This is a genomic window from Allobosea sp. 10L417, assembly GCF_056395485.1.
Window position 1 is genome coordinate 668,753 of the sequence record NZ_JBFTJP010000001.1, and the last position, 222,511, is coordinate 891,263.

A 222,511-nucleotide genomic window follows, 5' to 3' on the forward strand; every position below is an offset into this window, starting at 1 on the left:
CCGGCCCCTATGCGCGGTCGGCGTGACCGGAACCGTCCGGGGCCGCGCCGCCATCGCCCTGATCGCCCGGCCCGGGCCGCAACCTGCTGGCCTCGTCCAGCAGGCCGCGAACCTCGTCGTCGCCGGTTTGCGAGAAGTCCGAGTACCAGCTGCCGACCCCCAGGAAGTAATGCGGCATCGTCGCGCACACCACCTCGTCGGCGACGGCGTTCATCGCCTGGCAGATCTCCCGGCTGCCGACCGGCACCGCGACCACGATGCGGGCGGGATGCCTGTCTCGCAGCGCCATCACCGCGGCCCGCATCGTCGCGCCCGTAGCCAGACCGTCATCGACGATGATGACGGTCTGCCGCTCCAGAGAGAGCGGCGTGCGGCCGCCCCTGTAGAGACGCTCGCGGCGAAGCAGCTCCTGCTCCTCTTTCGCGGTCACCCTGTCGAGGACGTCCTGAGCGATGCCGAGCGCGGCGATGACCTCCCGGTTCAGGACGCGTGCCCCTGTCGTGGCGATTGCGCCCATGGCCATTTCTTCATCTCCGGGAACGCCGAGCTTGCGCACGACGAGAACGTCGAGCGGGGCCTTCAAGGCCCGCGCGACCTCGAAGCCGACGGGTACGCCGCCCCGCGGCAACGCCAGGACGACAACATCGCCCCTCTCGCGATACCGGCGAAGCCTGCTCGCCAGCTTTCGGCCGGCGGCACGGCGATCGGAGAAGACGGTGGCCACGTGTCCGGCCTCTTCATGTGCTTGCAAGCATCGCCTTTCGGGATTGTGTTCCGCGCGCGTTTCTCAGACGCAAGCAACCGCCGCAGGCGCTGGTCGCGCGAGGCCGTGCGGACGAGCCTTCCAGAGCATCCCTCCCGGTCACCCCGCGGGGATGAACCCACAAGGAGCCCATCCACAGGATCGGCCCCGTCAGCGGCCCTGGGCGGAGGCCAGGGCTTGCGCGGAGACGACCGCCTCCGCAGACTTCCCGGCCAGCTCCGCGAGATGGTCGAAGCGTGCATTGAACGAGCCGACGCCCGAGGTTGCCGAGCGCAACTCAACGATCAGGCCGGGCATCTCGGCCTCCGGCACCAGCGCCTTGATCTGGTCCCAACCGCGCCAGCCAGGCCGTGTATCATAGCCCAGGATCTGGCCGCGCCGCGACGAGATCAACGCCGATGCGCGCGACATCGCTTCCGACGGAATCACGACATCGACCGACAGGACCGGCTCGAGCAGAACGGGTTTCGCCTGTGGCATCGCCTCGCTCATCGCCAGCCGCGCAGCCTGCCTGAATGCCATGTCCGACGAATCCACCGTGTGGTAGGAGCCGTCCGTCAGCGTGACCTCGATATCGACGATCGGGAAGCCGAGCGGCCCCTTCTCGCAGAAGTCGCGCATGCCGGCCTCGACCGAACCGATATACTGGCGCGGCACGACCCCGCCGGTGATCTTGTCGACGAAGCGAATGCCGTCCCCGCGCGGCAACGGCGCGACATCGATCACCACATCGCCATATTGGCCATGGCCCCCGCTCTGCTTGCGATGCCGGCCGCGCGCTCCGGCGTGGCCGCGGATGCTCTCGCGATAGCCGACCTGGGGCGCACGGCCCGCGACGGTCACGCCGTAGCGGCCGGCAAGCTTCTCGAGCGCGACGCGCAGATGCATTTCTCCTTGGCCCGTCAGGCGTGTCTCGCTCAGCTCGGGGATCTGCATGACCGAAAGCGCAGTGTCCTCCTCCGTCAGCCGCTGCAGCGCCGCCGCCAGCCGGACATCGTCCTTGCGGTCCTTCACGGAGATCGCGACGGCGTGCACAGCCTCCGGCGGCGCGATCGCGCTGACGACGCTCGCCCGCTGCTTGCCGAGCATGAAGGCTTCACCCGTGCCGATGCCTTCCAGCTTGGCGAAGGCCGCGACCTCGCCCTCCTCGGCCGCCGGCTTGCGGCTCTGCTCCGCGCCCTTCAGCGCCAGCACGCCGGCGATGCGAGCCTCGACCCCACCCGACGAGGTTACGACGTCGCCTTCCGCCAGCCGGCCGCGCATCACCCGCGCCAGCGAGAGCTTGCCGCCCTGGCTCGAATGCCAGGTCTTCATCACCTGAGCGAGCGGCGGTCCTTCTGCCAGGATTCCGGCGCGCCCGCGTGTCTCGGCGAGCCCCGGCGCCTCATGCCTGAGTGCCTTGAGCAGCCGCGTCACGCCATTGCCGCGCTCGGCCGCGCCGATCAGCACCGGCACGACATGGCGATGCTGCAATTCGCGGGCGAGATCATCGAAGATGCGGTCGCGCGGCGGCTCCATGTCGCCGAGCAATTCCTCCATCAGCTCGTCGTCATAGTCGGCGAGGCGCTCGAGCATGGAGAAGCGCGCCTCCTTCTCCCGGCCGTTCTCATCCACCGCCAGCGGCACGATCTCGCTCGGCGCGTGCTCGCGGTAGATGAAAGCCCGCTCCAGCGCGAGATCGATAAAGCCGACGGCGATGCCGTTCTTCCAGATCGGGATCTGGCGCAGCAGCAGCGGCGTCCGCGAAGCGCGCTGCAGAATGCCGAGCGTCTCGCGGACCCGGCGCGAGGCCGAGTCGATCTTGTTGAGGAAGAGAAAGCGCGGGATGTCGGCCTCCTCGAGTTCGCGCAGCACGAGTTCCAGTGCCGGCGCCTTGCGGTCGTCCGCCTCGCAGACGACGACGGCGGCATCGACCGCCGGCAACACGTGGCGCATCTCGTGCAGGAACTCGACCGAGCCGGGACAGTCGACAAAATGAAAGGTGTCGCCGAGGAATTCGACGGTCGCGACACTGGGTTCCGTGCTCATCTGATGCGCACGCGCCTCGGGCGCCGCATCACCTACCGTATTGCCGTTCTTGACCGAGCCCGTGCGCGAAAGTGCGCCACAGCGCATCAGGATGCTTTCCAGCAAGGTCGTCTTGCCGCTCTGGAAGGGGCCGACGATCGCGATGCATCGCGGCCCCGCCCGCCTGGTGCCGCCGGCGGTGTCTCCTCTGCCGTTTTGTGCTGCCATGACGTCCTCCTTCGGGTTGGACCGCGAGGACGAAAGGTCGAGCCCATCATCGGCGCGGATGGCGGCGCGGCGGGAAGCCCGGAGGCGCCGGTCGGGCGGCGGTCGCACCGGCCCGAGCAGGTCGGGCGGCCGTCGAAGAGGCATGTCGGGGAAGGTTCGCGCCGTTCTGGAGCAGGTGCAAGGGATTTGTCCGCTGCACTGCAGCGGCACGCATCAGCGCTCCTTTTCCTGGCCCTGACAGCAAGGCGCGCTCGGTCCCATACGGTGTGGCTTGCGCTGACCGTTGCACCTTTTGCTCAGCAAACGCTTTTAAGCGCTAGTTGACGGGTTGCGGCTCGGGAAACGTCCACTTGCCGGACAGGATTTCTGCTCGCGGCCGATAGAGCCGCACCGTGTAATTCCATCCCTTCATGATCGGCAGGCAGTTCGGAATCTTGCCGTCGCAACCACCGAACTGGATCAGGGAGGTGCCGTCGCCGCTCTTGTTTGCGGTGATGCTGTTCAGCGAATAGGCATCGTAGGGGTTCTTCTCGAAATATCCCTGCGCGTTGTAGACGCTGACCGACCAGAACGCGTTCACCGGCACGTTTCTGACGTTGAGCTTGTAGACGGTGCTGCCGTCATTCTTCGCCGGCGTCACACTCAGATATTTCGCATCCTTTTCGGGGTTGCCTCCCCATCCTCCGGCCGTGCCCAGGAGGTGACGCACCGGATCGACCTCCGCCTTGGAGCCGAATGCTCCGTCGAAACTGCTTATTGTCGACCCCAGGACCAGCAGGGCGTCGCGCACCTTTTTCTGGCTCCCGGTATCCCAGCGCGGCAACTCCAGCTTGCCGCTGTTCTTTTGACTGACCTTGATCGCGTCCTGCAGCGCGTGAACCTTGCGAACATCTTCGGGATCGTTCGGATTCACGAAGGTGCGGACACCCAGCAGAACATAGCGGGTCCCGACCTTGTCGCGGGTGAAACGGTGGGTGCCCGCGCCATAGACCGTCGCGGCATAGTGATCCTGGCTGACGGACATCAGCGACATGAAACGCTGCCCCGCATCCGGCAATGTCACCGTCACGGGCCCGGCATCGAGGTCGAACACGGCCGACGAGTAGAGGGTGTCGCGGTTCAGCCGGATGACGGTCTGCTCATCGACCGAGGCGGGCTCGCGTCGATGAAGGAGCCTGCCGAGCCCACCGCTCTGCTGGGCGAGATTGGCGATGTAGGTGTCGGACTCGGCGCGGATGAAGTTGTCGACGGTAACAGGAACGGCGCTCTGCGCCGATGCCGCCGAAAGGCCGCCGAGCAGAGAAAAGACGATCATCGACGCACGCATCATGGCCTTCCTCCCGGGTTTCTGCGAGCCTGCGTCCTCATCTGAGCAGCGTCAATCGCTGACAGCCGGAACGGCGCGAAGCGGGATTCGGGAGACAGAGCCGCCGATACGAATGTCAGGGCCTGCCAAGCCGCTCCAAGACCAACCTCAGAGGCGCATCGGACACACGGATGTAGCCGAGATACGGATGGTCCATATCGATGATGAGGACCAGCGCCCCCGCGACGGATATCGCCGACACGAGAAGGAAGACGGTCACAGTCGCATTTCCCGGCGTAAGCAATCCGAAGGAAACGAAGAGGAGCGCCAGCCAGAACACGATGAAGACGATGAAAACGCTCGGAAACCCTCCAGCCTCGGTTTCCGGCCGCGACCATCGCGTCTCCGCGACCTGCCCCGTCAGCTGGAGTGCCCGCGACTGAAGCCAGCGCTGCCCATCCGTATTCGGGACCAAGTCCCGCAGGCGATCCTGAATCGGCTCGACGTCCAGCCCGTCATTGAGCGAGTCGCCGTTCAATATGCTGCTGTCGATCTCGAGCCTGCGCTGCTCCACCAGCTTGCGGAGCAACTGGCGCATCTCGGCGGTTTCCGGTCCGTAATGATCCAGGACCCGGTCCAGTACCAGGATGCGCGCCGCGGTCGCCCTCAGCTCGGCCCCCGCATCGTCGAAAGAGCGCTTGGCCGAAGCGATCAGCAAACCGAGCGCCAGCGCCGAGAGCGTTCCGATGATCGCCGTGGCCAGCTTGATGGCATCTCTCGAGTCAGGGGTGAGATGGTGCTCGGGAAGCCGGTTCTTCACGAACATGCCGAGCAGGGTCGCGCCGAAGATGACGAAGAACGCGAGAATGCCAATCGTGAACGGTTCCATCGCGGACCAGCCTCTCACATCAGCGTGGCAACGATTCCAGTGTCCCCGGGAACGGCCTGGACCCGATCATTTGGAGGACGCGGCGGGCTCCTGACAATCCCCTCGATTCAGCCTGGATCGTGAGCCCAAGCTCTCCGAATTATCGGCCTCACGCGCGAGGCGGCGCGCAGATCGCGGCCAACTTCACTTCCGCCCCACGGGAGTTCACGCTAAGCCCGAGAAGCTGGGATGGAGTTGGCAGAATGGCGAAACTCGTCTTCGGAATGAACCAGTCGCTGGACGGCTATGTCGACCACCTGAAAATGGAGACAGGTCCAGCGCTCTTCCGTCACTGGACAGAGCACGTACGCGACCTGGCCGGCAGTGTGTACGGTCGCCGCATGTACGAGATCATGCGCTATTGGGATGAAGACGATCCCGAGTGGGACGCGGCGCGGCGCGACTTCGCGGCGGCGTGGCGAAGCCAACCGAAATGGGTCGTGTCACGCTCGTTGAAGTCCGTCGGCCCAAACGCGACACTTGTCGAGCATGGCCTCGAGGCAGTGGTCCGCGGGCTGAAAGCTCGACTCGTTGGGGAGATTGCAGTCGCCGGACCGGATCTGGCCCGGAGCCTGACCGACCTTGGTCTCGTCGATGAGTATCGACTCTACTTCCACCCGGTCGTGCTGGGTCAGGGCACGCCATTCTTCGCAGGCCCCCGGCCACCGCTCCGCCTTGTAGCCAGCGATCAGGTGGGCGAGGACACGATCAGGTTGACATACGTCCCCGCCTGATCGCGCAAAGCGGACTGCGCCGACGGGTCAGGTCCGCCGGGGCGAAAGGCCGCGGGGTCCTCGCCTTCGCGGCGCCGCATGCAAGCTCTCGAACCACTCCGAAATGCCGACCAGATCAGCCCCGCGCCCCTAGAGGTTCCGCCTCTCCCCGCGCAGCGTCGCCAGCCCGATGCCGGCGGCGTCGAAGCCGCCATCGACCGCCAGAACCTGGCCGGTGATGTAGCTCGCGCGCTCCGAGCACAGGAAGAAGATCGACTCGGCCAGTTCCTCCTCCAGCCCGTAACGGCCGAGCGGAATCGTATCGCGATAATCGGCGCGGATCTCGGGGCTGTGCACTGCCTTGGCCATCGCCGTCTCCACCGGCCCCGGCGCGACCGCGTTGACGCGGATCCCCAGGCCCGCGAGCTCCGCCGCCTGCTGCTTGGTCAGATGCGCCAGCGCCGCCTTCGAGGTGCCGTAGGCCACGCGCAGCGTCGAGGCGCGCAGGCCCGAGATCGAGGTGATGTTGACGATGGCGCCGCCGCCATGATCGGCCATCAGCGGCGCGGCGAGCTGCGTCGCCAGGAACGGGCCGGTGAGGTTGACCGCGAGCACCCGCTGCCACTCCTCATAGGTCGTCTCCAGCAGCGGCTTGAACACCGCCGTGCCGGCATTGTTGACGAGCGCGTCGAGCCGCCCGAAGCGCTTGGCGAGCCCGGCGAAGGCCGATTCGAGCTGTGCCGGGTCGGCGACGTCGCAGGTCAGCACCAGCGTCCGCTCCGGCTGCGCGATCTCGGCTGCCGCCCGCTCGAGCCCTGCCCCGTCGATATCGAGCAGACCGACCTGCCAGCCCTCAGCGAGAAATCGCTTGGCAGTGGCAAGCCCGATGCCGCGCGCGGCACCCGTCACAAGGGCGATCTTGATGGCTTGGTCGGTCATGGCCTGCGTCCGGTCGGTGTGGCGTCTCGGTCCGGGCAAGGCTAAGCATGCCGCATGGATCGCCAACAAGCGGTTCGGCGCCGCCGCGCTTTGCCGGCATTGCCGCTCGACAAATCCGCCGCGCTCCTGTAAGGCCCCGCACTCAACTGAAAACAGCGAGCCGTAACGCCCGCGTGTCCACACGCGAAACGGCCATGGAGAGACCCATGAACATCATCGAACAGCTCGATCAGGAGCAGATTGCCAAGCTGAGCGAAGGTCGCGAGATCCCGCCGTTCCAGCCCGGCGACACCGTGCAGGTCAACGTCAAGGTCAAGGAAGGCGAGCGCAGCCGCGTCCAGGCCTATGAAGGCGTCGTGATCGCCCGCAACGGCGGCGGCCTCAACCAGAGCTTCACCGTCCGCAAGATTTCCTATGGCGAGGGCGTCGAGCGCGTCTTCCCGCTGTTCTCGCCGAACCTCGACTCGATCAAGGTCATCCGCAAGGGCAAGGTGCGCCGCGCCAAGCTCTATTACCTGCGCGATCGCCGCGGCAAGTCGGCCCGCATCGCCGAGCGCGTCGAGGCCAGGCCTGCCAAGGGCTCGAAGGCGGCCGGCAAGTAAGCCGCAGCTTCAGCGCAGAGAGTTCGAAACGCGGTCCTTCGGGGCCGCGTTTTTTATTGCCCAATATCTATTCATTCCAAAAACGCATATCGAACCGCAAAATCCTCATTTGATATGCATCTATGTCGGCTATAAGTAGGACAATCATTAGCATGCTATTTATATCAACATCATGGACCTCTCCCCACTTCAGGCCGCCTTCACCGCCGAGCTTGCCGCCGTCAACCGGAAGCTGAGGGCTCTGGTCGACGAGCGCGCACGCGACATGGGGCTGACGCTCTCGCGCGCCCGTCTGCTGATGGAGCTCGCCAAGGAGGACGGACCGATCCAGTCCGATCTCGCCGGCCTGCTCGACATCGAGCAGCCGACGCTGGTGCGGCTCCTCGACGGCCTCGAACGCAACGGCATGATCGAGCGCCGCGCCGTCGAAGGCGACCGCCGCGCCCGCCGCGTCTTCCTCACCGAGACCGCCCGCGCCCAGGCGCAGGACATCCTGAACTTCCTCGCCGCGCTGCGCGCCGGTATCCTGCAGGGTATCGCTCCGGAGGAACTGGAAGCGGCGCTCGATGTGCTCCGCCGCACCTCGCGCAATATCGCCGCCGGGCGGAGCGCCGCCCCATGAGCGCGCCGGAAACCACGACCGCACCGCCCGCCCAGCCCTTCGGCCTCACCATGCCGCCGGCCCGCGCGCTCGCCTACATGCTGGCTTCGGTTACGCTGGCGATGACGCAGCAGATCGGCCAGAACATCGTCAACACCAACATCTACCAGATCCAGGGCGAGCTTGGCGCTACCCTCGCCGAGACCAACTGGCTGATCGCTGCCTACATGGCGCCGAACGTCTCGCTCTCGATCGCCCTGATCAAGATCCGGATGCAGTACGGGCTGCGCAATTTCGCCGAGATCAGCCTGGCCGGCTTCGTCTTCGCGACGCTGCTCAACCTCCTCTTCGTCCGCGATCTGCAATCGGCCGTGGTGGTCCGCTTCATGAGCGGCATGGCAGCGGCGCCAATGTCCTCCCTCGCCTTCTTCTACATGATCGAGCCGCTGCCGCCGCCGAAGAAGCTCACCGTCGGAATCTCGCTGGCGCTCACCAACACCACGCTCGGCATACCCGTGACGCGGCTGATCTCGCCCTGGCTGCTCGACATCGGCGGCTTCCATGGCCTGACCCTGTTCGAGATGGGGCTGGCCCTGCTCGCCTTCGGCTTCGTCTACGCGTTGCCGCTGACCTCGCCGCCGCGGGTGAAGTGCATCGGCCCGCTCGATCTCGTCAGCTACCTGTTCATCGCCGTCGGCTTCGGTTCGATCGCCGTCGTGCTCAGCCTCGGCCGGATCTACTGGTGGTTCGAGGCGCCCTGGCTCGGCTGGCTCGTCGCCTGCGCCATCCTCTGCCTGATGCTGGCCGCGATCATCGAGCTGCATCGCGACAGCCCGCTCATCGACATCCGCTGGCTGACGAGCCCGACGACGCTGCATTTCGCCGGCGCGCTGCTGCTGCTGCGCGTGCTCCTGGCGGAACAGACGGTCGGCGCCTCCAACTTCTTCCAGGCGCTCGGCATCCAGAACGAGCAGACCATGCCGCTCTATGCCGTCATCTTCTGCGCGGTCCTGGCCGGCGGGCTGACCTGTGCGCTGCTGCTGCGGCCCGGCCGCGAGAACTGGTTCTACGGCGTGGCTCTGGCCTGCGTCTCGCTGGGCGCCTGGCTCGACAGCGGCGCCACAAGCCTGACCCGGCCGCATGACATCCATTTGAGCCAGGCACTCGTCGCCTACGGCTCGGGGCTCTACCTGCCGACTGCGATGGCGCAGGGCATGGGCAGCGCGATTGCGCGCGGCCCTGTCTATATCCTCAGCTTCATCACCGTCTTCCTGTTTACGCAGAGCATCGGCGGCCTGCTCGGCTCGGCCATCTTCGGCAGCTTCGTCACCCTGCGTACCAGCTTCCACTATCATGTGCTGACCGAGCATTTCGCGATGTCTGATCCGCTGGTCGCCCAGCGCATCGGCCAACTCGGCGGCAGCTACGGCCACGTCCTGACCGACACTGCGCTGGCCCGGGCCGAGGGCGTGACGCTTCTTGCCCAGCAGGCTACGCGAGAAGCCCTCGTTCTTGCCTATAACGATGCCTTTCTGCTGATCTCGCTGCTCGCCGGCATGGCCCTCGCCGGCCTCCTTCTCCATCTTGCCATCCTGCGCCTCAGGGCGCGCTCCGCCACCGCCCCTGCCCCCGCAGCCGGCTGATCACTGCACCGACCATGACCCGCCTCTTCCGCTCCCTTTCGACGTATGTTGCCCTGGCTATCGGCCTCGTCGGCCTCGCCGTGATCCTCTACGCTTGGCGGCTGCCGCCCTTCGCCAGCGCCATCGAGACCACCGAAAACGCCTATGTCCGCGGCCAGGTCACCGTCATCGCGCCGCAGCTCGCCGGCTATGTCGCCGAGGTGCCGGTGCAGGACTTCGCCACGGTCAAGCAGGGAGACCTGCTCCTGCGCATCGACGACCGCATCTATGCGCAGAAGCTGGAGCAGGCCCGCGCCAGCCTTGCCGCCCAGCGCGCGGCGCTCGCCAATTCGGATCAAGCCCGCGCCTCCGCCGAGGCCAGGCTGCGTGCCGCAGTGGCGAATGTCGCCAGCGCCGAGGCTGCGCTGCGCACCGCCGAGGCGAACTGGGGCCGCATCGAGCCGCTGCGCGAACGCGGCGTCGTCAGCCAGACCAGCACCGACCAGAGCCAGCAAGCGCTCGACCAGGCCCGCGCCTCCCTCGCCGCCAGCAATGCCGCTGCCGAAGTGGCGCGGCAGGATATTCAGACCGCCATCGTCAACCGCCAGTCGCTGGTGGCGGCGGTCGAGGGTGCCGAGGCCACGGTCCATCTCGCGGAGATCGACCTCAGCAACACCCGCATCACCGCCCCGCAGGACGGGCGCCTCGGCGAGGTCTCGGCCCGGCTCGGTCAATACGTCTCGGCCGGCACGCAGCTCATGGTACTCGTTCCCGCCCAGACCTGGATCATCGCCAATTTCAAGGAAACCCAGCTTGCGGGCATGCGGATCGGACAACCCGTGAGCTTCACCGTCGATGCCCTGCGCCATGCCACGCTGACCGGCAAGATCGAGCGCTTCTCGCCGGCGGCGGGCTCGGAGTTCAGCGTCATCCGGCCGGAAAACGCCACCGGCAACTTCATCAAGATCGCGCAGCGCGTGCCCGTCCGCATCGTCATCGATCCGGGCCAGCCCCTTGCGGACGAACTGGTGCCCGGCATGTCCGTGGTGGTCAGCGTCGACACCTCGCGGCGCTGACCCCGTGCGCTTCAGGCCAGCGTCGCCAGCCGCTCCAGCAGCAGCCGCGCATCATCCGCGTTCTGGTAGAGGCCGAAGCCGAGGCGCAATCTGTCGCCGCGCAGGTCGACGGTGATCCCGGCCCGCGCCAGCCGCTCATGCCAGAGCGGCGCATCGGCATGGCGAAAGGTCAGGAAATTGCCGCGCGCCGGCTCGGAAAGCGGCAGCACGAGATTCTCCGGCGCGAGCACGCCGCAAGGCCGGCGCACCAGCCCCTCCGCGACGATGGCTTGAAGGGCATGGGCGTGGGCGTGGATCGCCGCCGCGTCCAACCCTCGCGCGTCGAGCCAGTCGAACACCGCGCCCATGCGGTAGAGCCCGGAAGGATCGAAAGTCGCGCCCATGAAGCGCCAGCCCGTCTCTGCATAGCCGACGCCGCCCTGCGGCCCAGAGAGCGCGCCGAAGGAGGCATACCAGCCGGTGTCGCGCGGCCTCATGGCGAAGCCGGGCGGGCAGTGCATGAAGCAGGCGCCCTCCCCCGCCATGGCGTATTTGTAGCCGCCGGCGATGTAGAAGGCCTTGTCGGCGATGGCCGAGAGATCGGTCGGCCGCGCCAGGAAGCCGTGATAGCCGTCGATAACGACCAGGCGCCCAGGCGCGGCGACGCCCGCGACCAGCCCGTCAAGATCGGTCAGCACATAGCCGGAATTGAACTGCACCTGGCTGACGAAGACCATGTCGGGATCGCCCGCCTTCGCCGCCGCGATCAGCCGCTCCGTCAGGCCGGCGAAGGGCTCGGCCGGCACGATTGTGAGCGCGACCAGCCCCTCCTCCGCCAGCCGTTCGATCTGCCGCCGGAAGGAATGGAATTCGGCGTCATCGGTCAGGATGCGCGGCACGCGGTCCCGCGGCAGACAGGAAAGCAGCCGGTTGACGAATTCATGGGTGTTGTTGGCCGGCACGAGCCCGTCGATGCCGGGCAGTTTGAGATGCCCAGCCACGCCCCGCGCCACTTTCGGCCAAACGGAGTCGAGAACCTCTTCCCATTTGCCGTCCACGAGGCGGGCGGCATCGTCCCAATAGCGCAGATGCGCCTCGCGGGTGACGTTCGGCCAGAAATGGTGGCTATGGGCGGCGAAATGCAGCTCGTCCGGCCAGTTCTGCCGGAAACGTGAGAATTCCGCGGCAAGATCGAAGGGTGGCTGGCCGAGCCGCGCAGGAGCATGGGTCGCCCGATCGATCGCCATCGTCACGTCCTGCCCGCCTTGCCGACACGGCGAAATACTTTAAGCTTAAAATATAGACCGCCTTCCCTTCGTCAAGGCGGGCAGCGAGGAGGTCGGAGCGATGGGCACCGGATCGGGCGATCATCGGAGCCGGATCGAGCCGGGCATGCAGACCGACTTCAAGGAGCGGATGGATTATGCCTCCTATCTCGGCCTCGATCTCCTGCTGGCGGCACAGAAGCCGCTGAGCGATGCTCCGGACGAACTGCTCTTCATTACCATCCACCAGGTCCAGGAACTCTGGCTGAAGCTGGCCGCGCACGAGCTCGACGGCGCCATCGCGGCGATCCGGGACGACCAGTTGCAGCCCGCCTTCAAGTCGCTGGCGCGCGTCTCGCGCATCCAGGCCCAGCTTGTCACCGCCTGGGATGTGCTCTCGACCATGACCCCGGCCGACTACCTCGCCTTCCGTGACGCGCTCGGGCAGTCCTCAGGCTTCCAGTCCTATCAGTATCGCGCGCTGGAATTCCGCCTCGGCGCCAAGGACCCGCGCATGCTGGCGATGCACCGGCACCATGCCGAGCACCACGCCCACCTGCAGGCGCTGCTGGAAGCGCCGAGCCTCTACGACGAGGCGCTGCGCCTGCTCGCCCGGCGCGGCCTGCCGATCCCGGCCGATTGCATCGAGCGCGACTGGAGCGTGCCGCATGCGGCGAGCGAGATGGTGAAGGCCGCATGGCTGACGATATACCGGGACACGCAGCACCATTTCGATCTCTACGAACTTGCCGAAGAGCTGGTCGATCTTGAGGACCAGTTCCAGCAGTGGCGCTTCCGCCATATGAAGACAGTCGAGCGCATCATCGGCTTCAAGCCGGGCACCGGCGGCTCCAGCGGCGTGAAATTCCTGAAGACGGCGCTGGAGCGCTCCTTCTTCCCGGAGCTCTGGCAGTTGCGCAGCGAGCTGTGACGCACCGGCCGTCCTGCCCGCTCTCATGCCAGGCCAGACCTCTGCGTCACGGCGATGACGCTCCTGCGCGGCATCGATTGTCCACCTTCATTGGAACTGCTACATAGTGGCCATGTCGCCGTGTGAGCATCATTTGCAGCGCTTCAGCGCCGTGCAGGGAGAGGGCCATCTGCCGCCCCTGCCGACGACGCAGGATTTTGCCGCGCTGCATGACCATGCCCGCCTGCCGTGGCGCTTCTTCGGCCGCTTCACCGCCTCCATCGCCGCGGGCCTTACCGGCGCCTGAGACCGGCCGCTTCCGCGCGGCCGGCGACAGGCGACTGATTTGAGCGCGTCGGAATGACCGGCGCGGCAATGCATCGATTTTCCAGATCACAATTCCCAAGACCGAGACCAAGCCATGACTGCGTCAACAGGCCTCCGCACCCTCTACGACAAGATCTTTGACGATCACGTCATCGACCGGCAGGACGACGGCACCTGCCTGCTCTACATCGACCGCCACCTCGTCCATGAAGTGACGAGCCCGCAGGCCTTCGAGGGGCTGCGCATGACCGGCCGCAAGGTCCGCTCGCCGGAGAAGACGCTCGCCGTCGTCGACCACAACATCCAGACGACCGACCGCTCCAAGGGCATTCAGGAAGAGGAAAGCCGCGTCCAGGTCGAGGCTCTCGCGAAGAACGCCAGGGACTTCGGCGTCGAGTACTTCAACGAGCTGGATAAGCGCCAGGGCATCGTCCACATCGTCGGCCCCGAGCAGGGCTTCACCCTGCCGGGCACCACGATCGTCTGCGGCGACTCGCACACCTCGACGCACGGTGCTTTCGGGGCGCTCGCCCATGGTATCGGCACCTCCGAGGTCGAGCATGTGCTGGCCACGCAGACGCTGATCCAGAAGAAGGCGAAGAACATGCTCGTCCAGGTGGACGGCACGCCTGCTCCCGGCGTCGGCGCCAAGGACATCACGCTCGCCATCATCGGCGAGATCGGCACCGCCGGCGGCACCGGCTCGGTGATCGAGTACGCCGGCGAGGCCATCCGCGGGCTCTCGATGGAAGGCCGCATGACGGTCTGCAACATGTCGATCGAGGGTGGCGCCCGCGCCGGCATGGTCGCGCCCGACCAGAAGGCCTTCGACTACCTCAAGGGTCGCCCCAAGGCGCCGAAGGGCGAGGCCTGGGAAGCCGCCATCCGTTACTGGGAGACGCTGCGCACCGACGAGGGCGCGCATTTCGACCGCATCGTGAAGCTCGACGCGGCCAACCTGCCGCCGATCGTCTCCTGGGGCACGAGCCCGGAGGACGTCATTTCGGTGCTCGGAGCGGTGCCCGATCCGGAGCTGATCGCGGACGAGGTCAAGCGCACCTCGAAGAAGCGTGCGCTGGAATATATGGGCCTCTCGGCCGGCACCAAGATGACCGAGATCCCGCTCGACGTGATCTGGATCGGCTCCTGCACCAATGGCCGGATCGAGGATCTGCGCACGGTCGCGAAGATCGTCGAGGGCAGGAAGATCCATGATAGCCTGGACTACGCCATGATCGTGCCGGGCTCCGGCCTGGTGAAGCAGCAGGCGGAGCTGGAAGGCCTCGACAAGATCTTCCTCGCCGCCGGCTTCGAATGGCGCGAGCCGGGCTGCTCGATGTGCCTCGGCATGAACCCGGACCAGCTCAAGCCGGGTCAGCGCGCGGCCTCGACCTCGAACCGCAACTTCGAGGGCCGCCAGGGCTATCGCGGCCGCACGCATCTCGTCTCGCCGGCGATGGCAGCGGCAGCGGCGCTGACCGGCCATTTCGTCGACGTGCGCACGCTGGGCTGAGACGGACAAGCGGGGAACGCATCATGTCGAACGATCCCCGCGAAACCGCACGCGACGCCGAGGCCAAGGCCGCGCTCGAGCGCGTCAAGCGCGACAGCGAAAGCCTGCTCGGCTCCTCGATGGGCCGGGCGGCACAGCACTTCTCGGGCGCGGACGCGCCCGAAGGCGACAGGATCGAGCTCTGGGGCCGGCGCATCGGCCGCTCACTCTCGCTGCTGGGCGTCGTGGTGCTGGCCTGGTGGCTCGGCCACCAATTGAAGATCTGGTGATGGGCAAGGCTGTGGACGCCAGGGTCACGACAACAGCGGAGATCGACTGGGACGGCGTTAAGGCGCCGTCGCAGGCAGCATTCGAGGTGCTGGCGCAGGCCGCCTTCGACCGCCTGCCGGAGGAATTCCGCGCGCTCTGCTCGGATGTGATCTTCAACGTGACAGAATTCCCTGAGGACGACGTGCTGAAGGAGCTGGAGGCGGAGAGCCCATTCGACCTGCTCGGCCTTTTCAGCGGCGTCGGCCTGCCCCAGCAGGGCTATTCGCCGCAGACCGGCCAGATGCCCAACACCATCCACCTCTATCGCAGGCCGATCCTCGACTACTGGGCGGAGAATGACGAGAGCCTCGGCGCCATCGTCACCCACGTCATGGTCCATGAGATCGGCCACCATTTCGGCTTCTCCGACGAGGACATGGAAGCCATCGAACAGGCGGCCGGCTGAGCCGGCCTTACGCAAGGACAAGAACCATGCAGCCCTTCACCACGCTGACCTCGACACCCGCCCCGATGAAGGTGGTCAATGTCGACACCGACATGATCATCCCGAAGCAGTATCTGAAGACGATCAAGCGCACCGGGCTGGGCACGGCGCTGTTCTCCGAGATGCGCTACAAGGAGGATGGCTCCGAGAACCCGGATTTCGTGCTGAACCAGCCGGCCTATCGCAAGGCCGAGATCCTCGTCGCCGGCGACAATTTCGGCTGCGGCTCCTCGCGCGAGCACGCCCCCTGGGCGCTGCTCGACTTCGGCATCCGTTGCGTGATCTCCACGAGCTTCGCCGACATCTTCTACAATAACTGCTTCAAGAACGGCATCCTGCCGATCACGGTCACGCCCGAGCAGCTCGACATGCTGTTCGACGACGCCGAGCGCGGCTCCAACGCGACGCTGACCATCGACCTCGAGAAGCAGACGATCAAGGGGCCGGACGGCGGCGAGATCACCTTCGAGATCGACCCCTTCCGCAAGCACTGCCTGCTCAACGGCCTCGACGACATCGGCCTGACCATGGAGAAGTCCTCGAAGATCGAGGCCTTCGAGGACAAGCTGAAGCAACGCGCCTGGGCGTGATTGCTTCTCCCCTCGGGGGAGAAGGTGTCTGCGAAGCAGACGGATGAAGAAAGGGTCGCGCAAGCGGCCCTTTCTTGTTTTCGGTCGAGGTTCCGCCCTCATCCGTCTCGGCTTCGCCGAGCCACCTTCTCCCCCGAGGGGAGAAGGAAGGAGCCTAAACCACCAATCCCTGCATAGGCCTGAGATCCCCCGTGCCGGGAAACACCTTCTCTGCCAGGACCGGCCCGGACAGCCCGAAGAGGTCCGCAACCACGCCCTTCGCGATCGAGCGGATATCGGTCGTCGGCGTGAGGTCGCGGTTCTGGTAGAGCTGCTCCGACTTGAGCCCCGGCCAGTCCGCGATCATCCGGCCGCCCTTCACCGCGCCGCCGACGAGGAAAGCGACAGTGCCGGTGCCGTGGTCGGTTCCGACCGTCCCGTTGACGGCGGCCGTGCGGCCGAACTCGGTCGCGACCATCACCACCGTATCCTTCCAGACCGGCGCAAGCCCGCGCTCCAGCGCCGCGAAGGCCCCGTCCAGGCTGCCAAGCAGATTGGCCAGCCGCCCTTTGGCGCCGCCTTCATTGGCATGGGTGTCCCATCCCTCGAAGGCCAGCGCCGCGATGCGCGGCCCGTCATCGGCGCCAACGAGCCCGGCGACACCTTCAGCGATCCGGCGCATGCCGTCGGCCGTATCAGGCCCGCCGCCGCCCTTCGGCTCAGCCATGCCGCTGCGCCGCGCCACCCCCTCCGTCTCGATCGCCTGCTGCAACGCCGCGGCGAGGCCTGCATCGCGCTGGCCGTAGAGATCGGCGAGCCGCATCGTCAGATCGACGCCCGCTCGCGCCATGCGCGGCGGCGCCCAGCCCAGCACCGGCGCCTGCCCCCGCACCACCAGCGGCGGCACGACGCCAACGCCGAGGACGCCCTTGCGCGAAATGCCCTCCCCGGCCGGCAGGCTCGCGATCAGCCGGTTGAGCCAGCCGTTCTCAGTGCGGCCCGGCCCCGGCTGCCCGCTCTCCAGCACATCCTGACCGTCGAAATGCGAGCGCTCGCGATAGCCCGTAGCGGCGGCGTGGACGATCGCCGCCCGGCCCTCACGATAGAGCCGGGCGAGATTCGGCATCGCCGGGTGCAGGTAGAAGAAGCCGTCGAGCGGCAGCGCCGCCTCGGGGCCGTCCTTGGCCAGCGCGATGCCCTCGCGCAGGCCGGCATAGTCGGGATCGCCGATCGGGGGCACGGCCGAAAGCCCATCGAGCGCTCCGCGCAGCACCACCAGCAGGAAGCGCGGGTCGCGGCTGCCCGGCGCCGCATAGGCGAATTTCGGCACGAAGGACCAGCCAAAGAGTGCACCCGCCGCGCCGAGCACGGCGCGCCGCGACGGCGTCATCCGTTCGCAATCATCGTCATCGTCGTGGCGATCCATCGGCCTCACCTCCGCTGGAATTCGGGCGACATCAGCAACAGCGCCAGCGCCTGCGGGCGGCTCTCCGCCCGCGCCACCGCCTGCTTCGTCTCAGGCGAGAGGATCGGACCGAGAACGTCCTCGCTCAGACCCGGCGGGTCCTGAACCGCATTCGCCGCCTGCCGGCCCCAGCCGGCGGCGACGTCGATGCGCGTCTTGATGCCTTCGGCCGAGGCCCAGGCGGCATTGGTGTCGGCATAGCCGTTCGGCCCGGGGGGCTGCCAGAAGGGCTGCCCCATAGCCGCGAGCGGTCCGACGATCTGCCCGAAATCAGGCTGACGCCCGAGCGCCCGATAGGATGCGAGGAGGAATTCCTGCGGCGAGCGGATCTTGCTTGCAGGCGCTGTCCACGCCTCATTGCTGCCGATCAGCGCTCGATAGACGGAGGGCAGGTCGCCGCCGCTCTGGCGGAAGGTCGCGGCCAAGAGTTCGACGAGCTTGGGCGGCGGCACGTCCGCCACGAAATGCCTTGCGAGCTTGGTCGCGATGAACCGCGATGTCGCCGGGTGGCGCGCAAGGTCGGTCAGCGCGGCGACACCCTGCGCCCGGCCCGGCTGATCGTAGAAGCGGCCGAGCAACGGCGTCACGCCCGGCTCGTGCAGCCCGGCATTGAAGGCGAAGGAGCCGGGAAAGCCAAGCACGCCTTCGCGCCCCACGACGGTCCAGCCGGTGATGATGCGGGCGAGATTGGTGACGTCAGCCTGGCCGTAGCCGCCGGCAACGCCGAGCGTGTGCAGTTCCATGATCTCGCGGGCGAGGTTCTCGTTCAGCCCGCGTCGCTGGCGCCGCCCGGCCGGCGAGTTGGGGCCGACGGACTGGCGATTGTCGAGAAAGTCGAGCATTGCCGGATGGCTCTCGGCCGCGATCAGCATCTCCTCGAAGTGGCCGAAAATGTGCGGGCGGATGGCCTCGCGCTCATAGGTTCCCGCCATGATCCGGGACATGTTGCTCTTGATCGCACTGACGCAGAAATGGTTCGACCAGAACATCACCAGCCGCTCGGCGAAGCCGGTCTCGGCCGCGAGCGCCAGATCGACACGCGCCTTCACCTCGTCGCGATAAGTCTTGTAGGGCAGCGCCGGCTGGTTCGGCGCCTTCGTTGGCTGAGCCATCTGGTTCTGCGATGCCGCGGGCGGCGTTTCAGCTTGCGCCGCGCTGGCGACCTGCATGCCCTGAACGGGCTGCTGCATGGCCATGCGCTTGGCCTCGCGCTCCCGCTTCTCATCATCCTCAAAAGCGTAAAGCGCCTTGCCGATCTCGGCCGCGCCTGACAGCAGCGCGCCCTGGGGTTGCGCGACGATCCCGGTCGCGATCTCGGCCAGCAGCCGATCCCGCGCATCACGGCGCACTGCCTCGCCCTGCCCCGGCTTCGGCCCAAGGCCGAAACGCTGGAGGGCGATGGCGCCCGCCTTCAGATCGTCCGGTCCCGCCATGCCGCCGGCCTCCGCTGACCATCCCCACCAGCATCCGCAGCGACTATGGCAAAAAAGCAAAGGGATTCATGACAATTCGGCAATCTTCGACCATGAGACTTCGCTCGTGAAGTATCTAGACCGCCGGCTCCCGGCCCTTTCCAGGCACCGACCCCGCCCGCTCTCGATCAGGCTGCCGCCATTCGAAAACTGGAAGAATTGACGAAACAAACAGCACCTGATCCAACTCGGCCAAGCCGTCGGATTGCCTCGGGAAACAGGACGCCTTCTCCTTGACAGCAAGCAACCGCATCGTCCTCTCCAGCGACCATGCTGCCATTCAACTCCGACGGGCCATTGCCGCTCATATCGCGACGCAGGGCTGGGATGTGGTCGACATCGGACCGACGACACCGGAGAGCACACACTATCCCAAGCACGGAGAAGCAGCGGCGCGGCTCGTCGCTTCCGGCGATTGCCGGCTCGGCATTATCCTCTGCGGCACCGGCCAAGGCATCATGATGGCGGCTAACAAGGTCAAGGGCATCCGTTGCGGCGTCTGCGCCGACACATTCTCAGCCCGCATGATCCGCCAGCATAACGATGCCAACATGCTGTCGATTGGCGCGCGCGTGGTCGGCGAAGGGCTGGCGCTCGATATCGTGGATGCGTTCCTGAGCGCCGAATTCGAAGGCGGCCGGCATGCGACGCGGGTGGAGATGATCGAGGCGCTGGAGGAGTAGCGCCGTTCTTTGCTTCCTGTTTCGGGACATGCCCTGTTTCAGGCAACGGACCAATATCGGGACGCGACCCATCTCGGAAGTTTGCGCGAACGCAAAAAACCGCTGCCACCCCGAAGGATGACGGCGCCCAAGTCTAGAGAGGAAACGCCCGAAGGCAGCCGGCTGGGCCGGCCAGCCGTTCTTGCGGCGTTCAGCCGTTCGATTTCGGAGGCATTGGGATCGACGGAGGGCAGTCCCGCCAGCGCGCGCCCAGCAGATCAGCGCATCGCAGATCGTCATGCCAACGAGCCCGAGGGCGAAGCCGACCGAGCCCTCGATAGCGCCAGTCGGACACACCCAAAGATCGAGCCCTTCCGAATAAGGGGTATCGCCGCTGGCGTCGCGTAACCGGCCCCGCCGCCGCGGACGACTGCAGGGCCAGAAGCTTCAACCGCCCATGACTTTCATGGCGGCATCCATCGCCTTTGCCTTTGGATTTGCGGTGCAATAGGTCTTCATCTTGGCATCGACATCAGCGGCCATCTTGTCCATGGCAGCGTCGCCGGTCTTCGGCGTGCCGCCATTGGCCGCGACAGTCTTGAGATAATCCGCGCAGGTCATCTCAGGGTCGGTGACCTGAGCAGAGGCAGAGAGGGAAACGAGCGTCAACGCAAAGGCAGCAGCGACAGTGCGGCGTGTCGTAGTCATAGGCATGATGAAAATCCTGAAGCGCCAGCCGACATGATGCCGGTAATACGCGCGCCCCAGGTGCACAGCGCCGCATGTTCGCGCAAGCGATATTTCCTTGGAGAATATTCCAGCGTTTGACCGCTCTACGTCGGAAGATCGGGGAGGTACGACGGCCCACCGCGCCAGCGCCGTCGCTACGCCAGAGGCCAGCGTCTTGTCACGCGCGTGGGGCCGCAGCCATCCGGGCGCAGGAGAAGTCGGCTTAGCACAGGGCATGACGATGGTCAGCGCGCTACAAATTCCACAAGCATCGAGGCGAGGACGACCAAGCCCAATCCGGCGATCACAGCGAAAAGAACTGGAAATTTCGTTGGCGCTCCGACAGGTGCTTCCTCATCATCGGATATCTGGCGGCCCGCTTTCTCGTCCGTCGGCCGCATTTCGCTCGCATCGGTCATTGCCTCGTTCCTCTGACGAGCTTCCTCCCCCGGACCTCAACCCATCAACTGCAGCCGGGACAATGCGTTCCTTGCTATCGGGTGGCCGCCTAAAATAAAAGATCGCCGCTCCCGAAGAATTGATGGCCGAGACCTCATAGTGGGAGGCCACAAAATGCTTTGCTTGCGATCTGATGAACGCTCCCGGGCACTAACAAGGCCAAGCATTCCAAGATTGACCGAGAGGCGCTGTCTATGACGAACTGGAAGGCTGCCACTATTTCGCAGCCGCAACCATCCGAGCGGAGGGAGAGGGAGATGGAGAATTTGCTGCGTCGCGCAAACACAATCCGGACGGCTCGCTGACGTTTTACGTCCAGGCGGATCCGCCTCCCGAGGCGCAGGTATCAAACTGGCTGCCGGCGCCAAAGGGCGATTTCTCCCTCCATCTGCGCGCATATTGACCGAAGCCCTCAGTCGTAGATGGATCCTGCGTCCCCGCGCGCCGTTCAAAGCATAAGGTGGCCGGCGGCCGAAGGTCCGCTTCCGGGCGCCCGATCAACTTCGGCTCCCCACCCCCTACCGGACGCTCGTCCCTACATCACCACCGTGATCGTCTCGGCCGCGCGCGTCAGCCCCGTATAGAGCCAGCGCGCCCGGTGCTCGCGGAAGGCGAAGCTCTCGTCGAAGAGCACGACATCGTCCCATTGCGAGCCCTGCGACTTGTGCACCGTCAGGGCGTAGCCGAAGGTGAACTCGTCGGTGTGCTTGCGCAGCTCCCACGGCACCTCCTCCTCGGTGCCGTCGAAGAAATTCGGCAGCACCGAGACCTTCACCGCCTTGGCGCCGGTGTCGTCCTCCGGCGTGACGCGCATGGTGACCAGCCCCTTCTTCGAGGTCTTGATCTCCTGCACGATCCAGGAGCCGCCATTGAGCAGCCCCTTGCTCTTGTCGTTGCGCAGGCAGACCAGCTTCTCGCCGGCGACGGGGCTGTTGTCCGTGCGGCCCATGAGCTGGCGGATGCGGGCATTGTAGTTGCGCCGCGTCTTGTTCATCCCGACCAGCACCTGATCGGCCGTCATGACGATCTCGGGATTGACCTCGTCGCGCCGGATCACCCGGCTGGGGCCGTACTCGCCATAGTCGAGCCGGCCGCCCTCGCGCACGATCATCGACATCCGCACGATCGGATTGTCCGCCGCCTGCCGATGCACCTCGGTCAGCATCACGTCGGGCTCCTGCTCGGTGAAGAAGCCGCCGCCCTTCACCGGCGGCAACTGCGCCGGGTCGCCCAGCACCAGAACCGGCGTGCCGAAGGAGAGCAGATCGCGCCCCAATTCCTCGTCGACCATCGAGCATTCGTCGATAATGATGAGTTTGGCCTTGGTGGCGGCGCTCTCGCGGTTGAGCACGAAGGTCGGGCTCTCCTCCTCGACCCCGCGCGAGCGATAGATCAGCGAGTGGATGGTCTGCGCGCCATGGCAACCCTTGTTGCGCAGCACGAGCGCGGCCTTGCCGGTATAGGCGGCGAAGACGACGTCGCCATCGACCGCCTCGGCGATATGGCGCGCGAGCGTCGTCTTGCCGGTGCCGGCATAGCCGAACATGCGGAAGAGCTGCGGCTCGCCGGCCTGCAGCCAGCGCGCCACGGCGGTCAAAGCCGCATCCTGCTGGGGCGACCAGCTCATCGCGAAGGAAGCGTCGAAAAGGGCATGGCCCAGATGGGGCAGAGTCGCGCGCCAAAGGCAAGCGCGACGATGCGGGAACCGCTTCAGGCCGCGCGCAGGCGCCGGACGAAGGCGCCAGCCTCCGCCTGCAGCGCATTGATCCGGCGGTCGAGCTCGCCGGCGCTGTGCGCGCCCATATCGGCCTGCCCGACGGTCTGCAGATTGGCCGCGGCGATCTCGGACATCGCAATGGCGGCTGTCGCAGTCACGTCGGAGATCCGCCCGACCGTCTCGCCGAGCGAGCCGAGAAGCTCGACATGCGATCCCACCATCGTCGCGATCTCGGTGCCGGTCTGTTCGACCGCCGCGACGCTCGCTCCAATGGTCGAGACGGCTTGCGCCGCGTGGGACAGCGCTTCGTCGGCTTGCGCGATGCGATGGACAATCCGCGCGGCAGCCTCCGACGCCTGGTTCGCCAGCGTCTTCACCTCGGCGGCGACGACGGCGAAGCCGCGGCCATGCGACCCCGCCCGCGCGGCCTCGATCGTGGCGTTGAGGGCGAGCAGATTGGTCTGACGCGCGACCGCCTCGATAATGCCGACGACATCGCGGATCTGCGCCGCGTTCTCCGTCAGCCGCGAGACCAGCGCATGCGTTCCGACGGCTTCACGGGTCGCGGCCGTCGCCATCTCCGAGACGCGCCTGACCTCGGCATTGATCTGCCCGATGACGTGCTCCATCCGCAGCGCAGCCTCGGTGGAACGAATCGCCTCGACGCCGGCTCCATCGACCGAGGCGGCAGCCGTCTCCGTGCTCTTCGAGACCTGATGGACGCGCACAGCCGAGTCCTGCAGCGCCATGCGCAGCACTTCGCTCTCCCGCCCGATCTCGCCGAGCAGCATGCCGAGCCGCATCTCGAAATCATCGGCGATCCGGGCAAGCTCCGCGCTGCGCATCTGCGCATGGCGTCGGGCGTCGCCGGCTTCCGCCTCTTGCGTGACCAGCGTTGCCCGCACCTCGCTGAACTGGCGCACCACGCGGGCGAGCTGGCCGATCTCGTCGGCCCTCTCGCGATAAGGCACCTCGATGACGCGGTCCGACGCCGCGGCCTCACCGATCGCGGCCATCAGCCGCCGCAGAGGGCGCGTCAGATGGCTGCGCAGCAGCAGGAGCGTGGCAAGCCCACCGCCGAGCGGCAGCAGGCAGGCAAACAGAATGGTCCAGAGGCGGACATCGCCAGCGCGCTCCCCAGCCTGGGCCGTCGCCGCGCTCGCCCGGCGCGCAAGCTGGTCGCGCAACGTCGATGTCGTCGTGATGATCTGGTCGACATTAACGCGTGCGTCCTCCGCCCCCGCTTCCAGGAGCGCCGCCTTCGCCGAAACCCGGTGGCCGATGTCGACGATGCCGCGCTGGAAGGCGATGAAGGTGCGGATCCGCGCATCCAGCGTCGGATTGGCTTCGCGCAAGGTGGCGGGCAAGGCGGACATCAGATGCGCGCGGGCCGCATCGACCAGTTCGATGGCGCCGTCGAGCCGCTCGAGCATGGCTTGGACCTGCTGCGTCGACATCTCGGGATCGACGCTGCTCAGCAGCGCCGTGGCAGCGACGCGGCTGGAGAGCAGGGAAGCGCTGCTGGCAAGGCCGATATCGGTGAAGGCCGCAGCATCGATACGCCGGGCCTCGTCGAAACCGCGCAAGGCGCTGACCAGGCCGAGCGCCCCGGCAAGGCTCAGCAACGCGAAGAACGCCATGATCTTCGCCGTCAATCCCAATCGCCTCATGGCCGTCACCACCTCGTAGCCAGGCTCCTTTCGCAGATGCGAACGAACGCAAGGTTAATGCGGATCGGCATACCGGAACAAAATCAATATTTTAGCCGATTACATAAAGCCGCCGGCCGCTCCGCTCCGAGCCGGTCCTCCCGCCATTGCTCGCAGCGAAGAGGCAGCCTAGCTTCGCCGCATGAGACCTCGCGCCACCCGGATTCTCCTGCTCTGTCTTGGCCTTGTGCTGACAGCCTATGCAGCCTTCGTCCTGTCGCCCTGGCCCTCGGCCCTGCTGACACGGCTTGCCTTCGGTTACGGCGCCTCGAAGACCGATGCCTCCCTCGCCAAACATGTTCCGACCGATATTCGCGAGTTGCTCGACATCCGCTATGGCGCAGCGGAGGAGGCGCGCCTCGACGTCTATCTTCCCCAAGGCGAGGCCAAACCGGGGCGGCCGACCATCGTCTGGATCCATGGCGGCGCCTTCGTCGCCGGCGACCGCAAGGATGTCGCGCCCTATCTCAAGGTTCTGGCCGGGCGCGGATTTTCTGCCGTCGCGGTAGGCTATACCCGCGCACCGACCGCCCGCTATCCCGAGCCTGTTCGACAGGTGAACGAGGCGCTCGGCTTCCTGCAGCGCGAAGGCCAGAGCCTCGGCATCGATCCCACCCGGATCGTGCTCGCAGGCGACTCGGCCGGCGCCCATATCGCCGCCCAACTCGCCGCCGCGCTGACCGGCGGGGACTATGCCGAATTGCTCGGCCTGAAACCGGCCGTCGACCCGGCAGCGTTGCGGGGCACCATCCTGTTCTGCGGCGCCTTCGACCCGACCGCATTCGAGCTGACCGGCCCCTTCGGCGGCTTCATCCGTTCCGTGCTCCTGGCCTATTTCGGCACGTCGAACCCATTCGACAGCGAACGCATCACCGAGGCGGCGGTGCCCCGCTATGTGACGGAAGCCTTTCCGCGCAGCTTCATCTCGGTCGGCAATGGCGACCCGCTGGCGCCGCAATCGGTGGTGATGGCGCAGGCGCTACGCGACCGTGGCGTCAAGGTCGAGACGCTGTTCTTCCCGCCGGAGACCGAGCCGAAGTTGCCGCACGAGTATCAGTTCGATCTCGACCGCCCTGAAGGAAGGCAGGCTCTGGACCGGCTGACGGCTTTCCTGAACGACCTGAAGAATTGAACTCCCGGATACGACAATCATGCACGTCACAGTGAACGGGGTTCGCCTCTACGTCGATATCGAAGGAGCCGGGCTGGTCCCCGACGGGCCGCGGATGCGCGAGAAGCCGACACTCGTCCTGCTCCATGGCGGGCCGGGGTTCGACCACAGCATGTACAAGCCTGCCTTCTCGGCTTTGAGCGATATCGCCCAGATCGTCTATTACGATCACCGCGGCTGCGGGCGTAGCGAGAACGGTCCGACAGACAGCTGGACGCTCGACCAATGGGGTGACGATGTCAGGGCCCTTTGCGACACGCTCGGGATCGAGAAGCCCATCGTGCTGGGAACGTCCTTCGGCGGCTTCGTCGCGCAAGCCTATGCGAAGCGCCATCCCGGCCATGCCGCGAAGCTGATCCTGGTCAGCACGGCCGCAAAGTTCGATTTTCAGCAGGTCTATGAGGCCTTCGAACGCATCGGAGGCGCCGAAGCGGAAAACGCGGCACGGGGCTATTGGTCGGCCCCCTCCGATGCGACCCGGGCGGTCTACGGGAAGGTCTGCGTCCCGCTCTACGCGCCTCGCAACCAGACGGATGACGGGTCATGGATCGCCCGCGCCATCACGCGCAACGAAACCGGCCTCCACTTCAACGGCCCCCGCAACGAGCACGGCCGTTTCGATTTCAGGGATGCACTTGCGCGCATTTCCTGTCCGGTCCTCGTCATGGCCGGAGACAAGGACCCGATTGCACCGATCGCGTTCAGCGAGCAGATCGCGGCAAGCCTCCCACCTGAACAAGTCCAGTTTCAGCGCTTCGCCGATTGCGGACACGGTATCGTCGCCGATGATCGGGATGGCGCCTTGCAGGCGATCCGTAGCTTCATCCTCGCATAGAGCGAAGCCCGCCCCGCCTAAAGCATCAGCCTGAGCAGCGGCCGCCCCGGCTTCTGGCGGGCGACCTCGACGAAGCCAGCGCGCAGGAGCATGGTTTCCGGCCCGACATAGAGCCCTTCCGCGCTGCGCTTGTCCTGATTCGCCATTGCAGCGGCTTCGATCAATCGCGCGCCGCTCGTCCGCGCGAAATCGATCGCTCCATTGAGCAGAGACCCGGTGACGCCCTTGCCGCGAAAGCCTTTGCGCACGAAGAAGCAGGAAGCCGCCCAGTTCCGCTCGTCGTCCGCCGGCGCATCCGGCAGCGGCGTCGAGGCGCGCCGCGGATTGTTCCATTCGGGGATGTGGGCGCGGGGACCTACCTGCAGCCAGCCGACAGCCTTGCCCTCGGCATAGGCGAGCACGCCGGGCGGCGGCCCCTTCTTCACGCGGTCCTCGAACAATTGCCGCGCGCCCTCGCCTAGCAGGGCCATGCGCAGCCGCTGTGGCATGCGGAAATGGTTGCACCAGCAGCCATAGCAGGGCCCCTGCGGACCGAAGAGATCCTCCAGGTCGTTCCAGCGTTCCGGCGTGAGGGGAACCACGGCAAAGCCGGTCCGATCCATAGAAAACTCCCATTTCGCAACCCGGCGAAGCGGCTGGACACCCGTCCGACATCGGCAGATCACTAGGCGCCACAGCCGGAGGCCCGTGCCATGTCGCTCGAAGTCTATGCCGCCTATCTCCTCGCCTGCATCGTCATCATCATCGTTCCCGGGCCCACGGTCTCGCTGATCGTCGCCAACAGCCTGAAGCACGGTACCCGCGCCGGCCTCCTCAATGTGGCAGGGACGCAGGCTGGCCTCGGGGTCATGGTCGTCATCGCCGGCATCGGGCTGAGTTCGGTCATCGCCGCGCTCGGCCACTGGTTCGAGTGGCTACGGCTGGCCGGCGCCGCCTATCTGATCTGGCTGGGCTGGAAGATGTTCCGCTCGGCCGGCACTGATCTCGATCGCGGCGCCCCGGCCAAGCCGCCGCGCGGCGGCTTCTTCCTGCAGGGCGCGCTCGTAGCTCTCAGCAATCCAAAAACATTGCTGTTCTTCGGCGCCTTCTTCCCGCAATTCCTCGATCCGTCGCGCGACCACGCCACCCAGATTGCGATCATGGGCGCGACGGCGCTGGCCTTCGCCGCGCTCAGCGACGGCACCTATGCGCTGCTATCCGGACGCGCCGGCCATCTGCTCTCGCAGCGGCGCGTCCGGCTTCTGTCCAAGCTCAGCGGCGGCTTTCTGATTGGCGGCGGTCTCTGGCTCGCCTCGACGCGGGCGAACTGAGCCGACGATGCCTCGGCCTCACCAGGCGATCTTCTCGCCTGTGTGGTCGCGGAAGCTGTTGGTCTCGGCCATGCCGGAGGCATCGATGGTTCGGATCAACCCGCGGGCACTCTCGGCCGGCGTGATGTCGGCGCCGCTGCCGCCCATATCGGTCTGAACCCAGCCGGGATGGAACAGCATCACGCTGACATTGCGCTCGCGCACGCTGTTGCCGAACACCACCATCGCCATGTTCACCGCCGACTTCGACGAGCGGTAGATCAGCGCGTTGCCGGGATTGGCGCCGATCGAGCCCATGCGGCTTGAAATCGTCGCGATCTTGCGACCCTGGCCCGCCTCGATGTTCGGCAGGAAGGCCTGCGCGACCCTGACGGGCGCATAGACATTGACTTCGAAGACCTCGCGCCAGGCGTCGAAATCGACGTCGAGCCCGGCCTGCCGGTCGCGCGGGCCGTAGAGGCCGGCATTGTTGAGCAGAACATCGATGGCGCGGCCGGCCAGCGCCTCCTTGGCGGCGGCTACGCTCGCGTCGGAGGTGACGTCGAGCTCGACCAGCGTCAGCGCGCCGGGATGCGCCGCCGCGAGTTCGCCGAGCGCTCCGCCCCAGGGACTGCGCGCGGCGGCGATGACATGGTCGCCACGGCGCAGCAATTCGATCGTGAGCGCAAGCCCGATGCCGCGATTGGCACCGGTGATCATCCAGGTCTGGGGCATGAGCATTCTCCGTGACGAAAACTGGAGGTAGGGCTTGGCGGCGCCTATTTCCAGACGGATAGTCCCACCGCCGAACGTTGGAAAAGGCCGTCGACATGACCGAGCAGCAGATCCGCTTCAACGACGGCGCCGCCTATGAAGAAATGATGGGGAAGTGGAGCCGCCTCGCAGGAGATGTCTTCCTTGACTGGCTCGCCGCTCCCGCAGGCCTCAGTTGGGCCGATATCGGCTGCGGCAACGGCGCCTCGACGCAATTGATCTTCGATCGCTGCGCGCCGGCGGCCCTCAGCGGCATTGATCCATCGCAGGGGCAACTGGACTATGCCCGCAAACGCGCCGTCGCAAGCCTCGCGGAATTCACGCTGGGCGATGCCATGGAACTGCCCTATCCGGACCGGAGCTTCGACGCCGCAATCATGGCGCTGGTGATCTTCTTCGTGCCCGACCCCGCCAAGGGCGTGGCCGAGATGGTGCGCGTCACGCGGCCCGGCGGCCTCGTCGCCGCCTATGCCTGGGACATGCCGGGCGGCGGCTTTCCGCTCGACCCCGTCCTGATCGAACTCAAAGCGCTCGGAATGACGCCGCCACGCCCGCCGAGCGCGGACGTCTCGCGGATCGAGAGCATGGCCGAGCTCTGGACGCAGGCCGGGCTGCGCGATGTCGAGACGCGCGAGATCAGCGTACGCCGCCATTTCGCCGATTTTGATGCGTTCTGGCGCGCAAGCACGCTCGGCGCGACCATCGCCCCCGCCATCGCCGCCTTGCCCTCGCAGGCTGTGGCACAGCTCAAGGACAGGGTCCGCACGCGTATCACCATCGGGGACGATGGCCGCGCCTCCTATGTCGCGCGGGCCAACGCCGTGAAGGGGCGCGTGCCCATGCCGAGCTGAGGCACGGGACGTCTCAAGCTGCCGCGGCTTCAGCCCTTCGCCTTGCCATAGCCGCCCGCCGTCGGGGTGATCACCGTCACCGCCTCGCCGGCCTGGAGCAGGGTCTGGTCTGAAGGCTTCAGCTCCTCGACCACGCCCGAGAGCCTGCGCACCACGGTCTTGCCGAGTTGACCGGGTTCGCCCCCCTTCACCCCGAAGGGCCGGACCTTGCGGTGCGAAGCGAGGATGGCGCAGTCCATCGTCTTGAGGAAGCGGATGGTGCGGCTGGTGCCGTCGCCCGCCGACCATTCGCCCTTGCCGCCGGAGCCGAGGCGGATGTGGAAATCCTCCAACACGACCGGGAAGCGCGTCTCCAGGATTTCCGGATCGGTCAGGCGCGAATTGGTCATGTGGACATGCACGCCCGAGGTGCCGTTGAAGCCGGGACCGGCCGGCGAGCCCGAGCAGATCGTCTCGTAATACTGATATTGGTCGTTGCCGAAGGTGAGGTTGTTCATCGTGCCCTGCGAGGCCGACATCGCCTCCAGCGCGCCGAACAGCGTGTTCGTCACCGCTTGCGACACCTCGACATTGCCTGCGACCACCGCCGCCGGATAACGCGGCGCCAACATCGACCCCTCCGGCACGACGATCCTGATCGGCCTCAAGCAGCCGGCATTCATCGGGATGGCATCGTCGACCATGACGCGGAAGACATAGAGCACGGCGGCGCGCGTCACCGGCGCCGGCGCGTTGAAATTGTCCGGCCGCTGCTCGGAGGTGCCGGTGAAATCGACCGTCGCCTCGCGCTTCTCGCGGTCGATGGTGATCTTCACCTTGATCGCGCAGCCCTGGTCCATCGGATAGGTGAACTCGGCATCATGCAGCTTGGTCAGAAGCCGCGCGACGCTCTCGGCCGCGTTGTCCTGGACATGGCCCATATAGGCCTGCACGACATCCAGCCCGAAGGAGCCAATCATCTTCTGCAGCTCCGCCAGGCCCTTCTCATTGGCGGCGATCTGCGCCTTCAGATCGTTGACGTTCTGCACGACGTTGCGGACCGGATAGCGCGCACCGGTGAGCAGCTTGACCAGCTCCTCCTCGCAGAAGCGGCCCTGGTCGACGATCTTGAAGTTGTCGATATAGACGCCTTCCTCCTCGATGTTGGTCGCCAGCGGCGACATCGAGCCCGGGGCCGTGCCGCCGACATCGGCGTGGTGGCCGCGGCTCGCCACCCAGAACAGGATCTCCTTATCCTCGGCATCGAAGACCGGGGTGCAGACGGTGATGTCGGGCAGGTGCGTGCCGCCATTGTAGGGCGCGTTGAGGCAATAGACGTCGCCCGGCCGGATGACCGGGTTGTTCGCGATCACCGTCTCGACCGAGCGGTCCATCGAGCCGAGATGCACCGGCATGTGCGGCGCGTTGGCGACGAGCGCGCCGGTCTGGTCGAAGACCGCGCAGGAGAAGTCGAGCCGCTCCTTGATGTTCACCGAATAGGCGGTGTTCTGCAGCGTCACGCCCATCTGCTCGGCGATCGACATGAACAGGTTGTTGAAGATCTCGAGCATCACCGGGTCGGCCTTGGTGCCGATCGCCGCCTGCTGGATCAGCGCCTTGGTGCGGACGAGGACGAGATGGTCCTTGGCCGTCAGCTTCGCCGTCCAGCCGTCCTCGACGACGACGGTCTGGTTCGGCTCGATAATGATGGCGGGACCGGCGACGCTCTGGCCGGGCTTCATCGCCTCGCGGCGAACGATCGCCGCATCGTGCCATGCGCCCTTGGCGAAGAAGCGCGTGCGCTCGGCCACGGCCGGCTCGCCGGCCTGCTCGCCGGCCGCTGCTTCCTCGAACTTCGCGCCGCCGCCGACGGCCTCGACCTCGACAGCCTCGACGACCAGCGCCTTGGTCTCGTCCATGAAGCCGAAGCGCGCCTTATGCGCCGCCTGGAAGGCTTCCTGCATCGACGCACGCTGGCCGGCCGGGACCGCGATGGCGGTGTCGGTGCCGGCATAGCGGATATGGGCGCGGACATGGATGACGATGTCGCCTTCCGCCACGCCCTGCCCCGCGACTTCCGAGCGTGTCTCGGCCGCGAGCTTCTCGGCCACGGCGTCGATCGCGGCCTTCGCCCCTCCGTCGACCGGAACATCGAGCGCGGCGGTGCGCGTCGAGCGGATTTCGGCCAGCCCCATGCCATAGGCCGAAAGCAGCCCGGAGAACGGGTGCAGCAGCACGGTTTTGATGCCCAACGCATCCGCGACGAGGCAGGCATGCTGGCCGCCGGCACCGCCGAAGGAATTCAGCGCATAGCGGGTGATGTCGTAGCCGCGCTGCACTGAGATCTTCTTGATCGCCTCGGCCATATTGGCGACGGCGATCTGGATGAAGCCGTCAGCGACCTCCTCGGCCGAGCGGCCATCGCCAACCTCCTCTGCCAGCGCGGCGAACTTCGCCCGCACCACCTCGACATCGAGTGGCTGATCCTGCTGCGGGCCGAAGATCGTCGGGAAGTAGGAGGGGATCAGCTTGCCGACCATGACGTTCGCGTCGGTCACCGCGAGCGGCCCGCCGCGGCGATAGGCGGCTGGCCCCGGATTGGCCCCGGCCGAATCCGGCCCGACACGGAAGCGTGCCCCATCAAAGTGCAGGATCGAGCCGCCGCCGGCCGCCACCGTATGGATCAGCATCATCGGCGCACGCATGCGCACGCCGGCGACCTCCGTCTCGAAGGCGCGCTCGTATTCGCCATCGTAATGGGCAACGTCGGTCGAGGTGCCGCCCATGTCGAAGCCGATGACCTTGTCGAAGCCGGCCGAGCGGCCGGTCTCGGCGAGGCCCACGACGCCGCCCGCCGGACCGGACAGGATCGCATCCTTGCCCTGGAACAGCTCGGCGGCGGTGAGACCGCCCGAGGACATCATGAACATCAATCGCGCGCCGGTGCGGGCGACGTCGAGTTCCTCCGAGACCTGCTGCACGTAGCGGCCGAGGATTGGCGAGAGATAAGCGTCGACCACGGCGGTATCGCCACGCCCGACCAGCTTGATCAGCGGCGAGACTTCGTGGCTGACCGAAACCTGCGGAAAGCCGATCTCACGAGCAATGCGCGCCGCCGCCTGCTCATGCGCCGTATAGCGATAGCCATGCATGAAGACGATGGCGACGGCGCGGAAGCCGGCATTGTACTGCGCCTGCAGCGCCGTGCGGACCGCGGCCTCGTCGATCGCCTGCTCGACCGTGCCGTCGGCGAGCACGCGCTCCTCGACCTCCAGCACGTCGTCATAGAGCTGCTCGGGCTTGACGATCTCCTTGGCGAAGATGTCGGGCCGCGCCTGGTAGCCGATGCGCAGTGCGTCGCGGAACCCCTTGGTGGTGACGAGCAGCGTCCGATCGCCCTTGCGCTCGAGCAGCGCGTTGGTGGCGACGGTCGTGCCCATGCGCACCTCGCCGACGGCCCCGACCGGGATCGGCTCGCCTTTCTTCAGCCCGAGCAGGTCGCGGATGCCCTGCACGGCCGCATCGCGATAGGCGCCGGGGTTCTCCGAAAGCAGCTTCCTGGCATGGAGATTGCCAGCAGGATCGCGCCCGATCACGTCGGTGAAGGTGCCGCCGCGATCGATCCAGAAGTCCCAGTAAGCCGCCGACATAAGACGATCTCCCCTCCGCCAGGCCAGCAATGGATTACGCTGACGTTTTATCGATAAATCGTCGATGAGTTATTGACAAGGCGATTCCGACGGCTACGATCTCGATTGTGACTGGAACATGGCTGAGGGGCCAGGCCGGTACGAAAGCGGAGGATGTGACGATGCGAGCAACCCTGGCAACCGGGCGCGCACGCGCCATCGACCGGCGGGAGCGGCGCACGCCATGATCCGCCGCACGCTCGATGCGCTCTATCTTGCCGCCGGCTACCTCGCAGGGTTCTTTCTCGTCGGCATCTTCGTGCTGATGATGCTGCTGTCGGTCGGCCGCGAGATCAATCTCAACGTCCCCTCCGGCGACGACTTCACCGCCTGGTCCTTGGTCGCGATGGCCTTCCTTGGCCTTGCCCACACCTTCAGGAAGGGCGAGATGATCCGCGTCGGGCTGCTGCTCGAGCGCCTGCATGGCCGCGCGCGACGGATCGCGGAACTGGTCTCCCTGACGATCGCCGGGGCCTTCATCAGCTATTTCACCTGGCAGGCCGGAAAGCTCGCCTATGATTCCTGGCAGTTCTTCGACATGTCCACCGGCGTCGTTTCGGTGCCGCTCTGGATTCCGCAGAGCGGCATGGTCATCGGACTGGCGATCCTGCTGGTCGCGATCGCCGAGGAATGGATCACCGTGGCGCGCGGCGGCAAGCCGACCTACGAGCCCGAGCCGCCGCAGACGACGGAAGAGCTGATCGAGCGCGTCGCGCAAGGCGGGGGCGTCTGAGCCATGACCCTTCCAGTCCTCGCCATCGTCCTGCTCGGTTTCCTCGTCGTCATCCTCGCCAGCGGTGTCTGGATCGCCGTCGGCCTCGGCCTCGTCGGCCTGCTCGCCATGGTCCTCGTCACCGATGTCCCGATCGGACAGGTGCTGGCCACGACCGTCTGGAGCGCCTCGGCCTCCTGGACGCTGGCCGCGCTGCCGCTCTTCATCTGGATGGGCGAAATCCTGTTCCGGACGCGGCTGTCGGCGCAGATGTTCCAGGGCCTCGCCCCGTGGCTGCAATGGCTGCCGGGTCGGCTCGTGCATACCAATATCGTCGGTTGCGGCATATTCGCCGCCGTCTCCGGTTCCTCGGCGGCGACCTGCGCGACGATCGGCAAGATCGCCCTGCCGGAGCTCAAGAAGCGCGGCTATGACGAAGGCATCAGCATCGGCACGCTCGCCGGCTCCGGCACCCTCGGACTGCTGATCCCGCCGTCGATCCCGATGGTCGTCTACGCGGTCACGGCAAATGTCTCCGTGCTGCAGGTCTTCCTCGGCGGCTTCCTGCCCGGCCTGCTCGTGATGGCGCTCTATATGGGCTACGTCATCATCTGGTCCTGGCTGAACCCGAAGAAGGTGCCGCCGCGCGATCCGCCGATGGCGTTCATGGCCAAGGTCCACCAGTCCGCCAAGCTCGCGCCCTGTCTGCTGCTCATCGCGGCCGTCTTCCTCTCACTCGTGCTCGGCTTCGCCACCGCGACCGAGTGCGCCGCCTGGGGTGTGACCGGCGCGCTGTTCCTGGCTTGGTGGAGCGGCACGCTGACCTGGGGAACCTTCGTCGAAAGCGTGATGAGCGCGACGCGCCTGACCTGCATGATCATGCTGATCCTGGCCGGCGCGGCCTTCTGCACGGCGGCGATGGCCTATACCGGCATCCCGGCGGCGCTGGCGGACTGGGTCAAGGGCCAGTCGCTCTCCCCGCATATGCTCGTGCTGGCGCTGACCTGCATGTACATCATCCTGGGTTGCCTGATCGACGGCATCTCGATGATCGTGCTGACGGCGGTGATCGTGCTGCCGATGGTGAAGGAGGCCGGCTTCGATCTCGTCTGGTTCGGCGTCTACCTCGTCATCCATGTCGAGATGGCGCAGATCACCCCGCCGGTCGGCTTCAACCTGTTCGTGCTGCAGAACATGAGCGGCAAGGACACGATGACGATTGCGAAGGCGGCCTTTCCGTTCTTCCTTCTGCTGAACGTCGCCGTCATCATCATCACCACCTTCCCCGACATCGTGCTCTATTTGCCGAACCTGGCCTTCCCGGATCGGTGACCGTCGCAATCACAATCAACCAGAGAGAGGGAATGTCAGCATGATCAACCGCAGAACCTTGACGGCAGCCGCCTTCGCCCTCGGCGTCAGCGCGCTCGCCATGGCCGCCCCGGCCTCGGCGCAGACGAAGTGGAATCTCCCCAACGCCTATCCGACCGACAATCCGCATACGGAAAACCTCGCCCTCTTCGCCAAGGACGTCGAGGCTGCGACATCAGGCAAGCTCCAGATCACGGTCCATGCCAACGCGGTTCTGTTCAAGGCGCCCGAAATCAAGCGCGCCGTCGCCAGCGGCCAGGCCCAGATGGGCGAGGTCCTGATGTCGCTCCATGAGAACGAGGACCCGATCTACGGCATCGACGTGGTGCCCTTCCTGGCGACCAGCTTCGCCGATGCGAAGAAGCTCTATCTCGCCTCGAAGCCGGCCGTCGAGAAGAAGCTCGACGCGCAGGGCATCAAGCTGCTCTTCATGGTTCCCTGGGCGCCGCAGGGCGTCTACGCCAAGAAGGACATCAACACGGTGGAGGACATGAAGGGGCTGAAATGGCGCTCCTACAATGTCGGCACAGCCCGCCTCGGCGAATTGCTCGGCATGCAGTCCGTCACCATCCAGGCGGCGGAACTGCCGCAGGCGCTCGCCACGGGCGTCGTCAACTCCTTCATGTCGTCGGGCGGCACCGGCTACGATTCCAAGGTCTGGGAGTCGCTCGACCGTTTCTATGACGTCCAGGCCTGGATCCCGAAGGATGCGACCTTCGTCAACAAGGCGGCGTTCAACGCCCTCGACAAGCCGACGCAGGACGCCATCCTCAAGGCCGCCGCCGCCGCCGAGGAACGCGGCTGGAAGATGTGGCAGGATAAGGCCGGCTGGTACATCGACCAGCTCAAGGCCAAGGGCATGAAGGTGCAGGCACCGTCGCCGGAACTGGCGGCCGGTTTCAAGAAGGCGGGCGAGACGCTGACCGCCGACTGGTTGAAGAAGGCCGGCAGCGACGGCCAGGCGATCGTCGACTCCTATAAGAAGATGTGAGGCGGGCGCTTCGCCCCCGCGCCAAATCGCGATCACGGTCATCCCGGGCGACCGGAGGAAACCCGGGATCCATGCCGGAGTGATTCAGGCATGGATCCCGGATCGGCGCCGCTCACGCGGCTTGTCCGGGACGACGCAGCGTTTCTATTCAGGACGATCGAGCGCCATGACCTCTTCGCCCCCCGACGACCTCGGCCCGATCGTCTCCTCCGGCCACCTCGCATCGGGAGCATTACCGGCGCTCTCGGAATTCGAGTTCGCCATGAACATGACGGTGCATGCCTTCCAGCGCTGGATGATCCGTTGCATGGCGGCGGCCGGTATCGCTGACCTGTCGCCGCTCGACGTGCTCGTGCTGCACAACGTCAACCACCGCGGCAAACCGAAGCGGCTCGCCGATGTCTGCCTCGTGCTCAATATCGAGGACACCCATCTGGTGAACTATTCGATGAAGAAGCTCGAACGGCTGAAGCTGCTCAAGGGCGGTCGCAAGGGCAAGGAGAAGACCGTCGAGGTTACTCCGGCCGGCGAGGAGGCCTGCCGGCGCTACGCTCAGATCCGCGAGCAGCTCCTGGTCAAATCCGTCCGTGCGACCGGCACGGATCCCGCCCGACTCTCGGAGATCGCCGCCGCGATGCGTTCCCTGTCGGGCCAGTACGACCAGGCTGCGCGGGCGGCGGCGAGCTTGTAGTCAATCCGCCCCGCCAGGTTCCGGCAAGCCGGCATAGCGTGCGGCATATTCGGCTTCGAGCTTCGCATGCCTTGACCAGAACCCGCGGCGCGCGCTGCCGCTGAGCAGATCCTCCAACAGGCCCAGATGCATGTGCCAGCCGCCGGAAACGCTGGTCATCTCCGCCTTGCTGGGGAGCTTGCGGTGCGTCACCACCAGCAGGACCTTGTCGCCCTTGGGAGTCAGCGCGAACTCGACCTCGGACTCCGGCTCGCCGCCGCCACCCCAGGTGAAGGCGATGATCCGCGGCGCCTCGCAGCGCGTGATCGTGCCGGTCGCGCGCACGCCGTTCTCATGCACGCCGCGGTAGGCCTCCGGCGGTGCCTCATCGGTGATTTCGGAGTGCCTGAACAGCAGTTCGGCCTGCCCGCCGGCCCGCAGCTCAAACACCCCTGTCGCCAGCCATTTCCCGCGCTTCTCAGATTCCGCGATATAGGACCAAACGCGCTCGATCGGTCCCGGCAGCAAGCGCTCGAAGCGCACCGCCCCGCTTTCCAGCACGACACCATATTCGCTCATCGCGTTTCTCCCTCGCCCGCCTCGGGCTTTGCGAGTTCCTGCTCCAGCAGATCGAGATGGCGCCCCCAGAAGCGCCGCACCCGGCGCAGCCAGGCGTCGAAGGCATCGAGCCCGGCCGGGTCGAGCCGATAGATCCTCTGCTGGCCACGGACCTCGACCGTCACCAGCCCCGCCTCGCGCAACACCTTGAGATGCTGCGAGATCGCCGGGGGGCTCGCACTGAAGTGCGCCCCGATATCCCCAGCGGGAAGCGCTCGCTCCGCCAGCATCTCGACGATGCTGCGACGGGTCGGGTCGGCAAGGGCGGCGAAGCGGTCCATGCCGGAATGATTCCGCTCTCGCTTAATTAAGTCAATACTTAAATTATGAAGCAGCACCCGCGATGCTGCGGCGCAGGATTGCCAGAACTCCCGGACTCGGCCAGTTGTGGCCCGCTTCAGAGAACCAACGCCCCGCCATGACCGCCCGCAACGCCTCCCTCACCGGCATCGCCATGATGCTCCTCGGCATCCTGCTGTTTTCGCTCAACGACGTGATGGGCAAATGGCTGGTCGCCACCTACACGGTGGGGCAGGTCCTGGTGATGCGCAGCCTGGCCGCGCTCGTCGTCATCATGCCCTTCGTCTTCAAGCAGGGTGTACACCGAACCTTGAAGCCGGAGCGTCCCCGCCTGCAGGCGCTGCGCGTCCTCTTCGGCTCCGGCGAGGTCGCGCTGTTCTATCTCGCCGTCAGCTATCTGCCGCTCGCCGACACCATGACGATCTGGCTCGCCGCACCGGTCTGGGTCGTCATCCTCGCGGCTTTGCTGCTGGGCGAGCGCGTCGATGGCTGGCGCTGGCTTGCCGTGGCGCTGGGCTTCGTCGGCGTCGCTGTCGCCCTCAATCCGAGCGGCGCGAGCCTGTCCATGCCGGCGCTGATCGCCGTGGTCGGCAGCTTCTTCTTTGCTGCGATGATGATCGCCGGCCGGCAGCTGCGCGGCACGCCGGACGTGACGCTGGTGACCTGGCAGACGCTCGGCGCGCTGCTGATGGGCCTCGCGCTGCTGCCCTTCGGCTGGGTTACGCCGAGCCTGAAGGACGCGGCCCTGCTCGGCCTTCTCGGCATCGTCGCCATGACCGCGCATATCTGCGTCACCCGCTCGCTCAAGCTGGCGGAAGCCTCTGTCGTCGTCCCCTATCAGTATACGCTGATCGTCTGGGCACTGGTTTTCGGCTGGTTCATCTTCCACGACTGGCCGACACCGGCCATGCTGTGCGGCGCGGCTCTGATCGTGGCCGCGGGCCTCGCCCTGCTCATCCTCGAGCGCCGGGCGGCCCCCGCGCCGTCACCGATTGAAGCGACGGGAGCCGGTGCTCCCTGACGCCCGCCGACCAAGGACGGCCGGCAGACAACGGCCCCGGGAACCTCGTTCGATCTGTCCGGCGCCCCGTCAGTAGAGGCGCGTGCGATAGCCTTCTTCGAGATTGCGATCGGCCTCGTCGCCATCGACCGCCTTGGTCTGGTCCGCGATGATGCGGCCGAGCGTCGGGAAGCTATGGCGTGGCACCTGCGAAGCCGGGTCCCACAGCTTCGAGCGGATCAGCGCCTTGCCGCAGTGGAAATAGGCCTCCTCGACCTCGACGATCAGGCCGGTGACCGGCGCACGCTCAAGCATGGCCGACGGCGCCAGCAGTTCGGCATCGCGCGTAGCCCGCCCCTTGCCGTTCACGCGCAACGTCTCGGGAATGCCCGGCACCATGAAGACCAGGCCGACGCCGGGCGCGGACATGACATTGCCGAGGGAATCGACCCGGTTGTTGCCGCGCCGATCCGGAATCAGCAGCGTCTTGTCGTCGAGCACGCGCACGAAGCCGGGCCCGTCTCCGCGCGGGCTCGCATCGGCATTGCCCTGCGCATCGCAACTCGCCAGCACGAGAAACGGCGAGAGGGCGATGAAATCGCGGCAGAACCGGTCGAGCCTGCTCAGGACCTTGCCGGTCGCCAGCGGATGGACCGGGCCGATATGATTGCGCAACACATCGGCATCCGCGATGCGCGCGGCCGGATCGTCGAAGCAGTTCGTCATGGCGTCTCCCCTATCACGCACAATCTGTCCGAAGCCGGAGAAGCGCACCAGCATGGCATCCGACGAGATGCCCCGACTGTCTCGCATGACGCGGAGACTGTTACCGCAAAGACCCCAGGGCGCTCCGCAAGAGCAACGAGAAGCATCTTTTCTTGACCCTCGCCCGCGGCATCGCCATCGTGCCGTCTAGCTTTGCCCTCCTGAAGAGGCCTGATTCCATGCGCCGCGCCCTGCTGCGAACCGCCCTCGTCTCTCTCGCCTGCCTGACGGCCTTTGCCGCCGGCGCGACCGGCCGCCGCTACGTTGATCCCGCGGACCGGGCGGAGGCGCGCATCATCCCCTATTCCGGCAACGTCCCCGCCTGCGAGGATCCTGCCGTGCTCGACGAACTGACGAGCTGGTTCAACTCCCGCGAAGCGAAGTTCTGGGGCCCGCTTCGCGCGGTGAACTATGACCGCATCGCGCAGATCGGCTTTCGCCCCTGGGGCGACGACTTCATTCCGCGCCGCTTCTGCACCGGCCGCATCTTGCTCAACGACGGGAACTTCCACCGCGTCGATTATTCCGTCCGCGAGCGTCTCGGCCTCTTCGGGATGACCTGGAACGTCAACTGGTGCGTCAGCGGTCTCGACCGCAACCGGGCCTATGCGCCCGACTGCCAGATGGCGCGCCCCTGACGCGCAGAGCGCGCCATGATGAAGCGCCTCGCGCTCGCAGCCCTGTCGCTGCTTTGGTTCGGCGCCACCGCCTCCGCGCAGGGCTTCGGCTCGCGCGGCGGCACGCCGGGCGAGTTTGATTTCTACGTCCTGGCCCTGTCCTGGTCGCCCGGCTTCTGCGAACTCGATGGTGATCGCACCCGCAACCGTGAGCAGTGCGGCGAGGCCAACGGCCTTCGCTTCGTCGTCCACGGCCTCTGGCCGCAGAACGAGCGTGGCTACCCCAGCGATTGCGGGCCCGCCGGCCGTTCGCCCTCGCGGCTCGCGCTGAGCGAGGCGGATGGCTTGTTTCCGAGCGAAAGCCTTGCCCGCTACGAATGGCGCAAGCACGGCACCTGCAGCGGATCGAGCCCGGGCGATTATTTTCGCGATGTCCGCCGCGCCCGCGACAAGGTGGCTATTCCGCCGGCTCTCGCCAAGGCCGATCGCGACCAGAGCTGGACGGCGATCGATCTCGAACGCGCCTTCGTCGCGGCCAATCCCGGCCTGCGCACCGACATGATGTCCGTCGCGTGCAAGCGGGGCGTGCTGCAGGAAGTCCGAATCTGCTTGAGCAAGGATCTCCGCGAATTTCGCAGTTGCCAGCAGGTCGATCGTTCCGGTTGCCGCGCCCGCGAATTCACCGTCGTCGCACCGCGCTGAAAGCGGCTGTCGCGATGGCCTTTGCCGCTTTCAGGCGCGGGCCGCATGATCTACGAACGCAGCCATGAACTACCGCCACGGCTTCCATGCCGGAAACTTCGCCGATGTGCTCAAGCATGTCGTTCTCACGCGCGTCCTGCTGCATCTCGCCGCCAAGCCGACGCCCTATCGCATCATCGACACCCATGCCGGCAGCGGGCGCTACGACCTCGGCTCCGAGGAAGCGCTGCGGACGCATGAGTGGAAGGATGGCGTGGCGCGGCTCGACCAGTCGCCGCTCGCCCCCGCGGCCGAGGAATTGCTTGCCCCCTACCGTGCCGCGATTGCCGGCATCCGCGCTCTCTACGGAGCCGGCGCCTATCCGGGCTCGCCCTGGTTCTGCCGCAACCTCATGCGGCCCGAGGACCGGCTTATCGCAGCCGAGCTACATCCGCCGACCTATCAGAAGCTTGTCGAGGCGATCGGGCGCGACAGGCGTTGCAAGGCGCTGGCGATCGACGGCTGGACGGCACTCAGGGCCAATGTGCCGCCCAAGGAACGCCGCGGCCTCGTCCTGATCGACCCACCTTTCGAACAGAAGGACGAGTTTGCGACCCTCGCCGCCCAGTTCATCGCGGCCCACCGCAAATGGCCGACCGGCATCTACGCGCTCTGGTATCCGATCAAGGATCTCCGGGCTGTGGAGCGCATGGTGGAAGAGATCGTCGAGAGCGGAATCACCCGGATCCTGCGCCTGGAGATCGCGGTCGATCGGCCCGAAGCGGCAGGCGGCCTCGGTGCGACAGGTCTTTTGATCGTCAACCCGCCATGGCTGCTCGCCAAGGAAGCGGACATCCTGCTGCCGGCCCTGACCGAGCGGCTCGCGCAGGGGCCGCGACCGCGCTATCTCTGCGACGCGATCCGCCCCGACGGCTGATCGCCCGCTCTCCCGAAGGAATTCGCCGATGCTCGTCTTGCGCTCCTCCCCCGCCTCTCCCTTCGGCCGCAAGGTCAAGATGGCGGCCCTCGAACTCGGGCTGATGGACCGCATCGAAATCGTCGCAGCCGACACGACCGATCCGTCGGAGCCGCTGCGTCAGCAGAACCCGCTCGGCAAGATCCCGACGCTGATTCTGGACGACGGCACGACGCTGTTCGATTCGCGGGTCATCCTCGACTATCTCGACCATATCTCCGGCGGCAGGCTCATCCCGGCCGGCCAGGAGCGTTTCCTGCAGCTCCGTCTGCAAGCGCTTGCCGACGGTATCGCCGACGCAGCCCTGCTCCAGGTCTATGAAGGCCGCTTCCGCCCAGAGGAAGGGCGCAACCCGAACTGGCTGTCCCATCAGGAAGGCAAGGTTGCGCGCGGCCTCGCCGCGCTGGAGGCAGCGCCTCCCGCCTTCCCGGATCGCCCGCGTATCGGCGAGATCGCCTTGGCCTGCGCGCTCGGCTATCTGGATCTGCGCTTCGCGGGAAAATGGCGTGCCGCTCATCCGGCGCTCGTCGCCTGGCTCGACGATTTCGCGGCCCGCGTCCCAGCCTTCGAGACCACGCGCTTCAAAGGCTGAACAGCTCGACCGACATCGGCCATCCCGATGCCTTGATCAATCCGGTCCGCCGGCAGTCAAAAGCTGCCGGCGTTTCCATGGCAGAAGCTGGGCGGAGTATCCGCCGGACCGCGACAACAAAAAACCCGGTGGCCGAGGCCACCGGGTTCGTTCTGTCTCCGAGAGGAGAAGATCAGAACTTGTAGCTGAGGCGAGCGCGGACGACCGAGAAATCGGTGCCGACCTTGCCGGTGCCAGCCAGCGTGGTGATGTTCTTGTCGCCGAGGTCGACGTAGAGGTACTCGACGCCAGCGATCAGGTTGTTGGTGAAGGCGTACTCGAGACCACCACCGAGGGCCCAGCCGCCGGTGTGGGTGCGGTCGGACGAGAAGCCGATGCCCGGGATCGAGGTCTTCACGTTGCCATAGGCCCAGCCGCCGGTGATGTAGGGCATGAACCGGTCGAAGGCGACGCCGAGGCGAGCACGGACGGTGCCGAAGTACTCGGTCTTGACGCTGGCGCCGAAGAAGTTGCCACCGGTGCTGAGGTCAGCGCCCTGGATGTCAGCTTCCGCGCCGACCACGAACTGGCCGATCTGGTAGTTGTAGCCGACCTGACCACCGCCGACGAAGCCGTCGAGGTTGCCGATGTTGTTGAAGCCGTTGCTGTTCACGTTGCCCCAGCCGTAGCCGGCGTTGGCACCGATGTAGAAGCCGGTCCAGGTGAAGACGGGAACGTAAACCGGAGCAGCGACCGGGCCCTTGCGGGACGGCAGGTCGGCAGCCGAGGCAGCGCCAGCGGCGACAATGCCGAGCGCGGCGACGCTCGCAAGCAGATACTTCTTCATGATAAACTCCTTAGTCGTCGCAAGCGCCGGACAGGCCGGCAGGTGATTTCGATGAACCCTTTATAAGACAGGGCCACGGCTTTGTCTGTTGCATCGGAAGCACATCTGTCGTGCAGACCGCGGCAGAAATGCGGCACGAATGCGATGACTGCACGCAAATAGGTAAATACAGGTTAACCACGCTCATAGGAATAGGCATGCTAGATCGAATACTAATAACACGCTAGCCCCGCTCGCTGACGGGAACGGGTCCGGGCGACGAACGCAGCCCGCAGTTTAAGGTTCCACAATTTCAACGAGATCTGCCCAGGGCTTCAGGCACTAAACTTGCCGCACCGGACTGGACATGCTTAAGCCGTGGAATCTCAAGAAGTGACGGAACCGTGCCTCCTCTCTCGATTTTCCTCATCGCACTGAATGAAGTGGACCGCATCGGGCGCACCATCGAAGCCGCCCGCGCGCTCAGCGACGACATCGTGCTGGTCGACTCCGGTTCGACCGATGGGACTCAGGCCCTGGCGGAATCGCTCGGCGCCCGCGTGATCTTCAATCCCTGGCCGGGCTACGGCCAGCAGAAGCGCTTCGCGGAAGAACAGTGCCGTCACGATTGGCTCCTCAACGTCGATGCCGACGAAGTGCTGCCACCGGATCTCGTGGCCGAGATTTCCGCGCTTTTTGCCAGCGGCCCACCGCCAGCCGACGCCTACAAGATCCGCATCGCCGAGATCTTCCCTGGCGAGAAGGCGCCGCATCGCTTCGCCTATGCGCTCGCCCCCGTGCGGCTCTATCGCAAGAGCTGGGGCCGCTATTCGCTTTCGCCTGTGCACGACCGCGTCGATCTGCTGCCCGGCACCAAGGTCGGACGGCTGAAGGGTACGATCCACCACTTCTCCGTCCGGTCGCTGGGCGAGCAGATGGAAAAACTCAATGCCTACAGCGATGCCCAGGCGGATGATCTCGACGCCCGCGGCGAGACGCTCTCGGCATTCAGGCTCCTGGCCGAATTTCCCGCCAATTTCGTCAAGGCCTATATCGGCCGCCGCCATGCGCTGCGCGGCGTCTACGGCTTCATGACCGCGATGAATTATGCGTTCTATCGCTATCTGCGCGCTGCCAAGCATTGGGAGCGTCGGTTGCAGCGGCGCTCTTCCGTCAAGGGCGTGGTGACGCCCGGCGACCGGCCCTCCTCGGATGACTGAAGTCGCGCTGGTCACGGGCGGTGCGAGGCGTATCGGCCGCGCGATCGTCACGCGACTGGCGCAAGCCGGCTACGCACTCGCGATCCACCACGGTGACAGTCGCGATGAGGCCGAAGCCCTGGCCGCCGAACTCCGCGGCGCCGGTTCCGCCTGCTGCACCCTCGCCGCCGATCTCGCCGATACGCAGGCCGTGTCTGCCTTGATTCCGGCAGCTGCGGAGGCGCTGGGGCCGGTCACGCTGCTGGTCAACAGCGCCGCGAGCTTCGTCGACGACGATGTCCGCTCGCTCGACGTTGCAGCCTGGGATCGCCAGTTCGCAGTCAATCTGCGCGCGCCCTCGCTGTTGATTGGGGCCTTGGCGACACATCTGCCGGAGCAAGCGGGCGGAGCGGTCGTCAATATCGTCGACCAGCGCGTCTGGAAGCTGACGCCGCAGTATTACTCGTACACGCTGACCAAGGCCGCCCTGCTCACCGCGACGCGAACCCTGGCGCAGGCGCTCGCCCCGCGGATTCGTGTCAACGCGGTCGGCCCCGGCCCAACCTTTCCCAACGCCTATGACGGCCCCGCGCTGATGGAACAGGAGGCGGCAGCGACCTTGCTCGGCCACAAGGTCTCCCCGGGCGAGATCGCCGAGGCCGTTCTCTACCTGGCTCGGGCGCGCTCGGTGACCGGCCAGATGATCGCGGTCGATGCCGGCCAGCATCTCGGCTGGCGCACGCCCGATATCGTCGGCTGATTCTCAGGCTTCGCTGTCGGGCCGATAGGGAGCACGTCCGCTCGCCAGTGCCGAATCGAGCAGTTCGAGCCGATCCTGCCCCCAGAACACCTCGCCATCGAGCACATAGCTCGGTGCCCCGAAGACACCGGCCTCGACGGCCTGACCCAGCGCGGCCTCGTAGCGTTGCCGGATCGGCGGGCTGTCGGCCGCGGCGAGCAAAGCCAACCCGTCGAGCCCCGCTCGGTTCGCGCAAGCCAGAAGCGCTTCAGGGCGGCCCATGTCTTCGTCGCGTGCCCAGACGCCCGCCATCACATCGCTGATGAAGGCAAAAGGATCGCCGCCACCAGCCGGAATCGCGGTCGTCATCCGGTCGGCCAAGGACGGATCGAAGGGAAAATGCTTGGGCTGAAGCACGAGCGGCAGGCCGCGCCGCTCACGCCAGCGCTGAAGATCGACCAACCTGTAGTGTTGCCGCACGGGATGCCGTTTCGGCAGTGGCAGCCCGCCCGTCTCGTCGAACACCGAGCGCAAGGGCATCGGCCGGTAATCGATCGTGCAGCCATGCCGGCGCGCAATGTCGTGGAAGGTCGCGTTGCCCAGATAGGTCCAAGGCGAGTGAAGCGAGAAGTAATAGGTGATCGAGCGGGACAAGGCGGCCTCCGACTTCTTCCGGGCGCAGCATCCCCGCCCGGAGTGTCGCTCGCAAGGTTGCGCCCCTGCAGAAAACGCAGCCCGGCTCCGCGGGAAGCCGGGCTGCCGTATTCGCGGACCGCTGTCAGGCTGCCCTGTTCTTGAGCGCGCCGATGATCGCGGTCAGGACGGCGCCGCCCGCGCCGCCCGCGATCAGGTTCGTCAGGACCCCGCCAACGCTGAGATTGCCACCCTGTGCAGCCGCGCTGATCGCGGGCAGCACGAGCGGGACGAGCTGGCCGAGCACGCCGCCGCCTACCAGCCCGGAAATCGTATTGCCCAATGTCCCGAGATCGAAGCTGGGACTGGTCTTGCCGGCGGCATTCCCCCCGATCGCACCGGCGATCAGGTTCATCAGAATCTGTTCCATCTCGGCCCCCGCATGTGAATGCATCGCCCGAAGAACGTCTGTGAGCCGGGGAAGCGATGCATTCCCACCAGCCTGCAGCGACGATGACTCCGCTTGCGGGCCGCGACAAGCGCTATGACCGTTCCGTCGGCAGTTTCCCGTTCAGTCGAGCACGATCGCCGAAATCAGGCGGCCGTAATCGGGTTCGCCGCGATGGGTGGTGCGCCGATAGCTGAAGAAGTGCTTCTCGTCGCCATAGGTGCACAGGCCCATATCGACGAATCGGCCGATTCCCGCCTCCTGCGCCTTGAGCGTGATGAAAGCCGGGAGGTCGAACAGCGCATGGGCCGGCCGCTCGGACGGCGTGAAGAAGCGCGCATAGGTCCGGTTCTCAGCCTTGAAACGCTCGATGAATTCCGGCCCCACCTCATAGGCCCTTGCGCTGATGGTCGGCCCAAGCACGGCCGTGACACGCTCTCGCCGTGCGCCGAGCTTCTCCATCGCGGTCACGGTCGCGCCGACGATGCCGGTGAACGCCCCCTTCCAGCCGGCATGGGCGGCGCCCACCACCCGCGCCTCGCTGTCCGCGAAGAGGATCGGCCCGCAATCGGCCGTGCTGACGCCGAGCGCGACATGCGATGCGGTCGTCACCATCGCATCGGCCTTCGGCCGCTCCCCCGCCCAGGGCCCGGTGACGACCGCCACATCGGCGGAATGCACCTGGTAGAGGCTGACGAGATGTGCCGGCTCGACCGCGAGGTGCTGCGCCATCCGCATCCGGTTCTCGGCGATGGCGGATGGATCGTCCGAAGAGCCCAGCCCGCCGTTCAAGGAAGCATAGATCCCGGTCGAGACGCCGCCTTCGCGGGTGAAGAAGGCGTGGCGGATGCCGGGCTCTCCGGCGAGTTCGCGGGCGGTGATGAACATGGTTCGAGTCCGGTTTGAGCGAAGGCGCTGGAGGCTCGCTGAAGTCAGCCCTGATCTGGCAGTCGATGAAGGTCAAATCCGGGCAAGGGCGGCAGGTTCCGCTGCGATAGCGCGAGAACCTTGAACAAATCGCCCATGCCGGTCTCGCCGGGTTCGATCAACCGGTCGAAGGCCGCGGAGATCGCCGCGCGCTGGGCGGCATCGGCCTTGAGCGACAACGCCTGCGCCCGCTGCGGAAGTCCCAACGTCAACAGGAAATCGCGCTGGCTGGCGGGGCCGTGCAGTGCCGCCCCCGCCTTGAGCGCGACCTGCCCCATCCGCTCGAAATCGACATGGACGGTGAGGTCGGCCTCCCCCGGCTCCGCCAGCGGATCGACGAATCCATGCCGTTTCATTGCCTGCAGCGTATCGCCGAAGCCGGAGCGCGCCGAGCCATAATCGACGAAGAGCGCCGCGCCGCCCTCCGCCGCGACATGTCCGGCGACCTGTGCGACGATGTCGAGCGCGAGCGTCGGCTGCTCGAAAACCGTTCCGGCTGGAGCGGAGACGTCCAAAGCGTCCTTCATCTCCGCAGCCAGACCGAAAGCCAGATTGCCTGCAGTATCCAGCCCCACGAGCCGCTCGCGCCAGCCTTCGGGCGTCATCACGAACTGGTCGAGCGGCAGCGCGTCGAGAAATTCGTTGGCGACGATGATCGCGGGGCCGGACAGCGCCTGGGCGACCGTGTCATGCCAGACCGGTTCGCTTCCCATCAGCGTCGCCGCCTGACGCTGGCGCAGGGCCGGGCTGGTTTCGACGAGATGGACCGAGGCCGCCTCGTGGAAGCCGGGCACGACCCGCGTCGCGCGCAGCATGTCGGCCATCAACGTGCCGCGCCCCGGGCCGAGCTCGACGAGGCGCAGCCGCGCGGGCGCGCCCATCGCCTGCCAGAGATGGGCGGCCCAGAGCCCGATCAACTCGCCGAACATCTGGCTGATCTCGGGCGCCGTGGTGAAATCCCCCTCCTGTCCGAAGGGGTCGCGCGTCATGTAGTAGCCATGGCGGGGATGGCCGAGCGCCAGCGCCATATAGCGGCCGATGCCGATCGGCCCCTCCTGCCGGATCAGATCGGCGATCTCGGCCTTGAGCGCGCTCACGCACGCACCTCGCCCCGCGCGGCGTTCCGGCTGCGCAGCACGAGCCAGAGCCCGGCAAAGAACACCGGCAGCGACAGCAGCATGCCCATGGTGATGCCGCCGGAGAGCGCATTGACCGAGGTGCCGAACAGGAAGCCGAGCTGTGCGTCGGGCTCGCGGAAGAACTCGCAGACGATACGGGCGAGCGCATAGCCCATGCCGAAGATGCCGGCGACGAGTCCCGGCCGCCTGAAGCCGCCGAAGCGGACGACGAGGTTCACCAGGATGAAAAGCAGCAGGCCTTCGCCGAGCGCCTCATAGAGCTGGCTCGGATGGCGCGGCACCGGCCCGCCATTGGGGAATATCATCGCATAGGGAAAGTCCGGCGCCGGCCGGCCCCAGAGCTCGCCATTGATGAAGTTGGCGATGCGGCCGAGGAAAAGCCCGATCGGCACTACCGCCGCGGCCAGATCGAACACCGACAGCGCCGGGTAGCCGCGCCGCTTCGCGAACAGCCACAGGCCCAGTGTCGCGCCGATCAAACCGCCATGGAAGGACATACCGCCCTGCCAGATCGCGAGGATATCCTGCGGCCGCTCAAGATAGCGCGGCAGATCATAGAACAGCACGAAGCCGACCCGTCCGCCGAGGACCACGCCGAAGGCGACGAAGAGCAGCATATCGTCGAGCTCGACCGGCTGCGGCCGCGCCCGCCCGCCCCAGAGCCCGTCGGAAGCGACGAGGCGGCGCGCATACCACCAGCCGCCGAGGAGGCCGACGACATAGGCCAGCCCATACCATTTGATCGCGAGCGGCCCGATCTGAACCGCGACGGGATCGATCATCGGGAAAGGGATGGCGAAGACGGGCATGACCAATATCCGGCGGCGGGGGCACGGTGATGGCCGCGCGCCCGCTCAATGGTCAAGGAAAAAGGCTTGCCCGTGGCACGCTGCCTCAGAGCTTGACGATCATCTTGCCGAAGTTCCTGCCCTCGAGCAGGCCGATGAAGGCCTCGGGTGCGTTCTCCAGCCCCTCGACGATGTCTTCCTTGTACTTGACCGCGCCTTCCCCGATCCAGCGCGCCATCTCCTCGCGGAAAACCGGGGCCTGGGCGATGAATTCGCGTTGAATGAAGCCGCGGATCGTCAGGCTCTTGGATAGCACCTGGCGCATCAGCACCGGCAGCCGGTCCGGCCCCGGAAAATCGCCAGTCGCATTGTACTGAGCAACGAGACCGCAGACCGGGATGCGGGCGAAGGTGTTGAGCAGCGGAAAGACGGCATCCCAGACATGGCCGCCAACATTCTCGAAATAGACGTCGATTCCGTCCGGGCAGGCAGCCGCGAGCTTCCCGGCCATGTCGGGATCGCGATGGTCGATGACCGCGTCGAAGCCGAATGTCTCGCGCACGAAGGCGCATTTTTCGGGTCCGCCGGCGATGCCGACCGCCCGCGCTCCTTTGATCCGCGCGATCTGCCCCACTGCCGAGCCCACGGGCCCGCTCGCCGCCGCGACGACGACGGTCTCGCCCGGCTTGGGTTGGCCGATGGTGAGTAGCCCGGCATAGGCGGTGAAGCCGGGCATGCCGAGCACGCCGAGCGCCGTCGTCACCGGCGCGCTCTTCGGATCGAGCTTGCGCAGTTGCGAACCGTTCGCCACCGCATGGGACTGCCAGCCGGAATAGGACAGCACGAGGTCGCCGCGCCTGAAGGCAGGATCGCGGCTTTCGAGCACCTCGGCAACCGTACCGCCCTCCATCACCTGCCCGATCTCGGTCGGAGCGGCATAGGACTTCGCCGCGCTCATCCGCCCGCGCATATACGGGTCGAGCGAGAGATATTGGACCTTGAGCAGCACCTGCCCTTCGGCGATCGCCGGGATGGCCGCGTGCTCCGCCCGGAAATTCTGCGGGCTGGGGCGCCCTTCCGGGCGGGAGGCGAGAACGATCCGAACACTGTCAGACTGGGACATGAGCTTCGATCCTTGATGAATGCACGGCATAGGCCGGGCTTTCCCATATTGGGCCGGCCTTGCGTCTGCGACAGCCCCGGATCTGCATTCCGAGGCGACGGCAAGCGCATCTGCGGCATGGCGAGATCATGCCCGAACCGCCTTCAGCCTCGATCGCGACGCTCCCTCAGCCGATCGAAGGCCGATGGCAGCGACCGCCCGCGCCACGCCGCGATGACGGCATCGGCATTGGCCTGCATGTCCTGCGTCCCGTCCACGTCGAGATCATAGAGGCAGTAGGAGTGGATGCGGAAATAGTCGCGCCGCGCATCGCCGACCGGCCGGTCGCCCCGCACCAGCTCGCGGCGCTCCAGTTCAGGGAGTTCGCAATGCACGCCGACGAAGAACACGTCGTGCCCGGCGAGCGTATCGGCGAGCCTGAGCAGCCAGTCCTCGCTCTCCATGATGTGCTCGACGATGAGATCGTTGCCAGCTTCGACATAAGCCAGCAGCGAGCGCTCGAAGCCGAGGAAGAAGGCCTCCCGCATCCTCCGCCAGTCGAACTCGCCGCTCTTGATCCGCGCCGTCGGCAATACGCCGGAATCACGGAGGTGGTCGATCGAAATATGCCAGAACGGGGCGTCGATCCGGCCCTGCAGCGCCCGCGCCAGCGAGGATTTGCCGCTGCTCGACGCGCCGTTGAACAGGATGATGCGGCCGGATTTGAACGGCATCATGTCTCGGTCGCCGGCATCGCATCGCTTTCGAGTGTCGCCAGCAGCTCTTTGAGGAGTTCCGCCAGAGCCGTTCGTTTGGGAGGGCTGAGGCTTTCGAGAAACTGTGCCTCGCTCGCCATATCGGCGCGAAGCGCCTCCTCGGCTCGCTGGAAGCCTTGTTCAGTCAGGACGACGAGGACGCTTCGCCCATCCTCCGACGATTTCTCGCGGCGCACCAGCCCGGCCTTTTCCAGCCGCCCCAGCCGGTGCGTCAGCCCGCCGGAGGTAATCATCAGGGAACGATAGAGCGCCGTCGGCGTGAGCCGATAAGGCGGCCCGCTGCGGCGCAGGGTACTGATAACGTCGAACTCGCCGCGATCGAGCCCAAAGCCCGCGAAGGTCTCCTCGATGCTGGGACGAACGAGATTGGACAGGCGATACGCCCGCCCCAGGATCGCCGTGGGCGTCGTGTCGAGATCCGGCAATTCGCGGGCCCATTGAGCCCTGACGCGCTCGACATGGTCCATCTTCGTCATCGCTCGCCCCACACGCGCTTCGTCCCCTCATCTGCCTTGGCCCGGCTCCCGCGCCAAGAGATATCTTGACGAGAAGATATATTCAGTCCAACTATCTTTGTGCAAAGATAACTGAAGGAGTGTGATGCCGATGATGATCGACAGCAACGCCCTGCGCAGCGGCACAAGCCGCACTGCCCGGTTCGAAGGCGGCAGCTACGGTTCGCAGGTGTCGTTTTTCCTGATCGCCAACGAGCCCGGGCAGGGACCGGGCCTGCATGTTCATCCCTATTCGGAGACTTGGGTGATCCGGTCCGGCGAAGCAGAGTTCACCCTCGGGACGGAAAAATTGCGAGCTGGCGCTGGCACGATCGTGGTCGGGCCGGCCGGCGTTCCGCACAAATTCGTCAACATCGGAACGGGGCGGCTCGAGCTGGTCTGCATCCACGCCAACGAGGCGATCGTTCAGGAGTGGATCGACGACGATGCCGCGGCTTGAACGTGCCCTGGCACAGGTCGCGGCGAAACGAGATGCGGCGGCTCACCGCCTTCGTCAGGGCCGGCGCCGCTTCGACAGTGGCAATGGCCGCCACTCGACGGACAGATGATGCGAGCGAGCTCTTGAGAGCGCCATATCGTGATGGCTGCCCTGCCGGGATATCCTCCCGGCCAAGCGTGTCAGAGCGGCTTGGCCGCAGCTCGGCGCGGGCGCTTCACCGCCGCAGCGCTGCGCGGCGCCTTCGCCTTGGCCGCAGCTTCCTCGGCGTCTCTTGCAAGTCGCAGGGCTCTCAACTTCTCGGTCTTCAGGCGCGTCTGGCTGGATTGGTCCTCAAGCGCCTGCCACGCAACAAGCGTATCTCGCTTGCGTTGCTCGGTCGTCTCGAAAGCCGCCTGCGCCCGGGCCTTGATCTCGTCCAGCTTCATGTTCCGACTAGACATGGGAAACTCCTTCTCGGCAGGCGACAGCTGATCGATGCTGATCAGATGGAAGGCGGACGCGGCGCTCCGCTACGTGCCTTGCCGACGGGCAGCTTGCGCTTCGGCGCCGGCAGCAGCCCTTCGCGCTGCGCTTGCTTGCGCGCGGCCTTCTTGGCGCGGCGAACGGCCTCGCCTTTTTCTCGGGCGCGGCGCTCGGACGGCTTCTCATAGGCGCGGCGCTGCTTCATTTCGCGAAACACGCCTTCGCGCTGCAGCTTCTTCTTCAGGACACGAAGCGCCTGCTCGACATTGTTGTCCCGAACGAGAACTTGCATGACTACCCTTTCCAAAAAACACAAAGGGTCGGGCTAGCTGATCCCGACCCCTTACTCACCGTTGCCGAGAAACGTATCGTCGTGGCCTGGTATACCCGTGACCCCTCAAATCGCCGTTGCTCGCGCCTCTAGCGGCTACTCGGCGCGCAGATTATCGGCCGAGCTCTTGCCGGACCGCTTGTCCTGGACCAGCTCATACGAAATCTTCTGACCTTCACGTAGATCGCGCAGACCCGCGCGCTCTACCGCGCTGATATGGACGAACACGTCCTGTCCACCATCGTCAGGCTGAATGAAACCAAAACCCTTGGTCGCATTGAACCACTTAACTGAACCCGAAGCCATCGGCGCCTCCCGCAAGCGCGCTTATTCAAGCCGCATGGGTCACATGCAGCGGCGAATTCGATAAAAGGAAGAAATCATCAGCGTGTCGCGCTCACAAGGCGCGAATGGCCAAGTCATCAGGCCTAAATCGAGATTAACGAATAGAACGCGATCAACATGATGTCAAACCGAGATCAGATCGACGGGCGAATGAAAACGCCCCCTGCCCGCGGCGCGACGAAAGACAACGTTGAGAAACCATCGCCGATTTCGCTCGACGTTAAGCGGAGCGCGGGCCGCCGCTGTCGGAGCACAGCCATCCCCGTGCCGCTCCTGACATGACGAAGCCACTGCGACATCCTACATGAACATCATGAATCGCGAACGTCAGGACGATCTGCCCCAAGACGAGTTCGATGACGAGGAGGATGCACTCCCCGTCGAGCCGACACCCGATCTTGCGGAGGCTGCGCCCGGCGCGCTCAAGGCCGGCATCGAAATCATCCAGCAATTCGCCAGGCATCTTCCGAACAAGCCCGGCGTCTACCGGATGTTCGACCGTGCGGGCGAGGTGCTCTATGTCGGCAAGGCCAAGAGCCTGAAGAACCGCGTGACCTCCTATGCCCGCGGCATGGCGCACACCAACGCCGTGGCGCGCATGATCGCCGAGACGGCGAATATGGAGTTCGTCACCACCGGCACAGAGACCGAGGCCCTGCTGCTCGAGTCGAACCTGATCAAGCAGCTCAGGCCGCGCTACAACGTGCTGCTGCGCGACGACAAGTCGTTCCCCTACATCCTGCTGACGGGGGACCATGACGCGCCCGCGATCCTGAAGCACCGCGGCTCGCGCCAGCGCAAGGGCGATTATTTCGGCCCCTTCGCCTCGGTCTGGGCGGTGACGCGCACCATCGACGCGCTGCAGAAGGCCTTCCTGATCCGCACCTGCTCGGATTCCTTCTACGAGAACCGCACGCGCCCCTGCCTGCTCTTCCAGATCAAGCGCTGCGCCGGCCCCTGCACAGGCGAGATCTCGATCCCCGATTATCAGGCGCTGGTCGGCCAGGCCCGCGACTTCCTCTCCGGCCGCTCCTCCGCCGTGAAACAGCTGCTCTCGGCGCGGATGCAGGAGGCCGCCGAAGAACTCGAATTCGAGAAGGCCGCACGCTACCGCGACCGTCTTGCCGCGCTCTCGGCCGTGCAGGCCGGCCAGGACATCAACACGCAAGGCGTGGAAGAGGCCGATGTCTTCGCCATCGACGAACAGGCCGGGCATTTCTGCGTCGAGATCTTCTTCTTCCGCAACCACCAGAACTGGGGCAACCGCGCCCTGTTCCCACGCGCCGACCGCTCGCTGACGCCGGCCGAGGTGCTGGCCTCGGTCGTCGCCCAGTTCTACGACGACAAGCCGCCGCCGCGCCTCGTGCTGCTCTCGCACCCGGTCGAGGAGATCGAGCTGATCGGCCAGGCGCTCTCGGCCCGCGCCGGCCGCAAGGTCGAGGTCGCCCATCCCAAGCGCGGCGAACGGGCCGACCTGATGGCCCATGCCGTCAAGAACGCCCGCGAGGCGCTTTCCCGCAAGCTCGCTGACAATGCCGGCCAGAGCGCGCTGCTCGCCGCGCTCGGTGCCGCCTTCGGCATGGAGACCCCGCCGCGCCGGGTCGAGGTCTACGACAACTCGCACATCATGGGCACGAACGCGGTCGGGGGCATGATCGTCGCCGGACCGGACGGGTTTATGAAGAGCCACTACCGCACCTTCAACATCTCGACCGACACCATCGCCGGCGACGATTTCGGCATGATGCGGGAGGTGCTGACACGCCGGTTCTCAAGGCTCGCGAAGGAGGAAGGCATTTCTCTGAGCCCTCATCCTGAGGAGGCCGCGGATGCGGCCGTGCCGAAGGATGCTCCAGAGAGTGATGGAACCTCCGCGGCCATCCTTCGAGACGCGCCCGATGGCGCTCCTCAGGATGAGGGCTCGCCGAAGAAGCCCCGCAAGGCGCCAAAGCCGCGCAAGGACGAGGACGGCTTCCCATCCCGTCCCGATCTCGTCATCGTCGATGGCGGCAAGGGACAGTTCTCCGCAGCGCTCAAGATCTTGAAGGAGCTCGGCGCCGCCGACATCCCGCTCGTTGCCATCGCCAAGGGGGAAGACCGCAATGCCATGCGCGAAACCTTCCACATGGCGGGTCGCGAGCCCTTCAAGCTGCAGCCGCGCGATCCCGCGCTCTATTTCATCCAGCGCCTGCGCGACGAGGCGCATCGCTTCGCCATCGGCACCCACCGCGCCAAGCGCAAGCGCGAGACCATGAAGAACCCGCTCGACGAGATTCCCGGCATCGGCCCCTCGCGCAAGCGCGCGCTGCTGCTGCATTTCGGCACGGTGAAGGCGATCCAGCGCGCCAAGCTCGACGACCTCATGCGCACGCCCGGCGTCAATGCGGCCACGGCCAAGGCCGTGCATAATTTCTTTCACGATGCGTAGAGCATCACGCGAGAATGCGCGAACCGGTCTTTCGGAGGCACAATGCCCCGGATTTCCGCAATCCAGCACGTTTTTCGCATTCGGACGGCCCCGGCCGAATGCGACATGGTCTATAACTCCCGCCACATTCACGCTGTTGCGTGTTGACGCTGCCGCAGCGGCCTTGCTTTGGTGCTCGACGTGACGATTCTTCCTGACGCCATCAGGCGGCGCGGCCCCTGGTCGCTGCCCAACCTCCTCACTTACGGGCGGATCCTGGCGATCCCGGCCTTGGTGGCGATTCTGTTCTGGCCGCGCGACGACTGGATGCGCTGGCTCGCTTTGGCGATCTACACCCTCGCGGCGATCACCGACTATTTCGACGGCTACATCGCCCGCGCCTGGAGCCAGCAATCGGCCATCGGCCGCATGCTCGATCCGATTGCCGACAAGCTCCTCGTCGCCGCCCTGCTGGTGATGCTCGTCTATACCGGCCAGATCGAGGGGTGGACGCTCTGGGCCGCGATCGTGATCCTCTGCCGCGAGATCCTCGTCTCGGGGCTGCGCGAGTTCCTGGCCGATCTCAAAGTGAGCGTCCCCGTCAGCAAGGTCGCGAAGTGGAAGACGACGGCGCAGCTCTTCGCGCTCGGCTTCCTGATCGCCGGCCCGGCGGGCGACAAGGTCCTGCCGGGGAACACCCAGATCGGGATCGTGCTGCTCTGGGCGGCTGCGGGTCTGACGATCTATACCGGCTGGGATTATTTCAACGCCGGCATCCGTCACCTCGTCGAGCAGGACGAGCGCATGCCATGAATGCCGTCGCCGCCGCCACCACCGCTGCGACCCGCCGCGTGAAGCTCGTCTATTTCGCCTGGGTACGCGAACGCGTCGGCCTGCCGGAAGAGACGCTCGATATCCCCGYCGACCTCGCCACCGTCGCCGATCTCTTGCGCTGGCTGAAGGCGCGCGGCGAGAACTATGAAGCCGCTTTCACCAACGAGGCCGTGGTGCGAGCCGCGCTGGATCAGGTTCACACCAAGCCGCAAAGCCCGCTTGGCAACGCCCGCGAGATCGCCTTCTTTCCGCCGATGACCGGCGGCTGAGGCCGCCATGACACCCCTTATCCGTATCCAGCGCGAGGATTTCGAGCTTTCGGACGAGATCGCAGCGCTCAGCCACGGCCGTGCGGACATCGGTGCCGTCGTCTCCTTCATCGGGCTTTGCCGCGATGAATCCGGCGCGCTCGCCGCGCTGGAGCTGGAGCACTATCCCGGCATGGCCGAGGCTGAGATCGGCCGTGTCGCGGCCGAGGCCGCAGCGCGCTGGCCGCTCATGGGGCTCGTCGCGATCCACCGCTACGGATTGATCCGGCCGGGCGAGCAGATCGTGCTGGTGCTCGCAGCTTCTGCACACCGCCGCGCCGCCTTCGAGGCTGCCGACTTCATGATGGACTACCTCAAGACACGCGCGCCCTTCTGGAAGCGCGAACACCGCGCGGACGGCACGCTCGGCGGCTGGGTCGAGGCCAAGACGGATGACGACGATGCGGCGAGACGCTGGGAAGAAGCGCCCTGAAATGCTGAGGGGCTTCGCTCTCGCCGGTGGGTGGATGCTGCTCCCGGCCCTGGCCGCGGCGGCAGCCCCGGAGCCGAAGACGTTTCGCGACTGGATGGCCGGCTGCGACAATCTCAAGAGCTGCACCGCCCTGTCGCTGCCCCCGGAGAGCGCCGACGCCGTCGCCTATCTGCGCCTGGAACGCCCTGCTGGGCCTGACGGTGCGGCCAACCTCGTCCTGCGCTTGCGCGGCGACTGGAAGAAGCCTCCGGCAGCGCTTCAGCTCAAGCTCGACGGCGCGCCCTTCCCCGCCGGCGGCAAGCCGCTCCCGGCAGCGGCCGATGGCGACATGGTGTCGCTATCCTTCCAGCCTGCCGAGATCGCGACGCTGATCGAAGCAGCTCGGAAGGCAACCAAGCTCGCCATATCCGCGCCCGGTGTGACAGCGACCATTTCGTTGTCCGGCTCGGTCGCAGCAATGCTCTGGATCGACGAGCAGCAGGGCCGGCTGAACACGACTTCGGCTCTCATCCGCAAGGGCAACGGCATCTCCGTTCCGGCAGCCCCGCCGCTGCCGATCGTCACGGCAAAGCCCGCGGCCGGCACGCTGTCGGAGAAGGACGGAAAAGCGCTCGCTGCGTCGCTGCGCAAGCAGATCAAACAACGGGACGCCGATCTTTGCGAGGATGACGAAATGCTGGTCGCGGCCGATGAGGCCTGGGCCCTCGACGGCGAGCGCCGCCTCGTTGGCCTGGCCTGCTCGCGCGGCGCCTACAACGTCTCCACTGGTTTCTGGATGGTGGAGCGCGGCGATGTCACAGCCGCGAAGCCTGTCGCTCTGCCGGAGGGCGAAGGCGATGCGAAGAACATGCTGACCAATGCTGATTTCGACCCGAAGACCGGCCGGCTGAGTTTCTTCGCCAAGGGCCGCGGGCTCGGCGACTGCGGCGCCACCGGCGGCTACGCCTGGACGGGCACCGCCTTCGTCCAGACCGAGTTCGGCATGATGGGCGAATGCCGCGGCATCGGCCCGGACGACTGGATCACGCTCTACCGGAGCGAAGTGAAATAGCCGCGTCATTCTCGGGCGGAGCAAGGCTTCGCCCGAGAATCTGGTGACGAAAGATCACTGGTTTCCGAGATGCCCGGGTCAAGCCCGGGCACGACGGCTGCGTGTTACGCCGCCTTCGACTGCGGGCGCACCGCGGCCGAGTAATCTTCCATGATCACCTTGCCCATGTTGCCGGTGATGAAGTTGTAGGGGCCGATCTCGGACACCAGCGTCACCTCGGCGGCGGAGCCGGTGATGAAGCACTCGTTGAAGCCTTCCAGCTCCTCCGGGCGGATGCGCCGCTCCACCACCTCGAAACCGCGCTGCTTGCACAAATCGATCACCGACTGACGGGTGATGCCGTTGAGGAAGCGGTCGGCCAGCGGGGTGTGGACCACGCCGTCCTTGATGAAGAAGATGTTGGCGCCGGTGCATTCGGCGACATTGCCTTCCCAATCCAGCATCATCGCATCGGCATAGCCGGCGCGCTCCGCCTTATGCTTCGACAGCGAGCAGATCATGTAGAGGCCCGCCGCCTTGGCATGAACAGGCGCGCAGGCCGGGTCCGGCCGGCGATAATCGGCAACGTCGAGGCGCACGCCCTTCAGCTTCTGCGCCATGTCGAACATGCTCGGCCATTCCCACACCGCGATGGCGGTATGGATCTTGTTGTTGATGCCCGACACGGCCATCATCTCCGAGCCCCGCCAGGCGACGGGACGGAGATAGGCGTCCTTGAGCCCGTTCTCCTTCAGGCAGAGATACTTGGCCTCGTCCAGCTCGGCGACCGAATAGGGGATCGTGAAATCCATGATCTCGGCCGATTTGTGGAAGCGCTGCGAATGCTCCGCGCACTTGTAGATGACGCCGTCATAGGCGCGCTCGCCCTCGAACACGCAGGAGCCGTAGTGGAGCCCGTGGGTCAGTACGTGAATCTTGGCGTCCTTCCACGGCACGAGCTTGCCGTCGAACCAGATGACGCCGTCGCGCTGGTCGAAAGGAATGACTGACATGGGACCTTCTCCTGGGTGCTTCCTCGCTCCGAACTCCGGCACAGCCGATTTGGGAACGCAAGCATGGGTCTAAAGCTGCGCCGCGACGATCGGCTTTGAAATAATCGTTCGCTCAGCGCCCTTGACCGGTAATCTTCCGTCTGAGATATGTCAATAAGGCTGACCCAAATTTTTGGAAGCGTGCTTTTGACCTTGTCCGAACCTCGCCCTGACGACGCCCCCCTGAAGCCCTCGTCCGAGGCCGTTCCGCACGACCTGATCGAGCTGCTTTTCTTCGCCTATCGCGATTTCGTCGGAGACCCCGACAGGATACTCGCGGATTATGGCTTCGGCCGGGCGCATCACCGCGTCCTGCATTTCGTCCAGCGCTGTCCGGGTCTGACCATCGCCGAGCTGCTCGACATCCTGCAGATCACGAAGCAGAGCCTGAACCGCGTCCTCAAGGAGCTGGTCGAGAAAGGCTATATCGAGCAGCGCACCGGCCGGCAGGACAAGCGCCAGCGCCATCTCCACACAACCGCCGCCGGGCAGGACCTAGCGCTTCGCCTCGTCCGGCTCCAGGCCAAGCGCATCAACCGGGCGCTCGAGGGCGTCGGCCCCGAGGCAGCGGCAATCGCCGCGCAATACCTGGCCGCCTTGATCGATCCGGCGGAGCGGCCGAAGGTCGAACGCCTGCTGACGAAGCCCTGACAAGCGACCCGCCTCGCGCATTGTGCTATGGCAGCCGGGCACCGTGATCGTTCCCGGCCCGGATGCAGGAGGAAGGCGCAAGCATGATCGCCAGCGAGACCCTAGCGAAGCCGGCCCGCAAGCCGATCCCCGACGAGGCGCCGCATGTCCTCGTCGTCGATGACGACCGCCGCTTGCGCGATCTGCTGGCCCGCTTCCTCGGCGACAATGGCTACCGCGTCACCACCGCCGCCAATGCGGGGGAAGCGGACACGCGGCTCGGCAACCTCGTCTTCGACGCGATCGTGCTCGACGTGATGATGCCTGGCGAGAACGGCTTCGATTTCGCCCGCCGTTTCCGCGGCGGCTCCGCCGTGCCGATTCTGATGCTGACCGCCCGCGCCGACGGCAAGGACCGGATCAACGGCCTCGAGATCGGCGTCGACGACTATCTCGCCAAGCCCTTCGAGCCGCGCGAACTGCTCCTGCGCCTCGGCAACATCCTGAAGCGCACCGTGGTGGTCGAAGCCGCCCAATCCGGCACGCGCCCCGATTTCGTCCGCTTCGGTCCCTTCATCTATGGGCTGGCCCGTGGCGAACTGCGCAAAGGCGAGGAGACGATCCGCCTGACCGAGCGCGAGCGCGAGATCCTCACCGCGCTCGCCGAGCGCGCCGGCGAGGTCGTCCCGCGCGAGGAGCTGGCGGCTCAGGGGTCGGCTGCGAACGACCGAACGGTCGACGTGCAGATGAACCGGCTGCGCCGTAAGATCGAGCGCGATCCGGCCGATCCGCTCTATCTCCAGACCGCGCGCGGCGTCGGCTACAGGCTGGTGACGGACAGGACGTGACTCCGCTTCACCACGGCAGGAACAGGCAGTCGGCGCTGCGCGCTGTTGCGGCGGCTCTGACTCGCGGCCTTGCCGTGCTCGATGCGATCGGCAACCAACTCGGCCGAATCTTGCGCCCGGCGCTGAGGAGCGTCGGCCGCCCGCTCCAGATCATCGCGCGCTACATGCCCAAGGGGCTCTATCCGCGCGCGCTCGTCATCGTCATCGCGCCGGTGGTGCTGCTGCAATCGGTCATCGCCTACGTCTTCATGGAGCGACACTGGCAGCTCGTGACGCAGCGCCTGTCCTCCGCCGTCTCCGCCGACATCGCGATGCTGATCGATGTCTATGAGAGCTATCCGCAGGATGCCGACACCACGACGCTCTCGCGCATCGCCGCCGAGCGCCTCGGCATGGACGTCGACATCATCCCCGATTCCGATCTGCCGGCGCCGGGTCCCCGCCCGTTCTTCTCCCTGCTCGACAACGCGCTTTCAACCGAGCTCAGCCAGCAGGTCGCGCGCCCCTTCTGGCTCGACACGGTCGGCCGCTCCAGCCTGATCGAGATCCGCATCAAGCTCGGCAAGGACGTGATGCGCATCCTGACCCGGCGCAATGCGGCCTATGCCTCCAACAGCCACATCTTCCTGCTCTGGATGATCGGCACCTCGCTCATCCTGCTCACCATCGCCGTGCTGTTCCTGCGCAACCAGATCCGCCCGATCCTGAAGCTTGCGGATGCGGCGGAGGCCTTCGGCAAGGGCCGCGAAGCCGATTTCCGCCCGCGCGGCGCGCGCGAAGTCCGCCGCGCCGGCAACGCCTTCATCGAGATGAAGCGACGCGTCGAGCGCTCGATCGGCGAGCGCACGACGATGCTGAACGGCGTCAGCCACGATCTGCGCACCATCCTCACGCGCTTCCGGCTCTCGCTCGCCCTGATGGAGCGCTCCTCCGAGATCGAGGCGCTCGAGAAGGATGTCGACGAGATGAGCCGCATGCTCGAGGACTATCTCGCCTTCGCGCGCGGCGACGCAGGCGAGGTGCCGGTCGAGACCGATATCCGCTCCCTGCTGGAAGAGCTGAAGGCGGATGCCGAGCGCCAGGGCCATCAGACCGGGCTCGAGGTGGTCGGCGATCCGCTGGTCGTCATACGCCCGGACGCCTTTCGGCGCCTCCTGACCAATCTCGTCTCCAACGCCGCCCGCTATGGCGACCGCATCGCAATCCGCGCGACGCATGACGCGCGCTACCTGATCGTGATGGTCGACGACGACGGACCGGGCATCCCGCCCGACCAGCGCGAGGAGGTCTTCCGTCCCTTCTTCCGTCTCGACGAAGCCCGCAATGTCGATGGCGGCGGCACGGGTCTCGGCCTCGCCATCGCCCGCGACATCGCCCGCGCACATGGCGGCGACATCATGCTGAGCGACTCGCCGCTCGGCGGCCTGCGCGCAACGGTGCGCCTGCCGGTCTGACCAATGATCCGCTCGACGCCGCTTGATCCGTCACCGAATGTGGTCACTGGGCCTATAGGGGACAGATCATGATGGGATTCCGCATCGTTGCAGCGCTTGTTGCAGCCTCCCTTCTCCTATCCGCGGCGGCGGCACGCTGCGAAGAGGTTATCGATCTCGGCGGAGGTCTTTTCGGCGGCGGCCGCGCGCTTCTGAACAAGCCTGCGGGAAAACCTCGTGCGGGGCTGGTCCTGCTGACCGGCGGCGACGGCTATGTCGGCATAGGCTCCGACGGGAGCGTCGAGCGCGACGGCAACTGGATCGTACGGACCCGCGGCGCCTATCTGCGCAGCGGCATCGCCAGCATCACGCTCGATGCCAATGCCGACCCGGCAAAGGCTGTGGAATACATGCGCGCTCTTGCGCCGCGCGTCATCGTCGTGGCGATGAGCCGCGGCGCTCTCAAGGTTGCCGGCACCCTGCCCGCAAGGCCGGACGGCATCGTCTTCACCTCGGCCATGCTTGACCAGGCGCAGGAAATGATCGGCGATCCCTCGCGCCTGCCCCCGATGCTCATCATCCATCATCGCCAGGACACCTGCCGCGTGACGCTGCCGGAATCGGCCGTGAGCTTTCAACAATGGACCGGTGGCAAAGCGCGGCTGCTCTGGATCGACGGCGGCTCCTCGACCGGGAACCCCTGCCAGGCCCGTGCCTATCACGGCTTCATCGGCCGCGAGGGGCAGGTTGTCTCCGCCATATCCGGTTTTGCGCGCTCGCTGCGCTAGGAACAACCGCCGATCGGCGCAAGCTGCGGCAACCGCGCGACGGCATGGTCGATGAAGGCGCGCACGCGCGGCGCCGGCTGGCGCCCTCCCGGCATCACGAGCTGCACCGGTAGTGGCGCCGGCTCGAACTCCGGGAGCAGGCGCATCAGCGTTCCCGCAGCCAGATCGTCGGCCGCCTGATAGGACAGCACTTGTGCCAGCCCGCGCCCGGCGCGCGCCGCGATCAGCACCGATTCCACCTCGTTGACGATGAGCCGCGGCGTCAGCACGATCCCGCTGCCGCGGCGGGCGCCCCCGAAACGCCAGGTCAGCGTCTGGTTGGCCGCGACGCTCGCGATCGTCTCATGGGCCGCGATATCGGCCGGGCGGCGCAATGGCGGGCAACGGGCGAGATAGGACGGCGCCGCGACGAGGACGCGCCGGACTTCCCCGACCTTGCGCATCAGCAAGCCCGAGTTCGGCAGCGGTCCGATCCGGACCGCAATCTGCAGATCCTCTTCGATCAGGTCGAGGTTCCTGTCGGCGAGCACGAGTTCGACCTGCACCTGCGGATAGCGGTCGAGAAACTCGGACACCAGCGGCGTGACATGCCGCCTGCCGAAGGCGAGCGGCGCCGTGATCCGCAGCAACCCGCTGACCGGCTCGGCCGCTGCGACGCCCAGCGCGGTTTCGTAATCGGACAGGAGCCGCCGGGCTGTCGTCGCAAGCTCCCTGCCTGCATCGTTCGGCGTCAGCCGCCGCGTCGTGCGCGCGATCAGTTGGGTGCCGACGCGCTCTTCCAGCGCCGCGAGCGCCCGCGTCACGGCCGGGCGCGATTTACGAAGGCGCCGCGCGGCTCCAGCAAGGCTGCCGGCATCGACGATCGCCACGAAGATCGCAAGCTCCTCGATCCGATCCACCGCACTGTTCCATCAATTGAAATTCTAATTTGGAGAGATAGCAGATTTCGACAGTTCTTCGAAACGATCATGATCCTGCCGACCAGCAGGAGCATCGCCATGTCATCGACCGAGATCGTCCTTTACGGCACCGCCCTTTCAGGCCACGCCCACCGCGTCGAGCTGCTGTTGCGCGCCCTCAGGCTGCCCTATCGGTTCGAGCCGGCGCCCGCGGAAGTTCGGCAGAGTGCGGCGTTCCGCAAGCTCAATCCGCTCGGTCAGATTCCCGTCCTGCAGGATGGCGAGCTGACGCTCGCCGACAGCAATGCGATCATGGTCTATCTGGTGAAGCGCTACGCCCCGGACAGCGTCTGGCTGCCGGTTGATCCCGTCGGCGCGGCGCATGTCCAGCGCTGGCTTTCGATCGCTGCCGGCGAGGTCATGCACGGTCCCTCCGTAGCGCGGCTGATCACGCAATTCGGCCTGAACGACGATAAGGCGCGCGCCAAGCGCATCGCGGCACGGCTCCTCGCCTTCATGGAGGAGCATCTGGCGGAGCGCGACTTCCTGGCGGCTGTTCACCCGACCCTCGCCGATCTGGCCTGCTACTCCTACGTCGCTCACGCGCCGGAGGGTGGCATCCCGCTGAGCCCCTATCCGGCCGTGCGCCGCTGGCTGGCTCGCGTCGAGGCCCTGCCCTTCTTCAAGCCAATCCCGCCTTCTCCCCTGCCGGCCGAGCTCGACGACGATGCAGCCTGACGGTCCCTTTCATACCGGCGAACTCGCCGTGCAGGCGCGGGCTGGCGTCGTCGCGCGCGGAGCCGGCATCCGCAGTTTCATGCCGGATCAGCATCGCATCTTCTTCGGGCAGCTTCCCTGGCTCTTCGCCGGCGTGCTCGATGCGGAGGGCTGGCCGCTGGCGACGACGCTCACCGGCTCGCCCGGTTTCGTGACCAGCCCGGAACCGACGCGCCTGTCGATTGCAACTCTGCCGCACCCCGACGATCCGGCATTCGAAGCGTTCCGGCCGGGCAGCCCGATCGGCCTGCTCGGGCTCGAATTCGAAACCCGGCGCCGCAACCGCGCCAACGGCTGGATCGACGCGGTTGGAGACGATGGCTTTTCGGTTGCCGTCACCCAGAGCTTCGGCAACTGCGCCAAATATATCCAGGCGCGCAGTAGCGCCCCGAACGGCGGCGTTTCCACCGGACAACCCGCTAGTCTCTCCGGTCTCGATACGGCGGCCCGGACATTGATCGCCAATGCCGACACGCTCTTCATTGCCAGCGCCGCTGCACTTGAGACATCGCCAGGCGGCGCCGACATCTCCCATCGCGGCGGGCGGCCGGGCTTCGTGCGCGTCGATGGCGATACGCTGACCATCCCGGATTTCGCGGGAAACAACTACTTCAACACGCTTGGAAACCTGCTGGAGCAGCCGCGGGCAGCCCTGCTCTTCGTCGACTTCGAGACGGGCACGACACTGCAATTGCAAGGCGTGGCGGAGATCGTCTGGGACGGGCCGGAGCTTGCCGGGCTGGGGGGATCGCAGCGCCTGTGGCGCTTTCACGTCACGCGGGGTTGGCGGCGCCCTCAGGCGCTGGCGCTGCGTTGGTTGGCGCCGGAATTCGCGCCGACCACTTTGCAGACCGGTCTCTGGTCTGCTCCTGCCGCTTTGATGCAGGCCGGCTAGTAAAGCCTTCCACCGTCCGGGACGCTATGGCCCGGCCCGATCAGAACGACCTCGCCTTCGGCGTCGGGAATGCCGAGCGTCAGCACCTCCGACATGAACTTGCCGATCTGGCGCGGCGGGAAGTTGACCACTGCAAGCACCTGCCGGCCCGGAAGATCCTCGGGCCGGTAGTGTTTGGTGATCTGGGCCGAGGATTTCTTGCGGCCGATAGTGCCGCCGAAATCGATGACGAGCTTGATTGAGGGCTTGCGCGCCTCGGGATAGGGCTCGGCCTCGACGATCGTCCCGACACGGATGTCGACCTTGAGGAAATCGTCGAAGCCGATCGGCGCGGCCGGTTCGGCGGGCGTGCTCAAAATTCCTCCCACCCATTGTCGCGGGCGTCGGCATCGGCCTTGTGGGCAGTTGCTGCGCTGCCATTATAGACCTTGCTGCCGGCCCGTGGCGCGGCGGTGCGGGGCGCGGCGGCCCGCGGCGCGGGTGCGACAGCCGCCTGCATCGTCCGCGCCATCGCCTTGAGCCCGGCGACATCGCTGCCGAGCTGGAAGCGTGCGACCAGTCCCGACAGGCGATCGGCCTCCTGCGAGAGGGAATGGGCCGCAGCGGTCGACTGCTCGGCCATCGCAGCGTTCTGCTGCGTCGCCTGATCCATCTCGCCCACGGCGGAGTTGACCTCCTGCAGGCCCGAGGCCTGCTCCTGCGCGGCACCGGCGATCTCCGCCACCAGCCCGGTGACGCGGGTGATCTCGGACGCCATGCGCTGGAGGGCGCCGCCGGTCTGGCCGACGAGGGCGACGCCCTTCTCGACCTCGATCGTCGAAGCGTCGATCAGTGTCTTGATCTCCTTGGCGGCGGAGGCCGAACGCTGGGCCAGCGCCCGCACTTCGGAGGCGACGACGGCGAAGCCCTTGCCGGCGTCACCGGCGCGCGCCGCCTCGACCGAGGCGTTGAGCGCGAGCAGGTTGGTCTGGAAGGCGATCTCGTCGATCACGCCGACGATCTGCGAAATCTCCTGCGCCGATTTCTCGATGCCGCCCATCGCCGTCACCGCATCGCGTACGATGCTGGTGGATTGTTCGGCCTCGGTCTTGACCTGTTCCGTCGCCTGATTGGCGAGGCGGGCACTTTCGGCGGTCTGGCGCACCGTGGCGGTCAGTTCGTCGAGCGCAGTCGCGGTCTCCTCGACCGAGGAAGCCTGCTGTTCGGTGCGGCTGGCGAGGTCGTCCGCCGCCTGGCTGATCTCGGTCGAGCCCGCCTTCATGCTCTCGGTATTGGTCGCGATCTGCCGCATCGCATCCTGGAGCTTGGCGATGGCGCCGTTGAAGTCGCCCTTCAGCTTGGCGTACTCGGCGGTAAACGCCGCCTCGATCCGATAGGTCAGGTCACCGTCGGAGAGCCGCTCCAGGCCGGTGGCGAGAGCCTGCACCACAGCGGCCTGGGTGCGCGCATGCTCGGCACGCTCGGTCTCATTGCGGCGGCGCTCGCCATCGGCGGCGCTGCGATGGTCCGCCGCTTCCTCCTCGGTGCGCAGCTTGTCGGCTTCCATCGCCTCCTTGGCCAGGGCCGCATCGCGGAAGACCTCCAGCGAGCGGGCCATCGAGCCCACCTCGTCGGAGCGCTCCTGATGCTCGATCACAGTGTCGAGCTGCCCCGAGGCGAGGCCGTCCATCGAACCCTTCAGCGAACGCAGCATGCTGGTGGCGCGGCGGCTCAGCACGACGACGAGACCGAGCATGAGAAGGCCGAGCGGCACGAGCACCTTGGCGACGCCCGCGACCATGCTCATGAAGGCGGAGTCGACATCCTGCACATGCAGGCCGGAGCCAACCACCCACTGCCATTTCGGAATGCCGACGACATAGGAGATCTTGAGAGATGGCTGCTTGTCGCCGGCCTTGAGCCAGCCATAGTCCAGGAAGCCCTCGCCTTTCGCCTTCACCAGCGCGATCATGTCCTGGACGAAGAACTTACCCTCCGCGTCCTTGAGCGGCTTCATGTCCGTCGACTGGATCTTCTTGTTGGCATGCAGGACGCTGATGCCGTCATAGTTGACGAGGAAGTAGTAGTTCCCGTCGTCGAAACGGGCATTGCCGAGGGCCGCAATCGCCATATTCTTGGCGTCGTTTTCCTTGAGCTCGCCGGCCTCGACCCGCGCCAGATAGCCTTTCACCGTCGTTGCAGCAGCCTCGACGAGGTTCTTCATCTCGCCGCGCTTCAGCGCGATCATCTCGTTGCGGGCGGCGTTCAACGTGTAGCCGACGCTGCCGACGGCGATCAGCACGGCCAGGGCTGCGATCAGGGCGAATGAGCGGCTGATCGACAGGGTCGCAAGCTTCTTGAAGAAAGACATACGCGTTTCCTGCGCAGGAGGGACCCTTCACCTCGCGCAAATTGACTAAAACGCGCTTAACATCGACCCATTTCGGCCACATTTGCGCCGCTGTCAGGCAGCGGCGAGCCGGCTCAGATCGCCGGCGCATAATCCTCGTTATCCTCGCCGCGCTCCGGGGCGCGCTCGCGCCGGCGCGTCTTCAGCGGCCGGCCGGAACAGATCGCCCGCGCCAGGCCTCTGAAGGGTGCCGTCAGGCGATGCATGTCCTCCGCCCGGGCCAGGATGCAGCTGGCCAGCTTCAGCTCGCGATCGAGCCGCGCCATGGTCTTCGACAATTCAGGCTGATCGTCATGGAGCCAGGTTTCGGACACCCGCGCCATCAGCAACACCGCGCCCTGCACCCGGAGATGACCGAGCGCATCCTCGGTCGGAATGCCGGCGGATGCCAGCATGTAGCGCCAGGAATTGACCGCGCCGCGATTGAGCGCCGCCAGCGCCAGCGGATCGCGCCGGATGACCGGCACGATCTTGCGCAGGCCCGCCTTGTACGGCGCCATCGCATCGAGCCGGCGCATCACCAGATCGAACATGCGCTCCTTGGCGGGCTCCCCCGCCAGATCCTCCGACGTGCCGGCCAGAACCGCGTCGTCGACGAGGCGCGTGACCCCGCCCAGCATCGCGAGCTTGGAGGGGAAGAGCGCGCGCAGCTGCGCCAGCGTCAACCCGGCCTCACCGGCGATATCCGGCAGCTCGATCTGATGCCAAGGACGCTCGGCGGCGAGCTTCATCAGCGCATCGACGGCGCGCTTGCGCGGCTCGGCGGAATTGCCAGCCGGCATCGGCTCGGCGCCTGCCGGCGGCGTGGAAACGGGTTTGCGGACCATGGGGGCAGCTCCTCTCGCTTCGCGTTGAAAAGAGGTTAGGCCGCTATCGTGGCATGTGGAAGGCCGATTAGCCGGAAAGCTCCCCGGCGCGACGTTTCGCGGCAGCCACCGCCTTGTTCATCAGCGGCTTCAGGCCGTCATCCGCCATCAGCACTTCGAGCGCGGCAGCCGTGGTGCCACCCGGCGAGGTCACGTTCTGGCGCAGCGTTCCCGGCGGCAGCGGCGACTGGAACAGCAATTCGCCGGCGCCCTCCACCGTCGCCCGCGCCAGCCGCTCCGCCACGTCTGCAGGCAGCCCCGCCGCAGCCCCGGCCGCGGCCAGGCATTCAACCAGATGGAAGACATAAGCCGGGCCTGAGCCCGACACGGCCGTGACGGCGTCGATCAGCCCCTCGTCGTCGAGCCACTCGACCTTGCCGATGCTGCCGAGCAGCGCATCGGCGCTGGCGCGCTGCGCCGCGCTCACGCCCTTGCCGGGCGCGGCAGCCGTCACGCCGCGCTGCACCGAGGCCGGCAGATTCGGCATCGCGCGAATGATCGCGGCGGCGTTCGGCAGGCGCGCCGCGAGGTCACCGAGCGTCTTGCCGGCCAGGATCGAGATCAGCAGCGTGCGGGGGTGGATGAATGCCTGGACGGCCGGCGCGGCGGTATCCAGCATCTGAGGCTTGGTCGCGAGGACGACGACATCGGCCGCCGGGATCTCCTTGGCGGAAGGATTGAGCCGCATCCCCTTCTCGCCGGCGAGTTCGACCATCTCGTCCGAGGGCTTGGGATCGATCAGGCTGATGCCCTTGGGATCGATACCGATGCGCAGCCAGCCCTCCAGCATCGCTCCGCCCATCTTGCCGGCGCCGATGAGGACGAGCGATTGCGGAAGGAAATTCGACATGGTGGTTCTCGTCGCTTGGGACCAGGGCGTCATGCCGGCGCTTGCGCCGGGCATCCCAGGACCAGAGCCTGCAAGGGCTGGCCGGGTCAAGCCCGGCCGTGACGGCATTGCGGCCGCTCAGGCTTCGCCGATCGTCTCCAGGATGGCGCCTTCCATGCCCTCCTTGGCCGTCTTGCCGGCCCAGACGACGAACTGGAAAGCCTGATAGTAGCGCTCACAGGCCTCGACTGCCGTCTTGACCAGCGCCGCCGCCTGCTCGTCGGTCGGCTCTGCCCCGCCGGACAGCAGCAGGGCATGACGATACATCACCACGCTCTCGGTGCTCCAGAGATCGAAATGGCCGAGCCAGAGCTGCTCGTTGACAAGGCTTACGAGTTGCAGGACCTCGCCGCGCCGCCGCTCCGGCACCTTGAGATCGAAGGCGCAGGCGATGTGCAGCGCCTCGACCTCCGCGAGCCAGGTGATCGCGACGTGATACTCCGACCAGCCGCCGACAACGGAAACCGAGAGTTCGTCCTCGCTGTCGCGATCGAAGGACCAGTCATTGAGAGCGGCCAGGCGTTCAAACAGGTCGAGGGGGTTGGAAGGCCGATCCAGCTCGGCATCCATATCGAGTTCTATCATGCCCTAAGGTCCACCTTCCGGACGCTGGCGCATCCGGCGCGTTCGAGAACAGGAACACGGCGACTGGAAAGCCGAAGGAACGCAACACACCTCCGGAACGCTCCTGGGAGAGCGGCTCCATCCGTCGGCCAGAAGCGAATCCGCCCGACGAATCAATTCTTTCCACCGACGATAGCGCAGGCGCTGTGACGCTCCCAACACAGAGCGAAGGTCCGCGGATTCGGCCGGCGGGCTCAATCCCCCTGAGCTGCTGTCCACAACACATGGCTGTGGACATTACGCCACGACATGAAAGCTGTCGTTTGCACGCGGCCCCGTCAGGGCTTGCCGGTCAGGACTTGCCGAGCTTCTCCTCAAGCGCGGTAAGACGCGCCGCGAGCTTGTCGTTCTCCTCGCGGGCGATCAGCGCCATCTCGCGCACCGCCTCGAATTCCTCGCGCGTGACGACGTCGAGATCGCGCAGCAGGCGCTCGATCTGCGTCTTCACCACGGTCTCGACCTCCCGGCGCACGCCTTGCGCGGCTCCGGCTGCATCGGTGGCGAGGCGGGCGATGTCGTCGAGGATGCGGTTGCCGGGGTTCACCATGGCTCTCTCCCATCGGGGCGAAACTTTCAGAGCAAAGCCTATAGGCAGCGCGGACCGGCGCCGCAATTGCGACCGAGGCCGATTGCCGGGAGGCCATGGGCACGATCAGATGCCCGCCCGGCTTGAGGAGACGCATCATGGCCCTGCATTTCACGCCCACCGAATTCGCCCGCCGCCGCACAGCCCTCCTCGCCGCGATGCAGGCCGATCGGCTCGATGCGCTTTTTCTGTTCCAGCAGGAATCGATGTTCTGGCTGACCGGCTATGACACCTTCGGCTTCTGCTTCTTCCAGTGTCTCGTCGTCAGGGCCGACGGGACCATGGCGCCGCTGACGCGCTCGGCGGATCTCCGCCAGGCACAGCACACTTCCAACCTCGACGACATCCGCATCTGGAAGGACGGACGCGACGCCAATCCGGCCAGCGACCTCCTGGCGCTCGCGCGCGATCTTGGCCTGTCCGGCAAGCGCATCGGCGTCGAGTTCGAGTCCTACGGCCTTGTCGCCTCGAACTACCGCAAGCTGGACGCCGCCTTCACCGGCCAGGCCGAGCTCCTCGACGCCTCGGCGATCGTCACGCGGCTGCGCGCCGTGAAATCGGACGAGGAGGTCGTCTATGTCCGCCGCGCGGCAGCGCTGGCCGACGCGGCCGACCGGGCAGCTCTCGACGCCATCCGGGCCGGCGCCGACGAGGGCGAGATCCTCGCCGCCCAGCACAACGCGATATTCGCGGGCGGCGGCGACTACCCGGCCAACGAATTCATCATCGGCTCGGATCGAGACGCCCTGCTCTGCCGCTACAAATCCGGCCGGCGCAGGCTCGGCGCCAGCGACCAGATCACCCTGGAATTCGCCGGCGTCGACCGGCACTACCATGTCGCGGCGATGCGTACCGTCGTGGTCGGCGATCCCCGCCCTCTGCACCGCCCCTATCATGCCGCCGCCCGCGACGCGCTGCTCGCCTGCGAGGCCGCGCTGAAGCCGGGCCGCACCGCGGGTGACGTCTTCGCTGCCCATGCCCGCGTCTTCGACGAGCACGGCCTCGCACAGCACCGGCTCAACGCCTGCGGCTATTCGCTGGGCGCCAAATTCACACCGTCCTGGATGGACTGGCCGATGTTCTACGAGGCCAATGACTGGGAGATCGTGCCGGGGATGGTGATGTTCGCCCACATGATCCTGATGGATTCCGACGGCGAGACCGCGATGTGCCTGGGCCGCACCTATCTGGTGGGCAAGGAGGGCGCCGAGGCGCTGAATTTGCCTGAGCTGGACCTCGTCCTCCGTTAAGCCTAGAAAAGCTGCACAGGGAATCTCGAAGCAGTCCACAGCCCAAAGGGCGGGAGGCGTCATGATCAACCGTTTGAGCGGCCTCGTTCTGGGGCCGGTTTTTGCGCTGGCGCTCGCCGGATGCCAGGAAACCAGCCAGACCGCAGCCCGCCCGCGCGTCGATGCACCGGGCGTTCCGGTCTCGGTCCAGAGCATTTCCGGGGCGCCGGAAGACGTCACCACCAGCTTCGCCGGCCTGCTCGGCGAGGCCGCGGCCGAGCGCAAGATGGAGATCGTTCCGGGCAACAAGCCGGCGCGCTTCCGCGTCAAGGGCTATCTCACGGCACAGCCGACGGAGGACGGCCAGACGTCGCTCGCCTTCGTCTGGGACGTCTACGACTCGACGAAGCAGCGCGCCCAGCGTGTTCAGGGCGAGAGCATCGGCCGGCGCAGCAGCAGCTCCGATCCCTGGGCCGGCATCGACCGGACCATCGTCGCCAAGGCCGCCTCCGACTCGATGGATGCGATCGCGAGCTTCCTCGTCACCACCCCGGCCGTCGAGGCGCTGGGCGGCGACAAGGACAAGAAGGCCGACAAGCCGGCGAAGCCCGCCACCAAGGTCGCCGCTACCACCGACAAGAAAAAGAGCTGAACGCCCGCGTTCGCTCCCTCGGGCGACGCAGCGTCAGTGGATTCCGGGTCACGCCGGCGCCGCGAGCGCTTTTTGCGCAGCGATATTGCAGCGCAGCGGTCGACTCCATGTCATCGCACTGTTAAGAGCCGTTCGAATTGAGCCGGCCTAGCCGGCTCGTGCCCCGCCTTGTCCAACGGTGCGCCACGGCATGCCCTCTCATTTCAAAGTCGTCGCCGGCAACTCCAACCGGCCGCTTGCAGAAGCCATCTGCAGCCATCTCAGCATTCCGCTCGCCAAGGCCACGGTGCGGCGCTTTGCCGACATGGAGGTCTTCGTCGAAATCCAGGAGAATGTGCGCGGCCAGGATGTCTTCGTCATCCAGTCCACCTCGTTCCCCACCAACGACCACCTGATGGAGCTGCTGATCATCACCGATGCGCTGCGCCGCTCCTCGGCGCGCCGCATCACGGCGGTGATCCCCTATTTCGGCTATGCCAGGCAGGATCGGCGCGCGTCGGGCCGCACCCCGATCTCGGCCAAGCTGGTCGCCAACCTCATCGCCCATGCCGGCGTCGACCGCGTGCTGACGCTCGATCTCCACGCCGGCCAGATCCAGGGCTTCTTCGACATCCCGACCGACAACTTGTTCGGCGCCCCGCTCATGGCGCGCGACATCAAGGACCGGCTGGAGTGGAAAAACGCCATGGTCGTGTCGCCGGACGTCGGCGGCGTGGTCCGCGCCCGCGCGCTCGCCAAGCGAATCGACGCTCCGCTCGCCATCGTCGACAAGCGCCGCGACCGGCCGGGCGAATCGGAAGTGATGAACATCATCGGCTCGGTCGAGGGCCGGTCCTGCATCCTGATCGACGACATCGTCGACTCCGGCGGCACGCTGGTGAACGCCGCCGAGGCCCTGCTCGAGCAGGGCGCCAAGGAGGTCTACGCCTACATCACCCATGGCGTGCTCTCGGGCGGCGCGGTCGCCCGCATCGCTTCCTCGAAGCTCAAGGAACTGGTCATCACCGACTCGATCATGCCGACCGAGGCGGTGAAGGTCGCGCGCAATATCCGCGTCATCTCCATCGCCGGGCTGATGGGCGAGGCGATCGAGCGCACGGCGAGCGAGACCAGCGTGTCCAGCCTGTTCGACTGAGGATGGTCACTTGAGGTCCGGCGCGCTCGTCCTGTTTTCCGGCGGCCAGGACTCCACCACCGTGCTGGCCTGGGCGCTCGATCGTTTCGACACCGTCGAGACGATCGGCTTCGACTACGGCCAGCGTCACCTCGTCGAGATGGAGTGCCGCCTCGCCATTCGGGAGAAGCTGCCGACGCTCTCCTCCGGCTATGCCGAGCGGCTCGGCCCCGACCATCTCGTCGACCTGAAGGCGCTCGGCGCGATTTCGGAAACCGCGCTGACGCGCGAGACCGAAATCAGCTTCGCCGAGACCGGCCTGCCGACCACCTTCGTGCCCGGCCGCAACCTGATCTTCCTGACATTCGCCGCAGCCCTCGCCTATCGGCGCGGCCTGAAGCACATCGTCCTCGGCGTCTGCGAGACCGACTATTCCGGCTATCCCGATTGCCGGGACGATACGATCAAGGCGATGCAGGTGGCGCTCGGCCTCGGCCTCGACCGCCGGCTCGTGCTCCACACGCCGCTGATGTGGCGCGACAAGGCGCAGACCTTCGCTCTGGCGCGGGAACTCGGCGGGCAGGCCCTCCTCGATCTCGTTCTGGAAGAGACCCATAGCTGCTATCTGGGCGACAGGACGACCCGGCACGGCTGGGGTTTCGGCTGCGGCCATTGCCCGGCCTGCGATTTGCGCGCAAAAGGCTTCGCGGCCTATCTCGTGTCACCCGACGACAGCGGACCCTCTTATGAATCGTGATCACCAGCGGCGGCTCGAAGGCATCGTCGCGCTCGTGCTGTTCGGTCTCACCATTCCGGCAGCCAACTGGCTCATCGGCAATGCCGGCACCGTCTGCGTGCCGAACGGCCCCTGCCTCGTGCCGGTCTGGCCGGGGATCATGGCGCCGAGCGGCGTCCTGATGGTCGGGCTTGCACTCGTGCTGCGTGACCTCGTGCAGCGCCGTCTCGGTACGCTTGCGGGGCTCGGCGCGATCGCCGTCGGCGCGCTGATCTCGGCCCTGCTTGCCCCCGCGGCCATCGTGATCGCCTCCGTCTCGGCCTTCCTGCTGTCGGAGCTCGCCGATTTCGCCATCTACACGCCCCTGCAGCGCCGCCGCTTCCTGACGGCGGTCTTCGCCTCCGGCATCGTCGGCCTCGTCGTCGACAGCATCGTCTTCCTGCACCTCGCCTTCGGCAGCCTGGATTTCCTTGCCGGCCAGGTCATCGGCAAGGCCTGGATGGTGCTGTTCGCGCTGCCGCTGATGCATCTGCTGCGCCGCCGCGACGAGCGCCTGGGCCTCGCCGCCGCCTGAGCGGATAAAGTTTGAATCGGCCCCTCAATCGGCCCTTAAGCCGATTGAGTTAGAATTTGCGTTCTTCGACAAGCCCTTCTCTGTCGGGAACAGCGTGATCAAGCCCTCCGACCGCCTGCAGGCCCTGCAGAACGATATTCTGGAAGACATCGCGCGCGGGGAAACGCTCGCCTTGTGCATGGAACGGCTGTGCCACCGGGCGGAAGCGATCTCGCCCGGCGTGATCTGCTCGGTCGTGACGGTCGATGATGAGGGTCATCTGCGCCCCCTCGCCTCGCCGAGTCTCCCCGATCACTATGCCGCCGCCATCGCCGGCACGCCGACGGGCCCCCGTGCCGGCTCCTGTGGCACCGCGGTCCATCGCGCCGTCCCCGTCGAGGTGACTGACATCGCGACCGACCCGCTCTGGGCAGCCTATACGCAGCTCGTCCTGCCGCTCGGCCTCAGAGCCTGCTGGTCGACCCCGATCAAGGCACGGGACGGCCGCGTCGTCGGTGCCTTCGCCTTCTATTTCCGCAAGCCCCGCCGGCCGCGAGCTCTCGAGCGCCGCATCGTCGCGACCTGCGTCCACCTCTGCGCCATTGCGATCGAGCACGACGAAGTGCGCGCCCGCAATCACCATCTCGCCTATTTCGACACGCTGACCAGGCTGCCGAACCGGGCCCAGTTCAACGACGCCATCACCGCAATGAGCACGGCTTCGCGGCGCTACGGGCTGATGCTGATCGATATCGATCACCTCAAAACGGTGAACGATACGCTCGGCCATGCCGCCGGCGACAGTCTTATCGCCGGCGTCGGCGACCGCCTGAACACGGCTCTGATCGGTTGCCTGTCCTGCCGGATCGGTGGCGACGAATTCGCCGTCCTGGTCCCGGATTGCGACAGTCCCGCTCGAATGCGCAGCCTCGCCTCCGCCGCTCTCGCCGCAATTGCCGCCGCGCCGCTGGAACATGACGGGCACAGCATTCAGCCGAGCGTCACGATCGGCGGCGCGCTCGCCGGCGAGGATGGCGAGGACAGCGTGACGCTGCGGCAGAATGCCGACCTCGCGCTGTACCATGCCAAGGAGACCCGCCGCGGCCGCTATGTGCGCTTCCGCCGCAAGCTGCGCAGCGCGATGATGCATCGCACCCGAATCCGCAAGGATGTCGACGGCGCGCTCGGCGGCGAGCGCATCGTGCCGTACTACCAGCCGATCATCCGGCTCGACACCGCCGAGATCGTCGGCGTCGAGGCCCTCGCCCGCATGCGGCAGGACGACGGGCGCATCGTCACGGCCGGCGAATTTCAGGAGGCTTTGCAGGATCCCAAGATCGCCCACCGCATCACCACACAGATGCTGGCTTCGGTCGCGTCCGACATGGCCGAATGGCAAAGCGCAGGCCTGCATATCCACCATGCCAGCGTGAATGTCACATCGGCCGATTTCCAGAAGGGCGACCTGGCGCAACGCGTGGCCCGGGCGCTCGACAAGGCCGGTCTGCCGATGCGCCACCTCGTCGTCGAGGTGACCGAGCAGGTCTTCATGGGCAGCCGCAGGGACGGTGTTGCGCGGACGATGGAAGCGCTGCGCGCTTGCGGCATGCTAGTCGCGCTGGACGATTTCGGCACCGGTTTCGCCTCGCTGACCCATCTGCTCGATTTTCCGATCGACATCATCAAGATCGACCGCTCCTTCGTCAGCGCGATCGACAGCGGCGCCCGCAGTGCCGTCATCGTCGAATCCCTGCTGACGATGACACGCCGTCTCGGCATGAAGATCATCGCCGAAGGCATCGAGACGCAGTCGCAAGCTCAGCGTCTCGAGGAGATGGGCTGCCGTTTCGGGCAGGGCTTTCTCTATTCGCCGCCTGTGCCGGCGCTGGTCATCGGTGAGCTCCTGCAACGCTTCGGCCAGGCAACCCCGGCCACTGCGCTCCAGCGCGAAGCCGTCGCCAACGCCGCCTGACGCAACGGGGTTGAGATTGCGCCGGTTTTAGCCTATGAGCAGCCGCGCGTCCCGCTGACACCCTTGGAGGCTCTGGACGCGCAAGCCGATGGCCGCCACGAGGCGGCCTTGTCATTTACAASTCAAGGACATCCAACATGACCGCCGTGAAGCAAATCGAGGCTTCGGCGCGCGCACAGGTCGGCAAGGGGGCCGCCCGTGCTGTTCGCCGCCAGGGCCAGACGCCTGCCGTGATCTATGGTGGGGGCGCCGCTCCCGAAGCCATCGCGCTCGACGCCAACAAGACCCGCCAGCTGATTTTCGGCGGCCACTTCCTGACCACGATCTTCGAGATCAGCGTCGCGGGCAAGAAGCAGCGCGTCATTCCGCGCGACTACCAGCTCGACCCGGTCAAGGACTTCCCGATCCACGTCGACTTCCTGCGCGTCGCCAAGGGCCAGACCGTCACGGTCCAGGTCCCGGTTCACGTCACCGGTCAGGAAGCCAGCCCCGGCGTCAAGGCCGGCGGCCTGGTCCAGATCATCGAGCACGCACTTGAGGTCACCGTCGAGCCCGACAGCATTCCGGAGTCCATCGACGTGTCGGTGGCCGGCCTGAACGTCGGCGACTCCGTCCACGCCGATGCCATCAAGCTCCCGGCCGGTGCCAAGCTTTCCATCGGTTCGGACGCCACGATCATCGCGATCTCCGCGCCGACCGTCGAGGCAGAGCCCGCTGCCGACGCAGCCGCCGAGGCTCCGGCCGAAGCCAAGGCGTGAGAAACGGCGCCGTCTGGCGCCGCTTCCGCCTCATTCAATCTACCGAGACGGCCGGGTTTTCCCGGCCGTCTTGCTTTGGCATCGGACCGAAAAGTGGAATCCACTTCTTCGGATGAATCCGATGCTGATCCATGAGCCTGCCGGAGTTCCGCCATGCTGATCTTTGCCGGCCTCGGCAATCCCGGCGCGCGCTATGCCCGCAACCGGCACAATATCGGCTTCATGGCCGTCGAGGAGATCGCCCGCCTCCATCGCGCCTCGCCCTGGCGCGTGCGTTTCCAGGCGGAATCCTGCGAAGCCACGATCGGCGGCGAGAAGGTGATCCTGCTCAAGCCGCAGACCTACATGAACGAATCGGGCCGCTCGATCGGTGAGGCCGCGCGCTTCTTCAAGATCGCGCCTGCGGACGTCGTCGTCTTCCATGACGAGCTCGACCTGGCTCCCGCGAAGCTGCGCGTGAAGCTCGGCGGCGGCAATGCCGGCCATAACGGCCTGCGCTCGACCACGGCCGCGATCGGCAACGACTACCGCCGCGTCCGCATGGGCATCGGCCATCCCGGCCTGAAAGAGCTGGTCCATGGCTATGTGCTGAACGATTTCGGCAAGGCCGAGCAGCCCTGGGTCGAGGACCTCTGCACGGCCTGCGCCGATCACGCGCCCCTTCTCGCAGCCCATGACGACACGGGCTTCCAGAACAAGGTGCATCTCTTCATGGACGCACGCGGCCATGGCGCCGTGAAGCGACTGGGCGAGAAGAGCGAAGGCTGAACGTCAGAGCGGCAGTTTCGCGCCCGATTTCGCGACCGTCACGCGGCTCGTGCTGTAGCTGCCATCGGCCTGCCGACTCGCCGTCATCGCGACCTGGGCGCCGGGCGTGAGCTCGCTCGCCTCGGCCGGTGCCGCCATCAGGATGGTCGCCTCAGGCGTGATCGCGACCTTCTGCTCGCCGCCGGGATAGCTCAGGACGAGATTGGCGCCGTCGACCCATGCAACCGTCTCGGCCACGGTCGCGTTCGTCATGGTCGCGTCAGGCAGCACCGCCCAGGGGCGGTGCCCCTCCCCGGTCCCGCGCTGCGTCTCCGGGAAGATCATGACCTGCACCGCCAGCAGCGTGCCGTCCGGCTGGGGCTTGGCGCCGACCCCGATGAAACTCCCCTTCGCGATGTCGGACGCCTTCGCGGGCACGACCCCGCCGGTGGAGAATCCTGGCGCGAGCGCGACTTTGAACTGCCGCCCATCCGCCGCCCTGAGATCCAGAGTCGAGCCTTCCATGCGCTCCACCGTGCCACGCAATCGCGTCCCCGGCACCTGCGCGACGGCCAGGCCTCCGGCCAGAGCGAAGATCGGCAGGGTGAGGGCGAAACCAAAACGATTCATAGCGATGCTCCGGACCGCGCAGGCGAACGCGGCAGGCGATCCAGCATCAGCATCCGACCCCTCGCCATGCACGTTCGCGTGAGCGGCGCATCGGCCAGAAGGCGCGCGGCACTTGTCTTTATCGCGCAAGCCCCCCAATAAGGCCGCAACTTTCAAAGCTTCACGCCCGGCGGCGGCTCCGTCCGCGGGCAACGGAACAGGCGACCATGGGCTTCAAATGCGGAATCGTCGGCCTGCCGAATGTCGGCAAGTCGACCCTCTTCAACGCGCTGACGCAGACTGCCGCGGCGCAGGCCGCCAACTACCCGTTCTGCACCATCGAGCCGAATGTCGGCGATGTCGCGGTGCCCGACGAGCGGCTTGAGCAACTCGCCGCCATCGCCGGCTCGAAGGAGATCATCCCGACGCGACTGACCTTCGTCGACATCGCCGGCCTCGTGCGCGGCGCCTCGAAGGGCGAAGGGCTGGGCAACCAGTTTCTCGCCAATATCCGCGAATGCGACGCCATCGCCCATGTCGTGCGCTGCTTCGAAGACGGCGACATCACCCATGTTGAAGGCAAGGTCGCGCCCATCGACGACATCGAGATCATCGAGACCGAGCTGATGCTCGCCGATCTCGAAAGCCTCGAGAAGCGCGTCCAGCCACTGGAGAAGAAGGCCAAAACCGGTGACAAGGACGCCAAGGAACTGGCCGATCTGATGAACCGCTGCCTCGTGCTGCTACGCGACGGCAAGCCGGCCCGCCTCGTCCAGCTCGCAGCCGAGGAGCGCCGGCCCTTCGAGCTGCTCGGCCTGCTCTCGTCCAAGCCCGTGCTCTATGTCTGCAATGTCGAGGAAGCCAGCGCCGACAAGGGCAACGCCTTCTCCGAGCAGGTGAAGAAGCGCGCCGCCGAGGAAGGTGCGGTGGCCGTCGTCGTCTCGGCCAAGATCGAGAGCGAGATCGCGGTTCTGCCGCCCGAGGAGCAGACCGAATATCTGGAAGCCGTGGGACTGGAGGAGCCGGGGCTCAACCGTGTCATCCGCGCCGGCTACAGCCTGCTCAACCTCGTGACCTATTTCACCGTCGGCCCGAAGGAGGCCCGCGCCTGGACGATCGAGAAGGGCACCAAGGGCCCGCAGGCCGCAGGTGTGATCCACACCGATTTCGAGAAGGGCTATATCCGCGCCGAGACGATCGCCTATGACGACTACGTCGCCAACAAGGGCGAATCGGGCGCGCGCGAGGCTGGCAAGTTCCGCCTCGAAGGCAAGGAGTACGTCGTCGCCGACGGAGACGTGCTGCACTTCCGCTTCGCGACCTGAGAAAGCCCGCCGATGCTGCAGTTCGAGGATTTCGTCCCAGGCGAGAGCGTCCTCTCGCACAGCATCGCTGTCTCTCAGGACGATATCGTCGCCTTCGCCTCGCGCTATGACGCGCAGGACTTCCATGTCGAGCCGGAAGCCGCGAAGGCGAGCTTCGTCGGCCGGCTGATCGGCTCCGGCTGGCATAGCTGCTCGCTGCTGATGCGGCTGATGGCGGAGAGCTTCCTGCTCGACTCGACCGGCATGGGCGCGCCGGGCATCGAGGAGGTGAAGTGGCTGCGCCCGCTCCTTCCCGGCGACAGCGTCACGGCCCGCCGCACCGTGCTCGAGACCAAGGCCTCCCGCTCGCGGCCCGAAATGGGCCTCGTGCGCTTCCGGCTCGAACTGCTCAACCAGCGCGGCGAACCGCTGCTTGAGCAAACCAACTGGATCATGTTCGGCCGGAAGGATTCCGGCGTCGCCCCGCAGCCGCAGGGCGATTGGCTCGCGCATTCGCCGCGCTACGAACGCCCGGCCTTGGAGAGCCCGCTGGAGGCGCCTTCAGAAGGTCCCGAGCCCACCCGCTTCTTCGAGGAGCTCGCCATCGGCAGCCGCCACGAGCTCGGCAGCTTCGTCTTTACGGCGGATGAAATCATCGCCTTCGCCCGCAGCTTCGACCCGCAGCCCTTTCACATGGACGAGGCGGCGGCGCGCGTCAGCCTGTTCGGCCGGCTCGCCGCTTCAGGCTGGCATACCGCGGCGGTCTGGATGGCGACCATGGTTTCGCACCGCAGGCGCCAGCTCGCCGCGACGACCGGGCGCCCTGCCCGCCTCGGCCCCTCGCCCGGCTTCAGGAATCTGCGCTGGTCGAAGCCGGTCCTCGCCGGCGATCGCATCACCTATTTCTCGGAGGTGGTGGATAAGCGCGAGAGCGCCTCGCGCCCACAATGGGGCCTGTTCTTCCACCGCAACACCGGCATCAACCAGCGCGGCGAAGAGGTCTTCAGCTTCGACGGCTGCGTCTTCGTCGAGCGGAAACCCGCCTGATCCCAAATCCCGACTGCCGTCCCTGTAGACGGCAGTCTCGGCGAAGCCGGGCCAGCGTCAGGGCTTCGGATCGACCAGCTCGGACCTCTGACCTTCGATCGCCTTGAAGGGATTGAGATAGGATTCCCTTGCCTTTGCAGCCGGCAAAGGGGGAATTCTCAGATCCCAAGTCTCGGTCAGCGCGCGATCACCTTGCTTCAGCACTGCGCGCAAATCGGACGACACCGCCGGATTCTTGACCTTTACCCTATAGGTCAGGCGCCAGCCCTGAATGGCCGGGTTGGGTTGAAGGTCGGTTCCGACGATCTCGACATTGTCGTTGGCCGTGACCTCGGCCGTGATCTTCGCCTGCGGCGAAAGCTTGCGCAACGAAGGCCCCTTGAAGTCGATCAGGAACGCCTGCGTCCCGTCGCCGGCGCGAATGAGGTTGGACTGATAGAACTCCCCGGTAGAGCGTATGGTCTGCCAGACATAGGACGTACCGTCCTTCAAGATCGCCGGCTCGTCCATCGTCCAGTGCATCCTATAGTCGAACTGCAGCGGCTGGCCCGGCGCCGGCATGCTCTCCGGCACCCAGAAGGCGACGATGTTGTCGTTGGTCTCGTCCGCCGTCGGGATTTCGACGAGACGCACGCTGCCCTTGCCCCAATTGTTGGTCGGCTCGATCCAGGCGCTTGGGCGCAGATCGTACCGATCCTTCAGATCTTCGTAGCGCGTGAAGGAGCGTCCACGCTGGAGCAGCCCGAAGCCCTTCGGATTCTCGGCCGGGAAATTGGTGACGGCCACCGCGGATGGCGGGTTGCCGAGCGGGCTCCAGGTCCACTTGCCGTCGCCGCCTTGAATGGCGAGCCCGTTGGAATCATGGATGGCCGGCCGGAAGTTATAGGTCGGCGAAGGCTGGTTGGGGCCGAAGAGGAACATGCTGGTCAGCGGCGCGATGCCGAGCGTGCGCGGCGCCGCCCCCTCGCGCATGAAGACGCGCGCCTTGACGTTCAGCACGGTGTCGGCGCCCGGCACCAGCGTGAATTCATAGGCGCCGGTCGCCCGTGGCGAATCCATCAGCGCATAGAAGGTCAGCTGCTTGTCCTGGGGCTTCGGGCGGCGCAGCCAGAATTCGCGGAATTTGGGGAATTCCTCGGTGATCGGCAGGCCGGTATCGATGGCCAGGCCGCGCCCCGAGAGGCCGTAGATCTGTCCCTTGCCGATGACGCGGAAATAGCTCGCGCCCAGCACGCTCATGATCTCGTCGAGCTTGCCGGCCTGGTTGATCGGATAGACCACCCGGAAACCGGCCCAGCCGAGCTTGCTGGTCTCGGCGGGGTCGAAATGCAGGTCGGCAAAGTCGAAACGCCCGGCGTCATAGGGGATCTCGTGCACGGCGCCGTTGACGATCTCGTTGATCTTCACCGGCGTGTTGAACTGCATGCCCTGATGATAGAAGGCCAGCTTGAAGGGCGTCCGCAATTCCGTCCAGGCGAAGCGGTCACGCCGCGGCTGCATCTTCTGGTAGTCGGCGAACTGCATCTTGCTGAACACGTCGGGCAGGTTGCTGACCGGGGTCACGTAAGGCTTGTCCGCCAGCGCCTTCGCCTTCGCGAGCACGTCCTCGAGCCCGAAATCCGCCAGACGCTTCTGCGCGAAGGCAGAGGTCCCGACGAGCGCTCCGAGCGCCAGGCAGCCGGCAGCCAGGCTCAACCGGGCCAAACCCGACCTGCTGCAGGTCGCTGCGCATTGCCTCAAAGCCAACACCAGCATGCGTCGGGCCGAAGAAGAAAACCGGGCCATATCAAGGGCCCCGTCACCAGAACGGGTCGACAAGTTCACAACAGCTCCTTAAAGATGCACGCTGGCGGGGCGGAGTGCGCCCGTCCCATGTCGGCAGCGGCGCACGCGAGCACAAATGCCCATCATCGACACAAGGGTCAAGGAAGAGCGTCGTTCTTCCGCAACCGCTCCGCGCCGCCCTTGGCCTTCGTCAACCTGAATGAACGAACTCAGCATGAACAATTCGAACGGTACGCCGGTCGCTGATGGGCTGGATGCGATGCCTTGTACTGATGAGACGGAGAAGGGCCTGTCCCGGCGCCAGGCCTTGGGCGCGATGGCTTCGGTCGCGATGGCAGCGGGAATGACGGCGCAATCGGCCGCAGCAGCGCCGAAACAGGCCCTCAACCTGACCGGCCCCGTCAGCAAGCAGGCGTTCATCGACGACCTGATCAAGCGCATGACGGTCGAGGAAAAGATCGGCCAGCTCCGCCTGATCAGCATCGGCCCCGAGATGCCGCATGCCAAGCTGATGGACGAGGTCGCGGCCGGGCGCATCGCCGGCTCATTCAACACCGTCATCCGGCGCGACAATCGGCCGCTGCAGGAAGCGGCCGTCAAGCGCAGCCGCCTGAAGATCCCGCTCTTCTTCGCCTATGACGTGGTCCACGGCCACCGCACCACCTTCCCCATCCCGCTCGGGCTGGCGGCGAGCTTCGACATGGCCACGATCGAGCGGATGGCCCGCGTCTCGGCCATCGAGGCCTGCAACGACGGCGTGGACATGACTTTCGCGCCGATGGTCGACATCAGCCGCGATCCGCGCTGGGGCCGCACCTCGGAGGGCTTCGGCGAAGACCCCTATCTCGTTTCCGAATGCGCACGGGCCAGCGTCCGCGGCTTCCAGGGCGACGCGACCGACCGCCCGGACAGCATCATGGCGGCGGTCAAGCACTTCGCGCTTTACGGCGCGGTCGAGGGCGGGCGCGACTACAACACGGTCGATATGAGCCCGCTGCGCATGCATCAGGTCTACCTGCCGCCCTACCGTGCCGCGATCGAGGCCGGAGCCGGCGGCGTGATGGTCGCGCTCAATTCGATCAACGGCGTACCCGCGACCTCCAACACCTGGCTGATGCAGGATCTGCTGCGCAAGCAGTGGGGCTTCGATGGCGTGACCGTCAGCGACCACGGCGCAATCACGGAGCTGACGCGCCATGGCGTCGCGCGCGACGCGCGTGAGGCGGCCAAGCTCGCCATCAAGGCGGGCATCGATCTCAGCATGGCCGATCAGGTCTATCTTGCCGAGCTGCCGGGCCTCATCGCCTCGGGCGAGGTCAAGATGGCCGAGCTCGACGCCTGCGTCCGAGAGGTGCTGGGCGCCAAATACGATCTCGGCCTTTTTGCCAACCCGTTCCTGCGCATGGGCAAGCCCGCCGACGACCCGGTGAACGAGAAGGCCGACAGCCGCCTCCACCGCCAGCCGGCGCGCGAGATTGCCCGCCAGACCATCGTGCTGCTGGAGAACCGCAACCAGACGCTGCCGCTGAAGAAGACCGGAACCATCGCACTTGTCGGGCCTCTGGCCGATTCCGGGCTCGATATCCTCGGCAGCTGGTCCGCCCAGGGCGTAGCCGAGCAGGCCGTGACGGTGCGGGCTGGCATCGAGAACGCGATCGAGGGCAAGGCGCGCCTCCTGATCGCTCGCGGCTCCAACGTCCTCGACGACCAGAAGGTCGTCGAATACCTGAACTATCTGAACTGGGACAAGCCTGAGGTCGTCCAGGATCCACGCAGCCCCGAGGAGATGATCCAGGAGGCCGTGTCGGTCGCCAACCAGGCCGATGTGGTGATCGCCGTCGTCGGCGAAGTCCGCGGCATGTCGCATGAATCCTCGAGCCGCATCAGCATCGAGATGCCCGGTTCGCAGCGCGCCCTGCTCAAGGCCCTCAAGGCGACCGGCAAGCCGCTCATCGTCGTGCTGATGAACGGCCGCCCGCTCGCGCTGGGCTGGGAAAAGGACAATGCCGACGCGCTGCTGGAGACCTGGTACACCGGAACCGAGGGCGGCAACGCCATCGCCGACGTGCTGTTCGGCGACCACAACCCCTCGGCCAAGCTGCCGATCTCCTTCCCCCGCTCCGCCGGTCAGATCCCGACCTACTACAACCCTCTGCGGATCGGGCGCCCCTTCACCCCGGGCAAGCCGGGCAACTACACCTCGCAGTATTTCGAGGAGGAGCAGGGGCCGCTCTATCCCTTCGGCTTCGGGCTGAGCTACAGCCGTTTCGCCCTATCCAATCTGAAGCTCTCGGCGGCGCGGATCACGAGGGACCAGCGCCTGACTGCAGAGGCGACACTGACCAATGAAGGCACCTATGAGGGCGCCAACGTCGTGCAGCTCTACATTGCCGACCCCTACGCCTCGATCGCGCGCCCGATCAAGGAGCTGAAGGGTTTCCAGAAGGTGACGCTCAAGCCCGGCGAGAGCCGCGTGGTGCGCTTCGAGATCGGCAAGGAGCAGCTCAAGTTCATCAATGCCGAACTCAAGGAAGTCGTCGAGAGCGGACGCTTCGAGGTGCAGCTCGGCCTCGACTCCAGGGACGTGCTCGAGCAGGCCTTCATGCTCGACTAGGCCGGCCCCCGATCAGGTTGCGCTCCGATCTGATCGGCGCATGCTCTCGGTCGGGATGCCATCCTGGCACGACGGAACCAGTTCAGAACGAAAAATACCCTGCTGCGTTCATCGCGGCAGGGTGATCACAGGTGCCAGGCCGGCGCGGCGACGGCTTCAGCCGACCTTGCCGTAGCCCGCGAACTTCGCGCCGACGCGTTCCATCTCGGCAGCGTCGAGGATGACCGGCTCGAGCCCGGCTGCCAGGATATCGAGATACTGGCCGGCGAGATTTTCGACCTCAGCGACGATCGTATGAGCACCGGCCAGCGTCTGGCCGAGCGCGATGACGCCGTGATTGGCGAGCAGCACCGCCTTGCGCCCCTCCAGCCCCTTCACGGCATTGGCCGCAAGTTCCGGCGTCCCGAAGGTCGCGTAGTCGGCACAGCGCACATCGGCGCCGCCGCAGAGCGCGATCATGTAATGGAACGCCGGGATGCCGCGGCGGGCGCTGGAGAGCGCCGTGGCGCGCGGGGAATGGGTGTGCACGATCGCCTGTGCATCCGGGCGGGCCTTGTAGATCGCGGCATGGAAGGGCCATTCCGAGGAAGGCTTGCGCGCACCGCCGAGCACCGTTCCGTCGAGGGCCAGATGGATCAGGTCCTCCGGCTTCGTCTGGGCGTAGGGCAGTCCGGACGGGGTGATCAGCAACCCCACCCCGAAGCGCGCCGAGACATTGCCCGATTTCGAGGGGCAGAAGCCCGCCCGGTCGATCGCCTGCGCGACCGCGACGATCTCCTGCCGCAGCTCCGTTTCGTTCATGCCGTCGCCTTGTTCGCCAGATCGGGGAAGAGTTGCGCGAGCCCTTCGGCGCTTGCCGCGCAGACCCCGCGTTCGGTGATGAGCCCGGTGACGAGGCGCGCTGGCGTCACATCGAAAGCCGGGTTGGCGGCACCGCTACCTGGCGCGACGACGCGGAAAGACCGCACCTCGCCATCCTCCGCAAGCCCGGACAGATGCGTCACCTCGCGCGCGGCGCGTTCCTCGATCGGAATTTCCGCAAGGCCGTCACCGATGCTCCAGTCGATCGTCGGCGACGGCAGCGCGACATAGAACGGCACGTCGTTGTCATGTGCGGCGAGCGCCTTGAGATAGGTGCCGATTTTGTTGGCGACGTCGCCTGTGGCTGTCGTCCGGTCGGTGCCGACGATCACCATGTCGACCGCACCGCGCTGCATCAGATGCCCGCCTGCATTGTCGGTGATAACGGTGTGCGGCACGCCATGCGCGCCGAGCTCATAGGCCGTCAGAGCGGCGCCTTGGTTGCGCGGGCGCGTCTCGTCGACCCAGACATGAACGGCGATGCCGGCATCGTCAGCCCGATAGATCGGCGCCAGCGCCGTGCCCCAATCCACGGTCGCGATCCACCCGGCATTGCAATGGGTCAGGATATTGACCGGCTGCCCCGCCGGCTTGCGCCCGGCGATCTCACGGATGAGCGGCAGGCCATGCTCGCCGATCGCGCGGCACAGCGCGACATCCTCGTCGCAGATCGCGGCTGCTTCGGCATAGGCAACCTCCGCACGCTTCTCCGACGGCAACCCCGCCAGGATGCGGCCCATGCGCTCCAGCGCCCAGCGCAGATTGACCGCAGTCGGCCGGGTCTCGCCGAGCAGCGTCAGCGCCGCCTTCAAGGCGGCATCCGAGGCATCCGCCCGCATCGCCAGCGCCACGCCATAGGCTGCCGTCGCGCCGATCAGCGGCGCGCCGCGCACCACCATCGAGCGGATCGCATCGGCCGCCTGCTCGGCCGAGCCGAGTGACACCGTCTCGAAGCGGAAAGGCAATCGCGTCTGATCGATGACCACGACGCGCCAGCCATCCTGCGCGAGCCAGATCGTCCGGTAATGCTGGCCGTTGATCTTCATGGGCTCAAGGATCGGTGAAGGATACCAGCGTCCGCACGGGCACGCCGAGCCGGCGGATCTTGTCCGCACCGCCCAGATCGGGAAGGTCGACGATGAAACAGGCGGCAACCACTTCAGCTCCCACCCCACTCAGCAGATTGACGGCCGCTTCGGCCGTGCCGCCGGTCGCGACGAGATCGTCGACCAGCAGGACCCGCTCGCCCGGTTGGACGGCATCACGATGGATCTCGATCTCGTCGGTGCCGTATTCGAGCGCATAGGTCGCTCGCAGCGTCTCGAGCGGCAGCTTGCCCTTCTTCCGGACGGGGATGAAGCCGGCCGAGAGCTGATGTGCCACGGCGCCGCCGAGGATGAAGCCGCGCGCTTCGATGCCGGCAATCTTGGCAATCTTCAGCCCCGCGAAGGGCTGCACCAGCTCGTCCACGGCGCGGCGGAAGGCCCGCGCATCGCCGAGCAGCGTCGTGATGTCGCGAAAGACGATGCCGGGCCGAGGATAGTCCGGAATCGCGCGGATGCTGTCGGCAAGGTTCATGGGCGTCGTCTCGGATAGGGTGACGGACGCCTTGGTCGGACGTCGAGCCGGCTTCGTCAAGGGCGCGGCCATCATTCAGGCCCTGAGCACGCGCCCGGCGACCGCGTCGAGCTTCGCCAGCAGGGCGGGATCGCGGAACGCGGGCGCGGTGATGATCGCATTGTCGAGGGCGTTGTGCGAGCCGGCTGGGCAACGCTCCCGCTCGGCCGGGAAATCGGCGGCGAGCCGGGCAATGAGGCGACGAGCCTTGTCGGCGTTCTCATGCAGCACCGCCACGACCGAGGCAACGTCCACGGCGCCGTGCAGCTCATGCCAGCAATCGTAATCCGTCACCATGGCGACGGTGGCGTAGGTGATCTCGGCCTCGCGCGCGAGCTTGGCCTCCGGCATCGCCGTCATGCCGATGAGGTCGTAGCCGAGGCCGCGATATGTCATCGATTCCGCATAGGTCGAGAATTGCGGCCCTTCCATCGTCACAAGCGTTCCGCCGCGCACGAAGGGCAGCTCCTCCGCTTCCGCCGCCGCCGCGATGCGCCCCTGCAGCGCCGGGCCAACCGGATGAGCGACGGAGACGTGGGCGACGCAGCCCTTGCCGAAGAAGGAGCTTTCGCGACGCGTGGTGCGATCGACGAACTGGTCGACCAGGACGAACAGTCCGGGATAGAGCTCGGCCTTGTAGGAACCGCACGCCGACAGAGAGACGAGATCGGTCACGCCCGCGCGCTTGAGCACGTCGATATTGGCGCGATAGTTGATCTCGGAAGGCGGAATGGCATGGCCGCGCCCATGCCGCGGCAGGAAGACGATCTTGGTCGAGCCGATTCGGCCGATCCGCAGCGCATCCGAAGGTTCGCCCCAGGGGCTGTCGATGCGCTCCTCGCGGAGGTCGCTGAGGCCCGGCAGATCGTAGATACCCGATCCGCCGATGATTCCGAGAACGGCTTCGCTCATGGCTGTTTCCCTGTTGCGGGCGCGGAAAGGACCATCTTTCGATGACGGTCGCAACACAGCGCAGAGAGTTCCGGCGGCACCGTTGCCCGATAGCAAAAAGGCCCCGTCTCCGGGGCCTTTCGCAAGATCGTCATTCCCGGCTCAGTGGGCGGGCGAGCCGTCCGGCATGCGCGACCACACCTTCTTCTTGGTGTAGTAGAGCAGGAACGAGAAGGCGACGAGGAAGAGCATCACCTGCATGCCCAAGCGCTTGCGCGCTTCCAGATGCGGCTCGGCCATCCAGACCATGAAGGCCGCGACGTCGCGCGCATACTGGTCGACCGTTTCCGGCACCGGCGACTTGCCGTCCGGGCCCTTCGGATACTCGACCTGCCCGTCGCTCAGCGGCTTCGGCATCGCGATCAAGTGACCGGGCATATACCGGTTGTAGTTCTGCCCCGGCAGAAGCGTCACGCCGGCCGGCGGCTCCTCATAGCCCACCATCAGGGCATGGATGTAGTCCGGCCCCTGCTCCTGATACTGGGTGAAGATGTCGAAGATGAAGGTCGGGAAGCCGCGCACATAGGTGCGGGCCTTGGCCAGAACCGAGAAGTCCGGCGGATAGGCACCGCCCTGGGCCGCGCGGGCCGCCTGCTCGTTCGGGAACGGCGACGGGAAGCGGTCAGCCGGCCGGCCCGGCCGGTCGAACATCTCGCCCTGCTCGTTCGGGCCGTCCTTGATCTGATAGGTCGCGGCAAGCGCGGCGACCTGGCCGGGCGTGAATTCGGGACCGCCCGGCTGCGACAGGTTGCGGAAGGCGACAAGGCTGGCGCCGTGACAGGCCGCGCAGACTTCCTTGTAGACCTTGAAGCCGCGCTGAAGCTGGGCCCGGTCGAACTTGCCGAAGGGGCCGGAGAACGACCAGCTCAGCGCCGGCGGCTGGAACCCACCTTCGGCCGCCTGTGCCGCCGGCTGGAACAGCGCCAGCGACAGGCCGGCAGCGAGCCCGGTCAGGGCAAGACGAAACGATGTTTTGCTCATGGTTCCGTCAGCCCTTGACATTCGGTTCGGCAGCGGTGGCGGTCGCGATGCGCGCCGCCGAGCCGTTCTTGGCGGAAGCAGCGAGCACGGCATCGGCGATCGAGGTCGGCAGCGCCTTGGGCCGCTCGAACAGGCCGACGACGAAGAGCGCGACGAAGAAGCCGAAATACAGCACGGTGAAGATCTGCGAGGCGATGACGTAGCCGCCATCCGCCGGCATGGCGCCGAGATAGCCCAGGCCGATGCAGACCAGGACGAAGGCCCAGAAGAGCTGGCGCGCGATCGGGCGGTAGCTCATCGACTTGACCTTGGAGGTGTCGATCCAGGGCAGGAAGGCGAGCACGACGATGGCCGAGCCCATGGCCAGCACGCCGCCGAGCTTGTCGGGGATGGCGCGCAGGATCGCGTAGAACGGCAGGAAGTACCATTCGGGGACGATGTGCGCCGGCGTCGCGGCCGGGTTCGCCACGATGTAGTTGTCGGCGTGACCCAGGAAGTTCGGCTGGTAGAACACGAACCAGGAGAACAGGATCATGAACACGACCATGCCGAAGATGTCCTTGACGGTCGCATAGGGCGTGAAGGGCACGGTGTCCTTCTCGACGTTCTTCACCTCGACGCCGGTCGGGTTGTTCTGGCCGACGACGTGCAGCGCCCAGATATGCAGCACGACGACGCCGAAGATCATGAACGGCAGCAGATAGTGCAGCGAGAAGAAGCGGTTCAGCGTCGGGTTGTCGACCGAATAGCCGCCCCACAGGAAGGTGACGATCGTCTCGCCGATCACCGGCAATGCCGAGAACAGATTGGTGATGACGGTGGCGCCCCAGAAGGACATCTGACCCCAGGGCAACACGTAGCCCATGAAGGCCGTCGCCATCATCAGCAGGAAGATGACCACGCCGAGGATCCAGAGCACCTCGCGCGGTGCCTTGTACGAACCGTAATAGAGCCCGCGGAAGATGTGCACGTAGACGGCGATGAAGAACATCGAGGCGCCGTTCGAGTGCAGATAGCGCAGCAGCCAGCCATAGTTCACGTCGCGCATGATGTGCTCGACGGAGTTGAACGCCAGCAGCGAGTTGGCGGTGTAATGCATCGCCAGGATCACGCCCGTGATGATCTGCGCCACCAGCATGAACACCAGGATGCCGCCGAACGTCCAAAGATAGTTCAGGTTGCGCGGCACCGGATAGGAGACGGCCGAATCATGAGCCAGGCGGATGATCGGCAGGCGGGCGTCGAGCCAGCGTTCGATGCCGGTCTTCGGAACGTAGGAACTGTGACCACTCATGAAGAATGCCTCAAGGCTGTCTCATCTTGGCGGGAAAGCGTCGAGCGCATTGCTCAGCCGATCTTGATCTTGGTGTCCGCGGTGAAGGCGTAAGGCGGAACCGGCAGGTTGAGCGGTGCCGGGCCCTTGCGGATGCGGCCGGAGGAATCGTAGTGCGAGCCGTGGCAGGGGCAGAACCAGCCGTCGTAGTCGCCCTTGGGCTCGCCAGGCGCGGTGCCGAGCGGGATGCAGCCGAGATGGGTGCAGTTGCCGAAGACGATGAGATACTGCTCATGGCCGGCCTTCGTGCGCTGCTGGTCGGTCTGCGGGTCGCGCAACGTGCTGACATCGACGGCGAGCGCCTCGTCGATCTCCTTCTTGGTGCGATGGCGCACGAAGATGGGCTTGCCGCGCCAGAAGATCTTGATTGCCTGGCCTTCGGCGATCGGTGCCAGATCGACGTCGACCGGCGCGCCGGCCGCGACGGTCTGCGCATCGGGAGCGAGCTGGCTGATCAGGGGGACGATGACAGCGCCGATGCCGACGGCGCCTGCAGCCCCGGTCGTAAGCATCAGGAAATCGCGGCGGGTTGTTCCGGTCGATGTATCGGTCGCGTTCGCCACGATCCAATCCTCTTACACGTCTTGCGAGCTGGAACAGCTCGAAATTGTCGCCTCTCGCCCTCATAGGGGCGCGCCACGACCGCCGCAATGCGGCGGTGCGTCACCTCGGGCTCTTTGACATGCAGATTGGACGAAGTCTACTGTCGCGAACCTCCCGCCCATGCATGGCGCACAGTTCGCAGGCGAGGACCTCAGACGGCGAGCTTTTCCGGATCGGCGGCGGCAAGGAAACCACCCGATTGCCGCGCCCACAGCCGGGCGTAGAGCCCGCCTCGCCGGATCAACTCCTCATGGCTTCCGGTCGCCACGATCCGCCCCTGATCGAGCACGATCAGCCGGTCGAGCGCGGCGATCGTCGATAGTCTATGCGCGATCGCGATCACGGTCTTGCCTTGCATCAGCGCGGCGAGCTGCTGCTGGATGGCCGCCTCGACCTCTGAATCCAGCGCCGAGGTCGCCTCGTCGAGAATCAGGATCGGCGCATCCTTGAGCAGCACGCGCGCGATGGCGATGCGCTGGCGCTGGCCACCCGAGAGCTTCACGCCGCGCTCCCCGACGCGCGAATCAAAGCCCTCGCGCCCGTCCTGGTCGCCGAGCCCGAGGATGAAGTCATGCGCCTCGGCCTGTCGCGCGGCGGCGATGATCTCGGCTTCGCTCGCGCCCATCCGGCCATAGGCGATGTTGTCGCCGATCGAGCGGTGCAGCAGCGAGTTGTCCTGCGTCACCATGCCGATCTGCGCCCGCAGACTGTCCTGCGTGACATGGGCGATGTCCTGCCCGTCGATCAGGATGCGCCCGCTTTCGAGCGGGTAGAGCCGGAGCAGCAGGTTCACCAGCGTCGATTTGCCGGCGCCCGAGGGGCCGACGAGCCCGATCCGCTCGCCCGGCTTGATCTGAAGATCGAGCCCCTCGAACAGCCCGGCGCCCCGGCCGTAGTTGAAGCGGATCTTCTCGAAGCTGATCGCCCCCTTGTCGACGACGAGCGGCTGGGCGTCCGGCATATCGCGCAGATCATGCGGCTTCGCGATCGTCTCCATGCTCTCCTGCACCGAGCCGATATTCTCGAAGATGCCGCGCACCAGATGGATCAGCCACCCCGACATCTGCACGAGGCGCAGCACGAGGCCGATCGCGGCGGCGACCGCGCCCGGCGTCATCTCGCCCTGGCTCCAGAGCAGCAGGGCGAGCCAGGCGGTCGCCACGACGAGCAGGCTGTTCATCGTCTGCAGGATCACGCTCACGCCGGTGATCAGCCGCGACAGGTTGAGGAAGGAGGCGTTCCACCGCGTCAACGAGTCGCGGACGGCGGAGCGCTCGGCATCGGCCCGCGCGAACAGTTTGACCGTCAGGATGTTCGTGTAGGAATCGACGATGCGCCCCGTCGTCGTCGAACGGCCGAAGGAATTCGCCTCCGAGCGCTTTTTGGCGCGCGGCACGAAGTAGATCAGCAGCGCGACATAGGCGCCGAGCCAGACGATGACCGGCAGGGYGAGCCAGAGACTGGTCTTGCCGAAGAAGCCGATCGCCACCGTGGCGAAGACCAGCGCGTACCAGAGGTCGTCGATAACCTCGATCGTCGCGCCGCGGATCGACTGCCCGGCCTGGATGACGCGCGCTGAAAGCCGTCCTGCGAAATCGTTCTGGAAGTAACCCAGCGCATGGCCGAGCGTGTAGACATGGTTGCGCCAGCGGATTTGGTTGGTGATCTGCGGCACCACGACCTGATCGACGATGGCGTGGTTGGCGAAATAGATCAGCGGCCGGACGACCACGAGCAAAAAGGCGGCGCTCGCAAGCAGCCAGCCATGATCCCGGAAGATCGTATCGGGCGACTGCGTCGAGAGAAGGTCGACGAACCAGCCGACCATCAGATACATCGCCGCCTCGATGCCGCTGAAGCCGAGGCCGGTGATCATGATCGCCGCCATCCAGCCCTTCACACCCTTGATGTGGTGCCACATGAAGGGCCAGACGCCATGCGGCGGCGTCTCCTGCTCGTCGAAGGGAGCGAAGACGTCGATTCGGCTTTCGAGCCAGCGGAAGAGCGGAGCGAACATGTCTGCCTTCCCTGGAGCGGCATCGCGACGGTTTCGAGGCATATGGCCCCCGCCTGTGCGAATGGCCAGCCTGCTTGACGCATATCCGGGCGTCACCGCATGACAGGGCCATGTTGCGTCTCGCCCTCTTCCAGCCGGATATCCCGCAGAACGCCGGCACGATGATCCGCATGGCGGCTTGTCTCGGCATCGCGGTCGATATCGTCGAGCCCGCCGCCTTTGACGTGTCGGACCGGCATTTCCGCCGTTCGGGCATGGATTATCTCGAGCGCGCTGCCGTCTCCCGCCACGATTCCTTCGCGGCGTTCGACCAGTGGCGGCGCGAGGCCGGGCACCGCCTCGTCCTGGCGGAGACGGACGGCGCGACCCCGCTGCCGGATTTCGTCTTCCAGCCCGGCGATATCATCCTTGTCGGACGCGAATCGGCCGGCGTCACGCCCGCGGTGCAGGCTGCGGCCGATGCCAGCCTTCACATCCCGATGCGCCCGGCTTTGCGATCGCTCAATGTCGCGCTTGCGGCGGCGATGGTAATGGGCGAGGCGTTGCGACAGACAGGCGGCTTTCCGCGCCGCGATGGACATGACCATGAACAAGCCCAAGCCCGCTGAAGCTGCGCCCGCCGATCCGGCTGTCGTCGAGGCGATGAAACCCCGCGCGGCGGCGTGGTTCGAGAATCTCCGCGACCGGATCTGCGCCGCCTTCGAGGAGATCGAGGACGAGGCTGCGGGTCCCTTCCCGTCTGAGACCGACCGGCCCGGCCGCTTCGTCCGCACGCCCTGGCAGCGCACCAATCACGACGGAGTTCCCGGTGGCGGCGGCGTCATGTCGATCATGAAGGGCCGTGTCTTCGAGAAGGTCGGCGTTCACGTCTCCACCGTCCATGGCAGTTTTCACCCGGATTTCGCCGGCCAGATCCCCGGCGCCTCCGACGATCCGCGCTTCCACGCCACGGGCATCTCGCTGATCGCCCATCCCTGGAACCCGCATGCGCCGACCGTGCACATGAACACCCGCTTCGTCGTCACGACGAAGCCCTGGTTCGGCGGCGGCGCCGATCTGACGCCGGTGCTGGATGCCCGGCGCAATCAGGACGATCTGGATTCGCGGGATTTCCATGCCGCGATGCGCCGGCCCTGCGACAACTTCCCGGGAGTGGCGGATTATTCCCGCTTCAAGGAGTGGTGCGACGAATACTTCTTCCTGAAGCACCGCAACGAGCCGCGCGGCATCGGCGGCATCTTCTACGACTATATCTGGACCGGCGATCCGGACGCCGATTTCGCCTTCACCAGGGCGGTCGGCGAGGCCTTTCTCGACATCTACCCCAATGTGCTCTGCCGCAATATCGGCAAGCCCTGGACCGAGGCGCAGCGCCAGGAGCAGCAGGTCCGGCGCGGCCGCTATGTCGAGTTCAACCTGCTCTACGACCGCGGCACGATCTTCGGGCTGAAGACCGGTGGCAACGTCGATTCGATCCTGTCCTCGATGCCGCCGACGGTGCGCTGGCCCTAAGGCAGCGCCTCCCGGCTGGCGACGTCGAGCAGTTCGAACTGCGCAGCCCGATCGGACGGGCACCCGGCTTCGATCCAGAGCCGGCGTGCCTCCGCGAGGACCCGTCCGATGCGCTCGCCCTTCGGCACGCCGCGGGCGAGAACATCCTGCCCACGCGGCAGGAAAGCGGGCGTCCGGCCCAATTGGCCGACGAGATCCCGCACGCTCCTGCCGGTTTCGTCATCCGCCGAAGCGGTGAGAAGGGCCAAAGCAGCGGCCGCGGCATCGCTTCCGGCGCGATCCGCGACATGGCGCAGCCGCGCGAGCGACGACAACTTCGCCTGCCCGGCGAGCCCCTCCAGCGCGAGCGCGATTCCGTCGATCCGGTCGAATTCCCCGTTCGAGAGCCGCAGCCGCGTCCGCAAGCGCGGCGCGTCCTCCCGAACCGACAACGCCAGCGCCGCCAGCCGAAAAGCCGGGTCGATGCGGTCGCTGTCCTCATCGGCGATGGCAGCAAAGCGCGAGCGATGCGGCACGCCACCGATCACGGGCATCAAGAGCCCTGCCCCGGCCATCGCTTCGAGCGTGGCGCCCGCGGCCGGAGCGACCAGAAGCTTCATCAACTCGGCCCGGACGCGCTCCCGCGACAGGGCTGCGAGCCCGTCGCGGCCTGCAATGCAGGCGCGCAGCCCTTCCGCGTCGGGCGCGCCCACGCCGTAGCGGGCGTGGAAACGGAAGAAGCGCAGGATCCGCAGATAGTCTTCGCGGATGCGCGTCTCGGCATCGCCGATGAAGCGCACGCGCCGCCCGGCCAGATCGGCAAGACCGGTGCTGTAATCATGCAGCTTGCCGCCGCAATCGAGCCCGAGCGCATTGATGGTGAAGTCGCGCCGCAGCGCATCCTCGGCAAAATCCCGCCCGAACAAGACCTTGGCACGTCGCCCGTCGGTCTCGACGTCGCGCCGCAGGGTCGTCACCTCGAAACTCGTGCCGCCCGAGACCAGCGTCACCGTGCCGTGTTCGATGCCGGTCGGCACGGCCTTGAACCCGGCCTTCCGGCCGCGCCGGATCGTCTCCTTCGGCAGGGCGGTGGTGGCGAGGTCGACGTCATCGGCCGGTTCGCCGAGCAGGAGATTGCGCACGGCTCCGCCGACGATGCGGGTTTCCTCCCCCGCCCCGTTCAGCGCGTCCAGGAGGCGGGCTAGAACCGGTTCGGCCAGGAAGCGGGCGATGGCCTGTTCGTGTCCCCCGGTCATTTGAAGCGGCCGGGCACCAGCACCCCATTCTCCATATGCGGCGGCTCGTAGGCCCCCTCACTGCGCGGCGCGATGAAGCCGGTATAGGTGAGCACCGAGATTGCCAGCACCAGGCCGGCCACAGCGAGCCAGAAGGCGTGCCGGCTCCAATGCGCGACGTCGAAAGGGTTGCGCCGCTGGACGATGAGATAGCCCGCGAAGACGCAGAAGGGCAGGACGAAGAGCAGGACCTCTTCGATGATCGCGCGCAGCATCGGCTTCGTCGTTCCCAGGCGCGCTTTCCGCGCAAGACAATCCTAACCTGCCAGCCGTTCGTAGAGGTTACGGATCATGCCGGCAGTCGCACCCCAGATATAGCGGCCCTCGAACGGCATCGCATAGTAGGTGCGGAAATGCCCCTTCCATTCGCGGCCCTCCCGCTTGTGATTGGCGGGATCGAGCAGGAAGGAGAGCGGCGTCTCGAAGGCCTCGTCGACCTCGTGATGGTTGATCGCCAGCGAGAAAGGCGGCTCGATCAGCGCCACCACCGGCACGATGCGATAGCCCGTTCCGGTCAGATAGGCATCGAGGAACCCCAGCGTTCGGATACGTTCCCGCGACAGGCCGATCTCCTCCTCCGTCTCGCGCAGGGCCGTCACGACCGGCGAACCGTCGACGGCATCGACCCGCCCGCCGGGAAAGGAGACCTGCGCCGAGTGATTGCGCAGCGCCGCGGCGCGCTGGGTCAGGAGCACGGTGGGGCCCGTCTCGCGCGGCACGATGCCGATCAGCACGGCCGCGGGGACAGCGCGCTTCACGTCCGGAATCGGCACCGGCTGCGGCTGGTTCTCGTGGTCGCCGCGCGGCCGGGCGATGAGATCGCCGAGCGACGGCGGCTCGGCGCGCAGCCGCTCGCGCGCCAGCTTGGCGAAAGCATCGGTGCTGAGGTTCAGAGCCTGGCCGTTCACGTCAAATCCCGATGCCTTCGATCTCGCTCGCCGGCAGCGCCGGGTAGAACCGGCCACCCGCCGCCACCCCGAACATCGCCTGCCCATCGGCCTCCCGCACCTCGCCGAGCGCGAGCAGATCATAGGTCAGCGCGCGCGTCAGCCGGGCCCAGAGGCCGCTACGGACATGCACATAAGGCTTCAGGCCGTCCTTCGCAGCCCGCTGGAAACGCAAGGGATGCTCCGGCCCGACGCAGAGCAGATCGTCGACCTGCGTCCGGAAGGCGATGCTCCGTTCGTCCCCCTCGCCGTCGAGCTGCATTTCGACAGCCTGAAACGGCGCATCGTCGACCTTGATTCCGACCTTTTCGACCGGCGTCACGAGAAAGTAATCGTCACCCTCGCGCTTCAGCACCGAGGAGAAAAGCTTCACCAGGGCCGGCCGGCCGATCGGCGTGCCCAGATAAAACCAAGTTCCATCGGCTGCGATCCGCATGTCCAGATCGCCGCAAAATGGCGGATTCCAGCGCTCGACTGGCGGCAATCCGCGCGCCTTCCCGCTGCCCAGCGCGGCCATCAGCCGGTCCATCGCATTGCCCGGAGCCGTCATCGAAAAGCCCGTTTCCACTTGCTGCGGCATATTGATTGCACCGCGTTTCTGCCTTGAACTCCACATAATCGTGAAGCCGAGATGATGTGCACCATTCCATTCGGCGCTTGAGCCGCCGGGGTGGCCCGTCCACACTCAAGGACGGAACACACCGATCGGTTCGGATGGCGGCGCAACGGCCCGCGACAGTGAAGGAGACCGACATGGCGGCGCAAGCCCGCGTGAGCGAGAGCACTTCCCCCATCGATCTCGACAGCGGGATCGTCGAGGCGGCCGAGGCCGCACTCGGCGCCATCGGCGCGGCCCGCAAGGAGATCGGGCAGGTCATCTTCGGTCAGCAGGCGGTGGTCGACCTCTCGCTCGTTACCCTGCTGGCGGGCGGACATGGGCTGCTGGTCGGCGTGCCCGGTCTCGCCAAGACCAAGCTGGTCGAGGCGATGGGCACGGTGCTCGGCCTCGCCGCCCGGCGTGTCCAGTTCACGCCGGATCTGATGCCGTCCGACATCCTCGGCTCGGAGGTGCTCGACGAGAGCGCCGATGGCAAGCGCCATTTCCGCTTCATCAAGGGCCCGGTCTTCGCGCAGCTCCTGATGGCGGACGAGATCAACCGCGCCTCGCCCCGCACTCAATCCGCGCTGCTGCAGGCGATGCAGGAGCACCACGTCACCGTCGCCGGCGAACGCTACGACCTGCCCGCCCCCTTCCACGTCCTCGCCACCCAGAACCCGATCGAGCAGGAGGGCACCTACCCGCTGCCCGAGGCGCAGCTCGACCGCTTCCTGCTCGAGATCGATGTCGGCTATCCCGACCGCGAGGCCGAGCGGCGGATCCTGCTCGAAACCACCGGCGCGACCGAATACAAGCCGTCCCAGGCGATGACCTCGGAGACGCTGATGTCGATCCAGCGTCTGGTGCGCCGTCTGCCGGTCGGTGAAGCCGTCGTCGACGCGATCCTCGATCTCGTCCGCTCCGCCCGCCCCGGCGAGGGCGATGCCACCATCACCGACAAGCTCGCCTGGGGGCCGGGTCCGCGTGCCAGCCAGTCGCTGACGCTCGCGGTGCGCGCCCGCGCGCTGGTCGAGGGCCGGCTCGCGCCGTCCGTGGACGATGTCGCCGCGCTCGCCCTGCCGGTCCTCAAGCACCGCGTCGCGCTGACCTTCGCCGCCCGCGCCGACGGCGAGACTGTCGAGGGCGTCATCGGCCGGCTCGTGGAACGGCTGGGATAGGCCGATGTTGCGCATGCGCGTCCTGGGCCTGAACGAGCGGAAGCCGGCCAAGCCGGTTCTGACGGAATCGCTCGACCTTGCCGCGCGCCTGCCCCGCCTGATCCTCGAAGCCCGCCGCGTCTCCGCCAGCGTCCACGGAATCCACGGTAGGCGCCGCTCCGGCCCGGGCGAAACCTTCTGGCAGTACCGCCCGCTGGTTGCCGGCGAATCCGCCTCGCGCATCGACTGGCGCCGCTCCGCGAGGGACGGCCATCTCTTCGTGCGCGAGCGCGAATGGGAGGCCTCGCATTCGATCTGGCTCTGGATCGACCGTTCGCCCTCGATGGGCTTCGCCTCCTCGCTGGCGATGGCGCCGAAGGTCGACCGCGCATTGGTCGCAGGCTTCGCCCTCGCAGAAACGATGGTCGAGGGGGGCGAGCGCGTCGGCCATATCGGCCTGACGCGGGCGCTGGCCTCGCGCCGCATCGTCGAGCTGCTGGCGCAGGCCATTGCCGCCGATAGCCGCAATGGCGAGGCCGACCTCCCTCCCGGCGCGCCGCTGCCGCGGCTGGCGGATGCCATCATCGTCACCGACGGGCTCTCGCCCTCCGCATCGCTGGCGCAGCGCATCGCCACGATGGCGTCGTCGGGCGCACGCGGCCATCTGCTGCTGATCGTCGATCCGATCGAGGAAACCTTCCCGTTCACCGGCCAGGCCGAGCTCTTCGATCTGGAGGACGGGCTGACGCTGCGCGTCGGCGATGCCGGCGCTTGGGGCGAGGCCTATCGTCAGCGCCTCGCCGCCCATCGCGAAGCGATCACCGAGGCCTGCCGCAAGGCCGGCTGGACCCTGACGCTTCACCGCACCGACCGTCCGGCGAGCGAAGCCGTTCTGCGCATCGCCAGCCTCGTCGCCGCTTCGCGCGGCGTCTCGGGCTTATAAGGGAGCCGCCATGTTCAGCGCCCTCCCCTTGACCTTCACCGCCCCGCTCGCACTGGCCGCGCTCGCCCTGCTGCCAGCGCTCTGGCTGATCCTGCGTGTGACGCCGCCACGGCCGCGCCGGATCGACTTTCCGCCGCTCAAGATCATGGCCGACCTCGTCGCCAAGCGGGAATTGCCGGCGCATACGCCCTGGTGGCTGCTCGCCATCCGCATGGCGGTTGCCGCGCTCGTCATCCTCGCGGTCGCCGGCCCGATCTGGAACCCGCCGCGCGAAGGCGCAGCCCTGCGCGGCCCCGTCTTGCTCCTCGTCGACAACGGCTTCGGCGCCGCCTCCGACTGGCCGGATCGCGTCACCGTCGCCGAGTCGCGGATCGCGGCCGCAACGCGCGAGGGCCGCCCGGTCGCCATCGTCGGACTGGCCGAGGCCCCGGCCGCCATCTCGCTGGCGGAGCCGCGCGTAGCGCTCGACCGGCTGCGCGCGCTGGCGCTCCAGCCACATGCGCCTGATCGAGCCGCGCATCTGCCGCGCATCGAATCCTTCCTCCAGACAGCACCGGAAGCGGAGATCGTCTGGATATCCGACGGCCTCGCGGTTTCCGACGACGGCAGCTTCCAGGCCAGGCTGAAGCAGCTCGCCGACGCAAGACGGCTTTCGATCCATGCCGGCCCCCCGAACCAGCTCGCACTCGCTGCGCCCGACAATCTAGCCGGCGCGCTCAGCGTGAAAGTTCTGCGGCCGACGGCGAGCGCCCCCGCCACCGGGCAGGTCCGCGCGCTCGACCTGAAGGGCCTGCCGCTCGGCGACGCACCTTTCATCTTCGAAGGTTCGAATCTGCAAACCACGGCGCGCCTGACCCTGCCGATCGAAGTCCGCAACGCGGTCTCGCGGCTGGAAATCCTCGGCGAGAACAGCGCGGGCGGCGTCGCCCTGCTCGACGATCGCGCCAAGCGGCGCCGCATCGGCATCGTCTCGGGCGCCACCGCCGACACGGCGCAGCCGCTGCTCTCGCCGACCTACTACATCTCGCGCGCGCTCCAGCCCTTCGCCGAGGTCCGCGAACCGCGCCAGGGCTCGACCGACCCGGTCGGTGAGCTCCTCGCGCAGAATCTCTCGGTCCTGGTTCTGGCCGATATCGGCGCGCTCGACCGCGACACCAGCGCCAAGGTCTCCGATTTCGTCACCCGCGGCGGTGTGCTGCTACGCTTTGCCGGCGCGCGCCTTGCCGCCTCTTCGGACGATCTCACGCCGGTGCGCCTGCGCCGCGGCGGACGGACTTTGGGCGGCGGCCTCTCCTGGGAGACGCCGCGCAAGCTCGCGCCCTTCACGCGCGAAAGCCCCTTCTACGGCCTGACGATCAGCGACGATATCCGCGTCAGCCGCCAGATCCTGGCGGAGCCGGAGGCCGATCTCTCGCGCAAGACCTGGGCGGCGCTGGAAGATGGTACTCCCGTCGTCACCGGCGAGCGGCGCGGCGACGGCCTGATCGCCATGGTCCACGTCACCGCCGACACGACCTGGTCGAACCTGCCTCTCTCCGGCCTCTTCGTGGAGATGCTGCGCAGGGTCGTGAACCTCGCCGGCACCGGCCCTGCCGCCGATGCCCAAAGCGACGAGGTCCGCGTCGAGACGCTCTCGCCGACCCGCGTCCTCGACGGCAGCGGCCGCTTCCGCACCCCGCCGGCCACCAGCCAGCCCGTGCCCCGCAACTATGCCGGCCGCGGCACGCTCGCCCATCCGCCAGGCCTCTACGGCCCTGCCGACGGCACGCTCGCAGTAAATGCTCTCACCCCGAACGACATGCTGGGTGCGCTCGATCTTGCCGGCCTCGGCGCTCCGATCCTGCCGATCGACGAGCCGGTGGCGCGCGACGCCCGCCCGCCCCTGCTGGCGTTGGCTTTGCTGCTGCTGATCGCGGATACGCTGGCGACGCTCTGGCTCGGCGGGCGGCTCGGCTTCGGCCGCGCCCGCAAAGCGACCGCGGCGGCCGCGATCCTCATCGCATTGGGCTTCGCAGGCGGCTTGGCGCCCGACAGCGCTCGCGCCCAACCCGCGCCGAGCCCGCAAGCGGACACGCGCCCGCCGATTCCCCGCGCGCTCCTCGCCAATGGGGCGGTGACGCGGCTCGCTTATGTCGTCACCGGCGACAGGGCCGTCGACGACATGTCGAAGGCCGGTCTCGCCGGGCTCAATATCGTCCTCGGCGCGCGCACCGCGCTGGAACCGGGCGAGCCGGTCGGCGTCAATGTCGAGCGCGACGAACTCGCCTTCTTCCCGGTGCTCTACTGGCCGGTGGTTGCCGGCCGGCCGATCCCCTCGGCCGAGACGCTGCGCAAGCTGGAAGCCTATATGAAGGGCGGCGGCCTCGTGATCTTCGACACGCGCGACGCCATGAGCGCCCGTCCCGGCGGCGGCACGACGCCGGAAGGCGACCAGCTCAAGCGCATGCTGCAGACGCTCGACATTCCCGAGCTCGAGCCGCTGCCGCGCGACCACGTCCTGACCAAGACCTTCTATATCCTCGACGAGCTCGTCGGCCGCTACGACAGCGGCACGACCTGGGTCGAGACGCTGCCGCCCGCAGACAGCGACGGCCGGCGCCCGGCACGCGCCGGCGACAATGTTTCGCCCATCATCATCACCGCCAACGACCTCGCCGCGGCCTGGGCCATCGACAAGCGCGGTGAAGGGCTGGTGCCGCTCTCCGGCGCCGATCCGCGCCAGCGCGAGATGGCGCTGCGCGGCGGCATCAACCTCGTGATGTACGCCCTCACCGGCAACTACAAGGCCGATCAGGTCCATGTTCCGGCTCTGCTGGAAAGGCTGGGCCAGTGATGCCCCTTCGTATTCCCTCAGCCCTCATCCTGAGGAGCCGCGAAGCGGCATCGCGAAGGATGCTCCAGACGTCTCAAGAACCTTCTGGACCATCCTTCGAGACGCCATTCCTCCTGGAATGGCTCCTCAGGATGAGGGCTGAGGGTCGGAAATCGGAAGGATCGCGCTGATGTGGAGCGTTTCCTTCGCCCCGCTCGTGCCGCTGCCGCTCCTGATCGGCCTCGCCGTGCTGGCGGCGCTGGCGGCCGGCGCCGCCCTCGCCCTCGCCGGCCGCAGCGCCATCCTGCGGGCCCTGGCACTCATCGTACTGACGACGGCTCTCGCCGATCCCTCGCTGGTCTTCGAGGAGCGTGAGCCGGTCAAGGACGTCGTCCCGGTCGTGGTCGATCGCTCGGCGTCGAACCGCCTCGCCGACCGTTCGGCCCAGACCAATGCCGCCGTGGCCGAGGTCGAACGGCAATTGCGCGGCATCCCCAATGTCGAACCGCGGATCGTCGAGCTGCGCGACGCACAGGGGTCGAGCGACGGCACCCGCCTCTTCGAGGCCCTGGCCTCGAGCCTCGCCGATGTTCCCTCCGAACGCGTCGCCGGCGCCATCGCCATCACCGACGGCCTCGCCCACGACACGCCGGCCAATGCCGAGGCTCTCGGCCTGCGCGCGCCGCTCCATATCCTGACGACCGGCCGCAATGCCGAGATCGACCGCCGCATCATGCTGGTCGATGCGCCACGCTTCGGCATCGTCGGCAAGGACCAGGTCATCCGCCTGCGGGTGGTCGACAAGAACGGATCGAGCCGCGCCGGCCTCACCATTCGCCGCGACGGCGAGATCATTGCCCGCCGCGACGTCGCGACCGGCCAGATCGTTCAGGTGCCGATCCGCATCGATCGCGGCGGACCGAACGTCGTCGAGATCGAGGCCGCGCCGCTCGACAACGAGCTGACGCTCGCCAACAACCGCGCTGTCATCACCATCGAGGGTGTCAGGGACAAGCTGCGCGTGCTGCTGGTCTCGGGCGAGCCCCATCCGGGCGAGCGTACCTGGCGCAACCTTCTCAAGGCCGACGCCAATGTCGATCTCGTCCACTTCACCATTCTCAGGCCACCGGAGAAGCAGGACGGCACGCCGATCAACGAACTCTCGCTGATCGCTTTCCCGACGCGCGAGCTGTTCCAGGTCAAGATCAAGGAATTCGACCTGATCATCTTCGACCGCTACGCCAACCAGTCGATCCTGCCGCTGCTCTATTTCGAGAATATCGTCCGCTATGTCCGTGACGGCGGCGCATTGCTCGTCGCCGCCGGCCCTGAGTATGCGGGATCGCAGACGCTGGCACGCACCCCGCTAGGCCAGATCCTGCCCGCCCTGCCGGACGGCAGCGTCATCGATGAGGCCTATCGCGCAGAGGTCAGCGAACCCGGCAAGCGCCACCCCGTCACCCGCGACCTGCCGGGCTCGGAAGTCTCGCCGCCACGCTGGGGCGAATGGCTACGCATGGTCGGCGCGCAGGCGCGCGCAGGCGCCTCTCCCGTCATGACCGGGCCCGGCGAGCGGCCGCTGCTGATGCTGGCCCGCGAACAGAAGGGCCGCGTCGCGCTCTTCCTCTCAGATCATGCCTGGCTCTGGGCGCGCGGCTTCCGCGACGGCGGCCCCTATCTCGACCTGCTGCGCCGCCTCAGCCATTGGCTGATGAAGGAGCCGGAGCTGGAGGAGGAGGCGCTGCGCGCCACCGCGCGCGGCGGCGCCATCGAGGTCGAGCGCCAGACATTGAGCGACAACCCCGCGCCCGTGACCATCACCGGCCCCGACGGCCAGTCGCGCTCCGTCCCGCTCGAAGCGGGACGGCCGGGCCTGTTCACCGCGCGCATCCCGGCCGGCGATCAGGGCCTTTACCGGTTGACGGCCGACAATCTCACCGCCTTCGCCAGCGTCGGTCCCGAGAATCCACGCGAGCTGATGGAAGTCGTCAGCGACCCGGCTGCGCTCCAGAACCTGGCACAGGCCACCGGCGGCTCCTCGCGCCGCATCGGGCACGAGGGCGATTCCGGCGTCAGCATTCCGCGCATCGTGCCGGTGCGTTCCGGCAGCCAGTTCGCCGGCAATGACTGGATCGGTCTCAGGATCAGCGATTCCGGCATCGTACGCGGCGTGCAGGTCTCGCCGCTCTTCGTCGGGCTGATCGGCCTTGCGATCCTGTTCGGCGCGCTCGTGGCCGGCTGGCTCGGCGAGAGCGGGCGCCGCTTCAAGCGGCAGGCGTGAACGCCACTCCTGAGCAGGCCGAAGGCCTGAGCCCGGGATGACGGCGTGAGCCTTTCAGCCCCCCGCCCGCGCGGACGTAACGGGGCCGCGGCGATCGTTGAGCACGCCTTCGACCAGCTCCAGCGCCAGGAAGCGCGCGGGATCGGCCGGTCCCGGCAGAACGAGCTGGCCCGGCGGCAACACCTTGAAGCCGAAGCGCGCATAGTACGGCGCATCGCCGACCAGCAAGATCAGGTCGTGGCCGGCCTCGCGCGCGGCTTCGATCGAGCGGTTCATCAGCGCGGACCCGATGCCCCGGCCGTCGAAGGCGGGGTCGACCGTCAGCGGCCCGAGCATCAGCGCCTTGTGGCCGCCGGCGCGGACGGGCGTCACTTTCACGGAGCCGACGAGAAAGGTGCCGACATGGGCGGCGAAGGAGAGCGCCGGATCGGGCGGCACGCCTTCGCGCAGGCGGAAGGCGGTTCGGGCGAAGCGGCCCGGGCCGAAGGCGCGCTCATGCAGGCGCTCGATGGCAGCGGCGTCCACGGGCAATTCGTGGCGGATGGTCAGCGGCAGGGATGTCATGGCAGCAGGCAGAGCAAGAGTGGCGAACGGCGGAGGCAGGCGCGTGCGGGCGCGCTGCCGGAAGGCGCTTTCAGCGCGCCGGTCGTCGCAGGTCGCGAAGGCAGTACCCATTGCTCATGGAAAGCGCCTGTAGCAGAGGCGGATAGGCCCGTCCATCGCGCTTTCGTTCTACCAGTCGGCCGCGGCCGGCGTGCCCGTCATGATTTCCGCCAGCCGCCGCCTCGTCGCAGGCGTGGTCCCCTCTGGCAGGCGATCCAGGGGGAAGAACCCGGCCTCGGCGATTTCCCTGTCCGGCAGCCTGACGCCTTCGACGATGAAGGAGCGGATGACGAAGAGGGCGACGTGATCGCGGCGCGAGATCCGGCGGTTGAAAAAGACGCCGTGGAGGGTCGGCTGCCCGGTGATCCTTATGTTGCCCTCCTCCGCGACTTCGCGCTCAAGGGCATCCCACATCGTCTCGCCGACCTCGACTCCCCCACCCGGCAGGTACCAGCCGGGGATGTAGCCATGCCGGACCAGGAAGACCTCGCTGCGCTCGTTGAGTACCGCGGCGCGCACGCCGAAGGTCATGCTGCGGGAAAGCCGGAAATAGACATGCAGCACCGCGGTGAGCAGCCGATGCCGGAGTGTCCGCGGGATCTCGGTATCGGCTGGCGGATGGGGCGCCTGCGATTGCATCGGAACGACTCTCAAGGCTGCGTTAATTGTCTATGCAAAAAACGCATAACGGACCGTCAACCAAGTCGATTGCCCTGTCACAAACGCGCCCCAAATGAGGGTCACACAGCCGCCGCATCCGCCAGGAACCACCAACATGCTGCTCTCGTTCATCGTTTCTTACCTGAAGGCCAAGCCGGCCTATGTCTGGAAGCCCGCCGTCACCCTGACCGATTCCCGTATCGTGTCGGAACTCACCGGCGCCGCCAACTGAAGCTTTCCGCATCCCGTCAGCCGAGGCGCATCAACGGCGCGCTTGACTGACGGCGGGCGGGAAGGGCAAGCGCTGGAGCGTGTTCAAGCTCGCGCATCTGTCCGACCCGCATCTCGGCCCGCTCGCCGGGTTTTCGCTGCATCAACTGCTGGGCAAGCGCGCGACCGGTTACGTCAACTGGCGTCGCAAGCGCAGGCACGCCCATGACATGGATGTCCTGGCCCGCATCGTCGCCGACATCCACGCGCAGCAGCCGGACCACACCGCCTGCACCGGCGACGTCGCCCATATCGGGCTGCCCGACGAATTCAGGACCGCCATCGCTTTTCTGGACACGCTGGGTCCGCGTGAGACCGTCAGCTTCGTGCCGGGCAATCACGACGCCTATGCGCGGTCCTCGCTAAAGCCGTTGGCCGGGCTGCTCGCCCCCTGGTGCGCCGATGATGACGGGCGTGCCGGCTACCCCTGGTATCGCCGCCGCGGGCCGGTCGCGCTGATCGGCGTCAACAGCGGCGTGCCGACCTTGCCGCTGATGGCGACGGGGCGTATCGGCAGCGAACAGATGGAGCGGATCGCTGCCCTGCTCGACCGCGCCCGCGAAGAGCACCTCATCCGCGTCGTCCTGATCCACCATCCGCCCTATGTCGGCGGTGCCAAGCGCGGCCGTGAACTGGTCGATGCCGCCGCCTTCGAGGCCATGCTGAAGCGCAAGGGCGCCGACCTCATCATCCACGGGCACAATCACAGCTTCTCGCTGGCCTGGCGCCCCGGGCCAAACCATGATGTTCCGATCGTCGGCGTGCCCTCGGCCTCGCTCGGCCTGCTCGGTCATGGCGAGCTCGGCACCTGGCATCTCTTCCATATCGCGGGAGACGCTGCTGCACCGCAGATCAGGCTGGAACAACGCGGCTTCGAGCCTGACGGCACGGTCGTCCTTCGCCAGGAAATCGCGCTCCTGGGTGAGCGCGCCTAGCTACCTCTCCATTCTGAAGCGTTGGAGAATTCGTCAGCGCGAGACGCATGGCGCGCCGTTCGAGAACCGGCGCGCAGCAGACTTTCGTCCGTGAGCACCGGAAGCACAGAACGGCGCGTTGGGCGGCCGCTATGGCGGATCGGCCGATGCTTCAGACGCAGCGGCCGCCGTCGACCGCGAGCACCGAGCCCGTCACCATGTCCGCCTCGTCCGAGCAGAGGAACAGCGCGGCATTGGCGATGTCCTGCGGCGTCGAAAACCGGCCCCACGGGATCGAGGCGGTGAACTGAGCGCGCCGCTCGGGCGTGTCCTCGCCCATGAAGGTGGCGAGCAGCGGCGTCTCGCCGGCCACCGGCGCGATTGCGTTGACGCGGATCTTGTCCGGCGCAAGCTCGACCGCCATCGACTGCGAGATCAGGTTCGCCGCGCCCTTCGAGCCATTGTACCAGGTCAAGCCCGGTCGCGGGCGCAGGCCCGCGGTCGAGCCGATGTTGAGGATGACGCCGCCGCCATGCTCGCGGAAATGCGGCACCGTCGCCCGCGCCATCAGATAGATCGACTTCACGTTGACCGCGAAGATCCGGTCGAACTCCTCCTCGGTCACCTCAGTCATCGGCTTGTTGCGATGGGTGGTGCCGGCATTGTTCACGACGATGTCGAGCCGCCCGACTTTGGTGAGGATCTTCTCGACCGCCTTGTCAACGCTCTTGGCCTTGCCGACATCGCAGGTCACGGCGAAGGCCTTGCGGCCGATCGCCTTGGCGGCTTCCTTGGCCTTGTCGCCGTTGATGTCCAGCACCGCGACGCGCGCGCCCTCGCGCACGAAGGTCTCGGCGATGCCGAAGCCGAAACCCTGCGCCGCCCCGGTCACCAGCGCCGTCTTGCCTTTCAGTCTCATGGATGTTCCTCATGCTTTGCGATTGCGCGATGTTTGAAACGATTGAGCGAGTCGGTAAATGCGCTTTCATGCGCAGCCGGATACGGAAATCGTATGGGCGAAGTCGTCATTCTCGGGCGAAGCGAAGAGCAGACCCGAGAATCTCATGACGAGAGGGCGGTGGTTTCCGTCATGCTCGGGTCCAGCCCGAGCATGACCGCGGGACCTTAAGCCCCGATCTCCTCGCGCAGCATCTCCAGCTCCAGCCAGCGCTCCTCGGCATCGCCGATCTCGCGCGCCACCTCTTCCAGCCGCGCCGTCGCCTTGGCGAAAAGCTTGGGATCGCGCGTGTAGAGATCGCCCGCCACGGCAGTGTTGAGCTTTGCGGCTTCCACCTGCAGGGCCTCGATCTTCTTGGGCAATGTCTCCAGCGCGTGCTTCTCGTTGAAGGAGAGCTTGCGCTTGGACGCCGGCGGGGCCTGTACGGGGGCACCCGTAGTCTTTGGCGCCGCAGCTGGCGCTTTCTCCAGCACTCGCACCTTGGCGCCGACACCGCGACCGCGCTGCGCCAGCATGTCGGAATAGCCGCCGGCGAATTCGGTCCAGACGCCGTCTCCGTCCGAGATCAGCACGGCCGAAACGACCCGGTCGATGAAGTCGCGATCGTGGCTGACCAGCAGCACTGTGCCCTGATAATCGGCCAGCAGTTCCTGCAACAGGTCGAGCGTTTCGAGGTCAAGGTCGTTGGTCGGCTCGTCCAGCACGAGCAGGTTCGACGGTTTCGCCAGCGCCCGTGCCAGCATCAGCCGCCCGCGCTCCCCGCCCGAGAGCGCGCCGACCGGGGTGCCGCGCTGGATCGGCTGGAACAGGAAGTCCTTCATGTAGGAGACGACATGGCGGGGCTGGCCGCCGACCATCACCTGGTCCGAGCCGCCACCCGTCAGTGCATCGCCAAGCGGCGTCGCCGGATCGAGGCTTTCGCGGCGCTGGTCGAGCGTCACCATCTCCAGCGCCGTGCCGAGCTTGACCGTGCCGCTGTCGGGCGCGAGCGCGCCGGTCAGCAGGTTGATCAGCGTCGTCTTGCCGGCGCCGTTCGGGCCGACGATACCGATCCGGTCGCCACGCGCCACGCGCAGCGACAGGTTCTTGATGATAACGTTGTCGCCATAGGCCTTGGCGACGTCGATAGCCTCGATGACCAGCTTGCCGGAGGTCTGCGCCTCGCTCGCCTCCAGACGGACATTGCCGACCGCGCTGCGGGCCGTGCGGCGCTGGTCGCGCAGCGAATGAAGCTCACCGAGCCGGCGCTGGTTGCGGGTGCGCCGGGCGCTGACGCCGTAGCGCAGCCAGTCCTCCTCGCGCGCGATCTTGCGGTCGAGCTTGTGGCGGTCGAGTTCTTCCTGCGCCAACACCTCGTCGCGCCAGGCTTCGAACTCGCCGAAGCCCTTCTCCATCCGCCGCGTGACGCCGCGGTCGAGCCAGATCGTCGCGCGCGACAGCGAGGTCAGGAAACGCCTGTCGTGGCTGATCAGCACCATGGCCGAGCGCAACGACTTCAGTTCCTGCTCCAGCCATTCGATCACCGGCAGGTCGAGATGGTTGGTCGGCTCGTCCAGCAGCAGGATGTCAGGCTCCGGCGCCAGCACGCGCGCCAACGCCGCCCGGCGCCCTTCGCCGCCCGACATCGAAGCCGGATTCTCCTGCCCGGTCAGGCCGAGCTCTGTCAGGAGATACTGGGCGCGATAGGCGTCGTCACCCGGCCCGAGCCCCGCCTCGACATAGGCGAGCGAGGTCCGGTAGCCGGTGAAATCCGGCTCCTGCGGCAGATAGCGGATGGTCGCGCCAGGCTGGACGAAGCGGTCGGCGCTGTCGGGCTCGACGAGGCCGGCCGCAATCTTGAGCAGGGTCGACTTGCCCGAGCCGTTGCGGCCGACCAGGCAGACGCGCTCGCCGGCCGAGACCGCGATCTCGGCAGCTTCGAGCAAAGGCTGTCCACCGAAGGTAAGCGCGACGTCGCGCAAATGCAGCAAGGGGGCCATGGTCCGTCCTGTGTTCCGGCCTGCGGGATAGACTGCCGCCGCCGCCCTGTCACGTCCGCAGGCGATGGCACGGCCCTTGCCAGCGCCGTTCCGCCCCCTATCGTGAGGCGCAGCAGCCCATGAGTCCGAGAGCCATGCCCAGCGAACGCCCCATCGGGATCGGCCATAATGGCGGTCCGCCGCTGAAGGAGCGCAAGCGCCGTTCCTCGAGCGGATCAGGCAATATCGGCCGCTATTTCGACTGGCGCTTCGCCCATCGCAAGGCCTGGAAGAAGCCGCGCGAGATCGCGCTGCGGCGTGAGGAGAAGGCATCTGCCCTCGGCCTGACCTATGAGGAATATTCGCTCGAGATCATGGAGCGCGGCTATTATCCGCAGCCCGAGCATGTCGAGACGATCAAGTCCAAGCGGGCACAGCGGCGCAAGGATGGCGGCGTGGTCGGCCAGTCGCTGAAGGGCATGAAGCTGAACTGAGTGGCGCCGTTATTCGCGGGCGAAGCCCTCGGGTCCGACCGTCGGCCGGCCCAGAGATAAACCCCGCGCAGACCCGAGAATCTCATGAAAGGGAGCTCCGGGGCCCCTTCCTGCCGGAGATCATCGGGTCAAGCCTGAGCAGGACGGCCGCCTCTGCTTTCCAACCAGCGCCGCACAAGCCGCGTCGCCGGCTTCTCGAAGAAGCGATAGAGCAGGACTGCCGCCACCACGGCGCCCGTAAGTGCGAGTACGATGAAGAGCAGCGGCGCGTGGAGCCCGATCCGCAACGCGACCTCGCGCATGCCCCGGATCACGAAGGGATGGACGAGATAGAGCGCATAGGAGGCATCGCCGACCGCCGCCAGCGCCTTGACCGGCCACACCGGCACGATGCCCTCGCGCCCACAGCCCGCGGCCAGCATCAGCAGGACGGCCGCGCCGCCGCGCCATAGCACGCTGCTCCATGGGCCATCCGTGCCCGGCAGCTGCGCGGCCGCGATCAGCAGGGCTACGCCCCCCGCGGCGACCGCAACGCGCAAGGCGCCATGCAGGCGAAGCCCTCTGCGCCGCAACACGGCAATGCCCATGCCGGCTGCGAATTCCAGAACGATCGGCTGCCCCCAGAATCCGAAAGGCAGCGACAAGGGTCCGCCCAGGCTCTCCCCCCCGACCAGTACCGCCAGGACCAAAGTGACAGCCGGCAAGGTCCAGCCTTTCGGCAAGATGAGCCCGAGCGCGAACAGCGCGTAGAACAGCATCTCGTAGTTCAGCGTCCAGCCCAGCGAATAGACCGGCTGAACCAGGCCCTGCGTCGAGACAACCGGCCAGAACAGATAGGAGCCGAGGATCTGCGTGAAGCTCGGCACGCCCGAATTGAGCGCCGCCGGCACGACGAGGCCGACGAGCAGAAACAGGGTCGTCATCGCCCAATAGAGTGGGACGATGCGCGCCAGCCGGCGCTTCAGGAATTCGCGCCAGGCGCCGGGCCGCCCGAACAGGTCCTGCGAGGCATGGACCATGATGAAGCCGGAGACGACGAAGAAGATGTCGACGCCGGCCATCCAGGGCAGCAGGTCGCTGCGGCTGAAGCTCAGGCCCGCCCGCTCGGCCAGCGCGGCGGCGTCCGGCTGCACGTGATGAATCGCGACCATGAAGGCCGCGAGCGCGCGCAGGACCTGGATCGAATAGATGGGCTGCACGCGAACCTGTCGTGAAGCAGTCGGATGAGCGGGGCGCTCAGCCAAACCACAGCCGCTTCGGATCGTCGAGCCCGAAACGATGGAGATTGGCGGCAATCGCGGCGAGCCCCTGCTCGGCGGCGTCCTTCGTGGTGACGACGTGCAGAGCAAAGCGCGCCGCGAGATCCTCCATCGGCGGCTTGCCAGCAAAGGCGGCGCGAACCGCCGCCCGGTCCGCGAGCGGCAGCAGATGCGGCGCGATTCCACCCGCGATGAAGACACCGCCCGTCGCCTTGAAGACGAGGGCCAGATCGCCGGCGACACGCGCCAGCAGCCGCCAGAAGCAGACCACCGCCATCAGCGCTGCCGGATCGCCGTCATGGGCGAGGCGGGAGACGTCGGCAGCGCTCACCTCCGCCTCCAGCATGCCCGAGGTCCGCGCCACGGCCCGGTGCAGGCGCACGAGCCCGTCGCCGCTCAGCAGATGCTCGACGGTGAGGCGCGGTATGCCTTCGCTCAAAGCCGGCCAGAGCCGCTGCTCGGTCTGGTCCTCGGGGCCGATGCCGATATGGCCGGCTTCGGTCGGGATCAGCATGCCGCGTTCGCCATGTGTCAGCAAAGCCGCGGTTCCGAAGCCAGTCCCCGGACCCAGCACCAGCCGCACGCCTTCCCGCTCCGGCCTGCCCTCGATCAATGTGGCGACGTCGTGCGGGCTCAGGACGGCAAGGGAAGCCGCCAGGGCCTCGAAGTCGTTGACCAGCAGGCCCTGCGTCAGCCCGAGAGCCTCCGCGATCCGCGGCCCATCGAGATTCCAGACAGCATTCGTCAATTGCGCCTGCCGGCCGTCGAGCGGCCCGGCGACGGCAAGCACGGCCGAACGCGGCTTCTCCGGAGCCTCCGCGAGCACTGCGGAAAATGCCGCCTCCGCCGTCGGATAGCTGCCGGTGCCGATCCGCGCCAGCGGCTGGTGGGGGCTGTCCGGGTCTGGGACCAGCGATAGCCGGCAGTTCGTGCCGCCGATATCGGCGACCAGCACCGGATAGGATATCGACGGCGGGCGCATCAGAGCGGCTTCCGCCAGGGCGCGAACCAGCCGAGACCTTCGAGCGTGCCGCGCTCGGGCCGATATTCGCATCCGACGAAGCCGTCATAGCCGAGCGCATCGAGCTCAGCGAAGAGGGTCGGATAATCCGGGCCCGAGGCGTCGGGTTCGTGGCGGCCATTGGCGCGAGCGATCTGGACATGGCCGACGAGCGGATAGAGCGCCTTCAGCCGCGCCGAGACATCGCCGTGGATCAACTCGCAATGATACATGTCGAATTGCAGCCGGACGTTCGGCCGGCCGGATTCGCGCACATAGGCCGCAGCCTGATCGAAGTCGTTCAGGAAGTACCCCGGCATGTCCTTGCCATTGATCGGCTCGAGCAGGAGGTCGACGCCGTGCTCCGCCAGCTTGTCGGCGGCGTAGGCGAGCGAGGCGCGGTAGGTCTTCTGCGCGATGGGATCGTTGGGATCGGCGAGCCCTGCCATCATATGCAGGCGCTTGACACCGGTCTCGTGCACATAAGCCAGCGCCGTTTCGACCGAGGCCTTGAACTCGTCCTCGCGACCAGCCAGCGCCGCAATGCCGCGCTCTCCTTTGGAGAAATCGCCCGGCGGCAGGTTGAACAGAGCCTGCGTGAGCTCTCCGCCGGTCAGCGCGAGCCCGATCTGCTCGGGGGTATGCTCATAGGGAAACAGGAATTCCACGGCCTCGAAGCCGGCCTCCGCGGCCGCTCTGAAACGGTCGAGGAAATCCCATTCGGTGAACATCATCGAAAGGTTGGCGGCAAAACGCGGCATGAAGGTCTCTGCGGAATAAGCGGTAGCAATCACGGCAAGCTAGCGCGCTGCGCCGGCCGCGTCATGACCAAACGCCGCAGGGAGGGGATGCGTTCCGATGCCGCCCCTCGGCGGCTACTTCTTTTCCGGCTTCGGCGGCGGATTCGGATCGGCCGAGAAATGCCGGAAAACCATGTCGGGAGAGGAGGTGTTGTGACGCGAATGGGTGGTGCGCCCCATCCAGATATCGGTTGCCTTGCCACCCTGGAACGGCATCAGGGCCTCCTCCCGCCAGCCCTTGGCGCTGGGCTCGCGCACCGCGATACGGGCGACGTCGTTGTTGAACTCGGTGACGTACATCGAACGCAAGGCGACAAAGGCCCTGCCCCCCGTCACCGGCTTGTCGAGGACGGCATCCAGCACCATCCGGTTCTCGTCGACGCTGTCGAGTCTCAGGCTACCGGCGGACCCGTCCTTGAAGTTCAGCTTGAAGGTCAGGGTCTTAGGATCGAATTCGATCTCCTTGATGTTCACGACCGGGCGCCCATCCTGCTCGATCKGCCCGAACAGGAAGGAGGAGCCGTAGGAGGAGAAGCCGAGATGTTCCGGCGGCAGCGGCCGGGCGCGCCAGTAGCCGTCCTGCGGATAGACGACCAGTACCTCGTAGGACTTGTCCTTGCCGAGCTTCCAGAGCTGAACGAGATGCAGCCCCTTCTCCACCCGGTCGCCGACGCGGAAGGTGGTGTCGGCCGGCCGCCAGAAAGTCGGGAAGGTGTAGCCGACCAGCCAGTAATCGATCGTTTCCCAGAAGGTGATGCGGCGCGGCGGTATCGGCGGCGTGAAGGAAGGATCGCCCTTCATGTCGCAGTTCGCCCAATCGGCATCCCAATTGTCGCGCACGAGTCCCGCGATATAGGCCGGATGCGCGGCTTCGATCTGGAAACGCCGCACCTCAGGCGAAATCGCCTTGATCGTGACGTTGTCCTTCTCGGCGCAGAGCACGGGCTCGGATTCGTTCCTCACCTCGACGGCGACGTCGCCCGCGGCCCGCGCAATCGTCAGGGAGGCGAGAAGCGCGACCGAAACCGCGAGCGGGCGAAGAAGGCTGAGCATGGCAATCCCTGGCGAGTGATTTCGGGAGCAGCGTAGCGACGCAAGATGAACGCCGGCTGGCCGCATGGCCTCACCTGCCGGGCAGTGCGGGCGAAACCGAAACAGGTTCTGGCTTGCACTGCAACGCCGGTATTGGCCGATGGTTGCCAGGGTTTCATTGTCCGGGATGGCGGAGGCGATCGATGCAGATGCCGCCTCTGCACCCCGTCTTCAGCCTTGAAGGATGGCGTAGACATCGCCCGAATTGGCCGCATGAGGCAAACCGCGCAGATAATCGCCCATGGCATCCGCGCTCGCGGGCTCGCCGAGCTCCAGCCTCTGGCTCTCGCCGATCGCGACGTTGAAGCGATAGGGGCCGAGCGTCTCCAGTACGGCGAGGCAGGCCTCCGCCACCTCGCGTTGGATCGTCGTGAATTCGAAGGAGATCACCGGCACCGCCTTGGTCAGCCCCGCGAGCACATGCGCCTCGAAGCCCTCGACATCGATCTTCAGAAGCTTGGGCAGGCCGTGGCGCAGGATCAGCCGGTCGAGCGTGGTGCAGGGCACGCTGATCTCGTGGTCCCAGACCTGCCCCTCCCAGCCGCGCGCGCCGGACGCGGCGCCGATGAAGGCGGCCGACGCCGTCGAGACCGTCGGGTTCGCGCTGTTGATCCTGAGCGCGATCGAGCCCTCGTGATCGCCGCAAGCGGCTGCGATCAGCGTCACCAGCGGGTCGCGCCGGTGGATCAGGCGGATCACCCGAGCCGGTCCGGGCTGCGGCTCCAGCGCCACCACGCGCGCGCCGAGCCTGCGGAACGAGGAAATCCGGTCGCCGACATGGGCGCCGATGTCGAAGGCGAGATCGCCCGGCCGCAGGAAAGTCCCATAGAGCTGGTCCATCGCTGCGTTGCGCTGCTTGTCGCCGTGATAGATGCGCAAGGAGCGCGACAGCGCCTTCACCGTTCCCTTCGGATAGACGGTGGCGTTCATGCGCTGTCCCCGTCGCGGATGGCAGCCAGTACGGGCGGCATGTCGAAATCCTCGGGGATTGCGCAAAGCCCGTGGCGGGCCAGCCAGGCACCCGCAGCCGGCCAGGCGGTCAGCATCGCGAACGGGATCGCGAGCAGATAGCCGGCCGTGAGGGGCAGGGACCAGATCAGCACGGCCGGCGCGATGACGCCGAGCCCGGCAAACAGATAGATCCCGAACAGCAGATGCGGCCATAATCCCGCGAAGGCCGTGGCGAAGCTCAGCGCATGGGCATCGCGCGCCTGCCCATTCCAGCCGATCCGCGCCTTGCCAAAAGCGAGGCCGATCATGAACAGCGTGGTGCGGAAGCTCGAGACCGCGCCCTGGAGGAAGGCGAACAGTGTCTCGATCAGCGCCGAGAACAGGAAACGCACCGCGCCGCCATAGCGCCGCACGCCGCCGCGCGTCAGCAGGATGTCGGCGAAGCCGGCGAGCTTGGGCGAGAGATACATGGCCAGGAACAGAACATAGAGCCCCGCCGTCAGCGCTGCCGGATAGTCCGCGATCGTCCGGTCCTCCATGGCCTTCAGCGGCAGCAGCGCGATCATCAGCGTCCAGGCCGGCAGACCGAGGAACATCAGGACCGCCCAGACCAGCTGAAACCGGCTCATCGGCTTGAGATGGGCTAAGTCGAGCAGCTTGAGGTACTGCAGATTGCCGAGACACCAGCGCAGGTCGCGCTTGGCGAATTCCAGCATGGTCGGCGGATTCTCCTCCCAGCTCCCGCCCTCGACCGGCAGCACGCGCACCTCGAAGCCGGCACGGCGCATCAGCGTCGCCTCGACCTGGTCGTGGCTCATGACGGCGCCGCCCAGAGGTGGTCCTCCGGGCAGCACAGGCAGATCGCAGTGGTCGCGGAACGGCGCGATCCGCACCAGCGCATTGTGCCCCCAGAACGGCCCGCAATCCCCACCCCACCAGGCCGAGCCCATCGTGTAGGGCCGCATGCCCTGGCGCATGCCGAACTGAAAGATGCGGGCGAAAGCGGAGCGGCTGGGCATTCCGACCACGAGACTCTGCAGGATTCCGAGCTTTGGATAGGCCTGCATCATTCGGGCCATGCCCAGGATCGCCTCGCCTGACATCACGCTATCGGCATCGAGCGGCAGCATCAGCACGTAGCGCTCGCCCCAGCGCTCGCAGAAATCCCGGAGATTGCCGGCCTTGAAGCCGTCATTCTCAGCGCGGCGTCGATAGATCAGGCGTGCGGGCTCGCCGAGTTCTCGCGCCCAGGCAGCGGCAAGATCCTGCTCTGCGGCGGCGACAGCCGGGTCATTGGTGTCGGACAGGACGAAATAGTCGAACCAGATGCCCTCACCCGTCTCGTCAAGGCTCCGCTTCACCACCTCGAGCCGCCGGAAGGCGCGCGCCGGATCCTCATTGCGCAAGGTCATCAGCACCGCGGTGCGCAGCGAGAGCGGCGTCGCCCGCTGCCCGGCGGCGGCGAAGGGCGCGACCTCGGCAAGCCCATCCTTGCGGCCATGCAGCAACCACAGCCCGATCGCAGCGTTCCAGAAGCCCAGCACGGTCCAGGGTGCCCCGACAAGGAAGGCGACGAAGATCGCCACATCCGCAACCGTCCAGCCGCCCGCCCCCAGCACCTGAGCAAGCCCCGCCAGCAACAGGATCAGTGTCGCGAGATTGAGCAGGAGAACGAGGAGGCGCCGCCGCCGGAGGACCATTGCGTCCTGCAGGCCGGCCGGCGTCAGGCCGATCGCTTCGTCCCCTTGCGTCACCCGCTGGAACGTGTTCGGACCGGGACGCTGGTTCGTGGCAGTCTCTGTCATGGGGGCAGACAGGCTCGGACGGAGGGCAGACGCGATGGCGCGGGAGCTAAAGCCTGCAACCACGATTGACGCAAGGGCCAAGGCCCTCGCGCTTTGGTATATAGCCCCCCGTGAATGCAAGCTGAATGATGTGGCCCTGCCGCTGCCTGGTCCGGCAGACTGCCTCGTCACCACATTGTGGAGCGGCCTGAGCCGCGGCACCGAGCGGCTGATATTCGAAGGCCGCGTGCCGCCTTCCGAACATGAGCGCATGCGCGCGCCCTTTCAGGAGGGTAATTTTCCCTTCCCGGTCAAATACGGCTACTGCGCCGTCGGCCGCGTCGATGCCGGCCCGCCGGACATGCTAGGCCGCATCGTCTTCTGCCTGCATCCGCATCAGGACCGTTTCATTGCACCGCGCAGCAGCCTGATACCGGTTCCCGACAGCGTTCCACCCCGGCGCGCCATCCTCGCCGCCAACATGGAAACGGCCCTGAACGCCCATTGGGACGCCGGCTCCGCCCCGGCCGACCGGATTGTCGTGGTGGGCGGCGGCGTGCTCGGCCTGCTCGTCGCCTGGCTCGCCGCACGCCTGCCGGGAGCCGACGTGACGCTGGTCGATGTCGAGCCCGGCCGCGCAGGGCCGGCCGCCGAACTGGGCTTTGGCTTCGCCATGCCGGACGCAGCGCCGCGCGACGCCGATCTCGTCTTTCACACCAGCGCGACGGCGGCCGGCCTCGCTACCGCCGTGGCTGCGGCCGGCACCGAGGCGCGGATCGTCGAAATGAGCTGGTATGGCGAGGGAACGGTGCCGGCGACCCTCGGCTGCGCCTTCCATGCGCGCCGTCTGCAGCTCGTCTCGTCGCAGGTCGGCATGGTCGCCGCCTCGCATCGGGCGCGCTGGGACCACGCACGACGGGCGGCAGCGGCGATGACGCTCCTCGCCGACGACCGGCTCGACGCTGTAATCACCGAGGAGATCCCCTTCCGCGATGCACCGCAGCGCATCCCGGAACTGCTCGCGCCGGGCGCCGCTGGCCTCACCGCCGCGATTTGCTATGAAACGCGGCCGTGACCGCGCCCGCTTCGGGCGTCTCTCCAGGAGATCGCATGTTTTCCGTCGAAGTCCGCGACCGCATCATGATCGGCCACTCCTTGCCCGATCCCTTCTTCGGTCCCGCGCAGAACATGCATGGAGCGACGTTCGTGGTCGACGTTGCCTTCTTCCGCGAGACGTTGAACCGGCAGAACGTGGTCGTCGACATCGGCGCCGCGCTCGACATGCTCGGCAAGACCCTGAAGCCGCTCAACTACCAGAATCTCGACGCCCTGCCGCAATTCGCCGGGGTCCTGRCCACCACTGAATTTCTCTGCAAGCATATCTTCGACGCCATGTCCGCCGCCGCGAAATCCGGCGCGCTCGGCGCCGATGGCGCCGGCCTGTCGAAGATCCGCGTGACGCTGCACGAGACCGACCTCGCCCGCGCCAGCTACGAGGGCGTGCTGGGGTGAAGGGCATCGTCTTCGCCATCCCCGGCAATATCGATCTGCCGACCGGCGGCTACGGCTATGACCGCCGTCTCCTGCGTGAATGGCGCGAGATGGGCGTCGAGGCTCGGCATCTGGCCTTGCCGGGCGGCTTTCCCTTCCCGACCGAAGCCGATCTCGCAGCGACGGAATTGCTGCTGGCGGCGAGCGCGCCGGACGACATCCTGCTGGTCGACGGTCTCGCCTTCGGCGCCTTTCCCGAAGCGTTCGCCGCGCGCTTCGCCGACCGGCTGGTCGCGCTCGTCCACCATCCGCTGGCGCTCGAAACGGGCCTCGAAGCCGCCCAGGCAGCCGCGCTGCGCGCGAGCGAACGCGCCGCTCTCGGCCATGTCCGCTCCGTGGCGGTGACGAGCCCCGCGACGGCAACGGTTTTGAGCACGGAGTTCGGCGTCCCCGAGAGCCGCATTTTCGTCGCCGTTCCCGGCGTCGATCCCGCGCCGCGCGCCACCGGCAGCCACGGCGATCAACCCCTGCAGCTGCTCGCAGTCGGCTCCCTGATTCCGCGCAAGGGTTACGATGTCCTCATCGAGGCGCTGATGCGGATTGCCGACCGCGACTGGCATCTCACCATCGCCGGCTCTCCCGATTACGCCCCCGAAACCGCGGCCGCGATCGAGGCCCATATCCGCTCCGCCGGGCTGGCGGACCGCATCTTGCTTGCCGGGGCCGTGCGGCCGGACAACCTCGGTGAACTCTATGACAAAGCTGACCTATTCGCCATGCCCTCGCTCTATGAGGGCTACGGCATGGTTCTGACGGAAGCGCTGGCGCGCGGCCTGCCGATCGTCTGCACGCTGAGCGGCGCGGGCGCGGATGCCTTGCCGGCCGATGCGGCTCTCAAGGTGCCGCCCGGCGACGTTGCGGCACTTGCCAATGCGCTTGCGAGGCTGATTGATGCGCCGGCTGAGCGCCGGCAGAGGGCCGATGCGGCATGGGCGGGAGCCGGCGCCTTGCCACGCTGGCACGATGCGGCCCGCATCGTCGCGCGGGCATGTCTGGGCGGCGGCAGCCGGGAGGTGGGTTGATGGCTGGATTTTCTCCGGAATGGCTCGCCTTGCGCGAGCCTGCGGATCATGCCGCGCGCAATCCGCAGGTGCTCGCCGCGGTCGGCTCGTATTTCTCCGACAGGCCTTCGCTGTCCATCCTCGATCTCGGCTGCGGCGCAGGCTCGAATCTGCGCGCCTCCTACGCGGCCCTGCCCGACCGTCAGCACTGGACACTCGTCGATCACGATGCCGACCTGCTTGCCCATGCCCGCAGCCGCCTGGCGGATTGGGCCGATGAAGCGCGCGAGCAGGGCGAGGAACTCGTCCTCGCCAAGGGGGAAAAACTGATCGGCGTGGACACGCGCCGCGTCGACCTCAACAAGGATCTCGACTGGGTGCTCGGCTGGCGGCCAGACCTCGTGACGGCCGCCGCCCTCTTCGACCTCACCTCGCGGCGCTGGATCGAGCGCCTCGTCGCCGCGCTCACGAGCCAACGCCTGCCGCTCTATGCCGTGCTGACCTATGACGGCCGCGAGGCTTGGCAGCCGGAGCACCCCGCCGATGCCGGCATGCACGCCGCCTTTGTCGATCATCAGCGTGGCGACAAGGGCTTCGGCCCCTCCGCTGGCCCGGCGGCCTGCGAGATCGTGGCCGAGGCCTTCCGCAAGGCCGGCTTCGCGGTTTCGATGGGCGACAGCAGCTGGCTGATCGATGGCGCTCGCGCCGATCTGCGCGCGGCCCTGGCCGAGGGCATTGCGCAGGCCGTGCGCGAAACCGGACGGGTCGATCCCGCGACCGTCGAGAGCTGGCTTGCCGCACGCAGCGAGGCCGGATCGGCGCGGATCGGCCATCAGGATCTCTGGGCGCGCCCGGTCTGAGGCTTCACCCCGAAAACGAGCCGGATCGCCATCTTCCCTCCGGAGCGATTGCGCGCCTTAGCCGGTTCCCGGCCACATCCGGCGCAAAACGCCGTCCTTGCGGATGATGCGGTGGTAGAGCACCGCGGCGATGTGCAAAATCGCAATTGCGCCGAGCGTCAGCGCAAGCTTGCCATGGATGCCGAGCACCTGCTTGGCCGCCGCTTCATTTGGCCCAGCCAGCGCTGGCAGGTTGAACAGATCGAACACGGTGAGCGCCGGAAACAGCGAGACGCCGATCCAGCCCAGCAGCGGGACGACGAGGAGCAACCCGTATAGCAGCCAGTGGACGAGATGCGAGCCGGCCTTCTGCCACCATTCCAGCGTCGGTTCATCCGCCGGCGCGCCATGCAGAAGGCGATAGACCAAGCGCCCTGCCGTCAGCCACAACAGCAGGAATCCGGTAAGCTTATGAGCGCTGTAGAGGCCGTTGGTCAGCCCGTCCCAGAGGTTCAGGACGTTGCCGCGATAGCTCATCGTCACCCCAACCGGGATCATCACGAAGACCGCAACCACGGTGATCCAATGCAGGGTGCGGGCGGTCGCGCTGTAACCGCCGGGCGCCATTTCCGCCGACATCGGCCGTTCTCCGGGTGTTGCCGCAAGGGAAAGCATTCATCCCACGTTCAAGCGTACCAACCTATACGACACTGCTCCGGTCAGGTTCCCGTTTCTCGTTCCCGAGCACTTGCGTGCCATGGAACCGTGCCCTGCCGGGAACGTTGCTGGAAGGGCGAACCAAGAACCCCTATATCCTTTTCCCATGGTGCCTCTGACGCTCCTAGGCCGCTTGCCGGCCCAATCTGACGGACTTCCCGATGCCTGAGTCGCGTACGCTCTTCGGCCCCTCCCTCGAAACTGCGCTCGTGAGGGTGGACCGGGCCATCGCCGAGTTTCGCGCCGGCCGCCCCGTCCTGCTGCGGAACGGTGACCAGCGCGCGCTCGTCCTCTCTGCCGAATTGGCCGAAGAGAGCCTCGTGCAGGGTCTCGATGAGCTGGCTCATGGCGGCGGGCATCTTGTCCTCAGCGGTGCGAGGCTGCGCCGGCTTGGCGCAAAGGGGCGCAGCGAAAGCGGCGTCTTTGCGCTGCCCACGATCGATCTTGGCCGCGTCGAGACGCTCGCCCTAAAGATCGATGCGCGGATGGATGCGCCGATCGCGCCCGCCTCCGGGCTCGACGAGGCCGCGCTGGAATTGGCCCGCCTGTCGCTCGTCYTCCCGGCCGTCGTGGTCGTGCGGGTCGACGCTGCCGACATCGCCGATGAGCCGCTGGTCGAAGTCGCCATCGAAGCTATCAAAGGCTATCGCGCCCAGCAGGCCGCTTCGCTGAAGATCGTCGGTCGCGCGCCCGTGCCGCTCGAAGGCGCGCCGGAGACCGAGTTCGTCGTTTTCCGCGGTGGCGAGGGGCTGCGCGATCAGGTCGCGATCATCGTTGGCAAGCCCGATCTTTCGGGGCCGGTGGCGGTGCGTCTGCACTCGGCCTGCCTCACGGGCGATCTCTTCGGTTCGCTGAAATGCGATTGCGGCGACCAGCTGCGCGAGACCGTGCAGTGGATGGCGGAGAACATAGGCGGCGTCCTGCTCTATCTGGATCAGGAAGGCCGCGGCAACGGCATCTCCAACAAGATGCGGGCCTACAAGCTGCAGAGCCAGGGCTGGGACACCTATGATGCCGACGAGGTGCTCGGCTTCGATCTCGACCAGCGCCATTTCGATTTCGCCGCGACCATGCTGAAGCAGCTTGGCGTCTCCAGCGTCGTGGCGCTCACCAACAATCCCCTGAAGATCAGCGCGATCGAGGCGGCGGGTCTCGAGGTTGCCGCCAGCCAGCGCGTGCTGGGCCGCCCGAACGCCCACAACGTCCGCTACCTCGCCTCCAAGCGCGACCGCGCCGGCCACTTCATCGACATGGACGCGCTGATGGCGCGTGCCGCCCCGACGGATTGACGGTGCATCCGATCGCGGTCAGGCCAGGCTGATGCCGGTGCCGGGGACGACATCATTCGAGCACGATCCGACACGCTGGCCGCTTGCCAGCGTGTTCTGCATCGTGTTTCTCGGCTGGCTGGCCCTGTCCTGGCCCTGGCTCTCCGGCGCCGTCACCATCCCCTGGGACGCCAAGGCCCATTTCCACCCTCAGCTACAATTCCTCGCCGATAGCTGGCATCGTGGCCTGTCCCCCTTCTGGACGCCCTACGTCTTCTCCGGCTCGCCGCAAATTGCCGATCCGCAGTCGCTGATCTTCTCGCCCTCCTTCGCGCTGATCGCCGCGCTCAATCCCGCGCCCGATTTCCGCTGGAGCGACGGAGCCGTTCTCGGAACGCTGCTGGTCGGTGCGCTGGCGATCGTCCTGATCTTCCGTGACCGTGGCTGGCATCCGGCCGGCGCGGTCGTCGCGGCCCTCTCCTTCGCCTTCGGCGCCGCCGCCGCCTGGCGGATCCAGCATGTCGGGCAGGTGCTGAGCCTCGGCTATTTCAGCGTCACGCTCTTCCTGCTCTCCCGTGCGCTGGAGCGCGGCTCGATAGGCTACGGCTTCGCCGCCGGGCTGGTCTCGGGCTTCATGGTGCTCGGCCGCGATCAGGTCGCGCTGATCGGCGTCTACGTCCTCGCCGGTCTCGTCATCGCCGCGATCCTGATGGCGCGCGATCCCTGGCGCGCCTTCCGCGCCAGCCTGTTGCCGCTGCTCGCCGGCACGCTAGGCGCCATTCTGGTCGCCACCATTCCCATCCTCCTGACCGCCTTCATCGCGCAGGAGTCGAACCGTCCCGCGATCGACTTCGTCGAAGCCGGGAAGGGCTCGCTGCACCCCGCGGCGCTGCTCACTGGCCTGATCGCCAATCTCTATGGCGCGGCCGGGCCGCTCGCGGATTTCTGGGGCGCGCCGAGCCCGGCCTGGGAAGCCCGCTTCGGCCCACTCGGGCTCTTCCTCGCCCGCAATATGAGCCAGCTCTATCTCGGTCTGTTGCCGATGGGGCTGGTCCTGACCCTCGGCCTCATCCGCGGCGCGCTCTGGCGGCGCGAGATCGTCGCGCTCAGCGTCGCCGCGCTCATCGTGCTGCTCTATGCGCTCGGGCGTTACACGCCCGCCTTCCGGCTCCTGTTCGAACTTCCCGGAGTGAGCTTCTATCGCCGCCCGGCCGACGCGCTCTTCATCCTCGGCGCTCTCATCGCCATCCTCGGCGGCTATCTGACCCACCTCGTCATGACCGGCACGGCGCCGAAGGCGCGCCCGTGGCAGATCGCCCTGGAAGCGCTGATCTTCGCCGGGGCGCTCGCTCTCGCCCTCTGGCTCGCCTGGACGGTCGGGCGCATCCCGGTCGCGATCACGCCGCTCGTCATTGCGCTGCTCTGCGGGCTGCTCACGCTCGGCGGCCTGGTTGCCGCGCGCGGGCTGGCGCAGCGCGGCTCGGCATTGGCGGCGACCGTCGTACTTGCCGCGATCCTCACCATGGATTTGGCGGTCAATAACGGCCCCAGCGAATCCACTGCCCTGCCGCCGCAGATGTACGACGTGCTGCGGAAGGACAGCGCGAACGAGACCATCGCGCTGCTCAAGCGCGAGACCGCCCGCACTGCCGCTCCCGACCGGCGCGACCGCATCGAGCTCGCCGCCATCGACTTCCACTGGCCCAATGCCAGCCTCGTCCACGAACTCGACAACACGCTGGGCTACAACCCACTGCGCCTCGGCCTCTACAGCAAGGCGACCGGCGCCGGCGACCAGGTCGCCCTGCCCGACCAGCGCACCTTCTCCGCCCTGATGCCGGGCTATCGCTCCCTGCTGGCTGACTTGCTGGGCCTGCGTTTCATCGCGACCGGCGTTCCCGTCGAGCAGATCGACACGCGGCTGAAGCCCGGCGATCTCAAGCAGATCGCCCGGACCAAGGACGCCTATATCTACGAGAACCCGCGCGCCTTGCCGCGCGTCCTGCTGGTCACCGAGGCGCAGAAGGCCGATTTCGACGCCATATTGACGACCGGCCAATGGCCGACCGGCTTCGATCCGCGCCGGACCGTCCTGCTCGACCGCGACCCGCCGCCGCTGGCCACCGGCGCTATCGGGCCGGCCAAGGTTGCGATCCGCGATTACGGCACGACCACGGTGACGCTCGCCGTCGATGCGCCCCGCGGCGGCTATCTCGTCCTCAACGACGTCTGGCACCACTGGTGGCGGGTAGAGGTCGACGATCGCCCGGCGGAGTTGCTGCGCGCCAATGTGCTTTTCCGGGCCGTCGTCGTCCCGCCCGGGAAATCCACCGTTCGCTTCGTCTTCCGCCCGCTCGAGGGCCTCTACGAGGACATCCTCGCACGGCTGCGCAATCACTAGGCTTAGGAACCGCTGCCGTCATTGCGGGGCGGACCGGAGGTCCGAGCCCGGAACCCATGAACACGGCGCTCCCGTCATGGTCGGCCTTGTGCCGACCATCCACGTCTTCCTCGGTCGCGGGTGGTGTTCAAGACATGGATGCTCGCCACAAGGGCGAGCACGACGATTCTGGAACCGCGTCGTGGTCATGGGTTCCGGGCTCAGGCCTTCGGCCTGCCCCGGAATGACGGCGGTGGTGCAACAAGGCCAGCTCGGCCAAGCGTCCACCTGAGGCCCCGCCTCAGGCCAGCGCGCCCATCGCGGCGATCGGCCGTACAGGCAAACCGTCCAGCACCTTGGCGAGCCCGGAAGGATCGACCTCGCCGCCATGCATCGTCTCGTCGCGATGGATGCCGCCGGCGATGAAAAGGCTGTCGAAGCCCATCAGCCTCGCGCCGGCGAGATCGGTCCTGACCGCGTCGCCGATCACCAGGACCTTGCCGGGTTCGACAGGGCGGCCGCCGCGCGCCTCGGCGGCGGCTGCGAGCGCGAGGTCATAGGCCGGCCGATAAGGCTTTCCAGCCCAGGCGACGGTCCCCCCCAGCGTTTCATAGATCGCCGCGAGCGAACCGGCGCAGGGCAGCAGATCCTCGCCGACATGCACGACGAGATCCGGGTTGCCGCAAATGAAAGGCAGGCCGCGCCGGGCGAAGCGCTCGAGCAGCGGCCGGTACTGTTCCGGCGTCTCGGTGCGGTAATCGTTGAGCTCGGTCGCCACGATGATGTCGGCCTGCTCTTCGTCGACCAGCTCGACATCGAGCCCAGCGAAAACCGCCCGGTCGCTTTGCCAGCCGATATGGTAGACGCGCTTGTGATGGCTCTCCGCGATCAGCGCACGCGTGACGTCGCCGGACGTGACGAGCCGGTTCCAGGCCTCGCGCGGCACGCGCTTGGTGTCGAGCAGCCCGGCCACCTGCGTGGACGGCCCGGGGGCATTGGAGAGCAGCGCGACCGTACCGCCCAGCTTCCGGAAGGCGATCAATGCCTCGCAGGCCGGCTCCAGCGCCCAGAGCCCGTCATGAACGACGCCCCAGACATCGCTGATCAGCACATCGTAGCGGGCGAGGAGATCGCCCGCGCGCTTCAGAACGGGAACGGTCATTAGCTCTTGGCCTCGGCAGCGATACGCGCTTCGACCTCGTCACGGCGCGGCAGCGGCGCGACGGCGCCATAGCCCTGCGTCGAGAGCGCCGCGGCGACATTGGCATAGGCGCCCGCCGCGAAGGCATCCCCGGTGCGCAGATATTCGGCGAGGAAGGCGCCGTCATAGCAGTCGCCCGCCCCCGTTGCGTCGATGGCATCGACCTTGATCGGGCGGAAACGCTCCCTGCGCACCGGCGTCGCAACCAGCGAGCCTTCGTGGCCGAGCGTCAGCGCGACGACCCGCGCGCCCAGGCCGAGATAGAAATCGACGATGGCGTCGGGATTGTTGAGCCCGGTGAGCTGCGTCGCATCGTCGAGGCCCGGCAGAACGATGTCCGCCATGGCGCAGGCGGCATGGATGATTGCCCGCGCGCGCGTCAGCGGCCAGAGCTTCAGGCGCAGATTGGTATCGTAGGCGGTGAGAACACCGGCCTTGCGCGCCGTCTCGAAGGCCTCGAACACCGCATCGCAGGCGCTGGTCGAAATGGCCTGGCTGATGCCGGAGGCCTGGATGATGCGGGCCGAGCGGATGAGATCGCGCGGCAGGTCGCGCGATCCGTAGAGGCTCGCGGCCGAACCGGCGCGCAGATAGGAGAAGACGTGGCCGGACGGGCCGTGATCGACGAAATAGAGCCCCGTCGGAGCGGTCGCATGCGTCGAGACATGGGCATCGTTGACACCCTCCCGCTTCCACAGCGCCCGGATCGAATGGCCGGCGCTGTCGTCGCCGAGCGCACCGAGATACCCCACCGATAGACCCTGCCGGGCCGCCGCGACGGCACAATTAGAGGTGTCGCCGCCATGCCCGAACAGGAAGGCCCCGGTCTCCGCCCGGGTGGCGTTGAACTCGCCGAGCGGCTCGCCCAGGCACAAGAGATCGATTTGGCTGTCCGTCACGATTTAAAACCATTCAGGTGGCACCGGCGCGCCGGGAGGCCCCGTCTTCCTAGAGCATCGGGCCGAAAAGTGGAATCCACTTCTCGGAAAAATCCGATGCCCGAACAAAGAGATAGATCGTCGCTTCCGATCCGACAGAGATGCAAGGCGATCTGCAACATCGACGAGGAAAGGGGAAACCGCTTTTCGGTGCTGCCCGGACCGCGCGACGAACGGCGCGGCCGATTCCGCGCTATTCGGCCGCCTCACGCTTCGGCGATAAGCTCATCAGGCGGTCCGCCAGCCGGACGATCTCCTCGCGCAAGGCCGAATTGGCCTGCGCGCCCGATGCCGCTCTGCGCAGGTCCGACATCTCGTCCAGGAGCTGATTTCGATCTTCGCGGGCCTGGCTGAGGGCTCCTTGCAGCGTTTGAAGCTCGGCATGCACAAGCTCGATCTGACCATCCCGTTCGCGCTGACTGTCCTGCAAGGCGGTGATCTCTTCCTGTTTGCGCCGGCGCAGATCGACCAGCTCATCCTTGGCAGCCGCAAGCGCCAGTTCCAGGGCATCCACCCGGTCTTGCAGCGTCTCTTGATCGGCCATCGTCTGCTCCAGCCTCACGCCGAGCTGCCGCGCCTCGACAGCCGCCGCGCTGGCGCGCGCATCGGCCGCTGCCAACCCAGCTTCAGCCTGCTCGGCACGTGCGGAGAAGGCACCGGCCCGCACCTGTTCGCCGTCGCGCTCGCCCGTCATCGTTTTCAATGACGCCTCGCTGCGGCCCAGCGCATCCTCGACTCCCGCCAGTCTCCCGGCAAGCTCGTCGCGCTTGCCCTGGAGGACCATGATCTGGGTGCGGTCCTCCACCAGCGCCAAGCGCAGCTTCGCATGCTCGTCACGGATCCCCGCCAGTTCCGTCTCGCGTTCGGCGAGCAGCTTCTCGATCCGCCCGACCGTCTCGCGTTCCCGCGCGAGCTCGTCGTCGCGCATGCTCAGATCCGCGCCGGTGCCGGTCAGAGCTTGCCGTGTCTCAGCCAGGCTCTGCTCCAGGCTCGCCAGATCCGCGAGCCGCTTCTCCAGCGCCGCGGCCGTTTCGCCATGGCCGGTCTGTTCCTGTTCGAGGGTGCTGCGCGTGTCGCCAAGCTCGGCCCGGGTCGTAGCGAGCAGGTTTTCGAGTTCCGCGATCCGTGTGTCGCGCTCGCCACGCTCGCGCTCCAGCCGGCCGATCGTCATGTCGCGGCGGCCAAGCTCCTGCATCGCCCCGGCCTTGGCCGCAAAGCCACGCTCGGCCTCTTGCTCGACGGAGCGCATGCGCAGGGCGAGTTCGGCGCGCAGATGGTCGCGGTCAGCAGCGATTTCACCCAGGGACAGCGGGAACGCAGCCTCAGCCCGCTTGCGCGCCAGCCGATCGGCACGGCGAGCAAGCGCCGGCACCGCGGCCAGCGCGAGCAGGGCCGCGCAAAGGAAGCCGAGCGCGAACAGCATGGCGGCTTCGATCAAAACCCAGGTCTCCCGAACCAGGCGTGGACACAGGCGATGGCCGAATCTGCCACGCCCGCGCCGCCAAGGCCAGTTCTAGTCACCCGCCCGAGATCGGCGGGCTAGAATGGATTCCACGTCGCCTGCGGCGTGAACTTGAGATAGCCGAGATTGACGCCGAGCCGCCAGCCGACGCCGGTGCGAATCGGCACGATGGTGATGCCCTCCGCCGTCATCGCGGTGAAGCCGAAGCCGCCGATGAAATAGGCCGAGCCGTCGACGCCGGCGAAGCGCTGGTAGAGCGCGTCCACCGCTGGCAGATTGTAGGCCAGCATCATCGTGCGTGCGCCTTCGCCACCGAAGTCGAAGCCGATCGACGGCCCCTGCCAGAACACCCTGCGGTCGCCGGCATTGCGGGTGTAGAGCTGGCCCTCGCCGAAGCGCAGCCCACCGACGAAGGCGCCGGAGGCCTCCTGGCCAAGCACATAGCCATTGGGCTCGCCCCAGCGCCGCACGGCCTCCTCGATGGTGAGCGCAAGACCTCGCGACACGTTGCCGAAGAACTTGTGGCCGGACGTGACCAGCTCGTTCTGCGAGAAGGAGCGCTGCTCGTTGTAGTTCTGCGCAAAAGCCGGGGCCGACAGACCGGTGAGGCCCGTTCCGGCTACGGCGAGACCGCTCTTGATGAGACTGCGGCGGGTCTGGTTCATATGCTAGATCTCCGGACAGAGGGTCTGGCCAGGCCGGACGCCAGAACGGTTTGATCGCCCGGGCTCCCGGCGCCGGCCTCGGTGGCCGGGCAACCTGTTCCGGGCAAGCGCGATGCGGACCGGACGGCGGGCCGATTCTGGGCTATCCGCCGCTCGCACCGGCGTCGAAAAAACGACGTCCGGCGAAAACGAATCATTTCGGTAACCAGTTTGATACGCTGCAAATCTATCCAAGGCGTGAAAATTCCGGAGAGCCGAGCGGCCCGGGATGCGGGATTGCGAGGATTTGTGGGGATGAAGGCCGCAACAAGGCGACGCTGGAGCGCGACCTGCGCCGGCATTGCCATTCTCTTCCTCGTCGTCTCCATGACGTCCGCCAACACCACCTCCGCCGAGCCGGTTGTTCCGGCTTCGACGGGGGCACCGGGGCTGCCAGCCGGTCTGCCCAGCCTGCCCGCACTTGGCGAAGTGATGCAGCGCGACCTGCGCACCGGCCTTGCCATCAACGGCTTCGACCCGGTGTCCTATCGCTTAGGCAATGGGCCCTCGGCCGGCCTCGCGGACCACGAGCTGATTCATGAGGGCATCGTCTGGCGCTTCGCCTCGCAGGCCAATCTCGAGGCCTTCCGCGATGCACCGGGCGTCTACGCGCCCGCTTTCGGCGGCTTCGACCCGACGGGCGTCGCCAATGGCGTCGCTGTCGAGAGCGATCCCAGCCAATACGCGATCATCGGCTCGCGGCTGTTCCTGTTCCGCTCGGCGGAAAACCGCCAGCGGTTCCTGCAGGGCGCCGCGCTCCTGGCCCAGGCCGAAGATCGCTGGAAATCGGTGCTGCGTTTCGTCGCCCGCTGAGGTCTCCGAGAGGCCTTTTGGAGACCCGAGCCCTCATCCTGAGGAGCGCCGCAAGGCGGGTCTCGAAGGGGATGGCCCAGATATCTCCGGAGCCTCCTGGAGCATCCTTCGAGACGCCATTCCCAAGGGAATGGCTCCTCAGGATGAGGGCTCGGGGTATTCTCAAAAAGGCTCTCAGCAGCCGGTATCACCGGCGATGGCCCGCCGCGCCAGCGCCTCGCTCGACGCCGCCACGAAAGGCGGATTGCGGAACTGCCGCTCGCTCACGCCGTAATGCGGCAAGGCGCCGTCAAGCGTCAGCACCACCCCGCCCGCCGCCGAAAGAATGGCGTCGCCGGCCGCGATGTCCCATTCCATGGTCTGGCCACAGCGGACATGGAGATCCGCCTCGCCCGAAGCGATCATCCCGAACTTCACCGCCGACGAGACGGGGATGCCCTTGTGGCAGCACATCGACGCGGCGATGCCGTCGCTGCGGCCGTCGCCATGGAAGCGGCTGACCAGCGCCACCGGCCCGTCGCTGGGCAAGGCACGCACCGCCGCGCGGCGCGCTTCCCCGAGCACGGTGCCGTCGGCGGCGAAATCCTGCACATAGGCGTGCTGGCCGGCGAACCAGAGGCGGCCGATGGCCGGAGCAGCAATCGCGCCCGCGATCGGCCTGCCGTCACAGACCACCGCAATCGCGACGCAGTAGCTGTCGCCGCCGGCCAGGAACTCGCGGGTGCCGTCCAGCGGATCAAGCAGGATGAAGACCTCTCCCGGCGCGACGCTGTCGGCCGTTTCCTCGCTGATGACGGGGAAGCCGGGGCAAAGGCGCGCGAGCGCATCCTTCGCGGCATGGTCGGCAGCCAGATCCGCGGAGCAGACCGGCGAGCCATCCTGCTTGAGCGTCACATCGCGTGCCGCCCGCTTCGCCAGCAGGACGGTCGAACTGATCCTGGCAGCTTCCGCAAGCTTGCGCCCAAGCCCGTCGCAATCGCGCAGGCGGGCATCGTCGCGGCCGATCATGGCGGCCCATCCTTCGAACATTGGCCCGGTATATGGCGATTAACCACATGAAAACCAAGATGACAGCATATCTGGCGGCATTGCCGCCCTACCCTCGGCGCATCGCCATCCCAGGATTTCGCCCCCATGACCGCCATCTCGCTCGACTCGCTCGATCTGGCCGCTCTTCTTTGCAGCCGCGTCTGCCATGACGTGATCAGCCCGGTCGGCGCGATTGTCAACGCTCTGGAGGTTCTCGAGGAAGACGATCCCTCGATGCGCGACTTTGCGCTCGAGCTCATCAAGAAGAGCGCCCGCAACGCCTCCGCCCGCCTGCAGTTCGCGCGCCTCGCCTTCGGCGCAGCCGGCTCGGCCGGCGCGATGATCGATCTCGGCGATGCCGGCAACGTCGCCAACGGCTTCCTGAACGACGAGAAACTGTCGCTCGACTGGGATGCGCCGCGCGCCCTGCTGCCGAAGAACCAGGTCAAGCTCCTGCTGAACCTGCTGGTCATCGCAGCCCAGGCGGTGCCGCGCGGCGGCAAGCTTGTCTCGCGAGCCAGCGTCGAGGGTGAACAGGGCAGCTTCGAGATCAAGGCCACGGGCTCGCATGCCCGCATCCCCGCCCATGTCGAGGAACTGCTCGCCGGCAATGCGCCGGGCGGCACGATCGACGCCCATGCCGTCCAGCCGGTCTATACCGGCATGGTGGCGCGCGCCGCAGGGATGGAGGTTTCCGTCTCGATCGACGGCGAGACCGTGACCATCAAGGCAGCCAAGGCGGCCTGAAACCGAAATCAGTCGACGGGCGATCTCAACCGATCATAAACCCTTCTCGTGCTTTGGTTCCTGGAGGGTTTCGCGTTGAGTGATGTTCCTGCATGGACGAGTTGCTGCAAGAGTTCCTGACCGAGACCGGCGAGAACCTCGATACGGTCGACCGGGAGCTCGTCCGCTTCGAGCAGGACCCGAACGATCGGGATATCCTGCGCAACATCTTCAGGCTGGTTCACACCGTCAAGGGAACCTGCGGCTTCATCGGCCTGCCGCGGCTCGAGGCGCTGACCCACGCGGCCGAGTCGGTGATCGGGCAGTTCCGTGACGGCGCGACGGTGAAGCCGAGCGCCGTCACCGCCATTCTCGAAACCATCGACCGCATCAAGGACATCCTCGCCGAGCTGACCGAGAAGGGGCAGGAGCCGGAGGGCGACGACAAGACGCTGATCCACGAATTGCAGGCTCTGGCCGACCGCGCCAGGGGCGAACTCGACCACGCGTACCCGGCCGAGGAGCCGATCGATCCCGTCGCCGCCTATCTCGCCCGGCATGGCCAGGCTGACGCCAAGGCTGCAACGGACGACATCGTGTTTCGCAGCGCACCGGAGCCGCAGCGCGACCGCAACGGCCGTATCGAAAGCGGCGAAAGTCCCACGCATTCCGAAGATGGCCCGTCATCCCCGCGAAGCGGCGGCCCGGCGACCTTACGGGTCAATGTCGACACGATCGAGCATCTGATGACCATGGTCTCCGAGCTCGTTCTGACGCGCAACCAGCTCCTCGATGTCTCCCGTCAGCAGGAGGACGCCAAGCTCAAGGCGCCGCTGCAGCGCCTCTCGCTGATCACCGCCGAGTTGCAGGACGGCGTGATGAAGACCCGCATGCAGCCGATCGGCAACGCCTGGTCGAAGCTGCCGCGCATCGTCCGCGACCTCAGCACCGAACTCGGCAAGCGCATCGAACTCGTGACCGATGGGGCGGAAACCGAACTCGACCGCCAGATCCTCGACCTGATCAAGGACCCGCTCATCCACATGGTCCGCAACTGCGCCGACCATGCGATCGAGCTTCCGGCGGAACGCCGGGCAGCCGGCAAGCCCGAACAGGGCACGATCCGGCTTTCCGCCTATCATGAGGGCGGCTCCGTCACGATCTCGATCGCGGATGACGGGCGCGGGCTCGATGTCGGACGCATCCGGAACAAGGCCATCGCCCGGGGCCTTGCGACCGAAGCCGAGATCGAGAAGCTCGGCGACGCCCAGATCAGCCGCTTCATCTTCCTGCCCGGCTTCTCGACCGTGGATAATGTGACGGCGGTTTCCGGCCGCGGCGTCGGCATGGATGTGGTCAAGGCCAATGTCGATTCGATCGGCGGGATGATTGACGTCGCCAGCCGTCCCGGCTTCGGCACTACCATCACCATCAAGATCCCGCTGACGCTGGCGATCATCTCCGCCTTGATCGTGGTGGCGGGCAATGACCGCTATGCGATCCCGCAGATCGCGGTGCGCGAGCTCGTGCGGGTGAAGGCGGGGGACGACAACCGCATCGAGGAGATCAACGGCGCTCCGGTCCTGCGGCTGCGCGGACGGCTGCTTCCGATCATTTCGCTTCCCGAGCTGATGGGCGCGCCCAAGGCCGCTGACGGTGAGGGCTTCATCGTCATCACCCAGATCGGCGAGCGGCAATTCGGGATCCTCGTCGACAGCGTCTTCCACACCGAGGAAATCGTGGTGAAGCCGATGTCGAGCAAGCTGCGCCACATCCCGCTTTTCTCCGGCAATACCATCCTCGGCGACGGGGCCGTCGTGCTGATCGTCGACCCCAACGGCGTCGCCAGCCTGGTCGGCGCTGTTCTGTCGGGCGAGGCCGAGGCGAAGCCGCACGCCGCGGCCCCTCATGCCCAGGCCAGCGAGAAGACGACGATGCTCGTCTTCCGCACCGGAGCCGGCAGTCTCCAGGCCCTGCCTCTGTCGCTGGTGACAAGGCTCGAGGAGGTCGACGCCGAGCAGTTCCAGCGGGGCGGCGGCCGCACTTTGCTGCATTATCGCGGGCGGCTCGTACCCGTCTCGCCGCTCGCGGAAACGCAGTTGCGCAGCCAGGGCATCCAGCCACTCGTCATCGTCTCGGACGGCGACCTGACCGTCGCGCTTGCGGTCGATGCCATCGTCGATATCGTCGAGGACAGTTTCGACCTCGAAATGGCCGCCAGCCACGAGCGCGGCGTGATCGGCTCGGCCATGATCCGGGGCCGCGCCACCGATATCGTCGATCTCGCCCATTACCTGCCGCTGAACGAACCCGGCTGGTTTGGCGTGCGGCGCAGCTCGGCTCCATCCGCCCGTGTCCTGCTGATCGAACCGTCTGATTTCCTGCGGGAAATGCTGAGCCCGATCCTGAAGGCGTCCGGCCACGTGATCACCATGGCGGCCGATTTCCACCTTGATCCCACTGCAGCCGCCCAGCCGTTCAGCATCGTCCTGCTCGATCTCGATCGGCAGACCGAAGCGGCGTTCGACTTCGCCACCGCGCTGCGGGCGCAGGCCGGCAGCGAGCGCCTGCGCATCCTCGGCCTCACCACTTGCGCGACCCCCGACCTGCACATGCGGGCCGTACAGGCCGGCCTCGACGATATCGTTGCTAAATTCGATCGCCGTGCCCTGCTGAGCGAGCTGAATGCCGGCAGCGCAGATATGAGGCAGGCAGCATGACCCTTCCGGTGCCCGACACGGCGCAGCAGGCGGCGTCGACCAGTTTCGGCGACTCGCTCGACTACGTGACGATCCGCATCGGCGAGCAGTTGCTCGGGCTGCCGATCGGCCGCGTACAGGACGTCTTCATCACCGACCGCATCACGCTCGTCCCTCGCGCACCGAGCGAGATCGTCGGTCTGCTGAATCTGCGCGGACGCATCGTCACGGCGATCTGCCTGCGCAAGCGGCTAGGCAGGATGGTTCCGGAGGCGCAGGGGCAAGGCGAGCTGACGGCGATTGGGATCGACCATCGCGGCGAGGCCTTTGCCCTCATCGTCGACGCCGTCGGCGAGGTGATCCGGCTGGACCGTTCCACCTTCGAGCCGTTGCCCGTTCATCTCGACCGCGTCTGGACCGCGTTGGCGACCGGCGTTCACCGGCTCGCCGACGAGCTCCTCGTCATACTCGATCTCGATGCAGTCCTCGATCTCGACCTTCCCGCCGCGGCCTGAGGCGCGGCCCCAAAGCTTTGGAGACAGACCATGAAGTACTGCCTCGTCGTCGATGACTCAGCGGTAATCCGCAAGGTCGCACGCCGTATCCTGGAAGGTCTTCAGTTCCGCATCGCCGAAGCCGAGGATGGGGCACGCGCCATCGATGCCTGCAAGGGCGAGATGCCCGATGCCGTGCTGCTCGACTGGAACATGCCGATCATGGACGGCTACGAGTTCCTGCGCACGCTGCGCCAGATGCCCGGCGGCAAGCGGCCGAAGGTCGTCTTCTGCACCACCGAGAACGACATCGCCCATATCGCGCGCGCCATGCATGCCGGAGCAGACGAATACATCATGAAACCCTTCGACAAGGAAATCGTGGCGTCCAAGTTCCATCAGGTCGGCCTGCTCTGAGCAGTCCGGCGGGGGCGGATGCCCGATCTCCGTCGGACGGCACTGCCGATCCAGTAAGCAGCATGAGCATGATGGCGTCCCGCCTCCCCCTTCCGGCCCCACCGACCCGGCACAAGACGGTCGTGATCGCCGACGATTCCGTTGTCGTGCGCGGGCTTTTCGCCCGTTGGCTGGGGGAAGCCGGCCATTTTCACGTCGTGGCGGTGGCCGGCGACGGCGAGACGGCCGTGGCCCATGCGACGCGCTACAAGCCGGACGTCATGGTGCTCGACCTCGACATGCCGGGCGTCGACGGCGCTGCGGCACTGCCGCAGATCCTCAAGGAAAGCCCCAATACCGGCGTCCTCCTCGCCGCCACGCTGAACGAGCGCAACACCCGCATCGCGCTGGAATGCATGACCAAGGGCGCGATGGACGTCGTCTCGAAACCTGACAGCCGCGCCGGCATGACGCTGTCGCTGGATTTCCGCAGCGAATTTCTGCTCAAGCTCGGCAACATCGCCCATACGCCGGCACGCCCCGGCTCGCTGCCGCCTGAGGTCGACATCGTCGATCTTCCGCATGGCGGCCCCGTCAATCTGCGCCCCCTGGTTTCGGTGATGCCGCGCTATCTCGTGATCGGCGCCTCGACCGGCGGGCCGCGCGCCGTCGCCAAGGTGCTGTTCGATATCGGCGAAGGCCTTCACGACCTGACGACGCTGGTCGTCCAGCATATGCCGCCGCTGTTCACGGCCTCCTTCGCCGAGCAGATCGCGAGCCACATCGGCGTGCCCGCGCGAGAGCCCTTCGACGGCGAGCGCTTGATGCGCGGCACCGTCTATGTCGCGCCGGGAGGGCGCCATCTCGGCATTGACCGCCGGCTCGGGCACATCGTCGCGCGGATCGGCGACGAGGCGCCGGTCAACTTCTGCCGGCCCGCCGTCGACGTGCTGTTCAACGATGCCGCCCGCCATCTCGGCGCTGCGACGATGGGGCTCGTTCTGACGGGTATGGGTAGCGACGGCACGGAGGGCGCCGGTGCCCTGCGCAAGGCCGGCGCGGCCGTTCTGGCCCAGGATGAGCCGAGCAGCACGATCTGGGGCATGCCGGGCGCGGTCGTCCGTGCACGCCATGCCAGCAGCGTGATCGCGCTCGACGAGATCGGCGCCTCGATTCGCTGCCTTGTGCGCGGAGTGCAGCCGGCATGACCGAGACCGATTTCGCCTTCCTGCGCCTGCTGCTGCAGCAGCGCTCGGGCCTGTCGCTGACGCCCGACAAACTATATCTGGCGGAAAGCCGCCTGAGCATCCTGTGCCGCCGGCGGGGCATCGCCGATATCGCGACGCTGATCGGCCAGTTGCGGCTCGGCCGCGATCGCGTGCTTGAAAGCGCTGTCGTCGATGCGATGACGACGAACGAGACGCTGTTCTTCCGCGACCGCATGCCGTTCGAGCTGTTCCGCGACGTGATCCTGCCGGAACGCATCGCGGCGAACGCCGCCAGCCGCTCGCTGCGCATCTGGTGCGCCGCCGTATCGAGCGGACAGGAGGCCTATTCGCTGGCCATGATCATCGACGACCTCGCCGAGCGCCTCGCCGGCTGGAAGGTCGAGATCATCGGCACCGACATCTCCTCCGAGATCCTGGAGAAGGCGCGCTCGGGCATCTACAGCCAGTTCGAGGTACAACGCGGCCTGCCGATCCAGATGCTGCTCAAGCATTTCGAGCAGCGCGGCGACAAATGGCAGATCTCGGAGCGGCTGCGCCGCATGATCGATTTCCGCCATCACAATCTGCTGGAGCGGAACGATCATTTCGGCCGGTTCGACGTCATCTTCTGCCGCAACGTGCTGATCTATTTCGATGTGCCGACGAAGGTGAAGGCCCTGGAGTTGCTGGCGCCGCGCCTCGTCCCCGACGGAGCTTTCGTTCTCGGCGCAGCGGAAACGGTCCTCGGGCTAGCCACCAGGCTGACCTGCGATCCCGAGCACCGGGGCCTCTACCGCCAGGCTGCTCTCGCCGCGCAGCCGCGCAACGCCGCGCCGCTTGCCAATCGAAGCTTTGCGCCACCGCTGGCGAGCTGGCGCGCCTGAGCGCCGGACATCGCCACATCGGCGTCGTCGGCAGTCGGCCAAAACAAAAACCCCGCCTCGCGGCGGGGTCCCGTCGACCTGTCGTGTACATCCGACGATCAGGTCAAAACTTGTATGCCATCGCTTCGTGACTGCCCGATGACGGGCCGGCGACGGGGATGCGTCAGGCCGTAATGCGCTCGTCGACCTCGGAAGGTTCGCGCAGCACATAGCCGCGGCCCCAGACGGTCTCGATGTAGTTCTTGCCGTCCGACGCGTTCGCCAGCTTCTTGCGCAGCTTGCAGATGAACACGTCGATGATCTTGAGCTCTGGCTCGTCCATGCCGCCATAGAGATGGTTGAGGAACATCTCCTTGGTGAGCGTCGTGCCCTTGCGGAGCGAGAGCAGCTCCAGCATCTGGTATTCCTTGCCGGTGAGGTGGACGCGGGCGGCGTCGACTTCCACGGTCTTGGTGTCGAGGTTGACGACCAGATCGCCGGTCGTGATGACCGACTGGGCGTGGCCCTTCGAGCGGCGCACGATCGCATGGATGCGGGCGACCAGCTCGTCCTTATGGAACGGCTTGGTGAGATAATCGTCGGCGCCGAAGCCGAGGCCCTTCACCTTGTCCTCGATGCCGGCGAGGCCGGAGAGGATCAGGATCGGCGTCTTGACCTTGGCGACGCGCAGGCTGCGCAGCACCTCGTAACCCGACATGTCGGGCAGGTTCAGGTCGAGCAGGATGATGTCGTAGTCGTAGAGTTTGCCGAGATCGACGCCCTCTTCGCCGAGATCCGTCGTGTAGACGTTGAAGCTCTCGGATTTGAGCATGAGCTCGATGCTTTGAGCGGTCGCGCTATCGTCCTCGATCAGCAGAACCCGCATGTCCACGTCCCCAATTTCGCCCGCAGGGCAGGTTAACCGTTGCTTTCGCCCGGACCTTCCCGGCCCTTGGCGACGACGCACTTGCCCAATGAAACGCCACGCGACACGCTACGAGGAAACTGGTTAACAAACCGTGATTCCCGAGCGCAAGCGCTTCCTCGGAGAAAGTGAACGATCCTTGTCGAGGTGAGTCGAATTTGACACGGATCGATGAACTCTCACCCGCGAAAAGCGCCCTTTCGCGGAGGGATGCTGCGAGAAACGGGGCCAAAGGGCCCTGCGACACGCGGCAGCCTCGATCTGCAGTGTTAATCACAGAGCTTAACGGCTGGTAAATGAGCGCAATTTGTTAGGAACCATTACCAAATCATCCACAAGGGCGATTTGCCCCCCCCCTCGCCGACCGGCAAGGACGTCATCGCATCATGAATTCCCCCTCGCACGGCCATGACCGTCTTTCGGCCCTCGCCTCCGCCATCGAGCACATCGAGGGGGTGAGCATCTATGGCCGCGTCATCGGCGTGCGCGGCCTTCTCGTCGAGGTCGCCGGACCGATCGGCGCGATGAGTCTGGGTGGCCGTGTCGGCATCGAGATCGCCGCCGGCACCCGCGTTCCCTGCGAGGTCGTCGGCTTCTCCGGCGAGAAGGCGCTGGTGATGCCCTTCGGCGGTCTCGACGGCGTGCGCCGTGGCTGCCCGGTCCATGTCGACCGCGCTCAGCCCGGCCTGCGCCCCACCCCCGCCTGGCTCGGCCGCGTCGTCGATGCGCTCGGCCGGCCGGTCGACGGCGGCCCGCCACTGCCGCAAGGCGATACGCTCTATGCCTTCCGCAACGATCCGCCGCCTGCGCATAAGCGGCGGCGCGTCGGCAGGCCACTCGATCTCGGTGTCCGCGCTCTCAACGCCTTCCTGACCTGCTGCATAGGCCAGCGCATGGGCATCTTCGCCGGCTCCGGCGTCGGCAAGTCGGTCCTGCTCTCGATGCTGGCCCGCTATGCCCAGGCCGACGTCAACATCATCGGCCTCGTCGGCGAGCGTGGCCGCGAGGTGCAGGAGTTCCTGCAGGAGGATCTCGGGCCGCAGGGCCTCGCCCGCTCGATCGTCGTCGTCGCCACCTCCGACGAGCCGGCGCTGATGCGCAAGCAGGCGGCGCTGACCACGCTGACGCTGGCAGAGTATTACCGTGATCGTGGCCTGCAGGTGATGTGCCTGATGGACTCGGTCACCCGCTTCGCGATGGCGATGCGCGAGATCGGCCTCGCGGCAGGCGAGCCGCCGACGACAAAAGGCTACACGCCGACCGTCTTCGCCGAGCTGCCGCGCCTGCTGGAGCGAGCCGGCCCCGGCACAGAAGACGGCGCGATCACCGGGCTCTTCACCGTGCTGGTCGACGGCGGCGACCATGATGAGCCGGTCGCGGACGCGGTGCGCGGCATCCTCGACGGCCATATCGTCATGGAGCGCTCCATCGCCGAGCGCGGCCGCTATCCCGCCGTCAACATCCTGAAATCGGTTTCGCGCACCATGCCCCGCTCCTGCGATCCGGCCTATTACCCGACCGTGCAGAAGGCCCGCGCGACGCTCGCGACCTATGCCGACATGGAAGAACTGATCCGGCTCGGCGCCTACCGCCAGGGCGCTTCGGCCGAGGTCGACGAGGCGATCCGCCTGCATCCGGCGCTTGAGGCCTTCCTCAAGCAGGCCAAGGACGACGCGACCCCCTTGCCCGAATGCTATCAGCGCCTCCACGCGATCATGAGCGGCAGCGCGTGACGCCGGTTCGTCCTCACAGGAAACCCTATCGATGATCGGCTCGGCTCTGATTGGCGTCGTCACCCTTATCCACATCTACATCGTCATTCTGGAGATGTGGCTGTGGGATACGCCGCGCGGCCACAAGGCTTTTGGACTGACGCCTGAATTTGCGGCGCGCTCCAAGGTGCTGGCGGCCAATCAGGGGCTCTATAACGGCTTCCTCGTCGCCGGCCTCGCCTGGGGACTCTGGCTCGGTGCCGGGGGCTTCGCGATCAAGCTGTTTTTCTTGGCTTGCGTCCTCGTAGCCGGCCTCTTCGGCGCAGCAACTGCCAGCCGCAAGATCCTCTACATCCAGGCGCTGCCGGCGGCCCTCGCCATCCTCGCCCTGCTGATGGGTATCTGAGCCGCTTCAGGCCCGCGCCATCATCCGCACCAGGGCGAACATCGCGGCGAACCCGATTGCCTGGATCGCAGCGGAAACGATCAGCGTCAGGTCGGCTCCAAGCCGCTCGACCATCACTGCGAAGAGCAGCGGCGCGGCGGCAAAGGCCATGTTCTGGGGCACGGTGAGCTTGCCTAGCATCGCGGCGAAGCCGTTCCGGCCGAACAGGGCGAGTGGCAATGTTGCCCGTGCCACCGAAATCACGCCCAGCGCCGCGCTGAACAGCATGACGAAGCCAGCCGCGGCGCCAATCGTCATCGGAACGAAGGGCAGCACCAGGCATAGCGCCGGCCCCAGCATCAGGCCGAGCAGGGCGGTCTTCTCCGCCGGCAGGCGCTCGCCGACAGTGGCATCGATGGCGCGCGCTGCGATCGTCGCCGGCCCGCTCAGCGTCGCGATCCAGACGGCTTCCGCCTGCGTCAGCCCGGCCTCCTGGAACAGCGTGATCAGGTGCAGCGGCAGCCCCCAGGACACCAGCCCGCTCGCCGAGAAGGCGAGCGCCACAAGCCAGAAAGCCGCCTTGCGGGAAGAGGACGGAACGCGCCCTTCCTCGCCGGCCGAGGGAACTCCGGTCACCTTCGCCGCCGGCTGCACGGGCTGGAGGCGCGGGACTGCGGCGTAGATCGGCAGCACGATCACGATCTGCATCGCCGCGAAGACGAGCACGGTGATGCGCCAGCCGAAAGCATCCATCAGAACTGCGGTCAGTGGCCAGAACACGCTGGAGGCAAGACCCGTCACCAGCATCATCAATCCGATGACGCGCCGGGTCCGCTCGCCCATCAGCTGCGCGATCGCGACGTTGCCGACATTGGCGAGCGACATCGCATGTCCCAGCCCAATGACGAACCAGCTCGCGAGATAGCTGACCGGCCCCTGTGCGGTGGCGAGAACGGCGAGCCCAAGCGCGCAGATGACCGCGCCGACGCACATCGAGCGGCGCGTGCCTTCGCGGTCGAGCAGGCGGCCGATCGCCGGAGCGACCAGCGCGCCGGTGATCAGCAGAATGGTGATGCCTCCGAAAACGATCTCGGCATTGAGGCCGAGATCGCGGTCGAGCGCGCTGACCAGCACGGAAGGCGAATAGAAGGTCGAGCCCCAGCCGATGATGCGCGTGAGGGCGAGGCCGAAAAGCAGGGGGCCGTGCCCGCCGAAACGAGGAAAGGCAACCAAGACAGGACATCCGCTGACAACGGGCCGAATGGCCGCTGGCTCAGTGACTAGATCATCGCGACAGGCCGCGGCAGGAGCCGCGACGCGGCTTGAGCATGCAGAAAAAGCAGCCCGTCTCGGTAAGGAAAGGTCAACCTCCTTGCGCCATGCTGCGCCACGTCTCGCGGATAGAGTTCAGGCCCGCGCCGAGGGGTCGGCAGAGGCCAATGCGTAATCAGGAGTTGGAAACGACATGAAGTCGCGAGAGACCCTTCTGCGGTTGAAGCGCTTTCAGGTGGACGAGAAACGTCGCCGGGTGAGCCAGATCGAGATGATGATCGCCGACTTCCACAGGATGGCGAACGATCTCGATCGGGAGATCCAGTCCGAGGAAGCCCGCGCCGGCATCACCGACTCGTCTCACTTCGCCTATCCGACCTATGCCAAGGCGGCTCTGGGCCGCCGCGACAACCTGCGCCAGTCGGCCGACAATCTGAAGGGCCAGCTCGACGAGGCCAAGGCCGAGCTGCAGGAAGCCTTCGAGGACATGAAGAAGGTCGAGATTCTCGACGATCGCGAGCGCGCGACCGAGCGTGCCGCGGAAGCCGCCCGCGACCAGGCGACGATGGACGCGATCGGGCTGCGTTCTCGCGCCTGACCCGCTTCAAGAGTTCGAGCGAAGTGGACACCGGTTCGCGTCGGGAAAATGCGATAGAATAAAGATCCTGTAGTTCCCAGGGATTCAGTGAAAAGGGCGGCGTCCTCGCGGACGCTGCCTTTTTTCATGCGATGACGGGATGGTGCTCGACGGCGTCCCTGCGCAGCTTGCCGGTCAGGCGCGGATCATCGTCGACCTCGACCCCGCGCTTGAACACCGTGAAGCCCGAGCGCTGATAGAAAGCGAGCGCGGCCGGGTGATCGAGCGTGCAGGTATGCACCCAGAAGCGCGAGATCGGCCGGGCCCAGGCCAGTTCAAGCGCCCGGTTCATCAGCCAGCGACCCGCCCCCTTCCCGACCACGGGCTCATCGAGCCCGAAGAAGGCGAGCTCCCCCTCCCCCGGCACACGGAAATCCAGTTCCAGCAACCCCGCATCCTGCCCGTCGAAGCGGACGGCAAAGACCGTGACAGCCGGATCGCCGAAGATCGCTTCGAGTTCGGCGCGCGGCTTGGTCAAGCGGCTGAACCACATCCAGCGCTCGCCGAGCCGGCGATAGATGCGCAGATAGCGCTCGATATCCGACCGATCGATCGGGTCGAGCGAGAAGCCCTCGGTCCCGGGCGGATTGGAGCGCTGCGTCGGCCGCTCGAACATCTCGAGCGATGTCACGATCGTCGCGATCTTGCCCGGCGGCAAATCGGTCGTTCCGTTCAGGGTAATGGTCAGGCTCTCGGACATGGAAGGCAGATCGCGGCTCGAAAGAGTGGTCGTCGCCGCGATCATGACATGATCGCGGTCGAAAGAGCATGGCGTGATGATGCATGCCCGGCGTGACACCATGGTTGGATCGGGGCGGCCGCGACGCGGCCGCCCCGCCGGCTGGCTGTTCACGCTGCTGGTGATGTGTTTCGCGGTGCTGCCTCATGTCACGTTGGCGGCCTCGATGATGCGCATGCCGATGGCCACCTCGTCGCATCACGGCGAGACGACAGCTGCAGGCGCGGGCGAGCGGGCCGAGGCTCCCGCCCCCTGTCACGAATCGACCGCGGCCAAGCACCCGGTTTCCGCCGCGCCGCCTTGCTGCATCATCGGCTGCGGCCTGATCGCGCAGGCGCCGTCGGCCCCGATATTGCCGGTGCTGATCGTCTGGTCGCGGACGCACCCGCCGATCGCGATGCTGTCCCGGGGGCTCTCCATCGAGCCGGCAGAGCGCCCGCCACGCGCCCTGGCGATCTGAGTCGAAATTTCCACGGATTATGACGCCGCTTTCCGGCGCGATCCGCGTTTTCCATCGTTCAAGGACAAGACAGATGAATCGTACAGCAATCGCATTGGCCGCCTTCCTCGCAACCGGCACGCTGGGCGGCGCCGCGCAGGCGCAGCAGCATCACGGCCAGCACGGCGCGCCCGCTGCCGCAACGACGGCCGAGAATGCATCGACCAAGGCCTACAAGGCGGCCAACATGAAGATGCACAAGGACATGGACATCGCCTACTCCGGCGATGCCGATGCCGACTTCGTCCGCGGCATGATCCCGCATCATCAGGGCGCGATCGACATGGCGCGCATTGTCCTGGCCCACGGCAAGGACCCGGAGATCCGCAAACTCGCCGAGAGCGTCATTCGCGACCAGGAGAAGGAAGTCGCGATGATGCAGGATTGGCTGAAGAAGAACGGCAAATAACCTAGTCCAGCGCGGGGGCAGGCGTCTTCGGGCGCTTGCCCTTGCCCCCACACGCTGGCACAGAGAACGACAGGTTCGCGCCGCAGCGGTGACGACGTGGGCCACCCGCCACCCGTCACCAGTTCCCAGCCCCGCGGCCTGTATGAAACGTTATCTCGACTATCTCTGGCCGATCATCGGGCTCGTCGCGGTGGTCTGGTCGGTCGAATTGCTCTGGGGCAAGCTCAAGGCCGAAGCCGGATCCGACGCCGCAATCGAAGCGCTGCTCACAGATGCCAGCCTCTGGCAGAGCATCAAGATCATCGCCCAGCGGATCGGCCACAAGATCGCGGTCATCCCGCCGGAGGCCTTCTTCCACGCCGCGCTCGCGACGCTCGTCGCCTATGCCGCCCTCGCCTGGTACGACCGGATCGCCCTGATCCATCTCGGCAAGGAGAAAGGCATCTCCTGGTTCTATATCTCGCTCTGCTCCTTCGTGACCTACGCGCTCTCGCACAATATCGGCGCCTCGGTCTTCTCGGGCGGCATGGTGCGCTACCGGGCCTATACGGCGAAGGGCCTCACGGCCGCCGAAGTTGCAATGCTCGTCGCGCTCTGCTCCTTTACCTTCGCCTTCGGCACCATCTTCCTGATGGGCCTTGTCCTGATCTACGAACCGCAGATCCTGCACCCGCTCGAACGGATGTCGCGGTGGTTCGCAATCAGCGACAACGCGGCGCGCATGATCGGCGTCGGAATGCTCGCCTTCGTCGCGCTTTATACGATCGGCTCGTGGCTGCGCTTCAAGCCGCTGAAGATCGGCAAGTTCGAGATCATCTATCCGCGTCTGCCCATCGTCATCAGGCAGTATCTCGCCGCGCCGCTCGAACTGGCAGGCGCGGCCGGCATCATCTATTTCGCGCTGCCCGATCAGGGCAATCCGGGCTTCCTGATCGTGCTCGGCGCCTTCCTGCTGTCCTTCTCGGCCGGCCTTCTGAGCCAGGTCCCGGGCGGCGTCGGCGTGATGGAGGCGGTCTTCCTTGCCGTCATGCCCGGCGTGCCGGCCCCGGCGGTCTTCGCCGCGCTGCTGATCTGGCGGCTGTTCTATCTTATCCTGCCGCTGGTGTTCTCGCTGCCTATCGTGCTGGCCTTCGARCGGGCGCAGCTCAAACGCAGCACCCGCATCGCACCGCCGCCCTGAATCAGGCCGTCACAGTCTTCGCGGGCTTGGCTGATGGCCGCTTGAGCGCAATCGCGGCGGCTCCGAACATCAGCAGCGCGCCGGTTGCCTCCGACCAGCCGAACGGCTCGTGCAGGGCCAGGACGCCGACGGCGACGGCGATCGCCGGGCTGATGAAGGCGTAGAGACCGGCCCTGAAGGCGCCCCAGTCGCGCAGCAGCCGCATATAGATGGTAAAGCCCATCAGCGAGCCGCCGATCACAAGGAAGATGAGCGCGGGCAGCACTGGCCACCGCACCAGCTTCGCCAGATCGTCGTAGCCGACCGGCTCTAGGGAGAGCGAAACGGCGGTGAGGCCGACGCCGCCGATCAGGGTCTGCCATCCGGCGAGCGTCAACGTCGGCATCGACCCCGCGATCGGGCGCGCCAGCACCGCGCCGACACAGTAGAGCAAAGTTCCCGCCGCTACGGCCGCAAGCCCCCATGCCTCCAGCGGATCGCCCTGCGCCAGCGACAATCCGCCAAGCGCGCGCGTCGCGAACAGGAAGCCGAGGCCGACCGTGCCGAGCCCGATCGCCGCGAGCTTGCGCCCGTCGATGCGTTCGCCCTCGAAAGCGCGGGTCGCCAGCAAGGTGAAGATCGGGATCGTCGCGAAATTGACGATGGCGGCAAGCCCGCTCGGCGCATGCGCCGTGCCCCAGAACAACAGTGTGTAGTTGCCGGTGTTGAGCAGCAGCGCCGTGCCGATCAATCGCGGCCAGGCATCGCGCGGCACTTTCGGCACGTCGCGCCCGGCCCAGATCAGCATCAGCAACCCGGCGATGGTGAAGCGTGCCGCCGCCAGGAAGACCGGCGGCACATGCGCCGCACCGACCTTGACCGGCAGCCAGGTCAGCCCCCAGACGAGGCACATGACGGCGAAGAGAGCAGCGTTGCGGGACATGGCCTCCGCTTAGCCGCAGCTCCCGGCGCTGACCATTGCGCCGCGGGCATCGGACCCCCGTGGAAAGCGGAGGCGAGCCTCAGACGCTGCCGACGGTCTTCAGGCGCACGCGCGGATGGATCTCGGCCTGCGACAGCACCGGCGTCTCGCGGCGGAAGCGCTCGATGATCTGGCGCGCGAAAGGCCGCGCCATGGCCGAGGTGACGAGTGCCGGCATCTCGCCGATGCGTGCGGCATCCTCGAACTTGTCGCGGACGTGATGCACGAACTCCTGCAGCCGCGAGGGCTGCATGGCGAGGTGCCGGTCCTCGCCCTGTCCGATGACCGACTCGGCGAAGACGCTTTCCCAGGCTGGCGACAGCGTGATGATCGGCAGCACGCCATGCTGGTTCGAGAACTGCGCGCAGATCTGGCGCGCCAGCCGGGCGCGGACATGCTCGGCGATGTCGCGCGGATTGCGAACGCCGGCAGAGACCTCGGCGACGCCCTCGATGATCGTCGGCAGGTCGCGGATCGAGATGCGCTCCGAAAGCAGCAGCTGCAGCACGCGCTGGATGCCGGTGGTCGAGATCTGGCTGGGCACGATCTCCTTGACGAGATCGGCATGGTCCTTCGGCAGCTCGCGCAGGAGCTTCTGCACCTCGCTGTGGGAGAGCAGCTCCGGCATGTTCGATTTCAGCACCTCGGTCAGATGCGTCGAAATCACGGTCGCGGCGTCGACCACGGTGTAGCCACGCAACTGCGCCTCGTCCTGCAGGGCGCCGTCGATCCAGGTCGCCGGCAGGCCGAAGGTCGGCTCCAGCACATTGTGGCCGGGCAGGTTCACCGAGCCGCCCATCGGGTCCATCGCCATGTACTGGCCGGCATAGACGATGCCATGGCCGGCATCGATCTCCTTGATCTTGATGTAGTAGTGGTTGGCCTCGAGCTGGACGTTGTCGACGATGCGAACCGCCGGCATGACGAAGCCGAGCTCGGCGGCAAGCTGGCGCCGCAGCGCCCGCACCTGATCGGTCAACCGGTCCTGTCCGCCCGCGGCATTGACCAGTGGCAGCAATCCGTAGCCGATCTCGATCTTGAGCTCGTCCATCTTGAGCAGGTCGTTCAGCGTCTCCTCGCGCGGCGAGCCGTCCGCCGCCAGCGCCGCGCCGGGCTGCGCCGCCCCGGTGAGCGCCTGCTCGGCCTCGCGCGCCTTGGCAGCCTGGCCGAAGCGCCGGGCGAGGAAGCCCGCGCCACCCGCCAGCAGCAGGAAGGGCAGCATCGGGATACCCGGCAGCAGCGCGATCAGCAGCATCACCGCGGCCGACATGCCGAGCGCCTTGGGATAGCCGGAGAGCTGCTTGCCGAGCGCCTTGTCGGCGGCGCCGCGCACGCCCGCCTTCGAGACCAGCAAGCCCGCCGCGGTCGAGACGATCAGCGCCGGGATCTGGCTGACGAGGCCGTCGCCGACGGTGAGCTGCGTATAATTGGTGGCCGCCTGGCCGAAGCTGAGCCCCTGCTGCGCCACGCCGATGATGATGCCGCCGAGCACGTTGATGAAGGTGATCAGCAGGCCGGCGATGGCATCGCCGCGCACGAATTTCGAAGCACCGTCCATCGAGCCGAAGAAGGAGGATTCGTCCTCCAGCGCCTTGCGGCGGACCTTGGCCGTCTCCTGGTCGATCAGGCCGGCGGAGAGATCGGCGTCGATCGCCATCTGCTTGCCGGGCATGGCGTCGAGGGTGAAGCGGGCCGCGACCTCGGCGATGCGGCCCGAACCCTTGGTGATGACGACGAAATTCACGATGATCAGGATGGTGAAGACGATCACCCCGATCACGAAATTGCCGCTCATCACGAAGCCGGCGAAGGCCTCGATGACGTGGCCCGCCGCCGAAGTGCCCTCGTGGCCATGCGCGAGGATGAGGCGCGTCGAGGCCAGGTTCAGAGCCAGCCGGAACATGGTGACGATCAGCAGCACGGTCGGAAAGGCGGAGAACTCCAGCGGCTCCTCGATGAAGAGCGCGGTCATCAGCACGAGCACCGACAGGATGATCGAAAGCGCCAGCATCAGGTCGAGCAGCACCGCCGGCATCGGGAAGATGAGCACCACCAGGATGCCCATGACGCCGATCGCCAGGAACAGGTCCGGCCGGTTCAGCAGCTTTCCCAGCGCGCCGCGATCCGGGATGCTGAACCCTCTTCCCTGCCCCGCCGTCACATCGGTCATCGACCGCTCCGCCCGCCCTATGCCCGCCCATGGCAGGCCAGCACTCCGAAGCGGAGCGCGACCCGGCAATTCTTGCCGGGTTCATGGTGAATGAATGGTTAAGCCCGGCCTCGGGCACCTGTCCCCGAATGCGTCACCGGAACCTTCGCGGACACGGATTGTTTGCGTCTCGACCCAACGCGCACCGGCTCCGCCGATATCACGCGAAGTCATTCCTGCGCCGGCAGCTCTCCCGTGCCGGTGCCTGCCCTCTCAAAGCGCCGCAAGAGCGCCGTTCATCGTCGGGGACGACCCGTGCAGCATGTTCAATCGCAGGCAGCGGAACGCCCCGTCGTCGAGACCGACGTGCCCGCCCGTCTCGACCGGCTTCCCTGGTCGCGCTTCCACACGCTCGTCGTCGTTGCGCTCGGCGTCACCTGGATTCTCGACGGACTCGAGGTGACGCTCGCGGGCGCCGTCTCGGGAGCGTTGAAGGAAAGTCCGGTCCTCCGCTTCACCAACACGGAGATCGGCATTGCGGGGGCGGCCTATATTGCCGGCGCGGTGCTGGGCGCCGTCTTCTTCGGCTGGCTCACGGACCGTCTCGGCCGCAAGAAGCTCTTCACGATCACGGTTCTCGTCTATCTCTCGGCCACGGCCGCGACCGCCCTGTCCTGGAATGTCGCGAGCTTCATCGCCTTCCGTTTCCTGACCGGCATGGGCATCGGCGGCGAATACACTGCGATCAATTCCACCATTCAGGAGCTGATCCCGGCCCGCGTGCGCGGCTGGACAGATCTCGTCATCAACGGCTCGTTCTGGATCGGCGCAGCGCTTGGTGCGCTCGGCGCCATCGTCCTGCTCGATCCGGCCCGGATCGACCCGGAATATGGCTGGCGCCTCGCCTTCTTCATCGGCGCCGCACTGGGCCTTGCCATCCTCATCCTGCGGCACTGGATTCCGGAGAGCCCGCGCTGGCTGATCAGCCACGGCCACCCGGAGCGCGCCGCCGCCATCGTTGCCGATATCGAGCGCCGCGCCGGCTTCGTCGCGCCGGCAAACGAGGTTCTGATGCCGACCCGGCTGAGGCCGCGGGCCAAGACTCCGCTCGGCGAGGTCTTCCACGCGCTCTTCGTGGTCCATCGCGAGCGCGCACTCGTCGGCCTTGCGCTGATGCTGTCCCAAGCCTTCTTCTACAACGCCATCTTCTTCACCTATGCGCTGATCCTGACCGATTTCTACGGTGTGCCCTCGCAGCAGATCGGCTGGTTCATCCTGCCCTTCGCGGTGGGAAATTTCCTTGGCCCCCTGTTGATCGGGCGGCTCTTCGACACGATCGGCCGGCGCGTGATGATCGCGGCGACCTACGCCCTGTCGGGCCTGCTTCTGACCGGGACCGGCTATCTCTTCTGGAAGGACTGGCTCACGGCCTCCCAGCTCACCTTGTGCTGGAGCGCCGTCTTCTTCTTCGCCTCCGCCGCTGCGAGCTCGGCCTATCTCACGGTCTCCGAAACCTTCCCGGTCGAGATGCGCGCGCTCGCCATCGCCGTGTTCTATGCGCTCGGCACCGGCGTTGGCGGCGTCGCCGGCCCCTGGCTCTTCGGCATCCTGATCGACACCGGCTCGCGCGGCAGCGTTTTTGGCGGCTATCTGCTCGGCGCCGCGCTGATGCTGGGCGCCGCGATCATTGCGGCCCGTTTCGCGATCCGTGCCGAGCGTCGGCCGCTCGAGAGCGTTGCCAGGCCGCTGAACGCCGTCGATTGAAGTGAGCCGTGAGCCATAGGGACGAAAACCGCGCGCTCGGGAACAAAGCATCCTTTAAATGCATTACTTATCGCCGGCTTTCCGGCCTTAAGAATGGATGGGACAACAGCCTGGAGGTCGTCGTGGACAGACGCTCATTCCTGATGACACTGGTCGGAGGCTTCGCCGCAGCCGGCATGGGCGGCATTGCTGCCGTCGAAGCGGCCCAGCCGAAGCCGGACCTGACGCCGGAAGCGGGGCCCGCGAAGGGCGATGAAGCAGTGCCGGCCGATGTGAAGGAGGCGCTGGACAAGACCGACGCCGAATTCAGCCAGTACTACTACTATCGCCGGCCGCGTTACGGCTATTATCGACGCCCCTATTACCGGCCCTATTACCGCCCGCGGTATTACTACCGGCCGCGCTACTATCGTCCGCGCTACTATCGCCGGCGCTATTGGTGAGCCCTGCGCGGGTCAGGCGACGCTGATGCGCGTCTGACCCGGCTCCGCCACGGTGATGCCGGCGGCGGTGTATTCGCCGAGCTTGTTGCGCAGGGTGCGGATCGAGATCCCCAGGATCTTGGCCGCATGCGTGCGGTTGCCCAAGCAATGGTCGAGGGTGTCGAGGATCAGTTCGCGCTCGACATCGGCGACCGTGTTCCCCACTAGCGATCGGGTCACTGCCTCCGCAGTCTGCGCAGCGCGCGCGGCGGAATCGCGCGCAGGCGCCGAAGACAGCACCTCGCCTTCCGGCGTCAGCACGGCTGTCGCTGCGATTTCCGGCCCGCTGGCGAGGAGCACCGCCCGGTGCATCGTGTTTTCCAGCTCGCGGACATTGCCGCGCCAGGCATTGCCGAGCAGCAGCTTGCGCGCATCGGCCGCGATCGGCCGCATCGGCATCCCGTTCAGATCGGCATATTTCTTCGCGAAATGCTCGGCCAGCGCCAGGATGTCGCCGGGCCGCTCGCGCAGCGCCGGCAGGCGCAGATGCACGACGTTGAGACGGTAGAGCAGATCCTCACGAAAGGCGCCCTCGCGCACCGCGTCCGCCAGGTTGCGGTTGGACGTCGCGATGATGCGGATATCGACCTTGACCGGCTGCGTGCCGCCGACGCGATCGATCATCCTCTCCTGCAGGGCGCGCAGCAGCTTCGCCTGCAGGCGCACATCCATCTCGGAGATTTCGTCGAGCAGCAGCGTGCCGCCATGCGCCTCCTCGAACTTGCCGATGCGGCGGGCGATCGCGCCGGTGAAGGCGCCCTTTTCATGGCCGAACAGCTCGGATTCGAGCAGGTTGTCGGGAATGGCCGCGCAGTTGACCGCGACGAAAGGCCGGTCCTTGCGTCCCGACTTCTGATGCAGATGGCGTGCGATCACCTCCTTGCCGGTGCCGCTCTCGCCGGTGACGAGGACCGGCGCTTCCGAACGCGCGATCTGCGAGGCCAGCTGCACGACGCGCTCCATCGCCGGGTCGCGCCAGATCAGGCTGGACTGATCGGCCGCGACCGCTTCCAGCACCGCCGCGATCAGCTCCGGATCGGGCGGCAGCGGCACGTATTCGCGTGCACCGGCCTGGATCGCGGCGACGGCGGCACGCGCATCGGTCGAGGTGCCGCAGGCGATGATCGGCGTGCGGATGCGCTCGGCTTCCAGCGCTGCGACATAGGCCGCGATCGGCTGGACAACATCGATCATCAGGAGATCGGCGCCCTTGGCGCGCAGCACCGCGAGCGTCTGGTCGAGCCCATCGGTGTGGGTCACGGCCGCTCCGTGCGACATCGCGATCTTGGCGGCGGCGATGATCTGTCCCTTGAGACCGCCGGCGATGATGAGGCGCATGGCTCAGGTCCTTCCGCTTGGAGCATCGGACCGAAAAGCGGCATCCGCTTTTCGGATGAATCCGATGCTGAGACAAAGAGATAGATCGCCACGATACGTCCGTTCGGATGCGCGGCGATCTAGCGTCACGATGGCAGGGCCGGTTCTCACCGGTCCGCCTTGATGATTTCGGTCATGGTCACGCCGAGCCGATCCTCGACGACGACGACCTCGCCGCGCGCCACCAGTCGCTCGTTGACGAAGATGTCGATCGCCTCTCCGACGCGCCGGTCGAGCTCGAGAACCGCGCCAGGCACGATCTGCAGCAGGTCGCCCACCGCGACTTTCGAGGAGCCGAGCACGGCCGAGACCGTGACCGGCACGTCGAAGACCTGTTCCAGATCTTCGGCCGTCTTGACCGGGACCGGCCCCGACCGCGCGACCGAGGTCTGGTTCTGGTCGAAGGAAAGGTCGGCCTGGTTCAGCGGCGGCAGGTTGAGGTCATTCTGCTGGCTCATGGCTCAGACTTTCATGGTTCCGCCCGGCCATGGCCGAACACGCGGGCAACCGCCTGTTCGACCAGAGCCGAAAGCTGCTGGCTGTCGAGGACGAAACCGCCCTCGGCCCATTCGATGCGCCCGTCGCCGGGCACGATGTCGGCTTGTCCGAGCACCATCAGCTTTCCGGCAAAGCCATGCTCGGCAGCGAGCTTGCGGGTCAGTTCCTCCGCCTGCTCGACCACGGCCTCGTTGACGCGCAGGACGAGATGCGGCGCTGTCCGGGCATGGCTCAAGGCTTCGCGCACGGCTCCGGCCAGCGCCGCCATCGGCTTCTCCGCCAGCGCAGCGCCCGCCAGCGCTTTCGCCGCTACGAGCGCGACATGCGCAGCATGCTCCTCGATCGCCGCGGCCCGCGCCGCTTCCTGCGCGAACAGCCGCTCGGCGGAGCGGGCAAGCTGCCCGGTCAGGCCGGCGAGTTGGGTCTGCGCCTCGCGATGCGCCTGCTCCTGCCCGGCGCGGAACCCCTCGGCGCGCGCTGCGGCGAGATCGGCTTCGCCGGCTGCCTTGCGGCCGCCTTCGCGGAAATCCGTCCCGAACATGAATTTCGTTGCGGAAACCATCTCAATACACCAGTTCGTCTTCGGAACCGCCCTTGGACAGGACGATTTCGCCCTTGTCCGCGAGATCCTTCGTCAGCTGGACCAGTTTGGTCTGGGCCTCGTCGACCTCCTTGAGCCGCAGGGGCCCCAGCCCCTCCATGTCGTCCTTCATATTCTTCGCGGCGCGCTGCGACATGGCCCCGTAGAAGAAATCGCGCATGGATTGGCTCGCGCCCTTGAGCGCGCGCGCCAGCGTGTCCTTTTCGGCCAGGCGCATCAGCGTTTGCAGGCCGGCCGGGTCGAGCTTTCCGAGGTCTTCGAAGGTGAACATCAGCGCCCGGATGCGTTCGGCCGATTCCTGGTTGGAAGCATCGAGCGCCGAGAGGAAGCGGAGCTCCGTCTGCCGGTCGAAGCCGTTGAATATCTCGGCCATCATCTCGTGCGGATCGCGCCGCCGCGTCTGGGTCAGCGTCGAGACGAACTCGGTCCGCAGGGTGTTCTCGATGTGATCGAGCGCCTCCTTCTGCACCGATTCGAGCCGCAGCATGCGTCCGACCACCTCGATCGACAGCTCGTTCGGCAGGTTGCGCAGCACGTTCGCCGAATGATCGGGCCGGATTTTCGACAGGATCACGGCGATCGTCTGCGGGTATTCGTTCTTGAGGAAGTTCGCGAGCACGACGGCATCGATATTGCCGAGCTTCTGCCACATGTTGCGGCCCGCCGGCCCGCGGATCTCCTCCATGATCAGCGCGACCTGATCGCTCGGCAGGATCTTCTCGAGCAGCGAGATCGTCCGGTCGAAGGAGCCGGTGATGGCGCCGGCGCTGGAGAGCTTGCCGACGAACTCCAGCATCAGCCGCTCGACCTCGTCGGCATCGACGGTGCCGAGCTCGGCCATGGCGCGGGTGATGATGCGGATCTCGTCGTCGTCGAATTCCTGCCAGATCTTCTTGCCGTGATCCTCGCCAAGGACGAGCAGGATAACGGCCGCGCGCTGCGGGCCGGTCATCTGGTCGATGGTGGTCGCGCCGAAGCCGCCGCCCTCGATGCCGTCAGGGAGGCCGGTGCTGCGCGTCGCGAGGGAGCGTGTCTCTGCCATGGTTCAGCGGCCCGTCACGCCGGTGACTTCTCGTGGATCCAGCTCCTGAGCACCGCGACCGAATCGGCCGGGTTCTGCGCGACCAGCGCCCCGATCTTTTCCACCGATTGTGCCTTGAGCTGCCCCTTGACCTGCGCGATGGCGAGCATCCGCTCGGACGGCATCTCGACCTCCGCCTGCAGCACCTCCCCGTCGGGACCGACCGTGGCAACGGCGCGGCCGGGCACGCCAGCCGGGTCGCCGGTCGTGCCGTCCGCGAGAACGGCACCGTTGCGCATGAAGGAGGGGATCGCGCGGACATTGCTGTTGTCGGACGCGAGGACCTGCTTCAGCAGCGGCCGCACCACGGTCATGAGCACGACCACCGTCAGCAGCGAGATCACGCTGAGCTCGACGAAGCGGACGAGATCCTCCCGGGTGAAGGACAGCAGCTGCTGCATCAGCGTCTGCTCGGTCAGGTCGTTCGGCGGAGGCGGCGCCTCGGCGAAGCGCAGGTTGACCACCTCGACCTTGTCGCCGCGGCCCTGATCGAAGCCGACGGCGGTCCGCACCAGCTCGCCGATGCGCTCGAGTTCCTCAGTGTTGCGCGGCTGATAGGCGAGCTCCCCGCCGGAGCTGCGGCTGTAGTTGCCGTCGACGAGAACGGCGACCGAGAGCTTCTTGATCCGGCCGCCTTCCAGCACCTCGGTTCGGGTCGTGCGGGAAATCTCGTAGTTCGCCACCTCCTCGTTCTTGGAGGAGTTCTCGCGCTGGGCCTGCTGCGCGCCTTGTGCCTGCTGGGCGCCCGGCAACTCGTTGCCGACTGTGACCGCGCCGTTGCCGCCTTCGTTCGTCGTCGATGCCTCGGTGCGGTTCTGGCTGGAACGCAGGACGCGGCCTTCCGGGTCGAAGCTTTCGGAGCGGCTCTCGACGCGGTTGGTGTCGAGCGCCGCGGAAACCTGCACCCGCGCCCGGCCAAAGCCGACGACGCTGGCGACGATGTCCTCGACCTGCGACTTGATGCGCTTCTCGATCGCGGTCTGGCGCTCCTCGATGCCGAGCCCGATCAGGCCCTGATCGCTCTGGGCGCCATCCGCCAGCAGGCGGCCGCGCTCGTCGACGATCGAGACACGCTCGGGCTTCAGCCCGTCCACCGCCGAGGCGACGAGGTGGCGTACCGCCCGGACCTGCGCCGCATCGAGGTCGCCCGCGAGCTTGAGCGCGATCGAGGCGCGCGGCGCCTCGCGGTCCCGCTCGAACAGCCTGCGCTCCGGAATGACGAGATGCACGCGTGCCGCCTGCACCCGGCTGATCGAGCGGATCGAGCGGGAGAGCTCGCCTTCGAGCGCGCGCAGATGGTTGATGTTCTGGACGAAGCTGGTCGAGGAGAAGGCGTCGCCCTTGTCGAATATCTCGTAGCCGACACCGCCGCCGGCCGGGATTCCCTTGCCGGCGAGATCGAGGCGCAGGCGCGGCACGTCGGCCTTCGGCACCAGCACAGTCTGGCCGTCGCCGCGCAGCTCGTACTTGATGCCCCGCGTGTCGAGATCTTTGAGGATCGCGCTGACATCCTGGCTGGAAAGATCCGTGAACAGCACGCTCATCGCCGGCTGGGACATCTTCAGCATCACGAAGCCGAAGAAGCCGACGAGCGCCAGCGTCACCGCCAGCATGGCTGCCAGCCGTGCCGCGCCGAACTTCGCAAACTGCTCGATCAGGCCGTTCACGCCGCCATCCGTTCCACAGAATCGAAAGGACGGCGCACTTGCCGACCCACTAGGCAAGTTTTTCCCAGCGCATGGTTAGCAGTCGGTTAATTTTTCGGGACGGCTCGTTAAACTTTCCACACCGACGTGCCGTGCAAACGCGAAAGGCGCCGGTCCCGATCGGACCGACGCCTTTGAAAACAAAAGAAAAAACCTGCCGCTTACTGGCGGTAATGCTGAATCCGGGTCGTCCGCAGCCCAGCGAGGCCATGCTGGTCGATTGACATCTGCCAGCTCAGGAACTCGTCGACCGTCAGCGTGTAGCGCTGGCATGCTTCTTCCAGGCTCAGCAGGCCGCCGCGCACAGCGGCCACCACCTCTGCCTTCCGCCGGATGACCCAGCGCCTTGTATTCATCGGCGGGAGGTCCGCGATCGTCAGCGGACTTCCGTCCGGTCCGATCACGTACTTCACCCGCGGTCGCAATGGCTCGGTCATGGTACTCTCACACAACTCAACAGAGCTACTGAGGGCAGCATAGAAGGCCGGCTTTAAAAATTGGCTAAAACGATCGTGTCGTATCTCCACGATTGATTCGCCCCGGCTCATTCGCTGCGCACCACGCTCTTCACCTTGTCGATCGGCACGCTGATCGAACCGATCTTCAGCATGGGGATCGAAGAGGTGAAGTCGACGCCGTCGACGATGCCGCTGATCTGCGTCTTGGCGGTGATGGACTCGCCGGCGACGTTCTTCGCGTCGATCGTGATGGTGTACTCGCCGTCCGGCGCCTTGGAGCCGATCGAGGTCGTGCCGTCCCAGCTATAGGCCTGGTCGCCCGCGACCAGCGTCTTGGTGGCGGTCTGGACGACGTTGCCCTTCGAATCCTTGATGGTGACGGTGGCCGTTCCGGCCGACGGCATGTTGACCTTCCACTCGGCCTTGCCGTCGATCAGCCGTGTGGTGGCACCATCGGCCGTGATCTTGGCGCCGATGAAGCCGACCGCGCTGGTCGCCGTGCCCGCCGCGTTCAGGCTGAGCAGCGAGCTCAGTGTTTCATTGGTCTTGAGCTGCTGTTCGACGCCGGCGAACTGGACCAGCTGCGCCGTGAACTGGTTGGTGTCGAGAGGGTCGAGTGGCGACTGGTTCTTGAGCTGCGTCGTCAGCAGCGTCAGGAACTGGTCGAAATTGTTCGCGATCCCGGTGGTCCCGCCGGAGACGTTGGTGTTGTTGGTGGTCGATGTGCCCGTCGAACTGTTTGTCCCGGAAACCGCCATGGCGCTTGTCCTTGCTCAGATGCTGAGATCGACGCCGCCGAGCCGCACGAGGCGGCGCTGCGGGGCGGGATCGTTGGAAAGGGGGGCTTCGTCAGCCCGCTCATTGCCCTGCGGCAGGCGTGGGCGCTGCGGCGCCTCGTCGTGCTGCCGGTTTTGGCGGAAGGCCGATTGATCTGACGGATCGCGCAGACTGATATCGACGCCTCCGTCGGAGGGCTTCAGACCCGCTTGCTCGAACGCGCGTTCCAGCGTGCGGGCGTCACGCTGCAGGAGATGCAGGGTTTCGACCCGGTCGACGACGAGCCTCGCGCTGACCTCGCCCTTGTCGGAGATCGACAGATTGACGTCGACGCGCCCGAGCTCATCCGGATCGAGACGGATGTCGAACTGCTTCGAACCGGACATCGCGCGCATGCCGATCTCGATCGGCACCATATGGACCGGCGTCGGCTGGCCGCCCGCGACGCCCTGACCCTGACCTTGGGCCGGCGCGGCACCGTTCGCAGCCAGATTCGGATCGAGCGGCTGGAGAAGGCGGTCATGGCCCGGCTTTCCGGGCGCCTGCTGCAGCATGGTCGAGAGATCGAGCGGGCCCAGGGCCTGCTGCAAGCCGTCGAGCAGCTTCGGATCGGCCGCCGCCGGCGCCGCCTCTGCCTTCGTGGGGGCGCCGGCGATGGCCTTCTCGGCCGTACCCTTGGTCTCGGTCACCTGATCTGTCTTGGGAATTGCCTTGCCGTCCACGGACGCCGCATCCTCGGGCGCAACGGTTTCGGCGGCTTTCGCCGCCTTCGCGTCGACCTTGGCAAATCCGGGAAGTGGCAGCGGCGTCGCCTGAGGCTTCGCTCCATCGCCCACGGCGACGGCGGATCCATTGGCAGGCGGAGAGACGTCTCCACCGGCAGCGGAGGCCGAAACCGGCACGAGCAGTACCATCATCGCGACGGGATGAGGTGGCTGGGCTATGGCCTTGGCCTGCTCCGCGCCCGACGCCTGGCTCGCCACGTCGGCTTCGCCGTCATCCGTCTTGGCCTTGGCCGGCTTCTCGCTTTCGGCGGATTTCGCCTGGCCGTCGGCCTTCGGCTTTCCCTCGCCGTCCTGAACCGCGGCGGCTTCGGCCTGAGCCGCCGCCATCGCGATCAGGAAATCGATCCCTGTGGCCGCAGCAGGAGCTTCGGGCTGCGTTCCCGCCTGTTGGGGCTTGGACGGCTTGGCGACGACTTCGCCCGACTTCACGACAAGCTCGCCCTTCCCGTCCGCTGGCGCCGAAATCTTCTCGGCTTGGGAGCCAGCAGCCGCGGCAACAGCCTCCTCGACCGCGCCGGCCTGGTCGGTTGTCTTGCTGGCGATGCCCTTCCCCGCCGCTGCGTCGCTCCCCTCCTGCACCTCGGGCAAGGAAAAGGCATCGCTCTCCCCGCCCTCGGCGCGGCGGCGCGAAGCTGGAGCGTCCGACGCTCGCTGATTGGTGAAGACGGGCTGGATCGACATGAACGGTTCCGCGGCGCGGGCAACAACGCACCCGCCCGTCGCCAGCAAGTTGCACGCCAGAACAGAGACGTTATAAATCAATGCGTTAGAATGTCTTATCGGGACTGCGGCGGCAAGAACCGCCGGCATGAAAGCCGAAGGCCGGCAGGATTTGCCGATCCCGCTGGCAGCAGCCGGCCAAAGCCGGTATAGAGCCGGCAGACGCGCAAATGCCGATCTTCCGAGCCACGGACGCCTCCACAGACGATGACCACGCCCCGCAACTCACTCGACATCGCCAAGCCGCCAGCGGCCACGCGCGTCGTTGCGGCGATGTCGGGCGGCGTCGATTCCTCGGTGGTGGCAGCCCTGCTCAAGCGCGAGGGCTACGATGTCATCGGCGTCACGCTGCAGCTCTACGATCACGGCGCCGCCGTCCACCGCGCCGGAGCCTGCTGCGCCGGGCAGGACATCCATGACGCCCGCCGCGTCGCCGAGGCGATCGGCATCCCGCATTATGTCCTCGACTATGAGAGCCGTTTCCGCGACGCCGTCATCGAGCGCTTCGCCGAGAGCTATCTTGCCGGCGAAACTCCGATCCCCTGCGTCGAGTGCAACCGCACCGTCAAGTTCCGCGACTTGCTCGATCTCGCCAAGGAGCTCGGCGCCGATGCGCTGGCGACGGGGCACTATGTCGTCAGCCGCGACCTCGGCAACGGCCATCGCGGCCTGTTCCGCGCCGCCGACGCCAGCCGGGACCAGAGCTATTTCCTCTATGCCACGACGCAGGAGCAGCTCGACCTGCTGCGCTTCCCGCTCGGCCATATCGACAAAACGCAGACCCGCGCGCTCGCGGCCGAGCTCGGCCTCGCCATCGCCGACAAGCCCGACAGCCAGGACATCTGCTTCGTCCCGAACGGCCGCTATGCCGATGTCATCGAGCGGCTGAAGCCCGGCGCCGCCCGGCCCGGCGACATCGTCCATCTCGACGGGCGCGTGCTCGGCCATCACGAGGGCGTGCTCCACTATACCGTCGGCCAGCGCAAGGGCCTGCGGCTCAGCGCGACCGAGCCGCTCTATGTGCTGCGTCTCGATGCCGACACCGCGCGCGTCATCGTCGGCCCGCGCGAGGCGCTGAGCGTGCGCGAAGTTCGCCTGCGCGATCTCAACTGGCTCGGCGAAACCGCGCTCGACGATCTGCCGCCCGAGGGACTCGAGGTCGCCGTGCGCGTCCGCTCGACCCGCGCACCGCGTGAAGCTCGTCTCTTCCGCGACGCGGAAGGCCTGCGCATCGAGCTTGCCGGCGACGAGGAAGGCGTCTCGCCCGGCCAGGCCTGCGTGATCTACGCCGATGCCGGCCCTGGCTCGCGCGTTCTCGGCGGCGGCACCATCCTGCGCCGGCCGCTCGCCATGTCGGCCACCGCCTCGCCCGCGGCGCTCGCCCTGTCCTGACGGGCTCAGCTTCTCTGCTCGGATTCCTGCCATGCCGGTGACCTACGACCTCGACGGCCAGAAGCGCGTCTACGCGACCTGGGCCAAGTTCTACGACCGGATCTATCAGCGCATGCTGGCGCGCCCGCAGCGCGAGGCGGTCGAGGCGGCCTGCGCATGCGGACGGGATATCCTGGAAATAGGTGTCGGAACCGGCCTCACCCTGTCCTATTTTACCCCTGAAACGCGCGTCCTCGGCGCGGATCTCTCGCTCGACATGCTCAAAGTGGCCCATCGCAAGGTCGCCAGCCAGAATCTGCGGCATGTCCGCGGGCTGATGGTGATGGATGCCTGCCGCCTCGGTTTCGACGACGAGCGCTTCGATGCCGTGACCGCGCAATTCGTCATCACGCTCGTACCGGATCCCGAGCAGGCGCTGACCGAGATGGACCGCGTCCTGAAGCCGGGCGGAGAGATCGTCATCTCGAGCCGCCTCGTCGATGATGGCGGCCTCCTCGCGCCGTTCTGGAGCGCCGTCGCGCCGCTCTCGAAGGCGATCGGCTGGAGCTCCGACTTCAAGGTAAGCCGCCTGACGGACTGGGCGAAGGCGACGGGCCGCTACGAAACCGTCCATGTCGGGCGCGGCTATTTCAAGGTTGTTCGCCTGCGCAAGCTCGTCTCTGCTGATAAGTCGCGATCGAAGGCTTGACGCGGCCATATCGCGACGCCTATATCGCGCCTCGACGACGGGCCGGCCCAGCCGGCTACGATGTCCGTGGCGGGGTAGCTCAGCTGGTTAGAGCAGCGGAATCATAATCCGCGTGTCGGGGGTTCAAGTCCCTCTCCCGCTACCACAACATCATAAGTGATTGAGATCACTTATTGTTTCGCAAGTCCGCGCCTTCAGACCGCTCCCGCTCGGCCTCGCGAGCACATGAGAGCGTTGGGTGGCGGCTTGCGACCTGTTAGCGACATTAGCTGGCCGAAAAAGTCCGCACCCTTTCGGAGACCGGGCGTCCTGGGAAATCATCGCTGTTGTCAAGCGTTTGGTGGCAGAGTTCAATCTGTAGGCCCACGCCAGGAGAAACAGCATGAAGATGCTTGCCGTTACCGTGTGCTGCGCGTTCCTCGCCGGGTGCGCAACCTATGTCCCGCCTCAGCAGGGCTCCGCGGTCCTGGTCACTCGCGACAGCATGCGCACCTATCGGCCACTCCCTCGCGAAGAACGCCAAGTGTCCCTGTGCACCATGTCTGAGAAAACGAAGGCCGTCCTTTGCCGCTAGGCGCCGCGACCGCCCGGAATCAGAAAGGTGTAGTTGCGGCGAGGCCGCTGACGGGCAGATTCCCCGTCAGCGCTGTTTAGGGCCTAGTCAACGCTTAGCCGCTTTTTGGTCAACGCGGATGGGGGGGCGGAGACTTTCCGACCGCTTTCGACCCTTAGCGGTCATTCAAGCCGCTAGGCCCACATGCGCTGCGCTCGCAAAGTGAAGCGGTTTTGTTCTGCTTGGGGGGCCGCGCTGAGACGATCTCCCGCTAGAAAATTCTCCTAAGCTATTGAAATAGATTATGTTTTGGCAGTATTTCTGATACTCATGGCGCTGCCATTCCACTCGGCGGAAATCAGAGTGCCCGGTGCGTCTGCTTTCGACCCGTTGCAGACCTTGGATTGAATTGGCAGAGAATGCCGATCCGGCTAGCGCAAGCCGTGAAAACCGGTTGGGATCAAGGAACAGATGGCCAAGAAGGGAAGCGGAAGCTCAACGGCTGATCGGTTCACCGCAATTCCCTTCTGGTTGTGCCTTCTGTGTTTTCTGCTGGTCGCGTTCAGCCACGAGCTGGAGAGGATATTCAACCTCTGGCTGTTGATTGTTCCTCTTCTGCTTCTTCCTCTTGGCCTCCTTCTTCTGACACTCACGTCGAGTATCATTTGGAACGCCATGGGGGGCCGTTGGCGCCGCGCGGTCTCGGCGGTGATCGCCCCCTTTGCGGCAGCCGCTCCACTGGTCGTGTGTTATCAACTTGGCATCACGCCAACTTGGCTGCGTTTCCAACTCTCGCGAACCCATTTCGAGCGGGAGGTTGCGCTTGCAGCGGCGACAGATGGTGCGCCGCGTATCAGAGCTTTTGCTTGGGGCGAGACAGGCGGGGCCGCTGTCGCGAATATATTTGACACTCTCGTTGTTGATGAGAGCGATGAGATCGGCTTGCCCCCCGAACGGCGCTCAGCAGCTTGGGTGGAGCGTGCTCAGCATCAGCCTCAGTTGTACTCTATCCTGCGAGAGCAAGGGGCCCCCACCGTTCAGCCAATGTCACGCCACTGGTACGTGGTAACGCAGCTTTACCAGTGACCGCTTACGACCCGTTGTGGTCATTCGTCTTCGCCTTGGCGAAGAAGAGCATCAAGGTCATCGGGTTTCATGCGCTTTGCCGCGACCTCGATTTTGCGGTCATACCTTCTGTCGTTTGGTTCCACACCTCGTTGAGCTTTACGTGCGTAAAGCTGGACGAATTTCTGAACTTCGGCCGCTTTGCGTTCGACTGACTTCGGGGTGCGCGCCATGCCTTCACTCTCCTGGGTCGAACCTTCTTACCGTTACGAGTTTCAACTTCTGGTTACGCCCCATTGCGGACGGGGGCTCCGAGCGGGTAGTCAAGCGGCATGACGGACGCAATCTTGACACTGGAGCACATGGACACGGAAGTCGTGTTCTATCACCAAGCAGACGAGCGGGCCTTTTTCGAATGGCTAGAGCGTATCCCGTGTGTCGCAAGCGTTAAAGGCGAAGGCGTTAGAGGGTTGGTTGTTCGACTAAAGCGAAGGCCGGGCCAGGACGATCTGAGACAGCTTGTGTCCCTTGCTCATCGATACAACCTCGATATGCGCAAGTTTGCGAAGTTCGAGACGGACGCAAACAGGGTGTGGTTCCGCGATCCGAGTGCGTATTGGTTCAATGGCGTCTTCGGTTCGCCCGACTGAATAACCGCTTCCAACCCGTTAGAGACTTCGGCCACCCAACCGGCGACGACGCTCTCGAAACCACCCCCACAGCAACACCGCGCCGCAACTTGCCACGAGCGCATACGGCGCTGCTTTGCCAACCATCTGCTTTAAAATCGGATAAACGACCCACCCGACTATCGGAAATACAACGAAATAAAGCCAGAAAATCTGGCTACAGCCGATATTCCGGCGATAGACCGGCAGCGGTGCATCCTCGCGATCGGCCACAATATCCTCCAACCGGTGGAGCCTCAGATATCGCCGGTTCCTGCACAAGCAGCAACGACCGCTTTCGACCCGCTGCGGCCGTTCGCAAAAGCTCTTCGATCCCTTGCAGGGGCAGCGAATTCGCGCAATCTAGAGGTGAGGACCAAATTCAATACAGCCACGGATGCGGATATGCTTAGGTCCACCTGTTACCTTGCGTTGGCGCTAGTGGGGCTGTGTATTCAATCGGCATATGCTCGCGAACAGCGATATTGTAGACCAATGGTAAAAGGTCTTAGGTATGACCCCGAAAAATTGATATCGAGATTTGCTGAACACTGCAAATCTGGGGACATCATTGCAATAGACCGACCTGATTGGGCCGCCCGGTTGTGTGATTTTACTAAACCTTTCGTTAGCGTAGGGACTGCCAACACGCTCGTGTGCACTATGGCAGCACGCGAGCGTTTGCTGCGGCTTCCAAAAGACGGCGAGCCCGCTCCTTGATCGTCGATGGCGGCTGCCGACCCATAGCAGCCGATTGAGCCGCCGGCCCCACGCGCGCCACACTCGCAAAGAAAAACGGCGCACGATCTGTTCTCCTGGTGCGAGCACCCCGAGACGGTCTCGTGCTGCCAACACCCCTCGGTTGTTTCTGGACCGATAAGTGATTGCCGCCGAACCGCTGATCACTCAGCCGGCCGGAGCGGATCGGCCGGAGGCGGCCGGAGGCGATTGTCGTTCGCAAGCGCCAAGGCGATTGCGCCGCAATAGTTTGACCACGTCGCGATGAAGGCGCCGCATCGGCCGCAGACGATTTCGCTCTCTGATTTGAGAACGCGCGGGATCGAAACATGCGGAGAGCCACATGTTTCGCAACGGAACTCGTTCTGATCCATGTCGAAACACCCGGACGAATGTCCGTTTGTCGCGGCAAGTTCCGTGCCGGTTCATTCTCGCCTGCAATGGACGCCGGTCGGCGCCCCAACCCGATGCCAGCCGAACCGCCGCGAGGCCCCGCCTCCCCCGAAAGCTCCGGCGGAGTTGCCTGACGGCCGTGGCTCGCGGTCAATGCCCGCTGAAGACCAGCGTCTGGATCGGGAGCACCAGTGCCTGAATGCGCAGCAGCAGCGCATGAACGAGGCCCACCGCGTCGACGGCGTGGAGGACGATCTTTCGTCCGGTCGAGAGCTTGCCTGACTCGATCAGCTCGTGGTTGCTCGAATAGGCGTTGGCGATGCAGCTGCTGCCCGGCGTCACGCCATCGAGCCCATCGGCATAGAGAGGTTCGAGGAAGGTCAGCAGCGTGCCGGGCTTCGACACCTGCTGGGGATCGAGCAATTGATCGGCGGCCCGCACCTGGCCTGTGGCGATGAAATCCTGAACGCCGGTCACCACCATCGGAATGATGACCCAGGGCTTGGACAGGCAAGTCACCTCGGCGACCATGCCGACCTGCATCACCTGTCCCTCGACCTGCGAGAAACCCGCCTGCAGAATATTCCGCCCGGCTTCCTCGGGGATCAGGACGCCGGCCGGCCGCATGATGGGCGTGACGATGTCGCCGACGCGCAGCGTGAACTGCTCGACCCGGCCAGTGACGCCGGCGCGCACGACGGTCTTGTCGAGATCGGTCTGCGCCTGCGCGAGGGCAGCCTCCGCGCTTGCCTTCTCTGCCGGCAGCAAGGTCGAAATGCGGGTTTCGGCTGAGGATTTTGCAGAGACGGCCACCGCCAGGGCCGCTTCGCGCCCCGCCACCAGATTTTCGAGCCTCTCGATCTCGCGGCGGGCGACGATATCGTCGTTGCGGCGCTGCAGCTCCTGCTTCGTCTCGAGCTCGTCGAGGGCTTGCTTGTGGGCGCTCCCGGCTTCGAGAATTCGGTTCTCATCCGTGAGAAGATCGGCCTTTGCGACGACGATGGAAGCCTCGATTTCCGCGATCTTGCGCCGGGCCGTCTCAACCGCCGCCTCCTCCTTGGAGCTGTCGAGGCGAAAGATCGGGCTGCCCTTCGTGACCGGGCCGCTGACGCCGAGATAGACCTGCGCGACGCGCCCGGTGGTCTCCGAAATGAGCGGGACGGTACGGAACAGCACGGCCGCATTCGTCGTCGACGGGTGATTGTAGAAGATCACCGTGATCAGGCCGATCGTCAGCATGAGGCAGGAGATGATGCCCCATCGCAGCTCGAACCACACCGAATAGAAGGTGATTTCCTTGCCGAACCGCTTTCCCTGCCCGTATCGCCGATAGAGGTAATCCGGCAGGAGCGTCAGCAGGGAGCAGAACAGAAGCTCAAGCATGGCTGCTCTCCCGCTTTTGGAGCGCGGTGTGATCGTCCGCGCCGGATCCCGCTGTGGGCTCCCCTGCCGCGGTGTCCTCGGCGACGGACGCCCGCCTCGGCGCAATCCCGGCGATGCGTTCGAGCGCATGCGCCATTCTGCCGAACAGCCCGGTGAAATCGGGAATATCGATCAAGGCGAGCAACAGCCCGGCGACCCAGAACAGATGCACATGGGTGAAGAGCGCGAGCAAGCCGAGCACCGCGACGATCTCGAACTGGAGCTTCTGGGATTTATGCGCCATGCGCTCCGGCAAGGTGTGCAGCCGAAGGAAGATCAAGCCAACGCCCAGCACCGCCAGAAGCAGGATCACGGCCGCAACGACCATGAGAACGTCCGTCTCTCCCGGCGCAGTGATGAAGGCCGGCAGATGGTGCGGCGCCAGCGGATGAAGTTCGGCTGCCATAAACTCGCTCCAGTCCCCGCTCAGCCTATCCAGTTCCGTGCGAAATCGACGTCTTCGTAGCCATCGGCCTTCTGCCGTTTCGGCAGCTTGATCTTCTCCCGGGACGGCGCCTTGTAAGGAACCGAGCGGAGGATGTGGGAGATGATATTGAGCCGCGCCTGGCGCTTGTCGTCGGAGTGGACCGCATACCATGGCGCCCAGGTCGTATCGCTGGCGCGAAACATCTCGTCGCGGGCGCGCGAATAATCGTACCAGCGCGAATATGATTTCAGATCCATGGGAGACAGCTTCCAGATCTTCCGTGGATCGTTGATGCGCTCCTCCATCCGGTGCGTCTGTTCTTCCTGGCCGACTTCCAGCCAGTATTTCAGAAGGATGGTGCCGGAATCGACGATCGCCTTTTCGACGCCCGCCACGTCCTGAAGAAAGCTCTTCGCCTGCTCCTCCGTGCAGAAGCCCATCACCCGCTCGACGCCGGCCCGGTTGTACCAGCTGCGATCGAAGATCACGATTTCGCCCGCCGCCGGCAGATGCGGCAGATAGCGCTGCACATACATTTGCGACTTCTCGCGCTCCGTCGGCGGCGGCAGCGCAATCACCCGGAAGACGCGGGGGCTGACGCGCTCCGTGATCGCCTTGATGGCACCGCCCTTGCCAGCGCCGTCCCGCCCTTCGAAGACGATGCAGACCTTTGCGCCCGCATGCTTCGCCCACTCCTGGAGATTGACCAGCTCCGCGTGAAGATCGCGCAGCTTCTGCTCATAGGGCTTTCGTTTCAGGGGCTCGCTACTCTTGGTTTTCATCGCCGGCGCCCTCTCCGTTAGGACCAGCTCAGGAAGAACGCAACATCGCCGGGCAGCCCGCCCGGCCAGTCGATGATCATGGCGCGAAGCTTGTACTTCGCGGGCTGGAGATGCTCCTTCCAGAATTCATAGGCCTGCCGCGGCCGGCCGGTCAGGGAGCTCGGCCAGTCGGCTTCCGCATTGTTGATGGCGCGCCCCCGGTCCGTGCAAAGCTGGCTCGGAAAGCGCATGACGAGGACCTCGGTCTCGCCCCGGCTGGCCGCGGCGCGGGTCTTGGTTGCGAGGCTTTGCTTGATTTCCTCGATCTTCTCCGGCGTGACGGCAATTTCCTCGCTCAACGTCGCGGCAAGCTTGCGTTGCGCGTCCTCGGCCTTGTTCATGGCGCCGGCCAGCTTGGACGCCCGCGCCATTTCGAGATCGGTCATATAGGACCGGAGATCGTCGGCCGACATGAAACTCTCGTCGCCGAGCGTCGCTGCGTTCGGATTTTGATTTGCGGGCGACATCGTTCGCATCTCCTTCATCGATCGCAACCAGCGTCCTCGACGCGGGTTTGAGCCGGCGAATTCAGTACTTCTGGATGTAGACGGCCTCGGCGAAGGTCAGGTCGATCATGTCGCCGCGACGCATGCGCCGGAGATCGTCCTTGATCACGGGATCGGCCACGGTGAGGCTGCGCGGCCCTGCCGGTCCGACGAAGTCCACGACGCCCGTGGCCGGGTCGAACCTCTCGAAACGGGCTGTCAGCGTCAGCGATCGTGTCACGAACTTGTCGGGCAGATTGTTGAAGGATGGCGCACCGACCGTATCGGTATAGACGATGCCGGGCCGGACTCCCTTCCTTGCGCGCCTGGCGCCGAGGATCACGCCTTCGGCCCGCTGGATCTCCAGCCTGTCGCCGACGCGAAGCCCCTGCAGATCGCCAAACACGTCGGGAACGGCGACATCCCAGACAAAGCGCCCTTGGCGCACGGTCACGATGCGCGCATTGGGGTCGACTCCCGCGACTTCGACATTGATCCGTTCGATCTCGACCGGTCCTACGCCGGCCACCATGATGGTCGTGCTGGTGACCGTGGGTGCGCAGGCTGCCGCGCCCAAGGCCAGCGAGATCGCCAGAGCCAGGTATGCACGCTTTGACATCGTCACTCTCCACCCCGGGTTGAAGTCACCGTTCTTTATGCTTGATCGCCCCTTCGGACCGGGCCTGCCATTCGCCGATCGACTGCCGAAGTTCGGATTCGAGGCCGTCGATCAGATGCCGATACTCGACGCATCGCGCAGCCGTTCCGGGAGCGTCGGAGGCCTCCCAACGCCGGAGGGCCTGTTCTGCGTCGGCCAGATCCACGCATAGCGACCGGAAGTTCTGACTCCTCAACACCAGCTCCTCGATCGCCTTCTTGTGCTTCGGCAGCAGCCGAACGGCAGCCAGAACGCCCGGTTCCATTGGAGCGCGCCCCCTGCGAAAGCGAATATTTATGTGGTCGCTCGACTGGATTGGGAGTAAATAACCGTAGTTTACACCGAAAGCGCGACCTAGCCCTGAAGTTTTCACGTGGTTTTCTGGCTTGGGGGAGCCGGTTCCATGGAGAATAGCCGGCTTTTCGAAAACGGTAATTTGGAAGACCGCCCTGAAGGCAAGCTTCAGAGCGATGAAATTCACGCTCAATTGGATAAGATCCTCGCCAGCACTGAATTCAACGTTCCCGAGCGCGTGCGACAGTTCTTGATCTATGTGATCAGCCAGACCCTCGCGGGCCACGCGGACCGGATCAAAGCTTATTCCGTCGCAGTCGAAGTCTTCGGCCGCGACGCAAATTTCGATATCCAGAACGATCCGGTTGTTCGCATCGAAGCCGGGCGGCTCCGGCGTGCGCTGGAGCGCTACTATCTGCTGTCCGGGAGCTCGGACCCCATTCTGATCGAGATTCCCAAGGGCGGCTACGTGCCGCGCTTCCATCGGCGCGAGGCGCCGCCGACCCACATCGTTGATCCCGCCCGCACCGCTGCTCCGGAGAGGCAGGATCTGGCGGGAGCGGATGCACCGTGGTGGGGAAGCCGCTGGTTCGCCTGGGCCATCGTTGTGGCAGCGCTGTGCCTTGCCGTCCCGCTACCCTGGTTGGCCGCCCCGCCAGCGCCGGCGCCCGCCAGCTGGGAGCCGCCGCCACCGCGTGGCCCTTCCCTGATCGTCAGGCCGTTCTCGAACTTGTCTGGGCAGCCGGAAGTCAACGTCTACATCGCCGGTCTCGGCGAAGAATTGCTGACGCAGCTCTCGCGGTTCAAGGAGCTGACGGTTTTCGGCCGGGAAACGTCTGCCGCCGTATCGCCCAGCGCCTCGGCCTCGGAGATCACGAGCCAATTCGGCAACCGGTACATTCTCGAAGGCGGCATCCGTCTTTCCGACGGCAAGCTGCGGGTGACGACCCGCGTCCTGGATGGCGAGAGTTCTGCCATCGTCTGGTCGGGAACCTATGACGCCGATCCGAACGCCGCCGACATCGTCGCCGTGGAAACGACTATAGCCTCGAAGGTCGCGACGGCGATCGCCCAGCCCTATGGGATCATTTTCAGCGCCCCCCCGCGGCCGGCGCGATCGGGAGACGTCCAGAACCTCGAAACCTATCAGTGCACTTATCGGTTCTATCGCTACCGCACCGTGCTCGATCAGACCGAGCATGCCGCGACGCGCGCATGCCTGGAGAGTGTCACGGCGCGCTATCCCGATTTTTCGACCGGCTGGGCGATGCTGTCCTACCTCTATCTCGACGAGGATCGTTTCGAGTTGAACCGGCGGCTAGGCTCGCCGCCGCCCCTGGAGCGAGCGAGAGCCGCCGCAGAGCGCGCCGTTCACCTTGATCCGGAGAATATTCGCGCGCTCCAGGCGCTGATGACCGTCCTTTATTTCAGTAGAGACGCCAGCGAGGCGCTGCGGGTCGGCGCCCAGGCGCGCGCGCTCAACCCGAACGATACCGAGCTGCTCGGCGAGTACGGCAGCCGGGTGGCCCAGGCCGGAGACTGGCAGCAAGGTGCATCCTTGCTCGAAGAGGCGATGGCAAAGAACCCCGGCAACTCCGACTACTATGTCGGGCTCCTGGCCTTGGCCGCCTATATGCAAGGCGACAATGCGCGCGCCGCCGATCTGATCCGCCGCGCAAACCTGCGTCGGTTTTCGATATACCACTTCGTCGCGGCGCTGATATTCGCGCGCCAGGGATTACAGGCCGAAGCGGCGCAATCCCGCGCCGAATTCCTGCGGCTGAGACCGGGTTTCTTCGACAAGTTCGATGACGAGCTCAACAGCCGCAACTTCAATGCGAGAGATCGCGCCATTCTGATCCGCGGCGCCATCGAGGCCGGCTTCCCCGTGCCAAACCGGTTCCTGGCCGAGACCGAACGAACATTCGGTGCTCTCTCGAATGCGGGAAAAGGCGGAACCGGCGGGGACCGTAGCCAACCGTAACCTACTACCCCGGATTTCGTTCGCAGCTTTCTCTTCTTGTCAAAGAGGAAGCGGAGCATGCGGTGCAGCTGCAGGCGGAATGCCGTCGCCTCAGCGGCCGCCATTACGCTTCTGCGGCTTTGTTGCCCCGACACGAGCGTCGCGATCTGTGCCGTTTGTGTCTCGGACAGGCTCACTACTGGAGGTCGATGATCGCCATGGCTTTCCGACCGTATTTGCTCGCTGTCGTCGTCGGCTTTGCAGCGCTCGGCGCACAGGGCGCAGGGGCACAGACGACGGACCTCCAGGGTGCCTGGCTCGAAGAAGGGCAGATCTGCGCCAATGTCTTCGCCGCAGCGGGGAAGGCGCTGGGCTTCAAGCGCCCGGCCAACGCCTTTGCCTCCGCGTTCGTCATTCGGGGCGAGCGGCTGTCCACTCCGCTCGCGACCTGCAGGATCGCTCGCGTCAACCTGCAGGGTGAGCGGCGGGTCCTTCATCTCAGCTGCACCACGACGATCGCGACCGATGCCGCGCGGGCCGTGCTCGCCCTGGGTCAGGATGGCGGCCTCTACCGCTACAGCGCGCCCGAAGGGGGCACCGCGATCAGGTATCGGCGCTGCACACCGGAGGCGCTGAAGACGCCTTGAACCCACGTGCCGCGCGCCGCGTGCCGGAAGCCCCGGCTGTCTACGGAGAGACTGAGGATTGTCCATGTCAGCTCTTGTGCACATCGTCGATAGCGACGCGGCATCTCGGGCCGGTATCGATCGGATGCTTCGCGCTTCCGGGTATGAAACCAGGGCTTATCTCAGCACCGACGAAATCTTGAATCATCGCCCGGATATCGAAAGCGCAAGCTGCGTCGTCATTGATACGCGGGGGCCAGATCAGTCGATCCCCGATGTGGTGAACCTGTTCTGCAAGGCCGGCCTGAATCTGCCCGTGATCTTCGTGACCGATCAGGAGGATGTCCGCCTTGGCATCCGGGCGATCAAGGCGGGAGCCGAGGACTTCTTCACGACGCCCGTCGAGCCCGACGAATTCATCGACGCCATCGGCCGCGCAATCTGCCGCCATCGTCTCGTCAGCGAGCATGAAAGCAGGGTGCGGGTCGGCTTGACCCGGCTTCAGCAGCTGACCAGGCGCGAGCGGGAGGTCTTCGATCTGGTCGTTCGCGGCAAGATGAACAAGCAGATCGCCTTCAAGCTCGGGACGACCGAGCGAACCATCAAAGCCCATCGCCACAAGGTCATGGAGAAGATGCAGGTCCGCTCCGTCGTCGAGCTCGTGACCTGCGCCGAGCGGCTCGGCCAGCTCCGGGTCGACAATCCCTGAAAGTTGTCTCTGGAGCTGGTGCCGACCGGCCCGTCAAGCTCGGGATATCCGCGCAGGCTTCCGAAACGAGGATCGCAACGTGCCGCCTCCTCACCAAGCGCCGGATGGCCTCAAGACGCCGAAGGCGGCCGGTGTAGCCGGTATTCTGTTTTCGGTGCTGCTCCTCTCTGCGCTGGTGCTGGTGCTCCAGACCTTGCGACTCCATCCGCAGGATCCCGGCGATTGGGTGGGCACCCAATCCTGGAAGGTGGCGCTGGCATTGAACCTGATCCCCTTCGCGGGCATCGCCTTCCTCTGGTTCATGGGCGTGCTGCGCGATCGATTGGGGGATCACGAGAACAGCCTGTTCGCGACGGTGTTTCTCGGCAGCGGGTTTCTCTTCATCGGCATGCTGTTCGTCGCGGCCTCCGCCATCGGCGCGATCCTGCTCACGCACGCAGCCCGGCCGGGCGAACTTGCCGGCTCGGTGACGTTCACCCTGGCGAGGTCCTTCGCCTACAATCTCGCCAGCATCTACGCGATGAAGGTATCGAGCGTCTTCCTCATCACGGCCTCGACCATCGTGCTCCGCACCGGAATCACGGGACGATGGACGGCGTTCGCCGGCTATGCCGCTGCGACGGTCATCCTCTTCGGCAGCCACCTCGTCGACTGGACCTTCCTGGTCTTTCCGATCTGGGTGCTGATCGTCAGCTGCGACATCCTGATCCGCGAATACCGGCACGCCGGCCGTCCCGGCTAGGCGAACTATCGGGACATCGTCTCGCCGAGCATCCGGACCGCGTCTTCGAGATCTTCGAAGATCGTCGTCGCATGCGGCCCCTCGAAGAGGCCGGCTCGCTCCAGAATCTCCCGCGGCTCCTTGTGCAGCTCCGCGATGGCGAATGTCAGCCCCATCGCCGCCAGCTCCGCCCGCCATTGCAGCAACATGGTGGCCGCCGTCATGTCGATCTGCGCGACGGCGCTCGCATCCAGCACGAACCAGGATGTACCGGGCGGGGCCTCCTTCGCGACGCTTTCGAGCCGGGAATGGACGTAGTCGGCGTTGAAGAACAGAATACTGCCCTGGATCATGAAGAGCACCATCCCCGGCGGTGGTGCCGCATTCTCCGTCCGGTGCATCTTGTAGAAGCCTGGTCGGCCGGCAACGAGTCCGAGCAAGGCATCGCGCGGTCGCATTTCCTTCAGCAGGACGTAGAGGAGCGTGCCGGCAATCGCGATGACGACGCCGCTGAGCACGCCCAGGCTGATGGCGCCCCACATGCTGATGAGGGCAAATCCGAACTCCAGGCGGCTGATCCGCCAGGTTTCCCGCAGCCCCTTGAGATCGATCAGACTCAACGCCGCGAAGGCGAGGATCGCCCCGAGCGCCGCATGGGGCAGGACGCGCAGCACATCGTTCAGATAGATAAGCAGAACGGCCAGAGCGGCAGCGGAGATCAGGCCGGCCAGCTGCGACCGGCCGCCTGCCGCCAGATTGATCGCGGTTCGCGAATCCGAGACCGTAATGGGGAAGCCGGTGAACAGGCCGGAACAGATGTTGGCTGCACCCAGCCCGGTCAACTCCCGGTCGGCATCGACCTTGAAGCCGTCCTTTGCCCCGAAGCTGCGCGCCCCGACGAGACCGGAGCTGACGCTGACCAGCCAGATCGCCGCGCCACCGAGCACAAGGTCCGTCATCGGCAAATGGGCGATGTTCGGGATGGCCCATTTCGGCAGGCCGGCCGGAAGGCTGCCGATGACCTTCATGCCCCGATCTTCCAAGCCGAAGGCAGCCGACGCCAGCACCGCCAGCACGACCACGACCAGCGGCCCCGGAACGGGGAAGCGGAGGCGAGCCAGTATGACGAGAAGCGCGAACATGGCCGCACCGAACCAGACCGTAAGCCAATGGATCTGCGGGGCCTTCCGGATGATCTCGAGCAGCGGCATCACCAGGCCGTCGGACTCGATGCGCACGCCGGTCAGCCGCCCGATCTGCCCGATGAGGATCGATATCGAAATGCCGCTGATGAAACCGATCAGGATCGGCCGGGACAGAAAGGACGCCACGACGCCGAGCTTGAGCACGCTGGCCAGGATGCAAAATATCCCGGCGATCAGCGCCAGCGCGCTCGCTGCAGCGACGCGATCCGGCGGATCGCCGAGAGGCAGGGTGGCGAGCGTGGCTGCGAGAACCGTCATCGTGGCGGCGTCCGGCCCGACGATCAGCTTGCGCGATGGGCCGAGAAGACCATAGCCGACGAGAGACAGAATGCTGGCGTAGAACCCGACCTCGACCGGAAGCCCCGCGATGGCAGGGTAGGCGACGGCGCTGGGAATGGCGACGGCGGCGATCGCCAGCCCAGCGGTGACATCGAAGCGCAGCCATTCCCACCTGTAGGGAAGCAGCCCCTCCGCAATCGGCAACCAGCGCTTCATCGCCCCCACCATCCCGAGCTGTCGTCGGCGCCTGCGGAACCGCCGTTCAGCCTCGCACGTGCCGTGGGGCCGTCCGCTCCGCTATTGCGTCTTCTCCGGTGTGACTTTCTCCCAACCGTGATCGGGATTGAAGCTGTTCATGCGCGACGCGATGACACGCGTATTGGGGCCAAGGTCCTTCTGAAAGACAGTGCCTGCGTGGTTGACGAGGAAGCTCGTGATTCCCGATCGTGCGTAGGTTGCGGGATAAGCGAGAACGGCGAAACCGCCGATCATATTGCCGCCTGCGACATAGTCGACCGCGCCGCCGGCGGCAGCCGGTCCCTGCCTCCTGAGAATCTTGAAGTAGTAGCCGTGATAGGGCTGCGGCGTGTCGCTTGCCTTGTAGCCTTCAGTTGCGGCCTGGGCGGCGAGTTCGCCGAGAGGGCTCTGTTCCTCGCCCGGCCCGGTCGGCCAATACAGGCCGTCGTGCTTCTCTGGTTGGCTGACGATTCTCTGCGCGTAGATTCCTGGATTTCGGCCATCATGCCCCTTTGCGGCGTACTCGAACTGCGCGTCGAGGATCGCCAGGCTTGTCTGAATGGCATCCAGTTCGTTCTTGCCGATGCGGCGGGCCAGGAGTTCGCGGCGCCCAGCCTCGACGAGGAATTTCCAGCCGCCGCGTGAACGAACGATGGGGATCGGAAACGGGAATGCGTCCTCCCCGACCAGCAACGTAGCGGTCCGGCCCGTTTCGACGATCGAATGCCGGGCATCATAGGCCGCGATGAAGCGCTTGCGGCTATCGGCATCGCGCACGGCATCGCCCGAGAACAGGATGTCCCGCCCGGACATCCCGAAGACCGAATACAAGCGCGTGGAGCTTCCCTCGCGCGCCGCGGCGACAAGCGCCGCCGCAGCCTCCTCCGGAGTCTGGAACAATTCCTGCGCGCTCGCGGCCGTCGAGGCGGCAAAGACGCCCACGGCAATCCCGCAAAGCAGGCGAACAAGCAGATGCGCCGCTGGCCATGTGATGATCATGGAACTGCACCCTCAGTTGCGAAACGCACCAGCAGATGACGACGCCATTTCATTTTCAGAGCTTCCCGGCAGGAACCCGCGAGCCCGAGGCCCTCCAGTGGTCGAAGGTTTGGAAGGGAACCCCGATCTGGCGGTAGTCGACCCGCAGATAGCCATCCGCGCCGCGATGCACCGCCGCTGGCGCGACACCCTGCACCTCCTGCGCGATCACGCCGACATAGGTGGTGCGGGAGCCGTTATAGGCGAAACGGTAGAAGCCGAGCCCGTTCTCCATCACGCCCAGAAGCACGACGTGGTTCTTGAGCTGGATGTCGGAACGGCGCCCGCCACCGCCTCCGCGACCACCGCCGCCGCCCATTCGCCCGCCACCGCCCACGCGCCCGCCGCCGCCAAATCCTCCGCCTCCCATGCGCGCCCCGCCCGCATGCATCGCTCGGCCGCCACCTGCGGGCATGCGCGCCATGCTGGCGCGTCCGCGCTGGGATTGAAGGCTCGCGGCCCTACCCGGCTGCATGTTGCTAAAGGCGCTTTCGCGCGCCGGTCCCGGACGCCCTGCTCCGGATTGAGGACGACGCGGCTGAGTGTTCGCCCGCGGCGGTGCCGAGCCCCGGCCACGGTCCGCGTTCTGGCGCCCGCCGCCGGGGCGTGTCGCCCGGTCCCCACCGGCTGGCCGATTGCCTGCCGCGACCCGATCGCCGCCTGGACGGTCAGGTCTGGCACCTGCTCCGGGACGATCCCCCGGTCTCGCGCCGGCACCAGTTCCCGCCCCGCCGCGCCCGCCCTCGGGGCGCAGAACCTGCTCGCCGCTGCGTCCGCGGAAGTCCATCCGGCCTTCGGCGCCGGCGCGGATATTGCTGTTCGAGAATTTCTGCCTGACCGCATCATTGCGATACTGCACGCCGTGGCGATGCTGCGGATTGTGCTCCCAATGCGTCACCCGATTGCGGTCGATATTGATGCCCCCGCCGACCCAGTTGACGTTTCCGCCCCAGTATCCACCCGAGGCCCAGCGCCCCAGGGCGTAAGCGGTGCCGAAGGCGAGGCCCGTCGCGAGAACGCCGGTGGCGATATAGCCCGGCGCAGGGAAATAATAGGGTGGGTATGCGGGATAGGGCCACGCGCCGTAGACCACGGCAGGATCGTAATAGGGCACATAGACCGTGTCCGGATTGGTCGGCTCGATCACGATCGTCTGCTTGCTGCTGCCGGTGGCCGGCTGGACCGTCACCTTTTGCTGGGAGCCGGACGACAGCTTCTTGGCATCGTATGCGCGCGTCCGCATCCGCTGGACGCCGTCCATCACATCCGGCTGCTGCGCCAGGACCGCGTCGCCGAGCTTTTGTGTCCAGTCGAGATTCTTGCTCATCATCGCCAGCACGGAGGGCGTGGCGATCAACGCCTTTACGCTGGGATCCCAGGGCTGCTTGTCGGTTGCGGCCTTGAGCTGGTCGCCCTTGAGCTTCTTGTTGCCCGCGACCCATCGATCCGCCTGCACCACCTCGAGCGGATAGGTCGAAGCCATCAGCACTTGCGCCAGCAGGTTGTCCGGATAGAGCGCGATCGGCGCGACCAGCGCATCGAGCTCGGCGGCGGAGAGAGGCTGCTCGCTCTGCACCGCCTGCGTTGCGGCGGGCGCTTGAGGTTGTGGCGGCGGCGCGGCCGTCTGCGCGAGCGCCTGGGAGGCGAGCCCACTGACGATGACGCTGACGAACACAATTGGCAGATGCATGGCATGACCTCAACAGCTCCGAAACGCCATCTGGGTTTCGCGCCGCAGTGACGCTCATTTGCTTGTCGGCGGCACTCGATCGACCACTGCCACCGCCGAAATCTGAATGTCTTCTCGGGCCATGCGCATATATACGGCCACGCGCGCGTCCAGCATGGTATCGTGGCCTGTGCGGACCACGACTTCAATCGTCATCACCGGGAAATTCTCGCTGACCAGACGATTACTATCATCCCGCAGGGCCGACACCTGTCCCTAAGGACAATACGCCGCCCCGCGACGGATCGCCGTGGCCGCCGGCACGAAGCTGGATTTCAACCCGAAGCGGGTGGGTCCGGCTGTGGTCTTTGTGCGCCCCCTCGCCCTTTCGCCAGGTCATCCGCATTGCGGGCCGGCCGCGCTCCCTGAGAGAACAGGCCGCGCACGAAGCCTCGCGAAACCGCGCGATCGGCATCGGCGAGGACCGCTTTCAACATCTGGTATGTCGCCCGCAAAGCGGCCCGCTCGGTTCCATACTCGTCGACGAGCTCGACGATCTCCCATTCGAATTCGTCGGCTTCCGGCGGCTCGCCAAGCGGCTCGGCTGTCATTGCTCTCATCCTCGAAAAGAGAACATTAGAAGAACAAACCAAGCGACGGAGTCAATCGACCCGGGGTTGCACATGTCGGCGTCGCCGCTGATCCCGGCCCGGCCCGATGCGCCGACGGACGGATCTCGGGCGTTTCGAGCCTGCCCTGACAGGCCGTCCCAGCATTCTCGCCGATGGTGGCAACCACCGGACCTGCTCAACCGAATTCCTATTTCCGATAAGGCTTTCTCACATGGAAACTCTATGCGCCCCATCCTAAATCCAAGAGCGCGGGCTCGGTGGCGGCCGCCAGCGGCAGCCCGTCATCGTGGGAGGCTTGCCATGGCGAACCCGGAAGGCATGCAGGACGCAAATACGCTCCCCGTCGATCCCATCGCCGGTGCAGCGTATCGGGGTCGGTCCGATTTTCCGGTCGCGGCCGGCTATCTCGCCGCTCTGGCTTTCACGGCCTTGGCGACGGTGATTGCATCCGCCCTGGAAAGCGTGGCGTCGGTTCCAAACCTTTCGCTTGTCTACGTGCTGCCCGTCATCGTGGTTGCCATCATATTTGGTTTTGGCCCCTCGATGCTCGCCGCTGTGGCAGGCGCATCGGCTTATAATTTCTTCTTCACCGCGCCGCGTTTCTCGTTCCAGGTCAACGATCCCGGCAACATCTGGGCGATCGGATTGCTTCTCGTCGTCGGCGGTATGGCGAGCGGCCTGGCGTCGTTGGCGGCCCGACGGCAAACGGCCATCAATGTGCGGCTCCGGCAGGAACAAGCTTTGCAGGCCTTCAGCTCCGCCGTATCCGAAGCGAGCCACCCTCGAGACATGGCCAACAGAGCCGCGGCGGCGCTTGAAGAGATGTTCCACGTCTCGGTGGCGGTGATGACGCCCGGAGACGGGCGGCTTGAAATCATCTCGTCTCTGGGGCCCATAGCCGCCAGCGCGACCGACTTGGCCGCGGCGCAATCATCGCTCGATCAAGGCCGGTTTATGCGAGCGGGATTGTACCCTTTCGACGCCTCGCGCTTCGATTTCTGGCCGATCAAAGCACCTCATCAGCAGCCTGTGGTGCTGTGCCTGGCATTCGACCCGCAGGAATATCCCGAACGCCCGGACCTGTTCATTGTCGTCCTGGGCCGACTTCTGGCCGCAGCCTTGAGCTCGCGACCGCCCATCTCGCCGGCCGTCCCAAAATGAAAGATGTCATCGTCCAGGGAAGCTGGCTGGGGCGGGAGGATTCGAACCTCCGAATGGCGGTACCAAAAACCGCTGCCTTACCACTTGGCGACGCCCCAACGCGTCGCGCCTTCTAGAACGCGTCGTCGTCATGCGCAACCGCCTCGCGACGGGCATTGGGGGCCTTTGCAAGAAATCATCCCCAACCTGCAAACGAGCTGTTGCGCCGCGCCCGCGTGCTGGCTATAAGCCGGCCACCAGTTAATCGGAGTGTGGCTCAGCCTGGTAGAGCACCTCGTTCGGGACGAGGGGGTCGCAGGTTCAAATCCTGCCACTCCGACCAAAATTCCCGAGAAATATCAAGTAGCTGAGAACGGGGCCGAAAGGCCCCTTTTCAATGCTGGACAGAAACTCAAGCCGAAGCAACAAAAAAGCCGGCCCGAATCCGAGCCGGCCTTTCGCGATCGAGGGTGCCCTGCCCTACGGCGTCCGGCTAGCCCGGACAGCCCGTTCCCAGAGGCGCACGGTTGGCGCCTTGCCTGAGCGCAGGAAGGCGAAGAACTTCGCGCGATCGATGCCGACTGGTTGCAATTGCGGTTTATCGGAAACTGCCGCCCTCAGTTTCGCCTCGGTCCTCGACCCATCGATGCCGTCAACATGCAGGCCATGCGAGACCTGGAACGCCTGGGCGGCAGCCTTCGTCTTCTGTCCTGGCTTGCCGTCGACGACAAGCGAATAGCCGAGCGCGACCAGCGTCCACGGAATGGCGGTCGTGTCCATGGAATTCTCCGGATGTGGAAAAGCCGCCCGGAGGCGGGCGGGTTTAGATCAGCCGGATTGCCGGCTGCGGCGGGCTATTTTCCGTTAGGTCAGACCACGGAATGCGAGGCCGAGACGATGCTGTTCAGTGCCCGAAATTCAGCGGTGTGGTTGTGGACCGCGATCGTGTTCGCAGTAGCCGTTGTCGTCTCGATGCCGCTCGTAATCAGCCGCTAGCCAAAAATCGCTCAATCGGGGCGATCCTTGCCTCAATTTCGGCACGCCAAGTTGGTCCGGCACCACCGACCTCTTTGCTTACGCTGTCGCTGGTTGAGACCTAAGCCGACTCGGCCGCTCTAACGTCGACCGGAGCATGAGCTTTGAAATAGAATCGTTCCGCCAGTTGGTAGGAGATCCAGGCAAAGATCGTAGAGCCCACGAAAGCCATCGCGCCCAAATAAGCAGCATTCACCGCCGGACCTAACCGCTGGATGTACAGTACCCACCACCAGTTGAAGACGAGACTGATAGCAACCGAATGGAGCAAATAGAAGGAGTAGGAGATGCGGCCGAGTTCGGACAGGGGTTTCCAGGCCAAGGTCCGAGCCAACGCGCTTTGCCCATCAATCGCTTTGCAGAGAATAACCGATCCGCACCCAGCGAAGGCCCAAACAAACTGAGATGTCGTCAACAAGCCGAAGGTAAAGAAGCTGGTTATGATCAGATAGAGGGTGATGACCGTGTAGTCGGGGAAAGCCTCGACGACGGCCCTTACGGCCGTTTGGCTAAGGGTTGCGATTAGCGCCCCGGCAAACAGGAACAGGAAAAATTCGGAGTAAAATCCGGCAACCGCAGGCAAGTATGACGCGGCCAGGCCGGCGAATATAATGGCTGGCAGAACGGGAACGCTGGCCCAGCGCGCCGCCATAATGACCAAGGGGAAAACGAGATAGAAAGACATCTCGTAGAAAAGAGACCAAGTGACGTTGTTAAAGACAATTCCGGCGACGGCCAGTGATGGCACCCCGTTCAGAAACAGAAGGTTCATGCCCACTGTTTGCCACGTCGCAGGCGGGATATGAAGAAACGGCCCCAGCGCAGCGCAAACGATCAATGACAGCAGGAATGCGGGGTAAACCCGCACCATTCGCTTGCCGACGAATGCGCCATACCGGAAGGGCTTCTTAAGCGCGATGCGGCAGATGAGAAAGCCGCTGAGCATAAAGAAGATATAGACGCCATGATGGGAATGAAAAAGCCAATACAGCAGCCGGTCCGGCGCCTTCTCCCACTCGGCAAAACGAACAACGTTTGGGTTTCCACCCCGAAAAGTCGCCATATAGGTCCCACAAAAGTGGACCAAGAATGTGAGAATTACCGCAAAGCCTCTCAGGCCGTCGAGGCTACGATTGCGGCTTAGCATTTGTTTGCATCGCTCCCGGCCCTTTCTGAGGCTTTGAGCAAAATGATGCTTCTCATTTGTCCGGAAGTAAATCGGCGAAAGCCGCATCGACCTCGGCCATGGTCGTGATTGTGCCAGCCTCGATCTCGTCCTTCACAACCGCGCAGGTGGCGAAGTCGCCATTCACATGTGCCTGGACCGCATCGCTGTTGGCAACCATGGCAACCGCGTCGACGGGATAGGTGCCGCCATCCGCGACCCGGCGCATTGCTAAATGATTTCCGAGCATGGGCCGACAAATCCCACAAGCCGGCATCGCCAGCGCCGAATGTGAGAACGCCGCTGGCAAAAGTGCTGCCACCCTGGAACGATGAGCTGACAGAACAGTAGCCGGTTACGCGGGCGATAATGCTGTCCCGGTGAGTTGGCTCGACCCGCCTCGCTCTGCGGTGACCTGGGACCGCTTGACGTTGAGGGCTGCGGGCCGCGACAGCGACATGATCTGTAGCTTATCGGTCGTTGGGTTGTAGATCACTGCGTGGGGAGCTGGGCGAGGATGGCCCGCGCACCGCTCGGCGGCCTAGTCGCCAGAGCGCACCGAGAGCACGATGCCACCTATACGCAGATCGCGTTCGGCGTAGCCTGCGAATACAGGATCGAGGATGCGCGGCAGCGGAGCGTCTTCTCGCACGAACTCCCACAGAATCTCAACCTGCGCAGCTGGCAGTGATCGGAAGATGCTCAACCAGTCTGACGCGCGCAGACGATTGCCGCGCGCATCAGCGTCTCCCTCCCGCCAGTCCGTGTCCGCAGCGAGAAAGGCAAGCGGATTGTGCCGGAAATCGAGATGGTCCTCAAGATGGATGGCATGTAGGGCAACGCCACCGGGGCGCAATGCGGCCTGCGTGTTGGCGACGATGGCCCTGCTGTCAGCGAGCGGAAGATGCTCAAGCACGGAGGCGGAGTGGATGAGGTCGAAGGCGCCGGCAAATTCCGTCGCCCGGGAAAAATCAGCCGGGGCAACATAGTCGATCCCCAGCTCTGAAAGCGACTCCAGAGTCCAACGGCCGAGTTGATCGAGGCGGGCGATCCGTTCCGTAACGGTCGCAGCCGGCGCCGCCGGCGCCAGGGCCGCCAGCAGCGCGCTGCGGTCGGCCAACGTGAAGGCGCGGCGCGCGAAATGCAGACGCAAGAGGGGATAATAGTCGACCGCTGCGACCCGTGTCGCCCCGGCCAGCCAGAAGACCAGCGCCTCCGAGAGCAGGTGCCCGCTACCGAATTCAAGGCAGGACAGCCCATTGACGGAGCCGCAGGTGTCTCGGATCAGGGCGGCGAGCCCGGGAGCTATGCGGTCGACACGTTTGTCACCCCGGGCCCGGTGCCAAGCCCAGAGAGCGTGTGTCCAGTGCTGGGCATGGCCCTGGCCGCCGATGGCGCGCCGCAACGCCTTACGAAGCGGCGCCGGCAGGCGACCCACCAAGTGAGCAAGAGATTGCACAGGCACGGCCCACCTCTCGATCGCGCCGCTCACCGTTACCCTGCCAGTCCGCGCGATCTCGACACGCACCAACAGCGGCCCGGCGATGGCCGCCTTCGTCTCCCTATTTGGTATCGACTCTCGGAGGAAAGTCTTGCTAATTCACGCTAGCCACTTCGACTTGGTACGTCTGCATTCCCCCGTCTCGGCCGCAACGCCGTATGCCTGTCGAAATCGCAAAGGAAGTCGGCTCGTTGTTTTTGAAGGCCGGCGTCGGCGCGCTGGCCCTGGCGATTGACACCCGTCTGCGCTCTGCGTGAGCCGCTGGTGTCGCAGGTAGTTCATTGGTCCCGGCCTACGCCGAGTTCGCACGGGTATCGCTGCGACGCTCTTGCCGAGTTGTGCCGGATATTGGCTTCGCAGCGGCGGGAAGATGCCGCGCCTTTGACTCCGAGGACGCAAGCGGTGGATTGTCACGTCTTCGGAACGGGAGAAAATCCATGGCTGAAAGCAATGAGATTCCTGCAGTTCGGGTGGCCGGATTCCAAGTCTTCCGAGGGCCGGACGCCATCGCAGTTCGCTTCGAATTGATGACCGCGCCGGGCACTACGGAGTCGGTCACCATCGCCCTGACACGGACTGGGGCGCAGGAGTTGGCCAAACAGCTCGCGCAGGAACCTACTGCGGGAACCACGGGAACAACGCCCGACAGCTCGCGCCAGTAACCGCAGCTCCAGTCGAAATCGTCGATCCCGACGCGACCGGTACATCTGCAGCCGGGCCGATTCCGTCACTGAGGCCAGTTTGTCGCCGGCAAATCGGCGATGATCTCCGAAACGCTCGGCTGTGGGCACGTTTCCTCGAACGCCCGCCAGGCGGCCTTCGTCTTGGTCTAGGCTTGCCGTCTACGTCGAGCGTATAGCCGAGCGCGGCCAGCGAGCCCGCTGGATGGCGGCCGTGTCCATGGAATGCATCTCGGCAGCGTCTATGTCGTCCTCGACTGCAGCGAAGGCGGCGAACCCCGCGTTGATGCGCGACTCTGCTGCGCCGCTGATCGCGAGCATCGTAGTCGCAGCAATCGAGTATGCTCGCCATCGGTATATGCCCGACCGTTGACCAAATCGGATCAGACATTGCGGCAACGCCGGCGCCGACGAGCGTGATCTTGGAGCAGTCATCGGCGGCGGCGGGCACGCCGCCGACGACGATACCGGCAACTTCCTTGCGCCAACATCTCTGGGCCGCATAGGCGATCAGGTGGGTCTTCGTCTGGACTGCGCTTGAGGCTCGCTGAGGCCGTCAGCTTCCGACCAACTCCAGCTTGGGGCAGCGTCCTCGGCGACGAAGTCGCCGATCTGCCGGTCGGCGCCGTCGCTCTTCTCGGCCTGTTGCCGAGCGTCGAGACGTTGGCGTTGATCGCCGTATCGGTGTTGATTGCCGCAACTACCCCGACTCGACGGCTATTTGTCGGCCCGCGTGGCAACTTCCAGGATCGGCATCAGATCCCAGATTCGCCGGTTGAGCGCATGAAGCTCCCGGATCGTGCGGGAAATTTCGTCCAGCCTGGCCTCATCGACGGCCCGTCGGACGCCGAAGCGCAGATTGCCCCGGCTTTCCTCCACCTTCATGTGCTGGGTATGCGTGATCTCGCCCTGCGCATCGAGAACGAAGGTCGCGTGGCTGAGATCATTGCGCATCCGCGTCGCCGCCGAAAACCGTTCGACGATCTCATTGAGCTCGGCACGCACGCCCTTGTCTGCGAGCGCGATTTTGGCCAGGCGCTGAACCAGATCCAGCCGCGCGCGCGTGGTGTTGAGTGTGGCGAAGACAATCGCCGCGACCTTTTCGTCACTGCCCAGCAGCCACATCAGCACATAGATGAACAAGCTCTCATTGTTCGACCAGGCGAGATTCAGATCGCCTACGAGGTTCATGAAGGCTACCCTGCGGCTGGAGGACGGGCGCGCGGCCGCAGCTTCAAGCGCTCGGAAATCCGGCCGGGGGGGCAAGACAGCCTGTCCTCGGGAGAACTTGCGCATCGGATGTTTCCTTTAGGCTTCGCTCAGAGCGGAGGCGCCATGTTCGAATTGCTCAAGATTCGCAGGGCGCGCCGCATGGCCCATGCCGCGATCGATCCGTTCCTTCACCGGGACCACGGCGGAACGGCAACCTTGCAGGCCGGCGATTGGCTTCATCCGCAGATCATCGGCTTCCTCGCGACGCTCGTTACATTGATCGCCCAGCGCCATTGCGGGCCGATGCGCACGCATGCGCTGGCTGCGGTTCAGGCTCGTGTCCTGAACGCCGTCACAGGCATCGGCCCGGAGTTGATCGGGGAGGAAATCTGCCTGCTGACCAGCCACGAAGATCCCGCCTTCGCCGCTGGCGCGCGCGGCGCCGTTGCTTTTCTTGAGATGCTGCGCCCCTCGACAGCGCTTGACGAGCCCGATGCCCCCGTCAGATCGCTCGACCCCGCGCTGCAGAAGCTTTGGGAAGAACATGTCGATCAGTGCCTCCGCCGCAGTCCCCGGCCGCAATGATCGGCGCCGCGCGGACGATGAAGGCGGCTCGCGCCAGCACCCTTGTCGTCAACGCAGCCCCTCATCATCGGCGCCGCCCTCTCCTCCTGCGGATTCGTCGAACAGACTCAACTCCAGCTGTTGTTCCAACCTCTCGCTCGCCGGATCGGCGCCTGTGCCGCGGCTTCTCAGCAGCTTGTTCAAGGCCGCCAGGAAAATGGTGTCGTCGAGATGCTGCGCCGCGCCCGCAGTCGCCGCAAGGAAGCGTTCGTAACGCGCCTTGCAGACGGCCTGCCCGGGCTGGAGCGGCGCAGGGCTGTCGGGAAACGGCTCGCGCAGGACTCGCTTCATCGCGCTTTCGCCGAGCCACGAGCCGGGCAGCTCCTTCGCGGACTCCAGGCCGGCACTGATTTTCGTTTTGAGATGCCAGGCGGTCCGGACGGACACTCCGAGAATTTGCCCCAGCCTCTGTGAACTGACGCGCTCTCCGGTCGCCGTCAACAGATAGAGCGCTTGTAGCCAGACATGCATGGGCACATGGCTGTTCTGGAAGATCGTGCCGTGCCTGACGGTGAAGGGCTTGCGGCAGGCATAGCACTTCCACATGCCGATCGGTGTGCTGAGCCCGCTCAGCCGGCCGAGCCGGCTGCTTTCCGCGCAATGGGGACAGACCGGCGCACCCCTCCAGACCAATGCCTCGAGCGAGAGGAAAGCAGCCTGTTCGTCGTGCATTCGGACGGCGTTCGGCATAGCCAATCTCCGGCACACAAGGCCGCAAGCGTCACGAGGCCACCTCCTGGGTCACTAAAATTCAAGGATTCGATAACGCAGGGTAACGATTCGTCACATTGACCCATAAGCCCCTTCATGGCTGTTTATATACAGTAGAAAGAGCTTAGGAAAGAAAAATAATACTCGTTCGACAAAACGAACTTCAAGAAAAAATACAATCATAGCGCAATTAGATAAGAATAAGCAGAATTAATTACAGTTTTACGTTCTGAAGCACGAATATTACGGCGAGGCATCCGGAAATATACGACCTCCTCCGAATTCAAAAGATCACACAAGATTTTGACGACGCCATAGATATCTATTTATTTCAAAATCAAAATAATGAAAGGAAAAACAATGAAATAAACTCCAGTAACAAGCGGCTCAAAATTCAAAATTGAGCACCATCTTCCATGTATCGCGTAAGATATCCAGTGCTCGATCATCCTCACTGACATCGCTCAAATCCGTGCCGCGCACCGCAGAAGAGAGGCGTAGCCGGACCCAATCGATGTCTCCCGAATGCGCAGGAGCATGTCATGGGTCAGTCCAACAATCAGCGTAGCCGCTACGACGATCCGACGCAGGGCCAATTGCAGGGCCAAGCTGAACTGCAGGCTCAGCTGCAGGGTCAGGGGCAAGGCCAGGGCCAAGGGCAAGGGCAAGGCCAGTCACAGGGTCAGGCTCAGTATGCAGCTCAGGCCGTCGACACCGATGTCTGGAACTCCGCCAGCAATTCGAGCGAAAACGGCAATCTCAACCTGAACGGCAACGGAAACCTCAACGCCAACGGCAACCTGAACTTCAACGAGAACGTCAACCACATCGAGAACCAGGTCGACAATCACGTGAACAACTGCGTGAACGTCGACGTGAACGTCGATCTTGACCTCTCGGGGGCCCTCCTTCCGCCATCGGACAATGATGTCATCGATATCGACACGATCCACGATATCAGCGAATCGATCATCATGCCGGACGTGGTCACCCAGACCCTCGAAAGCGGCAACAACTTCAATCTCGATCAGGTCAACAACCTGGCCGACAACGATACGCTGAACAACCCGTCCGTGAGCTACAGTGCAAGCGGTCTGGCGGGTGGCCTGGCCGAGACGTCCTGCTGGGATCCGAGCTCGAGCGACCCGGGCGGCGTCGGCGACTTCACGATGATCGCGCGGGCCGTCGGCGGCTCGGCCGAGTCCCATCTCGGCTCGATCACCGGCGACGACGGCACCTTCAGCGGGATCGGCGCAGCTTCGGCGGCCGCCAACCTCACGCAGGAGGCCTTCACCCAGTCGATCGTCATGGGGGCCAACATCCAGTTCAACTCGGTCGACCTGACAATGGTCGGAGGGGACGCGAACGACGCGTTCTGAGGACCGGCACAATCAGCGACCGCGCGGGGCCATACGTCCCGCGCGGTTTCCGCTCCGGGTCCGCCATGTCCCTGCGCGACATGCGCCTGAAATCTTCCCGCCCGATGCGAGCCTGATGCGGGGGAGGATCGTGCCATGCAAGCCGGCGGCTTTACCGAGACGATCTGGCAGTTCATTGGCTATCTGCGTCTGTCCAACTCCGTCGCGCGGACGTCGGGCTTCTACGATGGCGAGACGCCGTCGCCGCTCCCTCCTGACGTCGACGACCTTCTGCGCGAGCCGCGACGTGGCCTCGATTTCGACGAGCTCGCTTCGGCCCCGACAACGATCAGGGAAACATCGAGCCCGGATCCGCATGCGCGCTTCGCGCTGGTATCCATGCCGGATCCTCATGGTCTTCCGAACAAGGAACTGCCCGCATTCCGGCCTCCTTTGAAGCCATTTCCTGCCGATCCCTACGAGCAGAGCCTGCCGTACCATGCCGCCCCGCGGGCGATCACGGTCGAGTATCGACAGGGCGGCGACGAAGCCCTCCTGCAACTCAGGCAGGTCAATCTCGCCGATGACCGCGATCTCGTGACGTCGAACGCCGTGACCAATGCCGACGGCAGCCCGGTGATCCCGCCGGAACTGCATCTCGAGGGTCAGTTCGCCAGCCTCATCCACCAGGCCAACGACATCGTGCCGGATGGCATCCCGAATATGAGCGAGGCGCTCGAGGCTGGGCCGGGCGAGATCATCGCGATGGTTTCGGCGCGCGACGCCCTGTGGGCGCAGACCGGGAATCCGTATCCGGAAGGCACCGCCGTTCCTGCGGCTCCGGAAGGCCGGATCGTCGACGGCGTCGCCGGCGCTCCCGATCCCGCCATGCCGACCATCCTCGACAGCGCCCCCTGGCGGCTGGAGGATCCCCCCGCCCAGACGGTCACCGAGGCGAAGCTGGAAGTCGCAGCTCCGACGGGCGGCGTCGCGACGCTGGCCGAGACCGGGCTCAACACGCAGATCAACGCGGCCGCCATCGTCGACGCCAATGAGGCCGTCGGATCGTTGATGGTCGGCGGCGACTATTTCTACAGCCGCGGGATCGTTCAGATGAACATCCTCGTCGACAACGACCACGTCGATGTCGCCGTCGCCGGTACGCTTTCCCCCGTCATCGAGACCCCTGGAAACGAAGTCCACAACATCGCGGAATTCGTGACCCATCACGCGACCATCGACGTCAAGGGCGCGGCATCCACGCCCCATTGGAGCGTCGACGTCGTCTCTGGCGACTTCTACGACGTCAAATCGGTCGTCCAGTTCAACAGCCTGGATGACAACGACCGAACCGTCCAGGCGGAAGCCGGCACCTACTTCAATCTCGGCACCGGCGGGAACGAGCAGCTCAACCTCGCGAAGATCCAAGGCATTGCCGACTATGACGTCATCGTCATCGGCGGAAACTACCATCGCGCCGACTGGATCTATCAGTACAATATCGTGCTCGATCCGGACTATGCCAAGCTCTACAGCACAGGCAACGCGGATGACGACACCACCGTCACCACCGGCTTCAACAGCCTCATCAACAAGGCATCGATCGAGACCTACGACGCGGCGGCCTTCAAGCCGATGCTCGACGCTCATCACGAATTGATGGACCAGTTCGCCGCCGGAGCGACCTCTCTCACGCCGAATTCCGACTGGCATCTCTACGGCAGCGCCACCGGCACGCTGAAGATCCTCTACGTGGCCGGCGATTACTACGATGCGAACGTCATCACTCAGGTCAATTTCTTGGTGGATGGCGACCAGAGCATTCAGGCCAGCGCCAGGGAAGGCACCGAGCAAGGCATAGCCGCGGGCGGCAACAGCGCCCTCAACGAGGCCTTCATCGTCGATCCCGGGCTGATGTCGACCTCCAACTACCTCGGCGGCCACGCCTATGAGGAGGCCGTGCTGATCCAGGTCAACATCGTCACCGACAGCGACACGGTGAAGATCCACGACACCAGCACGCTCGTGCCGGAGCTCATCGCCTTCGCCGAGCACGCCACGCAGGAGCCCGAACCGCACTGCCGGCATGCGCCGGTGCAGGATCCGGCCCAGCACGATCATCTGACGTCGAACATCATGACCTGAAAGCGAGAACGAGAGAGACGGGGCAGGGGCATGACCGAGAAGAGCGAAGCAACCTCCGCAGCGCGGCCTTCTGCCGTCTCCAAACCGCTGCGCGTGATCGGCCTGCCCCCGACGATTGGGCTGTCGGCGGTCACGGTCGACAGCACGGCCAACACCAACAGCCCGACCGTTTCGCCTAGGATCGAGACGCCGCTGCCGCGCGTGAATGACCACGTCCGTGCCGATGCGCGTGGTGACGGCCAGCCGGCGCCCGAGGCGCTCACGCCGCGTTCCAAGGCCGACGCAGACGCCCTGAAGCAGGCCCCTGACGGCGGCAGGGGCCGAGGCGGCGGCAATGGCGGCGGTGGCGGCGGTGGCCCGGGCGGCGGCACGCCGATCGAACAGCGCCTCGGCGATCGCGACTTCAAGCAGGTTCTCGGCGTGGGTCTCGCCGGGGCACGGCACAACCTGATGGTCGTGGCTGTGTTCTCGGTCGTGGTGAACACGCTCGTGCTCGCCGTGCCGATCTATCTCTTCCAGATGTCGGACCGCGTGCTGACGAGTCGCAGCCTCGACACGCTGGCAATGCTCTCGATCATCGTCATGCTGGCGATCGGAGCACATGTGCTGCTCGACATGGTCCGCCGCTTCATGTTGATGCGCGTGGCCGTCGATGTGGAAAGCCGGCTTGGCGGCCCGGTGCTCGCCGCGGCTGCCAAGGCGGCCCAGGCAGGCTCCAACCGTGAGTTCCAGACGCTGGCCGATCTCCAGCAGATCCGCAACTTCCTGACCGGCCCGGTCATCCTGACCATGCTCGACGCGCCGACCGCGCCGATCTATCTGCTGGCGGTCTATCTGATCCATCCGCATCTCGGATACATCGTCACCGTCGCAGCGATCGTGCTGTTCCTGATCGCCTATCTCAACCAGCAGTTCACGGCGGCCCCTTTCGCGCGCTCGAGCGCCTTCTCGACCAGGGCGAATCTGCAATCGGAGGCGATGTCCCGCAACGCGCAGGTCATCAACGCCATGGGCATGATCCCCGAGGGCGTCGTGATGTGGGGCCGGGAGACGGCGGAATCTCTCAAGGCTCAGGTCAGCGCCCAGGACCGCAACATCGTGATGACCGGCGCTTCCAAGTTCTTTCGCCTGGGGACGCAGGTGGCGATGCTGGGCTGGGGGGCGATGCTCTCGCTCGAAGGCCAGCTGACGGGCGGCATGGTGGTCGCCTCCTCCGTCGTCGCCGGCCGCGCGTTGGCGCCGCTCGAAGGCACGATCGAAGGCTGGCGCAACTTCATTCATGCGCGGGCAGCCTTCCAGCGCGTCAAGGCGTTGCTGCAGGCCTCCCCGCTCAACCTCGATCGCCTGAGGCTTCCGAGCCCCAAGGGCCGCCTCGATGTCGAGCGCATCCTCTACGTGCCGCCGCCGACCAAGAAGGTCATCCTCAACGGCATCAGCTTCAGCCTGGAGCCCGGAGATTCGCTCGCCATCGTCGGCGCCTCCGGCTGCGGCAAGTCGACCCTGGCGCGCATGCTGGTCGGCTCGATCACGCCGACCGCCGGCACGGTCCGCCTCGACAGGATGGAGCAGCGCAACTGGGATCCGCGCCAGTTCGGCGAGAATGTCGGCTATCTGCCGCAGGATGTGCAGCTCTTCCCGGCGTCCATCAAGGCCAACATCGCCCGCATGCGCGAGGACGCTTGCGACGCCGACGTTTTCGAGGCTGCCGAGATCGCGGACATCCACGAGATGGTCGCGCAATTCGCCCATGGCTACGAGACGCAGATCGGCATCGATGGCGCGCCGCTATCCGGCGGGCAGAAGCAGCGGCTGGGTCTGGCGCGCGCCTTCTTCGGCAATCCGCGCCTTGTCGTGCTCGACGAGCCGAACTCCAATCTCGACGTGCTGGGCGAAGTGGCGCTCGCGCGCGCCTTCGAGCGGGCAAAGGCGCGCGGCATGACGATGGTGGCGATCACGCAGCGCCCTGCCCTGCTCCGCAGCGTCGACAAGATCATGATGATCAAGGACGGCGCCGTGCAGGCGATCGGAGCACGTGACGATATTCTGCCGCTGATCGTCGGGCGGCGCAGCATCGACGGTGCCGCACCGACCTCGCGCTGACGGGAACCCGCGACGGCAATCGCCGCGAGGCTGGAGCATTGCGAGCGGGACGGGACGCCGGTTCGCGCATAGAAGACACGACAAAACAAAGAGATAGAGCATGCCCGAGAAACGGATGAACGCGGAAATGCTCTAGGAGACGGGAGTGGGCTCATGGCAAGGCAATTGATCTCGCAGCCCTGGTATGCGGACGTGCCGCGCAGCACGCGCATGGCCACGTTGAGCGGCGTCGTCATCGTCGCCGTGACGGTCATGGGCTTCGGTGTCTGGGGCAACACCGCTCCGATCGCGGGCGCCGTCATTGCCACCGGCGTGTTCGTGACCACCGGCCAAAACAAGACGATCCAGCATCTCGAAGGCGGGGTGATCCGGGAAATTCTCGTCCGCGAGGGCGATGTCGTCGAAAGCGGCCAGCCCCTGGTCAAGCTCGACGACACCTCCTCGCGCGCCGAGTTGCGGCGCCACGAACTCAAGCTCTTTCGGCTGGAGGCGATCGAGGCACGGCTCCGGGCGGAGGTCGCCGGGCGCAGCGATTTCTCCTTCCCCCAGCATCTGACCGAAAGGCGCGGTGATCCCGACATCGCCGCATTGATGGCAGCGCAGAGCATCGCTTTCCGGGCCCGTCAGAACAACACCGCAAGCGAGATCGCCGCTCATCAGAAGAGCATCGACGCGCTGGAGGAGAAGATCACCGGCAGCAGGGTGCAGTTGGCCGGCGTCCAGCAGCAGTCGCGATTGCTGAAGGAGGAGCTCGAAGGCAAGCAGGCGCTGCTGCAGCGCGGCTACATCCGCAAGCCCGAGGTGCTCTCGCTCCAGCGCCAGGCTGCCAATCTGGGCGGTGAAGCCGGGCGCATCACCGGCGATATCGGCGATTCCCGCGAGCGTATCGCCCGCTCCCTCGAGCAGATCGACGGCGTGCGCAAGAACGCTCAGAAGGTCGCCTCCGACCAGTTGCAGGACATCAGCGCCGACCTCAACGACGTGCGCGAGCGCATCCATACGGTAAAAGGCATCCTCGATCGGTCGACCATCGCCGCGCCGGTCAGGGGCACCGTGGTCAAGCTGCGCTACCATACGCCCGGCGGCGTCATCGAGGCCGGCAAGAACATCATGGAGATCGTCTCGCTGCAGGACGAACTCATCATCGAGGCGCGCGTCCGGCCCCAGGACATCGACAAGATCAAGCACAGCCAGCTCGCCACCGTGCGGCTGACAGCCCTGAACCAGCGCACCACGCCGATGGTCAGTGGCCGCGTCATCTATATTTCCGCCGACGCCCTGCCCGATGAGAAGCAGCGAGCCTATCCCGGCGTGCCGGATCTCTATGTCGTGCGTGCCCGGCTCGACGCCAAGAGTCTCGCCAGCGTTCCCGGCTTCCAGCCGACCGCGGGCATGCCGGCCGATGTCTACATCCAGACCGCCGAGCGGACCTTCTTCGAGTACCTGCTGCAGCCGCTCAAGGACAGCATGGCGCGGGCCTTCCGCGAAACCTGACTGCGAACGTCGACCGGCGAGATCGCCCTCGGCGGTCGAGACGGCGGTTTCCCCGGGCTCCCAGGCACCGGGGAAACCGTCACCTCCCCGTTAAATGGTATGACTATTGCATCGGCTCCCGCGACGGAGTCGAAACATGCACCATCATTGGCCGAGCGACGCGAAAGCAACGATCGCCCTGATCGCCGTGTCGGCGTTCTGCATCCTGGGCTGGCTGGCGGATATCGGCCACTGAGCCGCGCGATCATCGGTCGCCGCAGCCACTGTCGCGCGCGGCCGTCCCGTTCTAGATTGCGGCCCGGATCGAATCGAACGGTTGGGCCATGAAGCGCATCATCCTCCTCGCCGGCCTGCTTGGGCTCGCTCTCTCGCTCTCGGGCTGCGACAAATGCGGGAACTTCCCCCCGCTCTTCGGCCCCTATGACGGCAAGACCTGTGGTGGCGGCCAGTCGACAAGCTAGCGCGAGCGCACGAGCATGCAGCAAACGAAAAGGCCGGGGCGCGAAACCCCGGCCTTTCTTCTTGAGGATTTTGCTCTCTTGAGAGGCAGGCAGCTCAGCCGCGCCGCCCGATCAGCGACCAGCCCGCCCCGGCCACGCAGACCGTGAGCGCGATCTTCAGCGCTTCGCCGAGAAGGAAGGGCTGCACGCCAAAGGCAAAGGCCTTGGCGAAGCCGACGCCCGTCGCGCCGCCCGCCATCTGGGCGCCGAAGGCGAGCCACAGGCAGCCGATGGCCAGGAGCGCCAGATCGGCCAGAACCAACCCGCCGACGAGCCGCAGCAACGAGGCACCGCGCTCAGCCGCCCAGCCGGCAATCGCCGCCGCGACGATGAAGCCGATCAGGAAGCCGCCCGTCGGTCCGACGAGATAAAGCGGGCCTGCCGCCACCGGCGGCGTATTGGTGAACACGGGCAGCCCGGCCAGTCCATAGGCGATGTAGAGCGCCATGGTCGCGGCGCCCAAGCGCGCGCCATAGGCGGCACCGAGTCCGAGCACCGCGAGCGTCTGCAGCGTCATCGGCACGGGCCAGAACGGCACCTTGATCTTGGCCGCCGCGACGAGAAGCAGGCTTCCGGCAAAGGCGAGCGCCACATTGCGCAGCATGGCGGTGCGCTTGCCCATAGCGGGAAGCAGCGTGCCGGCGAGCGTCGAAGCTTGCATGGGGAACATGTCGGCCATGGGCTTGTCGTCCTTTCCCGAAAAGACCGCGCGCCGCGGCCGCTATTGCGTCTATAGAAAATGCAACGGAGCCTCACAAGCGAGCAGGCTTTGCAGGAATGGGTAACCGGCCTGGCGAAATCGGCTCAGGCCCGGGCGAGGCACGGCAAGATGGCGGACGAGATCGAATTCGACAGGAGCGCGACGACGCCGGCCGGCGAGGTCGCGAGGCTGTCGCCGCTGGTGCGCCGCATCATCGCCCGCAACAGCGGGCCCATGACCTTCACGGGCACCTGCACCTACATCGTCGGCCATGGCACGGTGGCGGTCATCGATCCCGGCCCCGATGACCCGGCCCATGTCGAGAGCGTGCTGACCGCGCTCCGCGGCGAGACGGTGAGCCATATCGTGGTGACGCACACCCATCGCGACCATTCCCCCGCCGTGCCGGCGCTCAAGGCGGCCACCGGCGCGCGCGTGGTCGGCTGCGGGCCGCATCGCCCCTCCCGCGAACTCGGCCCCGGCGAAGGCCGCGTCCTCGATGCCGCAGCCGATACGGGTTACGAGCCGGACTGGCTGATGCGGGACGGCGATACGGTTTCAGGAGCGGGCTGGAGTCTCTCCGCAGTCGAGACGCCCGGCCATACCGCCAATCACCTGGCCTTCACGCTGGCCGAGGAGGCGACGCTGTTCTCGGGCGACCACGTCATGGCCTGGTCGACCTCGATCGTGGCCCCGCCGGACGGCTCGATGGCCGCCTATATGGCCTCGATCGAAAAGCTGCGCGGCCTGGAGCATGCGCGCTACTGGCCGGGCCATGGCGGCCCCGTCACCGAGCCGCAGCGTTTCCTGCGCGGGCTCGTCCAGCATCGCCGCCAGCGCGAGGCGGCGGTCCTCAGCCGCCTGGGTCAGGGCGACGAGACGATCGCCGCCATGGTGCCCGCGATCTATCAGGGCCTGGCTCCTGCCCTGCATGGCGCCGCGGCGCTCTCGGTGCTGGCGCAGCTCGAGGATCTGGTGCTGCGCGGCGCGGTCCAGGCCAGCGACGCCGTGCCGGCCCTGTCGAGCCGCTACCGTCTCGCCTGATCTAGCGATTATCCATCAACAGCTCCACCTCATCCGCGAAGGCAGCGATGCGCGCCGCATTGGCGCCGAGATCATGGCTGCCCAGCCGCGAGGCCGAGCGGATGTCGATGCGGCTGCCGTCGACGCGCGGCCTGACGCGGATGGTAATGTCTTCCGAGAAATGCAGGAAGCGCCCGCGCGCCACCGCCTCGATCCGCCCCGCCCCGCTGCGTCCGCCGGGCCGAGTGGCCTCCAATACCTGCCAGCCGAGCCCGTTCGCGGCACGACGCGCGACATCGAAGGCGCTCTCGGCCGGAATCTCCAGCAGGATGGGCACGACCTTGGGATAGGCTTGGCGTTGCACACGCCGGCGCAGGGGCGGCACGTCGGGCGGCACGCGCCCGCCGCGCGCCGTCAGCGCGGCTTGCGAGCGGCTGAAGGCTGGCGGATCGTCGATATCGGTCGAGACGTCGGACAGAGCCGGCTTGGTCACCAGCTTCACCGCGACATAGCCGAGCGGCACCAGCAGGACGAGCGACAGCAGCATCGCCCAGGCCGCCATGCCGGCGCCGCGATGACCGGACTGCCAGATGCGGATGAAGGCCAGGATCGCCAGGCCAAGCGCCGCAAAGACGAAGAGATAGGCACCGGCGACCGGCGCGAGCCCCTCGACGCTCGGCTCGCGCAGACGGACGAGCAGCAGCGACAGGATCAGCACCGCGAGCGAAAACCACGCCAGCCGCCGGCTCCAGATGGCGGCGCGCGAAACCGGTTCCTCGAAGACCAGGCGGCGATGCATCGCCTTTAGGTGACGCCGGACGAAGAGGAAGGCAAGCGCCGGCGGAAGCTAAGCGCAATCTTAATCAAATTGGCGATAGCTGAGCGCGAAGAGTGGCCGGCTCGCGCCGAGGCGTCTCTTCGGCCTGCGTAAACCGCCTTCCCAGCCGCACGTCGCTCCCCGAGTCCCCGCCGTGAAATTCTTCCCCTCATCGATCCAGAACTATCTCGTGGCCACCATGGCCTGCCTGTGCGTGCCCGGCATCGGCGCGCTGACCTACATGGCGGCGCAGTCCATCGTGGAGGTGCGCACAAATTTGCAGCTGTCGGAGCTGGTCGAGGCCGACAAGGCCTTGCTCCTCGCCGGCAACATGATCCGTTCCGCCCGCGGCCAGGCGCAGACCAGCATCCAGGTCGCGGATGATCCGGTCCCTGCCCTCAAGCAGATCGAGGAGACCAGCCGCAGCCGCATCGCCGAAGCGATCTTGCAGCTGCAGGACACGGATTTGCCGAGCCGCAAGGAGCTGATCGCCGGCATCCAGCAGGAGCAGAAGCTCTCCGACGCCAAGATGGCCGACCTCTATGCCGAGGCCGGCAAGCCCAAGGCCCAGCGCAGCCTCGCCGCGACCATGCCCTGGTACAACAGCGTCGGCGCCATCTAGACGGCGATCGTCAAGGCGTCGGACGAAACCTCCAACGCCACTCGCCTCGCCGACCCCGTCCTGGCCGATCTTCAGGGCTTCAAATCCACAGGCTGGGATGTTCGCGCCAATTACGGCACGCAATGCTCGCTGCTGCGCCCGGCCTTCGGCTCGGGCAAGGCGCTCGATGCCGCGCAACTGCGCCGCCTCGGTGAAATGCGCGGCGTCTCCAACGCTTCCCTCGATACCTTGAAGCAGCTCGCTTCCCGGCCGGGCGTGGGCAGCGAACTCTCCCGGAAGATCGGTGTCATGACCGCCGAGGTCAACGCCTCCAATCGCAAGATGGACGAGCTGATCGGCAAGCTCGGCCAAGGCGCGGGCCCTGTCATCGCGGCCGAAGACTGGACGAAGCAGTGCAACGCGCCCTTCGAGCCGATCGTGTCTGCGGTAACCCAATCGCTCGACGATATGAGCGCCAGGACGAGCGAGAAGCTCAATCATGCCTGGGTAAAGCTCGGCATGGTCGGCTTCCTGCTCGCGGCGCTTGTGATCATCTGCGTGCTGAGCTGGCGCGGCGTGCAGCGACGCGTCGTGCGTCCGCTCATCTCGCTGAAATTCGCGTTGGACGGCATGCAGCAGGGCGATTTTGCACAGGCCATCCCTCCGGCTCCCTCGCCGGACGAGATCGGCGCACTCAGCGGCGCGCTCGAGACCTATCGCGAGAACGCGCTGGCGCTCGAACAGAACCGGCGCGACCGCGAGCTTGCGATGCTGGCCGACGCCGAGCAGGCGGCTCATGTCCAGAAACTGCTCGGCGAAGTCGCCAACATCGTGGCCGACGCCCGCGACGGCAATTTCTCCGGTCAGGCCCGGGTCGGCAATATGGAAGGCCCGCTCAAGGAGCTCGTCGAGGGCATCAACGAGATCAACCTCGTGGTTGATTCGGCGACGACGGAGTTCGCGCAGGCATTGTCGGCGATCGCTGGCGGGGATCTGACCAACCGGGTCGAGACCGCCTATCGCGGGCGCTTCGCCGACCTGAAGGGCGCGATCAACGAGACGGTCGACCGGCTCTCGGCCACGGTCGCGACGATCCAGACGACCTCGGCCGATGTCGGCCTGGCCGCCCGCGAGATCCATATGGGCTCCGACGATCTGTCCAAGCGCACCGAGGAGCAGGCCTCCTCGCTCGAGGAGACCGCCGCCACCACCGAGGAGCTCGCCGCTTCGGTCAAGGCCTCGGCCCAGGCCTCGAAGGACGCCGCCCGCATCGCCGACGGCGCCATGCAGGCCGCCCAGAACGGGGGCGCCATCGCCGGCCAGGCGGTCGAGGCCATGGCCCGCATCGAGAGCGCCTCGCAGAAGATCTCCGACATCATCCGCGTCATCGACGACATCGCCTTCCAGACCAACCTKYTGGCGCTCAACGCCGCGGTCGAGGCGGCCCGTGCCGGCGAGGCCGGCAAGGGCTTTGCCGTCGTCGCCTCCGAGGTGCGCACGCTGGCGCAGCGCTCGGGCGAGGCGGCCAAGGACATYTCGGCCCTGATCTCCTCGTCCAATGCCGAGGTCGGCGAGGGCGTGAAGCTGGTGCGCCAGGCCGGCGAGCAGCTCGCGCGCATCCTGGAAGCCTCGCAGAAGGTGGCGGCGACCATCGCCGACATCTCGGCGGCGTCGGGCGAGCAGGCCAACGGCATCGACGAGATGAGCCAGGCGGTGGCGCATCTCGACGAGATGACCCAGCAGAACGCGGCGCTGGCCGAACAGAGCGCGGCTTCCGCCAACGCCCTCTCCGGCCGGATCGGCCAGCTCAACGAGCTCGTCGCGACCTTCCGCACCGGCCGCGAGGCGGTCGGGCAGTCGGCCTATCCGCAGCCCGTCGCTTCCGCCGCTGCCGCGGCGCGCCCGGTGAAAGCCGTGCCTCGCGCTGCGGCGCGGCCCGTCGCGGTCTCGAACATGGCGCAGGCCCCCTCCGCCAAGGCCCCGGCGGCCGAGCCGGAGCGGCTGCGCAAGCTCGCCGAAGCCGCCTTCGCCCAGTCCAAAGCCACCCCCGCCCCGCGCAAGGTCGCCAATGGCCGCGCCCAGGATGCAGGCTGGGAAGAGTTCTGAGCGCGGAGGACTGAGCCCTCAACGCCCACAGCCCTCCCGCCCGCAAACGAAACGGCGCCCCAAAAGGGCGCCGTTTCCGCTTGAAGGACACAACAGCTCAGCCCGGCAACCGATAATCCTTGAACATCTCGCGCAGCACCGTCTTCTGGATCTTGCCGGTTGCGGTGTGCGGGATCGCCTCGACCAGCACGACATCGTCCGGCAGCCACCATTTCGCGATCTTGCCCGCCATGAAGGCCAGCATCTCTTCCTTGCTCGGCGTGCGGCCGGTCTTCGGCACGATCACCAGCAGCGGCCGCTCGTCCCATTTCGGGTGGGTAATGCCGATCACAGCTGCCTCCGCCACATCGGGATGGCCGACGGCGAGGTTTTCAAGATCGATCGAGGAGATCCATTCCCCGCCCGACTTGATGACGTCCTTGGAGCGGTCGGTGATCTGCATGTAGCCGGCGGGATCGATCGTCGCGACGTCGCCGGTATCGAAGAAGCCCTGATCATCGAGGATGTCCTCGTCGTCACGCCGGTAATAGGCGCCAGCCACCGCCGGCCCGCGCACCTTGAGGCGGCCAAAGGTCTTGCCGTCCCAGGGCAGGTCGTGGCCGGCATCGTCGGTGAGCCGGAACTCCACCGTGAAGGGCGGATGGCCCTGCTTGACCTTGAGATCGTAGAGCGCCTCGCCCGAAAGGTTTCCGTAGACCGGCTTCATCGAGCAGAAGGAGCCGAGCGGGCTCATCTCGGTCATGCCCCAGGCATGGGCGACGGTAACGCCGTATTTGCGCTCGAAGGCCTCGGTCATAGCGCGCGGGCAGGCCGAACCGCCGATGACGACGCGCTTCAGCGTCGAGAGCTTGCCGCCGGTCGCTTCCAGATGCTGTAGCAACCCGAGCCAGACCGTCGGCACCGCCGCCGTCATGGTGACGCCTTCGCCTTCAAGCAATTCGTACAGCGATGTGCCGTCGAGCTTCGCCCCCGGCATCACCAGCTTCGCCCCGGTCATCGGCGCGGAATAGGCGAGCGACCAGCGGTTGGCATGGAACAGCGGCACCACGGGCATCACCGTATCGCGCGAGGACAGCCCCATATAGTCCGGCGCCGCGCAGGCGAGCGCATGCAGCACGTTGGAGCGATGCGAGTAGAGCACGCCCTTCGGCCCGCCGGTCGTGCCGGAGGTGTAACAAAGCCCGGCTGCGGTGTTCTCGTCGAATGCACCCCAGGCGAAATCATCGTCCGCCTCCACGAGCCAGTCCTCATAGGCGACAGCACCCTTGAGGCTGCATTGCTGCATGTGCGCGGCATCGGTGAGGACGATGTAGCGCTCGATGCTCGGCAGCTTCTCCTGCAACTGCTCGATCATCGGCACAAAGGTCAGGTCGAGGAACAGCAGCCGGTCCTCGGCGTGATCGACGATCCAGGCGATCTGCTCCGGGAAGAGCCGCGGATTGACCGTATGCGTGATCGCGCCGATGCCGCTGATCCCGTACCAGAGCTCGAGATGTCGGTCGCTGTTCCAGGCGAGCGTCGCCACCCGGTCGCCGAGCCCGATCCCGTCGCGCTGCAGCCGCTTGGCCACGCGGAGCGCCCTGCTCCTGATCTCGGCATAACTTCGTCGCCGCAAGGTGCCGTCCTCGACGGCGCGGCTGACGACCTCGCGCGTGCCGTGCTGGGTCGCGGCATGATCGATGATCCGATGGAGCAGAAGGGGCCAATCCTGCATCAGGCCGAGCATGCGCGTTCCTCCCGAAGACCTGCTTTTTCGAGAGGATAACGACGTGCTTCCGCGAAAGGAAAGTCGCACTATCGAGGGCTCGCCTGCCGGCTCCAGATAGTTTAGGTCTGATCGTTCCAGAGGGGGAAAACGCGATGACCGCACCGAAAAGCGTGCCGCACGCGGCGACGGAGCCTGACCGGGTCTGGTTCCGCTTCATGCGGTTGCACCAACGCATGCTGATGCAGATGACCGGTCGCATCCGCAAGCTCGGCCTTTCGATCCCGCAATTCGACCTGCTTTCCACCTTGACCGAGCAGGAAGGCATCAGCCAGAGCGAGCTCGCCGAGCGGCTCTACGTCACCAAGGGGAATGTCTCAGGGCTCGTCGATCGCCTCGTGCAGGCTGGCCTCGTCGAACGCCGCGCCATCGCCGGCGACCGACGCTCATATGCGATGCATCTGACGCCGGAAGGCCGCCGGCTCGCCGAGGCTGGCATCGCCGCCCAGCGCGACTTCGTGGCCAGCACGCTGGGCAAGCTCAAGACCGACGATCTCGCCGAGCTCGACCGCCTCGTCCTGCTCTGGCGCGATCATGCCCGCGCCATCGACGTGGAATGATCCCGCGATGGCTGCCGATATCGACCTGACCGCCTCCGCCACGGCTCTGCGCACGGGCTTGCTCGGGCGCCGCTTCAGCGCTGCCGAGCTGCTCGAAGCAAGCTTCGCCCGTATCGACGCGCTGAACCCGCGGCTCAACGCCATCGTGGCCGAGGATCGCGAGGCCGCCCGCGCCATGGCCAGCGCCAGCGACGCGCGGATCGCCAACGGCACCGCGCGCCCGCTCGAAGGCCTGCCGATCACGATCAAGGACGCCTTCGACGTCGCCGGCCTGCCCTCCTCCGGCGGCCTGCCGGCCTATCGCGAGCGTGTCCCGGCCGAGGATGCAGCGGCAGTCGCGAGGCTGCGCGCTGCGGGCGCGGTCATCGTCGGCAAGACCAACGTTCCGGTCTTTTCCGGCGATTTCCAGAGCTACAACCCCGCCCATGGCGTGACCAACAACCCCTGGGATGAAACGCGCTCTCCGGGCGGCTCCTCTGGCGGCGCGGCGGTCGCCGTCGCGACGGGGATGAGCGCCTTCGAGCTTGGCTCCGATCTCGGCAGCTCGATCCGCTGGCCAGCGCATGCCTGCGGCGTCTTCGGCCTTAAGACGAGCTGGGGGCTGGTCTCGACCTGGGGCGCGATCCCGCCCCCGCCCGAGCGGCGAACCGCGCGCAACGTCGATCTGATGGTTGCCGGCCCGATCACCCGCACCGCTGAGGATCTCGACCTGATCCTCCCGGTCATCGCCGGCCCGCGCGATGCCACGCTCACCGCTGCTTCCTTGGCGGAGGCGCGCGCCCGAACGGCGAAAGGGCTGCGCGTGGCGCTCTGGGCCGACGATCCCTTCGCTCCGGTCGACCGGGAGGTGGCGGACGCCGTGCGCGAAGCAGCTCGCCGCCTTGGCGAAGCCGGCGCCATCGTCGACGAGACTGCCCGCCCCTCTGTGAGCTTTGCCGACGCCTTCGAGGTCTATGCGCTGCTGAACCACGCTGTCGTGGCCTATAGCCTGCCGCCGAAGGTGCGTGCTCGCATCCAGGCGCAGGCTTCGCGCTTCAGCCCGAACGACCTGTCGCATCAGGCGCTGCAGGCGCGCGGCGCGCGGATGACGCCCGGTCTCTATCAGCAGCTCGCCCATCGCCGCCTCGCCCAGAAGCGGCAATGGGCGCGCTTTTTCCAGCGCTACGATGTCGTGCTTTGCCCGCCGGCCCCAGTCGCGGCGATCGCCCATGACCACGGCCCGGACATCCACGCCCGCCGCCTGATCGTGAATGGCGACCCACGCCCCTATCTCGATTTCCTGCTCTGGGCCGCGCCGGCCACCGGCGCCGACCTGCCTGCGCTCTGCGCGCCGGTTTTGCGCTCCCGCGGCGGGCTGCCCCTCGGCGTCCAGATCATCGCGCCTTTCGGAGAAGACCGCATGGCGATCGCCGTCGGCGCGATGCTGGAGGAGGTCGGCTGCCGCTTCGCCCCGCCGCCGATCATTCGTTGAGCCTCCATGCTGTTCCGCGTTCGCGCGCATTGCGCCAGAGTCTGCCACCCCCTGCGTCGAATTCGCTCAACATTTGCGGTCAGTTCAGCTTAAGGTGGCAAGAATCTTTAACAGGGAGCGGAAACCGATCATGCTGTCGAATGTCGCAGTCAGGGATATCGAGACCCTCGTCCATCCTTACACCAACCTCGCCACCCACCGGCAGAACGGGCCGCTGGTGCTGGAAAGCGGCAAGGGCATCTACGTCTACGATTCCGCCGGCAAGGAATATATCGAGGGCATGGCGGGCCTCTGGTGCACCTCGCTCGGCTACTCCAACCAGGAGCTGATCGAGACCGCCTATGAGCAGATGAAGAAGCTGCCCTTCACCCACATCTTCGGTGGGCGCAGCCACGACCCGGCGATCGAGCTCGCCGAGAAGCTCAAGGAGATCGCCCCGGTTCCGATCTCGAAGGTGTTCTACGGCGCGTCCGGCTCGGACGCCAACGACACCCAGGTCAAGATCGTCTGGTACATGAACAATGCGCTCGGCCGGCCGCAGAAGAAGAAGATCATCTCGCGGCTGAAGGGCTATCACGGCGTCACCGTCGCCTCGGCCTCGCTGACCGGCCTGCCGAACAACCATATCGACTTCGACCTGCCGCTGCCGGGCATCCTGCACACCTCCTGCCCGCATCATTACCGCTTCGCCGAGCCTGGCGAGAGCGAGCAGGACTATTCGACGCGCCTTGCTGCCGAGCTCGAGGAGATGATCCTGCGCGAGGGGCCGGACACGGTCGCTGCCTTCATCGCCGAGCCGGTGATGGGCGCCGGCGGCGCGATCATCCCGCCGGAGGGTTATTTCGAGAAGATCAACGCCGTCCTCGCCAAATACGACATCCTGTTCATCTCGGACGAGGTCATCACCGGCTTCGGCCGCACCGGCAAGATGTTCGGCACCGAGACCTACGGCATGAACGCCGACACGATCTCGCTCGCCAAGCAGATCACCTCGGCCTATTTCCCGCTCAGCGCCGTGATGATGAACGAGAAGGTCTATGAAGTTCTGGTCGACCAGAGCCGCAAGATCGGCACCTTCGGCCACGGCAACACCTATGCCGGCCACCCCGTCGGCTGCGCCGTCGCGGTGAAGACGCTGGAGATCTACCAGCGCGACAAGATCGTCGATCACGTCAACAAGGTCTCCCCGACCTTCGTCCGCCGCCTCGATAAGCTCGCCGAGCATCCGCTCGTCGGCGAAGCGCGCGGCGTCGGCCTCATCGGCGGCGCCGAGCTGGTCAAGGACAAGCAGACCAAGGCCTCGTTCGAGACCAAGAAGGGCGTCGGCGCCAAGGCCGTCGCCTACGCACTGGAAGAGGGCTTCATCACCCGCGCCATGGGCGACCGTCTCGCCTTCTGCCCGCCGCTCGTCATCTCGGAAGCCGAGATCAACGAGATGTTCGATCGCTGCGAGCGCGCGCTCGACAAGACGCTGAACTGGGCCAAGGCGGAAGGCCTGCTGGCCTGAGCGATTGGGCATAGGGAACATCTTGAGGCCGGGCGGCGATCGCCCGGCCTTTTTTTCTTTCCGTTCATCAATGTGGCCAAAACCGCTCCCGGCCCGAGATCGCCACGAACAAATCACAGACGCGCCCCGGCCCCGTCCTGATCCACGGGCAGTGTCGAGGGGTCGGCGGGCGTGAGCCCACGACGTCAGGTCATCAGAGAGTCAGGAGCCATGTTTCAACACGACGCCCGTCCCCAGATGCAGCCGCGCAAGAGTTTCCACGATGCCACGGCACGCGAAAACTACACGTCGCAGTTCCGCCCGATCGCGATTCAGGCGGTCGCTGCGGGAACCCGGCAGCTGTCAGGCGCGTTGAAGAAGCACGGCGAGGCACGCAGGACCGAACTCCCCGGCGTGCTCCGCCACGGTTTCGACGACTGAAACCTCCCTTCGAGACCCTAAACTGGCCGGTGCGGAGCTTGCTCCCACCGGCCTTTTTCGTGCGCCGGTCATCAGGGCGGAAGACGCCCCGAAACGAAAACGGGCGGCCCTGAGGCCGCCCGCCGAAACTCCGAAAACCGGCCTAAGACGTCAGACGACGATGACCTTGGCGCCGACCGGCACGCGATTGAACAGATCGATCGCATCGATATTGCGCATCCGGATGCAGCCGGACGAGGCCGAACGGCCAATCGTCTCGGGCTCGTTGGTGCCGTGGATGCGATAGAGCGTGTCGTGGCCGTTCTGGTAGAGATAGAGCGCGCGTGCGCCGAGTGGGTTCTCCGGCCCGCCATTCATTCCGCCCGCCACGGGCTTCAGATGCGGCCAGCGCTTGACCATCTCGGCCGGCGGCGTCCAACGCGGCCATTCGGCCTTGCGCTGCACCACCGCTTCGCCGGTCCAGCCATAGGCCTCGTCACCGGTGGCGACGCCGTAGCGGATGGCCTTCTTGTTCGGCAGGACGAGATAGAGGAACTTCTCCTTCGTATCGACATAGACCGTGCCCGGCGGCTGGCCGGTCGGATCTGCAATCTCATACGGAAGATAAGGCAGGTAAGTATCGAACTTGGGGACGAGCGCGATATATTCCGCATCGCGGGCTGACAGCTCCGGAGCGGCCACGCTCTTATACTGGCAGGCGCCGAGAAGGGCCGACAGTGCCAAGGCAACGAAAACGGTTTTCTTCATAGCCCCCACCAGCGCGACCCGAAGGCAGCCTTTATGATGAATCAAGAGTTAACGCTTCGTATCGCCCAAGACATACCCAAGAGGGCGACGGTCGGGCGAAGCACTAGGCGCCAAACCGGCAAGGCGCAATCAGGTTCCCTTTAGCGTGCCCTGAACGCGCGCAGCCGTGGCAAACAGGCCACGCTTTCGGCCCCGTTGACCGCAATCGTTTGGATTGATCCGCTTGACCACGCTTCTGATCACCCATCCGGCCGGCTTCGGCCACGCCATGCCGCCCGGCCACCCCGAATGCGCCGAGCGGCTGAGGGCCGTCGACCAGGCTCTGGAAGCGGAGCGTTTCGCGACACTGATTCGGGTGGAGGCGCCGCTCGGCACGCTCGAACAGGTGACGCTTTGCCACGCGGCCTCCTATGCCGAGGCGCTGGTCGCATCGAGCCCGGCCGCCGGCTTCGTTCAGGTCGACGGCGATACCTTCATGTCCCCCGGCACGATCGAGGCCGTCCTGCGCGCCGTCGGCGGCGCAACCGCTGCCGTGGATGAGGTCATGAGCGGCAAGGCCCGCAATGCCTTCGTCGCCATGCGCCCGCCGGGGCACCATGCCGAGCGCGATCGCGCCATGGGCTTCTGCTTCTTCAACCACGCGGCGATCGCCGCTCGCCACGCGCAGAAGGCCCACGGCGCCGCGCGTGTCGCCATCGTCGATTGGGACGTCCATCACGGCAACGGCACGCAGGACATCTTCTGGCAGGATGCGAGCGTCCTCTACGCCTCCACCCACGAGATGCCGCTCTATCCCGGCACAGGTGCGGCGTCGGAGCGCGGCGCCCATGGCACGATCGTGAATGTGCCCTTGCATCCTGGGGAAGGGTCGGACGAATTTCGTGAGGCCTTCGAGATCGCGATCCTGCCCCGCCTCGACGCGTTCCGCCCCGACCTCGTGGTGATCTCGGCCGGCTTCGACGCGCATTGGCGCGACCCGCTCGCCGGTCTCAACCTGCGCGAAGCCGATTTCGCCTGGGCGACACAGAAGTTGATGGAATTGGCCGACAGGCATGCCGGCGGCCGCATCGTCTCCGTTCTCGAGGGCGGCTACGATCTCGACGCCTTGGCGCGATCGGCGGCCGCCCATGTCGGCGCGCTGATGGGCGCCTGACCGCGCCTCACTCCAGCGGCGCCGTCTCCACGATCTCGATGCCGAAGCCGCCGAGCCCCACGAAAGAGCGCGGCGAGGAGGCGAGGTTCACGATCGAACTGACGCCGAGATCCCGCAGGATCTGCGCGCCGAGTCCGACCTCGCGCCATTGCTGGCTGCGCAGCGCGTCCGAGCCCTCTTCCTCGACGCTTTTGATCGGAACGCCGGCGCTGCCGTCGCGCAGATAGATGAGAACGCCCCGGCCTTCCTGCTGGAAGCGCCGCAGCGCGCCCTGGATGGAGCCGGCGCCGCGGAGCACGTCGGCGACGACATCGGCCCGGTGCAGCCTGGCCGGCACCTTCTCGCCGTCCCCGAGCTTGCCCATCACGAAAGCGAAATGCTGGGTGTTGTCGAACGGCGTGATGTAGACATGGCCGGTCATCTCGCCGAACTCGGTCTTGACCGGGAAGGAATGCACCCGCTCGACCAGCTTCTCGCGCAATTGGCGATAGGCGATGAGGTCGGCGACCGTGATCTGCTTCAGCCCGTGCTTCTCGGCAAAGGCGGTGATCTGGGCGCCCTTCATCACCGTGCCGTCGTCATTGGCGAGTTCGCAGATCACGCCGACCGGCGGCAGGTCGGCGAGCTTGCACAGATCGACGGCGGCTTCCGTATGGCCTGAGCGCATCAGCACGCCGCCATCCTTGGCGATCAGCGGGAAGACATGGCCGGGCCGGACGAAATCGGCCGCGCCCATATTGCCGTTGGCGAGCGCGCGGACCGTGTTGGTGCGCTGCTCGGCCGAGATGCCGGTCGTCAGCCCGTGCTTGACGTCGACCGTGATGGTGAAGGCCGTGCCGAGCGGGGCGTCGTTGGACGAGACCATCGGATCGAGGCGCAGGCGCCGCGCCTCGGCCGTCGTCAGCGGCGCACAGACGATGCCGCAGGTATTGCGGATGATGAAGGCCATCTTCTCCGGCGTGCAGAGCGAGGCGGCGACGATGAGATCGCCCTCGTTCTCACGATCATCGTCATCGGTGACGATGACGATCTCGCCGCGTGCGAAGGCTTCGATGGTCTCGGCGACTTTATTCGACATGGCGGCCTCGCGCGGCCCTGACAGGCCGAGAAAATCGTTGGGGGTGACGGCGCCGCCCGTAGCGGCGGCGATGCGCTCGGCGCTTTCGCGGGAAATCCAGGCGGCGGGGTCGTTGCAAAGCGCCGTCACGCTGGCCGGCGACAGGCCAACCCGCTTGGCGAAGGCGCTGCGCGCAATCTTGTTCTGCCGGAGCCAGACGTCGAGCTTCATGCCGCAAGCTAATACGACGAGGCTTCATCGGCAATGAACAATCGATGCATTTTCAGTATTGCTGAAATGCAAGCCGCTACGCGTTGTGCTCGGGCTTGACCCGAGCACGACGCGGGAGACGCACTTAAGGGCGCCTCTCCCGGCCAGAGATTCCCGGGCCTCCGCTACGCTTCATCCGAGAATGACGGCGCGAAACTCACTCCTGAAACGGCCAGCGCGGCTCGACCACGCCGACCTGCCCGCGATGGCGCAGATATTGATCCGCCAGCACGCAGGCGACCATCGCCTCGCCGACCGGCACGGCGCGGATGCCGACGCAGGGGTCATGCCGGCCCTTGGTGAACATCTCGGCTTCGCCGCCCGTCCGCGTCACGGTCGCGCGCGTCGCCAGGATGGAAGAGGTCGGCTTCACCGCGAAACGGGCCACGATCGGCTGCCCCGTCGAGATGCCGCCGAGAATGCCGCCGGCATGGTTGGAGAGGAAGAGCGGGCGCCCGTCATTGCCGGCGCGCATCTCGTCGGCATTCTCCTCGCCTGAAAGCTCGGCCGCGCCGAAGCCTTCGCCGATCTCGACGCCCTTGACCGCATTGATGCTCATCAGCGCCGCAGCGATCTCGGCATCGAGCTTGCCATAGATCGGCGCGCCCAGCCCCGCCGGCACGCCCTCGGCGACGATCTCAAGCACCGCGCCGATCGAGGAGCCGGCCTTGCGAATGCCATCGAGATAATCGGCGAAGAAGGCTGCGGCCTTCGCATCCGGACAGAAGAACGGGTTGCGGCCGACCTCCTCCCAATCCCAGTTGGCGCGGTCGATCTTGTGCGGCCCCATCTGCACGAGCGCACCGCGCACCACCATGCCCGGCACAACCTTGCGGGCGATGGCGCCGGCGGCGACCCGCATCGCCGTCTCGCGCGCCGAGGAGCGCCCACCGCCGCGATAGTCGCGGATGCCGTATTTCACATCATAGGTGAAATCGGCATGGCCCGGCCGGTACTTGTCCTTGATGTCGGAATAGTCCTTCGAGCGCTGGTCGACATTGTCGATCAGCAGCCCGATCGAGGTTCCCGTCGTCACCTGCACGCCGTCGCTCTCGCGCGCGAAGACCCCGGAGACGATGCGGACCTGGTCCGGCTCCTGACGCTGCGTGGTGAAGCGCGACTGGCCGGGGCGGCGCCGGTCGAGGTCGCCCTGGATATCGGCTTCCGTCAGCGGGATCAGCGGCGGGCAGCCGTCGACGACGCAGCCGATGGCAGGGCCGTGGCTCTCGCCGAAAGTGGTGACGCGGAAGAGATGGCCGAAGCTGTTGTGCGACATGGGAGCCCGTTGGGTTATGCACCGGCTCTTAAGCCGGATTGGGGCGCGGCGAAACCCCGCCCGGATGGTGGCGCCCATTGACAAGGCCGGGCCTCGCCGGCTTCAAGCTGACCGCATGAGTTGCCAGGCGCCCTGCCCCTCGCGCTCCTGGCGCCCCGGGAGCCCCATCATCGCGGGACTTTAGCCCCGAGCCGCCCGTCGGCGGTTTCGGGGTTGAGTAGGCTCGCGCCTGCCAGCGCAATCGCGGCAGCGAGCCACAGATCGTCAAATCACTCCCTGTCGCCAGCGCTCGCTCTTCAGGGCGGGCTCCGCCGCATGCCGGCCGCGCCGGCCGCACCGCTGTCTGCGGGCTTTTCCGATCTGTCGGGCATGCCGTGCCATCGACGCTCAGGCTCATCATGAAACCTTTCCGCCGGCGTCCCGTGCCGGGAACAGCGGCAGGCGTCAGCCTTGCCCGCGCCTTGTCCAAGCTCGGCTATTGCTCGCGCAGCCAGGCCGAGAAGCTGATCCTCGAGGGACGCGTCGACGTCGACGGCCGCCGCGCCCGCCATCCGGAGCTGCGCATCGATCCGCGGCGGGCGCGTCTGCGGGTCGATGGCCAGGCCGTTTCCGCCGCGAGCCGCGTCTATCTGATGCTCAACAAGCCGCGCGGCGTGGTGACGACGACCAGCGATCCGGAGGGGCGCCAGACCGTCTATGCCTGCCTGGAAGGCCTCGACCTGCCCTTCCTGGCCCCGGTCGGGCGCCTGGACATGGCGAGCGAGGGGCTGCTGCTCATGAGCAACGACACCCGCTGGGCGCAGCACATCCTCGATCCCGCTTCCGGCGTCGAGAAGACCTATCACGTCCAGATCGACCGCGTGCCGGACGAGACCTTCATGGCCCGCTTGCGAGGGGGAGCCACAGATGATGGCGAGATCCTGACGACCCGCGCCGCCACGCTGCTGCGCCATGGTCAGCGCAATGCCTGGGTCGAGATGGTGATCGACGAGGGCCGCAACCGACAGATCAGGCGGATCGTGGAAGCGGCCGGGGCCGAAGTCCTGCGCCTCGTCCGGGTCAGAATCGGCGAACTCGAGCTCGGAGACCTGCCCAAGGGCGCTGTCAGCGAGCTCGGCAGCATGGAAAGGGCACAGCCGCTGGCCGGCCGCGCCGCCCTCAAAGAAAAGACCTGGGGTTCGGCGCGCTGAGCGTCCGCTGGCTTAGTGCGCCGCGGCCTTCGCCGGCACGGCCGGCGCGCCCTCCCAGCGCGTATGCGCCGGCAGGTTCTCGCCCTTCATGATCACGGTCAAAAGCCCGACCTGGGCGTAGTCGCCGACATGGGTGTCGTAGAGCACGGTCGCGCCTGCCCCGACGCAGACGCCCTTGCCCAGCCTGACGCGGCCGACCTTCATCACGCGGTCCTCATAGAGATGCGTCTGAAGCGCCGAATGGGCGTTCACCGTGCAGAAATCGCCGACCTTGATGCAGTCGAACTCGGTGATATCCGTCGAGTCCAGCCAGACCCCCTTGCCGTATTTCGCGCCGAACAGCCTCAGAAACCAGGGCAGGAACGGCGTGCCGCGCAGATAGTCGAACAGTACCTTGCCGCCGAGGCCCCAATACATCACCGCGACGGCCTCGGTGCGCATCGCCCACCACGACCACATCGGCTTCATCACCGGCTTGTAGGTCCCCATCATCAGCCATTTGACGGCGGCGCAGATCAGCGCCTGCGCCACGGCGATCAGAACCGCCACCCCCATGAAGGAGACGACAAGGCCCAGCCAATCGCCCTCGTTGATCTTCTGCTGCAGCACCATGTCGACCGCGATCGTGCCGAAGGTAATGAACAGCATCGAGGGGAAGGAGGTGTGCAGCGCCTCGAAGACGCCGCGCCCGAACTGCTTGGCGAAGGAGGGCTTGTAGGTCCAGTCGGCACCGAGATCGACCTTCTGCCGGGTCGGCAGCTTGATCGGCGGCGAGCCGAACCAGGTGTCGCCGGGCTGCATCCGGTCGTTGGCCGGCGGCTTCGACTTGATGCCGATCAGCACGCGGTCGGGAATGACGGCACCGGGCGGCACGACCGCGTCGTTGCCGACGAAGACCTGCTCGCCCGTGCGTGTCGCGTCGAGGCGCATATAGCCGCGGCGCATATCCTCGTCGCCGAAGACGACCTCATCGGCGATGAAATTGCCCGAGCCGATGCCGGTGAGATCGTAGCGGCCGGAGAGGTTGGTCGAAATCTCCGCGCCCTTGCCGATGCGTGCGCCCATCAACCGGTACCAGGCCCGCATATAGATGGTGGCGAAGAGCGAGGAGAGCGTCTCCAGCGTCACCTCGGTTGCCAGCGCCACCGTCCATTTGCGCGCATAGAAGCCTGAATGGATTGAATACGAGCCGGAGGTCACGCGCGGCAGGATCGCCCAGCGCAGCCCCGCCATCAGCAGCACGGTGAAGGCGATGAGGCCGATCGCGGTCGGCCAGGTCAGGATAGGCAGGAACCAGAGATAGCTGATGTCGGTCCAGCCGGCGATGAAGTAGTCGATCTTGTCGAAGAGCCAGAAGGCCGGAAAGATCGGCAACAGGCTGACCGGCGGCAGCACCACCAGCATTAGGATGTAGAAGGCCGTCAGCAGCGCACGCCGCCCCATCGAGGCTTCCGCCTGCGGCGGCAGCGCGGCGAGATCGACCGTGCCGACCTTGCGTGCGGGCGTGCCGTCCCAGATCTCGGCCTCTCCCACATGGATGCCGGGTGGAATGGCGGTGAGATCGCCGATCTCGGCATGATTGCCGATGACCGAGCCATGGCCCAGCACGACCGAAGCCCCGGCCGAGACGTCCTTGCCGATCTTGATGCGGCCGATGATCAGCTTGTCGCCGATCGCCTCGCCATTGGCGAAGGTGGTCTTGGAGCCGAAGCTGGTGCCGTCGCCGATCTCGATCAGGTCGATGGCGCCCGCCTCGTAGTCGGAGATGATGACGTCGCGCCCCACCTTGGCGCCGAGCAGGCGCCAGTAGAAGCGCATCACCGGTGTGCCCTGGAGCCATTTGATATGGACGAGGCCGGCGACACGCGCCGCGAACCACCAGCGGAAATAATAGACGCCCCAGAGCGGGTAGACTCCGGGCTTGGTCCGGCCGAGCACGATCCATTTCAACGCGACGGCAACGAGGCCGGTCGCGACGATGATCATGATGTAGACGCCGAGCAGCGCGACAATCTGGCCGAGCAGCGGCAGGTCCTCACCCGAGAGGATCATGTAGGTAACGAAGACGCCGAGCCACTGCGCCGTCGACAGGCCGATGATCACCGGCAGCACCGCAGCCTGCGCCAAGCCGCAGAGGAAGCGGCGCAGGAAGGGCGGAGGCGTGAAGGAGAGGTCCTCCGCCGTCGCCGCGCCACGCTCGTCGAGCAACGCGGCCATCGCGCGCAGCGTCCGGGCGCCATAGACATCCTGCAACGTGATGCCGGCATAGGCCGGCGTCTCGCGCACGATCGAGATGAAGCGCGCCGCCAGCAGCGAATGCCCGCCGAGATCGACGAAGAAATCGGATTCCAGCGGCAGGCTGGCTGCGCCGAGCACGCGCCTGGCGGCGTCGAGCAACGCGGCTTCCGTCTCGTTGCGCGGCGGCTCCTGTTCGCCCTCGGCGCTCGGCGCCGTCAGCGGCGCGGCCTTGAGCATCTTGCGGTCGACCTTGCCGGAAACCATGCGCGGCAGCGAACCGACCGCCTCGAAATGCGCGGGAACCATATAGGGCGGCAGCTTCTCGCGCAGCGCCGCCCTCAGAGCAGCCCCGTCTACCGCCACGCCCGGCTCGGCCACGACGAAGGCAACGAGCCGCTCGATGCCGTCATCCGTGCGCAGCACGACCGCCGCCTGCGCCACGCCGGGCTCGTCGGCGAGCTTCGATTCGATCTCGCCGAGCTCGACGCGGAAGCCGCGGATCTTGATCTGGTCGTCGATGCGGCCGTGGAAGACGATGTTGCCGTTGGCATCGAGGCTGACCGCATCGCCCGAACGGTAGAGCACCGGATCGTCCGCGCCGGCCAGGCCTGAAAACGGGTTGGCGATGAACTTCTCGGCCGTCAGCTCGGGCCGTCCGTGATAGCCCTTGGCGACGCCCGGCCCGCCGATCAGGAGCTCGCCCTGTTCCCCCGGGTGAACGAGGCGCAGATCCTCGCCGACGACATAGGCGGTGTAGTTCGCAATCGGCTTGCCGATGGTGACGGCCTCGCCGGGGACGACCTCGGCAGCGGTCGCCACGACCGTCGCCTCGGTAGGGCCGTAGGTGTTGAGGATGCGCCGGCCCGGCTTCGACCATTTCTGGACGATTGCGGGGGGAAGCGCCTCGCCGCCGAGCAGGATCAGCTTCAGCGACGGCACATCGGTCGGCAGGATGCCGAGCAGGGTCGGCACGGTGTCGATGACGGTGACGCCGGCCTCGTTGAGGATGGCAGGCAGCTTCTCGGCATCGCCCATCATCTCGGGCGAGGCGACGAAGAGCGTCGCGCCGACGAGATATGGCGTCCAGATCTCCTCCATCGACAGGTCGAAGGCGACCGAGGCACCCTGGAAGACGACATCGTCGGGTCCGATGCCGTAGAGCGCGTTCCCGGAGCGCAGGAAATGGCAGATGTTGCGATGGCTGATGACGATCGCCTTCGGCGTGCCCGTCGAGCCGGAGGTGTAGATCAGATAGGCCGGATGATCCTTGGTCAGCCCGGCCGGGCGCGCCGGCGGCTCATGATCGTCCGCCGCGGCTGCGAGGATTTCAGGCGACCAGACCTTGCGGTCCGTCTCCTCGGCCCGGGCAGCCCAGCCGGCGCAGGTGACGATGCCCTTGGCTTCGGCGTCGTTGAGGCAGGTCGCGATGCGCTCGACCGGCGCATCCGCATCGAAGGGCACCCAGGCCGCTCCCGCGCGCGTGATCGCGATCTGTGCGACGAGGAGGTCGATGCCGCGCGGCATCCACAGGCCGACCATGTCGCCCGGCCCGACGCCGGCAAGCTGCAAGCCCCGCGCCTGCCGTCCGGCCCGGGCCCAGACCTCGGCATAGCCGAGGCGGCGTTCGCGATCGACAAGCGCAGGATGATCGGGGCGTGCGGCAACCGTGGCCGCGAAGATCTCGGCCAGCACCTCATCGTGGATCAGATCAGGGCGCTTCTCGCCGGCCAGCATGGCGAGGAGGTTTGCGCCGGCCTGATCAGACGCCGCCGGCAGCTTCGTCATATCGTTCATCGCGCCCCGCTGCGCTCAAAGCCCGCCGCTGTCACCGAGGCGACTCATGCCTTCGGCCCGGCGGCACCTTGCCACGCACCTTATGAAGAAACCCGGAATCCGTCGCCGTTGCGCCGCGACATCCGCGTGAGCCCCCCGGCCGGGCAGGCCGCCGCATCACGACGCTCTGCTAGCATATTCTTCCTGCCGAATCACGCGTGAACCGGCGATGAATGTGAAGCTGCGCCCGGAGCGGCCCGGGCGGCTCAGAGCCAGTCGGCCTGGTTTCCCGAGATCACGAGCAGCTTGCCCTGCCAGATCTCGACCCTCGCAGCGTCGCGTGGCGCAACCGCGCCGACCAGCGCCAGCACCGCCCGCGCTACCCCCCCGTGGCTGACGATCACCGTCTCGCGCCGCAAGCCTTCGAGCACCGGGCGCACCCGCTCTGCCAGCATGCGATAGCTCTCGCCGCCCGGCGGCACGAAGCCCCATTTGTCGCGCTCGCGCAGATGCGCCTGCTCGCGCTCGGCCTTGCGGACATCGCGCCAGGTGAAGCCTTCCCATTCGCCGAAGGTCAGCTCCCGCAGCCGGTCATCGACGGCGTAGCCGCCGTCCGGCAGAGCGAGTTCGCGGCGCAGGATGTCCATCGTTTCGCGCGCCCGCTGCATCGGCGAGGCGATGTAGTCGAGCTCCGCATAGGCCGGTTCCAGCGTCTTGAGGCGGTCGGCGGCCTCAGCCGCCTGCTCACGACCGAGCTCGTTGAGCGGGATATCCTGGCCGCCTTGCAGCCGCCCCTCACGATTCCAGTCGGTTTCGCCATGACGAACGAGGATGAGCCGATGCGAAAGCGATAGCGGTAGCATGCGGGGCTTCTGCACGCTGATGCCGCCCGCGTCAAAAGCCAATGACGTCCGGAGCCCATGCATCGGCCCCATAGCGACAATCGGCCGCTTTCTGTGGCCCATCGCACAAGGGGTGTGTATAGCGCCCTTGCCCAATCATCGGCGGAACCGCATGCCCTTCTCCCTCGCCTTGCCTGATGGCCGCTGCCTCGCGCTCGATGCGCAGCCGCTGGTCATGGGCATCGTCAACGTCACGCCCGATTCCTTCTCGGATGGCGGCCTGCACCTGGGCATCGAGGCCGCGGTGTCGCATGGCGAGCGCCTGGTGGCCGAGGGGGCGGGCATCGTCGATGTCGGTGGCGAGTCGACCCGGCCAGGCCATGCCACTGTCGATACCGAGACCGAGAAGGCGCGCGTGCTGCCGGTGATCGCCGGGCTGAAGGCCCGGATCGAGGCGCCGATCTCGATCGACAGCTACAAGGCAGAGGTCGCGGAAGCGGCGCTCGCCGCCGGCGCATCGATCGTCAACGACGTCTGGGGCGCCCAGCGCGACCCGCGCATCGCCGCCGTCGCCGCGCGGGCCGGCGCTCCGATCATCCTGATGCACAACCGCGAGAGGATCGACGCTGCCCTCGACATCTTCGACGAGGTGCTGCGCTTCCTCGAGCGCTCGATCGCGATCGCGACGCAGGCCGGCGTGCCGCGTGGCCAGATCGTCGTCGATCCCGGCATCGGCTTCGGCAAGACCATCAGCCAGAATCTCGACCTCATCCACCATCTCGATCGGCTGGGCGAGCTCGGCTGCCCGATCCTGCTCGGCGCCTCGCGCAAATCGACGCTCGGGCATATCACCGGCCGCGCGATCCCGGCCGAGCGCCTCGCCGCCAGCATTGCCGCCCATCTCTACGGCGCCAGCCGCGGCGCCGCTATTATCCGCGCCCATGACGTCGCGCCCCATATCGATGCGCTGAAGACCTGGGCCGCGATCGAAGACAGCACGAAGGCAGACCTGTGAGCGAAACCGGCCGCATCCTGATCGAGAAGCTCGATATCTACGCCTATCACGGCTTCTTCTCGGAGGAGGAGCGGCTCGGCCAGCGCTTCGTCCTCGACCTCGCGCTCGACGTCGACCTGCGCGCCGCCGCCGCCAGCGACCGCCTGGCCGATACGGTCGATTACGGGCGCGCCGTCGCCATCGTGAACGACGCTTTCACGGGCCGCCGCTATCACCTGCTGGAAGGCGCGGCGCGCGCCGTCGCCCTGGCGATCTTCGACGCCTTCCCCTCGGTAGAGGGAGTCGAGGTCACGCTGCGCAAGCCGGCTCCTCCGATTCCCGCGACACTCGGCTCGGTTGGCATCCAGTTGAGATTCCAGCGTGAAGGTTGAGGCCGCGCTCGCCTTCGGCGGCAATCTCGGCGACCCCGTCGCCGCCTTCGCCGCAGCCTTGCAGGGGCTGCGCGACCACCCCGCCATAGCGCTCGGCCGGCTGTCCTCGATCTATCGCACACCGCCCTGGGGCAAGACCGACCAGCCGGAATTCCTCAACATGGCGGCCCTGGTCGAAACCTCGCTCGCCCCGCAAGACCTGCTCGCCTTCTGCCTTGAGCTGGAGCGTGCCGGCGGCCGCGAACGGCGCGAGCGCTGGGGACCGCGCACGCTCGACATCGACATCCTGACCTATGGCGACGCGGTCATCGACCAGGCGAGGCTGCAGATTCCGCACCCACGCATTCCCGAGCGCGCCTTCGTGCTGACGCCGCTGGCGGAGATCCTGCCGCAGCGCCTGATCGGCGGGCGGACGGTGGCCGATCTGCTGGCCGCCACCGCAGACGAAACGATCCGCCGCGACGACGACGCGACGGATCGCTTGAAGGCGCTGCTGGCGGGCTAGCCGAAGGCCATGCGTCAATCCTCGTAAAGTTCACGCAGAATGGCCAGGGCATTGCTGAGCGTTGCCGGTGGGGCCGCGCCTAGCCGACGGATCAGTCTCTTCTTGTCGAGAGCCCTGCTTTGCTCGAGCAGGATCAGCCCATCAATGCCTTGAAATGAGATCGGCACCCTGAAGCCCGCCGGGCGGCTTTTTGACGTCATGGGCGCGACGATGACCGTGCGTAGATGATCATGAATCTCGGCAGGCGAGATGATCAGGCAAGGCCGCGTCTTCTGGATTTCGCTGCCCAACGTCGGATCGAGAGCCGCGAGCCAGATGTCCCCGCGCTTCACCATGTCAGTTCGGTGTCTTCGGCATTGCCGAATTCCGGCCAAGCCAGCGCATCATCTTCCGTAGCCGCGAGGCGTTTGGCATCTTCGGCCCACCCTTCGCGTGCCTGCCCCTGCAGCGGCTGGATGACAATGCGGCCCTGCTCGACGGTGAGCTCGACGCCATCGCCCGCCTTTGCCCCGATCTCGGCGAGAAGAGGCTTCGGGATGACGATTCCGGCCGAATTGCCGATCTTCTTGACGGCGCTGCGCATGGCTCCCTCCATCGACGATGGTAGGATAAGCGCAATCAGGCCCCGTTACAACAATGTTATAACGAAGCCAGGATCTTACTCGCCCTTGTCGAGCGAAATGTCCGGCGCGGTCGGCACCTTCATGCCGACGACATGGTAGCCGGCATCGACATGCATGATCTCGCCGGTGATGCCGCGCGACATGTCGGAGACGAGGAACACCGCGGTCTCGCCGACCTCCTCGATCGTGACGGTGCGGCGCAGCGGGGAGTTGTACTCGTTCCAGCGCAGGATGTAGCGGAAATCGCCGATGCCGGAGGCCGCGAGCGTCTTGATCGGCCCGGCCGAAATGGCATTGACGCGGATCTTCGAGGGGCCGAGATCGGCGGCGAGATACTGCACGCTCGATTCCAGCGCCGCCTTCGCGATGCCCATCACGTTGTAATGCGGCATCCACTTCTCGGCGCCGTAATAGGTCAGCGTCAGCAGTGAGCCGCCATCTGGCATCAGCTTCTCGGCGCGCTGGGTGATCGCCGTGAAGGAGTAGCAGGAGATCAGCAGCGACTTGGAGAAGTTCGCCTCGCTCGTCTCGACATAGCGGCCGGTCAGCTCGTCCTTGTCGGAGAAGGCGATGCAGTGGACGACGAAGTCGAGCTTGCCCCAGAGCTTCTCGACCTCGGCGAAGACCGCGTCGATCGTCGCGCCGTCGGTGACGTCGCAATGGCCGACGACATGGCCGCCCAGTTCCTTGGCGAGCGGCTCCACCCGCTTCTTCAGCGCATCGCCCTGATAGGTGAAGGCGAGTTCCGCGCCCGCGTCGGCCGCCGCCTTGGCGATGCCCCAGGCGATGGAGCGGTTGTTCGCGACGCCCATCACGAGTCCGCGCTTGCCCTTGAGGAGATTGGCGGTCGGCGAAACGGCGTTGGAATCAGGCATGGGGGACCCGCAGATGAACGATGAGCAGGTCTCTTAGAACAGTCGCAGGGAAGTGGGAACCGCTTTTGACGACGGCCTCCACGGCTGAATCATGCATCCGGCCCCAATCGGGGGCATTTTCCTCCGATCAAGGCCGGCAAAAGCTCCTCGCAGCAGGCTGAAAGGTCAGTCCGTGTCGCTGCGCGTCTTCATCAGGGCGGTCAGCTCGGCGTCGCTTGCCGGCATCTCGATGTCGATCGCAACGAAGAGGTCGCCAACCGCGCCCTTTTCGCCCTTGAGTCCTTTGCCGCGCAGGCGGAACTGCTTGGTCGTGCCGGTCAGCGGCGGAATCGTCATCTCGACGGCGCCGGTCAGTGTCGGGACGTGCAGCGGCCCGCCGAGCACCGCCTTGGTGAGCGGCACCGCGACGCGGGTGCGCAGATCCTTGCCGTCGACCGTGAAGCGCGGGTCCGGCTTGATCTTGATCGTCATCATGACGTCGCCGGTCTCACCGGAGAACGGATCGGTCTGACCCAGTCCACGCAGGCGCATCACCTTGCCATCGGTGACGCCCTCGGGGATCGTGATCTCGACCTCGCGCCCGGTTGGCAGCTTGACCCGGCGCGCGCCGCCGGTCACGGCCTGCGCCAGTGTGACCTCCAGCGTGAAGCTCTGCTCCGGCGGCTTCTGCGGCTCGGGCCGGCCGCGCGAGCGCCGGCTCGCCTCGCCAAAGAGCGAGGAGAAGATTTCCGAGGCGTCGAAGCCGGCATCGCCACCCGGCTGGCCGCCGCCGGGTTGCGCGCCGCCGCGCCCACCGAAGGGGTTGCCGCCCTGGCCGAAATTGAATTCGAAGCCGCCATTGCGTCCGCCGCGGCCGGCGCCCATGCCCTCGAAGCCCTGGAACTTCGGCTTGCCCGCGGCATCGATCTCGCCGCGGTCGAACTGCTTGCGCTTGGTCTCGTCGCCCAAAATCTCATAGGCGGTATTCAGCTCGGAGAAGCGGTCCTGCGCCTTCGGATCTTCCTGGTTGCGGTCCGGGTGCAGCTCCTTGGCGCGGCGGCGGAAGGCCTTCTTGATCTCCGCATCGCTCGCGCCGCGGGCGACGCCCAGAACCTGATAGGGATCGCGCATCCAAAACCTCGTTTTCACGCAAAGTCGAACTCCCGGCGCCCAAGCCGCCAGCCGTCCGCTTCGCCTAATCTGGGGATGGTGTGGCGCGAGCGCAACACCTTCGCGGCGCCGTTCTGCACCCGTAGCAACGTCGAGGCAAGCGCATGGCCTGCGTCAGCTCACGCCCTTCCAGGGAGAGACATCCTTGACCGCCCATTCGCCGCCGGACGGGCGGCAGGCGGTGCCCTGCAGCTTCACCGGCCGAACCTGAGTCTGGACGCTGGCGATGAAGGCGCGGCAGATCTCGTCCGAGCGCAGGAATGGACCACCGACCGGAACGAAGGACCCCTTGATGCCGCTCTGGGGGTTGTCCCAGGACACGGCGGCGCCATTGCCCTGCGGGTCGAGCGCAACGCCCATCGCCCCATCGGCGCGGCGCATGTCTTCGGGACCGAGCTCGGCCGAAAGGCTCGCGAGCGCCGCCGGCCGGTCGCCGCCGCGCGCGGGCAGGACCGCCGAGGTGGTCGCAACCTCATCCTCGCTCTTGCTCGACAGGCCGAGAATCGGAAACGAGACCGAGCAGCCGGCTGAAAACAGCGCCAGCATGGCCACAGCCATCAGCGGACGCATGGGGGCTGCGCGATCAGGAAGGCTTTGGAACGCTCCGGCCCCTGCCCTATATAAACCAACCGCCCGAAACCGGATCACTTGCGCTCGCCCGACGCCCAACTTCCACTGACCGAGGATTAGAACGTGCAACCGTTAACGAGCGGTGACTTCACCGAGGAAAACGAGCCTTTCGCCTTGTTCCAGAAGTGGTTGGACGAAGCGACGAAGTCCGAGCCGAACGACCCGACCGGCATGGCGCTTTCAACTGTCGACGCCGATGGCCTGCCCAACAGCCGCATGGTGCTGCTGAAGGGCCACGGGCCGGACGGTTTCGTCTTCTATACCAACACCGAAAGCCAGAAGGGCGAGGAACTGCTCGGCCAGCCCAAGGCCGCCGCCCTGTTCCACTGGAAGAGCCTGCGGCGACAGATCCGTATCCGCGGCACTGTCGCCCTCGTCACCGACGCCGAATCGGACGCCTATTTCCAGTCCCGCCCGCGCGACAGCCGGATCGGCGCCTGGGCCTCGCAGCAATCGCGCCCGCTGGAGAGCCGTTTCGCGCTGGAGAAGGCTGTCGCCGCCTATACGCTCAAATTCGGCCTCGGCGAGATCCCGCGCCCGCCCTATTGGCGTGGCTTTCGCATTACCCCGCTCTATATCGAATTCTGGCGCGACGGCGCCTTCCGCCTGCATGACCGCAGCGTCTTCCGACGCGGCGCGGCCGGCGAGCCCTGGACCAAGACGCGCTTCTACCCTTGAAGGACATCCCGCCCATGGCGATGCCGAAGTTCGATTTTCCAAAGACCGAAGCGGGCAAGCGCCCGGTCATGCTGCTGACCGGGGCGAGCCGCGGCATCGGCCACGCCACGGTGATGCAGTTCGCCATGGCCGGCTGGCGCATCCTGTCCTGCTCGCGCCAGGGCTTCTCCGAGAAATGCCCCTGGCCCTCGGGCGCCGACGACCATGTCCAGATCGACTTGGGCGACCCCGAAGACACGATGCGCGGCATCGCGGAGATCAAGAAGCGCCTCGTGGCCGAGGGCGGCAAGCTCAACGCCCTCGTTAACAACGCCGGTATCTCGCCGAAGGGGCGCAATGGCGAGCGGCTGGGCGCCGCGACCACCTCCTTCAACGACTGGCACAAGGTCTTCCAGGTCAATTTCTTCGCGCCGATCATGCTGGCGCGCGGCCTGCTCGACGAGTTGACCGCAGCCCAGGGTGCCATCGTCAACGTCACATCGATCGCGGGTTCCCGCGTCCACCCCTTCGCCGGCGCGGCCTACGCGACCTCGAAGGCCGCGCTCGCCAGTCTCACCCGCGAGATGGCCGCCGATTTCGGCCCGCTCGGCATCCGGGTCAACGCCATCTCGCCCGGCGAGATCGACACGGCGATCCTGTCGCCGGGCACCGAGAAGATCGTCGCCACCCTGCCGATGAAGCGGCTGGGCAAGACCGACGAGGTCGCCAAGGCGATCTATTTCCTCTGCACGGACGCTTCGAGCTATGTCACCGGCTCGGAATTGCACATCAACGGCGGACAGCACGTTTGATACGGGACGTGGCAGCATGACGGCCGACAGCGGCCAGGTCATCCGCTTCCCGGCCGCGGGCCGCGCGGCGGCCCGGCCTGTGCTCGCGGCCTCGGTCGCTGTCTTCCGCGACGGCAAGGTGCTGCTGGCGACCCGCACCAAGCCGCCGGCCGACCAGCTCTGGTCGCTGCCCGGGGGCAAGGTCGAGGCTGGCGAGACGCTCGAGCAGGCGGCCCTGCGCGAACTGGAGGAGGAAGTCGGCGTCACCGCCCGCATCCTCGGCTTCAACCGCCATGTCGAGATCTTCGGCCGCGACGCCAAAGGCGGCGTGACGCATCACTTC

The 222,511-nt window shown here is 66.2% G+C and carries 223 protein-coding genes and 3 tRNA genes (2 of these 226 cut by a window edge); 112 read left to right on the forward strand and 114 right to left on the reverse strand.

Translation table 11 applies throughout. The annotated features are described in order from the left end of the window. Positions 1–26 carry the 3' end of a hypothetical protein gene (locus AC1DE3_RS03405; protein WP_476778919.1) on the forward strand. The gene continues 511 nt to the left of window position 1, outside the view, so 26 of the gene's 537 nt are visible here — the last part of the coding sequence; the start codon falls outside the window, past its left edge; the stop codon is at positions 24–26. On the opposite strand, the gene AC1DE3_RS03410 is transcribed toward AC1DE3_RS03405, so the two are convergent. The 4 genes from AC1DE3_RS03410 to AC1DE3_RS03425 all read right to left on the reverse strand — a co-directional run bounded on the left by AC1DE3_RS03410 (position 8) and on the right by AC1DE3_RS03425 (position 5,193). After that, positions 8–724 (reverse strand): phosphoribosyltransferase, encoded by a 717-nt coding sequence (locus AC1DE3_RS03410; RefSeq protein ID WP_476778918.1) that lies wholly within the window; start codon positions 722–724, stop codon positions 8–10. The two genes, AC1DE3_RS03405 and AC1DE3_RS03410, sit on opposite strands and share 19 nt — an antisense overlap. Before the next feature lie 189 nt (positions 725–913). Next, entirely contained in the window at positions 914–2,998 is a 2,085-nt protein-coding gene (locus AC1DE3_RS03415; RefSeq protein WP_476778917.1) for an elongation factor G, read from the reverse strand. Positions 2,999–3,314: 316 nt separating this feature from the next. Further along, the gene (locus AC1DE3_RS03420; RefSeq protein WP_476852076.1) at positions 3,315–4,328 is read right to left on the reverse strand and encodes a DUF1254 domain-containing protein; all 1,014 of its coding nucleotides are present in this window, start codon (positions 4,326–4,328) and stop codon (positions 3,315–3,317) included. A 112-nt stretch (positions 4,329–4,440) separates the two neighbouring features. Further along, positions 4,441–5,193: a bestrophin-like domain gene (locus AC1DE3_RS03425; RefSeq protein WP_476778915.1), complete on the reverse strand. Its 753-nt coding sequence runs from the start codon at positions 5,191–5,193 to the stop codon at positions 4,441–4,443. A gap of 242 nt (positions 5,194–5,435) precedes the next feature. Between AC1DE3_RS03425 and AC1DE3_RS03430 the strand changes: the two genes are divergently transcribed. Further along, complete coding sequence (locus AC1DE3_RS03430) at positions 5,436–5,966, forward strand: dihydrofolate reductase family protein (protein ID WP_476778914.1); 531 nt, start codon at positions 5,436–5,438, stop codon at positions 5,964–5,966. A 129-nt stretch (positions 5,967–6,095) separates the two neighbouring features. On the opposite strand, the gene AC1DE3_RS03435 is transcribed toward AC1DE3_RS03430, so the two are convergent. Then, on the reverse strand, positions 6,096–6,884 hold the full coding sequence (locus tag AC1DE3_RS03435) for an SDR family NAD(P)-dependent oxidoreductase (protein ID WP_476778913.1): 789 nt from the start codon (positions 6,882–6,884) through the stop codon (positions 6,096–6,098). Positions 6,885–7,090: 206 nt separating this feature from the next. Here AC1DE3_RS03435 and rplS point away from each other — a divergent pair, with 206 nt between their 5' ends. The 4 genes from rplS (at position 7,091) to AC1DE3_RS03455 (ending at position 10,785) form a co-directional block, all read left to right on the forward strand. Further along, positions 7,091–7,486, forward strand: a complete 396-nt coding sequence (rplS, locus tag AC1DE3_RS03440) for a 50S ribosomal protein L19 (protein WP_441512053.1) — start codon at positions 7,091–7,093, stop codon at positions 7,484–7,486. A 172-nt stretch (positions 7,487–7,658) separates the two neighbouring features. Further along, a complete protein-coding gene (locus tag AC1DE3_RS03445; protein WP_441512052.1) occupies positions 7,659–8,108 on the forward strand; it encodes a MarR family winged helix-turn-helix transcriptional regulator in 450 nt (149 codons plus the stop codon). Then, positions 8,105–9,730, forward strand: a complete 1,626-nt coding sequence (locus AC1DE3_RS03450) for an efflux MFS transporter permease (RefSeq protein ID WP_476778912.1) — start codon at positions 8,105–8,107, stop codon at positions 9,728–9,730. Before AC1DE3_RS03445 ends, AC1DE3_RS03450 begins: the two co-directional genes overlap by 4 nt. A gap of 14 nt (positions 9,731–9,744) precedes the next feature. After that, complete coding sequence (locus AC1DE3_RS03455; RefSeq protein ID WP_441512050.1) at positions 9,745–10,785, forward strand: HlyD family secretion protein; 1,041 nt, start codon at positions 9,745–9,747, stop codon at positions 10,783–10,785. Between the two features lie 11 nt (positions 10,786–10,796). Here the strand turns inward: AC1DE3_RS03455 and AC1DE3_RS03460 are convergent, their stop codons facing one another. Beyond that, on the reverse strand, positions 10,797–12,011 hold the full coding sequence (locus AC1DE3_RS03460; RefSeq protein WP_476852077.1) for an aminotransferase class V-fold PLP-dependent enzyme: 1,215 nt from the start codon (positions 12,009–12,011) through the stop codon (positions 10,797–10,799). 100 nt (positions 12,012–12,111) lie between these two features. On the opposite strand from AC1DE3_RS03460, the gene kynA reads away from it, so the two are divergent. The 6 genes from kynA to leuD all read left to right on the forward strand — a co-directional run bounded on the left by kynA (position 12,112) and on the right by leuD (position 16,123). Next, positions 12,112–12,960 carry a tryptophan 2,3-dioxygenase gene (gene kynA, locus AC1DE3_RS03465; protein WP_476778910.1) on the forward strand — a complete coding sequence of 283 codons (849 nt, stop codon included), beginning with the start codon at positions 12,112–12,114 and terminating at the stop codon, positions 12,958–12,960. 133 nt (positions 12,961–13,093) lie between these two features. Then, positions 13,094–13,246 carry a hypothetical protein gene (locus AC1DE3_RS03470; protein ID WP_156134498.1) on the forward strand — a complete coding sequence of 51 codons (153 nt, stop codon included), beginning with the start codon at positions 13,094–13,096 and terminating at the stop codon, positions 13,244–13,246. A gap of 114 nt (positions 13,247–13,360) precedes the next feature. Then, positions 13,361–14,779 (forward strand): 3-isopropylmalate dehydratase large subunit, encoded by a 1,419-nt coding sequence (gene leuC, locus AC1DE3_RS03475; RefSeq protein WP_476778909.1) that lies wholly within the window; start codon positions 13,361–13,363, stop codon positions 14,777–14,779. 23 nt (positions 14,780–14,802) lie between these two features. Continuing rightward, positions 14,803–15,048, forward strand: a complete 246-nt coding sequence (locus AC1DE3_RS03480) for a hypothetical protein (RefSeq protein WP_441512046.1) — start codon at positions 14,803–14,805, stop codon at positions 15,046–15,048. After that, entirely contained in the window at positions 15,048–15,494 is a 447-nt protein-coding gene (locus AC1DE3_RS03485; RefSeq protein WP_441512045.1) for a metallopeptidase family protein, read from the forward strand. Before AC1DE3_RS03480 ends, AC1DE3_RS03485 begins: the two co-directional genes overlap by 1 nt. Positions 15,495–15,520: 26 nt before the next feature. Beyond that, entirely contained in the window at positions 15,521–16,123 is a 603-nt protein-coding gene (gene leuD / locus AC1DE3_RS03490) for a 3-isopropylmalate dehydratase small subunit (protein WP_476778908.1), read from the forward strand. 154 nt (positions 16,124–16,277) lie between these two features. On the opposite strand, the gene AC1DE3_RS03495 is transcribed toward leuD, so the two are convergent. Together AC1DE3_RS03495 and AC1DE3_RS03500 are read right to left on the reverse strand one after the other, a co-directional pair. After that, positions 16,278–17,528 (reverse strand): DUF1501 domain-containing protein, encoded by a 1,251-nt coding sequence (locus AC1DE3_RS03495; protein WP_476778907.1) that lies wholly within the window; start codon positions 17,526–17,528, stop codon positions 16,278–16,280. A 5-nt stretch (positions 17,529–17,533) separates the two neighbouring features. Continuing rightward, entirely contained in the window at positions 17,534–19,000 is a 1,467-nt protein-coding gene (locus AC1DE3_RS03500; protein WP_476852078.1) for a DUF1800 domain-containing protein, read from the reverse strand. Between the two features lie 272 nt (positions 19,001–19,272). Between AC1DE3_RS03500 and rpiB the strand changes: the two genes are divergently transcribed. Beyond that, on the forward strand, positions 19,273–19,722 hold the full coding sequence (gene rpiB / locus AC1DE3_RS03505; protein ID WP_476778905.1) for a ribose 5-phosphate isomerase B: 450 nt from the start codon (positions 19,273–19,275) through the stop codon (positions 19,720–19,722). Positions 19,723–20,148: 426 nt separating this feature from the next. On the opposite strand, the gene AC1DE3_RS03510 is transcribed toward rpiB, so the two are convergent. Both AC1DE3_RS03510 and AC1DE3_RS03515 read right to left on the reverse strand, forming a co-directional pair. Beyond that, positions 20,149–20,415, reverse strand: coding sequence for a hypothetical protein (locus tag AC1DE3_RS03510; protein WP_476778904.1), 267 nt, complete (start codon positions 20,413–20,415; stop codon positions 20,149–20,151). 260 nt (positions 20,416–20,675) lie between these two features. Next, positions 20,676–20,849 (reverse strand): hypothetical protein, encoded by a 174-nt coding sequence (locus AC1DE3_RS03515; RefSeq protein WP_476778903.1) that lies wholly within the window; start codon positions 20,847–20,849, stop codon positions 20,676–20,678. A gap of 275 nt (positions 20,850–21,124) precedes the next feature. Between AC1DE3_RS03515 and AC1DE3_RS03520 the strand changes: the two genes are divergently transcribed. Continuing rightward, complete coding sequence (locus tag AC1DE3_RS03520) at positions 21,125–21,292, forward strand: DUF1214 domain-containing protein (protein ID WP_476852259.1); 168 nt, start codon at positions 21,125–21,127, stop codon at positions 21,290–21,292. Positions 21,293–21,424: 132 nt separating this feature from the next. On the opposite strand, the gene AC1DE3_RS03525 is transcribed toward AC1DE3_RS03520, so the two are convergent. Both AC1DE3_RS03525 and AC1DE3_RS03530 read right to left on the reverse strand, forming a co-directional pair. After that, positions 21,425–22,516 (reverse strand): ATP-dependent DNA helicase, encoded by a 1,092-nt coding sequence (locus AC1DE3_RS03525; RefSeq protein WP_476778902.1) that lies wholly within the window; start codon positions 22,514–22,516, stop codon positions 21,425–21,427. Between the two features lie 83 nt (positions 22,517–22,599). Then, positions 22,600–24,261: a methyl-accepting chemotaxis protein gene (locus tag AC1DE3_RS03530; protein WP_476778901.1), complete on the reverse strand. Its 1,662-nt coding sequence runs from the start codon at positions 24,259–24,261 to the stop codon at positions 22,600–22,602. A 196-nt stretch (positions 24,262–24,457) separates the two neighbouring features. Between AC1DE3_RS03530 and AC1DE3_RS03535 the strand changes: the two genes are divergently transcribed. Continuing rightward, complete coding sequence (locus AC1DE3_RS03535; protein WP_476852079.1) at positions 24,458–25,447, forward strand: alpha/beta hydrolase; 990 nt, start codon at positions 24,458–24,460, stop codon at positions 25,445–25,447. A 19-nt stretch (positions 25,448–25,466) separates the two neighbouring features. After that, complete coding sequence (locus tag AC1DE3_RS03540) at positions 25,467–26,321, forward strand: alpha/beta fold hydrolase (RefSeq protein ID WP_476778900.1); 855 nt, start codon at positions 25,467–25,469, stop codon at positions 26,319–26,321. A gap of 17 nt (positions 26,322–26,338) precedes the next feature. On the opposite strand, the gene AC1DE3_RS03545 is transcribed toward AC1DE3_RS03540, so the two are convergent. Continuing rightward, the gene (locus tag AC1DE3_RS03545; protein ID WP_476778899.1) at positions 26,339–26,923 is read right to left on the reverse strand and encodes a GNAT family N-acetyltransferase; all 585 of its coding nucleotides are present in this window, start codon (positions 26,921–26,923) and stop codon (positions 26,339–26,341) included. 90 nt (positions 26,924–27,013) lie between these two features. Here AC1DE3_RS03545 and AC1DE3_RS03550 point away from each other — a divergent pair, with 90 nt between their 5' ends. Continuing rightward, a complete protein-coding gene (locus AC1DE3_RS03550) occupies positions 27,014–27,631 on the forward strand; it encodes a LysE family translocator (RefSeq protein ID WP_476778898.1) in 618 nt (205 codons plus the stop codon). Positions 27,632–27,649: 18 nt separating this feature from the next. Here the strand turns inward: AC1DE3_RS03550 and AC1DE3_RS03555 are convergent, their stop codons facing one another. Then, the gene (locus tag AC1DE3_RS03555; RefSeq protein ID WP_441512033.1) at positions 27,650–28,345 is read right to left on the reverse strand and encodes an SDR family oxidoreductase; all 696 of its coding nucleotides are present in this window, start codon (positions 28,343–28,345) and stop codon (positions 27,650–27,652) included. 95 nt (positions 28,346–28,440) lie between these two features. Between AC1DE3_RS03555 and AC1DE3_RS03560 the strand changes: the two genes are divergently transcribed. Beyond that, positions 28,441–29,235: a class I SAM-dependent methyltransferase gene (locus AC1DE3_RS03560; protein WP_476778897.1), complete on the forward strand. Its 795-nt coding sequence runs from the start codon at positions 28,441–28,443 to the stop codon at positions 29,233–29,235. A 29-nt stretch (positions 29,236–29,264) separates the two neighbouring features. Here AC1DE3_RS03560 and AC1DE3_RS03565 read toward each other — a convergent pair whose 3' ends face one another. Continuing rightward, positions 29,265–32,864 (reverse strand): hydantoinase B/oxoprolinase family protein, encoded by a 3,600-nt coding sequence (locus tag AC1DE3_RS03565; protein WP_476778896.1) that lies wholly within the window; start codon positions 32,862–32,864, stop codon positions 29,265–29,267. 223 nt (positions 32,865–33,087) lie between these two features. Between AC1DE3_RS03565 and AC1DE3_RS03570 the strand changes: the two genes are divergently transcribed. From AC1DE3_RS03570 to AC1DE3_RS03585, 4 genes are all read left to right on the forward strand, one after another. After that, positions 33,088–33,636: a TRAP transporter small permease gene (locus tag AC1DE3_RS03570; RefSeq protein ID WP_441512030.1), complete on the forward strand. Its 549-nt coding sequence runs from the start codon at positions 33,088–33,090 to the stop codon at positions 33,634–33,636. 3 nt (positions 33,637–33,639) lie between these two features. Continuing rightward, the gene (locus AC1DE3_RS03575) at positions 33,640–34,947 is read left to right on the forward strand and encodes a TRAP transporter large permease (RefSeq protein ID WP_476778895.1); all 1,308 of its coding nucleotides are present in this window, start codon (positions 33,640–33,642) and stop codon (positions 34,945–34,947) included. Positions 34,948–34,987: 40 nt separating this feature from the next. Next, positions 34,988–35,977 (forward strand): TRAP transporter substrate-binding protein, encoded by a 990-nt coding sequence (locus tag AC1DE3_RS03580; protein ID WP_476778894.1) that lies wholly within the window; start codon positions 34,988–34,990, stop codon positions 35,975–35,977. 166 nt (positions 35,978–36,143) lie between these two features. Further along, complete coding sequence (locus AC1DE3_RS03585) at positions 36,144–36,668, forward strand: winged helix DNA-binding protein (RefSeq protein WP_441512027.1); 525 nt, start codon at positions 36,144–36,146, stop codon at positions 36,666–36,668. Here the strand turns inward: AC1DE3_RS03585 and AC1DE3_RS03590 are convergent, their stop codons facing one another. Both AC1DE3_RS03590 and AC1DE3_RS03595 read right to left on the reverse strand, forming a co-directional pair. Continuing rightward, the gene (locus tag AC1DE3_RS03590) at positions 36,669–37,226 is read right to left on the reverse strand and encodes an SRPBCC family protein (RefSeq protein WP_476778893.1); all 558 of its coding nucleotides are present in this window, start codon (positions 37,224–37,226) and stop codon (positions 36,669–36,671) included. After that, a complete protein-coding gene (locus AC1DE3_RS03595) occupies positions 37,223–37,546 on the reverse strand; it encodes an ArsR/SmtB family transcription factor (protein ID WP_476778892.1) in 324 nt (107 codons plus the stop codon). The genes AC1DE3_RS03590 and AC1DE3_RS03595 overlap by 4 nt, the downstream gene beginning before the upstream one ends. A gap of 137 nt (positions 37,547–37,683) precedes the next feature. Here AC1DE3_RS03595 and AC1DE3_RS03600 point away from each other — a divergent pair, with 137 nt between their 5' ends. Next, entirely contained in the window at positions 37,684–38,586 is a 903-nt protein-coding gene (locus tag AC1DE3_RS03600) for a DMT family transporter (protein ID WP_476778891.1), read from the forward strand. Between the two features lie 69 nt (positions 38,587–38,655). Here the strand turns inward: AC1DE3_RS03600 and AC1DE3_RS03605 are convergent, their stop codons facing one another. After that, positions 38,656–39,291, reverse strand: coding sequence for a pyridoxamine 5'-phosphate oxidase family protein (locus AC1DE3_RS03605; protein WP_476778890.1), 636 nt, complete (start codon positions 39,289–39,291; stop codon positions 38,656–38,658). Positions 39,292–39,443: 152 nt separating this feature from the next. Here AC1DE3_RS03605 and AC1DE3_RS03610 point away from each other — a divergent pair, with 152 nt between their 5' ends. From AC1DE3_RS03610 to AC1DE3_RS03625, 4 genes are all read left to right on the forward strand, one after another. Beyond that, positions 39,444–39,968, forward strand: coding sequence for a hypothetical protein (locus tag AC1DE3_RS03610; RefSeq protein ID WP_441512023.1), 525 nt, complete (start codon positions 39,444–39,446; stop codon positions 39,966–39,968). A gap of 18 nt (positions 39,969–39,986) precedes the next feature. After that, positions 39,987–40,649, forward strand: coding sequence for a ribonuclease T2 family protein (locus AC1DE3_RS03615; protein ID WP_476779343.1), 663 nt, complete (start codon positions 39,987–39,989; stop codon positions 40,647–40,649). Positions 40,650–40,713: 64 nt separating this feature from the next. Beyond that, a complete protein-coding gene (locus AC1DE3_RS03620; protein ID WP_476778889.1) occupies positions 40,714–41,565 on the forward strand; it encodes a 23S rRNA (adenine(2030)-N(6))-methyltransferase RlmJ in 852 nt (283 codons plus the stop codon). A 28-nt stretch (positions 41,566–41,593) separates the two neighbouring features. Beyond that, positions 41,594–42,196, forward strand: a complete 603-nt coding sequence (locus tag AC1DE3_RS03625) for a glutathione S-transferase (protein WP_476778888.1) — start codon at positions 41,594–41,596, stop codon at positions 42,194–42,196. A 172-nt stretch (positions 42,197–42,368) separates the two neighbouring features. Here the strand turns inward: AC1DE3_RS03625 and AC1DE3_RS03630 are convergent, their stop codons facing one another. Continuing rightward, positions 42,369–43,022 (reverse strand): outer membrane protein, encoded by a 654-nt coding sequence (locus tag AC1DE3_RS03630; RefSeq protein ID WP_476778887.1) that lies wholly within the window; start codon positions 43,020–43,022, stop codon positions 42,369–42,371. A gap of 383 nt (positions 43,023–43,405) precedes the next feature. On the opposite strand from AC1DE3_RS03630, the gene AC1DE3_RS03635 reads away from it, so the two are divergent. Both AC1DE3_RS03635 and AC1DE3_RS03640 read left to right on the forward strand, forming a co-directional pair. Next, on the forward strand, positions 43,406–44,221 hold the full coding sequence (locus AC1DE3_RS03635; protein ID WP_441512019.1) for a glycosyltransferase family 2 protein: 816 nt from the start codon (positions 43,406–43,408) through the stop codon (positions 44,219–44,221). After that, positions 44,214–44,960, forward strand: a complete 747-nt coding sequence (locus tag AC1DE3_RS03640) for an SDR family oxidoreductase (RefSeq protein WP_476852080.1) — start codon at positions 44,214–44,216, stop codon at positions 44,958–44,960. Before AC1DE3_RS03635 ends, AC1DE3_RS03640 begins: the two co-directional genes overlap by 8 nt. A 3-nt stretch (positions 44,961–44,963) precedes the next feature. Here the strand turns inward: AC1DE3_RS03640 and AC1DE3_RS03645 are convergent, their stop codons facing one another. The 8 genes from AC1DE3_RS03645 to AC1DE3_RS03680 form a co-directional block, all read right to left on the reverse strand. Further along, complete coding sequence (locus AC1DE3_RS03645; protein WP_476778885.1) at positions 44,964–45,593, reverse strand: DsbA family protein; 630 nt, start codon at positions 45,591–45,593, stop codon at positions 44,964–44,966. 124 nt (positions 45,594–45,717) lie between these two features. Continuing rightward, positions 45,718–46,002 (reverse strand): hypothetical protein, encoded by a 285-nt coding sequence (locus tag AC1DE3_RS03650; RefSeq protein ID WP_441512016.1) that lies wholly within the window; start codon positions 46,000–46,002, stop codon positions 45,718–45,720. Between the two features lie 141 nt (positions 46,003–46,143). Continuing rightward, the gene (gene pgeF / locus AC1DE3_RS03655; RefSeq protein WP_476778884.1) at positions 46,144–46,908 is read right to left on the reverse strand and encodes a peptidoglycan editing factor PgeF; all 765 of its coding nucleotides are present in this window, start codon (positions 46,906–46,908) and stop codon (positions 46,144–46,146) included. A 44-nt stretch (positions 46,909–46,952) separates the two neighbouring features. Beyond that, positions 46,953–48,044, reverse strand: coding sequence for a class I SAM-dependent methyltransferase (locus AC1DE3_RS03660; RefSeq protein WP_476778883.1), 1,092 nt, complete (start codon positions 48,042–48,044; stop codon positions 46,953–46,955). Then, a complete protein-coding gene (gene lgt / locus AC1DE3_RS03665) occupies positions 48,041–48,895 on the reverse strand; it encodes a prolipoprotein diacylglyceryl transferase (protein WP_476778882.1) in 855 nt (284 codons plus the stop codon). The genes AC1DE3_RS03660 and lgt overlap by 4 nt, the downstream gene beginning before the upstream one ends. Positions 48,896–48,980: 85 nt before the next feature. Further along, complete coding sequence (locus tag AC1DE3_RS03670; RefSeq protein WP_476778881.1) at positions 48,981–49,997, reverse strand: NADP-dependent oxidoreductase; 1,017 nt, start codon at positions 49,995–49,997, stop codon at positions 48,981–48,983. A gap of 143 nt (positions 49,998–50,140) precedes the next feature. Beyond that, positions 50,141–50,713, reverse strand: a complete 573-nt coding sequence (locus AC1DE3_RS03675) for a chloramphenicol phosphotransferase CPT family protein (RefSeq protein ID WP_476778880.1) — start codon at positions 50,711–50,713, stop codon at positions 50,141–50,143. Next, positions 50,710–51,228, reverse strand: a complete 519-nt coding sequence (locus AC1DE3_RS03680) for a MarR family winged helix-turn-helix transcriptional regulator (protein ID WP_441512010.1) — start codon at positions 51,226–51,228, stop codon at positions 50,710–50,712. The genes AC1DE3_RS03675 and AC1DE3_RS03680 overlap by 4 nt, the downstream gene beginning before the upstream one ends. A gap of 130 nt (positions 51,229–51,358) precedes the next feature. Between AC1DE3_RS03680 and AC1DE3_RS03685 the strand changes: the two genes are divergently transcribed. After that, entirely contained in the window at positions 51,359–51,706 is a 348-nt protein-coding gene (locus AC1DE3_RS03685) for a cupin domain-containing protein (RefSeq protein WP_476852081.1), read from the forward strand. Between the two features lie 179 nt (positions 51,707–51,885). On the opposite strand, the gene AC1DE3_RS03690 is transcribed toward AC1DE3_RS03685, so the two are convergent. The 3 genes from AC1DE3_RS03690 to AC1DE3_RS03700 form a co-directional block, all read right to left on the reverse strand. Beyond that, a complete protein-coding gene (locus AC1DE3_RS03690; protein WP_441512008.1) occupies positions 51,886–52,146 on the reverse strand; it encodes a transcriptional regulator in 261 nt (86 codons plus the stop codon). Between the two features lie 41 nt (positions 52,147–52,187). Continuing rightward, a complete protein-coding gene (gene rpsU, locus AC1DE3_RS03695) occupies positions 52,188–52,460 on the reverse strand; it encodes a 30S ribosomal protein S21 (RefSeq protein ID WP_441512007.1) in 273 nt (90 codons plus the stop codon). A gap of 135 nt (positions 52,461–52,595) precedes the next feature. Next, positions 52,596–52,805 carry a cold-shock protein gene (locus AC1DE3_RS03700; protein WP_441469865.1) on the reverse strand — a complete coding sequence of 70 codons (210 nt, stop codon included), beginning with the start codon at positions 52,803–52,805 and terminating at the stop codon, positions 52,596–52,598. A 352-nt stretch (positions 52,806–53,157) separates the two neighbouring features. On the opposite strand from AC1DE3_RS03700, the gene uvrC reads away from it, so the two are divergent. The 5 genes from uvrC to AC1DE3_RS03725 all read left to right on the forward strand — a co-directional run bounded on the left by uvrC (position 53,158) and on the right by AC1DE3_RS03725 (position 57,877). After that, positions 53,158–55,272 (forward strand): excinuclease ABC subunit UvrC, encoded by a 2,115-nt coding sequence (gene uvrC, locus AC1DE3_RS03705; RefSeq protein ID WP_476852260.1) that lies wholly within the window; start codon positions 53,158–53,160, stop codon positions 55,270–55,272. A gap of 171 nt (positions 55,273–55,443) precedes the next feature. Next, positions 55,444–56,064, forward strand: coding sequence for a CDP-diacylglycerol--glycerol-3-phosphate 3-phosphatidyltransferase (gene pgsA / locus AC1DE3_RS03710; RefSeq protein WP_476852082.1), 621 nt, complete (start codon positions 55,444–55,446; stop codon positions 56,062–56,064). Between the two features lie 38 nt (positions 56,065–56,102). Next, a complete protein-coding gene (gene moaD, locus AC1DE3_RS03715; RefSeq protein WP_476852261.1) occupies positions 56,103–56,354 on the forward strand; it encodes a molybdopterin converting factor subunit 1 in 252 nt (83 codons plus the stop codon). Positions 56,355–56,361: 7 nt separating this feature from the next. Next, positions 56,362–56,826 carry a molybdenum cofactor biosynthesis protein MoaE gene (locus AC1DE3_RS03720; protein ID WP_476778878.1) on the forward strand — a complete coding sequence of 155 codons (465 nt, stop codon included), beginning with the start codon at positions 56,362–56,364 and terminating at the stop codon, positions 56,824–56,826. 1 nt (position 56,827) lies between these two features. Beyond that, complete coding sequence (locus AC1DE3_RS03725; RefSeq protein ID WP_476778877.1) at positions 56,828–57,877, forward strand: DUF1176 domain-containing protein; 1,050 nt, start codon at positions 56,828–56,830, stop codon at positions 57,875–57,877. Between the two features lie 104 nt (positions 57,878–57,981). On the opposite strand, the gene AC1DE3_RS03730 is transcribed toward AC1DE3_RS03725, so the two are convergent. Beyond that, positions 57,982–58,869, reverse strand: coding sequence for a branched-chain amino acid aminotransferase (locus AC1DE3_RS03730; RefSeq protein WP_476796095.1), 888 nt, complete (start codon positions 58,867–58,869; stop codon positions 57,982–57,984). Between the two features lie 147 nt (positions 58,870–59,016). Between AC1DE3_RS03730 and AC1DE3_RS03735 the strand changes: the two genes are divergently transcribed. The 4 genes from AC1DE3_RS03735 to AC1DE3_RS03750 all read left to right on the forward strand — a co-directional run bounded on the left by AC1DE3_RS03735 (position 59,017) and on the right by AC1DE3_RS03750 (position 62,607). After that, positions 59,017–59,559, forward strand: coding sequence for a MarR family winged helix-turn-helix transcriptional regulator (locus AC1DE3_RS03735; RefSeq protein WP_441512001.1), 543 nt, complete (start codon positions 59,017–59,019; stop codon positions 59,557–59,559). Between the two features lie 83 nt (positions 59,560–59,642). Beyond that, complete coding sequence (locus tag AC1DE3_RS03740; protein WP_441512000.1) at positions 59,643–60,386, forward strand: response regulator; 744 nt, start codon at positions 59,643–59,645, stop codon at positions 60,384–60,386. A gap of 107 nt (positions 60,387–60,493) precedes the next feature. Continuing rightward, positions 60,494–61,840 carry an ATP-binding protein gene (locus tag AC1DE3_RS03745; protein ID WP_476779340.1) on the forward strand — a complete coding sequence of 449 codons (1,347 nt, stop codon included), beginning with the start codon at positions 60,494–60,496 and terminating at the stop codon, positions 61,838–61,840. Between the two features lie 68 nt (positions 61,841–61,908). Then, positions 61,909–62,607, forward strand: a complete 699-nt coding sequence (locus tag AC1DE3_RS03750; RefSeq protein ID WP_476778875.1) for an alpha/beta fold hydrolase — start codon at positions 61,909–61,911, stop codon at positions 62,605–62,607. On the opposite strand, the gene AC1DE3_RS03755 is transcribed toward AC1DE3_RS03750, so the two are convergent. Beyond that, the gene (locus tag AC1DE3_RS03755) at positions 62,604–63,506 is read right to left on the reverse strand and encodes a LysR family transcriptional regulator (protein ID WP_476778874.1); all 903 of its coding nucleotides are present in this window, start codon (positions 63,504–63,506) and stop codon (positions 62,604–62,606) included. The two genes, AC1DE3_RS03750 and AC1DE3_RS03755, sit on opposite strands and share 4 nt — an antisense overlap. A gap of 99 nt (positions 63,507–63,605) precedes the next feature. Between AC1DE3_RS03755 and AC1DE3_RS03760 the strand changes: the two genes are divergently transcribed. Together AC1DE3_RS03760 and AC1DE3_RS03765 are read left to right on the forward strand one after the other, a co-directional pair. After that, the gene (locus tag AC1DE3_RS03760) at positions 63,606–64,244 is read left to right on the forward strand and encodes a glutathione S-transferase (RefSeq protein WP_476778873.1); all 639 of its coding nucleotides are present in this window, start codon (positions 63,606–63,608) and stop codon (positions 64,242–64,244) included. Beyond that, positions 64,234–65,178 (forward strand): pyridoxamine 5'-phosphate oxidase family protein, encoded by a 945-nt coding sequence (locus tag AC1DE3_RS03765; RefSeq protein ID WP_476778872.1) that lies wholly within the window; start codon positions 64,234–64,236, stop codon positions 65,176–65,178. Before AC1DE3_RS03760 ends, AC1DE3_RS03765 begins: the two co-directional genes overlap by 11 nt. On the opposite strand, the gene AC1DE3_RS03770 is transcribed toward AC1DE3_RS03765, so the two are convergent. From AC1DE3_RS03770 to AC1DE3_RS03795, 6 genes are all read right to left on the reverse strand, one after another. Then, complete coding sequence (locus AC1DE3_RS03770) at positions 65,175–65,534, reverse strand: tRNA-binding protein (protein WP_476778871.1); 360 nt, start codon at positions 65,532–65,534, stop codon at positions 65,175–65,177. The two genes, AC1DE3_RS03765 and AC1DE3_RS03770, sit on opposite strands and share 4 nt — an antisense overlap. After that, positions 65,531–67,528 carry a methyl-accepting chemotaxis protein gene (locus AC1DE3_RS03775; RefSeq protein ID WP_476778870.1) on the reverse strand — a complete coding sequence of 666 codons (1,998 nt, stop codon included), beginning with the start codon at positions 67,526–67,528 and terminating at the stop codon, positions 65,531–65,533. Before AC1DE3_RS03775 ends, AC1DE3_RS03770 begins: the two co-directional genes overlap by 4 nt. Positions 67,529–67,641: 113 nt before the next feature. Continuing rightward, on the reverse strand, positions 67,642–68,394 hold the full coding sequence (locus AC1DE3_RS03780) for a TetR/AcrR family transcriptional regulator (RefSeq protein ID WP_476778869.1): 753 nt from the start codon (positions 68,392–68,394) through the stop codon (positions 67,642–67,644). A gap of 67 nt (positions 68,395–68,461) precedes the next feature. Further along, a complete protein-coding gene (gene proC, locus AC1DE3_RS03785; RefSeq protein WP_476778868.1) occupies positions 68,462–69,283 on the reverse strand; it encodes a pyrroline-5-carboxylate reductase in 822 nt (273 codons plus the stop codon). Positions 69,284–69,400: 117 nt separating this feature from the next. Beyond that, entirely contained in the window at positions 69,401–69,907 is a 507-nt protein-coding gene (locus tag AC1DE3_RS03790; protein WP_441511991.1) for a type III secretion system chaperone family protein, read from the reverse strand. Positions 69,908–70,238: 331 nt separating this feature from the next. Further along, positions 70,239–70,493, reverse strand: a complete 255-nt coding sequence (locus AC1DE3_RS03795) for an accessory factor UbiK family protein (protein ID WP_441511990.1) — start codon at positions 70,491–70,493, stop codon at positions 70,239–70,241. A 137-nt stretch (positions 70,494–70,630) separates the two neighbouring features. Here AC1DE3_RS03795 and AC1DE3_RS03800 point away from each other — a divergent pair, with 137 nt between their 5' ends. The 8 genes from AC1DE3_RS03800 to pth all read left to right on the forward strand — a co-directional run bounded on the left by AC1DE3_RS03800 (position 70,631) and on the right by pth (position 78,314). Beyond that, on the forward strand, positions 70,631–71,782 hold the full coding sequence (locus AC1DE3_RS03800) for a M24 family metallopeptidase (RefSeq protein ID WP_476852083.1): 1,152 nt from the start codon (positions 70,631–70,633) through the stop codon (positions 71,780–71,782). A 61-nt stretch (positions 71,783–71,843) separates the two neighbouring features. Then, on the forward strand, positions 71,844–72,413 hold the full coding sequence (locus tag AC1DE3_RS03805; RefSeq protein ID WP_476778866.1) for a hypothetical protein: 570 nt from the start codon (positions 71,844–71,846) through the stop codon (positions 72,411–72,413). Between the two features lie 190 nt (positions 72,414–72,603). Further along, positions 72,604–73,548 carry a ribose-phosphate pyrophosphokinase gene (locus tag AC1DE3_RS03810; protein ID WP_441511987.1) on the forward strand — a complete coding sequence of 315 codons (945 nt, stop codon included), beginning with the start codon at positions 72,604–72,606 and terminating at the stop codon, positions 73,546–73,548. A 10-nt stretch (positions 73,549–73,558) separates the two neighbouring features. Further along, positions 73,559–74,284 (forward strand): 7-cyano-7-deazaguanine synthase QueC, encoded by a 726-nt coding sequence (queC, locus tag AC1DE3_RS03815; RefSeq protein WP_441511986.1) that lies wholly within the window; start codon positions 73,559–73,561, stop codon positions 74,282–74,284. Continuing rightward, on the forward strand, positions 74,274–74,837 hold the full coding sequence (locus tag AC1DE3_RS03820; RefSeq protein ID WP_476778864.1) for a VUT family protein: 564 nt from the start codon (positions 74,274–74,276) through the stop codon (positions 74,835–74,837). The genes queC and AC1DE3_RS03820 overlap by 11 nt, the downstream gene beginning before the upstream one ends. A 94-nt stretch (positions 74,838–74,931) precedes the next feature. Then, positions 74,932–76,788, forward strand: a complete 1,857-nt coding sequence (locus AC1DE3_RS03825) for a putative bifunctional diguanylate cyclase/phosphodiesterase (protein WP_476778863.1) — start codon at positions 74,932–74,934, stop codon at positions 76,786–76,788. A 137-nt stretch (positions 76,789–76,925) separates the two neighbouring features. After that, positions 76,926–77,546 (forward strand): 50S ribosomal protein L25/general stress protein Ctc, encoded by a 621-nt coding sequence (locus AC1DE3_RS03830; RefSeq protein ID WP_441511983.1) that lies wholly within the window; start codon positions 76,926–76,928, stop codon positions 77,544–77,546. A gap of 153 nt (positions 77,547–77,699) precedes the next feature. Further along, the gene (pth, locus tag AC1DE3_RS03835) at positions 77,700–78,314 is read left to right on the forward strand and encodes an aminoacyl-tRNA hydrolase (RefSeq protein WP_441511982.1); all 615 of its coding nucleotides are present in this window, start codon (positions 77,700–77,702) and stop codon (positions 78,312–78,314) included. A 3-nt stretch (positions 78,315–78,317) separates the two neighbouring features. Here pth and AC1DE3_RS03840 read toward each other — a convergent pair whose 3' ends face one another. After that, complete coding sequence (locus tag AC1DE3_RS03840; RefSeq protein ID WP_441511981.1) at positions 78,318–78,923, reverse strand: hypothetical protein; 606 nt, start codon at positions 78,921–78,923, stop codon at positions 78,318–78,320. Positions 78,924–79,129: 206 nt separating this feature from the next. On the opposite strand from AC1DE3_RS03840, the gene ychF reads away from it, so the two are divergent. Together ychF and AC1DE3_RS03850 are read left to right on the forward strand one after the other, a co-directional pair. Continuing rightward, positions 79,130–80,227: a redox-regulated ATPase YchF gene (gene ychF, locus AC1DE3_RS03845; protein ID WP_476778862.1), complete on the forward strand. Its 1,098-nt coding sequence runs from the start codon at positions 79,130–79,132 to the stop codon at positions 80,225–80,227. A 12-nt stretch (positions 80,228–80,239) separates the two neighbouring features. Further along, entirely contained in the window at positions 80,240–81,253 is a 1,014-nt protein-coding gene (locus AC1DE3_RS03850) for a MaoC family dehydratase (protein ID WP_476778861.1), read from the forward strand. Positions 81,254–81,310: 57 nt separating this feature from the next. Here the strand turns inward: AC1DE3_RS03850 and AC1DE3_RS03855 are convergent, their stop codons facing one another. After that, the gene (locus AC1DE3_RS03855) at positions 81,311–82,957 is read right to left on the reverse strand and encodes a glucan biosynthesis protein G (protein ID WP_476852084.1); all 1,647 of its coding nucleotides are present in this window, start codon (positions 82,955–82,957) and stop codon (positions 81,311–81,313) included. A 295-nt stretch (positions 82,958–83,252) separates the two neighbouring features. On the opposite strand from AC1DE3_RS03855, the gene bglX reads away from it, so the two are divergent. Beyond that, on the forward strand, positions 83,253–85,652 hold the full coding sequence (gene bglX / locus AC1DE3_RS03860) for a beta-glucosidase BglX (RefSeq protein WP_476778859.1): 2,400 nt from the start codon (positions 83,253–83,255) through the stop codon (positions 85,650–85,652). 156 nt (positions 85,653–85,808) lie between these two features. Here bglX and AC1DE3_RS03865 read toward each other — a convergent pair whose 3' ends face one another. The 8 genes from AC1DE3_RS03865 to AC1DE3_RS03900 all read right to left on the reverse strand — a co-directional run bounded on the left by AC1DE3_RS03865 (position 85,809) and on the right by AC1DE3_RS03900 (position 94,015). After that, complete coding sequence (locus AC1DE3_RS03865; RefSeq protein WP_476778858.1) at positions 85,809–86,453, reverse strand: class II aldolase/adducin family protein; 645 nt, start codon at positions 86,451–86,453, stop codon at positions 85,809–85,811. Next, on the reverse strand, positions 86,450–87,559 hold the full coding sequence (gene mtnA, locus AC1DE3_RS03870; protein WP_476778857.1) for an S-methyl-5-thioribose-1-phosphate isomerase: 1,110 nt from the start codon (positions 87,557–87,559) through the stop codon (positions 86,450–86,452). The genes AC1DE3_RS03865 and mtnA overlap by 4 nt, the downstream gene beginning before the upstream one ends. A gap of 4 nt (positions 87,560–87,563) precedes the next feature. Further along, positions 87,564–88,091: an adenine phosphoribosyltransferase gene (locus AC1DE3_RS03875; RefSeq protein ID WP_441511974.1), complete on the reverse strand. Its 528-nt coding sequence runs from the start codon at positions 88,089–88,091 to the stop codon at positions 87,564–87,566. Between the two features lie 75 nt (positions 88,092–88,166). Next, positions 88,167–89,042 (reverse strand): S-methyl-5'-thioadenosine phosphorylase, encoded by an 876-nt coding sequence (locus tag AC1DE3_RS03880; protein WP_476778856.1) that lies wholly within the window; start codon positions 89,040–89,042, stop codon positions 88,167–88,169. Between the two features lie 141 nt (positions 89,043–89,183). Then, the gene (locus AC1DE3_RS03885; RefSeq protein WP_476778855.1) at positions 89,184–90,062 is read right to left on the reverse strand and encodes a cytochrome c1; all 879 of its coding nucleotides are present in this window, start codon (positions 90,060–90,062) and stop codon (positions 89,184–89,186) included. A 7-nt stretch (positions 90,063–90,069) separates the two neighbouring features. After that, positions 90,070–91,356, reverse strand: coding sequence for a cytochrome b (locus AC1DE3_RS03890; protein WP_441511971.1), 1,287 nt, complete (start codon positions 91,354–91,356; stop codon positions 90,070–90,072). A gap of 53 nt (positions 91,357–91,409) precedes the next feature. After that, entirely contained in the window at positions 91,410–91,958 is a 549-nt protein-coding gene (gene petA / locus AC1DE3_RS03895; protein ID WP_441511970.1) for a ubiquinol-cytochrome c reductase iron-sulfur subunit, read from the reverse strand. A gap of 191 nt (positions 91,959–92,149) precedes the next feature. Further along, entirely contained in the window at positions 92,150–94,015 is a 1,866-nt protein-coding gene (locus AC1DE3_RS03900) for an ABC transporter ATP-binding protein (RefSeq protein ID WP_476852085.1), read from the reverse strand. A 110-nt stretch (positions 94,016–94,125) separates the two neighbouring features. Here AC1DE3_RS03900 and AC1DE3_RS03905 point away from each other — a divergent pair, with 110 nt between their 5' ends. Together AC1DE3_RS03905 and hemF are read left to right on the forward strand one after the other, a co-directional pair. Next, positions 94,126–94,623 carry a tRNA (cytidine(34)-2'-O)-methyltransferase gene (locus AC1DE3_RS03905; protein ID WP_476778854.1) on the forward strand — a complete coding sequence of 166 codons (498 nt, stop codon included), beginning with the start codon at positions 94,126–94,128 and terminating at the stop codon, positions 94,621–94,623. Beyond that, positions 94,595–95,527 (forward strand): oxygen-dependent coproporphyrinogen oxidase, encoded by a 933-nt coding sequence (gene hemF / locus AC1DE3_RS03910; RefSeq protein ID WP_476778853.1) that lies wholly within the window; start codon positions 94,595–94,597, stop codon positions 95,525–95,527. Before AC1DE3_RS03905 ends, hemF begins: the two co-directional genes overlap by 29 nt. Here the strand turns inward: hemF and AC1DE3_RS03915 are convergent. The 4 genes from AC1DE3_RS03915 to AC1DE3_RS03930 are packed head-to-tail and all read right to left on the reverse strand — an operon-like array spanning position 95,524 to position 98,298. After that, on the reverse strand, positions 95,524–96,762 hold the full coding sequence (locus AC1DE3_RS03915) for a CCA tRNA nucleotidyltransferase (protein ID WP_476778852.1): 1,239 nt from the start codon (positions 96,760–96,762) through the stop codon (positions 95,524–95,526). The two genes, hemF and AC1DE3_RS03915, sit on opposite strands and share 4 nt — an antisense overlap. Then, complete coding sequence (locus AC1DE3_RS03920) at positions 96,759–97,016, reverse strand: DUF6111 family protein (protein ID WP_476778851.1); 258 nt, start codon at positions 97,014–97,016, stop codon at positions 96,759–96,761. The genes AC1DE3_RS03915 and AC1DE3_RS03920 overlap by 4 nt, the downstream gene beginning before the upstream one ends. Positions 97,017–97,058: 42 nt before the next feature. Next, on the reverse strand, positions 97,059–97,709 hold the full coding sequence (locus tag AC1DE3_RS03925) for a CoA pyrophosphatase (protein WP_476778850.1): 651 nt from the start codon (positions 97,707–97,709) through the stop codon (positions 97,059–97,061). 1 nt (position 97,710) lies between these two features. Further along, entirely contained in the window at positions 97,711–98,298 is a 588-nt protein-coding gene (locus AC1DE3_RS03930; RefSeq protein ID WP_476778849.1) for a DUF1285 domain-containing protein, read from the reverse strand. Positions 98,299–98,501: 203 nt separating this feature from the next. On the opposite strand from AC1DE3_RS03930, the gene AC1DE3_RS03935 reads away from it, so the two are divergent. From AC1DE3_RS03935 to AC1DE3_RS03950, 4 genes are all read left to right on the forward strand, one after another. Beyond that, positions 98,502–99,524: an AAA family ATPase gene (locus tag AC1DE3_RS03935; RefSeq protein ID WP_476778848.1), complete on the forward strand. Its 1,023-nt coding sequence runs from the start codon at positions 98,502–98,504 to the stop codon at positions 99,522–99,524. A 13-nt stretch (positions 99,525–99,537) separates the two neighbouring features. Then, positions 99,538–100,446, forward strand: a complete 909-nt coding sequence (locus AC1DE3_RS03940; RefSeq protein WP_476779339.1) for a DUF58 domain-containing protein — start codon at positions 99,538–99,540, stop codon at positions 100,444–100,446. A gap of 10 nt (positions 100,447–100,456) precedes the next feature. Next, a complete protein-coding gene (locus tag AC1DE3_RS03945) occupies positions 100,457–103,279 on the forward strand; it encodes a DUF4159 domain-containing protein (RefSeq protein WP_476778847.1) in 2,823 nt (940 codons plus the stop codon). Positions 103,280–103,448: 169 nt separating this feature from the next. Next, positions 103,449–105,539 carry a hypothetical protein gene (locus AC1DE3_RS03950; RefSeq protein WP_476852086.1) on the forward strand — a complete coding sequence of 697 codons (2,091 nt, stop codon included), beginning with the start codon at positions 103,449–103,451 and terminating at the stop codon, positions 105,537–105,539. A gap of 54 nt (positions 105,540–105,593) precedes the next feature. Here AC1DE3_RS03950 and AC1DE3_RS03955 read toward each other — a convergent pair whose 3' ends face one another. Both AC1DE3_RS03955 and AC1DE3_RS03960 read right to left on the reverse strand, forming a co-directional pair. Then, positions 105,594–106,103, reverse strand: a complete 510-nt coding sequence (locus tag AC1DE3_RS03955) for a GNAT family N-acetyltransferase (protein ID WP_476779338.1) — start codon at positions 106,101–106,103, stop codon at positions 105,594–105,596. A gap of 168 nt (positions 106,104–106,271) precedes the next feature. After that, the gene (locus tag AC1DE3_RS03960) at positions 106,272–106,781 is read right to left on the reverse strand and encodes an NUDIX domain-containing protein (RefSeq protein ID WP_476778845.1); all 510 of its coding nucleotides are present in this window, start codon (positions 106,779–106,781) and stop codon (positions 106,272–106,274) included. Positions 106,782–107,113: 332 nt separating this feature from the next. On the opposite strand from AC1DE3_RS03960, the gene AC1DE3_RS03965 reads away from it, so the two are divergent. Next, on the forward strand, positions 107,114–108,007 hold the full coding sequence (locus AC1DE3_RS03965; RefSeq protein WP_476778844.1) for a metallophosphoesterase family protein: 894 nt from the start codon (positions 107,114–107,116) through the stop codon (positions 108,005–108,007). A 151-nt stretch (positions 108,008–108,158) separates the two neighbouring features. On the opposite strand, the gene AC1DE3_RS03970 is transcribed toward AC1DE3_RS03965, so the two are convergent. Further along, a complete protein-coding gene (locus AC1DE3_RS03970) occupies positions 108,159–108,905 on the reverse strand; it encodes an SDR family oxidoreductase (protein ID WP_476778843.1) in 747 nt (248 codons plus the stop codon). 206 nt (positions 108,906–109,111) lie between these two features. Next, entirely contained in the window at positions 109,112–110,923 is a 1,812-nt protein-coding gene (locus tag AC1DE3_RS03975) for an ATP-binding cassette domain-containing protein (RefSeq protein ID WP_476778842.1), read from the reverse strand. A 134-nt stretch (positions 110,924–111,057) separates the two neighbouring features. On the opposite strand from AC1DE3_RS03975, the gene AC1DE3_RS03980 reads away from it, so the two are divergent. Next, positions 111,058–111,396 carry a hypothetical protein gene (locus AC1DE3_RS03980; RefSeq protein WP_441511954.1) on the forward strand — a complete coding sequence of 113 codons (339 nt, stop codon included), beginning with the start codon at positions 111,058–111,060 and terminating at the stop codon, positions 111,394–111,396. A gap of 128 nt (positions 111,397–111,524) precedes the next feature. On the opposite strand, the gene AC1DE3_RS03985 is transcribed toward AC1DE3_RS03980, so the two are convergent. The 6 genes from AC1DE3_RS03985 to mdoH all read right to left on the reverse strand — a co-directional run bounded on the left by AC1DE3_RS03985 (position 111,525) and on the right by mdoH (position 118,303). Further along, positions 111,525–112,595: an acyltransferase family protein gene (locus tag AC1DE3_RS03985; RefSeq protein ID WP_476778841.1), complete on the reverse strand. Its 1,071-nt coding sequence runs from the start codon at positions 112,593–112,595 to the stop codon at positions 111,525–111,527. A gap of 37 nt (positions 112,596–112,632) precedes the next feature. Further along, positions 112,633–113,709 carry a glucokinase gene (locus tag AC1DE3_RS03990; RefSeq protein WP_476852087.1) on the reverse strand — a complete coding sequence of 359 codons (1,077 nt, stop codon included), beginning with the start codon at positions 113,707–113,709 and terminating at the stop codon, positions 112,633–112,635. Beyond that, entirely contained in the window at positions 113,637–114,416 is a 780-nt protein-coding gene (gene otnI, locus AC1DE3_RS03995) for a 2-oxo-tetronate isomerase (protein ID WP_476778839.1), read from the reverse strand. The genes AC1DE3_RS03990 and otnI overlap by 73 nt, the downstream gene beginning before the upstream one ends. A 114-nt stretch (positions 114,417–114,530) precedes the next feature. Then, entirely contained in the window at positions 114,531–115,508 is a 978-nt protein-coding gene (locus AC1DE3_RS04000; protein WP_476852088.1) for a hypothetical protein, read from the reverse strand. Between the two features lie 210 nt (positions 115,509–115,718). Continuing rightward, positions 115,719–116,477, reverse strand: coding sequence for an FkbM family methyltransferase (locus tag AC1DE3_RS04005; RefSeq protein ID WP_476778837.1), 759 nt, complete (start codon positions 116,475–116,477; stop codon positions 115,719–115,721). Further along, the gene (gene mdoH, locus AC1DE3_RS04010; protein ID WP_476778836.1) at positions 116,474–118,303 is read right to left on the reverse strand and encodes a glucans biosynthesis glucosyltransferase MdoH; all 1,830 of its coding nucleotides are present in this window, start codon (positions 118,301–118,303) and stop codon (positions 116,474–116,476) included. Before mdoH ends, AC1DE3_RS04005 begins: the two co-directional genes overlap by 4 nt. A 250-nt stretch (positions 118,304–118,553) precedes the next feature. Between mdoH and AC1DE3_RS04015 the strand changes: the two genes are divergently transcribed. From AC1DE3_RS04015 to AC1DE3_RS04030, 4 genes are read left to right on the forward strand one after another with little or no spacing between them, the layout of a single operon-like run. Next, entirely contained in the window at positions 118,554–119,357 is an 804-nt protein-coding gene (locus AC1DE3_RS04015; protein WP_476778835.1) for a zinc-dependent alcohol dehydrogenase, read from the forward strand. Positions 119,358–119,392: 35 nt separating this feature from the next. Then, positions 119,393–119,794, forward strand: a complete 402-nt coding sequence (locus AC1DE3_RS04020) for a 6-pyruvoyl trahydropterin synthase family protein (protein ID WP_476852089.1) — start codon at positions 119,393–119,395, stop codon at positions 119,792–119,794. Then, positions 119,791–120,855: a glycosyltransferase family 4 protein gene (locus tag AC1DE3_RS04025; RefSeq protein ID WP_476778833.1), complete on the forward strand. Its 1,065-nt coding sequence runs from the start codon at positions 119,791–119,793 to the stop codon at positions 120,853–120,855. Before AC1DE3_RS04020 ends, AC1DE3_RS04025 begins: the two co-directional genes overlap by 4 nt. Next, positions 120,855–121,694: a class I SAM-dependent methyltransferase gene (locus AC1DE3_RS04030; protein ID WP_476778832.1), complete on the forward strand. Its 840-nt coding sequence runs from the start codon at positions 120,855–120,857 to the stop codon at positions 121,692–121,694. Before AC1DE3_RS04025 ends, AC1DE3_RS04030 begins: the two co-directional genes overlap by 1 nt. 57 nt (positions 121,695–121,751) lie before the next feature. Here AC1DE3_RS04030 and AC1DE3_RS04035 read toward each other — a convergent pair whose 3' ends face one another. Then, on the reverse strand, positions 121,752–122,312 hold the full coding sequence (locus AC1DE3_RS04035; protein ID WP_476778831.1) for a cytochrome b: 561 nt from the start codon (positions 122,310–122,312) through the stop codon (positions 121,752–121,754). Positions 122,313–122,551: 239 nt separating this feature from the next. Between AC1DE3_RS04035 and ribA the strand changes: the two genes are divergently transcribed. Both ribA and AC1DE3_RS04045 read left to right on the forward strand, forming a co-directional pair. Then, positions 122,552–123,679 (forward strand): GTP cyclohydrolase II RibA, encoded by a 1,128-nt coding sequence (ribA, locus tag AC1DE3_RS04040; protein ID WP_476852090.1) that lies wholly within the window; start codon positions 122,552–122,554, stop codon positions 123,677–123,679. A gap of 37 nt (positions 123,680–123,716) precedes the next feature. Then, a complete protein-coding gene (locus AC1DE3_RS04045; RefSeq protein ID WP_476852091.1) occupies positions 123,717–126,059 on the forward strand; it encodes a glycosyltransferase family protein in 2,343 nt (780 codons plus the stop codon). A 280-nt stretch (positions 126,060–126,339) separates the two neighbouring features. Here AC1DE3_RS04045 and AC1DE3_RS04050 read toward each other — a convergent pair whose 3' ends face one another. From AC1DE3_RS04050 to AC1DE3_RS04065, 4 genes are all read right to left on the reverse strand, one after another. Then, positions 126,340–127,200 carry a TIGR01459 family HAD-type hydrolase gene (locus AC1DE3_RS04050; protein ID WP_476778828.1) on the reverse strand — a complete coding sequence of 287 codons (861 nt, stop codon included), beginning with the start codon at positions 127,198–127,200 and terminating at the stop codon, positions 126,340–126,342. Next, complete coding sequence (locus AC1DE3_RS04055) at positions 127,200–128,138, reverse strand: sugar kinase (RefSeq protein ID WP_476778827.1); 939 nt, start codon at positions 128,136–128,138, stop codon at positions 127,200–127,202. The genes AC1DE3_RS04050 and AC1DE3_RS04055 overlap by 1 nt, the downstream gene beginning before the upstream one ends. Before the next feature lie 232 nt (positions 128,139–128,370). Beyond that, positions 128,371–129,600, reverse strand: a complete 1,230-nt coding sequence (locus AC1DE3_RS04060) for a hypothetical protein (RefSeq protein WP_476852092.1) — start codon at positions 129,598–129,600, stop codon at positions 128,371–128,373. A 116-nt stretch (positions 129,601–129,716) separates the two neighbouring features. Beyond that, positions 129,717–130,304 carry a DUF1134 domain-containing protein gene (locus tag AC1DE3_RS04065; RefSeq protein WP_441511937.1) on the reverse strand — a complete coding sequence of 196 codons (588 nt, stop codon included), beginning with the start codon at positions 130,302–130,304 and terminating at the stop codon, positions 129,717–129,719. 81 nt (positions 130,305–130,385) lie between these two features. On the opposite strand from AC1DE3_RS04065, the gene AC1DE3_RS04070 reads away from it, so the two are divergent. Beyond that, entirely contained in the window at positions 130,386–131,156 is a 771-nt protein-coding gene (locus AC1DE3_RS04070; protein WP_476852093.1) for a YHS domain-containing (seleno)protein, read from the forward strand. 174 nt (positions 131,157–131,330) lie between these two features. Here the strand turns inward: AC1DE3_RS04070 and AC1DE3_RS04075 are convergent, their stop codons facing one another. Further along, positions 131,331–132,164, reverse strand: a complete 834-nt coding sequence (locus AC1DE3_RS04075) for a 3'(2'),5'-bisphosphate nucleotidase CysQ family protein (protein ID WP_441511935.1) — start codon at positions 132,162–132,164, stop codon at positions 131,331–131,333. A gap of 126 nt (positions 132,165–132,290) precedes the next feature. Between AC1DE3_RS04075 and chpT the strand changes: the two genes are divergently transcribed. From chpT to AC1DE3_RS04105, 6 genes are all read left to right on the forward strand, one after another. Continuing rightward, positions 132,291–132,932 carry a histidine phosphotransferase ChpT gene (gene chpT / locus AC1DE3_RS04080; protein ID WP_476778824.1) on the forward strand — a complete coding sequence of 214 codons (642 nt, stop codon included), beginning with the start codon at positions 132,291–132,293 and terminating at the stop codon, positions 132,930–132,932. Positions 132,933–133,024: 92 nt separating this feature from the next. Then, positions 133,025–135,631 carry a chemotaxis protein CheW gene (locus AC1DE3_RS04085; protein WP_476852094.1) on the forward strand — a complete coding sequence of 869 codons (2,607 nt, stop codon included), beginning with the start codon at positions 133,025–133,027 and terminating at the stop codon, positions 135,629–135,631. Further along, positions 135,628–136,125, forward strand: coding sequence for a chemotaxis protein CheW (locus AC1DE3_RS04090; RefSeq protein WP_476778822.1), 498 nt, complete (start codon positions 135,628–135,630; stop codon positions 136,123–136,125). Before AC1DE3_RS04085 ends, AC1DE3_RS04090 begins: the two co-directional genes overlap by 4 nt. Positions 136,126–136,155: 30 nt before the next feature. Continuing rightward, the gene (locus AC1DE3_RS04095) at positions 136,156–136,521 is read left to right on the forward strand and encodes a response regulator (protein WP_038359309.1); all 366 of its coding nucleotides are present in this window, start codon (positions 136,156–136,158) and stop codon (positions 136,519–136,521) included. A 68-nt stretch (positions 136,522–136,589) separates the two neighbouring features. Beyond that, positions 136,590–137,708, forward strand: a complete 1,119-nt coding sequence (cheB, locus tag AC1DE3_RS04100) for a chemotaxis-specific protein-glutamate methyltransferase CheB (RefSeq protein ID WP_441511931.1) — start codon at positions 136,590–136,592, stop codon at positions 137,706–137,708. After that, a complete protein-coding gene (locus AC1DE3_RS04105) occupies positions 137,705–138,592 on the forward strand; it encodes a CheR family methyltransferase (protein WP_476778821.1) in 888 nt (295 codons plus the stop codon). Before cheB ends, AC1DE3_RS04105 begins: the two co-directional genes overlap by 4 nt. Before the next feature lie 163 nt (positions 138,593–138,755). On the opposite strand, the gene ctrA is transcribed toward AC1DE3_RS04105, so the two are convergent. After that, entirely contained in the window at positions 138,756–139,457 is a 702-nt protein-coding gene (gene ctrA / locus AC1DE3_RS04110; RefSeq protein WP_441511929.1) for a response regulator transcription factor CtrA, read from the reverse strand. 425 nt (positions 139,458–139,882) lie between these two features. Here ctrA and fliI point away from each other — a divergent pair, with 425 nt between their 5' ends. Beyond that, complete coding sequence (gene fliI, locus AC1DE3_RS04115) at positions 139,883–141,229, forward strand: flagellar protein export ATPase FliI (protein ID WP_476778820.1); 1,347 nt, start codon at positions 139,883–139,885, stop codon at positions 141,227–141,229. A gap of 31 nt (positions 141,230–141,260) precedes the next feature. Then, a complete protein-coding gene (locus AC1DE3_RS04120; protein ID WP_476778819.1) occupies positions 141,261–141,614 on the forward strand; it encodes a DUF1304 domain-containing protein in 354 nt (117 codons plus the stop codon). A 6-nt stretch (positions 141,615–141,620) separates the two neighbouring features. On the opposite strand, the gene AC1DE3_RS04125 is transcribed toward AC1DE3_RS04120, so the two are convergent. Continuing rightward, on the reverse strand, positions 141,621–142,826 hold the full coding sequence (locus AC1DE3_RS04125) for an MFS transporter (protein WP_476778818.1): 1,206 nt from the start codon (positions 142,824–142,826) through the stop codon (positions 141,621–141,623). 232 nt (positions 142,827–143,058) lie between these two features. Between AC1DE3_RS04125 and fliJ the strand changes: the two genes are divergently transcribed. Further along, the gene (fliJ, locus tag AC1DE3_RS04130; RefSeq protein WP_441511925.1) at positions 143,059–143,463 is read left to right on the forward strand and encodes a flagellar export protein FliJ; all 405 of its coding nucleotides are present in this window, start codon (positions 143,059–143,061) and stop codon (positions 143,461–143,463) included. 124 nt (positions 143,464–143,587) lie between these two features. Here the strand turns inward: fliJ and AC1DE3_RS04135 are convergent, their stop codons facing one another. Beyond that, positions 143,588–144,247: a GNAT family N-acetyltransferase gene (locus AC1DE3_RS04135; RefSeq protein ID WP_476778817.1), complete on the reverse strand. Its 660-nt coding sequence runs from the start codon at positions 144,245–144,247 to the stop codon at positions 143,588–143,590. A 28-nt stretch (positions 144,248–144,275) separates the two neighbouring features. On the opposite strand from AC1DE3_RS04135, the gene AC1DE3_RS04140 reads away from it, so the two are divergent. The 3 genes from AC1DE3_RS04140 (at position 144,276) to AC1DE3_RS04150 (ending at position 146,329) form a co-directional block, all read left to right on the forward strand. Next, positions 144,276–144,701 (forward strand): hypothetical protein, encoded by a 426-nt coding sequence (locus AC1DE3_RS04140; protein ID WP_476778816.1) that lies wholly within the window; start codon positions 144,276–144,278, stop codon positions 144,699–144,701. 73 nt (positions 144,702–144,774) lie between these two features. Beyond that, a complete protein-coding gene (copM, locus tag AC1DE3_RS04145) occupies positions 144,775–145,149 on the forward strand; it encodes a CopM family metallochaperone (protein ID WP_476778815.1) in 375 nt (124 codons plus the stop codon). Between the two features lie 142 nt (positions 145,150–145,291). Then, positions 145,292–146,329 carry a lysylphosphatidylglycerol synthase transmembrane domain-containing protein gene (locus AC1DE3_RS04150; protein ID WP_476778814.1) on the forward strand — a complete coding sequence of 346 codons (1,038 nt, stop codon included), beginning with the start codon at positions 145,292–145,294 and terminating at the stop codon, positions 146,327–146,329. Between the two features lies 1 nt (position 146,330). Here the strand turns inward: AC1DE3_RS04150 and AC1DE3_RS04155 are convergent, their stop codons facing one another. Together AC1DE3_RS04155 and flhA are read right to left on the reverse strand one after the other, a co-directional pair. Beyond that, positions 146,331–147,251, reverse strand: coding sequence for a DMT family transporter (locus AC1DE3_RS04155; RefSeq protein WP_476778813.1), 921 nt, complete (start codon positions 147,249–147,251; stop codon positions 146,331–146,333). 79 nt (positions 147,252–147,330) lie between these two features. After that, the gene (flhA, locus tag AC1DE3_RS04160; protein ID WP_476778812.1) at positions 147,331–149,460 is read right to left on the reverse strand and encodes a flagellar biosynthesis protein FlhA; all 2,130 of its coding nucleotides are present in this window, start codon (positions 149,458–149,460) and stop codon (positions 147,331–147,333) included. Between the two features lie 294 nt (positions 149,461–149,754). On the opposite strand from flhA, the gene AC1DE3_RS04165 reads away from it, so the two are divergent. Both AC1DE3_RS04165 and AC1DE3_RS04170 read left to right on the forward strand, forming a co-directional pair. Next, complete coding sequence (locus tag AC1DE3_RS04165; protein ID WP_476778811.1) at positions 149,755–151,203, forward strand: MFS transporter; 1,449 nt, start codon at positions 149,755–149,757, stop codon at positions 151,201–151,203. Between the two features lie 122 nt (positions 151,204–151,325). Then, positions 151,326–151,646 carry a hypothetical protein gene (locus tag AC1DE3_RS04170; protein ID WP_476778810.1) on the forward strand — a complete coding sequence of 107 codons (321 nt, stop codon included), beginning with the start codon at positions 151,326–151,328 and terminating at the stop codon, positions 151,644–151,646. Between the two features lie 12 nt (positions 151,647–151,658). Here the strand turns inward: AC1DE3_RS04170 and flbD are convergent, their stop codons facing one another. The 8 genes from flbD to AC1DE3_RS04210 all read right to left on the reverse strand — a co-directional run bounded on the left by flbD (position 151,659) and on the right by AC1DE3_RS04210 (position 159,649). Continuing rightward, complete coding sequence (flbD, locus tag AC1DE3_RS04175) at positions 151,659–153,023, reverse strand: sigma-54-dependent transcriptional regulator FlbD (protein WP_476778809.1); 1,365 nt, start codon at positions 153,021–153,023, stop codon at positions 151,659–151,661. 146 nt (positions 153,024–153,169) lie between these two features. Further along, positions 153,170–153,520, reverse strand: a complete 351-nt coding sequence (fliN, locus tag AC1DE3_RS04180; protein WP_441511915.1) for a flagellar motor switch protein FliN — start codon at positions 153,518–153,520, stop codon at positions 153,170–153,172. Positions 153,521–153,531: 11 nt separating this feature from the next. Further along, positions 153,532–154,101 carry a FliH/SctL family protein gene (locus AC1DE3_RS04185; RefSeq protein WP_476796153.1) on the reverse strand — a complete coding sequence of 190 codons (570 nt, stop codon included), beginning with the start codon at positions 154,099–154,101 and terminating at the stop codon, positions 153,532–153,534. Between the two features lie 22 nt (positions 154,102–154,123). Then, positions 154,124–155,113: a flagellar motor switch protein FliG gene (gene fliG, locus AC1DE3_RS04190; protein WP_441512213.1), complete on the reverse strand. Its 990-nt coding sequence runs from the start codon at positions 155,111–155,113 to the stop codon at positions 154,124–154,126. A 104-nt stretch (positions 155,114–155,217) separates the two neighbouring features. Beyond that, a complete protein-coding gene (gene fliF, locus AC1DE3_RS04195; RefSeq protein WP_441511913.1) occupies positions 155,218–156,909 on the reverse strand; it encodes a flagellar basal-body MS-ring/collar protein FliF in 1,692 nt (563 codons plus the stop codon). 200 nt (positions 156,910–157,109) lie between these two features. Further along, entirely contained in the window at positions 157,110–157,385 is a 276-nt protein-coding gene (sciP, locus tag AC1DE3_RS04200; RefSeq protein ID WP_038359348.1) for a CtrA inhibitor SciP, read from the reverse strand. Positions 157,386–157,492: 107 nt separating this feature from the next. Then, positions 157,493–158,164, reverse strand: coding sequence for a flagellar hook assembly protein FlgD (locus AC1DE3_RS04205; RefSeq protein WP_476778807.1), 672 nt, complete (start codon positions 158,162–158,164; stop codon positions 157,493–157,495). A gap of 15 nt (positions 158,165–158,179) precedes the next feature. Next, complete coding sequence (locus tag AC1DE3_RS04210; protein WP_476778806.1) at positions 158,180–159,649, reverse strand: flagellar hook-length control protein FliK; 1,470 nt, start codon at positions 159,647–159,649, stop codon at positions 158,180–158,182. Between the two features lie 246 nt (positions 159,650–159,895). On the opposite strand from AC1DE3_RS04210, the gene mnmA reads away from it, so the two are divergent. From mnmA to AC1DE3_RS04230, 4 genes are all read left to right on the forward strand, one after another. Continuing rightward, the gene (gene mnmA, locus AC1DE3_RS04215; RefSeq protein ID WP_476778805.1) at positions 159,896–161,080 is read left to right on the forward strand and encodes a tRNA 2-thiouridine(34) synthase MnmA; all 1,185 of its coding nucleotides are present in this window, start codon (positions 159,896–159,898) and stop codon (positions 161,078–161,080) included. Positions 161,081–161,111: 31 nt separating this feature from the next. Further along, positions 161,112–161,768 (forward strand): class I SAM-dependent methyltransferase, encoded by a 657-nt coding sequence (locus AC1DE3_RS04220; protein ID WP_441511909.1) that lies wholly within the window; start codon positions 161,112–161,114, stop codon positions 161,766–161,768. A gap of 68 nt (positions 161,769–161,836) precedes the next feature. After that, positions 161,837–161,913 (forward strand) — tRNA-Met (locus tag AC1DE3_RS04225). Positions 161,914–162,792: 879 nt separating this feature from the next. Beyond that, on the forward strand, positions 162,793–163,407 hold the full coding sequence (locus tag AC1DE3_RS04230) for a hypothetical protein (protein WP_476778804.1): 615 nt from the start codon (positions 162,793–162,795) through the stop codon (positions 163,405–163,407). A 20-nt stretch (positions 163,408–163,427) separates the two neighbouring features. Here the strand turns inward: AC1DE3_RS04230 and AC1DE3_RS04235 are convergent, their stop codons facing one another. The 7 genes from AC1DE3_RS04235 to AC1DE3_RS04265 all read right to left on the reverse strand — a co-directional run bounded on the left by AC1DE3_RS04235 (position 163,428) and on the right by AC1DE3_RS04265 (position 169,485). After that, positions 163,428–163,619, reverse strand: a complete 192-nt coding sequence (locus AC1DE3_RS04235; protein WP_372687814.1) for a hypothetical protein — start codon at positions 163,617–163,619, stop codon at positions 163,428–163,430. A 1,716-nt stretch (positions 163,620–165,335) separates the two neighbouring features. Then, positions 165,336–166,568, reverse strand: coding sequence for an HlyD family secretion protein (locus tag AC1DE3_RS04240; RefSeq protein ID WP_476778803.1), 1,233 nt, complete (start codon positions 166,566–166,568; stop codon positions 165,336–165,338). Further along, a complete protein-coding gene (locus AC1DE3_RS04245) occupies positions 166,561–167,013 on the reverse strand; it encodes a hypothetical protein (RefSeq protein ID WP_476778802.1) in 453 nt (150 codons plus the stop codon). Before AC1DE3_RS04245 ends, AC1DE3_RS04240 begins: the two co-directional genes overlap by 8 nt. 20 nt (positions 167,014–167,033) lie before the next feature. After that, positions 167,034–167,816 (reverse strand): polyphosphate kinase 2, encoded by a 783-nt coding sequence (gene ppk2, locus AC1DE3_RS04250; protein WP_476852095.1) that lies wholly within the window; start codon positions 167,814–167,816, stop codon positions 167,034–167,036. A 17-nt stretch (positions 167,817–167,833) separates the two neighbouring features. Beyond that, positions 167,834–168,322, reverse strand: coding sequence for a hypothetical protein (locus tag AC1DE3_RS04255; protein WP_441511903.1), 489 nt, complete (start codon positions 168,320–168,322; stop codon positions 167,834–167,836). 61 nt (positions 168,323–168,383) lie between these two features. Then, positions 168,384–168,959: a hypothetical protein gene (locus tag AC1DE3_RS04260; RefSeq protein ID WP_441511902.1), complete on the reverse strand. Its 576-nt coding sequence runs from the start codon at positions 168,957–168,959 to the stop codon at positions 168,384–168,386. Between the two features lie 25 nt (positions 168,960–168,984). Further along, positions 168,985–169,485, reverse strand: coding sequence for a hypothetical protein (locus AC1DE3_RS04265; protein ID WP_476852096.1), 501 nt, complete (start codon positions 169,483–169,485; stop codon positions 168,985–168,987). Between AC1DE3_RS04265 and AC1DE3_RS04270 the strand changes: the two genes are divergently transcribed. From AC1DE3_RS04270 to AC1DE3_RS04285, 4 genes are all read left to right on the forward strand, one after another. Then, positions 169,486–171,276 (forward strand): adenylate cyclase, encoded by a 1,791-nt coding sequence (locus tag AC1DE3_RS04270; protein ID WP_476852097.1) that lies wholly within the window; start codon positions 169,486–169,488, stop codon positions 171,274–171,276. A gap of 197 nt (positions 171,277–171,473) precedes the next feature. Beyond that, positions 171,474–171,902: a hypothetical protein gene (locus AC1DE3_RS04275; RefSeq protein WP_476778798.1), complete on the forward strand. Its 429-nt coding sequence runs from the start codon at positions 171,474–171,476 to the stop codon at positions 171,900–171,902. A 64-nt stretch (positions 171,903–171,966) separates the two neighbouring features. Then, positions 171,967–172,590 carry a response regulator transcription factor gene (locus AC1DE3_RS04280; protein ID WP_476778797.1) on the forward strand — a complete coding sequence of 208 codons (624 nt, stop codon included), beginning with the start codon at positions 171,967–171,969 and terminating at the stop codon, positions 172,588–172,590. Between the two features lie 79 nt (positions 172,591–172,669). After that, entirely contained in the window at positions 172,670–173,332 is a 663-nt protein-coding gene (locus tag AC1DE3_RS04285; RefSeq protein WP_476778796.1) for a hypothetical protein, read from the forward strand. A 5-nt stretch (positions 173,333–173,337) separates the two neighbouring features. Here AC1DE3_RS04285 and AC1DE3_RS04290 read toward each other — a convergent pair whose 3' ends face one another. From AC1DE3_RS04290 to AC1DE3_RS04310, 5 genes are all read right to left on the reverse strand, one after another. Continuing rightward, the gene (locus AC1DE3_RS04290) at positions 173,338–175,011 is read right to left on the reverse strand and encodes a SulP family inorganic anion transporter (protein WP_476778795.1); all 1,674 of its coding nucleotides are present in this window, start codon (positions 175,009–175,011) and stop codon (positions 173,338–173,340) included. 81 nt (positions 175,012–175,092) lie between these two features. Next, positions 175,093–176,031 (reverse strand): DUF2950 domain-containing protein, encoded by a 939-nt coding sequence (locus AC1DE3_RS04295; RefSeq protein WP_476778794.1) that lies wholly within the window; start codon positions 176,029–176,031, stop codon positions 175,093–175,095. A 55-nt stretch (positions 176,032–176,086) separates the two neighbouring features. Next, positions 176,087–177,760 (reverse strand): DUF3300 domain-containing protein, encoded by a 1,674-nt coding sequence (locus AC1DE3_RS04300; protein ID WP_476778793.1) that lies wholly within the window; start codon positions 177,758–177,760, stop codon positions 176,087–176,089. 54 nt (positions 177,761–177,814) lie between these two features. Next, complete coding sequence (locus AC1DE3_RS04305; protein WP_441511893.1) at positions 177,815–177,955, reverse strand: hypothetical protein; 141 nt, start codon at positions 177,953–177,955, stop codon at positions 177,815–177,817. A 119-nt stretch (positions 177,956–178,074) separates the two neighbouring features. Then, positions 178,075–178,350: a hypothetical protein gene (locus tag AC1DE3_RS04310; protein ID WP_441511892.1), complete on the reverse strand. Its 276-nt coding sequence runs from the start codon at positions 178,348–178,350 to the stop codon at positions 178,075–178,077. 321 nt (positions 178,351–178,671) lie between these two features. Between AC1DE3_RS04310 and AC1DE3_RS04315 the strand changes: the two genes are divergently transcribed. Beyond that, on the forward strand, positions 178,672–179,532 hold the full coding sequence (locus tag AC1DE3_RS04315; protein WP_441511891.1) for a DUF4118 domain-containing protein: 861 nt from the start codon (positions 178,672–178,674) through the stop codon (positions 179,530–179,532). A gap of 23 nt (positions 179,533–179,555) precedes the next feature. Here the strand turns inward: AC1DE3_RS04315 and AC1DE3_RS04320 are convergent. Next, positions 179,556–179,630: transfer RNA gene (locus AC1DE3_RS04320), tRNA-Gln, on the reverse strand. Positions 179,631–179,777: 147 nt separating this feature from the next. On the opposite strand from AC1DE3_RS04320, the gene AC1DE3_RS04325 reads away from it, so the two are divergent. Next, a tRNA-Pro gene (locus tag AC1DE3_RS04325) sits at positions 179,778–179,854 on the forward strand. Positions 179,855–179,991: 137 nt separating this feature from the next. On the opposite strand, the gene AC1DE3_RS04330 is transcribed toward AC1DE3_RS04325, so the two are convergent. From AC1DE3_RS04330 to AC1DE3_RS04345, 4 genes are all read right to left on the reverse strand, one after another. Beyond that, positions 179,992–180,291 carry a peptidoglycan-binding domain-containing protein gene (locus AC1DE3_RS04330; RefSeq protein WP_476778792.1) on the reverse strand — a complete coding sequence of 100 codons (300 nt, stop codon included), beginning with the start codon at positions 180,289–180,291 and terminating at the stop codon, positions 179,992–179,994. A 316-nt stretch (positions 180,292–180,607) separates the two neighbouring features. After that, positions 180,608–181,693, reverse strand: coding sequence for an acyltransferase family protein (locus tag AC1DE3_RS04335; RefSeq protein ID WP_441512212.1), 1,086 nt, complete (start codon positions 181,691–181,693; stop codon positions 180,608–180,610). A gap of 52 nt (positions 181,694–181,745) precedes the next feature. Beyond that, a complete protein-coding gene (locus AC1DE3_RS04340) occupies positions 181,746–181,940 on the reverse strand; it encodes a DUF4376 domain-containing protein (RefSeq protein ID WP_441511889.1) in 195 nt (64 codons plus the stop codon). Positions 181,941–182,252: 312 nt separating this feature from the next. Then, on the reverse strand, positions 182,253–183,203 hold the full coding sequence (locus AC1DE3_RS04345; RefSeq protein WP_476778790.1) for a methyltransferase domain-containing protein: 951 nt from the start codon (positions 183,201–183,203) through the stop codon (positions 182,253–182,255). A gap of 446 nt (positions 183,204–183,649) precedes the next feature. On the opposite strand from AC1DE3_RS04345, the gene AC1DE3_RS04350 reads away from it, so the two are divergent. Then, entirely contained in the window at positions 183,650–183,874 is a 225-nt protein-coding gene (locus AC1DE3_RS04350; RefSeq protein ID WP_476778789.1) for a hypothetical protein, read from the forward strand. A 735-nt stretch (positions 183,875–184,609) separates the two neighbouring features. Here AC1DE3_RS04350 and AC1DE3_RS04355 read toward each other — a convergent pair. The 3 genes from AC1DE3_RS04355 to AC1DE3_RS04365 all read right to left on the reverse strand — a co-directional run bounded on the left by AC1DE3_RS04355 (position 184,610) and on the right by AC1DE3_RS04365 (position 186,418). After that, on the reverse strand, positions 184,610–185,188 hold the full coding sequence (locus tag AC1DE3_RS04355) for a hypothetical protein (protein ID WP_476778788.1): 579 nt from the start codon (positions 185,186–185,188) through the stop codon (positions 184,610–184,612). A gap of 12 nt (positions 185,189–185,200) precedes the next feature. Further along, the gene (locus AC1DE3_RS04360; RefSeq protein ID WP_476778787.1) at positions 185,201–185,650 is read right to left on the reverse strand and encodes a hypothetical protein; all 450 of its coding nucleotides are present in this window, start codon (positions 185,648–185,650) and stop codon (positions 185,201–185,203) included. Between the two features lie 87 nt (positions 185,651–185,737). Beyond that, the gene (locus AC1DE3_RS04365; RefSeq protein WP_476778786.1) at positions 185,738–186,418 is read right to left on the reverse strand and encodes a transposase; all 681 of its coding nucleotides are present in this window, start codon (positions 186,416–186,418) and stop codon (positions 185,738–185,740) included. Between the two features lie 563 nt (positions 186,419–186,981). Between AC1DE3_RS04365 and AC1DE3_RS04370 the strand changes: the two genes are divergently transcribed. The 5 genes from AC1DE3_RS04370 (at position 186,982) to AC1DE3_RS04390 (ending at position 193,997) form a co-directional block, all read left to right on the forward strand. Next, positions 186,982–187,818 (forward strand): hypothetical protein, encoded by an 837-nt coding sequence (locus AC1DE3_RS04370; protein WP_476852098.1) that lies wholly within the window; start codon positions 186,982–186,984, stop codon positions 187,816–187,818. A gap of 135 nt (positions 187,819–187,953) precedes the next feature. Beyond that, positions 187,954–189,942 (forward strand): hypothetical protein, encoded by a 1,989-nt coding sequence (locus AC1DE3_RS04375; RefSeq protein ID WP_476852099.1) that lies wholly within the window; start codon positions 187,954–187,956, stop codon positions 189,940–189,942. A gap of 30 nt (positions 189,943–189,972) precedes the next feature. Next, the gene (locus AC1DE3_RS04380) at positions 189,973–192,042 is read left to right on the forward strand and encodes a type I secretion system permease/ATPase (RefSeq protein WP_476852100.1); all 2,070 of its coding nucleotides are present in this window, start codon (positions 189,973–189,975) and stop codon (positions 192,040–192,042) included. A gap of 153 nt (positions 192,043–192,195) precedes the next feature. Beyond that, positions 192,196–193,536: an HlyD family type I secretion periplasmic adaptor subunit gene (locus AC1DE3_RS04385; RefSeq protein WP_476778782.1), complete on the forward strand. Its 1,341-nt coding sequence runs from the start codon at positions 192,196–192,198 to the stop codon at positions 193,534–193,536. Between the two features lie 323 nt (positions 193,537–193,859). Further along, entirely contained in the window at positions 193,860–193,997 is a 138-nt protein-coding gene (locus tag AC1DE3_RS04390) for a hypothetical protein (protein ID WP_441511880.1), read from the forward strand. A gap of 94 nt (positions 193,998–194,091) precedes the next feature. Here the strand turns inward: AC1DE3_RS04390 and AC1DE3_RS04395 are convergent, their stop codons facing one another. Continuing rightward, on the reverse strand, positions 194,092–194,715 hold the full coding sequence (locus tag AC1DE3_RS04395; protein WP_476852101.1) for a biotin transporter BioY: 624 nt from the start codon (positions 194,713–194,715) through the stop codon (positions 194,092–194,094). Positions 194,716–194,865: 150 nt separating this feature from the next. Here AC1DE3_RS04395 and AC1DE3_RS04400 point away from each other — a divergent pair, with 150 nt between their 5' ends. Beyond that, entirely contained in the window at positions 194,866–195,780 is a 915-nt protein-coding gene (locus AC1DE3_RS04400; RefSeq protein ID WP_476778780.1) for an MBL fold metallo-hydrolase, read from the forward strand. 1 nt (position 195,781) lies between these two features. Here AC1DE3_RS04400 and AC1DE3_RS04405 read toward each other — a convergent pair whose 3' ends face one another. Beyond that, positions 195,782–196,558 (reverse strand): DUF1499 domain-containing protein, encoded by a 777-nt coding sequence (locus tag AC1DE3_RS04405; RefSeq protein ID WP_476778779.1) that lies wholly within the window; start codon positions 196,556–196,558, stop codon positions 195,782–195,784. A 172-nt stretch (positions 196,559–196,730) separates the two neighbouring features. Here AC1DE3_RS04405 and AC1DE3_RS04410 point away from each other — a divergent pair, with 172 nt between their 5' ends. Together AC1DE3_RS04410 and AC1DE3_RS04415 are read left to right on the forward strand one after the other, a co-directional pair. Next, positions 196,731–197,198: a hypothetical protein gene (locus AC1DE3_RS04410; RefSeq protein ID WP_476852102.1), complete on the forward strand. Its 468-nt coding sequence runs from the start codon at positions 196,731–196,733 to the stop codon at positions 197,196–197,198. Positions 197,199–197,486: 288 nt separating this feature from the next. Then, positions 197,487–199,283, forward strand: coding sequence for a methyl-accepting chemotaxis protein (locus tag AC1DE3_RS04415; RefSeq protein WP_476852103.1), 1,797 nt, complete (start codon positions 197,487–197,489; stop codon positions 199,281–199,283). Positions 199,284–199,380: 97 nt separating this feature from the next. On the opposite strand, the gene AC1DE3_RS04420 is transcribed toward AC1DE3_RS04415, so the two are convergent. Next, entirely contained in the window at positions 199,381–201,009 is a 1,629-nt protein-coding gene (locus AC1DE3_RS04420; protein WP_476852104.1) for a long-chain-fatty-acid--CoA ligase, read from the reverse strand. Between the two features lie 134 nt (positions 201,010–201,143). On the opposite strand from AC1DE3_RS04420, the gene AC1DE3_RS04425 reads away from it, so the two are divergent. The 4 genes from AC1DE3_RS04425 (at position 201,144) to AC1DE3_RS04440 (ending at position 205,006) form a co-directional block, all read left to right on the forward strand. Beyond that, positions 201,144–201,608 (forward strand): MarR family winged helix-turn-helix transcriptional regulator, encoded by a 465-nt coding sequence (locus AC1DE3_RS04425; protein ID WP_476781270.1) that lies wholly within the window; start codon positions 201,144–201,146, stop codon positions 201,606–201,608. Between the two features lie 7 nt (positions 201,609–201,615). Then, positions 201,616–203,079, forward strand: coding sequence for an amidase (locus AC1DE3_RS04430; RefSeq protein WP_476852105.1), 1,464 nt, complete (start codon positions 201,616–201,618; stop codon positions 203,077–203,079). Between the two features lie 130 nt (positions 203,080–203,209). Further along, positions 203,210–204,586, forward strand: a complete 1,377-nt coding sequence (locus AC1DE3_RS04435) for an aspartate aminotransferase family protein (protein ID WP_476781268.1) — start codon at positions 203,210–203,212, stop codon at positions 204,584–204,586. A 210-nt stretch (positions 204,587–204,796) separates the two neighbouring features. Beyond that, entirely contained in the window at positions 204,797–205,006 is a 210-nt protein-coding gene (locus AC1DE3_RS04440) for a hypothetical protein (protein WP_441510133.1), read from the forward strand. Between the two features lie 150 nt (positions 205,007–205,156). On the opposite strand, the gene AC1DE3_RS04445 is transcribed toward AC1DE3_RS04440, so the two are convergent. Then, on the reverse strand, positions 205,157–205,753 hold the full coding sequence (locus AC1DE3_RS04445) for a L,D-transpeptidase (protein WP_441472844.1): 597 nt from the start codon (positions 205,751–205,753) through the stop codon (positions 205,157–205,159). Between the two features lie 223 nt (positions 205,754–205,976). On the opposite strand from AC1DE3_RS04445, the gene AC1DE3_RS04450 reads away from it, so the two are divergent. Then, a complete protein-coding gene (locus AC1DE3_RS04450) occupies positions 205,977–206,906 on the forward strand; it encodes a histone deacetylase family protein (RefSeq protein WP_476781267.1) in 930 nt (309 codons plus the stop codon). Positions 206,907–206,913: 7 nt separating this feature from the next. On the opposite strand, the gene ribB is transcribed toward AC1DE3_RS04450, so the two are convergent. Continuing rightward, complete coding sequence (ribB, locus tag AC1DE3_RS04455) at positions 206,914–208,194, reverse strand: 3,4-dihydroxy-2-butanone-4-phosphate synthase (RefSeq protein WP_476781266.1); 1,281 nt, start codon at positions 208,192–208,194, stop codon at positions 206,914–206,916. A 196-nt stretch (positions 208,195–208,390) separates the two neighbouring features. Then, positions 208,391–209,509, reverse strand: coding sequence for a chorismate synthase (gene aroC / locus AC1DE3_RS04460; RefSeq protein WP_476781265.1), 1,119 nt, complete (start codon positions 209,507–209,509; stop codon positions 208,391–208,393). 398 nt (positions 209,510–209,907) lie between these two features. Between aroC and AC1DE3_RS04465 the strand changes: the two genes are divergently transcribed. Next, positions 209,908–210,699, forward strand: coding sequence for a pseudouridine synthase (locus tag AC1DE3_RS04465; protein WP_476781264.1), 792 nt, complete (start codon positions 209,908–209,910; stop codon positions 210,697–210,699). Positions 210,700–210,711: 12 nt separating this feature from the next. Here AC1DE3_RS04465 and AC1DE3_RS04470 read toward each other — a convergent pair whose 3' ends face one another. Beyond that, positions 210,712–214,731, reverse strand: a complete 4,020-nt coding sequence (locus tag AC1DE3_RS04470) for a Pls/PosA family non-ribosomal peptide synthetase (protein WP_476852106.1) — start codon at positions 214,729–214,731, stop codon at positions 210,712–210,714. 245 nt (positions 214,732–214,976) lie between these two features. Next, entirely contained in the window at positions 214,977–215,573 is a 597-nt protein-coding gene (locus AC1DE3_RS04475; protein ID WP_476781262.1) for a histidine phosphatase family protein, read from the reverse strand. 151 nt (positions 215,574–215,724) lie between these two features. Between AC1DE3_RS04475 and folP the strand changes: the two genes are divergently transcribed. From folP to folK, 3 genes are read left to right on the forward strand one after another with little or no spacing between them, the layout of a single operon-like run. Beyond that, positions 215,725–216,567 (forward strand): dihydropteroate synthase, encoded by an 843-nt coding sequence (folP, locus tag AC1DE3_RS04480; protein WP_476781261.1) that lies wholly within the window; start codon positions 215,725–215,727, stop codon positions 216,565–216,567. Then, the gene (gene folB, locus AC1DE3_RS04485) at positions 216,564–216,938 is read left to right on the forward strand and encodes a dihydroneopterin aldolase (RefSeq protein ID WP_476781260.1); all 375 of its coding nucleotides are present in this window, start codon (positions 216,564–216,566) and stop codon (positions 216,936–216,938) included. Before folP ends, folB begins: the two co-directional genes overlap by 4 nt. Continuing rightward, positions 216,928–217,443 carry a 2-amino-4-hydroxy-6-hydroxymethyldihydropteridine diphosphokinase gene (gene folK, locus AC1DE3_RS04490; RefSeq protein ID WP_476781259.1) on the forward strand — a complete coding sequence of 172 codons (516 nt, stop codon included), beginning with the start codon at positions 216,928–216,930 and terminating at the stop codon, positions 217,441–217,443. Before folB ends, folK begins: the two co-directional genes overlap by 11 nt. A 14-nt stretch (positions 217,444–217,457) precedes the next feature. Here folK and AC1DE3_RS04495 read toward each other — a convergent pair whose 3' ends face one another. The 5 genes from AC1DE3_RS04495 to AC1DE3_RS04515 form a co-directional block, all read right to left on the reverse strand. Further along, positions 217,458–217,778 carry a type II toxin-antitoxin system PemK/MazF family toxin gene (locus AC1DE3_RS04495; protein WP_476781272.1) on the reverse strand — a complete coding sequence of 107 codons (321 nt, stop codon included), beginning with the start codon at positions 217,776–217,778 and terminating at the stop codon, positions 217,458–217,460. After that, positions 217,772–218,026: an AbrB/MazE/SpoVT family DNA-binding domain-containing protein gene (locus AC1DE3_RS04500; RefSeq protein ID WP_476781258.1), complete on the reverse strand. Its 255-nt coding sequence runs from the start codon at positions 218,024–218,026 to the stop codon at positions 217,772–217,774. The genes AC1DE3_RS04495 and AC1DE3_RS04500 overlap by 7 nt, the downstream gene beginning before the upstream one ends. 75 nt (positions 218,027–218,101) lie before the next feature. After that, complete coding sequence (gene fabI / locus AC1DE3_RS04505; protein ID WP_476781257.1) at positions 218,102–218,941, reverse strand: enoyl-ACP reductase FabI; 840 nt, start codon at positions 218,939–218,941, stop codon at positions 218,102–218,104. Positions 218,942–219,106: 165 nt separating this feature from the next. Next, positions 219,107–220,051 carry a DnaJ C-terminal domain-containing protein gene (locus AC1DE3_RS04510; protein WP_476852107.1) on the reverse strand — a complete coding sequence of 315 codons (945 nt, stop codon included), beginning with the start codon at positions 220,049–220,051 and terminating at the stop codon, positions 219,107–219,109. 153 nt (positions 220,052–220,204) lie between these two features. Continuing rightward, a complete protein-coding gene (locus tag AC1DE3_RS04515; RefSeq protein WP_476781255.1) occupies positions 220,205–220,660 on the reverse strand; it encodes an RT0821/Lpp0805 family surface protein in 456 nt (151 codons plus the stop codon). Positions 220,661–220,783: 123 nt separating this feature from the next. Between AC1DE3_RS04515 and pdxH the strand changes: the two genes are divergently transcribed. The 3 genes in view from pdxH to AC1DE3_RS04530 are tightly spaced (at most 16 nt apart) and all read left to right on the forward strand, a layout consistent with a single transcriptional unit that may run on beyond the window. After that, positions 220,784–221,398, forward strand: coding sequence for a pyridoxamine 5'-phosphate oxidase (pdxH, locus tag AC1DE3_RS04520; protein ID WP_476852108.1), 615 nt, complete (start codon positions 220,784–220,786; stop codon positions 221,396–221,398). Positions 221,399–221,412: 14 nt separating this feature from the next. Further along, positions 221,413–222,189 (forward strand): SDR family NAD(P)-dependent oxidoreductase, encoded by a 777-nt coding sequence (locus tag AC1DE3_RS04525; RefSeq protein WP_441510146.1) that lies wholly within the window; start codon positions 221,413–221,415, stop codon positions 222,187–222,189. 16 nt (positions 222,190–222,205) lie between these two features. Continuing rightward, a protein-coding gene (locus AC1DE3_RS04530) for an NUDIX hydrolase (protein ID WP_476781253.1) crosses the window boundary here: on the forward strand, positions 222,206–222,511 show its 5' portion. 174 nt of this gene lie beyond the right edge of the window; 306 of the gene's 480 nt are visible here — the first part of the coding sequence; its start codon is at positions 222,206–222,208; its stop codon lies beyond the right edge, outside the window.

Bases quoted from the DNA above. Each gene is read 5' to 3' on its own strand.
- AC1DE3_RS03805 (WP_476778866.1), top strand. From the start codon at position 71,844: ATGATCAACCGTTTGAGCGGCCTCGTTCTGGGGCCGGTTTTTGCGCTG.
- AC1DE3_RS04495 (WP_476781272.1), bottom strand. From the start codon at position 217,778: ATGGTGAAGCGCGGGGACATCTGGCTCGCGGCTCTCGATCCGACGTTG.
- pgeF (WP_476778884.1), bottom strand. From the start codon at position 46,908: ATGTTCATCACCGCCCGCGAACTCGCCGGAGAGCCCGGCATCCGCCAC.
- AC1DE3_RS03795 (WP_441511990.1), bottom strand. From the start codon at position 70,493: ATGGTGAACCCCGGCAACCGCATCCTCGACGACATCGCCCGCCTCGCC.
- proC (WP_476778868.1), bottom strand. From the start codon at position 69,283: ATGTCGAATTTCCTTCCGCAATCGCTCGTCCTCATCGGCGCCGGCAAG.
- ctrA (WP_441511929.1), bottom strand. From the start codon at position 139,457: ATGCGGGTTCTGCTGATCGAGGACGATAGCGCGACCGCTCAAAGCATC.
- aroC (WP_476781265.1), bottom strand. From the start codon at position 209,509: ATGTCGCACAACAGCTTCGGCCATCTCTTCCGCGTCACCACTTTCGGC.
- AC1DE3_RS03940 (WP_476779339.1), top strand. From the start codon at position 99,538: ATGCGCGTCCTGGGCCTGAACGAGCGGAAGCCGGCCAAGCCGGTTCTG.
- AC1DE3_RS04155 (WP_476778813.1), bottom strand. From the start codon at position 147,251: ATGTCCCGCAACGCTGCTCTCTTCGCCGTCATGTGCCTCGTCTGGGGG.
- AC1DE3_RS03535 (WP_476852079.1), top strand. From the start codon at position 24,458: ATGAGACCTCGCGCCACCCGGATTCTCCTGCTCTGTCTTGGCCTTGTG.
- AC1DE3_RS03750 (WP_476778875.1), top strand. From the start codon at position 61,909: ATGATGGGATTCCGCATCGTTGCAGCGCTTGTTGCAGCCTCCCTTCTC.
- AC1DE3_RS03545 (WP_476778899.1), bottom strand. From the start codon at position 26,923: ATGGATCGGACCGGCTTTGCCGTGGTTCCCCTCACGCCGGAACGCTGG.
- leuD (WP_476778908.1), top strand. From the start codon at position 15,521: ATGCAGCCCTTCACCACGCTGACCTCGACACCCGCCCCGATGAAGGTG.
- folP (WP_476781261.1), top strand. From the start codon at position 215,725: ATGCCCTTCTCCCTCGCCTTGCCTGATGGCCGCTGCCTCGCGCTCGAT.
- AC1DE3_RS03960 (WP_476778845.1), bottom strand. From the start codon at position 106,781: ATGCAATCGCAGGCGCCCCATCCGCCAGCCGATACCGAGATCCCGCGG.
- AC1DE3_RS04230 (WP_476778804.1), top strand. From the start codon at position 162,793: ATGGCCAAGAAGGGAAGCGGAAGCTCAACGGCTGATCGGTTCACCGCA.
- AC1DE3_RS03430 (WP_476778914.1), top strand. From the start codon at position 5,436: ATGGCGAAACTCGTCTTCGGAATGAACCAGTCGCTGGACGGCTATGTC.
- AC1DE3_RS03565 (WP_476778896.1), bottom strand. From the start codon at position 32,864: ATGTCGGCGGCTTACTGGGACTTCTGGATCGATCGCGGCGGCACCTTC.
- hemF (WP_476778853.1), top strand. From the start codon at position 94,595: ATGACCATGAACAAGCCCAAGCCCGCTGAAGCTGCGCCCGCCGATCCG.
- AC1DE3_RS04295 (WP_476778794.1), bottom strand. From the start codon at position 176,031: ATGATCATCACATGGCCAGCGGCGCATCTGCTTGTTCGCCTGCTTTGC.
- AC1DE3_RS04350 (WP_476778789.1), top strand. From the start codon at position 183,650: ATGGCTGAAAGCAATGAGATTCCTGCAGTTCGGGTGGCCGGATTCCAA.
- AC1DE3_RS04185 (WP_476796153.1), bottom strand. From the start codon at position 154,101: ATGTTCGGGACGGATTTCCGCGAAGGCGGCCGCAAGGCAGCCGGCGAA.
- AC1DE3_RS03615 (WP_476779343.1), top strand. From the start codon at position 39,987: ATGAAGCGCCTCGCGCTCGCAGCCCTGTCGCTGCTTTGGTTCGGCGCC.
- AC1DE3_RS03590 (WP_476778893.1), bottom strand. From the start codon at position 37,226: ATGAGCGAATATGGTGTCGTGCTGGAAAGCGGGGCGGTGCGCTTCGAG.
- AC1DE3_RS03625 (WP_476778888.1), top strand. From the start codon at position 41,594: ATGCTCGTCTTGCGCTCCTCCCCCGCCTCTCCCTTCGGCCGCAAGGTC.
- AC1DE3_RS03975 (WP_476778842.1), bottom strand. From the start codon at position 110,923: ATGGCCCCCTTGCTGCATTTGCGCGACGTCGCGCTTACCTTCGGTGGA.
- mnmA (WP_476778805.1), top strand. From the start codon at position 159,896: ATGACCACGCCCCGCAACTCACTCGACATCGCCAAGCCGCCAGCGGCC.
- AC1DE3_RS03865 (WP_476778858.1), bottom strand. From the start codon at position 86,453: ATGAACGAAACGGAGCTGCGGCAGGAGATCGTCGCGGTCGCGCAGGCG.
- ribB (WP_476781266.1), bottom strand. From the start codon at position 208,194: ATGAAGCTCGACGTCTGGCTCCGGCAGAACAAGATTGCGCGCAGCGCC.
- chpT (WP_476778824.1), top strand. From the start codon at position 132,291: ATGACCGCCATCTCGCTCGACTCGCTCGATCTGGCCGCTCTTCTTTGC.
- AC1DE3_RS04255 (WP_441511903.1), bottom strand. From the start codon at position 168,322: ATGTCGCCCGCAAATCAAAATCCGAACGCAGCGACGCTCGGCGACGAG.
- AC1DE3_RS03515 (WP_476778903.1), bottom strand. From the start codon at position 20,849: ATGACCGATGCGAGCGAAATGCGGCCGACGGACGAGAAAGCGGGCCGC.
- AC1DE3_RS03600 (WP_476778891.1), top strand. From the start codon at position 37,684: ATGACCGCCCGCAACGCCTCCCTCACCGGCATCGCCATGATGCTCCTC.
- AC1DE3_RS03540 (WP_476778900.1), top strand. From the start codon at position 25,467: ATGCACGTCACAGTGAACGGGGTTCGCCTCTACGTCGATATCGAAGGA.
- AC1DE3_RS04035 (WP_476778831.1), bottom strand. From the start codon at position 122,312: ATGTCGGCGGAAATGGCGCCCGGCGGTTACAGCGCGACCGCCCGCACC.
- AC1DE3_RS04135 (WP_476778817.1), bottom strand. From the start codon at position 144,247: ATGATCGCGGCGACGACCACTCTTTCGAGCCGCGATCTGCCTTCCATG.
- rplS (WP_441512053.1), top strand. From the start codon at position 7,091: ATGAACATCATCGAACAGCTCGATCAGGAGCAGATTGCCAAGCTGAGC.
- AC1DE3_RS04075 (WP_441511935.1), bottom strand. From the start codon at position 132,164: ATGATCGGCCGCGACGATGCCCGCCTGCGCGATTGCGACGGGCTTGGG.
- AC1DE3_RS04400 (WP_476778780.1), top strand. From the start codon at position 194,866: ATGGCGGACGAGATCGAATTCGACAGGAGCGCGACGACGCCGGCCGGC.
- AC1DE3_RS04290 (WP_476778795.1), bottom strand. From the start codon at position 175,011: ATGAAGCGCTGGTTGCCGATTGCGGAGGGGCTGCTTCCCTACAGGTGG.
- uvrC (WP_476852260.1), top strand. From the start codon at position 53,158: ATGAATCGCGAACGTCAGGACGATCTGCCCCAAGACGAGTTCGATGAC.
- AC1DE3_RS04395 (WP_476852101.1), bottom strand. From the start codon at position 194,715: ATGGCCGACATGTTCCCCATGCAAGCTTCGACGCTCGCCGGCACGCTG.
- fabI (WP_476781257.1), bottom strand. From the start codon at position 218,941: ATGCCTGATTCCAACGCCGTTTCGCCGACCGCCAATCTCCTCAAGGGC.
- AC1DE3_RS04280 (WP_476778797.1), top strand. From the start codon at position 171,967: ATGTCAGCTCTTGTGCACATCGTCGATAGCGACGCGGCATCTCGGGCC.
- lgt (WP_476778882.1), bottom strand. From the start codon at position 48,895: ATGCCCGTCTTCGCCATCCCTTTCCCGATGATCGATCCCGTCGCGGTT.
- AC1DE3_RS03435 (WP_476778913.1), bottom strand. From the start codon at position 6,884: ATGACCGACCAAGCCATCAAGATCGCCCTTGTGACGGGTGCCGCGCGC.
- AC1DE3_RS03725 (WP_476778877.1), top strand. From the start codon at position 56,828: ATGCTGAGGGGCTTCGCTCTCGCCGGTGGGTGGATGCTGCTCCCGGCC.
- ychF (WP_476778862.1), top strand. From the start codon at position 79,130: ATGGGCTTCAAATGCGGAATCGTCGGCCTGCCGAATGTCGGCAAGTCG.
- otnI (WP_476778839.1), bottom strand. From the start codon at position 114,416: ATGCCGCGTTTTGCCGCCAACCTTTCGATGATGTTCACCGAATGGGAT.
- AC1DE3_RS03850 (WP_476778861.1), top strand. From the start codon at position 80,240: ATGCTGCAGTTCGAGGATTTCGTCCCAGGCGAGAGCGTCCTCTCGCAC.
- AC1DE3_RS03740 (WP_441512000.1), top strand. From the start codon at position 59,643: ATGATCGCCAGCGAGACCCTAGCGAAGCCGGCCCGCAAGCCGATCCCC.
- mtnA (WP_476778857.1), bottom strand. From the start codon at position 87,559: ATGAAGATCAACGGCCAGCATTACCGGACGATCTGGCTCGCGCAGGAT.
- AC1DE3_RS03765 (WP_476778872.1), top strand. From the start codon at position 64,234: ATGCAGCCTGACGGTCCCTTTCATACCGGCGAACTCGCCGTGCAGGCG.
- AC1DE3_RS03685 (WP_476852081.1), top strand. From the start codon at position 51,359: ATGATGATCGACAGCAACGCCCTGCGCAGCGGCACAAGCCGCACTGCC.
- AC1DE3_RS03780 (WP_476778869.1), bottom strand. From the start codon at position 68,394: ATGGTCCGCAAACCCGTTTCCACGCCGCCGGCAGGCGCCGAGCCGATG.
- kynA (WP_476778910.1), top strand. From the start codon at position 12,112: ATGGGCACCGGATCGGGCGATCATCGGAGCCGGATCGAGCCGGGCATG.
- AC1DE3_RS04090 (WP_476778822.1), top strand. From the start codon at position 135,628: ATGACCCTTCCGGTGCCCGACACGGCGCAGCAGGCGGCGTCGACCAGT.
- AC1DE3_RS03495 (WP_476778907.1), bottom strand. From the start codon at position 17,528: ATGGATCGCCACGACGATGACGATGATTGCGAACGGATGACGCCGTCG.
- AC1DE3_RS03915 (WP_476778852.1), bottom strand. From the start codon at position 96,762: ATGACCGGGGGACACGAACAGGCCATCGCCCGCTTCCTGGCCGAACCG.
- flbD (WP_476778809.1), bottom strand. From the start codon at position 153,023: ATGCGCCTCATCATCGCCGGCGGTCTCAAGGGACAGATCATCGCCGCC.
- AC1DE3_RS03680 (WP_441512010.1), bottom strand. From the start codon at position 51,228: ATGACGAAGATGGACCATGTCGAGCGCGTCAGGGCTCAATGGGCCCGC.
- AC1DE3_RS03730 (WP_476796095.1), bottom strand. From the start codon at position 58,869: ATGTCAGTCATTCCTTTCGACCAGCGCGACGGCGTCATCTGGTTCGAC.
- pth (WP_441511982.1), top strand. From the start codon at position 77,700: ATGCTGATCTTTGCCGGCCTCGGCAATCCCGGCGCGCGCTATGCCCGC.
- rpsU (WP_441512007.1), bottom strand. From the start codon at position 52,460: ATGCAAGTTCTCGTTCGGGACAACAATGTCGAGCAGGCGCTTCGTGTC.
- flhA (WP_476778812.1), bottom strand. From the start codon at position 149,460: ATGACCGATGTGACGGCGGGGCAGGGAAGAGGGTTCAGCATCCCGGAT.
- AC1DE3_RS03555 (WP_441512033.1), bottom strand. From the start codon at position 28,345: ATGCCCCAGACCTGGATGATCACCGGTGCCAATCGCGGCATCGGGCTT.
- AC1DE3_RS04370 (WP_476852098.1), top strand. From the start codon at position 186,982: ATGGGTCAGTCCAACAATCAGCGTAGCCGCTACGACGATCCGACGCAG.
- AC1DE3_RS04390 (WP_441511880.1), top strand. From the start codon at position 193,860: ATGAAGCGCATCATCCTCCTCGCCGGCCTGCTTGGGCTCGCTCTCTCG.
- AC1DE3_RS03585 (WP_441512027.1), top strand. From the start codon at position 36,144: ATGACCTCTTCGCCCCCCGACGACCTCGGCCCGATCGTCTCCTCCGGC.
- AC1DE3_RS03640 (WP_476852080.1), top strand. From the start codon at position 44,214: ATGACTGAAGTCGCGCTGGTCACGGGCGGTGCGAGGCGTATCGGCCGC.
- AC1DE3_RS04435 (WP_476781268.1), top strand. From the start codon at position 203,210: ATGCTGTCGAATGTCGCAGTCAGGGATATCGAGACCCTCGTCCATCCT.
- AC1DE3_RS04015 (WP_476778835.1), top strand. From the start codon at position 118,554: ATGCGCGCGCCCTTTCAGGAGGGTAATTTTCCCTTCCCGGTCAAATAC.
- AC1DE3_RS04210 (WP_476778806.1), bottom strand. From the start codon at position 159,649: ATGTCGATCCAGCCCGTCTTCACCAATCAGCGAGCGTCGGACGCTCCA.
- AC1DE3_RS04375 (WP_476852099.1), top strand. From the start codon at position 187,954: ATGCAAGCCGGCGGCTTTACCGAGACGATCTGGCAGTTCATTGGCTAT.
- AC1DE3_RS03905 (WP_476778854.1), top strand. From the start codon at position 94,126: ATGTTGCGTCTCGCCCTCTTCCAGCCGGATATCCCGCAGAACGCCGGC.
- fliN (WP_441511915.1), bottom strand. From the start codon at position 153,520: ATGAGCCAGCAGAATGACCTCAACCTGCCGCCGCTGAACCAGGCCGAC.
- AC1DE3_RS04060 (WP_476852092.1), bottom strand. From the start codon at position 129,600: ATGCTGTTCGCGCTCGGCTTCCTTTGCGCGGCCCTGCTCGCGCTGGCC.
- copM (WP_476778815.1), top strand. From the start codon at position 144,775: ATGAATCGTACAGCAATCGCATTGGCCGCCTTCCTCGCAACCGGCACG.
- sciP (WP_038359348.1), bottom strand. From the start codon at position 157,385: ATGACCGAGCCATTGCGACCGCGGGTGAAGTACGTGATCGGACCGGAC.
- AC1DE3_RS04205 (WP_476778807.1), bottom strand. From the start codon at position 158,164: ATGGCGGTTTCCGGGACAAACAGTTCGACGGGCACATCGACCACCAAC.
- AC1DE3_RS03510 (WP_476778904.1), bottom strand. From the start codon at position 20,415: ATGCCTATGACTACGACACGCCGCACTGTCGCTGCTGCCTTTGCGTTG.
- AC1DE3_RS03810 (WP_441511987.1), top strand. From the start codon at position 72,604: ATGCCCTCTCATTTCAAAGTCGTCGCCGGCAACTCCAACCGGCCGCTT.
- AC1DE3_RS03675 (WP_476778880.1), bottom strand. From the start codon at position 50,713: ATGATGCCGTTCAAATCCGGCCGCATCATCCTGTTCAACGGCGCGTCG.
- AC1DE3_RS03595 (WP_476778892.1), bottom strand. From the start codon at position 37,546: ATGGACCGCTTCGCCGCCCTTGCCGACCCGACCCGTCGCAGCATCGTC.
- AC1DE3_RS03775 (WP_476778870.1), bottom strand. From the start codon at position 67,528: ATGTCTTTCTTCAAGAAGCTTGCGACCCTGTCGATCAGCCGCTCATTC.
- AC1DE3_RS03525 (WP_476778902.1), bottom strand. From the start codon at position 22,516: ATGAGCTGGTCGCCCCAGCAGGATGCGGCTTTGACCGCCGTGGCGCGC.
- AC1DE3_RS03840 (WP_441511981.1), bottom strand. From the start codon at position 78,923: ATGAATCGTTTTGGTTTCGCCCTCACCCTGCCGATCTTCGCTCTGGCC.
- AC1DE3_RS03950 (WP_476852086.1), top strand. From the start codon at position 103,449: ATGTGGAGCGTTTCCTTCGCCCCGCTCGTGCCGCTGCCGCTCCTGATC.
- AC1DE3_RS04085 (WP_476852094.1), top strand. From the start codon at position 133,025: ATGGACGAGTTGCTGCAAGAGTTCCTGACCGAGACCGGCGAGAACCTC.
- AC1DE3_RS03830 (WP_441511983.1), top strand. From the start codon at position 76,926: ATGACCGCCGTGAAGCAAATCGAGGCTTCGGCGCGCGCACAGGTCGGC.
- AC1DE3_RS03820 (WP_476778864.1), top strand. From the start codon at position 74,274: ATGAATCGTGATCACCAGCGGCGGCTCGAAGGCATCGTCGCGCTCGTG.
- AC1DE3_RS04445 (WP_441472844.1), bottom strand. From the start codon at position 205,753: ATGAAGAAAACCGTTTTCGTTGCCTTGGCACTGTCGGCCCTTCTCGGC.
- AC1DE3_RS04050 (WP_476778828.1), bottom strand. From the start codon at position 127,200: ATGACCGTTCCCGTTCTGAAGCGCGCGGGCGATCTCCTCGCCCGCTAC.
- AC1DE3_RS03920 (WP_476778851.1), bottom strand. From the start codon at position 97,016: ATGCTGCGCGCGATCATCGAAGAGGTCCTGCTCTTCGTCCTGCCCTTC.
- AC1DE3_RS03445 (WP_441512052.1), top strand. From the start codon at position 7,659: ATGGACCTCTCCCCACTTCAGGCCGCCTTCACCGCCGAGCTTGCCGCC.
- AC1DE3_RS04355 (WP_476778788.1), bottom strand. From the start codon at position 185,188: ATGCGCAAGTTCTCCCGAGGACAGGCTGTCTTGCCCCCCCGGCCGGAT.
- AC1DE3_RS03700 (WP_441469865.1), bottom strand. From the start codon at position 52,805: ATGGCTTCGGGTTCAGTTAAGTGGTTCAATGCGACCAAGGGTTTTGGT.
- fliI (WP_476778820.1), top strand. From the start codon at position 139,883: ATGAATTCCCCCTCGCACGGCCATGACCGTCTTTCGGCCCTCGCCTCC.
- AC1DE3_RS04470 (WP_476852106.1), bottom strand. From the start codon at position 214,731: ATGAACGATATGACGAAGCTGCCGGCGGCGTCTGATCAGGCCGGCGCA.
- AC1DE3_RS04440 (WP_441510133.1), top strand. From the start codon at position 204,797: ATGTTTCAACACGACGCCCGTCCCCAGATGCAGCCGCGCAAGAGTTTC.
- ppk2 (WP_476852095.1), bottom strand. From the start codon at position 167,816: ATGAAAACCAAGAGTAGCGAGCCCCTGAAACGAAAGCCCTATGAGCAG.
- AC1DE3_RS04300 (WP_476778793.1), bottom strand. From the start codon at position 177,760: ATGCATCTGCCAATTGTGTTCGTCAGCGTCATCGTCAGTGGGCTCGCC.
- AC1DE3_RS03415 (WP_476778917.1), bottom strand. From the start codon at position 2,998: ATGGCAGCACAAAACGGCAGAGGAGACACCGCCGGCGGCACCAGGCGG.
- AC1DE3_RS03560 (WP_476778897.1), top strand. From the start codon at position 28,441: ATGACCGAGCAGCAGATCCGCTTCAACGACGGCGCCGCCTATGAAGAA.
- AC1DE3_RS03930 (WP_476778849.1), bottom strand. From the start codon at position 98,298: ATGACGGCTCCGGGCAATGCGATGGACCGGCTGATGGCCGCGCTGGGC.
- AC1DE3_RS04360 (WP_476778787.1), bottom strand. From the start codon at position 185,650: ATGTTCTTCCCAAAGCTTCTGCAGCGCGGGGTCGAGCGATCTGACGGG.
- AC1DE3_RS03885 (WP_476778855.1), bottom strand. From the start codon at position 90,062: ATGAGCAAAACATCGTTTCGTCTTGCCCTGACCGGGCTCGCTGCCGGC.
- AC1DE3_RS03420 (WP_476852076.1), bottom strand. From the start codon at position 4,328: ATGATGCGTGCGTCGATGATCGTCTTTTCTCTGCTCGGCGGCCTTTCG.
- AC1DE3_RS03690 (WP_441512008.1), bottom strand. From the start codon at position 52,146: ATGTCTAGTCGGAACATGAAGCTGGACGAGATCAAGGCCCGGGCGCAG.
- AC1DE3_RS03580 (WP_476778894.1), top strand. From the start codon at position 34,988: ATGATCAACCGCAGAACCTTGACGGCAGCCGCCTTCGCCCTCGGCGTC.
- AC1DE3_RS04340 (WP_441511889.1), bottom strand. From the start codon at position 181,940: ATGCGCCGGGTCGCGGATGGCGGCACCTATCCCGTCGACGCGGTTGCC.
- cheB (WP_441511931.1), top strand. From the start codon at position 136,590: ATGATGGCGTCCCGCCTCCCCCTTCCGGCCCCACCGACCCGGCACAAG.
- AC1DE3_RS04475 (WP_476781262.1), bottom strand. From the start codon at position 215,573: ATGCTACCGCTATCGCTTTCGCATCGGCTCATCCTCGTTCGTCATGGC.
- AC1DE3_RS04105 (WP_476778821.1), top strand. From the start codon at position 137,705: ATGACCGAGACCGATTTCGCCTTCCTGCGCCTGCTGCTGCAGCAGCGC.
- AC1DE3_RS04005 (WP_476778837.1), bottom strand. From the start codon at position 116,477: ATGAACGCCACCGTCTATCCGAAGGGAACGGTGAAGGCGCTGTCGCGC.
- AC1DE3_RS03605 (WP_476778890.1), bottom strand. From the start codon at position 39,291: ATGACGAACTGCTTCGACGATCCGGCCGCGCGCATCGCGGATGCCGAT.
- AC1DE3_RS03485 (WP_441512045.1), top strand. From the start codon at position 15,048: ATGGGCAAGGCTGTGGACGCCAGGGTCACGACAACAGCGGAGATCGAC.
- AC1DE3_RS03990 (WP_476852087.1), bottom strand. From the start codon at position 113,709: ATGCGAATATCGGCCCGAGCGCGGCACGCTCGAAGGTCTCGGCTGGTT.
- AC1DE3_RS04235 (WP_372687814.1), bottom strand. From the start codon at position 163,619: ATGGCGCGCACCCCGAAGTCAGTCGAACGCAAAGCGGCCGAAGTTCAG.
- AC1DE3_RS04430 (WP_476852105.1), top strand. From the start codon at position 201,616: ATGGCTGCCGATATCGACCTGACCGCCTCCGCCACGGCTCTGCGCACG.
- AC1DE3_RS04245 (WP_476778802.1), bottom strand. From the start codon at position 167,013: ATGGCAGCCGAACTTCATCCGCTGGCGCCGCACCATCTGCCGGCCTTC.
- mdoH (WP_476778836.1), bottom strand. From the start codon at position 118,303: ATGACAGAGACTGCCACGAACCAGCGTCCCGGTCCGAACACGTTCCAG.
- bglX (WP_476778859.1), top strand. From the start codon at position 83,253: ATGAACAATTCGAACGGTACGCCGGTCGCTGATGGGCTGGATGCGATG.
- AC1DE3_RS03500 (WP_476852078.1), bottom strand. From the start codon at position 19,000: ATGGCGGGACCGGACGATCTGAAGGCGGGCGCCATCGCCCTCCAGCGT.
- AC1DE3_RS04220 (WP_441511909.1), top strand. From the start codon at position 161,112: ATGCCGGTGACCTACGACCTCGACGGCCAGAAGCGCGTCTACGCGACC.
- AC1DE3_RS03935 (WP_476778848.1), top strand. From the start codon at position 98,502: ATGGCGGCGCAAGCCCGCGTGAGCGAGAGCACTTCCCCCATCGATCTC.
- AC1DE3_RS04510 (WP_476852107.1), bottom strand. From the start codon at position 220,051: ATGCGCGATCCCTATCAGGTTCTGGGCGTCGCCCGCGGCGCGAGCGAT.
- AC1DE3_RS03790 (WP_441511991.1), bottom strand. From the start codon at position 69,907: ATGATAGAACTCGATATGGATGCCGAGCTGGATCGGCCTTCCAACCCC.
- AC1DE3_RS03570 (WP_441512030.1), top strand. From the start codon at position 33,088: ATGATCCGCCGCACGCTCGATGCGCTCTATCTTGCCGCCGGCTACCTC.
- AC1DE3_RS03980 (WP_441511954.1), top strand. From the start codon at position 111,058: ATGCCCAGCGAACGCCCCATCGGGATCGGCCATAATGGCGGTCCGCCG.
- AC1DE3_RS04315 (WP_441511891.1), top strand. From the start codon at position 178,672: ATGGCGAACCCGGAAGGCATGCAGGACGCAAATACGCTCCCCGTCGAT.
- fliG (WP_441512213.1), bottom strand. From the start codon at position 155,113: ATGACCGGCCCGCAGCGCGCGGCCGTTATCCTGCTCGTCCTTGGCGAG.
- AC1DE3_RS04330 (WP_476778792.1), bottom strand. From the start codon at position 180,291: ATGGACACGACCGCCATTCCGTGGACGCTGGTCGCGCTCGGCTATTCG.
- AC1DE3_RS03550 (WP_476778898.1), top strand. From the start codon at position 27,014: ATGTCGCTCGAAGTCTATGCCGCCTATCTCCTCGCCTGCATCGTCATC.
- AC1DE3_RS03630 (WP_476778887.1), bottom strand. From the start codon at position 43,022: ATGAAGAAGTATCTGCTTGCGAGCGTCGCCGCGCTCGGCATTGTCGCC.
- AC1DE3_RS03875 (WP_441511974.1), bottom strand. From the start codon at position 88,091: ATGAACCTTGCCGACAGCATCCGCGCGATTCCGGACTATCCTCGGCCC.
- AC1DE3_RS04380 (WP_476852100.1), top strand. From the start codon at position 189,973: ATGACCGAGAAGAGCGAAGCAACCTCCGCAGCGCGGCCTTCTGCCGTC.
- AC1DE3_RS04335 (WP_441512212.1), bottom strand. From the start codon at position 181,693: ATGCTAAGCCGCAATCGTAGCCTCGACGGCCTGAGAGGCTTTGCGGTA.
- AC1DE3_RS03720 (WP_476778878.1), top strand. From the start codon at position 56,362: ATGACACCCCTTATCCGTATCCAGCGCGAGGATTTCGAGCTTTCGGAC.
- leuC (WP_476778909.1), top strand. From the start codon at position 13,361: ATGACTGCGTCAACAGGCCTCCGCACCCTCTACGACAAGATCTTTGAC.
- AC1DE3_RS04305 (WP_441511893.1), bottom strand. From the start codon at position 177,955: ATGACGATTGAAGTCGTGGTCCGCACAGGCCACGATACCATGCTGGAC.
- AC1DE3_RS04310 (WP_441511892.1), bottom strand. From the start codon at position 178,350: ATGACAGCCGAGCCGCTTGGCGAGCCGCCGGAAGCCGACGAATTCGAA.
- AC1DE3_RS04420 (WP_476852104.1), bottom strand. From the start codon at position 201,009: ATGCTCGGCCTGATGCAGGATTGGCCCCTTCTGCTCCATCGGATCATC.
- AC1DE3_RS04365 (WP_476778786.1), bottom strand. From the start codon at position 186,418: ATGCCGAACGCCGTCCGAATGCACGACGAACAGGCTGCTTTCCTCTCG.
- AC1DE3_RS03425 (WP_476778915.1), bottom strand. From the start codon at position 5,193: ATGGAACCGTTCACGATTGGCATTCTCGCGTTCTTCGTCATCTTCGGC.
- AC1DE3_RS04515 (WP_476781255.1), bottom strand. From the start codon at position 220,660: ATGCGTCCGCTGATGGCTGTGGCCATGCTGGCGCTGTTTTCAGCCGGC.
- AC1DE3_RS04385 (WP_476778782.1), top strand. From the start codon at position 192,196: ATGGCAAGGCAATTGATCTCGCAGCCCTGGTATGCGGACGTGCCGCGC.
- AC1DE3_RS03970 (WP_476778843.1), bottom strand. From the start codon at position 108,905: ATGAGACTGAAAGGCAAGACGGCGCTGGTGACCGGGGCGGCGCAGGGT.
- AC1DE3_RS03480 (WP_441512046.1), top strand. From the start codon at position 14,803: ATGTCGAACGATCCCCGCGAAACCGCACGCGACGCCGAGGCCAAGGCC.
- AC1DE3_RS04525 (WP_441510146.1), top strand. From the start codon at position 221,413: ATGGCGATGCCGAAGTTCGATTTTCCAAAGACCGAAGCGGGCAAGCGC.
- AC1DE3_RS04425 (WP_476781270.1), top strand. From the start codon at position 201,144: ATGACCGCACCGAAAAGCGTGCCGCACGCGGCGACGGAGCCTGACCGG.
- AC1DE3_RS04095 (WP_038359309.1), top strand. From the start codon at position 136,156: ATGAAGTACTGCCTCGTCGTCGATGACTCAGCGGTAATCCGCAAGGTC.
- AC1DE3_RS03450 (WP_476778912.1), top strand. From the start codon at position 8,105: ATGAGCGCGCCGGAAACCACGACCGCACCGCCCGCCCAGCCCTTCGGC.
- AC1DE3_RS04260 (WP_441511902.1), bottom strand. From the start codon at position 168,959: ATGTCAAAGCGTGCATACCTGGCTCTGGCGATCTCGCTGGCCTTGGGC.
- AC1DE3_RS03760 (WP_476778873.1), top strand. From the start codon at position 63,606: ATGTCATCGACCGAGATCGTCCTTTACGGCACCGCCCTTTCAGGCCAC.
- AC1DE3_RS03945 (WP_476778847.1), top strand. From the start codon at position 100,457: ATGTTCAGCGCCCTCCCCTTGACCTTCACCGCCCCGCTCGCACTGGCC.
- AC1DE3_RS03800 (WP_476852083.1), top strand. From the start codon at position 70,631: ATGGCCCTGCATTTCACGCCCACCGAATTCGCCCGCCGCCGCACAGCC.
- AC1DE3_RS04465 (WP_476781264.1), top strand. From the start codon at position 209,908: ATGAAACCTTTCCGCCGGCGTCCCGTGCCGGGAACAGCGGCAGGCGTC.
- AC1DE3_RS04065 (WP_441511937.1), bottom strand. From the start codon at position 130,304: ATGAACCAGACCCGCCGCAGTCTCATCAAGAGCGGTCTCGCCGTAGCC.
- AC1DE3_RS03460 (WP_476852077.1), bottom strand. From the start codon at position 12,011: ATGGCGATCGATCGGGCGACCCATGCTCCTGCGCGGCTCGGCCAGCCA.
- AC1DE3_RS03455 (WP_441512050.1), top strand. From the start codon at position 9,745: ATGACCCGCCTCTTCCGCTCCCTTTCGACGTATGTTGCCCTGGCTATC.
- AC1DE3_RS04030 (WP_476778832.1), top strand. From the start codon at position 120,855: ATGGCTGGATTTTCTCCGGAATGGCTCGCCTTGCGCGAGCCTGCGGAT.
- AC1DE3_RS03890 (WP_441511971.1), bottom strand. From the start codon at position 91,356: ATGAGTGGTCACAGTTCCTACGTTCCGAAGACCGGCATCGAACGCTGG.
- AC1DE3_RS04405 (WP_476778779.1), bottom strand. From the start codon at position 196,558: ATGCATCGCCGCCTGGTCTTCGAGGAACCGGTTTCGCGCGCCGCCATC.
- AC1DE3_RS03650 (WP_441512016.1), bottom strand. From the start codon at position 46,002: ATGGAACAGATTCTGATGAACCTGATCGCCGGTGCGATCGGGGGGAAT.
- AC1DE3_RS03880 (WP_476778856.1), bottom strand. From the start codon at position 89,042: ATGAGCGAAGCCGTTCTCGGAATCATCGGCGGATCGGGTATCTACGAT.
- AC1DE3_RS04120 (WP_476778819.1), top strand. From the start codon at position 141,261: ATGATCGGCTCGGCTCTGATTGGCGTCGTCACCCTTATCCACATCTAC.
- AC1DE3_RS04500 (WP_476781258.1), bottom strand. From the start codon at position 218,026: ATGCGCAGCGCCGTCAAGAAGATCGGCAATTCGGCCGGAATCGTCATC.
- AC1DE3_RS03735 (WP_441512001.1), top strand. From the start codon at position 59,017: ATGTCAATAAGGCTGACCCAAATTTTTGGAAGCGTGCTTTTGACCTTG.
- AC1DE3_RS03575 (WP_476778895.1), top strand. From the start codon at position 33,640: ATGACCCTTCCAGTCCTCGCCATCGTCCTGCTCGGTTTCCTCGTCGTC.
- AC1DE3_RS04240 (WP_476778803.1), bottom strand. From the start codon at position 166,568: ATGCTTGAGCTTCTGTTCTGCTCCCTGCTGACGCTCCTGCCGGATTAC.
- AC1DE3_RS04275 (WP_476778798.1), top strand. From the start codon at position 171,474: ATGGCTTTCCGACCGTATTTGCTCGCTGTCGTCGTCGGCTTTGCAGCG.
- AC1DE3_RS03620 (WP_476778889.1), top strand. From the start codon at position 40,714: ATGAACTACCGCCACGGCTTCCATGCCGGAAACTTCGCCGATGTGCTC.
- fliJ (WP_441511925.1), top strand. From the start codon at position 143,059: ATGAAGTCGCGAGAGACCCTTCTGCGGTTGAAGCGCTTTCAGGTGGAC.
- AC1DE3_RS03955 (WP_476779338.1), bottom strand. From the start codon at position 106,103: ATGACATCCCTGCCGCTGACCATCCGCCACGAATTGCCCGTGGACGCC.
- AC1DE3_RS03670 (WP_476778881.1), bottom strand. From the start codon at position 49,997: ATGTCCCAGTCTGACAGTGTTCGGATCGTTCTCGCCTCCCGCCCGGAA.